Origin of the sequence: Georgfuchsia toluolica (assembly GCF_907163265.1) — a bacterium.
Classification (GTDB): Bacteria; Pseudomonadota; Gammaproteobacteria; order Burkholderiales; family Rhodocyclaceae; genus Georgfuchsia; species Georgfuchsia toluolica.
Genome location: NZ_CAJQUM010000001.1, coordinates 1,897,554 through 2,125,460, shown reverse-complemented (window position 1 = coordinate 2,125,460; position 227,907 = coordinate 1,897,554). Strand labels below are relative to the sequence as shown.

The window sequence follows — 227,907 nt, the reverse complement described above, 5'->3', positions numbered from 1 at the left end:
GAAACGCTCCCAGGCCCTGCCTTGCGGCGCTTCGCTTGCGCTGACAATGGTTGTCACGGCATGCTGGGCATAGTCGTGACGATTGATGTCAGCGGTGTTATCGACGATACCTTCTGCATAGGCGACGAGCTGGGCGCGGCAGGTTTCGCCCCCGGCCAGAAAATTGACGTGTCGTACCTCGGCATTCACAACCTCGATGCGCGTGTTGTCGTGATAGACGATATTGGCGGCGGCGACGGCTGCGTCGAGCACTCTGTACAGTTCGCGTAAGGAGACCACGTAGCCCAGCGCGGGGATGTGTTCCTGTTCGGCGCGGATTACACTGCGGCCGCCATGGCCGCGCTGCGAGATGTGGATGGTACGGATCGGTGTCGCATCCATGCCTTGCCAGGCACCGAGCCATTCGAGGGTTTGCCGGGTGCCGTAGGAGAGCGCCAGAATGCGCTGGTCGTCGAGTCCCGCGCCGCGCCCGCGCGCATCGAAAATTTTGGCGGCGATGCCTTGCTTGTGCAATGCCAGTGCGAGCGACATGCCGACCGGGCCGCCTCCCACGATGGCTACAGGCGTCAACTCTTCGCTCCTCACCCCTCACTCCTTACTCATGAGTGCTTCGATATCCGCAATGGTCTTCGGTGCGGCGGTGGTGATTATTTCGCAGCCCTCCGCCGTGACCAGGGCATCGTCTTCAATACGGATGCCGATATTCCAGAACGCTTCCGGCACATCGGCGGCGGGGCGGATGTAACAACCGGGCTCCATGGTGAGGACCATTCCCGGCACGAGGGTTCGCCACTTCTCGCTTTCCTTGTATTCCCCGACGTCATGTACGTCGAGGCCGAGCCAATGGCTGGTACGGTGCATGTAGAAGCGCTTGTAGCTTTCCTTTTCGAGCGCTTCGCCGAGCGTGCCGGAGAGCAGCTTCAGGTCGAGTAAGCCTTGCGTCAAAACTTTGAGCGCCGCTTCGTGCGGATCGATGAATCTGGCGCCTGGCTTGGTCGCGGCAATCGCGGCGGTTTGTGCCATCAGCACCAGTTCGTAAATATCGCGTTGCGCCGGCGAAAAGCGGCCATTGGCGGGGAAAGTGCGCGTGATGTCGGAAGCATAACCATCAAGTTCGCAGCCGGCATCAATCAGGATCAGGTCGCCGGCGCCTACCCGATGGTTGTTGCCGACGTAGTGCAACACGCAGGCGTTCGCCCCGGCGGCAACGATGGAGCTGTAGGCCGGGTACTGGCTGCCGTGGCGGCGGAACTCATGCAGCAATTCGGCTTCGATCTCGTATTCATATTTGCCCGGCGCGGCGAACTGCATGGCGCGCCGATGCGCCGTGCAGGAGATGGCGGCCGCCTGCTTCATCAAGGCAATCTCGTGCGCATCCTTGATCAGGCGCATTTCGTCGAGTGCTATGTACACATCGTGGATGGCGGCGGGCGGGCGTTTGCCGGTGCGGGTTTGAGCGCGTACCGCATTCAGCGCGGCGGTGATGCGCGCATCCCAGGCCGAATCGTGTCCCAGTGAAAAATGCAGCGCTGGCTGGTCGGCAATCAACTGCGGCAACTGCTCGTCAAGCGTCTTGATCGAGAATGCGGCATCGAAGCCGAAGACATCTTTCGCTGCTTCGGGCCCATGGCGAAAACCGTCCCAGATTTCGCGTTCCATATCCTTGTCGCGGCAGAACAGGATCTGTTGCGGCCCATTTTTACCTCGGCCGGCGATCAACACCAGCACCGCTTCCGGCTCCGGAAAGGCGGTCAGGTAATGGAAATAACTGTCGGCGCGATACGGATAGCTCGCGTCGCTGTTCCGATATTTTTCCATCGCCGTCGGGATGATGGCGATGCCGCTGCCCATTTTTTCGATGAGCTTCGCACGGCGCGATTTGAAGGGGTTGATGTCCACGGGCGCAGATTACCCCAGTCGCACCAGTTCCGCATCCAGCGCAGCGAGGCGCTCCGGGGTGCCGACGTCGATCCAGCGCCCGTTATGGCGGCTGCCGCCGACGCGGTCCGCATTCATGGCCTCGACCAGCAACGGCGCCAGCTTCGCCCGGCTGCCGGGCGCGATGGCGGCGAACAGTTCGGGGCGATAGATGCCGGTGCCGGAGAAGGTGAGCTTCGCAGGTCGTTCCAGCAAACGGGTTACCGTTCGCGGTGAGCCTGTCGAACCGCATTTACCTTGCATCAACTGGCCTTCGACAAGCTCAGGCCGAACGGATTCATTGGAATCGTTATGCTGGAGCGAACTATCCGTTGCGTTATCCACTGACACACGGCCATGATTCAACACGAAGTCGCCCTTGGAATGATGTTCAGGATTCGGCACCAGCACGAGATGAGCGAGATCGCCGCCCATTGTCGCGGCGATGCGCGGCGCCTGCGCCACATCCCAGTCGCAGAAGGTGTCGCCGTTGATGACGAGAAAAGGCGCGGCGCCGAGCAGCGCCATGGCCTGGGCGATACCGCCGGCGGTTTCAAGCGCGCCCGCTGGCTCGGCCGAATAGCGGATATGCAGGCCGAATTGCGAACCGGCGCCCAGCGCGGCCTCGATCTGCGCACCGAGGTGGGCGTGGTTGATGACGACGTCGGCAAAGCCCGCCGCCGCCAGCCGTTCCAGATGCCATACGATCAGCGGCTTGCCGCCGGCTTGCAACAGGGGCTTCGGCGTGTGGTCGGTCAGCGGGCGCATGCGTTCGCCGCGCCCGGCGGCCAGGATCATGGCTTTCATGAAAGCAAAAGGCGGTTAGCCACAGAGGACACAGAGGTCACAGAGAAGAACCAAATGTCTCTCCCTTTTTACTCTTCTACGGGTTAGCTCTCTGAACAAAACTTATTCTTCAATCAATGAAAAACGTGACCAATGGTTTGAATAGCCAACTACTGGGACTAAAAGCAGTACGCCAACTCCGCCACCACTTTGATTTAGGATGAGCTGATTACCGGAGCGATATAAATCCATGGAGTCTGTACCAACCGCAACAGCGTTATCGCCGCTAATAACTGCGTCTCCATGTATGGTAATTGCATTGGTTTTGCACTCAACTCGTGTTTTTGGCACTGTCCATTCGTGTTCGATACCTTCGCCAGTGACTTTTATGGCTAATGTTTGATTGTCAGCAACGTGGATTTGCACGACTTTTGCAGCAGATAGGTCTTTCCAAAACTGGTAACGCATCTGCAATTGCAATTCCTTGTCGCGACCGGTTATCCCAGATAACCGGGATGCCAGCCAAGCACGTTGTCCATCTGCTGTTTCTCCAATGTTCTCGTAAACACCACTCAATTTTGGACAAATGTCTGATCGCGTGCCAGCGACTGCCGCACCCCATTTATCAGGATACTTGTCGACTGATATGCAACCACACATTGCTATTGCGAAGAACCAAATAAAGGCAAATCTTGTCATAGTCGAACGTAGCCTTAGGGGCAGAAATATTTCCATTTTTCATCAAAGATGCGAGGCAGATTATTACCCATGGTTTGCCTTTCTCTGTGACCTCTGTGTCCTCTGTGGCTCAGGGTTTTGCCTTTAGCTGCCCAGCCGGCATGGTATGACCAAACACCGTGACTTTGTCTTCCAGTAGATCAAGCAGTCGCCGCAGTGGTGTGAGTTCGTCGTAGCGGGAGACGGCTCCGCGCAGGTATTTGGCGACCAGCGGCATGTCCTTGAGGTAGCCGTCCTTGCCGTCGCGGTGATACAGGCGCGCGAAAATGCCGAGCACCTTGAGATGGCGCTGCACGCCCATCCATTCGTAGTCGCGATGGAACACGGCAAAGTCGGGATTGACGGGCAGGTCCGCCTGGCGCGCCTTTTCCCAATAGCGGATCAGCCAGTCGAGGGCTTGTTCTTCCTCCCATTCGATATAGGCATCCTTCAACAGCGACACCAGGTCGTAGCTGATCGGGCCGTACACGGCATCCTGGAAGTCGATCACGCCGGGCTTGCCTGCGGCGACCGGCAGCATCAGGTTGCGCGAATGGTAGTCGCGGTGCACATACACCTTCGGTTCCGCGAGATTGACGGTGAGGATTTTCTCGAACACCGCGGCGAGCTGCTGGCGCTGCGCGTTGCCCATTTCCACGCCGAGATGGCGCGCCACATACCAGTCGGGGAACAGATCTAGTTCGCGCTTCAACAGGGCGCGATCATATTCCGGCAGCATGCCGGCCCGGCTGGCGCGCTGGATATCGACCAGCGTGTCCAGCGCGGCGAGATAGTGCGGGTATGCCTGCTGCGGCGTGGCGTGGCGCAGTATATCGAGATAGGTGGTGGCGCCGAGGTCGGAGATCAGCAGAAACCCCTGTTCAAGCTCCCGCGCCAGGATGTCCGGCACCGCCGCGCCCGCGGCGTGGAACAGTTGCTGCACTTGCAGCCAGGGATGCAAGTCCTCATGCGCCGGCGGGGCGTCCATGACAATCGCCGTCGTGGCATCCTGCCAGGTGACGCGAAAGTAGCGGCGGAAGCTCGCATCGCTGGAAGCGGGCGCGAGGGAAAAGGCCTTGCCGGGAAACAAGCGGGCCAGCCAGTGCTCGATGGCGCGTTGGCGTTGCATGGGTCTTGGTGCGCGGCGCGGATGTTAGAATCCGCCGCATCTTAACATTCAGCCCGCCGGATCCGGAAGCACGGGGGGCTTACCCTACGACAAAAGCATGGCCCGTTCCTTGCGCGGACAATTCGGATTCCTGACCTTGCTTGTTGCTGCCGGCGCTCAGGCAGCGCCGACAAAACTACCTCCATTACAGGTCGATCCGGCGCTGCTGGGGCTTCCGCCGGTTGCCCCCTCACAGCCTGCCACCGCGCCCGCGGCAGTCTCTCTGCCACCTGCCGCGGCAGGCACTGAGGGCGAAGCCCCGGTTGCCGCTCCCGCCGCACCTGTTCCCGCCCCATCTACTCCGGCAGCGCCGGCAAAGCCGGTGGGACCGAATTCCGCAGCGCCGGGAAAGCAGCAGATCTATCTGACTGCCGAACGCATCGAAGGCACGACCAGTGTCGAAACTACTGCCGAGGGCAATGTTGACTTGCAGTATGGCGAACGTACGGTGAAAGCCGACCGCATGGTGTATCGCGAGCCGCTCGATGAGGCCGAGGCGACCGGCAATGTCAAACTGACCAGCCCCGGCGAGGCGATTGCCGGACCGCACTTGAAACTCAAGCTGGGCGACAGCGTTGGGACGTTCGATACGCCGGCCTATTCGATACATGCCTTCAACAGCAAGGATACCGCCGCTGCCGCACACGGTACGGCGGCTCGCCTCGATTTCCAGGGCAAGGACAAGTACCGGCTTGCCGATGCCACCTACACCACTTGCCCCGCGAACGGCAGCGATCCGGACTGGTTCGCGCGCGTCAGCAATCTGTCGCTGGATTACACCACTAGTGAGGGTACCGCCAGAAGTGCAACCGTAGTGTTCAAGGGAATACCGATCCTGTATTCGCCCTGGTTGTCGTTTACTTTGGACAACAAGCGCAAGACCGGCCTTCTGGCGCCGACCATCGGCAGTACCAGCAAGGGTGGCCTGGAACTCACCACGCCGTTCTACTGGAACATTGCGCCGGACATGGATGCCACCCTTGCGCCGCGTGTCATGACCAAGCGCGGTACGCAGTGGAACGGCGAATATCGCTATCTGGGGCGGAGTTATTCAGGACAGATTGCCGGCGAATATCTGGGCAACGACGAGATCACGCACACCAACCGCAACGCGCGCACCATTTTGCATAATCAGGACTTTGGTTATGGCTTCACCGGCGAACTCAATCTGAACAAGGTCTCCGACGATACCTACTTCACCGATTTATCGACGCGCCTGTCCAACATTACGCAAACCAATCTCCTGCGCGAAGGGCGCCTCAATTACGGCGGCAGCGAATGGTGGTCGGCCAGCCTGATGGCGCAACGCTTCCAGACCTTGCAGGATCCTTCCCAGCCGCCGCTGGCGATTCCCTACGATCGCCTGCCGCAGTTGCTGCTGACCGCTGATCGTGCCGACATGCCGTTTGGCACCGAGGTGATTTTTTCCGGCGAATATGCGAACTTCAGCAATCCGACAGGAACCAAGATCGAAGGCAAGCGAACCACGTTATATCCCCAGCTTGCCTACCCGATGCAAACCGCCGCGTATTATGTGACACCCAAGATCGGCTTCAACTCGACGCGTTATCAACTGACCAACCAGCAAGCCGCCGGCACAACGCTTCCCGACCAGTTCACGCGCAATGTGCCGATTTTCAGTGTCGATAGCGGGGCGGTATTCGAGCGGCCATTGCAACTCTTCAGCCAGGACCTGACGCAGACCCTGGAACCCCGTGCGTTTTACCTCAGGGTGCCCCACCGTGACCAGTCCATTCTCGACAAGCCCGGCCAGGTTGTCAATTTCGATACCAGCCTTGCCGACTTCAATTTTGCGCAGATATTTACCGAGAATGCCTATTCAGGCGGCGACCGCGTTGCCGATGCCAATCAACTGACTCTGGCAGCGACATCCCGTATCATCAACACCGCCAACGGCGAAGAACTGCTGCGCGGCGCGATCGGCCAGCGCTATTATTTCGCCGACCAGCAGGTAACTCTCAACGGTGTTGTGCCACGGACCGGGCGTACTGCCGATTTTCTCGCCGCGCTGACGGGTAAATTGAATCGCGAATTCAGTATCGACAGCGGCATGCAGTACAACTATCAGGATTCCGCAGTGGAGCGCTTCAACCTCGGCGCGCGCTATCAACCGGAACCGGGCAAGGCGTTGAACGCGAGTTATCGCTTCACGCGCAGCCTGCTGCGACAGATCGATACGTCGGCGCAGTGGCCGCTGTTCGGCGGCTGGCATGCGGTGGCACGTTATAACTATTCCTTCCGCGACAAGCGCGCCATCGAAACCATTGGCGGCCTCGAATACGATGGCGGTTGCTGGGCCACGCGCTTTGTGCTGCAGCGCCTTGCCACGGCGGTGGGGCAGGTCAACAATTCAATCTTCATCCAACTCGAACTGAACAGTTTCTCCAGCATCGGTTCCAATCCGCTCAATTTGCTCAAGCGCAACATCCCCGGCTACGGACAAATCACCAATACACCCGCGGATCCGGTGTTCGCCGAATAGTTTATTCATTAATTGGTTAAGTCATGACAAATCGTGCGAAGCATTTCGAGCGAAGCGAGCCTAACAATCGCCTTCCCCGTGAGGGGGGTGTAGGCGGGGTTTCGCGGAGCACTGCTCCGCGCCGCCGCAGCCGGCTGGTTGTGCAAAACCAGTCGTGGGCGGATGGGAGGGGCGGCCTTTATTTGCTTTTCCGGCCAAAGTCCTTCATCGAAGTTATCTTTTTATCCTTGTTTGGTTCCGGCTTGGCCGGCTTAGGAATCCCATGAAACTGCGCCATTTACTTCCGCTGCTGCTGGCCCTGCAATTGCCGATCGTCGCACAGAGCGCTCCTGCGCCCGTTATCCCGGCTGATCGCGTGATCGCCGTGGTCAACAGCGAAGCGATTACCGAATACGACCTGAAGCTGCGTCTGGCGGCTGCCTTGCAGCAATTGCACGCCCAGAACATTCAGCCTCCTGCCGAGGATGTGATGGTCAAGCAGGCGCTGGAGCGTCTCATCATGGACCGCATCCAGTTGCAGTACGCCAAGGATACCGGTCTCTCGGTTTCCGACGGCGACCTTGACGCCACCATTCGCCGCATCGCCGAGAGCAACAATGCGTCGGTCGCCGACATGAAGGCGTCGATAGAACATGACGGCATGAACTGGGACCACTTCCGCCAGGATATTCGCGAGCAGGTCGTTCTCAGCCGCCTGCGCGATCGCGAAGTCGACAACCGCGTCACCGTTTCCGACGGTGAGATCGACAATTACCTTGCCAATCCGCCGCCGGCCGAGAGCGGCAAGGTCAACATCGCCCACATCCTGATTCGCGCGCCAGAACAGGCAACGCCAGAACAGCTGCAGCGCCTGCGCGAGCGCGCCGAACAGGCGCTGGCGCAGATCAAGGCCGGAGAAGATTTCGGCAAGGTCGCCGCCACCTTTTCCGATGCGCCGGATGCCCTCACTGGCGGTGTCGTTGGACTGCGGGCGGTGGATCGTCTGCCGCCCCTGTTTGGCGACGCTCTGGGCAAACTGCAACCGGGCGGGATAAGCGATATCCTGCGCAGCCCGGCTGGTTTCCACATCATCAAGCTGATCGAACGCCTAGATGCCAAACAAGGCCTGCCTGCGCTCAAGCAAACCCACGCCCGCCACATCCTGATCCGCATCAACGACCTGACGTCCGAGGCCGATGCACGGCGCAAGCTCGACGGCATCAAGGAGCGGCTCAATAATGGCGCCGACTTTGCCGAGCTGGCGCGTCTCTATTCCGACGATCTTTCCGCTTCCAAGGGCGGCGACCTGGGATGGCTGTATCAGGGCGACACCGTGCCCGAGTTCGAGCATGCAATGGATGAGCTCAAGATCGGTGAAATCAGCAAACCGGTGCAATCGTCCTTCGGGCTGCACTTGATCCAGGTACTTGAACGCCGCGTTGATGAGGGTTCCAAGGAGCGTCAGCGCCTGGTTGCCCGCATGGCCCTGCGCGAGCGCAAGGCCGATGAAGCCTATCAGGACTGGCTGCGCCAGCAGCGCGATCAGGCGTATGTCGAATATCGTCTCGACGAGAAATAAAACGACCTATCTCCCAACCCCTTTCCCCAAGGGGTGCAGAAGCGCACTCCTTGGGAAATTCGGTGGCCCACCCCCTACCGCCGCCCCTTGGGCGGGGCGATTAGTCACTTCCCTCCCGTGGTGGGGAGGGAGGATGGGAGGAAGGGCAGTTGCCCCAACCAGCGCTTGCGCTGGTGACATTGCGGCGGGGGGAGCCTGTACTTGCAAACAGTGTGCGCTTAAATGACTTCTGACCTTCCTCTAATTGCCGTTACCAGCGGAGAACCCGCCGGTATCGGCCCGGAGATTTGTCTTGCGCTGGCCAATACCGATCTGCCGGCGCGTATTGTCGTTATCGGCGATCGGGAATTGCTTGCGCAACGTGCGCGGCTGATCGGCAAGTCGGTAACCGGCCTCGATACCGAGCATGTTCCTTTGCGTGTTCCCAGCGTTGCAGGCCGACTCGATGCACGCAACGCGCCCTATGTCATCGACGTCATCAACTGTGCGCTGCAAGGTTGCCTCGATGGCCGTTACGCAGCGATGGTCACTGCCCCGGTGCAGAAGAGCATCATCAACGCAGGCGGGATTCCCTTTACCGGCCATACCGAATATCTTGCCGAAAAAACCGGCACGCCGCGCGTGGTGATGATGCTGGCCGGCGCCGGCTTGCGCGTCGCCGTGGCGACCACGCATCTGGCGCTGAAGGAAGTCCCGGCGGCAATCACGCAGCAGGAACTGGAAACGACGTTGCGCATTATCGATACCGATCTGCGCAACAAGTTCGGTATCGAACGGCCGCGCATTCTCATTGCCGGGCTCAACCCTCATGCGGGCGAAGATGGCCATCTCGGCCGCGAGGAAATCGAGATCATTACGCCGGTGCTGGAACGCCTGCGCAATGAAGGTATGGATCTGGTCGGGCCGTTGCCGGCGGATACCTTGTTTACGCGCAAGGTGCTGGCCGGTTCTGACGCCCAGCTCGCGATGTATCACGACCAGGGGCTGGCGGTTTTGAAGTATGCGGCTTTTGAAGAAGGCGTGAATATCACCCTCGGCCTGCCGATTTTGCGCACTTCGGTCGATCACGGCACGGCCCTCGGTCTGGCCGGCACCGGCCGCGCCGATCCGGGCAGCCTGTTTGCGGCCGTGAGAATGGCTATAGAGATTGCCAGCAGAAAAGCAAATGCCAAAGGCAATTAGCCACAGAGGTCACAGAGGGTACAGAGAAATTCAAAACCAATATCCCCTACCATCGCGGGTTTGGTTCTCTCTGTGACCTCTGTGACTTAAAGGGTTTCATACCATGGCGCATATCCCGCGCAAGCGCTTCGGCCAGAACTTTCTTAATTCACCTGGCATCATCCGCAAGATCGTCGCCGCGATTGCGCCGCAGCGCGGCGACCTGATAGTGGAGATCGGCCCCGGCCAGGCGGCGATTACCGAGCCGCTTCTGGCTGCGCTGGATCGATTGCATGTCGTCGAGATCGATCGTGATCTGATCTCTGAATTGAAACAGCGCTTCCCTGCCGACCAGCTGATCATCCATGAAGGCGATGCACTCGGCTTTGATTTTGCGACCTTGGGCGAGAATCTCCGCGTGGTAGGGAATCTGCCCTACAACATCTCCACGCCGCTGCTGTTCCATCTTGGCGCGTTCGCCAGCCATGTGCATGACATGCACTTCATGTTGCAAAAGGAAGTGGTCGATCGCATGGTGTCCGCCCCGGGGAGCGGCGAATACGGACGGCTGTCGGTGATGCTGCAATACCGCTTCCACATGGAGCGCCTGTTCATCGTGCCGCCGGGCGCCTTCACGCCGGCGCCGAAGGTGAATTCCGCCGTAGTGCGCATGATTCCGAAACCGGCGGATGAACTTCATGCACGCAATATGGAAGTCTTCGCCAGTGTGGTGAGCGCCGCTTTCTCGCAGCGGCGCAAGATGCTGCGCAACACTTTGCGCAAGCTGTTTTCGGAGGCGCAACTCCAGGACCTGGGCATTACGCCCACGGTGCGCCCGGAGAGGCTGGGGGTTGAAGATTATGTCAGGCTTGCCAATCAGCTCAGCGGTCGGGACAGTTAGCGTGAAAAAGCAAAAACAGCGCGCATTGTGACTATCGAGCGTAGCGAGCAAATCAGTAACCTCGCCCCGGGGCAGGGTTGGGGTGGGGTGGGGCGTTCAATTTGCCTTTCGCGCATTTTCATCATCAAGGGGGGCGCTGGCGACCATGCGCGTTAATCTAACTCAGCTTGCCGTGGCAGTGCTTGTATTTTTTGCCGCTGCCGCAAGGGCAGGGGTCGTTGCGGCCGATCTTGGGCGCCGCATGCACCGGTTGTTGCGGCCGCTCCTCGACCGTTCCCAGAGCTTCGTCATAGCCGGCATGGTGGTACTGGACGTTCTCGACTTGTGGCGGTGGTTGTTCGGCTTCCTCGATCTGTTCCTGCGAGCGAATCTCGACTGTCATCAGCAGCTTGATGACGTCGGCGCGCACGGCACTTAACAGCGTTTCGAATAGTTCGAAGGCTTCGCGCTTGTATTCCTGCTTCGGATTCTTTTGCGCGTAGCCGCGCAGGTGAATGCCCTGCCGCAGGTGATCGAGTGCCGACAGATGTTCGCGCCAGTGGCTGTCGAGGCTTTGCAACATTACGTTGCGTTCAAAACCATGCCAGGCGGCAGGATCGACGTCGACTATCTTTTGGGCATAGGCTTCGTCGGCTGCGTCGATCACGCGCTTTAATAGGTCATCGCCGTCGAGTTCGGGCTCGGCCTTGAGCCATTCCGCAATCGGCAGATCGAGACGCAATTCAGCTGCCAATGCGGTTTCAAGTCCGGGGATATCCCATTGCTCCTCGACGCTCTCGGGTTGCACATGGAGGCGGAAGGTGTCATGCACGTAGCCCTGCCGCATCGAGGTGATAGTCTCGCTGATGTCTTCCGTCACCAGCAACTCGTTGCGCTGCTGGTAGATCACCTTGCGCTGGTCGTTGGCGACATCGTCGTATTCGAGCAATTGCTTGCGGATGTCGAAGTTGCGCTGTTCGACCTTGCGTTGCGCTGACTCCAGGGAGCGCGACACCAGCGGATGTTCGATTGCCTCGCCTTCCGGCATCTTGAGGCGAACCATGATGGTGTTGAGCCGGTCGCCGGCGAAGATCTTGAGCAGCGGGTCATCCAGCGCGAGATAGAAGCGCGACGACCCCGGATCGCCCTGGCGCCCGGCCCGGCCGCGCAACTGGTTGTCGATGCGGCGTGATTCATGGCGTTCGGAACCGACGATGTGCAGGCCGCCCGCGGCGACTACCTTGTCGTGCAGCTTCTGCCAATCGGCCTTCATTTCCGCGGTGAGTTTGGCTTTTTCTTCTGCACTCAGCGTTTCATTCAAACGAATCGCATCGAGGCGTTTCTCGATGCTGCCGCCGAGCACGATGTCGGTACCGCGACCGGCCATGTTGGTGGCGATGGTGATCTGGGCCGGAAGGCCGGCATCGATGACGATCTGCGCTTCCCGTTCGTGCTGCTTGGCATTCAATACGTTGTGCGGCAGCTTTTCCTTTTTCAGGAGTTCGGACAGCACCTCGGAGTTTTCAATTGACGTGGTGCCGATCAGTACAGGTTGTCCGCGCCCGTTGCAGGCGCGCACGTCGGCAATGATCGCCGTGTATTTTTCATTCGCGGTACGGTAGATCTGATCGTTCTCGTCACGGCGTACCATCGGCTGGTTGGTCGGAATCACCACCGTTTCCAGGTTATAAATCTGGTGGAATTCGTAGGCTTCCGTGTCCGCGGTGCCGGTCATGCCGGCGAGCTTGCCGTACATGCGGAAATAGTTCTGGAAAGTGATCGATGCCAGCGTCTGGTTCTCGGCCTGGATCGCCACGCCTTCCTTGGCTTCCACCGCCTGATGCAGTCCGTCGGACCAGCGCCGGCCCGACATCAGGCGCCCGGTGAACTCGTCGACGATGATGACTTCGCCGTTCTGCACCACATACTGCTGATCGCGCAGGAACAGGCTGTGCGCGCGCAACGCGGCGTAGAGATGATGCATGAGCATGATGTTCGCCGGCTCATAGAGGCTGCCGCCTTCCGGCAAAAGACCTATCTGCGCGAGGATGCGTTCGGCGCTTTCGTGGCCCTGTTCGGTGAGCAGCACCTGATGCGACTTGAGATCGACGGTGTAGTCGCCGCTGTCGCACTCTTCCGGAGTCTTGGCTGCCTCGCCTTTCGTGAGCAACGGCGGCACTGCGTTCATGCGGACGTAGAGATCGGTATGGTCCTCGGCCTGGCCGGAGATGATGAGCGGCGTGCGCGCCTCGTCGATGAGGATCGAATCGACTTCGTCAACAATGGCGAAATTGAGGCCGCGTTGCACCCTCTCACCAGCCGTGTAGACCATGTTGTCGCGCAGGTAGTCGAAGCCGAATTCGTTGTTGGTGCCATAGGTGATGTCAGCCGCGTAAGCGGCCTGCTTGGCATCGTGCGCCATTTGCGACAGGTTGCAGCCGACGGAAAGGCCGAGGAAGCGGTGCAGACGGCCCATCCATTCCGCATCGCGGCTGGCGAGGTAGTCGTTCACCGTCACCACATGCACGCCCTTGCCCGACAGGGCATTCAGATAGGACGGCAGCGTCGCCACCAGCGTCTTGCCCTCGCCGGTGCGCATTTCGGATATTTTGCCGTTATGCAGCACCATGCCGCCGACCAGTTGTACGTCGAAGTGGCGCATGCCGAGCACTCGCTTGCCGGCTTCGCGCACCACGGCGAAAGCTTCGGGCAGGATGTCGTCGAGCGATTCGCCGTTGGCAACGCGCTGCTTGAACTCCGCTGTCTTGGCCGCCAACTGCTCGTCGGACAAGCCCTGCAAGCCAGCTTCAAGTGAATTGATTTTGTTGACTGTGCCACGGTACTGGCGCAGCAGGCGCTCATTGCGGCTGCCGAAAATCTTTTTGAGAATGCCGGAAATCATGAGGGAGGCGTTAACCGTTTGGCAAAACGGCAATTTTATCATGGGGCCATCCAGGCCCCTGAGCTCTTGAAAGCCTTTAACGCCGGGCAACGCGCGTGATGTCGTCGCGGGCCTGTTCGAGGAAGCGGTTGGGATTTTGCGCCACGCCGCGGAAACGGACCTCGAAGTGCAGGTGCGGTCCGGTCGAACGGCCGGTAGTGCCCGACTCGGCTATCACTTGCCCGCGCTTGACCACGCTGCCGAGCTTCACCAGCATGTGTGAGAGGTGCGCATAACGCGTGGTGAGGTCGTTGCCATGATCGATTTCAATGATGTTGCCGTAATCGGGATGGAACTCGGCCGAAACGACGATGCCGGCCGCCGCGGAAACCACTTTGGCGCCGATATCGGCGGGGAAGTCTACACCTGTATGCATGGCACGCTCGCCGGTAAAGGGGTCGATGCGCCAGCCGAAGCCGGAAGAGTTCCATTGCGCATCCACCGGCAGGGTGGTCGGCAGCATGCGTCTGCGCACGCGCTCATCGAACAGGTGCGAATCGAGAAGCGCCAGGGTGTCGGAGCGAGCTTCCACTTCATGCGACAGAGCGTCGAGCGTCTGTTGCAGCTCGTCCGCGGAAAGCGGAGTTGCCTTGAGCAGCGGACCGCCGCGGCCGGCTTCAACCCGATCAGCCGCCCTGAGTTCCTGGGTCTTGATGCCCGCCAGATTCGCCATGCGCTCGCCGAGCGAATCCAGGCGCACCAGCCGCGCCTGCAACTCGCCGACCTTGATGGCCATCACCTTGAGATTTTCCCGCATGAACTCGCTGCGGCGGCGGGAGTCCTCGTTGGTCGTATCACGCACCAGATCCTGCAGGAAAGGCAGGCGAATTTCAGCGGCATGACGCACTGTGACATACGAAAACAGGGAAGAAAGGCCAAATACGAGCATGATGAAACCGACTGCGACGCCCAGCAGCAGGCGCGGTGTGATGGTGATGGTCTTGGCAGTCGCCAGCCGGTTTGAAACAAGAATAATATGCACGCCTATCCTCCCCGCTACGATCAGTCCATGGCCTCACGCAACATTGCCGATTTTCTCAACGCCGACAGTAACCTTGCGCGACTTTCAGCACACGCAGGAAAATTATTAAATCTGCAGCGAATATTCGAACGCGCCGCACCGGCGGCGCTGGCACAGCATGGCCGAGTGGCCAACATGAAACTCGGAAAGGTGGTCATCCATGCCACCAATAGCGCAGTCGCTGCGAAAATCCGGCAACTGACCCCCAGATTGACGGAATCCTTCCGGCAATCCGGGGTGGACGTTAACGAAATACAGGTAAAAGTGCAACCCGGTATCGCTTCGGATAGCGGGAGAAAACAGGAATCCCCTGCCGATATTGGGATTGCAACGAAGCAGGGACTTACATCGCTGGCACAGAGCCTACCTCAGGAGTCGCCTTTGAGAACTGCCTTGGAGCGATTTGCACTACGGGCGCGGATCAGGACTACAAGACGATAAGCCGCTCCAGAAACATCAGGCTGAGGATGACCAGAACAAAAACCAGCGCCCATTTGGCGACGCGTCCCGAGAGACGAAGATAGCGCCGATCGCCGCTGAAGAGATAGGCAACAATACCAGCCCCGATGATGATCACCGTCAGAAAACCGGCAATCCGCAATAGCAGCATAACCTAACCCCCACCCCGTTCCAGGACTAGCCCTGCATGGTTCGTCGGTCTCGACGGCGCAAAGCAGTGCTTTGTGAAGCCCCGACTCAACTTCCGAGGGAAGGAGTGACTGTTGTTCGCGGACTGCGTCCGCTCCGGTTTATTGCTGCTCCGCCTTGTCCCACGGGGATTTTTTTCGGTCAGGGCGGCCCGGCGGCGTAGCGTCATGCCACTTGCGGGTAGAGACCGGCGACAGCGGCCGGCGTGGTTTCGGCCTGTTCGAAAGTCACATATTTCCACGCCTCGGCATCGGCCAGAACGGCGCGCAGCAACTTGTTGTTCAAGGCATGCCCGGATTTGTGGGCGGAAAATTCCGCCAGCAACGGATGGCCGATCAGATACAGATCGCCGACAGCATCCAGCACCTTGTGCTTGGCGAACTCGTTGGCGTAACGCAGGCCATCGGCGTTCAGCACCCGGTACTCGTCCATCACGATGGCGTTTTCCAGACTGCCGCCCAGAGCCAGCCCCTGGTCGCGCAAGGCTTCTATATCCTGCATGAAACCAAAGGTGCGTGCCCGCGCCACTTCTTGCACATAGCGGTTGTCGGCGAAGTCGATGGTGACTTCGCCGCCGGTCTTGTCCACTGCGGGATGATTGAAAACGATCGAAAAGTTGAGGCGGAAGCCCTCATACGGCGACAGGCGTGCCCACTTGTCGCTCTCGCGCACCTCAACCGTCTTCCTGATGCGGACGAATTTCTTCGCTGCGTTCTGTTCTTCGATTCCGGCCGATTGCAGCAGGAAAACAAACGGCGCTGCCGAACCATCCATGATCGGGATTTCAGGCGCGTCAATATCCACATACAGGTTATCGATGCCGAGTCCGGCCAGTGCCGACATCAGATGCTCAACCGTCGCCACCTTGGCGCCGTCTTTTTCCAGGCAGGATGCCATACGCGTATCGCCGACCGTTAAGGGATTGGCGGCAATATCCACTGCCGGATCGAGATCCACGCGGCGAAACACAATGCCCGTGTTTGGCTGCGCCGGCCGTAGCACCAGCATCACCTTGGCGCCGGAATGCAGGCCGACGCCGGTGGCGCGTACAAGGGACTTGAGCGTGCGCTGTTTCAACATGATTTGCACATTTTACGTCAAGGCGATGAAGCGGAGCGCAAAGAGCGGGGCACCGGCAAATGACATGCTTGAAGGCGCGTCATTTGCTGGCGCCTGGCTTTAGCTCCCGACTTAATGCGCATGGTCGCCAGCACCACCCCTGAGGATGAAAGTGCGCAAAGGCAAATTGAACGCCCCCACCCCCGTTCCACGGCCGACTTTGCACAGCCGGCCAGCTGCGGCGGCGCGAAGCAATGCTTCGCGAAACCCCGCCTATGCCCCCGCCCCATTCAGATCGCTACGCTCGATATCACAAGGCGTTCCGTCGCCGCTTTTTCACGTTAATCAGCTTGCTTGCGCAGGAAAGCGGGGATGTCGTACTTCTCCATTCCACTTGCTGACATTGCCTCGACCGCGGCATTGCGGGCGCGATTGGTATGAAAAACCGGCGGCAACGATATCTCGCCATTGCCGCCCTGCATCGCCTCGACGACATAGTTGTCGGTGCCGGTACGCAGCCCGACACCTTCGACCGGCTTCAGCACGGGCGGGCGCTGCTTTGCCGCCTTGCTGCCAAGGCCGGTGGCGACTACGGTGACACGCAGATGGTCTTCCATGGCGTCGTCGAAGACCGTGCCAAAGATGATGGTTGAATCATCTGCCGCATAGGTGCGGATGGTGTTCATCACTTCCTTGACTTCCCTCATGCCAAGCGAACTGCTGGCGGTGATATTCACCAGCACGCCGCGCGCGCCGGAGAGTTCGATGCCTTCCAGAAGCGGGCTGGCAGCGGCCTGTTCCGCGGCGATGCGGGCGCGGTCGACGCCTGTTGCGCTGGCCGAACCCATCATGGCCTTGCCCATTTCGCCCATTACGGTACGCACGTCCTCGAAATCGACATTGACCAAACCAGGCACATTGATGATTTCCGCGATGCCGCCGACGGCGTTCTTGAGCACGTTGTCGGCCGAATGAAAAGCCTCGGTCATGCTGATGTCCTCGCCGAGAACTTCCATCAACTTCTCGTTCAGGATCACGATCAGCGAATCGACATTTTCGGCCAGCGCTGACAGACCCTCTTCGGCGATGCGCAGCCGGTTGCCTTCGAACTCGAAGGGCTTGGTCACCACGGCCACGGTCAGAATGCCCAACTCGCGCGCGACCTCGGCGACGACCGGCGCCGCGCCGGTGCCGGTACCGCCGCCCATGCCGGCGGTGATGAAAATCATGTGTGCCCCTGCCAGCGCTTCGGCGATACGCTCGCGGCTGGCTTCCGCCAAGTCGCGGGCGCGAGCCGGCTTGCCGCCAGCGCCGAGGCCCGGACCCAGTTGCAGCTTGACGCCGGCGCTGGAATTCTTGAGCGCCTGGCCATCGGTATTGGTGCAGATGAACTCCACGCCCTGCACGCCTTCGCGGATCATATGCTCGACCGCATTGCCGCCGGCGCCGCCGACACCGATCACCTTAATGACAGTCGAATCGGATTCCTGATCGATGATTTCAAACATGTTCGCCTCCTTCAATGGCTTGAAAATAACCCGTGCTGCAAAATTGAATCCGGTAGACACACGGAGATATACGCTCCATCTCCACAAAATGCATTCCGGTTTCGTATCCGTATATCATTAAAAATTCTTCTCGAACCACGAACGCATGCGCGCCAGTATCTGGCGCAGCGAACGCGTATCGCTCACCTTGAGGCCGCGCTTTCTTTGCGCCTGGCCTTCCAGGAGCAGACCCATTACCGTTGAGTAGCGTGGATTGCGCACCATGTCCTTCAACGCGGCGTTGTAATGCGGCGCGCCGATCTTCACCGTGTTGTGAAAAATTTCCTCGCCCAGTTCGGGCATGCCGGGCATCTGCGCTGAACCGCCGGTGATGACGATGCCGGCGCGGATCAGACGCTCATGGCCGCTCTTGATCAGCTCTTCGTGCACCTTCTGGAAAATTTCCTCGATACGCGGCTGGATGAAGCCGGCCAGCGTTTGGCGCGACAGAGTGCTGGCGGGACGATCGCCGATACCCGGCACTTCGATCATCTCGTCGGGGTCGGCCATCTGCTGCAGGGCCACGCCGTAGCCGATCTTGATTTCTTCCGCGTCCTGCGTGGAGGTGCGCAAGGCGATGGCGATATCGGAGGTGATCTGGTCGCCCGCGATGGGGATCACCGCCGTGTGGCGGATCGCGCCCTGGGCGAAGATCGCCACATCGGTGGTGCCGCCGCCGATATCGACCAGGCAGACGCCGACATCGCGCTCGTCGTCGGTGAGGACGGCATGACCCGAGGCCAGCGGTTGCAATACCAGATCGGCCACTTCCAGCCCGCAGCGGTGCACGCACTTGACGATGTTCTGCACGGCGGTCACGGCTCCGGTGACGAGGTGCACGTTCACCTCCAGGCGCCTGGCATCCATGCCGATCGGCTCTTTCACCCCATCCTGCCCATCGACGATGAATTCCTGAATCAAGGTGTGCAGTATCCTGTCATCGGCGGAGATGGGGGTCGCATTCGCCGCTTCAACCGCGCGCTCGATGTCGTATTGTGTGACTTCCTTGTCTTTCACCACGGTCATGCCATTTGAATCTTTGCTCTTGATATGGCTGCCTGCTATGCCGGTGTACACGTGCGCCACCTTGCAGCCGGTCATCAACTCCACTTCCTGGATGGCGCGCGAGATTGAATTCACTGTCGCCTCGATGTTGACCACCATGCCCTTCTTGAGGCCGCTTGACTCCTGGCTGCCGATGCCGAGAACCGAGAGATTGCCCTCGGGATCGAGCTCGGCGATGGTCGCCACGATCTTGGAGGTGCCGATGTCGAGGCCGACGATGAGTTCCCGCGTTTCCTTGCTCATCAGGTATGTGCCTCGCGCACCGTAAACCCGTTCGGGTAGCGCATATCGATCATGCCGGGGCGGAAATGGAGCTTTTGTTCAAGCTCAGGATAGGCGGCGACAAAACGCGCCAAACGCTCGCTGACCGGGTGCGCCGTGTCGTCGCGGCCGAGCAGCAGCAGCAGGCCATTGTCGAGCTTGACCTGCCACGCCTGGCGCTGGGAGAGAACCATCTCGCCTGGTTGGCGGCCGAGCGCAGCCAATGCCAGGATGAACTCCTGCCAGCGCGCCAGCATTTGCGCGGCGCTGCCCTCGGGTCCGGAAAATACCGGCAGGTCGGACTCGCTGGCAGCGACGAATACTTCGCCGAAAGTATTCACCAAACGGTATTCGCCATCGGCCTCGCGCCAGCGCGCTGCCGCAACCTGCTCCTCGATGCTGACTTCGATGCCATCGGGCCAGATGCGCCGCACTTCGGCGTGGCGCACCCAGGGCAATTTTTCGAACGATGCGCGCACGGTGCCGAGATTGACGGTGAAGAAGTTGCCGGCGACCGAACTGCGTGCGGCATACTCGATTTGCATTGACGTTACCTGCCTCACATTGCTGGCGACAACCAGTTGGCGCAGGGGAAACACGGGCAGGCGTTGCACACCGACTAGGGCGGCGTAGGCCAGCGCCGTCAGCGCAAATATCAGCAGCACGTCGGCGAGCAGGTTCATCAGCGGCGGCCGGTCCCAGAAAGTATCGGCCGCTGCCTGCGGTTTCTTCCCGCGCTTGCTCGGCTTTGAATTGGCTTTAGCCAAGACGCGCCTCCGCCAGCACTTTCACCACCAGTTGCTCGAAACCGATGCCGGCCGCGCGGGCCGCCATCGGTACCAGCGAATGATCGGTCATGCCCGGCGCCGTGTTGGCTTCGAGCGCATAGGCCCGGCCTGCCGCATCGAGCATCACGTCGATGCGGCCCCAGCCGCGGGCGCCGATCACCTGGAAGGCGTAGAGCGCCAATTCCTGCATCTCCTGTTCCTTGGCAGCGCTGAGTCCGCTCGGAATCAGGTACTTCGTATCGTCGCGCTCGTATTTGGCCGCGTAGTCGTAGTACTCGGTCGCCGGTTCGATCTTGATCACTGGCAGCGGCCGGTCGTCAAGGATGCCCACCGTGTATTCGCCGCCCGACAGGAAGCGTTCGGCCAGCACGATCGAGTCATGGCGCGCCGCCAGCGCATAGGCTTTTTTCAGTTCGGATTTTTTCTTGACCTTGGTAATGCCGATGCTCGATCCTTCATTGGCGGGCTTCACGAACAGGGGCAGGCCGAGCCGGGCTTCCACCGCCGCCAGATCGCTTCTCGGCATCAGCACTTCGTAGTCCGGAACCGGGATGCCGGCTGCCTGCCAGACCAGTTTGGTGCGCCACTTGTCCATGGCCAGCGCCGACGCCAGCACGCCGCTGCCGGTATAGGGAATGCCCATGAATTCGAGCGCTCCCTGCAAGGTGCCATCTTCGCCGCCCTTGCCATGCAGTGCGATGAAGACGCGCTGATAGGCCTCGTCGCGCAGGGCCGAGAGCGGTTTTTCGCTCGGGTCGAAGGCGTGCGCATCGATGCCAGCGGTGCGCAAGGCCTTCAATACTGCCGTGCCGCTCTTGAGGGACACTTCCCGTTCGGCAGAATCCCCGCCGAACATTACCGCTACACGACCGAAATTCTTTTTAGCATTCATCGCCAACAATCCGCACTTCCCGCACCAGTTCAACCCCGAATTTTTCCCTGACCGTTGCCTGTACACGGCCAATGAGCGTTTCTATCTCAGACGCCGTCGCCCTGCCGTCCGGATTAACGATGAAATTCGCATGCTTTTCGGAAACCCGCGCCCCGCCTAGGGAAAAGCCCTTCAGTCCGGCCGCCTCGATGAGCCGCGCGGCATGGTCGCCGGGCGGATTGCGGAACACCGAGCCCGCATTCGGCAATTGCAGCGGCTGGGTGTCGATGCGCCTCTGCAATAGCGATTTGATGTTCTCGCGAATCACCAACGGCTCGCCCACCGGAAGGCGCAACCAGGCCGCAGCAAAAAATTCGTTGTCGAGGTTGGGCCATTCCACGTGCCGGTAGCCGACAACAAAGTCGGATGCATTGCGTTCAATGCGGCCTCCCTGGCGATTGAGCATCAATACGTGTTCGACGCGATCCCAGGTCTCGCTGCCGTGACAGCCCGCATTCATCGCCAGTGCGCCGCCGACCGTGCCGGGAATGCCGGCGAGGAATTCCACGCCGCCCAACGCATGTGCCGCTGCGAAGTGCGCCAGTTTGGGACTGGCGACGCCGGTTTCAACATAAATGAGTGAGGAGTCGGGTTCAATGCGCAGGGTTTTCAAGGTATTGTGGGTGAACACCACCGTGCCCTTGAAGCCGCCATCGCGCACCAGCAGGTTGCTGCCGAGGCCCACTATCAAAAGCGGTTCCGTTGCAGGCAACTGGCGCAGGAATAGCGCGAGATCGTCGAGATCGGCCGGCACATAGGCATGCGCGGCCATGCCTCCGGCACGCCAAGAGACATGGCGCGCCATGGGTTCGTTGTCGCGCAAGGCGCCGCGTAGATCAGCCATTCGCCACCTTTCCTGGCACCGCACCGATGGAACCTGCGCCCATGGTGATTACAACATCGCCGTCGCGCGCGACATCGAGAATCGTCTGCGGCATGGCGGCGATGTCGGCGACGAAGCGCAATTCGCCCTGTCCGGCGGCGCGAATCGCCGCTGCCAGAGTACGGCCGTCGGCGCCCGGAATCGGCGCTTCGCCGGCGGCATAGATATCGCCCAGCACCAGCGCATCGGCGCACGACAGCACGGCAACAAAATCATCGAAGCAATCCCGGGTGCGCGTAAAGCGATGCGGCTGAAAGGCCAGCACGATGCGCCGCCCCGGAAACGCGCCGTGTGCCGCAGCCAGGGTCGCTGCCATTTCAACCGGATGGTGGCCGTAATCGTCGATCAGGGTAAATGCGCCACCTTGTTTTGCGGCAATCTCGCCATAACGCTGGAAACGGCGACCGACGCCCTTGAACTCCACCAGCGCACGCACGATTGCAGCGTCGGGCACGCCCAGCTCGTTTGCCACCGCGATGGTCGCCAGCGCATTAAGCACGTTATGCACGCCAGGCAGATTGAGCGTCACGGCGAAGCGCGACACCTTGCCGTTGGTGCGCACGCAATCGAAATGCATCTGGCCGCCGTCGGCGCGCACGTTCTCGGCACGGATGTTGGCCTGCGGACCGAGACCGTAGGTCACTACCTGCTTCGCTACACGCGGCAGGATGTCGCGCACATTGGCGTCGTCGATGCAGAGCACGGCGACGCCGTAGAACGGCAGCCGGTGCAGGAAGTCGACGAAAGCCTGCTTCAGCTTCTCGAAATCATGGCCATAGGTCTCCATGTGGTCGGCATCGATATTGGTGACCACCGATACCACCGGCGAAAGAAAGAGAAAGGACGCGTCCGATTCGTCAGCTTCGGCGACAAGGAACTCGCCGCTGCCGAGTTGCGCATTGGCACCAGCCGAATTGAGCCGGCCGCCGATGACGAAAGTCGGATCGAGACCGCCTGCCGCGAGGACGCTGGCCACCAGACTGGTGGTCGTCGTCTTGCCATGCGTGCCGGCAATCGCCACGCCCTGCTTGATGCGCATCAACTCGGCCAGCATCTGCGCGCGCGGCACCACGGGAATGTGCCGTTCGCGCGCGGCGATCACTTCCGGGTTGTCTTCCTTCACCGCGGTCGACACCACCACGGCATCGACCTCTGCCACATTCGCGGCACCGTGGCCGATGGCGATGCGGATGCCCAGACCGGCCAGCCGGCGCGTGGTTGCACTATCGGCCAGGTCGGAGCCGCTGATCTGGTAGCCCTGGTTGGCCAGTACCTCGGCGATGCCGCTCATGCCGGAACCACCGATACCAACAAAATGAATTCGTCTGACTTTATGCTTCATGGCAAAACCTTTCACCACCAAGACACCAAGAGCACCAAGGCCCACCGAGGAAATCCATCAAGAATTTCTTGGTGCTACTTGGTGTCTTGGTGGTAAGGATTTTTTTCATTTGGCCAGCTCCATGCAGACCTTCGCCACGACTTCGGCTGCATCGGGCTTGGCCAGCGCGCGCGCCTTTTCCGCCATCTGCTGTAACTGCCCGCGCGGCAAGGTGCGCAGCAGCGAAAGCTTCTCCGCCGTGAGTTCGGCTTGCGGCAGCAGGATTGCCGCACCGGCATCGGCAAGAAAGCGCGCGTTTGAGGTCTGGTGGTCATCCACCGCATGGGGAAAGGGCACCAGAATGCTGGCCATGCCTGCCGCAGCCAATTCGGCGATGGTCAGCGCCCCGGCGCGGCAGATCACCAGATCCGCCCATTCGTAGGCGCCCGCCATGTCCTCGATGAAGGCGACGGCATGCGCCTCGACTCCGGCGCGCTGATAATTTTCGTTCAATGCCCCGAGGTGCTTCTCGCCGGACTGGTGCACCACGTCGGGCCGTTCCTCGGCCGGGATCAGGGCCAGAGCCGCAGGCACTGCTTCGTTCAGGGCCTGCGCGCCGAGACTGCCGCCGACGACCAACAGGTGCAGGCGCCCGCTGCGGCCGGCAAAGCGTCGCTTGGGTGACGGCAATGCAGCGATCGCCGGACGCACCGGACTGCCACACCACTCGCCCTTGTCGAATACGCCGGGGAAACCTGTCAGCACACGGTTTGCGAAACGTGAAAGGACTTTGTTCGCGAGTCCGGCGATAGAGTTCTGCTCATGCAATACCAGCGGTGTTCTGCAGAGCACGGCCATGATGCCGCCAGGAAAAGTGATGAAGCCGCCAAAACCGATCACGACATCAGGTTTGACGCGCTTGATCACCCTGCGTGCCTGCACCAGGCCGCGCAGCAGATTGAAGGGCAGCGTGAGTTTGCGCAGCACACCCTTGCCGCGCAGCGCGCCGAACAGAACCCAGGCGGTTTCATATCCCTTGCCCGGTATCAGCCGCGCTTCCATGCCATCGGGATTGCCCATCCAGACTACGCGCCAACCCAGGTCGCGCAGATAATCGGCCACCGCCAGGCCGGGCATGATGTGCCCGCCCGTGCCGCCGGCCATGATGAGGATGGTTTTTCTTTTTAGCATGGTGCCACGGTGGCGCCGAGGCGCCGTTCAGTAACCCCCGCCCCGGGGCGGGGGAAGGGGGTGGGGGGCTTTGTGGCCCGGATGAGGGGTATGCGGATAGTCATATCCGCATACCCCTCATCACCGAGCGGTTCTCGTAATCAATGCGCAGCAATATTGCCAGCGCCAGGCAGTTGGCGACCACGCCCGAACCGCCGAAACTCATCAGCGGCAGGGTCAGGCCCTTGGTCGGCAGCAAGCCCATGTTGACGCCCATGTTGATGAAGGATTGCACCCCGAACCAGATGCCGACGCCCTGCGCCACGAGCCCGCCGAAGATGCGATCGAGCAGCAGCGCCTGGCGGCCGATGGCAAAGGCGCGTTGTATCAGCAGCGCGAAAGCGCACACCACGATGGCGACACCGGCGAAGCCCAGCTCCTCGGCGACCACCGCGAGCAGGAAATCGGTATGCGCCTCGGGCAGGTAGAACAGTTTTTCGACACTGGCGCCGAGTCCGACGCCAAACCACTCGCCGCGACCGAAGGCGATCAGCGCATGCGAGAGCTGGTAGCCGCGGCCGTACTCGTCCTGCCAGGGATCCATGAAACCGAAAATGCGTTCGCGCCGGTAGGGTGAGATCCAGATCAGGATCACGAAGGAGACCATCAGAAACACGAAGAGGAAGCTGAACAGGCGCGCGTTGATGCCGCCGAGGAACATGATGCCCATGGCGATGCTGATAATGACGACGAAGGCGCCGAAATCAGGCTCGCGCAACAGCAGTCCGCCGACCAGCACCATTACCATTGCCATCGGCACGAAGCCACGGCGGAAGGAATCCATATCGGCGAGTTTGCGCGTGGTGTAGTCGGCGGCGTAGAGCACCGCGAACAGCTTCATCAACTCGGAGGGTTGCAGGTTGATCGGTCCCAGCGGCAGCCAGCGTTGCGCGCCATTCACCGAGCGCCCGATGTGGGGAATGAGCACGATGCCGATCAGGACGAAGCCGACGACGAACAGCAGCGGCGCGGCCTGCTGCCAGAAACGCACCGGAATCTGGAATGCCACTACGCCGGTGACGAAACCGATGGCGAGGAAAATGCCGTGCCGCAGCAGAAAATAGGAAGACTGGTAGCCGGTGAACTTGCTGCCTTCGGCAGTGGCGATCGAGGCCGAGTAGACCATCACCAGCCCGAACAGCAGCAGGCCAAGCGCCGACCACACCAGCAGCGGATCGAGTTCCGCCACGCGCTGCTGGCGCGGCGCAAAGGCCCTGGACACGGCCGGCGCGCTCATGTGGCAACTCCCAATAATTTTTGCACGGCGGCAATGAATACCTGGGCGCGATGTTCGTAATTGCGGAACATGTCGAAACTGGCGCAGGCCGGCGAAAGCAAAACCGCGTCGCCAGCCTGCGCTTCCTGGGCGGAAATGAGAACGGCATCTTCCATGCTGGAGGCCCAATACAATGGAATGTTTTTGCCCAGGGCAGCGGCAATCAGCAGCGCATCGCGACCGATCAGCACGACCGCCCGCGCATGTTTTTTCGCCGCATCGCGCAGCGGCGAAAAATCCTGCTCTTTTCCTTCCCCCCCCAGAATCAGCACCACCGGCCGGCCCATGCCTTTCAATGCGGCTACCGTGGCGCCGACGTTCGTTCCCTTCGAGTCGTCATACCAGTCGATGCCGTCCGCGCTGGCGATTTTTTCGACCCGGTGTGGCAGGCCGCGAAACGTGCGCAGGCCGTGCAGCAGATCAATTGGCGGTAAGCCGATGCTGGCACACAGGGCCAGCGCCGCCATCGCATTCGCCGCATTGTGCAAACCCGTCAGCGGCAGTTCGGCAAGCGGCAGCAGCAAGCGGTTGCCCTGCGCGATCCACGCTGCGCCGCTCTGCTCGCGCAGGCCGAAATCCGCTTCCTGATCCGGCGCGTCAAGGCCGAAGGTCATTATCCGACGTCCCGCTCGTGCCATCTTCTCCACGCGCGCATCCCGACGATTGAGAACCTGCATGCCGTCGCCGTCGAAAATGCGGGCTTTGGCGGTCGCATAATCATCGAGGCCGTGATAACGATCCAGATGATCGTCGGAAATATTGAGCACTGTCGCCGCGTCGGCCGCCAGGGTCGCCGTGGTTTCGAGCTGAAAACTGGAAAGCTCCAACACCCAGATGCGCGGCGGCTTGCCGGCATCGACCCGGTCCATCAGCGCATCCAGCGCGGCGGGTGAAATATTGCCGGCGGTGACGGCATCCAGCCCCGCCGCATTGCAGAGATGGCCGGTCAGCGCCGTGGTGGTGGTCTTGCCGTTGGTGCCGGTGATCGCCAGTATTTTGCAATCACTGCGCCAGCCGAGATCGCGCAGGCCCTGGGCGAAGAGCTCGATCTCGCCGACCACGGGGATGCCTTGCGCACGGGCCGACACAACGACCGGCAAGCTCGCTGCCAAACCCGGCGACAGGGCGAGCAGGTCGCTGCCTTGCAACAGCAGGTTGTCGAACTCGCCATGACGAAACTCCGCTGCCGGCACCGCGCGGCGCAAGGCGTCGAGGCCCGGCGGTGCGGCGCGCGTATCGGCGACGCGTACAAGTGCCCCCTGGCGCGCGCACCAGCGTGCCATCGCCAGTCCCGATTCGCCGAGGCCGAGAATGAGTACTGATTTTGCGGTTAGCTCATTCATAAGATCTATTAGCCACAGAGATCACAGAGTGCACAGAGGAAGGCGGCGGTTTTCTCTGTGAACTCTGTGTCCTCTGTGGCTGCTTGGTTTTCATCTGATTTTCAACGTCGACAAGCCAAACAAAACGAGCAGAATCGTGATGATCCAGAAGCGCACGACCACCTGCGTTTCCTTCCAGCCGCTTTGCTCGAAGTGGTGATGCAGCGGTGCCATGAGCAAAATGCGGCGTCCCTCGCCGTAGCGTTTCCTGGTGTACTTGAACCAGCCGACCTGGATCATTACCGACAGGGTTTCGGCGACGAAAACGCCGCCCATGATGAAGAGCAGGATTTCCTGCCGCACCACTACAGCCACCGCGCCCAGCGCAGCGCCCAGCGCTAAGGCGCCGACATCGCCCATGAATACCTCGGCCGGATAGGCGTTGAACCAGAGGAAGCCCAGCCCGGCGCCGGCCAGCGCGCCGCAGAACACAATGAGTTCGCCCGCGCCGGGAATATAGGGAATGAACAGGTATTTGGCATACACGGCATTGCCGGTGAGATAGGCAATGAGGCCGAGCGCGGCGCCGACCATCACCGTCGGCATGATCGCCAGTCCGTCGAGACCGTCGGTGAGGTTCACCGCATTGCTGCTGCCGACGATCACCAGATAGGTCAGCAGGATAAAGCCGAACATGCCAAGAGGATAGGATATCGTCTTGAAGAAGGGTACGATCAGGTCGGCCTTGGAGGGCAGCTCCAGCGTGAAGCCGCTGCCGATCCATTGCATCACGAGCTGGATGACTTTCTCGTTGTTGGGGGCGGAAATCGAAAACACGATGTAGATCGCGGCGATCAGTCCGATCAGCGACTGCCAGAAGAACTTGGCCTTGGCCGAGAGACCCTTGGGATTGTGATAGACCACCTTGCGCCAGTCGTCGACCCAGCCCACCGCGCCGTAACCGAGCGTGACGATAAGCACGATCCAGACGAAGCGGTTCGACAGGTCGACCCAGAGCAGGGTCGAGATGCTGAGCGAAATCAGGATCAGCGCGCCACCCATGGTCGGCGTGCCGGCCTTGACCAGGTGCGTCTGTGGCCCGTCGTTGCGCACCGCCTGGCCGATTTTTTTTGCCGTCAGCCAGCGAATGACGGCGGGACCGGCAATGAAGGAAATGGTCAAGGCCGTCATCGTCGCCAGCACGGCGCGCAAAGTGATGTAGTTGAAGACGTTGAAGGCCCGGATATCGGTCGCCAGCCAGCGTGCAAGATTAAGCAGCATGGAAACCTCTGTGAAGGGAAAAGGACTGAGAGGGAAGGGGGAAGGGGGAAGGGGGAAGGGTGTTCGTGCGCGGCGACGCGCTGTGGGCCAAACTGGCTGTCGCGTTCATCGCGACAAAGCAAACGCTATGCGCGGAGGTGCTGGTTTTACCCTTCCCCCTTCCCCCTTCCCCCTTCTCCACCTCTTGGCCATATCTACGCATATCTGTCACTCCTCACCGTCCTTCGCCAGAAGCGCATCTACTATCCGCTCCATGCGCATGAAGCGCGAGCCCTTGATCAACACCGTGGTATTCGCATCGAGTTCCTGGCGCACGGCCTTGACCAAATCTTCAATACGTTCGAAATGTGTTCCATGTTGACCGAAATTATGCGCGGCAGCCACGGCGAGCGAACCGAGGCAATAGAGCCGGTCTATGCCCTGACTCTTGGCATAGCCGCCGAGCTCGTCATGGAACTGGCCGCCCGCGGCGCCGACTTCGCCCATGTCGCCCATCACGAACAGGCGTTTGCCCGGCAGTTGCGCCAGCACGTCGATGGCGGCGCGCATCGAGTCCGGATTGGCGTTATAGGTGTCGTCGATCAGCACGGCGCCGTGTTTCCCGGCCTTGCGCTGCAAGCGTCCCTTGGCGCCGCGATAGCCGGCCAGTCCCTTCACCACCGCAGCGAGCGGCGCTCCGGCGGCAAGGCAGGCTGCGGCGGCGGCCAGCGCGTTCAGCACGTTGTGGCGGCCCGCCAGTTGCAATTCAAAACCGGCATCGCCCAGCGGCGTGTGCAGCGTCATGTGGCTGCGCAATTGCGCGCATTGCACCGTGGCGCCGATATCCGCCGCCCTGTCGAGGCCGAAACTCTGCATGCGCTGGCCAGCCGCCAGCTCGCGCCAGATGGCGGCGTGCGGATCGTCGGCATTGATGATGGCGACGCCGTCGCGGTCGAGTCCCTCGAAGATCTCACCCTTGGCCCGGGCCACGTTGGCGAGGCTGCTCAGGCCTTCGAGATGCGCACGCTGCGCATTGTTGATGAGCGCCACGGTGGGACGCGCGATGCGGGTCAGATAGGAGATTTCGCCGGCGTGGTTCATGCCCATTTCGATTACAGCCGCGCGATGTCGTTCGCGCAATTGCAGCAACGTGAGCGGCAGGCCGATGTCGTTATTGAAATTGCCGCCGGTCGCCAGCACCTGGTCCTCACCGAGGTGGGCCGCCATGATGGCCGCACACATGTCCTTCACCGTGGTCTTGCCGTTGCTGCCGGTGATGGCGATGAGCGGAATCGCGAAGCGGGTGCGCCATGCGGCGGCCAACTGGCCGAGTCCGAGCCGCGTGTCGTCGACCACCAGCAGCGGCAGCTTGTCATCGGCATGGGCCGCGGCCCATTTCTCGTCCACCATTGCCGCCGCCGCGCCTTGCGCAATCGCCGCGGCGACGAAATCGTGGCCGTCGAAGCGCTCGCCGCGCAGGGCGATGAACAGGCCGTCCTTGACGATGGCGCGCGAATCCGAAAAGACGGACGTAAATGTCATGTCGGCGTTTGCTGTCCGGGCGCCGAGCAGGGCTGCCGCTTCGGAGATTCGCATCATGGGCGCTGCTCCAGCGCGCGTTGCGCCGACCCCAGGTCGGAGAAGGGCTGCCTGACGCCGGCAATTTCCTGGTAGGTCTCGTGTCCCTTGCCGGCCAGCAGGATCACATCGCACGCGTCCGCTGCCACAATGGCTTTGCGGATCGCCACGGCGCGATCCAGTTCGACCAGTGGTTTTGTTTGCATGCCGGTGGCGATCTGGGCGGCGATATGTGCGGGGGCTTCGCCGCGCGGGTTGTCGCTGGTCACCACCACTCCGTCCGCCAGTCGCTCCGCCATGGCGCCCATCAGGGGCCGCTTGCCGGGATCGCGCTCGCCGCCGCAACCAAACAGGCAAATCAGTCTGCCATGGCGCGCGCTGGCAATTTCACGCAGCGTGGTCAGCGCCTTGTCGAGCGCATCGGGCGTGTGCGCGTAATCGACCACTACCAGCGGTTGCCCCTTGCCGCCGATTGCCTGCAAGCGTCCCGGCGGCGGCGTAACCGTGGCCAGCGCCGCGCCGGCCTGTGCCGCATCGATGCCCAGCGCCTGCAGGCTGCCGAACACGGCGAGCAGGTTCGACACATTGAAGCGGCCGATCACCGGCGCCGCGACCGGCATGCCGTTGACGCTGAACTCGACGCCGGTCGCGGGCATGTGTATGTCATCGGCAAGCAGAAGTTTATCGGTGACGCGCGCCTGTTGAGGATTCAGCGAGTAGCCAAGGGTGCGCACCCTGCCGCGTAGCGAAGCGGCCAATTGAACGCCGCAGGGATCGTCCAGATTCAGCACCGCGGTTTTCAGGCCGGGCATGGCAAACAGACGGGCCTTGGCAGCGGCGTAGACGTCCATGTCGGCGTGATAGTCGAGATGGTCGCGCGTCAGATTGGTGAACACGGCGGTGTCGAAGATCACACCGTTGACGCGCCCCTGGTCAAGACCGATCGACGAGACTTCCATGGCGCAGGCAGTGGCGCCCTGAGCGAGATAACTCGCCAGGCCGCTGTGCACGGCAATCGCATCCGGTGTGGTGTTCGGACTTTCCTCCAGGCGGCCAGGAAAACCGTTGCCCAGCGTTCCCATTACCGCGCAACGCTGGCCGAGACTGCCGAGTGCCTGCGCAATCCATTGCGATACCGAGGTTTTGCCGTTGGTGCCGGTGACGCCGATGACTTGCAGCTTTTCCGAGGGCCGGCCATACACCAGATGCGCGATTTCGCCGAGCAGCTTGGCCAGGCCTTCCACCGCAAGGCTCGGCACGCCAGGTTCGATGGCTTTGCTCGGCTCTGCGTCATAGAGCACTGCTGCCGCGCCACGATGCACAGCATCATTGATGTAGTCGCGTCCATCGCGGCTGGCGCCGTGGCAGGCGACAAATATATCGCCGTGCTGAATGCGCCGCGAGTCGAGGCAGAGCCGGCTGGTATTCACCCCCTGCCGTTGCAGAGCTTCGATGACCGTCACGGCGTTCACATTTCCTCCTTGACGGGATCGCTGCTTGTCGGCCGCAATTGTTGCGGCCCATCCTGCGCTACGCCGAGTGTGCGCAGCGCACCGGCCATGACGCGCGAGAACACCGGCGCTGCGACATCGCCGCCGTAATAAATACCGGTCGATGGTTCGTCCACCATGACGGCAATCACCAGACGCGGATCCGAGGCGGGGGCGAGACCGACGAAGGAAGCGACATACTTGTTGGCGTAAGCGCCGCCTTCGATCTTGTGCGCGGTGCCGGTCTTGCCGCCGGCCCGGTAGCCGGGAACGAAGGCCTTGGGCGCGGTGCCGCCTTCGCCCACCACCATCTCCAGCATGTTGCGCACTTCATGCGCGGTCTGTGCGGTGAAAATCTGTTTGCCGACCGGAACCGGGCCATCGGCCTTGGTCAGGGACAAGGGAATCAGGTCGCCGTCACGGGCGAAGACCAGGTAGGCATGCGCCAGTTGCATCAGCGTCACCGAGATGCCGTGGCCATAGGCCATCGTCGCCTGTTCGATCGGCTGCCATTTGTTCCAGGGCCGCAGGCGACCGCCGACTTCGCCGGGGAAGCCGAGCTTCAACGGACTGCCGAAACCAAGCCCGTCGAACATGCGCCACATCGATTGCGGCGGCAATGACAAAGCCATTTTTGCGGCGCCGACGTTGGAAGATTTCTGGATCACCTGCGCCACGGTCAGCATGCCGTGCATATGGGCGTCGTGGATGGTCGCGTTGCCCACGGTCATGCGCCCGGGCGCGGTATTGATCAGCGTGTCATAACGGAATTTGCCCTGTTCCAGCGCCAGTGCGGCTGTAAATGGTTTCATCGTCGAGCCCGGCTCGAAGGAATCCGTGAGTGCGCGATTGCGCAGCTGCGCGCCGACCAGTCCCTGGCGATTGTTCGGGTTATAGGTCGGCAGGTTGGCCAGCGCCAGCACTTCTCCGGTTCTGGCGTCGATGACCACGATGCCGCCGGCCTTGGCCTTGAACTCGGCGATGGCCTGACGCAGATTGGTATAGGCGAGGTACTGGATCTTGTCGTCGAGCGCGAGCACGATGTCGCGCCCGTCCTGCGGCGGCTTGATGCTTTCGACATCCTCGACGATTTCGCCGCGCCGGTCCTTGATGACGCGGCGGCTGCCCGCCTTGCCAGACAATGACGCGTTCATCGCCAGTTCGACGCCTTCCTGTCCGCTGTCGTCGACGCCGGTGAAGCCGAGCATGTGCGCGGTGACCTCGCCGCCGGGGTAGTAGCGCCGGTATTCCTGCTGCTGGTGAATGCCAGACAGCTTCATCTGCACAATGCGGTCGGCGACTTCTGGAGGAATCTGCCGCTTGATGAAGACGAAGTCGCGATCCGAGGCGAGCTTGCGCGTCAGTTCCCGAACATCCATTTCGAGCAGGCGGGCAAGGTTGCGCACCTGTGCCGGCTGCAAGCGGGCGTCGTCGGGAATGGCCCAGATCGATTTCACGGGCGTCGACATCGACAGCATTTCGCCATGACGATCCATGATGCGGCCGCGCGTTGCGGAAATTTCCAGCACGCGTTCATAGCGCGCTTCGCCTTTTTCCCGCAGAAAATCGTTGTGGATGCCTTGCAGATAGAGAGAGCGGCCGATCAAAGCCACGAAGCAGGCCAGCAGCACCAACTGCAACAGCCGCGAGCGCCAGATCGGCAGCGGCTGCGAGAGCACGGGGCTGTTGGAGAACTTCATGAATACAATAGCCGCGCAAGCGGCTCACAAAGCTCCCCTCTCCCGCAGGGAGAGGGGTTGGGGGTGAGGGAAACAGCGGCTCGATTTAACATCGACATTATCGAGAGACTCCACTGCCAAGCGACATTATCTGGCTGGCCGGCGGCGTTTTCATTTGCAGCTTTTCGCGCGCGATTTTTTCCACGCGGGCATGATTGGCCCAGGTGCTTTGTTCAAGCTGCAACTGCCCCCACTCGACATCGAGTGCATGCATGCGCGTCTGTTCGCGATCGAGTTCGATGAACAACTTGCGTGCGCGATGGTTCGACGCCACGATGGACAGGGCGCAAATCAGCGCGACCAGAACGAGGATGGTGTTCAGCCGCGAATTCACGCGCACTTCTCCGCAACCCGCATCACCGCGCTGCGCGCGCGCGGGTTGGCCTTGACTTCGACCGCGCCGGGGAACACCGGCTTGCCGACCAGGCGCAGGCGCGGCGGCGGCAGGTCGGCGGCGCGCACCGGCACGCCCTTGGGCGGCTGCACCGGTTGCGATTGTTCGCGCAGATAGCGCTTGACGATGCGGTCTTCAAGGGAATGAAAACTGATCACCACCAGGCGTCCGCCCGGCGCCAGGCGATCGGTGGCCTGGGGCAGGCTCAACGCAAGCTCCTCAAGCTCGCGATTGATGAAAATCCGTAGAGCCTGAAAGCTCCGCGTCGCCGGATGCTGGCCCGGTTCCCGCGTGGGCACGGCCTTTTCCACGAGCGCGGCAAGTTGTCCTGTTGTGGATATACCGCGCTCGCTCCGAGCAGCAACAAGCGCCTTTGCAATCGCATGAGCAAACCGTTCTTCGCCATAGTCCTTGAGTACCTCCCCTATTTCACGTTGTGATGCCCGCGCCAGCCATTCGGCGACGGTTTCCCCCTGCGTGGTATCCATGCGCATGTCGAGCGGCGCATCGAAGCGGAAACTGAATCCCCGTTCCGCCTCGTCGAGCTGCGGACTCGAGACGCCGATATCCATCAGCACGCCATTCACCGCGTTGATCTGCAGCCGGTCGAGCACGTCCGCCAATTCGCCGAACCAGGCATGCCCCAGCGTCAGGCGCGGGTCGGCGATGGCCTGGCCCGCGGCAATGGCGGCCGGATCGCGGTCGAGCGCGATTAATCGTCCCTTCGGGCCGAGCCGATCCAGGATCGCGCGGCTGTGGCCGCCGCGACCGAAGGTCGCATCGACGTAGATTCCATCCGGCTTCACTGCGAGTGCCTCGACGGCTTCGGTCAGCAGCACGCTGACATGGTTCATAGCGTGAGGTTTTCAAGGCCCGGCGGCAGCAACTTGTCGCCGAGCGAGAAGATCGCCTCCTGCTGCGCCTTCCAGCCGGCATCGCTCCAGATTTCGAAATGGCTGCCTTGCCCTACCAGCCATACCTGCTTATCCAGGCCGGCATAGCCACGCAGTTCAGGCGCGACCAGCAAGCGGCCGGCGCCATCGAGTTCGGCATCCACCGCAAAGCCCACCAGCAGACGACGCAGCATCGCCGACTGCATTTCGAGACTGGGCGCGGCAAGAATTTTGTCGCGAATGGGCTCCCATGCGGCTTGCGTATAAAGCAGCAGGCAGCGATGCGGATGGGCAGTCAGGACGAGGTGCCCATCGGACAGGGTGGCCAGCAGATCGCGATGACGCGCAGGTATCCCCATGCGTCCTTTTGCGTCCAGATTCAGTGCCGCCGCTCCTTGAAACACGGAACCCCCTTTTTGGGCAGGAATCACCCCGATTCCCACTTTCTCCCACTTCTTCCCACTTTAGGGGAGAAGTTTCTTGCGGTCAAGGGGGAAACCGTGATTTTTTCTTGGCAGGACAAAGACTTAGGACGGCTTTCCGCAGCGATTTCTGGTTTGTAAATCACAATAAAAACAATGGGGGTAGAAATCAAACCGAAAGTAATACATAAGGAGTGGGCGCGAGGTCGGGAAGGTGGGAAGTCCGCCGATAAGCCGGGTTCTGTCGTGGGCAATCATTCCTCTGGGACCGCCGTTACCGACGGCCTCAAGCAGCCTACCCGGGAGCGACGCGAGCCACGTCATTGCTCCCCTATTTGGCCTTGCCCCGGATGAGGTTTGCCGTGCCGTCCCTGTCGCCAGGTCCGCGGTGGGCTCTTACCCCGCCATTTCACCCTTACCGGCTCTTGCGAGCTTAGGCGGTATCTTTCTGTTGCACTGTCTGTCGCCTTGGGTAGCGTTGCCGCTACTTATAACGCCTGGCCGTTAGCCAGCATCCCGCTCTATGGGGCCCGGACTTTCCTCCAGATGCAGAGCATCCAGCGATTGCCTGGCGAACTTCCCAGCGCGATTGTATACGTATGCGGTTTTTAACCTTGCAGAGACCACGCCACGGTTTCGTTGTGGCGAAATGGCACCAGCATATCGTCGGCCAGGAAGGGCTGTTCCGCGGGTACGGGCCAAGGCTGTTTCACCAGGGCGATGCGATTGGCATTGCGCGGCAGGCCGTAGAAATCGGCACCGAAGAAACTGGCGAAGCCTTCGAGCCGGTCGAGCGCATTGGCGGCATCGAAAGCTTCCGCATATAGTTCGATGCCGGCATGGGCCGTATAGCAGCCGGCGCAGCCGCAGTCGATTTCCTTGCTGCGTCTGCCGTGTGGCGCGGAGTCGGTACCGAGAAAGAATTTCGGGCTGCCCGATGTTGCACAACGCAGCAATGCCTGACGGTGCGCTTCGCGCTTCAATACCGGCAGGCAGTAATGATGCGGGCGCAAGCCGCCCTGGAACAGGGCATTGCGGTTGAGCAGCAGATGATGCGCGGTGATCGTCGCCGCGACGTTGGCGGGAGCGGCGCTGACGTAATCGGCGGCGTCCGTGGTCGTGATGTGCTCGAACACCACGCGCAGGCCGGGAAAGTCCTGTTGCAGCGGCCGCATGACGCGTTCGATGAATACGGCCTCGCGGTCGAACACATCGACTTCGGGATCGGTGACTTCGCCATGCACCAGCAGGGGCATGCCAATCTTTTCCATGCGCGCCAGCGCTGCTGCACATTTGGCAATGCCGGTCACGCCCGCGTCGGAATTGGTAGTGGCGCCGGCGGGATAGAGCTTCACGCCATGGACGATGCCGCTCGTCCTGGCGGTGTCGATCTCGGCCGGCGGCGTGTTGTCGGTGAGATACAGCGTCATCAAAGGTTGAAACGACAGGCCTGCCGGTACGGCATCGAGAATGCGTTGCCGGTAGGCGGCGGCCTGCGCCACCGTCGTCACCGGCGGCTTCAGGTTCGGCATGACAATGGCACGGGCAAAACGGCGCGCCGTGTCGGGCAATACCGATTTCAGCGCCATGCCGTCACGCAGATGCAGATGCCAGTCGTCGGGCCGGGTGATGCTCAGTGTGGTTACAGGCGTTTTCATGAAGGTCGATTATATCGGGGCATTCTTGAGCGTCAGCGCTCTCTCGTAAAGCTCGTTTTTCGAGCGCCCCGTAATTTCGGCGGCAAGCTTCGCCGCCTGTTTGGTCGGCAGTTCGGCGGCAAGGATTTGCAGCACCCGCTCCGCCTCGACATCCAGTCCTTCATGCGGCGGTGGCGCCGACACGATCAATACGAATTCGCCGCGCTTGCGGTTCTCATCCGCTTGTAGCCAGCCAGGCGCTGCGGTCAGCGGCAGGCGCACAATCTGCTCGAACATTTTCGTCAGTTCGCGTGCGATCACGATCTGGCGCTGCGGTTCCAGCAAGGCAACCAGGTCGTCAAGCGTTTCTTCTATGCGATGCGGCGCTTCATAAAAGACCAGCGCCGCGGCTACCGGTTTCAGTCGTTCGATCTCGGCACGACGTGCCATCGGTTTTGTCGGCAGAAAACCGGCGAACAAAAAGCGCTCGTCGCTCAAGCCCGATGCCGAGAGCGCGGCAATCGCGGCATTCGGCCCCGGCACAGGAATGGCCTGGAAACCTGCGGCTTGTGCCATTGCCACGGCGTGAGCGCCGGGGTCGGAGATGCCGGGCGTGCCGGCATCGGTAATCAGGGCAACCGATTTCCCCTCGCGCAGTAGGCCGATCAGTTTCGCGCCGGCCTCGCGTTCGTTGTGCTCATGCAGGGCGAAGGTCGTAGCCTTGATGTCGTAATGATCGAGCAGGCGGCATGCGTGGCGCGTGTCTTCGCAGCCAATCGCATCGATATCGCGCAACACCTCCAGCGCGCGCAGGGTGATGTCGCCCAGGTTGCCCATCGGTGTGGCAACCACATACAATGCCACTGTCTTGTTCTCAACGGTATTCTTCATGTCATTCATGGATCGCATTGTCCGGCCCGCGGCCCTGTTGCGCAAGCGGGCCGCCGCCAGCGGCCAGGCGGCGGAAGATGTCGCGGCCGGCTTTCTCGCACACCGTGGGCTCAAAGTGGTGGAACGCAACTTCCGCGTACGCGGCGGCGAGATCGACCTGATCTGCACCGACGGCCGCACGCTGGTATTCGTCGAAGTGCGTCTGCGCGGCAGCGACAAGTTTGGCGGCGCAGCCGCCAGCATCACGCCGCGCAAGCAACAGCGCATCGTTCTCGCCGCGCGGCACTGGTTGTCGCGGCATGGCAACGCGTTTGTCGACCGGGATTGTCGTTTCGATTGTGTCGTCATGGACGCGCCCGATGAAGCGCGCATCGAGTGGATTGAAAATGCGTTCCTTGCTGATTAGCCTGCTGGCCTTGCTGTGCTTCAACGCACAGGCGCAGGCCATCCGCCTGCTGGTGCAAAGCTCACCGCTGGCGGGGTTCAGCCACTACGACGCCGCGGCGAATTTCGAGGCCATGAAGGTCGGCGACGTGTTGACCCTGGTCAGGGAAGCGGACAATCCCCATGATGTCAATGCGGTGCGCGTCGAATGGCATGGCGTGAAACTCGGTTACCTGCCGCGGCGCGAAAACCGTGCGGTGGCCATGGAGATGGACCGGGGCGGCAAAATCGAAGTCCGTGTCGCGTGTCTGCGACAACATCCGAATCCGCGCGAGCGCTTGCTGATTGATGTATTTGCCGTGCTATGAAGCATTAATGCTCACACAATGATTGTTGCACCACTGATGATGACAAAACGCAAAAGCAAATTGAACGTCCCCCACCCCCATCCCCGCCCCGGGGCGGGGTTATTGATTAGCTCGCTGCGCTCGATTGGAGCAAGTTACCTCGTTTTACGTCCTTTCATGCCGATCATGTCCAGCGTGGCACGGCAGCACGTTAAAATCGGACATCAACTTGAAGGCATCGCTTCACCATGAGCATAGAAAACCGCATCCGTCAGCAGTTCGAAGACAGCGTCAAGGTCAAGCAGGTCGCACTGTCGGCAATGGCGCAGCCCATTGCACGCGCCATTGACGTCATGACCGGCTGCCTCAAGGCCGGCGGCAAGATCATGGCCTGTGGCAACGGCGGCTCGGCTGGGGACTCGCAGCACTTCGCCGCCGAACTGGTCAACCGCTTCGAGCGCGAACGCGCACCGCTGGCCGGGCTTGCCCTCAGCACCGACACCTCGACGCTGACTTCGATTGCCAACGATTACCGCTACGAGGAAGTATTTTCAAAACAGGTGCGCGCCCTTGGCCGCAAGGGCGATGTGCTGCTGGCAATCTCGACCAGCGGCAATTCGCCGAATGTGATCGAGGCGATCAAGACCGCGCATGAAATTGGCATTGCCATTATCGCGCTCACCGGCAAGGCGGGCGGCAAGATGGCCGGTTTCTTGCATGAGGGCGATGTGCATCTCTGTGTGCCGGCCGATCGCACGGCGCGGATTCAGGAAGTGCATTTGCTGGCTATCCACTGCCTGTGCGATGGCATCGATCATTTATTGCTGGGAGAACCCACATGAACATCAAACAGAAACTCGCCACCTGGACATTGCTTGCCGCTCTTGTGCCCACTCTTGCCGGTTGCTTGGGCATCGCGGCCGTGGGCATCGGTGCCGGGGCGCTGATGATCTCCGACCGCCGCCCCTCGGACACCTACGTGACGGACCAGGCCATCGAACTGCGCGCCAACAAAGGCATCGGCGAGAAATATGGCGATCGGGTGCATACCAACGTCACCAGCTACAACCGTACCGTACTGATTACCGGCGAGGTGCCGGATGCCGCGACCAAGGCCGAAATCGAACGGATCGTCGCGGCCCAACCCAATGTCAAGGCGACGCAGAACGAACTGCGCATCTCTGGCCTCGCTTCGCTGGGTGGCAGCAGCAACGACGCCCTGATCACCTCCAAGGTGAAGGCGCGCTTTGTCGATTACGGCAAGTTCTCGGCCAATCTGGTCAAGGTGGTGACCGAGGGCGGCACGGTATATCTGATGGGGCTGGTCACGCGCAATGAGGGCGATGATGCGACGCAGATCGCGCGCGAAACCTCCGGCGTGCTCGGCGTGGTGCGCCTGTTCGAATACATTTCGGATGATGAAGCGAGGCGGCTCGACAATCGGCCGGCGGATACCTCAAAGGCTCCGGTGCGCTAATGTCATACGCCGCGCCCGGCTTTGAGTCCAAGCGCTGCGATCCGGAGCAGTTGGCGGCGCGTGTTGCGTCGTTGCCGCGCCCGCTGGTATTCACCAACGGCTGCTTCGATATCCTGCATCGCGGCCATGTCACCTATCTCGCCCAGGCGCGGGCGCTCGGCGCCAGCCTGCTGGTAGCGGTCAATACCGATGCTTCGGTGCGGCGGCTCGGCAAGGGTGACGAGCGGCCGGTCAACAAGCTCGATGATCGCATGGCGGTACTGGCCGCGCTGGAGTGCGTCAGCCTGGTCACCAGCTTCGATGAAGACACGCCGCTGGCGCGCATTCTCGAATCGCATCCCGACATACTGGTGAAGGGCGGCGACTGGGCCGTGGAAAAAATCGTCGGCTACCGCGAAGTGACCGGCTGGGGCGGCAAGGTGCATTCCATCCCCTTCATCCACGAGCGTTCGACTACCGCGCTGCTGGAAAAAATCCGCCGGCTTTAAAATTCAAGCCACAGAGATCACAGAGGACACAGAGAAAAACAAAACAGATTCCCCGGTTTGTCTTTGCCTTTCCTCTGTGTACTCTGCGACTAAGGCTTTCCCAGGTTTATGCCGCGGTCTTTTTCAGGATCGTTTCGCGCACCAGCGCCAGATGTGTACGCAATGTGAACAGCCTGTCCGAAAACGCCAGCGGCACGGCAATGTGGTTGATGCCATGCTCGATTCCCTCCAGTTTGTCCAGCCACTCCTGGCGCGTATGGCTGCCGGGGTCGGATTCGACATCAGCCTCGAGAAACTTGAGTTCGCCATAGTGACGGAAAATCCGTGACCGCACGCGCCAGCCGTACAGCGCCGGGGCGAAGCGCAGCACGGGAATCAGGATCGCAAACAGGGGAATCAGCATCACCACCAGGCGATCGATCAGCGTTGCTGCCCAGAACGGCAGATAACGCTGCAAAAACGGCTTGCCCGATTTGTAGAAGCGCTCCGCCTCGGGGGACAGCGGGAAGTCGACGCCCTGCGCCTTGGGAAAATCGCCGGGGCGATGGAAGATGCCGGGGCGGCCATGTACCTCGCGCGCTGCCTGCAGCAGCAGATCGATATGGGCGGGATGAGTGCCCGATCGCACCGCGATGGTGGCCATCGGCGCCAACAGATTGATGTCGCGCGGGGGAATGTTCTTGACCAGATCGACCGCCCCTTCCGGCAGCACGACCGTTGACAGGTAGGGGAACATGCGCACATAGGTCTCGGCGTTGGCAAGATTCATGATCCTGACGCCCGGCGTATAGAGCAGCATCCAGACCGCCGCCGATTGCGTCGGTCCCACCACCATCACCGCATCGACTTTGCCGCCGGTCAGCGCAGCTACGGCGTCAAGACCGCCGGCATCGAGCAACTTCGCCGCGCCGGCATCCAAACCGTTGGCATGGAGCACATCGAGCGCCAGCTGCCGGCTGCCGCTGCCTGATCCGCCCACGGCGATGCGGCGGCCCTTCAGATCGGCAATGCGTTCGAGCGGTTTGCCGGGCGAAAGCGCCGCGCGATAAAAAATCCACAGGGGTTCGTAGTAGAACGCGCCGAGCGAAGCAAGCCCATCGCCCTCGACCGGTTCCGTGGTGCCGCCCTGAATGAAGGCGGCATCGACCGCCTGGCTGTCGTCGCGCAGCAGCTCGGCGTTTTCGATGGAACCCGAGCTCGGCCGCTCGATCAGTTGAATGCCGAACTTGTCGAAGAACTGCTTGTATTCGGCGGCATAGCGCTGATAGGCGCCGCCCGGCCAGCCCGTGGCAATGATCAGTTGCTTGGGCGGCGCGGGCCGGATGAACTGCGCCGCACCCCAGAAACCGCCCGCCACCAGCAGCAAAGCCGAGAGGCCGACGATCGCAAGATCGCGGCGCGAGGTGCTACGCAAACGGGCCAGTAGTCGTTCGCGTTTCATGGCAAGGCTTTTAGAACGGAATGTCGTCCTCGAAATCGGCGATGCCGCCCGCGGCCGGTTGCGGGGCGGATTTTGCGGCAGGGGCCGCCGCGCGTTCGCCGCGGTCATAGTCCGGGCTGCCGCCACCTTCACGCTTGCCCAGCATCTTCATGGTGTCGGCCACGATTTCCGTGGTGTAGTTGGTGTGGCCGTCCTTCTCCCATTTGCGCGTCTTGAGCGAGCCCTCGATATACACCTGCGAGCCCTTCTTCAGATACTGGCCGGCGATCTCGGCCAGTTTCTTGAAGAACACGACGCGGTGCCACTCGGTGGCTTCCTTTTTCTCGCCGCTGTTCTTGTCCTTCCAGGTGTCGGTCGTGGCGACGGTGATGTTGGTCACCGCTTCGCCGCTCGGCATGTAGCGCACCTCCGGATCCTTGCCCAGATTGCCCACCAGAATCACTTTATTGACTGAAGCCATCTCGTTCCCCTTGTCTCAATTTCCTTCCATGAATGGCCGGGAAGTATGCCACACAACCCCGGCGGCCCCTACCCCCGGGCGGCGCTTGCCAAAATGCCGGATGTATCGTCTAATCCAGTTTGGATAGACCGATCTGGGATGGATGCTGAAGGGAAAGCGTGGTTACTCCCTAATTACCAATGCAAAAGTCGGGTTTAGCAACAGGCGAAACAGCGTTTTTAGCCTCGCCGTTTTTGGAGGAAATAGATGCCATCTTTGAAAGTTGTGGTTGCTTTCGAAACAGAAAGTTACCGCAAATATGCCCAGCGTATACGGCATAGCACTCCGGCGTATACGGCGTTTTTGATGTCTACATCACGTTAGACCGCATGAAACAAAGTGGCACTGACGTCCGTCGATATTTACTCAAACCATTGGTTCGTCGGAGGACTTCTCCTGCTCAACGCAAGAAAATTGAAGTGGCATTCCGGGAGCTTCAGGAACGAGCAGCGGCAAGCAGTGTGTTGCCTGACCTAGCAACGAAGCAAAAGCTGGCACGCGAAAATCGACAGAAGAATCACTGGGAAGACCCCATCACCGCGAAGTCGTGGATCGATTTCGCATTTGTGATGTATTTGGCTCGTCGAATTTCGCTGCAAGAGTATGTATTCATGGTGGCGCACTACGTAGAAGGGGTTCATGAAGGCCGCATCGCCAGCAAGACATACCCAGAACTTGAACAAATGTCATTCGGAATGCGCAAAATCGAACAGGAGCACGGCTTAGGTCCAAGCCAATACTGGCAGACAAGAGACGCCCCACCTGAGTATCGTCAGCTAAGTTCGGAATGGTCTGCAGCAGCAGACCGGCGGTTCATCGAAACACTGAACGAATTGGAGGGGTATGAGGCCGCGAGTCTCTTCGCGAGCAACAAAGGAGAGTTTGAAAGACTGCGAGAAAGGGGGCGCCGCTCCCTTTTTCATAAGGACGAACTTATCCCTGCTTTAGTTGATACCGTAAAGCGCTACGAATTGGAAGCCAAAGCCGCAGCCCAAGCCAAAGCCTTCACGGCCGCAGTAACCATGCTAGGAGCAGCAATGGAGGGACTTCTCCTATTGAGGTGTCTGCGCTCAAAAACCAAAGCAATTCAAAGCGCGAAAGTCCTTCCTTCAAAGCAGCGTCCCAAAGACCCTAGTACCCTTACCCGTTGGTCCTTTGATAATCTAATTCAAGTTTGCCTTCATGCTGGGTGGCTGCCCTTAATAGAGACAACCACCTTCTCCATTAAGCCTGATGGCTTGGCGCAGCTCTTGAAACAAATGCGCAACCAAGTCCACCCAGGACGAGCGTGCTCTGATCGTCCTTGGATCGAAGCGACTCAGCGCGAGTTTGACGACGCCGAACTGATCTATGCAACTTTGTATGCCGCTGTTTTTCGGGGCTCAATGCTGCGCCGCTATGCAGATATTTCTGGTACTACAAATGCGGTCTAACAATCGCTTCGAGAGGGACGCTCCAACAGCCGGCTTCGCCGCCTGTTTCGCGATAATAGGGGACGTACCACCAATATTCCAATGAAATACCTCGGCATCGATTCCCGCTTCACCACCCCTTAGGGAAGTAAAGGGGGCCAGGCCAAGAATATGCTGATGACTATCCACAAGAACCGTATGCAGGTGCAGAAATGATGCTCGCGTTCCTTGCCGTCCTGATGTTTTCCCTCGTAAACGGCGCTTGGCTGCTGTGCCGCCTGCAAAGCAGGCACCACTCGGCCTGGGCCGGCTTGGGCCAGCCCTCGATTACCCTGAAAAGCGGTGCCGCGCCGCGTCTGGCGCTGGTGAAGTACATATGGTCGCTGCGCTTCCGTGAACTGGACGATCTTCTCCTGTCCATTTCCTGCTGGATGGCCATCGCGGCGGAGTTTTCGCTCGTTGTGCTGTTCCTGTTGCTTGTCCTTGGCGCCGTATGAAAAGGCTTCAGGTTTTCATGACCAGGGCAATCTTGTATCGGGCCATCAAGGCCTGCGCTCCGGCCTCATCCCAGTCGTGCTGGTCGGCCTTCAAATAAGCCACGCCTTCGTCGGCTGAGACCGCCGCTTCCGTGACGCCGCGCAACTTTGCCAGCGCCGCCGCCAGCGCATCCGCCGTTTGCGCGTTTTTCACATCGACATGGAACATGAGCGTCTTCACCGCGGGCGGTTTCTGCATCGAGATGGCCATCGTGAACCAGGCGATACCGAGCCCGGAGCTGAAGGCGAACACGGCGCTGTAATCGGCGTGCTGGGCGAGGAAGCCGCCGATAGCACCGCCGAGGAAGAGGCCGAGGAACTGCCCGGTGTTATAGACGCCGATCGCTGTGCCCTTGCTCCCGGCCGGCGCGATTTTCGACACCAATGATGGCAGCGTGGCTTCCAGCAGGTTGAAGGCGAGGAAGAACAGGAACAGCGCGATCACGATGCCGGCGAAGTGGTTGACCAGCACCGCCATCAGGATGGTCGAGATGAACAGCAAGCCGACCGCGCCGCAGAATACCGGTTTCATGCGCGCGTATTTTTCGGCGACGATGATGGCGGGTACGGCGCCGAAAAAGGAGAGCGCCATGACCGGCAGATAGACCTTCCAGTGAGTTTCTACCGCCATGCCGCCGACATTGAGCAGGAGCAAGGGCACGGCGACGAACAGTCCACGCATCGCCGCGTGCAGGCTGAAGATGCCGAAGTTGAGGCGTTGCAGTTCGCTGTTCTTTAACACCGCCCTGAGCTGCCCCGGCACGGTCTCGGCGTCGCCATGGACGCGGCTGGCGAGCGGGGCGGGCACGATGAAGCGCACTGCGAGCAGGGCCAGCAGCGCCAGCACGCCGGTCAGCGCGAAGATGCCGGGCACGCCGATATAGTGGTTCAGTGTTGGCCCGAGTACCATCGAGACGCCGAAAGTGACGCCGATGCTCATGCCGATCACCGCCATCGACGCGGAGCGGTGTTCCTCGCGCGTCAGGTCGGCGAGCAGGGCGATCACGGCGGCGGAGATCGCGCCAGTGCCCTGCACCAGACGGCCGAGGATGATCATGTGAATGGTCGTCGCGCTGGCGGCGAGGAAGCTGCCCAGAGCGAACAGGGCGAGGCCGAGATAGATCATGCGCTTCCTGCCGAAGCGGTCGGAGAGCAGGCCGAAGGGGATCTGCAGGCAGGCCTGGGCGAGGCCGTCGATACCGAGCGCCACGCCGACGAGAAACTGGTTGTCGCCGCCGGGCAGGTCGCGTGCATAGATGGCCAGTACCGGCAGGATGGAAAACATGCCGAACATGCGCAGGGCGAAGATCAGCGCGAGCGATGTGGTGGCGCGCCACTCCAGGGTGGTCAGGCGAGCGGTCGGTTTTTGCGCGGAATCCATTGACGACGGGACGGAAAAAGCCGGTATATTAGCCGGTTCGCGACGTCAAACGCGTCGCTTTGCACACTTGCTGATCCAACGCATGATTACCTTACGTCGAACATGGAATTGATCCGTATCCGCGGTGCGCGGACACACAACCTGAAGAACATCAACCTTGACTTGCCGAGGAACAGGCTCACGGTGATCACGGGACTGTCGGGTTCGGGCAAGAGTTCGCTCGCCTTCGACACGCTGTATGCCGAAGGCCAGCGCCGCTATGTCGAATCGCTTTCGGCCTATGCGCGGCAATTTTTGCAGTTGATGGAGAAGCCCGATGTCGATCTGATCGAGGGATTGTCGCCGGCGATCTCGATCGAGCAGAAGGCCACCAGCCACAATCCGCGCTCCACGGTCGGCACGGTCACCGAAATCCATGACTACCTGCGCCTGCTCTATGCGCGCGCCGGCACTCCGCACTGTCCCGAGCACGATCTGCCGCTCGAAGCCATGAGCATCACGCAAATGGTCGATCATGTGCTGGCGCTGCCGGAAGACACGCGGCTGATGATCCTCGCCCCCGTGGTGGCGAACAGGAAGGGCGAGCAGCTCGATCTGTTCGCCGAATTGCGCGCGCAGGGCTTCGTGCGCCTGCGCGTCGATGGCAAGGTGGTCGATATCGACGCGTTGCCGAAGCTGGCGAAGACCAAAAATCATAGCGTTGATGTGGTGGTCGACCGGCTCAAGGTGCATGTCGATATGCGCCAGCGATTGGCCGAATCCTTCGAGACGGCGCTGCGCCACGCCGAAGGTCGTACCGTGGCCGTGGAAATGGAGTCGGGGAAAGAACATCTCTTTTCCGCCAAATTTGCCTGCCCGGTGTGTTCGTATTCGCTGCAGGAACTGGAGCCGCGCCTGTTCTCGTTCAACAACCCGATGGGCGCCTGCCCCAAGTGCGACGGCCTCGGTGCGATCCAGTTCTTCGATTCGGCGCGCGTCGTCGCCTATCCGCATCTCTCGCTCGCGGCGGGCGCGGTCAAGGGCTGGGACCGGCGCAACCAGTTCTACTTCCAGATGCTGGAAAGTCTTGCCGAGCACTATGGCTTCGATATCGACATGCCGTTCGAGGCGCTACCCGAAGAGACGCGGAGAATCGTGCTCTACGGCTCGGGCAGGGAGCAGATCCGCTTCAAGTATCTCAACGAAAAGGGCACGCGCTTCGACCGCAGCCATGTTTTCGAGGGCATCATCCCCAGCCTGGAGCGGCGCTATCGCGAAACCGATTCGCAGATGGTGCGCGAGGAACTGGCGAAATATCTCAACGCCAAGCCCTGCCCCGAATGCCACGGCATGCGTTTGCGCCGCGAAGCGCGCCACGTCTTCATCGGTGGCCGCACTATTGCCGACATCAGCCATTTGGCATTGGGTATCTGCCGCGACTTTTTCTCCGAACTCAAATTGACAGGTCACCGCGCCCAGGTTGCCGCCAAGATCGTCAAGGAGATCAATGCGCGGCTCGGCTTCCTCATCAACGTCGGCCTCGACTATCTCTCGCTCGACCGCTCGGCGGAAACGCTCTCCGGCGGCGAGGCGCAGCGTATTCGTTTGGCATCGCAGATCGGCTCCGGCCTGACCGGGGTGATGTACGTGCTCGACGAGCCCAGCATCGGCCTGCACCAGCGCGACAACCGGCGCCTGCTCGATACGCTGATTTATCTGCGCGACCTCGGCAATACCGTGATCGTGGTCGAACACGACATGGAGGCGATCGAGTCCGCCGACCACGTGGTCGACATCGGCCCCGGCGCCGGCGAACATGGCGGACGCATAGTCGCCGAAGGCACGCCGAAGCAGATCGAAGCGCATCCGCATTCACTCACCGGCGCTTATCTCTCGGGCCGCCGGCAGATCGCGATTCCACAGCGGCGCCAGCTGCCGCAGCCGGAGCGCAAGCTGGTGATTCGCGGCGCGCGCGGCAACAATCTGAAGCAGGTCGACCTTGAAATCCCGGTCGGGCTGTTTACCTGCATCACCGGCGTCTCCGGCTCCGGCAAGTCGACCCTCATCAACGATACGCTGTATGCCGCCGCCGCGCGTCATCTCTACGGTTCGACGGCGGAGCCCGCCGCGCATGACGCGATCGAAGGGCTGGAATTTTTCGACAAGGTGATCAGCGTCGACCAGTCGCCGATCGGCCGCACGCCGCGCTCGAATCCGGCGACCTACACCGGTTTGCTGACGCCGATCCGCGAACTGTTCGCCGGCGTGCCCGAGGCGCGCCAGCGCGGCTATGCGCCGGGACGCTTCTCCTTCAACGTCAAGGGCGGCCGTTGCGAAGCCTGCCAGGGCGACGGCATGATCAAGGTGGAGATGCATTTCCTGCCCGACATTTTTGTGCCCTGCGATACCTGTCACGGCAAGCGCTACAACCGCGAGACATTGGAGATCCGCTACAAGGGCAGGAACATCCACGAAATGCTGGCGATGACGGTGGAGCAGGCGCGCGAATTTTTCGACGCCGTGCCGGTGGTGGCGAAGAAGTTGCAGACGCTGATGGATGTCGGTTTGGCCTACATCACGCTGGGCCAGAGCGCGACCACGCTCTCGGGTGGCGAGGCGCAGCGCGTCAAGCTGGCGCTGGAACTCTCCAAGCGCGACACCGGGCGCACCCTGTATATCCTCGACGAACCTACCACCGGCCTGCATTTCCAGGACATCGAGATGCTGCTCTCGGTGCTGCACCGCCTGCGCGACCACGGCAACACCATCGTCGTCATCGAGCATAATCTTGACGTCATCAAGACCGCCGACTGGATCGTCGACATCGGCCCCGAAGGCGGCGATGGCGGCGGGCGTATTATTGCGGCTGGATCGCCCGAGGCCATCGCGGCAACCGATGCTGGTTACACGGGGCGTTACCTGGCGCCCCTGCTGGCGCGGCATGCTGCCATTGCGCCGAAGCGGAAAGGAAAGAACAATGCCCGAATTTGAAAATTACGCGGTCGAAGCCGCCCAACTCGAAACCGAAATCGCCCGCAAGGGCGCCATTCTCGGCATCGACTGGAACGATGAAGCCGAGGTGCGCAAGCTGGCCCGGCATGCGCTGGCCTCGCTCAGCGATACGCTGCAACTCGATCATCCACCCGGCAGCGATAAGGGCATGGCCATGCTCGAACTCATCGGGCTTTCGCAACTGATGCTCAAGGTGATGAAGGACAGTGCCGATGACGGCATCCTGACGCACGGCGGACCGGTGTGGAAATCACTCGCGCGCGCATTATGGGAAGAAGCCCGCATTGCCAAGGAGGCCAAATAAACATGTTCAACACATTTATTCCCTTCCTGGTCCAGTGGCTGATCACCTCGCTGTCGCTATGGGTCAGCAGTTACGTCTTCACCGGCATCCGGTTTGACAGCACGCAGGCGCTGGTCGTTTCCGCCCTGCTGCTCGGCTTTGCCAATGCCATCGTCAAGCCATTACTGATTCTTCTCACCCTGCCGCTGACGCTGGTGACCTTCGGCCTGTTCCTGCTCGTGATCAATGCGCTGATGATCCTGCTTGTGTCGTCGCTGGTGAAGGGTTTCACAGTGTCCGGTTTCTGGACCGCCTTTTTCGCCAGCATTTTCATTTCGGTGCTGAGCTTCCTGATCGGCGCTTTCTTCAGCGGCAACGGCAAGCCGCCGCTGCAACCGCCGCAGGGCGGCGTCTGGCTCTAGTACCGAAATACGTTAATTTAGAAACGTCATCCCACGGGGATTCCCTTTAGTCATTCCCGCGAATACCCATTGGGCACGCAGAGCGGGAATCCAGGGGCTTTGCGGGTAAACCTCTGGGTCCCCGCCTGCGCGGGGACGACGACATTTTAGGCGGTTGTCATTCATTACCGTAAAGCTCAATAAAACCCCGGTAGTTTGAGCTTGCCCCAATCGATTGCTGCTTCCACCGCATCGGCCAGGCGCTCGATATCCTGTTCGCGTCGCGCGGCGAAATCTATGTGCGCCGCCGGTTTTGCGCCGGCCCATTCGAGCAGCGCCGCAAGCGCCTCGGGGTGGTCAAAAAGGCCGTGGCAATAACTGCCGAAGATTTGTCCGTCTGCCGAAATCGCGCCGTCACTGCGCCCGTCGGATAGCCGCACGGCAGGACGTTCCAGCGCCGGGCCCTGCGTCACGCCCATGTGGATTTCATAGCCCGTCATCGCCGGTGCACCATCGAAGGCAAGCCTGCCGCTGACGTTGTGCAGTTGCTTCTCGTCGTCGAGCGTGGTTTCGCAATCGAGCAGGCCCAGCCCGGCGCTGCTGGCCGGCGCGCCTTCGATGCCATTCGGGTCATGCAGCGCGCGGCCGAGCATCTGGTAACCGCCGCACAGGCCGATCAGCTTGCCGCCGTAGCGCAGATGCCGCTCTATGGCATTGTGCCAGCCCTGCGCGCGCAGCCAGTGCAAGTCTGCCTGCACCGCCTTCGAACCAGGCAGCACGATCAGGTCGCAGGATGGAATTGGTTGTCCCGGCCCGATCCAGTGGAAATCGACTTCGGGGTGCAGGCGCAGCGGATCGAGATCGTTGTGGTTGGAACAGCGCGGATAGGCCAGCGCGACAGCCTTGAGGCTGGCGTCCGGTTTTGTCTCGGCATGGGTGGCAATGGCATCTTCGGCATCAAGGAACAGGCCGTGCAGATAGGGCAGCACGCCCAGCACCGGCTTGCCGGTGCGTTCTTCGAGCCAGCGCAAGCCCGGTTCAAGTAGCGCGATATCGCCGCGAAAGCGGTTGATGACGAAGCCCTTGACGCGCGCCTGCTCCGAAGCAGAGAGCAGGTCGAGTGTGCCGACAAAATGCGCAAAGACCCCACCGCGGTCGATGTCGGCGATCAGGATCACGGGCACATCGGCGAGTTCGGCGAAGCCCATGTTGGCGATGTCGCGGTCGCGCAGGTTGATCTCGGCCGGGCTGCCCGCGCCTTCGACGATCACGCAATCATATTGCGTCGTGAGGCGTTGCCACGACTCCATCACCGCCCCCATCGCGACGCGCTTGTAGTCGTGATAGGCGACGGCATCGAGCGTATCGATGGCCCGGCCGTGGATGATGATTTGCGCGCGCTTGTCGGTGGCGGGTTTCAGCAGCACCGGGTTGAAGTCGATGCGCGGCGCCAGTCCCGCGGCCAGCGCCTGCAGCGCCTGGGCGCGGCCGATCTCGCCGCCGTCTTCCGTGACCGCCGAGTTGAGCGCCATGTTCTGCGGCTTGAACGGCGCCACGCACACGCCGCGCCGCTTGAGAATGCGGCACAGCGCCGCGACCAGCGTGCTCTTGCCGGCGTCCGAAGTACATCCCTGAACCATGAGTGAGGTGGTTGCCACGTTAGAATCCGCTGTCTTTCAAGTGCAATTATCCCATGGCCTTTTTCCGATCCTTCCTGATTGCTGCAGCGCTACTGTCCCTCAGCACTGGCGCGCATGCCGATATCGTCGTGAAAGACGATAGCGGCGCCGAGGTGCATCTCAGGCAGCCCGCGCAGCGCGTGATAGCACTTTCCCCGCATATTGCGGAAACGCTGATGGCGGCAGGCGCCGGCGAACGGCTGGTGGGCAGCGTGCAATTCAGCGACTACCCAGCGGCGGTGAAGAAAGTTCCGCGCATCGGCAGCTATGCGCGCCTCGACATGGAGGCCATCGTTGCGCTCAAACCCGATCTGGTGATCGGATGGCAAAGCGGCAACACGCCGGCGCACATCGAAAAAATCCGTCAGCTTGGCATCCCGGTCTACCTCTCGCAACCGAATCGCATTGAGGACGTCGCGCATGACCTCGAAAGTTATGGCCAGCTCATGGGCAATGAAGCAGGCGCGCGAGCGGCGGCGGCATTTCGTGCGCGCCTCGCGGCGCTGCGCGAACGCTACTCGAACCAGCCCAGGCTGCGCATTTTTTACCAGGTATGGAAAGAACCGCTGATGACCGTGGGCAACACGCAGATCATCAGCGATGCGATCCGTCTTTGCGGCGGCGAGAACGTTTTCGGCCAGCTGCGGCAAATGGCGCCTACCGTGACGGTGGAAGCCGTGCTCGCGGCTAATCCGGAAGTCATAGTCGCCAGCGGCATGGACGAGGCGCGGCCGGAATGGCTCGATGACTGGCGGCGCTGGCCGCAGCTCACGGCAGTCGCGCGCGACAACCTCTACTTCATTCCCCCCGACATCATCCAGCGCCACACGCCGCGCCTGCTCGACGGCACGGAAATGCTCTGCCGGCATCTTGAAACCGCGCGCGGCAAGCGACCCTCCGCGAAGGGAGACGGGAAATGAGCCGTCTGCCGCAACGCATCGTTTGCCTCACCACGGAAACGGTCGAGGTGCTCTACGCTTTGGGCGAAGAGCAACGTATTGTCGGGATCAGCGGCTACACCGTGCGGCCGGCGCGGGCACGCAAGGAAAAACCCAAGGTGTTCGCTTTCATCAGCGGCGACATCGAAAAAATCCTCGCCGTAAAACCCGATCTGGTGCTCACCTTCTCGGACCTCCAGGCCGACATCAGCCGCGACCTGATCAAGGCCGGCGTCGCCGTCCATGCCTTCAACCAGCGCAGCGTCGAAGACATCCTGATGATGGTCGAAACCGTCGGCCGGCTGGTCGGCGCCGAGGAACGCGCGCGCGTCCTGGTGAGCGAACTGGAGACGAAAATCGCGCAGACCCGCAGCGCGGCGAACCAACGCATTGTTCGCAGTGGCCGCCGTCCGCGCATCTATTTCGAGGAATGGGACGAACCGATGATCTCCGGCATCCGCTGGGTTTCGGATTTGTTCGAGATCGCCGGCGGCGAGAATGTCTTCGCCGACCTTGCCAGTCTCGCCGCGGCCAAACAGCGCATCGTCGACGATCCGCAGGAAGTCGTGCGCCGCGCGCCGGACATGATCATCGGCTCGTGGTGCGGCAAGCACTTCCGCCCCGAGCGCGTCGCCGCCCGCGCCGGCTGGGCCGCGATTCCCGCGGTGCGCGATGAACAGCTGCACGAGATCAAGTCGGCTGTCATTCTCACGCCGGGGCCGGTCGCCATCGAGGAAGGGCTGACCGAACTGTCCGCCCTGTTCGACGCCTGGGCAAACCGCTACCACCCGGCGCAGTTCTCCGAAGGCAGACATTGAATTGCCGGTGGACGGGTTAAATGCCGGGCGCAGAATGTGTATAACATCTGCAATACAAATCAAATCACCCTCATTTCATGGGCCATGAACATACGCTATCCATTCGCCAAGTTACTATCGTTCCCCCGGCGCATGCCAGGCTGGCAGCTTTGGCTGAGCACGCTGGTTTCCTCTTTGGTTATCAGCGAAGCCATCGTTATGCTGATGGAGGGACTACTGCTTGGTCGTATTACAAATGATTATCTGCTGACCGGGGTGGCAATATCAATCCTGGTAGCCTCCTTGCTGGCGGCGACCATTCTTTATTCCAGGGACCAGATACGCATGCTCGCAGCCGATCTGGCGGCAACTTTGCAAGCCGTCCCGGATCTCCTTTTCGAGCTGGGTGAGGACGGTGAATACATCAACGTCTGGGCTCGCGATCCAGCACTTCTGGCTGCCCACAAGAATATTCTTCTCGGCCATAGCGTCAGCGAGATTCTTCCCCCTGAAGCAGCGAAAACAGTCATGTCGGCAATAGCGGAAGCCCAGAAAGACGGTTATTCAGCGGGCCAGGTCATACAGCTCAAGCTTCCTGAAGGGGATCGTTGGTTCGAACTTTCCACTTCGCCCAAGGCAACTAATGGTTCATCCAGCAAGCGCTTTATTATGTTGTCCCGCGACATCACTGAACGCAGGCACGCAGAAGAATCGGTGCGCGATTCGGCGGAGCAATTACGCACTATCTTCGAAGGGGCAATTGACGGTATTCTGGTTGCGGACATCGAAACCCGCAAGTTTCTGTTTGGAAACCCGGAAATTTGCCGCATGCTTGGATACCGGCCAGAAGAGATCATCCACCTTGGGATCGCGGATATCCATCCCAAGGATGAACAACCGCAGGCAATTGAGCCGTTCGAAAGAATGGTGCGCGGCGAAGTTCAGATCGCCAGGAATATCCCGATACTGCGCCAGGATGGTTCCGTGTTTTACGTCGACATCAAGGCCAGTCCCATTCGCTTTAACGGCAAGGATGCCTTGCTTGGCATATTCCGCGACATCACTGAGCGCAGGAATTCAGAAGCGAAACTGCTCAAGCTCTCCCAGGCCATCGAGCAGAGTCCGGCGGCAACGGTAATAACGGATATCCACGGCCATATCGAGTACGTGAACCCGAAATTCATTGAAGCTACCGGCTATGCGCAAGAAGATCTGATTGGAAAGACGCCCGCCATCATCAAGTCTGGCCTCACTCCGCGCGAAGTCTATGAGGACCTCTGGCGCACCTTGCTATCCGGAAAAGAATGGCGCGGTGAGATGCAGAACCGGAGGAAAAGCGGAGAACTATATTGGGAATATGGAATTATTGCCCCCGTAAAAGACGAACATGACGAAATCATCAATTTTATCGCCGTCAAGGAGGACATCACCGAGCGCAAGCTGGGAGAGGAAGCGCTGCAACAGAAACACGCCAAGCTGATAGAGACGGAGCGGGAACTCCTTAAAGCGCATGACTCACTTGCCGAGGCGGATCGCCTGGAGTGTGTCGGCCGCTTGGCCGCCGGTGTCGCTCATGAAGTCAAGAATCCGTTGGCGGTTATCCGCTTCGGCGTTGACTACCTTGCCAAACAGTTTTCGCAGGAAAGCGGCAGGGCGGTTCTTGATGACGTCAGGGCCGCGATTGATCGCGCCGACCACGTCATCAAGGATCTGCTGGATTTTTCCAGGCAGAAAGAGTTTGCACGGCGTCCGACCAATATCAACCATGTAATCGACAATGCCATTCAATTCGTCAAGCATGAGACGAAGCGTCGCAACATAACGATCAACACCCAAATCGATCCGGTGCCCCCCATCTATGCTGATCCAGACCGCCTGTTGCAGGTTTTGATCAACCTGCTTTCCAACGCGGCGCAGGCCATTGGACAGGACGGCAGCATCGAAGTCGAAACGCGCTCGATACTCTTCAGCGAACACGATCTGCAACGCTCTGAAGGGAACGTCTTTCGCATCGGGGAGCCGATAATTACTGTCGACATCAGGGACACCGGGCCGGGAATTTCGGCCGATCACGAAAGAAAGCTGTTTGAGCCCTTCTTTACCACCAAGCCAGTGGGCGAAGGCACGGGGCTTGGCCTTGCCGTTTCGCGCAACATTGTTATCATGCACAAAGGGTCCCTCAACATTTCCAACCGCTCAGAAGGGGGTGCGTCGGCGCTCTTGATGTTTCGGGTAGCCAGAGAGCACTTTTCCAATGAAAAAGCGAATACTGGTAGTTGACGACGAGCCGGCGATCACCCGCATGCTCGTCCTCATTCTTGAACAGACAGGACGTTACGAGGTCCGTTCCGAAAACTCGGGACGAAATGCCATCGCATTGGCCCGGGAATTCAGGCCAGACCTGATGCTGTTGGACGTGATGATGCCCGGCATGCTTGGCTCCGAAATCGCCGAGCAACTGCAAGCGGATCCAGAGTTGCGCGCAATCAAGTTTGTATTTCTTACGGCCGTTGTGAGCAAGGAAGAGGCGCAAAGGTCAAATGGCCAGATTGGCGGGCATACTTTCATCGCCAAGCCAATCAGCGCGGATGATCTTTGTCGAACCGTCGAGGAACACCTTGGTTAAGGTTTGTTCGATGTCTGCCCTACATATGCTGACGGCGCAGACGTTGAATAAACCTTAACCCGAAAAGACATCCCACCCGGCACATCGAATGTCGGGATGACCTGACCAGAGGCCAATGCCACTATCGCTCCTTCAAGTGTCGCTCTTGTCCGGGATGAAGCGCAGGGCAACGCCATTGTTGCAGTAGCGCAGGCCAGTCGGGGCCGGGCCATCGTCGAAGACGTGGCCTTGGTGGCCGTTGCAACGTGCGCAGTGATATTCGGTGCGCGGCATGACCAGCTTGAAGTCGGTCTTGGTCTCGACGTGGCCGGGCAGCATATCGTAGAAGCTGGGCCAGCCGGTGCCGCTATCGAATTTGAATTTCGACGGAAACAGCGGCAGGCCACAGGCGACGCAGACGAAAAGACCGCTACGGGTTTCGTGATTGAGCGGGCTGGTGAACGGCCGCTCGGTTCCCTCCTCGCGCAGCACGTTGTATTGCTCCGGGCTGAGCAGCCGCTTCCATTCCGCGTTGGTCTTGTGCATTTTCTCGATTCGTTCCGCCGCGCGCGCCAGCAGGCTGAAGTGCGTCAATAGCGGGAGGCCGATTCCGCTCCCCGCCAATTTGACAAATGCGCGTCTGTTCATCATGTCCGCCCTGCCCAAGGATACGTTCGTACCCCTGGATTCGGACAAGATCGCGAAAAGGTTACATCACCACTTGAGCAGCAATTTGCCTAACCACAGGCCGATCAGGCCGCAGGCCAGCATCGGCAGATAGTGCCACTCGACGACATGGACGATGGAGTTGTTGGCCTCGTGCAGCCGTAGCCAGAGTGCGCCAACGCTGAAAGCGGAGAGCGCCGCGATGCTTCCCGCCCACAGGCCATGCGTGCTGGCGACCTTGCGCATGACCAGGAACATCCATGCAGCGGGCAACAGCGCCAGCAAAACGATGCCGATCGTGCATTGGAAGGTGTGCTCCGGCGGCGGTGCGGGCGGACTGTCGGCGCGCCAGGCGAACGCCAATACCAGCACGAACAATGCGAATACCCATAATGGGAGAAATGCCAAGCCGCGCTTTTGGTGCAGGTCGGGGAAAGCCAACAGCGCCGCATCGACTGAAGTGGCGATGAAAATCAGCAGCAGGGCAACGATTTCAGCGCTGAACCAGGGTTGCCGCAGCGCCTGCGCCAGGTCCGGGCGCAGGCCGGACAGCAGCAGCGAAAGCGCCAGGTACACGGCGGCCACGACGATCCATTTCAGGCTTAACAGGTAAGGATGCGGCGCCGGCTTTACCGTCGTCGCATCACCCGCCAGCTCCGCTACCAGTTGATCAAAATCCCGCATTATTTTTCCAGCCTCTGTTTCAATACCTTGTAGGCCCGATGGGCCGCAACTTTTACCGCGGACTCGGTCATGCCCAGTTTCTCCGCCACCTCTTTCGCGGTGCAGCCATCCTGGTGCATCAGTTGCAGGATGGCCGCCTGCTTTTCCGGCAGCCGGCGGATTTCCCCACTGATTGATTCGTAGTTGAGGGCGGACTTGGTTACATCTTCCGGCAGGATGTTTTCCAGTTCGGAGATGTCCACCGCATGCCGCAACTGGTCTGCATAGTGCTTGCGCAGGTAATCCTGCAGGCGGAATTTGGCGATGGCAAAGGCCCAGGGTTTGTAGGGGCGCTTGCCGTCGTGGGTATGCCGCGATTTGTGGATGGAAATCAGTATCTCCTGTAGCAAGTCATCCACTTCGCTGGCGAAGCTGAGGCGCCTGGACAGGAAGGGTCGAAACAGGCGCGCGGTTTCCCGCAGCAGTTCGGCATAGGCGAGCTTGTCGCCCGCCAATGACCGGCGCATCAGGGCATCCAGGTCTGCCTGCTCTTCCATTGCGAAATTCGCCTGTAACTATTTTTCCGGTCTGTCCGAATCAACACTTGCACAAGGCGGGATCGGTGCTACTAAAGGATCCTGTACGACAGGGATTGTAATGATCACGCTGATTTCAACAAGGAGATTTCAATTGCGTCCGATGGATTTCCTGGGCAATGGTCTCGCAGTCATGAACCGATTCTGCCGCTACGTCCGCAATGGCGGCATGCTCATATTTGCTTTGGGCGCCTCATTGAATGCCGCGGCTGCGCCATTAGAGCAAACGGCGGTCTTCGCGGGCGGTTGCTTTTGGGGCGTCGATGCCGTGTTCAAGCACGTCAAGGGGGTAACCGACGTGGTGTCCGGCTATGCCGGCGGCGATGCGGCCACGGCGCATTACGAACAAGTCGGCACTGGCGATACCGGACATGCCGAATCGGTACGCATTCGTTTCAATCCGGCGCAGGTTTCCTATCAGCAATTGCTGCAGGTATTTTTCAGCGTGGCGCACGATCCGACCCAACTCAATCGTCAAGGGCCGGATGTCGGCAGCCAATATCGTTCGGTGATTTTTTACGGCAGCGCGGAGCAGCAGAAAATCGCACGAAGCTACATCGAGCAGCTGACCGCCGCGCGCACTTTTCCGGCGCCCATCGTTACCCAGGTCGTGCCGCTGAAAGCGTTCTATCCCGCCGAGGATTATCACCAGAACTATCTGGCCTTGCATCCCAACCAGCCTTATATCGTCTTCAACGACAAGCCCAAGCTGGAGCGGCTGTACCGGCAATTCCCGGCCTTGTACCAATAAGCCTGCTGATGAGACGAGAGCGATGAAAAGAGCGGAGCAGGCGCAATGGGTGCGGGTCCATCCCGTCATCGTTCGGCTTACCCACTGGATCAACGCGCTGGCCATCCTGATCATGGTGACCAGCGGCTGGCGCATCTATAACGCCTCGCCGCTGTTTCCCTTCAGGTTTCCGTCCGACATCACCCTGGGCGGCTGGCTGGGCGGCGCATTGCTCTGGCATTTTGCCGCCATGTGGCTCCTCGCCGTCAATGGCATGATCTATCTGGCTTACGGAATGCTTTCCGGCCATTTGCGTCGCAAGCTGTGGCCCATTGCGTTGGGCGCGGTCTGCACCGACATTCTGGATGCCGTCAGAGGGCGGCTCGCCCACCATGATCTGACCGTCTATAACGCGGCCCAGCGCGCCGCCTACGCAACAGTGATACTCACCGTCATCGTTCTGATCCTGTCCGGGCTCGCCATCTGGAAGCCGGTGCAGCTGCAAGGGCTCGCAATGCTGTTCGGCGGCTATGACAGCGCGCGGGTGGTGCATTTTCTCGCCATGACGCTGACGGTTCTGATCGTCTTCGTCCATGTCGTGATGGTGGCGCTGGTTCCGCAAACCTTTCCCAGCATGTTCACCGGGCGCATCAGGAGCGGCTCATGAAAAAAATTTTGACCATGGGGCAAAGCTTCGCTCAGCATCGCAGCCGTGCCGTCGAGAGCCTCGAACGCCGCCTTTTCCTGCGCCAGGGACTGTCGCTCGGGGCGCTCGCGCTGCTTTCGGGATGCAGCATCACCGACCAGGAAGGCGTGGAAAAAATGCTCCTGGCCATGTCGCGCTGGAATGACCGGGTCCAGGGCTGGCTGTTCGACCCGACCAAGCTCGCGCCCGAATATCCGGAATCGGCCATCACCCGCCCCTTCCCCTTCAATGCCTTTTATGAAGAGGACGAGGCGCCCGAAATCGATGCCACGGATTATCGGCTCGAACTCGCCGGCCTCATCCGCGACCGCAAACCCTGGACCCTGCCGGAGCTTTACGCCCTGCCACAGGTCTCGCAAGTTACGCGGCATATCTGCGTCGAAGGCTGGAGCGCCATCGGCAAATGGAGCGGGACGCCGTTCCGGACTTTTCTGCAACGGATCGGCGCCGACACGACGGCCAGATATGTCGGCTTCAAGTGCGAAGACGACTACTATTCCAGCATCGACATGGCCACGGCGCTGCATCCGCAAACGCTGCTGGCCTTTCGTTATGCCGACCGGATTTTGCCGGCCAAGCACGGCTTTCCCATGAAACTGCGGGTACCGACCAAGCTGGGCTTCAAGAACCCGAAGCACATCAAGGCGATTTTCGTCACCAACGAGTATCCCGGCGGCTATTGGGAAGACCAGGGCTACAACTGGTTTAGCGGGTCGTAAGCGTTTGTTCGTTGTTCAACCACTGTAAAGGAGCAGAGCATGAAAAAGCTGATTACCCTGATGCTGGCAGCCTGCATGTCCCTCGGCATGGCCACCGCCCATGCCGCCGACGACATGAAGAAGGATGACATGGGCAAGTCCGAGATGAAGGTGGACGACATGGCCAAGGATGGCATGAAGAAGCCGGCCACGAAGCACAAGATGAAAAAGTTGAAGCAGGACGGGATGGGCAAGGGTGAAATGATGAAGGATGAAATGAAGAAGGACGAGATGGGCAAGGACGAGATGAAAAAATAACCTTGCCGGCCGGCGCGAGCTTCGCGCCGGCTCCATTCCCGGGCGTGAACCGTGTTTCGCCACAAGTTCGGCCTTGCCGCGGCTTGTATCGTGGTCTGCGCAGCCCACGGTGCGCCGGCTGCCGACCGGCCGCCCGCCGCCAATACGCATACGCATGACTCCGCGAAGAAAATGAAAATGGATGAGCCCATGACGACGGGGATGATGAAAAAGGGCATGAGGAAGGGCGACGTAAAACGCATGGCCGACAGGAAAGCCAAAGTCATGCAGCCGCTGATGGAGCAGGAAGAGAAAGCCATGCCACGGAACAAGTCGACGCCATGATTGCGCAAGGCATGCCGCGGCGGGTTTGGTTGCGCGCCTGTGCCGCTGCCGGCCTTGCCGGGGTTTTTCCGCGGGTACTTGCCGGCGGCCCCGATGCCGTGGTGGTGCCCGGCATGCACCGCTTGCGCGGCGACGTCACGGTCAACGGCCAACCAGCGCACGCCGGGCAATTCATCAAGGCGGGAGACATGATCGCCACCGGCTCCGATGCCGAGGCCATATATGTCATCGGTGAGTCCGCCTTCCTGCAACGCGAATCGTCGGTGGTGCGCTTTGGCGCAGACGTCGTCGCCGATTTCATGCGCATCGTCAGCGGAAAAATACTTTCGGTATTCGGCCGCGGCGACAAGCGACTGGCCGTGTCGACGGCTGTGCTCGGGATTCGCGGCACGGCCTGCTACATAGAAGAACAGGTCGGCCGCACCTATTTTTGCCTTTGCTACGGCGAAGCCGAAGTCGTTCCCGTGGCGGCTCCGCAGGAACGCGAAACGATCCGCAGCAAGCGCCACGATCATCCGATCTACATATACGCCGATCCTGCCATGCCGAAATCTATGGTGAAGGCGGAAATCCTGAATCACACCGACGCCGAATTGGCAATGTTGGAAAGCCTCGTTGGACGCGTGCCGCCATTCGCGGGTAGGGAGGATTACAAGAGCCTGTAAATGAAGGGCCCCGGGCGGCGGAGTTTGCAGCGTTGCCGGGTAGCTTGTTTCCCCTGAATGGCTTTTTTATGACGTCAGCAGCGCGGCGACAGCCCGCGGGTTCGAGGGAAAGTAGAAATGCACATAGGATGCCGTGAGGCGCTTGACGCGATAAACGGCTTCGCCCGCCCGCCCTTCCGGTGTGACGGCGCGGACCAGCGGCGCGAGCGTCGTTTCGCTCTTGGAAAAATGAAAAGTGTGGCCGCTGAGCCTGCCCTCGGGCAGTGCGGCGAACTGGGTGCCGAGGGCGGACAGGCGCGGCTGCATCGCCGTGGTGCCGGGCAGCAGGCCGGCGAGCGAGTGGCGGGCGCCAGCGCGGTCGACCAGCGTCTCGAACAGCGCCATCATGCCACCGCATTCGGCGAGCACGGCCTTGCCGGCGTCGAAATGCTGATGTAATGCCGCCCAGAGATCGCCGCGCGCCGCCAGGGTTGCGGCATGCAGTTCGGGATAGCCGCCCGGCAGCCAGATGGCATCGCAGGCGGGCAGGGCAGCGCCGGCCAGCGGCGAAAAGAAACGCAATTCCGCGCCGAGTGCGATCAGGGTATCGAGGTTGGCGGGATAGATGAAGCCGAAGGCCGCATCGCGCGCCACCGCAATCACCTTGCCGCGCAATAGCGCGGGTTGCGCCGCTGCGGCCGGCATCGGGAATTCGACCGCGGGCGGCAATGCGGCGCCCGCAACGAGCGAGCTTTGCAGCACATTGGCCAGGCGGTCGAGGCGTGCATCGAGGTCGCTGATTTCGTCGGCCTGCAGCAGGCCGAGATGACGCTCCGGCAGTGCGGCCTCGGCGTCGCGCGGCAGCGCGCCGTACCAGACCATGTCCGGCGGCAGGCTCGTGCGCAAAAGTTCGGCGTGAAAGGCGCTGCCAACCTTGTTGGCGAGCACACCCGAAAAAGGCAGGCCGGTGCGGTAGTGCGCAAGACCGTAAGCCACCGCACCGAAGGTTTGCGCCATCGCCGCGGCGTCGATGAGACCAAGAACGGGGATGTTGAAACGGCAGGCGATGTCGGCCGCGGAAGGCATGCCATCGTAAAGCCCCATCACGCCTTCGACCAGAATCAGGTCGGCATTGCGAGCGGCATCGGCCAGTCTTTGCGCGGCATCCTCTTCGCCGCACATGCCGAAGTCAAGGTTGTACACCGGCGCGCCGCTGGCGACGGCGAGAATCTGCGGGTCGAGAAAATCCGGCCCGCACTTGAACACTCGCACGCGCCTGCCCAGATGCGTGTATAGGCGCGCCAGCGCCGCGGTGACCGTAGTCTTGCCCTGACCCGAGGCCGGCGCGGCGATCAACAGCGCGCTGCAAGTGGCCATTAGAACTCCATGCCCGGCATTGCCTTTATGCCATCCTTGAAAGCATGTTTGACCATGCCGACATCGCTCACGGTATCGGCTGCCTCGATCAGCGTTTCGGGCGCTGCACGACCGGTGACGACCAGATGCTGCTGTGGTGGACGCGCAGCGAACGCTTGCAACGCCTCGTCGAGATCCAGCCAGCAAACTCGGCGAGATAACGTCTGGCAACTTTCCAAGCGGCTTGTGCGGCCTTGGCGTCGAGCTCCCTGTCCTGTGTTTCCCAGGTAAAACCCTCACCCATTACGTGCCAGTCGACGTGATCGGGAAAGCACCGGAAGAAGCCTTCCTCGCCGGTATCGGTGCGGCCCTTGACCAACTGCACTACAGCGACGCGCTGGCCATGGCCAATGGCGCGTGCGACCAGCCCGAACGCCGCAGAAGATTTACCTTTGCCGTTACCGGTGTTGACCAAGAAAACACCGTGCTCCCGTTCGGCGGCGGCGATGGCGGCATCGACCGCCAGTTTCTTGCGCGCCATGCGTACGCTGTGGCGTTCGGCAGAACTTTGATCAGGCATGCTTGCTTTATCGCTTAAACAAAGACAATCCGTTGCCACCACGTACAAAGACGCTGAGCGTCTGTATGGCGGCTACGGCAGAAACCCAGAATGCCAAAGAGGTCAATGAGGCGGGAAAATATTGCGCAAGGCGCATTGAAAAACCGATCCACGTCGGTTCGGCAAAGCGGCCCGAAAACGCGTAGAAGCTGCCGCTGGAAATCAGTTCGCACGACACGGCTCCAATGAAGACGCTCGCTGCCAGCGGCAACAGTGCAATCGAGTTAAGCCCGCAGCGATTGGCGTACATCCGTCCCGCCAGCCAGAGCGATCCATACGCAGGTAACAGCGCAGCGTAGGCCGACGAGACGCAGAAGCTGCTGACGCCACCCCAAACGATGGCGGCATAATCGACGCATGCCGCCAGAGCGAACAAAAGGGCAAATCCGGCAAGCGGTCGAAGATACATGCCGGCAAGAAAGAAAACTGCTCCCGAAGCGCTGGGCAGCATGTTGTGCAAGGTGGGGAAATGATGGCCGCGCGTTGCGACAAGCAACAAGGCGAGCATGCCGCCGATCGCGTACTGCTGACGTGCTGAGACTGACATGGCGATAACTCCTGTTTGGGTTGGTGGTTAAGCGGGAACAAACCAGCGCTGCCCGCCGTCGCGCAGTTCGCGCAGGGGATGGTTGTAGAGGCGGGACAGGTTGTCCGTGGTGATGATGTCGTTGCTGGCGCCGGCCAGCCACTCCCCGTCGCCAAACAGCAGCAGGGCGCGATCGCAATAGCGCGCCGCCAGTCCCGGATCGTGCAGCACCATGACGACGGCAATGTTTTCGGCACGCGCCTTGGTGCGGAACAGTTCCAGCACGGCAACCTGGTGATTCAAATCGAGATGCACCAGTGGTTCGTCGAGCAGGTAGAGCCGCGGCTGCTGTGTGAGCAGGGTGGCGATTGCGGTGCGCTGCCATTCGCCGCCGGACAGGCTGTGTGTGCTGCGCTGTTCGAGCGCGGCAAGTCCTACCGCCTTGATCGCGGCACGCGCGATGTCGAGATCGTGCGCGCTCTCCCAGTCCCAGCGCGCCAAATGCGGATGACGGCCGGTGAGCACGGTGTCGAGTACGCTGGCGGCGAACGGGTCGCTGTGGTGCTGGCCCAGCCAGCCGCGCTGTCGCGCGGTTTCGCGCGGCGATAGCGCAGCGATGTCCCGGCCCGTCAGCAATATCCTTCCCGCATGCGGCGCGCGCAAGCCGGCCAGCGTCGATAGCAGCGTCGATTTGCCCACGCCATTGCGGCCGAGGATCGCCAGCTGTTCCCCCGCGCGCAACTGGAAATCAAGCGAACGGCATATCTCCAGACCGCCGATGGACACGGCGAGCTGTTGCGCTTCGAGCAAAATATCCGGCGTATTCATGCGCGCCGGTTCAACAGAAAAAGGAACACGGGCACGCCGATCAATGCCGTCAGCACGCCCACCGGCAATTGTTCGGGCGCGATGACGACGCGCGCCAAGGTGTCGGCGCAGACCAGCAGGCTGCCGCCCGCCAGTGCCGAAGCCGGCAGCAGCAGGCGCTGGTCGTTGCCCAGCGCGAGCCGTACCAGGTGCGGCACGACAAGGCCGACGAAGCCGATCGATCCGGCGCTCGTCACCGCCGCCGCGGTCGCCAGCGAGGCGAGGAAATAAACAATGAAGCGCAGGCGCCTGACCGGTACGCCGAGCGCCTGCGCCGCTTCGATGCCGCGCGCGAGCAGGTTGAGTTCGCGCGCAAATGGCAGTGCGGCGGCCAGCGCCAGCACCAGGATCAGCAGCGTCGGCAGCGGATCGATGGCCTGCGAGAGATCGCCCATCAACCAGAACAGCATGCCGTGCAGTTGGGCATCGGGCGCGATGGAAAGCATCAGCGAGATCAGTGCGCCGCAGCCGGCGGCGATGATGACGCCGGTGAGCAGCAGCCGCGTCTGGGTCCAGCTGCCGTCGCCATGGGCGAGGCCAAATACCAGCAGCATTGCGGCGAACGCGCCGGCCAGCGCAAAGCCGTTGATGCCGAAGGCGGACAATCCCAAAAGCATGGCGAGCAGCGCACCGACGCCGGCGCCGCCGGAAATGCCGAGCACATAGGGATCGGCGAGCGGGTTACGCAGCAGCACCTGCATCAAGGCGCCCGCCAGGGCGAGCAGGCCGCCGCAGGCAAAACCGGCCAGTGCGCGCGGCAGGCGCAGCCTGCGAATGACTTCACCGGCGATGCCATCATCCAGGCCAAATGTGGCGCGCAGGGTCTCGAGGGGAGTGAACGCGAGATTGCCCACCGCCAGCGCCAGCAGCAGGCTCGCCAGCGCCGCAACGGCGAGGCAGGCGAGCACGGCGAAGGCGCGACGGCGAGTCGGCATGTCGGGCTACATCGACGCGTAACGCAGGGTCATGAACAGCGAACGGCCCGGCGTGTTGTAGTCCTTGACCAGTTCGTAACGCTTGTCCGCCAGATTATCCACCCGTGCCTGAACCGTCAGCGTTGGCGAAATAATATAGCTGGCGTAAGCGTTGACAAGGCCATAGCCGCCCATGCGGAAGCTGTCTGTGTTGGGCGACTGCGTGTAGCGCTCGTCCTGCGAACGCAGCTCGCCGCCGACGCGCCAGGCGCCGAACTGGCGCTCGGCGGAAGCGGTGGCGATGTTGCGCGCGCGCCGCACCAGCTGGTCGCCGGTGTCGAGATCCTTCGGCTCCTGATGGGTGAATGCCGCGGCCCAGCGCCAGTTGCCGTCGAGGTGGTTCCATGAAGCGGTCCAGCCCTTGATGAGCGCCTCCACGTTTTGCGGGGTGAAAAACGCATCCAGTTCGATGGCATTTTCGATGCGGTTGCGGAATGCCACCAAATGCACTTCATTGCCGCCTTGCCTGTATCGGGCGCCGACTTCCGCGGAGCGGGATTTTTCCGGCATCAGGGCGGGATTGCTGCCCCAGGGGAAATACAGATCATCGAATGTCGGCGCACGGAATGCCTTGGCAAGCGCGCCGGTCAGACTCCAGCCCGGCGCCACGCCATAGGCATAGAGGACATTGCCGGTGCTTTGCCCGTTGTAATCCGTCCAGCGGTCGTTGCGCAACGCCGCCTGAACTTCGTGCGCGCCATAGCTGCCCTGCCATTGAGCAAATGCCGAATTGATGTTGCGCTCGTTCTTGAGGTAGCTGGTACCGGTGCCGGTGACCTTCTGCTGTTCCCGTTCCAGGCCCAGCGTCAGTTTGCCGCTGGGCAGCGTCAGGTGGTTGATCCAGCCGAACTGAAGATCATCCGTATTCGGGGAATAGGCAAATCCGGCATTCTTGAACTGGTAATCGTAGCGGGTTTCGCCGAGCTTGAACTCCGCCCGCCACATGTCCGCGAACTTCTTGTCATAGGTGACACCGAGCAACTGGACCTGACTATCTACAGAAGGTGGACTCGGCGCCCATTGCGAATCGTATTTGGTGCTGGCATCCGTCGCCAAGGCATTGAAGCGAATGGCCTGGCCATTGCTCAGGTCGTGCTGGAAATTGGCCATTATGCTTTCACGACGGTAGCCGTCCTTGTCCGGGTCAAAATCCGGCGACGAAGGCTTTGCTGCGGAAAAGCCTTCGGTTCCATCCGCACCCAGCGCTATGTAGAATGAGTTATCGCCAAACTTGCCGCCGTAACCGGCATCCGTGCGATAGGTACCATAGCGCCCCGCAGTGACGGAGGCAGCCAGGGCAGGCGCCTGATTGGGGTTGCGGGTAAATAATTGCACGGCGCCGCCGATGGCGCCCGAACCATAACTACCGCTCGCGCCGCCACGAATGACTTCAAGTCGCTCCATCATGGAAAGCGGAAGGCCCTCGATCGGCGCTCTGCCGTCAGTGGGGTTGACCAGACGAAAGCCGTCGATCAACACCACGCTCTGGGCTGATTTGGTACCGCGAATAAATATTCCGGTGGTGGTAGTGGCGCCGCCATTGTCGGTAATTTCAATCCCGGCCTGGTTGGCCAGTATTTCCGCGACCGACTGCGCCGCAGATTGTTCAATGCTGGTTCTGTCAATCACCGTTGCATCCTGGGCGGGATTGGGCTTGGCGCTGGCGTCCCGTGTCGCGGTAACAATCACTTCGGGTCCAATGGTTTCATCGGCAGCCTGGGCGTTGAAAACAGAAAGCACTGCGGCCGTCGCAGTTGCCAGGCGAGCGGCATGTTTAAGATGGCGTTGCATGTGAGTGAATAACTCCCTTTTGCCGGCAAGCGTCCCCGCTACCGGTAGTTCATGGACAGGCAAACACAAAAGGGAACAGCGTCGATGGATAACACCGGCCGCTGCTTCCCCGCAGCGTTTGCGTACGTTGTCCGTGGCCGGTCTCCGGGCTCGGAAGTCTTGCGTCATCGCCTTCCCGGGGGAATCCCAGTGGCCTGTGATGACACCGCACTTCCTTACCGTTGCGGGGGCAGCGCCGGAATTGAACAAGGAGGTCCCTTGTTCGCACCGGCTTCCCGTTTCACTCGATAACCTGATGGCAGTCGAGCACCGCGGACGTGCGCCTTGCGTTACTGCTATTGCTGCAACGCGCGCCGAATTATACCTCGGGGGCCAGTTGCCTGTTTCGGCATCGCTTTTGAAGTTACTGCTTACTGCTTGACCGGAATAGTGATTTCAAACAAACTCACGGTGATGAATGACGAATTCGACTCCCTCGAACAGAAGATTGAGCAGGTGCTCGCGATGTGTGGGCAGTTGCGCAGCGAGAATCATGTATTGCGCGACCGAATGGTCGGATTGGAGCAGCAAAACCAGTCGCTCGTGTCGCGTGTCGAAGCGGCCCGCACAAGGCTCGAAGCCCTGATGGAAAAGCTACCCGAATGAGTGCTACCAATACTCTGGACATCAAACTGCAGGGCAAGGACTATCGCGTTGCTTGCGCACCCGAGGAGCGTGAAGCCCTGCTCGCAGCGGCGAGTTTCCTCGACGCCAAGATGAACGAGATTGCCGAAATTACCAGAAGCAGCGGCGAACGTCTGGCAGTCATGGCGGCGCTCAACATCAGTCACGAACTGCTCGCGCTGCGTCAATCGCCCGACAAGGCGGCGGCAGTTGACGCCGAGGTCGCGAGGCGTAGAATCAAAGCCATCGAAGCGCGACTGGATACCGTCCTCGCCGAACAGAAACAGGACGCCCTGTTCTAGCAACGCTTCCCAAGGTTTCCCCTGCGGTGTTCGCCAAGGCCGTAATTTCCTTGAGCCAATATCCGAGTAACTTGGTCGCCGCCCATGGAGGCCGCTGTTGTGAGCGCTCATTTATTGAGCGCACCTGATGCGGCCGGAACGCGACCTCTCTGAACCCAGTGTTCAGGAGAGCGGCCCAACGGCACAGGCGGGGGAATTTAATGCAGGCGCTGAAGAGTCTTCTTCAGCGCTTTTTTCTTGGAGCCTTCGGCTAACTTCGCATGCGCTACTGGCTGATGAGTACATAACTCTGTCGCCAAATCGCTTGAAACCCGCATAAACAGGCCGTATGCTGGCATTTATCCCGCCCAGCAAATCGTTCAATTCACGGTTTGGGTGGGAATTTGGGTGGGAAACCCTTATTTCTACCTACCCGTTCTTAATTGCCATCTTGAGTACTATACACAGCGTATTGGCGGTTAGTCTCCGCACGTACTGACTCCTAGACCATAACACGAAGGTGTCGCGTGAAAAATCATAAGGAAATTGATCTTCAAGGGCTGACCAGCGCCCAGCTTGAGTGGATTGGGGCGATGGTGGGTCAATTCAAGCGCCCGCATGACTTTAGCCGCGCAGAAGGCTCAGACCTTGTTACGCCATTAGTGCTGGAAAACCTTGGCGACGTGCTGCGAATTCATCACTCGATGAGTCGAAAGAATTTAGGGAAATCTCCTTTTGAATATGCATTTGAAAAGGCCCTTCAGCTTTCCAACATCCCGGCCCAGCTTGCCGACAGCGCGACAAATCCGGGGCATGATCTTCTTGTACGCGGCGTGCGTGTAAGTCTCAAAACTGAAGCTGCGAAAAATATCAAAGAAAACACAATTCATGTTTCTAAGTGGCTTGAAATGGGTAAGGGTGCATGGGACCCCAAAAATATTCAATTACCCAGATTTCTTGAACATCTTGGCGGGTATGACCGCATCCTGACTTTGCGGTGCTTACTTCAGACTGGTACCCACTATTGGTACGAACTTGTAGAAATTCCAAAGTCCCTAATGTTGGAGGCCGCGACAGGTACTATGGAGCCCGCAAAGAAGACTAGACAGGAAACAGTTCCTTGGTACTGCCGTGTGTTTGACGACACTGGCAGAGAAAAATATTGCCTGTACTTCGATGCAGGTTCCGAAAGAAAGCTGCAAGTTAAAGGATTACGAAAGAATTTGTGCAAGGTTCATGCGACTTGGAAATTCGAGTCCAAGACACTAGCGAGTGGCGATAAAGAAACAGCCACAGAAGAAGAATGACCTAGCGCCCCCTAATTAGCCGATGGCGGGCTAGTTCAGCGTACTCTTCGTTAAGCTCAATGCCAGTACATGCACGGCCAAGTTCGTTGCATACGACCCCGGATGTTCCTGACCCCAAAAATGGGTCAAGAACTCTGTCGCCTGACTCCGAACCCGCCTGCACACAAAGGCGAACAAGTTGCCTCGGGTACACAGCGAAATGTGCGCCCGCATAAGGTTCGGTATTTATATTCCAAACTGTCCGGCGGTTTTTTGATTTTTGTTTTGCATCAAAAGCCGGTTCTTTTATGGCTTCGTGGTTGTAAAAATATTTCTCGCTTTTTGAGAAAAGAAAAACAAATTCGTGTGATCGCGTTGGACGATCTTTGACGCTCTCAGGCTGACAATTCGGTTTGTTCCAAATGATGTCAGTACGCAGATACCATCCATCATCCTGTAAAGCGAAGGCTAGTCTCCAAGGTATTCCAATTAAGTCCTTTGGCTTTAGTCCTTCTGGGGTAGGTGCTCTGTAGTCCATGGCGCGTCCCTTATTCTTCGCGTCGGGACCTCGCCATGTTCTACCGCCGCTTGTATAGCTGTCACCAATATTTAGCCAAAAAGTTCCATCATCGGTAAGCGTCCGGCGGACCTCTCGGAATACTGCTACAAGGTCCTTAATGTAGGTGGTAATGTCGGGCTCTGCCCCGATTTGACCACCGACCCCATAGTCGCGAAGTCCCCAATAGGGAGGCGATGTTACGCAGGTCCTAAATAGACCATCCGGGAACCCGCGCAAAACTTGGCGAACGTCACCTACGATAACTTCGCATTGATTGCGGTTCCCGGCTCTATCACCTTCTGATTCGACAGGGACCCTAGAAAAAAGATCAAGAACGTGGCCGCTCATATTGTCGGGTAAATGGGTTAGTTATGGGGAAACTACTGTTTTGATCAGCCTATAACTTACCAGCTTTAACTTGGCACTTCTAGAATAATTCGCCGCTTCGCTATCAACGCGCAATTTAGGAGCTTCCAGACTGTTTTGGTGGCCCATTTGAACCGGTGCCTATAGCTTGAAGATAAGCTCCGACAGTTCTTCAGGATGTAGCAGCAAGACTCCAGTTGATTGGGCTAGTTCATTTGCGGATTTTGTGTAGCCTGAGTCCGTTACCACTGCCGCATCATCTGCGCTGTAGTGTGCTTTAGCGGCAAATGCTTCTTGCACTGCTGCGTTTCCCACTGGCTTCGAGTATTGCTTACATTGTAGAACTACGGTCAAGCCATTTTTCATGGCTATGATATCTGCGCCCTGATCGCCAGATGCCTTGGTTGTTGATACCTTCCAACCTGCTTTTTCTAACAGGCTTGCGCAATGGTCTTCATACTCAATAGGCTTCCCGACCTCAGGGGCTGAGCGTGTTGAGCTTTTTCTAACTGCTACCAAGCTATCTATACAACTGTCTATAAACTCGCTAAATTCCTTATCTTCGATGACAGTTGAGATACTGCCTAGTGCAGGTCTCAGTACTTTTGAAATAAAGAAGTATTTTTCAGCATCCCACTTTGATCTATCTGTCAATCCATAGCCTTTATTAATGACTAAGCGACGACGTTTACTAAGCAAGTCGGAATTGTGCTGTTTGATTAGCTCTCTGGATATTCTTTGGGCTTCATCCCTTTTTGGAGCAAGGGCAGCTTTTTTGGCATTTTTTAAGTCAGTGCCTAACGAGCCAAAAAACCAAATAAACCCGAACCACAATAACCCAAAAATAATAGCAGCGCCTATTAAATTGCCAATAAACCCGCGCCCTTCGGTGGAACACAGAAGCCCATAAAAAATTAATAAACCAAATGCAACACCGATTAGATGCATCTGAGCCTTCGCTTTCCGCATAGAACTATCTAAGGAGACTTATGCTAAGTATTCCTTAGTATCCACGTCAAGTAAAAACTAAGATTCTTTTAGCCTCGAATTGCTGGGGTTAGGGATGTCGGATAACGGATTGCCAATAGTGGCAAGGCGTTTGCGGGAAGCCAGAGTACGTAAAGGGCTTTCCCAAAAGGCTTTGGGCATTGCAGCGGGCATCCATGTAGATTCGGCAAGTCCGCGTATCAATCAATATGAACAGGGCAAGCATGCCCCCGACTTTCTGACGATAAAGAATTTGGCATCTGTTCTGGGAGTGCCAGTTCCATATTTTTATTCGGAGGATGAGCTGTTAGCAGAACTGCTAATACTGTTGAATTCGCTATTGCGCCCGCAACAGGAAGAAGTTAAAAAATATCTGGTGCGGAAAATGACACGAAAATAAGAATCCTATGGGGTAGAAATCAAAAGGTGGTATCTACAGAAAACTTGCTGCACCATTGTTTTTGATTTGCAGAGAATGCCCACAAGCGATTATTTTAATTAGCATAAGGATCAAAAAATATCGCAAATACGCATAAAAGTACGATTTAACGGACTTTCATAGTTTAATGAACAGATGCCCATTTGCTAGGTAGGTAAAGATCGCTCGATTGCCGCCCTCAGTCCACCCCAAATAGATGTCCTACGTTGCCAGAATATTGGTACCGGGAAAGTGCGATAGGCGAGGGAATATGTAGCGCGGGCGGCTATGTCGGGAATCTCTTCCAAAACGGCATCCAAGCCCTGTAACCGGCACGCGTCAAAGAGCATGCGCAAGCGATCAACGGAGATTCGCGCCTGCGCCATCCCGAATTGCTTCACCTCGAAATTGTGAAATGGGTTTTCCATCCTCCCGACAACGTTAGCCAGGGTGTAGCGATTAAGCCTTCGATACCGATATTCAAAGCGTACCCATGGGGCGCGCTTGCGATTTGTTGGCGGAGAACCCAGCCGATCATCGATTTCCTTTAGCTTGTCATAGACACATAGCTGATTTGTTCCCGTAAAGGGGAAATAGTAGGACTCAGCTTTACCTTCCACACCCCGAATAATTGACGATTTACGGCTCTTGGTGTCGGTAATTAACAAATCCTGAAGGGGAACCCTTCGGATATCGAATGCAACGTCCAGACGGGTTAATTTGGCGTTCCAGATGTCTTCCAGATATGTGCGTCCCAAAATAACTTGAAGGTATTCGCCAAGCAGCGCCCGCCCAGACTGACCAAAATTGTTTGGTGAATACTCCAGCTTGAATTCGTTGTTACGGCGATTGGTAGGCTCAAGCAACAAGGTTGCTACCGCTCCGTCTGGTGTGGTGAATCGGAATTGCCTGATATAGCTTCTATTCCGCAACGATGCGAGGGAAACAAAATCTCCCCATTGTTCAGATGAGTCGTCAACAGCTAATCGCACTTCCTGCCTTCTTTGGCCGTCCAGTGGGATGGTAATTGCTAATTTGTCTATAAATAAGGCTGGAACTCTAGGCATAAACAAGGATAGTTGAATGGTGTAACCATATCCTATGCCATGAATATGTATTCTTACGCGCTTATTAGAGGCGCCCGCACCCTCGATTTTGAAATCGATTTCAAAAAACTGGACTGCTAGGAAAAACGGAGGCCGCATTATGCGATGCCATCCAATAGCAGAGGCGGTTAAGCGGCTTCCCTGCTCTTTTGAATGCATGATGTAACCCATTCGTCGATTTCGGCTTCTATCCAGCCTACCGAATTGGCACCCAAATTGATCTGCTGCGGAAATTCGCCATCGCTAATACGCTGATAGATTGTGCTTCGCGATAGTCCTGTACGTGAAATGACTTGCGGCAGCCGCAATATTGCAGCGTGGCGATTCTCAGACATGGCCATAGATTTACCCCCAAAGATTGCGCCGGAACATTCCGGATGTCACAAGCTTGACAGAGGCGTTTGGTTGCATTCAAGTTGCATTTTCAGCGGGCCATAAAGACGCTCTGTTACGGCCTTTGGGCCGCAAATGCAACCGATTGCAACCGATATGCAACCTGCTATCTGCGAATTCTCGCAGCTACGCTCAACAAGTATGGCTTAAGTACTCTCTCTATGTATTGCCGTGAAAGATCAAACTCACGCGCTAGCTGACCGCGAATCTTGCGGGGATTAATTTCCTTCTGCGCCTGCAATTGCTTAAAGCGCTCAATGATTCGATTGTTGCGTGAAGCTGTACTTTCACCCGGCTTACGCGGTTTCCCGGCACTGGGCGGGCTCATGTCCATTCCGCTGCTTTTCTTGCGCATTTGCCGCAGGCTGGCGGCTATCTTCTTGCTTCGTTCGATTGCTACGTTTTCCTTGGTCAATGGGTGTTTCACCGATGAAGCTCCAATATCTAAGCTGCGGCGCGCTGAAATTGAATCACGTTTTTCTCTTCGGCCAAGGTCACGATCCTGTCCGCCCATTTCTCTAGCGCAGCTTTACGCTGCTCAAGGTATTCCGCATGGTTGTAATGAGCCAAGACGCCCGGTAAGACGTGATTTGCGATTTTGTGTCCAATAAACAACTCGACGCCCAAATCAGGAAGGCGGGTAATCAGTGTGCGCCGCAAATCATGTACGTGGCACTTCGTGATGTTGGGCAACGCATTGCGCTTAAATAATGTTGAGAGTGCGTTACCAATGCTTCGGCCATAGATGGGCTGATCTTCTATCATCGGAGACTCGAATACATAAGCTGATTTTCCCGTTAGCGATTTCAAAGCCTTTAGGATGCTGACGGCCTGCGGCGCCAAGTGCACTAGATGAGCGCGGTTTTTCTTGGTACGTTCAGCGGGGATTTTCCATAACCCGGCTTCCAGATCAAGCTCCGTCCATGCAGCATTGGTAACTTCGCACTCCCTCTGACCAGTAAGGATCACCAACTTCAATGCGGCAATTGAAATCGGATCGGCTTTGCAACGCTCTGGATCGTTAAGCGTGCGCCAAAGTTCGACAACCTCATCAAGGCGGAGCACTACTTCGCGTTTAACGGGTTTGGCGTCGAAATCCCTGCGGGTAAGTTTTTCAATACAAGACGTTTCAATCCATTCCCTTGACTCGGCAAAGCGCCAAACTCGCTTAGCTTGAATCAGGACTTCCCCAGCTAGCTGCTTTGCAGGGATATGCTGTCCCTCCTTATTTGTTCTTCGCCCCTCCGCGATAGACTCAATTGCTGAAATTACATCCTGACGTTTCACCGTGAAAATCTTCTTGTCACCCAAAAGGTCTGAAAGCAAATCCAAACGATAGCCGATTGCCTTTGCGCTCTTCTTACCGGCTATGTGTTTTGTCATGAATTGATCAATCGCATTAGCGACGGTAGGCAATGCGGCTTCAGCGGCTTTAGCCGCTACTTCTGCTGCAAATTGCTCTGCTTCCTCGAAAAGTTGCGCCTCCCATTCACGGTGGGCGTTGTGACCAGCGCGACGGGCATCCTTCCAACTTCCAGCAATTGCTCGCGCTTGAGCAACCGATAACCTGCCATGACGTAACCAATCAGAAATACTTTTACCCGGCGCACCATTAGAATCATAGGTTCCTATAGTTGGCTTAGCACGCTCGCCTTTAAACTCGTAATCGATAATCCAAGTCTTCGTACCATGCGGACGCACGCGCAAATACAAACCATCGCCATCAGCCAGCAATCGGTCTTTGCCCTCAAAGGGTTTCGCGTTTTCGTAACTCAGTTGCGATCTCTTGCCCATGTGCGCTCCTTTGAGTTTGGGTGGGGAATTGGGTGGGGGTTCACGTTGGATTCTAAAGGAAGCACCCGGACATGGGAAGACTGTTTTATCAATAAAATCAATGCACTGAAAGACTTTATCAGACGGGACAGGAAGGGGGTGGACATACCATGCGCTACTGGCTGATGAAAACGGAGCCGTCCGTGGTCGGCATCGATCATGTGCTGGCGATGAAGAACCAGACCGTCGACTGGTGGGGTGTGCGCAACTACCAGGCGCGCAACTTCATGCGCGACCAGATGCAGGTCGGCGACAAAGTATTCTTTTATCATTCCTCGTGTCCCGAACCCGGGATCATCGGTCTCGCCGAGGTGGTGAAGAAGGCATATCCCGACCGCACCCAGTTTGATCCGAGTAGTCCCTATTCCGATCCCAAGGCGACAGCGGAAAATCCGCGCTGGGTGAATGTCGATGTGCGCGTCGTGAAGAAGACACGCCTGATCGGACTGGATGAGTTGCGTGCGCACCCTGAGTTGGCGAACATGCGCGTGCTGCAGCGGGGCAACCGTTTGTCGATTACACCGGTCGATCCGGCGGAATGGAAATTCATCACGGAGAAACTGTTGTAATGACAATGTGGTTGTTTGCGTATTTCGTGCTTGGCATGTTTTCGGGCTTCTGCGCGGGCCTGTTCGGCGTCGGCGGCGGCGTGGTGTTGGTGCCGATATTGACCTCGCTGTTCGTGGCGCAGCAATTCCCGCACGAACACGTATTGCATCTGGCGCTGGGCAGTTCGATGGCGACCATTGTGTTTACCTCGATATCGAGCCTGCGCGCGCATCATTTGCGCGGCGCGGTGCGGTGGCCGATTGTGCTCAAGATAGCGCCAGGCATCGTGATCGGCACGCTGCTGGGTTCCCAGTTGGCAAGCCAGGTACCGACCCGGCCGCTGGGGATTTTCTTTGCCGCGTTTATTACTTGTGTTGCCATCCAGATGTTCCTGAATGTCAAACCGCAGCCGCACCGCCAGTTGCCAAGTGCTATGGGCATAGCCGGGGTGGGGATTGTCATCGGCGCAGTTTCCGCCCTGGTGGCGATCGGCGGCGGCTCGTTGTCGGTACCCTTCATGACCTGGTGCAACGTCAAGGTGCAACATGCGATCGGCACTTCCGCCGCCATCGGATTGCCTATCGCGCTATCGGGCGCGGTCGGCTACGCAATCTCGGGGTGGAGCCAAACAGGCATGCCGCCGGGCAGTTTGGGCTACCTCTACTTGCCGGCGGTAGCGGGTACGGCATTGGCGAGTGTGATGACGGCGCCGCTCGGCGCCGGGGTCACGCACAGCCTGCAGCCTGCCACGGTGCAGAAAATTTTCGCCGCGATATTGCTGTTGCTGGTGGCAAAAATGCTGCACACATTGTTTTTTTAGGTCGCTCGCCGCATCCGCAATGAGAGGCCGAAGGCGATCAGGCCGGCGGTCATGAAACTGACCATGCTCAGTGCGAGTGTCAGCGTCGAGCCCCACATCAGCGGCGCGACGGCGCCGGCAACCACCGCGTTGATAGCGGACTGGACCAGCCCCTGGCAACTCGATGCCATGCCATGCCGTGCCGGAAACAGATCCATCGCCAGCAACTGCAGGCAGGGCATGGTCAATGCCATTCCAGCGACATAGATGAAGAGGGGGATCAGCGCCCACGGCAATTGGGGCGGTAGCCACAGGTTAAGCAGGACGTTGCCGATCGATGACGCTATCATCACAAGGTAGCCAAGCGCGATGGTTCGCCGTGGCGAGAGCCGCCCCGCCAGCCGGCCGTTGGCCAGGCTGCCCAGCACCATTCCGCACACCATGGGGGCAAACATCCAGCCGAAATCCTGGGGTGAAAGCTTCAGGTGCTGGATCAGGAACACCGGCGACGACAGTACATAGATGAAAAAGGCGGCGAAATTGGCGGCGAGGGCCAGCGAGAGCAAAATGAATTCGATCGATCCGAAAATGCCGCGATAGCCCTGCCACAGCGAACCCGGTGCGAAAGGCTGGCGCTTGCTGCGGGGCAGCGTCTCGGGCAAATATAGCCATGACAACAGCAATAATGCCGCGGCGATCAAGGCCAGGAAAAAGAATACGCCATGCCAGTTGAACCAGAGCTGCAACTGGCCGCCGATCACCGGCGCAATGGCCGGCGCAATGGCGAAAATCACGGCGACATTGGCCATCAAGCGCTGCGCGCGCGCTCCGTCGTAGAGGTCGCGCACCACGGCGCGGCCAACCACGAAGCCGATACCGCCCACCATACCCTGCATCGCTCGCCCGAGCCAGAGCATTTTGATGCTCATGGCGAAGGCGCAGAACAGCGAGGCGAAGACGTAGCAACCGAGTCCGGCGAGAATCACCGTACGGCGGCCGATGGCATCGGAGATCGCGCCATGCCAGAGGATCATAAAGGCGAACATCGCCATGAACGCGGTAAGCGTTTGCTGTACCTGGATCGGGGTGGCATTTAGGCTGACGCCGATGGCCGGGAAGGCGGGCAGGTAAGTGTCGATCGAGAACGGGCCGAGCATGGCCAGACCCGCAAGCAAAAAAGGCAAACTTTTAGCTACCGAGGCCGCGCCGGTACTGGATGGCTTCTGCAATGTGTGCTCCGCTGATATTTTGACTGTCGCCGAGGTCGGCAATGGTACGCGCGACCTTGAGCACACGATGATAGGCGCGCGCCGAGAGGTTGAGCCGGGAAATGGCCTGCTTCAGCAGGACTGCGCCGCTACTGTCGGGTTCGCAAAGGGTGTCGATTTCCTTGCTGTCGAGCAGGGCATTGATTTTCCCCTGGCGCGCCAACTGGCGCTGGCGTGTCTTGATCACGCGATCCTTGACTGCGTTGGAAGGTTCGCCCTGCGGTTTGCCTTGCAGTTCCACATCGGAAAGAGGTGGAACTTCGATCATCAAGTCGATGCGGTCGAGAAACGGCCCCGACAGCTTGGCGCGATAACGCGCCACCTGATCCGGAGTACAATGGCATTTTCCGTTTGAATGGCCGAGATAGCCGCAGGGGCAGGGGTTCATTGCCGCAACCAATTGGAAGCTGGCGGGAAATTCGACGCGCTGTGCTGCGCGCGAGACGCGGATCACGCCATTTTCAAGCGGCTCGCGCAGTGCCTCTAGCACGCGCCGTTCGAACTCGGGCAACTCGTCGAGGAACAGCACACCGTGATGGGCCAGCGAAATCTCGCCCGGTCGCGGCGTACTGCCGCCACCCACCAATGCGGGCACCGAGGCCGAGTGGTGAGGCGCTGCAAACGGGCGCATGCCGTAACGTGCGTGAGCGAAGCTGCCAGCGAGCGAAAGCACGGCTGCGCTTTGCAACGACTCATCCGCAGTCAGCGGCGGCAGGATGCCCGGCAGGCGTTTGGCCAGCATCGATTTGCCGGTGCCGGGCGGGCCGGAGAAAAGAATCGAATGACCGCCGGCTGCGGCGACCTCGAGCGCGCGGCGCGCCAGCCCCTGACCCTTGATGTCGGCGAGATCGGGATAGTTGTCGACAACTGCCGCTTGATGCGGCGCACTGGCGGCAAGGGTTTGCGTGCCAGCGAGATGGGCGCAGACATCAAGCAGAGCATTCGCGGGCAGCACCTGCGCAGTGGCGGCGAGCGCGGCTTCGGCAGCGCTGGCGGCGGGAAGAATAAAAGCGCGATTCGACTTGCCGGCGCGCATGCACATTGCGAGCGCGCCGCGAACCGGACGCAACTCGCCCGACAAGGACAACTCGCCGGCGAATTCATATTGGTCGAGGCCGTTTGCCTTGAGCTGCCCTGATGCAATCAGAATACCCAGCGCAATGGGCAGATCGAAGCGCCCCGATTCCTTGGGCAGATCGGCGGGCGCGAGATTGACGGTAATGCGTCGCGCCGGAAAATCGAACTGGCAGTTCTGGATGGCAGCACGCACGCGGTCGCGTGCTTCCTTGACTTCGGTGTCGGGCAGTCCGACCAGAGTGAAGGCCGGCAGACCGGCGGCCAGATGCACTTCTACCGTAACTTCCGGCGCATCCATGCCGGACAGCGCGCGGCTTTTGAGAACGGCGAGCGCCACGGGCAGGAAGCTTATTTACGCGCTTCGAGTTCGCTAATTTTCGCTTCGAGCGCCGCCAGCTTTTCCTGCGCCTTGGCCAGCAGTTCGCGCTGAATGTCGAATTCCTCGCGCGTTACCAAGTCCATGCGCGAGAACGCGCCAGACAACAGGGCCTTGGCGTTTTTCTCGAATTCCGCCACCGGCGTGCTTACGGCCAGTTGGGAAATGCGGCTGGAAATTTCGTCGAGAAACTTGTTGTTTGTCATGACTTTGTCCTTGTTTCAGATGACTGACACTCTAGCATGAGGATGGCTTGATATCGACCGCACGCGATTGGTGCGTCATTGGTCATGGGAGAGTTAAAACGGTGCGCAGTCTCGCGTGCCCAAAAGAGACAATCTTACAACTTAATGATTTATATAAATATTGTTAGCTGGCACGCTCCGTGCAGTAACTGATTGTCACTTTTCAAGCACGTTATTTTCAATCACAGGAGAACCAAGATGATGAAGCAAACCCTGATTGCAGCCGCCGTAGCCAGTGTCTTCCTGACAGCAGGTTCCGCCATGGCCGCCGATGCGTCCGCGAGTCCCTGGACCGTGACGACCAACATCTATGGCGTCAGCGACTATTATTTCCGTGGCATGACTCAAACTTGGCACAAGCCGGCCATTCAGGGCGGCGCGGACTTTGTCCATTCCAGCGGTTGGTATGCCGGCCTGTGGGGTTCGAACGTTAGCAACAACACCTACCCGGGCGGTTCTGGCCTGGAATTCGACTATTACGGCGGCTACAACGGCAAGATCAACGACGACTGGGGCTGGACCGCAGGCGGTCACGGCTATTACTACCCTGGCGCCGACCTGAACAAGACCGCTTTTGACATTAGCGGCGATTCCTTCAATTCATTCGAGGCAAACGTCGGCCTTTCCTACAAATTCATGAGCGTCAAGTACTCGTATTTCTTGACCGACTGGTTCGGCTTGAACAAGAACTTCATGGTTGGCGGCGTTCCCGCGTTCACCGATGATTCCAAGGGATCGAGCTATCTTGAATTCAATCTGGCCTACGAGTTCATGCCAACCTACACGGTCAACTTCCACGCCGCCCATACCGACGTCAAGACCAAGACGACGGCTGCATTCGGAACAGCGGGACTCGATCCCAGCTACGACGATTACCTGGTCGGCGTGACAAAGACCTTCGACGGCGGCTGGGTCGGGTCGCTTGCTTATGCCAAATCCAATTACAAGGACAAGACGTACTGGGACCCCACTTTCTCGTTCGCCAATTCCGACACGATCGATATGGGCGAGGGCCGCGTAATCCTCTCCGTCGGCCGCGTGTTTTAGGCAATCCTGAAGAAAGGAAAACGTCATGAAACTGGTTACCGCCATCATCAAGCCGTTCAAGCTTGACGAGGTACGTGAAGCGCTCGCCGCCGTCGGCGTGCAGGGCATCACCGTCACCGAGGTCAAGGGATTTGGCCGGCAAAAGGGGCACACGGAGTTGTATCGTGGCGCCGAATACGTAGTCGATTTTCTGCCCAAGGTCAGAATCGATGCCGCCATCAAGGACGATCTTCTCGATCAGGTGATCGAGGCCATCGAGAAATCCGCCAGCACCGGCAAGATCGGCGACGGCAAGATTTTCGTCTCCGACCTCGAACAAGTCATCCGCATCCGCACCGGCGAAACCGGTGAGGATGCGCTTTAAGGGGAAACGGACATGAAGAAACTTTTCGCAATCGTGTTGACGCTGCTCGCCGTCGGTGTCGGCGGAGCGGCGTGGGCCGAAGACATGCCATCTGCAACTGCCGCGGCGGCCACTCTTGCCGCGGCCCCGGCCGCAGCTCCCGCAGCGTCAACGCCTGCCGCTGCACCCGCGCCGACACCCAACAAGGGCGACACGGCATGGATGTTGATGTCGACGGCTCTGGTGCTGTTGATGTCGGTGCCCGCACTGGCCCTGTTCTATGGCGGCCTGGTGCGCAGCAAGAATATGCTCTCGGTATTGATGCAGGTGTTCGTGGCGTTTTCGCTGATTACGGTGCTGTGGTGCGTGTATGGCTACAGTCTCGCATTCACCGGCGGCAACGCGTTCATTGGCGGCTTCGATCGGCTGTTTCTCAAAGGTGTGTTCGATTCGGCAACCGGCGCATTTTCACTGGGCGCCACATTCAGCAAGGGCACACCGATGTACGAGATTGTTTTTGTCGCCTTCCAGGCCACGTTTGCCGCGATCACGGTCTGCCTGGTGTTCGGTTCACTGGTGGAGCGCGTCAAGTTCTCCGCAGTCCTGATCTTCTCGACGATCTGGTTCACCATCAGCTATCTGCCGATGGCGCACATGGTCTGGTTCTGGGCTGGCCCCGACGCCTACACCTCAGCGGACGTCGTCGATGCCACCAATGCCACCGCCGGCCTGCTCTGGCAATGGGGGGCGCTGGACTTCGCGGGCGGCACGGTGGTGCATATCAATGCCGGTTTTGCCGGGCTGGTCGGCGCCTTCCTGCTCGGCAAACGCATCGGTCTGGGCAAGGAAGCCCTCTCGCCACATAGCCTGACCATGACCATGATCGGCGCCTCCCTGCTGTGGTTCGGCTGGTTCGGCTTCAACGCCGGATCGGCATTGGAAGCGAACGGCTCAGCCGCGCTGGCCTTCATGAACACCTATCTTGCCACCGCATGCGCGGTGCTGACCTGGATATTCACCGAATGGCTGATCAAGGGCAAACCCTCGATGCTGGGCGCAGCCTCCGGCGCTGTTGCAGGTCTGGTGGCAATTACACCGGCAGCGGGCAACGTCGGCATCCCCGGCGCGTTCGTAATTGGCCTCCTCGTTGGCCCGCTTTGTTTCTGGGGTGTGACCGGACTGAAAAAGCTGATCGGCGCGGACGATGCGCTCGACGTATTCGGCGTGCATGCGCTGGGTGGTGTCTTCGGTGCGTTGATGACGGGGATTTTCAATTCACCCGATCTCGGCGGTGTCGGTTTCTATAACAACTGGTTCGAGATGAAGCCTGGCTACGGCGCCATCATGGATCAGCTTATCACCCAGGCCAAGGCAGTGGGCGTGGCGGCGGTATGGTCGTCGGTTGCTGCGTTCATCTCCTTCAAGATCGCTGACCTGATCGTCGGTCTGCGGGTGCCTGAAGACGAGGAACGCGAGGGATTGGACATTACCTCGCACGGCGAGACTGCCTATCACGCCTGACAAGGATTCCGATGCTCGGGATGGGAAACGGGGCACCCGCGGGTGCCCCGTTTCATTTCTGCTCAAATCATCACCGGGCCGTCCCAAGATTGACTTGGCCCTCTTTGGGGCAGCTTAGGCCGAGACCAGAGCCGGGGGCTAAATCAGCTTCGCGCCCGCTCGATTTGCACTCCGACGCGGTGCACGCCCTTCATGACGCCGATCTTGGCGATGGAAATTTTCACCCACGGCGCCTTGAATTCGTCAAGCATCAGCGCGATGACAAATTCCCCCAGGGTTTCGAGCAGGTTGAAGTGGTGCGCCTCCAGTTCGCGTCGGATGCGGCCAATTACATCCGCATAGTCAATGGTCTTGGCGATGTCGTCGTCGCGCGCCGCTTCGTCGGGCACGCCGAAGGTGAGATTGATTTCGATGGTCTGCGGCGCGGCCCGCTCGCGCGGATAGATGCCCACGTTCGCCTCGACGCGCAGTTCCTCGATGAAAATGAAGTCCATAACGGTCTGTGAATTACAATCCTGCGCATTCTATGGGGTTCAACATGAACGCGCTTGTTTTCGTGCTGCTCGGCTATTTGCTTGGCTCGCTTCCTTTTGCCGTGATCGTTTCAAAAGCGTTTGGTCTTGCCGATCCGCGCAGTTTCGGCTCCGGCAACCCGGGCGCGACCAATGTGCTGCGTTCCGGCAACAAGCTGGCGGCGTTGCTGACGCTGGTTGGCGATGCGGCGAAGGGCTGGCTTGCCATATGGCTGGCCGGCAAGTGGGGGGGCGACAGTTTGGGCGTAGCGGCGGCAGGGATCGCCGCTTTTTTCGGCCACGCATTTCCCGTGTTCCTCAAGTTCAAGGGCGGCAAGGGTGTGGCGACGGCGCTCGGCGTGCTCGCCGGCTTCAATGGCTGGCTGGCGTTGATTTGCGCCAGCGTCTGGCTATTGGTGGCACTCGTGACGCGCTACTCCTCGCTGGCGGCCTTGCTCGCCGCGGTATCGGCGCCCGTCGCGACCGCGTGGCTCGGCAGCGGCAAGGAAGCGCTGATGGCCGTGACGGCGATGTCGGTGATTCTGATCCTGCGCCATCGCGACAATATCAAGCGTCTGCTGGCCGGTACCGAGGGCCGGATCGGCGGCAAAAAACAATCGGATTAAACCGCTTGCAATGCCCAGCGCGGTCTGACGCAAAACGCGTGAGTCGTCTGGCCTGCACTTTCAGCTAACAAACGCTGCGCGCCGCAGTAGGCGATCATGGCGCCGTTGTCGGTGCATAGGTCGAGCGGCGGGTAATGGACGCGAATCCCCCGCCTTGCGGCTGCCGCATTCAGTCTTTCCCGCAGCCTGAGGTTGGCGCCTACTCCGCCGGCAACGACGAGCTGGTCAAAGCCACAGCGTTCGACTGCCGCCAGCGCCTTGGCCACCAATACTTCAGTGACGGCTTCCTGAAATTCGGCGGCGAGATCATGGCGTTCCGTCTCATTCAACTCGTGATCGCGTACCACCGTGAGTACTGCGGTTTTCAGGCCGGAAAAGCTGAAATCGAGATCGCCCGAGCGCAGCATCGGCCGCGGCAATTTGTAGCAACCGGCGATGCCCTTTGCCGCCAGTCTGGCGATGGCGGGTCCGCCGGGGTAGCCCAGGCCAAGCAACTTGGCGGTCTTGTCGAAGGCTTCGCCGGCCGCATCGTCAAGGGTTTCGCCAAGCAACTCGTATTTGCCGACGCCACTGACACGCATCAATTGCGTGTGCCCGCCCGATACCAGCAGAGCCACGAAAGGAAAAGTCGGTGCATCTGCCGCCAGCAAGGGCGAAAGCAAATGACCTTCGAGATGATGCACCGGCATCGTCGGCACATTCAGGGCCAAACCCAGCGATTCGGCAAAACTGGCGCCGACCAGCAGGGCGCCAGCCAAGCCGGGCCCGGCAGTATAGGCGATGGCGTCGATCTGTTTTTTATCGACACCCGTTATTGACAATACCTGGTCGAGCAGCGGGATCAGGCGCCGGATGTGGTCGCGTGACGCCAGTTCCGGCACCACGCCGCCGTAGGCCTCGTGCATGTCGATCTGGGAATAAATGGCGTGGCCGAGCAGGCCGCGCAAGCTGTCGTAGAGGGCGACGCCGGTTTCGTCGCAGGAGGATTCGATGCCTAGAACCAACATGACTGAGGCCAAGAACTGACAGGACGCGATTTTACCTTTGACATCAAGGTGAAAACCGCTACAATGCGCGCCTTTCCGCTTATTTGGATTAGTGCAATGCCGGGTATACGCCTCAAGGAAAACGAGCCGTTTGAAGTTGCGATCCGCCGCTTCAAGCGCGCCATTGAAAAAACCGGTCTGTTGACCGAGTTGCGTTCGCGCGAGTTTTACGAGAAGCCCACCAGCGAGCGCAAGCGCAAGGCCGCTGCTGCCGTGAAGCGCCATCACAAGCGCATTCGCAGCCAGATGCTGCCACCGAAGCTGTACTAGGGAGCTTCGTTTCGCATTCAGCCGAAACCGCCGATATCGCAAGGTGTTGGCGGTTTCGGCGTTTTTGAATCAGGAGGATCGCATGTCGCTCAAGCTGCGCATCAACGAAGACATGAAGACCGCCATGCGGGCCAAGGACAGCGCCCGTCTTGGCGCCATTCGCCTGCTCATGGCGGCGATGAAGCAAAGGGAAGTCGACGAGCGCATCGATCTCGATGATGCCGGCGTGATCGCCGTGATCGAAAAAATGCTCAAACAGCGCAAGGACTCCATCACCCAGTACGAAGCTGCCAAGCGCCAGGATCTCGCTGACGCGGAGAAGTTCGAAGTCGATGTACTCATGGCCTATATGCCGCAGGCGCTCTCCACTGCGGAGGTGGAAGCGATCATCGACAAGGCGCTGGCCGACTCTGGCGCCAAGGCGCCGTCCGAAATGGGCAAGGTCATCGCGCTGATCAAACCGCAGGTTGCTGGCCGCGCCGACATGGGCGAAATTTCGAAACTCGTCAAGGCCAGGCTTGGTAACTGAGTCAGCCCCAACTGAGCGGGGCATAATGCCCGCGTGATCCCCGAAAGTTTCATTCAAGAGTTGCTCACTCGTGTCGACATCGTCGACGTGATCGAGCGCTATGTGCCGCTGAAAAAAGCCGGCGCGAACTACAGCGCCTGCTGTCCTTTCCATTCCGAAAAAACACCCTCGTTCACAGTGAGCCCGTCGAAGCAGTTCTATCACTGCTTCGGTTGTGGTGCGCATGGCAGCGCGATCGGCTTCGTCATGCAGTATTCCGGGCTCGGCTTCATCGACGCCGTCGAGGATCTTGCTTCGCATATCGGCATGCAGATGCCGCGCGATGCGTCCGAACGTCATGCCATGGAAGCCGCACGCAGGGCGCCGCTCACCGAGCTCATGGCTCGTGCTGCAAAGTTCTATCGCGACCAGCTCAAGCAGGCGCCGAAAGCCGTCGACTACCTCAAGGGACGCGGCCTCTCCGGCGAGATCGCGGCGCGCTTCAGTCTCGGTTATGCGCCCGACGACTGGCAGGGGCTGCAACAAATATTCCCTGATTACGACGATCAGGCGCTGGCCGAATGCGGTCTCGTCATCGTCAATGAACAGGGCCGCCGCTACGACCGCTTCCGCGACCGCATCATGTTTCCGATCCTCGACCAGCGCGGCAACGTTATCGGCTTCGGTGGGCGCGTTATCGGCGATGGCGAACCCAAATACCTCAACTCGCCCGAGACACCGATTTTCGAGAAGGGCCGCGAGCTCTATGGCCTCAGCCAGGCGCGCAAGGCCATTCACGAAGCCGACACCGTGATCGTCGTCGAAGGTTATATGGATGTAGTCGGCCTCGCCCAACTCGGTGTCGAGAATGTCGTCGCTTCGCTCGGCACCGCGACGACCGGCATGCATGTGCAGAAACTGCTCAAACAGGCCAATCGCGTGGTGTTCTGTTTCGACCGCGACAGCGCCGGTGATCGCGCCGCGCGCCGCGCCATGGAGAACAGCCTCGAATATCTCATTGACGGCAAAAGCGTCGAGATATTGCAGATGCCCGGCAACCAGGATCCGGACGAATTCATCCGCGAACATGGCAAAGAGGGATTCCAGAAACTGGTTGGCAGCGCGACACCCCTCTCCGAATTTCTGCTGCGTGAAGCGCGCAGGGACATCAGCCTTGCCACGGCGGAAGGTCGTGCCGCGCTGATTCAGCAGGTTGGCCCCTTGATGCAGAAAATTGCCGCCCCTACATTGCGCCTGCAATTGACCAGGGATATTGCGAAGCTGACCCAACTCTCGCCGGCCGATGTGGAGAAACGCTGCGACTTGAAACCACTGGCACGCGGCAGAGCGGCATATGTTGCCCGCGCATCCACACGGCCGCTCGAACATATCCTGCTGCAAGTGGTGATTCAACGGCCGGAATGGGTGGTGCGCATTCCGCTTGAATTGCTATCCATTGAGCAGGAAGAAACTGCGGCACTGAATGCGATCGCCGACTTGATCGAACATGGCCTGCCCACCGGTGGGGCAGGGCAAATGCTCGAATCATTTCGCGGCCGGCCCTGCGAGACAATCATCGCGCAAGTGTTGGCGGAACTGGCGCTCGAAGAACCCGATCTGACCACCATGGAAGTCGTATTGGGCGATGCCGTCGAAAGGTTGCGCGTGCGCGGCGTGCGTAGCGAAATCGAAAGCCGCAAGAAACAGCTCACGCCCGAGGAGTGGCGCGAACTGCTTTTAAAAAAACAGGGCGGGAACCGGCCCGCCGAGTAGATTTCGGGATGACGCTGTTTTTTGTCTGGCATAAGCCACAGTGGACGGCTATTCTGAGTATGTCGCTGGGGGAGCGGCGCACTGGCTCGCTAGTGTATAATTACCGGTTTTCCCAAGCATTTGCGGACAGTGTATTTGTCCGTTGAGACGTTTGTAACCGAGGATCGCCATGCCCGAGGAAATTGCAAAACAGTCTAAAACCAGGAGCGTCGCCGCCAGGAACGCCAAGGCGGGTGCAAAACTGATCGCAAAAGCAAAACCCAAGACGGCAGTCGCCAGGAAACCGGCTGCCTCCAAACGTGTCCCTGTCCCCGTGAAAAAAACGAAACCAGCACCCAAGGCCGCCCCCAAATCAGTCAAACCTGCCGCCAAGGCCGCAGTTACGAAGACAAAGGTGGCACACCAGCCCGTAGCCAAAGCCGCCCGGAAGCCTGAGGACAAATCCGACAAGGTAGTGAAGACTGCGCAGTCGCTTCCCAAGTCCGCCCCTGAACCAGTTGCCCCTGCCAAGGCGCCAACTGTCGCTGAAGTTGCCAAGGCGGTAGTTCAGGCCAAGGCCAAGAAGGCCAAGGAAAAGTCCGGCCAGATTGCGCCCGCGGCACCTCAGCCGCTTGATGTCGAAGCCCGCCGTTCCCGCCTCAAGAACCTCATTGCGCTGGGCAAGGAGCGCGGCTACCTCACCTACGCCGAGATCAATGACCACTTGCCCGACGACATGGTCGACGCCGAGCAGATCGAGTCGATCATTACCACTTTCAACGACATGGCGATCCGGGTTTTCGACGAGGCCCCGGCCGGTGAAGACCTGCTGCTCACTGAAGCTGCTGCCGCACCGGTGGATGCCGAGGAAGTCGAAGAGCAGGCCGAGCAGGCGCTGTCTACCGTCGATTCCGAATTTGGCCGCACTACAGACCCAGTACGCATGTATATGCGCGAGATGGGTACGGTCGACCTGCTCACGCGCGAGGGCGAAATCGAGATCGCCAAGCGCATTGAAGATGGCCTGAAGCACATGGTCATCGCCATCTCGGCTTGCCCGACGACCATCGGTGAAATCCTTGAGCTTGCCGGCAAGGTGGCGCGTGACGAAATACGCGTTGATGAACTGGTTGATGGCCTGGTCGACCCAAACGCGACCGAAGAAGAAATTGCCGCGACGGAGGCGGCCGAAGACATCGAAGTCGAAGAAGACGGCGATGAAGAGGATGAGGGAGCCGCCGCTGCCGCTGCCGCCGCTACGCTGCTTAAACTGAAGGAAGAAGCGCTGCAGCGCTTCAACGTGATTCATGAACTTGCCGGCAAGCTATATACCGCACTGACCAGGAAGGGCTCGCAGGATAAGAGTTATTTGCGCATCCAGAAGCAAATCTCCGACGAATTGATGAACATCCGCTTCACCGCCAAGACCATCGAGCGCCTGTGCGACTCGGTGCGTGGCATGGTCGAAGCCGCACGCAGCCACGAACGCAAGATTCTGCATCTCTGCGTGGACAAGGCGCACATGCCGCGTCAGCACTTCATTAAAGTGTTCCCCGGTAACGAGACCAACCTCGAATGGCTCAAGCACGAAGTGCAGTCAGGCAAGCCCTACAGCGCACAACTGATGCGCGTCGCACCGAACATCCTGGAGCAGCAGCAGAAACTGATTGATTTGCAAACCCGCATCGGCCTGCCGCTCAAGGAGCTTAAGGACATCAACAAACAGATGTCTACCGGAGAAGCCAAGGCGCGCCGCGCCAAGCGCGAAATGACCGAGGCCAACCTGCGCCTGGTGATCTCCATCGCCAAGAAATACACCAACCGCGGCCTGCAATTCCTTGACCTGATCCAGGAAGGCAACATCGGCCTCATGAAGGCGGTGGACAAGTTCGAATACCGCCGCGGCTACAAATTCTCCACCTATGCGACATGGTGGATTCGCCAGGCTATCACCCGCTCGATCGCCGACCAGGCGCGCACCATCCGCATCCCGGTGCACATGATCGAGACCATCAACAAGATGAACCGCATCAGCCGCCAGATCCTGCAGGAAACCGGTCTTGAGCCCGATCCCGCAACGCTGGCGATCAAGATGGAAATGCCGGAGGACAAGATCCGCAAGATCCTCAAGATCAGCAAGGAACCGATCTCGATGGAAACACCGATCGGCGACGACGACGATTCCCATCTCGGCGACTTTATCGAAGACGCCGGCACGCTGGCGCCGGCCGATGCTGCATTGTTCGCCAGCTTGCGCGAGATTACGAAAGAAGTGCTCGACAGCCTGACGCCGCGCGAAGCCAAGGTGCTGCGCATGCGCTTCGGCATCGAGATGAACACCGACCATACGCTTGAAGAAGTCGGCAAGCAGTTCGATGTCACACGGGAGCGCATCCGCCAGATCGAAGCCAAGGCCTTGCGCAAGCTGCGTCACCCGACGCGTTCGGAAAAACTGCGCAGCTTTCTCGATTCGGAAACCTGAGCAAGAGCAAAAACATCGCGTGATTCCCCGACGCGGTGAGTCATCCGCACGGTATTCGCCGTGCGGCACGGGGGGCCTGTAGCTCAGTTGGTTAGAGCAGAGGACTCATAATCCTTTGGTCGTGGGTTCGAGTCCCACCGGGCCCACCAACAAATCAATGGCTTACGAGAAATCGTAGGCCATTTTTCTTTAGCATGAAAAAGCAGCGACGGTGCGCCTTGTGATATCGAGCGTGGCGAGCCGACTGGTAGCCCGCCCCGGGGTGGGGATGGGGAGCGTTCAATTTGTTTTGCGCATTTTCATCCTCAGGGTGACGCTGGCGGCTATGCACATTAGGCAGGGGAAAAGCATGAACGTTACAGCGGGGATTTAGCCTCAAGCCGCAATATTGGTGTCGCGCCATTACAACAATATCAATATGGTTTTGCTATTTAACTTGTTTACCAAATCAAAACACAGTAGCCTTCGCTACATCCGATTAAGCGGGACGGAGGAGGAGGAAAAAGAAAAAGAACCCCGGCACTATGTGCCGGGGTTTCAAAACCGGCCCGTTGCGGGTCGGAGGAGGAGACAGCAGTTTCTTTACCTCACAGCGTTCTTGATGCTGAACAGACAAAAATGGCGACTAAATTACTATACTAATAAAGTATAGATTATATAATCGGAAAAATCCAAGCCAAATTTTTTGTGCGGTGCGCAAAAAAACAAAAATATATATTCTGTTATTTTTTATATAGTTACCTTTAAGTAGTTCATCGCGCCATTGCGTTTTGCTGCAATGTTGACGTAAATTAATATTTAATATTTATATCTTGGCCTATCCCCGATTGGAATCTCGGAATGGAAAACATACCGCAGTCCAATCAAAAACGACTTATGAACCGCTACTCAGTAGCTTAGCCTTGACTGTTAGCGGGGATCAAAATTCGTACTCAACCTGCATACGTATCGTATGGTCTGGGGCGGCATCCGAACTTCCCATCAGCCAAGCCGCGTTGTATCTGATGGCTTGGTGATCCCCAAGCGGTATCTTGCCGAAAATTGCCGGGCCGGCCGTATGGATGCGTTCGTCACTCGGTGACCAGTCATCCCACTTGCCCATCTCACCAAATCCCTGAAGCCCGAATTCAAACTGCGGTAACCAGCGGTACTTTGCCTGCCATTGATATTGAAACTGAGTGTCGCTCTGGAAATCAGAACGATAGTTCCTTTCGAATAGCAGATTTCCATTGAGCTGTATTTTTCCGAACTCGGTCTGGAAGAGCGGCCCCCACTTTACTTCCCATCCTTCCGCGTGATCTTTCGGGCGCTCAATCTCCAGAATGAGTCCAATATCTACCGGGTATTTCCCCGTCTCGGTAAGCTGGAATTTGTTTTCCCATTCGATAGCATCGAATTTGGTGCTCTCGTTATTCTCGCGTTTGTATTTGACATATAGTTCGGTGAACCACCATTCTTTTGCACCATAGCCAAAGCCGAGACTGTGGGCGGACTCTAGTGGGGTATCATTTTTGTGAGACACCCCCAGCTTGAAGTCAATTTCCTTCTCGCCATATTCCACGGTTGGCGTATAGACGTAGTCAGCGGGTCCAGCGTTGGCGAAACATGGGTACAACAAAACTCCCGCAACAATAACCGGTACACATAATTTCATGAGAATTTCTTTCTACTGGGGGTTGGATCGGATGGAGGCTGGACGCGGGCAAACCGCATCCCGGTATATATCAGCGTGGCTGTGGCAAAATAAAAAATTACTTGAATCCCTGACGGCATAGCCTCGTAACCGATCAGCGTATGCAGTACACGGCCAAATAGGGATGCGTTATCGAGTACTCTGGAGGTATCCCAGAGCGGGCTGGCCAAACTGGGCAAGACATCAGCTTGAACCAGAAACCGAACTGCCTGACTGGTCATGGCTGCGGCCATGAGAAGAATCAGTCCACTGGTCATGGAAAAAAACAGTTTGGCAGGGATTCGCAAAAAACCCGCATAAAACGCATAGCCAGTGGCTGCGCCAACCAACAACCCGATAGCGCCTCCACTGAGAACAGTGAAAACGGGTTCGTCGCTTCCAGCGACAAGCCCATAGAGGAAAAGCGCCGTTTCCGAGCCTTCCCGCAGGGTCGCCAGAGCAACAACCAAGGCCAGTGCAGACATTTCCCGATTACCCGAGATAACATCTTGGCTGAGTTGTTTGGCATTCATTGCCAATTGTTTTCCGTGACGGGCCATCCAGATGTTGTGCCAGGCCAGCATGAGTGCCGCAAGCCCCAGAATCCCGGCATTGAATAATTCCTGCCCGGCCCCTTGAGCCAATTCAGCTATCTGTCCCGTCAAGGATGCGACAATCAGCGAACCAAGAATGCCGGCACCGATACCGGTGAGAAGCCAGATCCGGCGAGATGGAATCGCGCGAGTTGCAATGGCGATGATGCTGATGATCATCGCGGCCTCAAGCGTTTCGCGGAAAACAATGATGGCTGCACCGAACATAAGAGCCTTTTATTCCGCAACAATAGCGCCGCGCGCCGTTTTTTCATTGAATTCGCCGAAGAATGGATAGCGGCCAGGTCTCAACGGGCCAACATAAATTGTTGCCCCAGTCCCAGGGGCGATGACCTTTTCACGATTGAGTTCATGGCTCTCGAACTCCTCCGGCGTGGCGTCCCGATTTTGGACCAACAATTTGATCTTTTTCCCTGCCGGAACATGCACTTCCGAAGGCCCAAAGCGATGGTTGCGGATGACCAAGGTAATTTCCGAATCGGCCGCCCAAGCCACTAGCGGAATCAGGCAAAGCAGGGATAAATAGATTTTCATGGCAGCTCCTTTACGTAAATGATAAGTATTATCGTTTGTATAGTCAACCACCCCATTCGAAACCTGATTGCAATAACAACCATCCACCCGAATCGACTGCGGCAGTTGCAACAACAGGGCTGGGCGACGAACAGACATGAATGCAGAGATTTGAGATCAAATCAACTGTTGAAAAATGCGTATCGAAAGCGATCAAACGCGGTTATCGCCTTGTCTAAAAAGTTGTAGGGTTCGCTATTCCAAGGCGTCTCAAGACAAGAGTTAAAACAAGGAGAACGGCATGTCGATAAATCACCCTAATGATTGCCTACCTTCTGAAATCACGCCGCGCGAGTTGTTTGAACAGCGCCGCAAGTTCCTCAAATATTCGATCAGTTCCGGCCTGGGGCTGGCGCTGCCTTGGGCGGGAATGGCGAACGCAGCGAGTGAAGCGGTGGCAGAGCCGCGCATAAAGATTCCAGGGGTGAGACCGAGCACTTATTCCACGACCGAAAAGCCCAACAAGTACGAACACATCACCACCTACAACAATTTCTACGAATTCGGTACCGAGAAGACCGATCCCGCCGAACGCGCCTCCAGAATGAGGATCAGGCCCTGGACCGTGACGATCGAGGGTTTGGTCAAGAAGCCGAAGCTCATCGGTATTGACGACATCATGAAACTGGCTCCGCTCGAAGAGCGCATCTATCGTCTACGCTGCGTCGAGGGCTGGAGCATGGTGATCCCTTGGGTCGGCTACCCGCTCTCGGCCCTGCTCAAGCAGGTAGAGCCTCTTGGTAGCGCGAAATATGTACAGTTTGAGAGTTCATACCAGCCCGACACGATGGAAGGTGGCGGCATTTTCGGCCGTCCTGTCCTCAACTGGCCCTATGTCGAGGGCCTGCGCCTGGACGAGGCAATGCATCCGCTGACCATCGTCGGCGTCGGTCTGTATGGCGAACTGTTGCAGAAGCAGAATGGCGCGCCGGTGCGAGTGGTGGTTCCCTGGAAGTATGGCTTCAAAAGCGCCAAGTCGATTGTGAAAATCCGTTTTGTCGAACAGGAACCGCCGACTTCCTGGAACAGGGCGAACAGCAGGGAATACGGTTTTTATTCCAATGTAAATCCGGAAGTCGACCACCCGCGCTGGAGCCAGGCCACGGAACGCCGCCTGGGCGAATTGCTGAAACGCAAGACGCTGATGTTCAACGGCTATGGCGAACAGGTCGCGTCGATGTACAAGGGCATGGATCTGCGCAAGTATTATTGATGAAGCTCTCCTCGAAGCAAATCGCCGCGCTCAAGGTGATCGTGTTCATCCTTTGCCTTGTACCGCTGGCCTATCTTGGCTGGGGGCTGTGGCAGGATATGCTGGGCGCCAACCCGATCGAAAACCTGATCCGCTCGCTGGGCCGCTGGACGCTGAAGTTCCTGCTCATCACGCTGAGCATTACGCCGTTGCGGCGGCTTACCGGCATGAATGCGCTGTTGCGCTTTCGCCGTATGCTTGGACTGTTCTGCTTCTTTTATGCTGTGCTGCATTGGAGCGTATATCTCGGACTCGACCAGTCGTTCAACTGGGTTGCGATTGCCAAGGACATCGTCAAGCGACCTTTCATTACCATGGGCATGCTCACCTTCACAATGCTGCTGCCACTCGCCATCACCTCGACCAACGGCATGATGCGCCGCATGGGGGCACGCAATTGGCAGGCGCTACACCGCGCGGTTTATGTGATAGGGATTTGCGCCGTGCTGCACTTTTGGTGGATGGTGAAGCTCGACACGACGTGGCCGAAAATCTACGCCCTGATATTGACGTTATTGCTGGGAATGCGCCTGGCCTGGCGCCTGAGACTCGCGAAAGGCTGATTCCAGTTTGCCGCCCAATCCCTGCGGGCTTACTTGGTGAGCCCGCAGGGATTATGTAACGGTGAAATTTCTACTTGAATGCGATGATGACCTGGTCCACCGACAGGCTTTCGCCCAGTGTCGCCATGAGTTTGTCCACCACGCAGTCGCGCTCGGCCTTGAGCACGTTTTCCATTTTCATGGCCTCGATCTTGGCCAGTATCTCGCCGGCCTTCACTTCCTGGCCAACTTTCACGGCGATTTCAGTGAGCAGGCCGGGCATTGGCGAGAGCAGGAATTTCGAGGTATCCGCCGCCGCCTTGTGCGGCATCAGCTTTTGCATTTTGGCGGCATGGGCATTGAGCACCAGCGCATCGACCTGGGTTCCCCAGTGGAACAGACGGTACTTGAGCCCGATGCGCTCAACCTGCATGCAGAACGGCTGGTTGTTCACCGTGCCTTTGTAGAGCAGATCGCTGAACTGCCAGTTGGAAACGACCTCCTGTGTTGCCCCCGAGTTCCTGACTTGCCAGCGACCCGGTTCGCCCGTTACGGAAACCGGATGGTGTTCCTCGCCAATGATGACGACGAAATGCTCGCCGGACTGGTATTCGTGGCCGGGCAACTGGCCATCGATGAGGCCGTTGCGCTCGTGGTACTGGCGATGCATCGCGGCCGCAACGGCAACCAGCAATGAGGGATCGTCATGCACCGCGTCGGCGGCATTGAAGCCCTTGGGATATTCCTCGCCGATCAGGCCGGTGTTAAAATTGCCGCTGATAAAACGCGGGTTTTTCATCAGCGCGGCCTGAAAGGCGATATTCGATGAAACGCCGCGGATCGCGAACTCGTTAAGCGCTTCGCGCATGCGCGCTATGGCCTCATTGCGATCCTTGCCGTGCACGATGAGCTTGGCGATCATCGAATCGTAGAACATTGAAATTTCACCGCCCTCATACACACCCGTATCCACGCGCACGCCACCGCCGTGAGGCATGGGCAACGCAGCTTCCATATTGGTGGCGGGGGGCTGGTATTTCACCAGACGGCCGGTGGAGGGCAGGAAGTTGCGAAACGGATCCTCGGCATTGATGCGGCATTCCATCGCCCAGCCCTCGCGCTTGACCTCGCTCTGAGTGAAGGGCAGCTTTTCGTCTGCGGCGACGCGGATCATCAGCTCGACCAGATCGAGTCCGGTGATGCATTCCGTCACCGGATGCTCGACCTGCAGCCGCGTATTCATTTCGAGAAAGTAGAAGCTCTTGTCCTTGCCGCCGACGACGAATTCCACGGTGCCGGCCGATTGATATTTCACTGCCTTGGCCAGCGCAACGGCCTGTTCGCCCATGGCTTTGCGTGTCTTTTCATCGAGAAAGGGCGAGGGCGCCTCCTCGATCACCTTCTGGTGGCGGCGCTGCAGCGAACACTCGCGCTCCCACAGATAGATGACGTTGCCATGCGCGTCGCCGATCAACTGGATCTCGATGTGGCGCGGTTCTTCGATATATTTCTCGATGAAGATACGGTCGTCGCCGAAGGCGTTCTTCGCCTCGGTCTTGCAGGCCAGGAAACCTTCATACGCTTCCTTGTCGTTGTAAGCCACGCGCAGGCCCTTGCCGCCGCCGCCAGCCGAAGCCTTTACCATTACCGGATAGCCGATGCCCCTGGCGATTTGCTCCGCCTGCTCGGGCGTTTCGATGGCGTCGTTGTAGCCGGGGATGACGTTGACCCTGGCTTCGAGCGCCAGTTTCTTGGAGGCGATCTTGTCGCCCATCGCCGCGACCGAATAATGCTTGGGGCCGATGAAAACGATGCCTTCCTCTTCGAGCCGTTTTGAAAAAGCCTGGTTCTCGGAGAGGAAGCCATACCCCGGATGTACGGCCTCGGCCCCGGTCTGTTTGCAGGCGGCGATGATCTTGTCGGCGACAAGGTAGCTGTCTTTTGAAGGTGCCGGGCCGATACAAACGGCTTCGTCGGCGAGTTCGACATGCATGGCTTCGCTGTCGGCCTCGGAATACACGGCCACCGTCTTGATGTCCATCTTGCGGGCGGTCTTGATGACGCGGCAGGCGATCTCTCCCCGGTTCGCAATCAATATTTTTTTAAACATTTAAAACTCCTTTAGCCACAGAGGACACAGAGACCACAGAGCCCGAGGGTTTGGTTTCCTCTGTGATCTCTGTGGCTAGATGTTTTTCACAACGGAATGTTGCCGTGTTTGCGCCACGGATTCTCCAGCTTCTTGTTCTTCAGCATCGCCAGCGAGCGGCAGATGCGCTTGCGCGTCTCGTGCGGCTGGATTACGTCGTCGATGAAGCCGCGCGCGCCGGCAATGAAGGGATTGGCGAACTTGGCCTTGTATTCGGCTTCGCGGGCAGCGAGCTTCTCGGGGTCGCTCTTGTCCTCGCGGAAGATGATTTCCACCGCCCCCTTGGCGCCCATCACTGCAATTTCCGCACTGGGCCACGCCATATTGACGTCGCCGCGCAGGTGCTTCGACGACATCACGTCGTAGGCACCGCCGTAGGCCTTGCGCGTGATGAGCGTGACCTTGGGCACCGTGCACTCGGCATAGGCATAGAGCAGCTTGGCGCCATGCTTGATGATGCCGCCATATTCCTGCGCAGTGCCGGGCATGAAGCCGGGCACGTCGACGAAAGTGATGATCGGAATGTTGAAGGCATCGCAGAAACGCACGAAACGCGCGCCCTTGATCGACGACTTGATGTCGAGGCAGCCGGCCAGCACCATGGGCTGGTTGGCGACGATGCCGACCGTGGCCCCCTCCATGCGGGCGAAGCCGACCACGATGTTCTTGGCGTTGTCGGGCTGGATTTCGAAGAAGTCGCCGTCGTCGACGGTCTTCAATATCAGTTCCTTGATGTCATAGGGCTTGTTCGGATTGTCCGGCACCAGGGTGTCGAGTGAATAGTCGAGACGATCGGCCGGATCGTTGGTCGGCCGTACCGGCGTCTGCTCGCGATTGTTGAGCGGCAGGTAATTGAAGAAGCGGCGCAGCATCATCAGCGCCTCGACATCGTTCTCGAAGGCCAGATCGGCCACGCCGGATTTTGTGGTGTGGGAAACGGCGCCGCCGAGTTCTTCCGCCGTCACCTCCTCGTGGGTCACGGTCTTTACCACATCGGGGCCGGTGACGAACATGTAGGAACTGTCCTTGACCATGAAGATGAAGTCGGTCATGGCCGGGCTATATACCGCACCGCCGGCGCAGGGACCCATGATCATGGAGATTTGCGGAACCACGCCGGAAGCCATGACATTGCGCTGGAACACGTCGGCGTAGCCACCCAGCGCCGCCACGCCCTCCTGGATGCGCGCACCGCCGGAATCGTTGAGGCCGATCACGGGAGCGCCGACCTGCATCGCCTTGTCCATCACCTTGCAGATTTTTTCTGCGTGGGTTTCCGACAGCGCGCCGCCGAAGACCGTGAAATCCTGCGAGAACACGAACACCATGCGGCCATTGATGGTGCCGTAGCCGATCACGACGCCGTCGCCGGGAATCTGCTGTTCGGCCATGCCGAAGTCCACGCAGCGGTGTTCCTTGAACATGTCCCACTCTTCGAAGCTGCCTTCGTCGAGCAGGATTTCGATGCGTTCGCGCGCCGTCAGCTTGCCTTTGCTGTGTTGCGCGTCGATGCGCTTTTGGCCACCGCCGAGGCGGGCCTTGTCGCGCTTTTCATCAAGCTGGTGAATGATGTCGTGCATATGCGTTCTCCAAAAATCCTAATAATTCAACAGTTGCCGGGCCGCAGCCGAGGGTGTGATGGTTCCCGCCTGTACCGCCTGCGCCAATGCCGGCAATGCATGCTTGACGCCGGGGTTGTCGTTGAAGCGTTGATGCAGGCCGCTTTCGATCAGGTGCCACATCCAGGCCAGCGCCTGCTGCCGGCGCCGTGCGGCGATGGCGCCGTGCGATTCCATCGACTGGCGATAGCCGTCGATGGTTTGCCAGAACAGGTCGATGCCGTCGCCGCGCGTGGCGCTGATCTTCAGCACCGGCACTTTCCAGTGCTGCGTCGCCGGGTGTAGCAACGCCAGCGCCGACTGCATCTGCGCCACCGCCATTTCGGTGGCGCGAAGATCGATGTCGGCCTTGTTGAAAACCACCACATCGGCGAGTTCGACAATGCCCTTCTTGATCGCCTGCAGGTCGTCGCCGGCGTTGGGCAATTGCAGCAGCACAAACACGTCGGTCATGCCGGCGACCTCAGTCTCGGATTGGCCGACGCCGACGGTTTCGACGATCACGATGTCGAAACCGGCTGCTTCGCAGGCCAGCATCGCTTCGCGCGTCTTGTCGGCCACGCCGCCCAGTGAGCCCGCTGAAGGCGAGGGGCGGATGAAGGCTTCATCGCGCATCGAGAGCTGTTCCATGCGCGTCTTGTCGCCGAGAATCGAGCCACCGGATATCGACGACGAGGGATCGATGGCAAGCACTGCAACACGGTGACCGCGGCCGATCAGCAACATGCCCAGCGCTTCGATGAAAGTCGACTTGCCGACGCCGGGGACACCCGAGATGCCGATGCGGATCGACTTTCCGCTGTGCGGCAACAGCGCTTCCAGCACCTGCCGGCCGCGCTCGCGATGATCGGCGCGCGTACTCTCCAGCAGCGTGATGGTCTTCGCCAGCGCACGCCGCTCGTGCGCCAGCACGCCCTTCACCAGGGCGGCGTCCTGCTCGCCAAGGGCAGTCGTTGTCATCAGCCCTTGCGCGCGAGGCGAATCTGTTTCAGCACTTCTGCCGCCGAAACCGGAATCGGCGTGCCGGGACCGAACACGCCCCTGGCGCCGGCGGCGAACAATGCGTCGTAGTCCTGCGCCGGGATCACGCCGCCGACGAAGACGATGATGTCCGTGGCGCCCTGGTCGTTCAGCGCCTTGATCAGCGCCGGCACCAGCGTCTTGTGGCCGGCCGCCAGCGTCGATACGCCGATGGCATGAACATCGTTTTCCACGGCCTGGCGCGCGGCTTCTTCGGGGGTCTGGAACAGCGGGCCGACGTCCACGTCGAAGCCGAGATCGGCGAAGGCGGTAGCGACGACTTTCGCGCCGCGGTCATGGCCGTCCTGGCCCAGCTTGGCCACCATGATGCGCGGGCGGCGGCCTTCTTCGGCAACGAAAGCTTCGATGTCGGTTTTCAATGTTTGCATGGTGCCGTCCTCGCCGAATGCCGCGCTATACACGCCGGAGACGGTCTGGTTGACGGCGCGATGGCGGCCCCAGACTTTTTCCAGCGCATCGGAAATTTCGCCCACCGTCGCACGCAGGCGCGAGGCCTTGATGGCGAGATCGAGCAGGTTGCCGGTCTTGTTCCTGGCGGCATCGGTGAGCGCATCGAGCGCCTGTTGTACCGCGACGCCATCGCGCGTGGCGCGAATCTTCGCCAGACGTGCCACCTGGCCTTCGCGCACGGCATGGTTATCCACGTCGAGCGTATCGATCGCCGCTTCTTTTGCCAGCTTGTATTTATTGACGCCGACGATCACATCCTGGCCGGAGTCGATGCGCGCCTGTTTTTCAGCGGCGCATTTCTCGATCTGCAGCTTGGCCCATCCCGATTCGACGGCATGTGTCATGCCGCCCATCTTCTCGACTTCCTCGATGATGGCCCAGGCCGCATCGGCGATGTCCTGCGTCAGCTTTTCCATCATGTAGGAACCGGCCCAGGGGTCGATCACATTGGTGATATGGGTTTCTTCCTGGATGATGAGCTGGGTGTTGCGCGCGATGCGGGCCGAGAATTCGGTCGGTAGCGCGATGGCCTCATCGAGGGCATTGGTGTGCAGCGATTGCGTGCCGCCGAACACCGCCGCCATGGCTTCGATGGTAGTGCGCACCACGTTGTTGTAGGGATCCTGCTCGGTCAGCGACCAACCCGAGGTCTGGCAGTGGGTGCGCAGCATCAGCGACTTCGGGTTCTTGGGGGCGAACTCTTTCATGATGCGCCACCAGAGCAGGCGCGCGGCGCGCATTTTGGCGATTTCAAGATAGAAGTTCATGCCGATCGCCCAGAAGAACGACAGGCGGCCCGCAAAATCATCGACGCCCATGCCGGCAGCCAGGGCCGTCTTCACATATTCGCGGCCATCGGCCAGCGTGAAGGCAAGTTCCAGCGCCTGGGTCGCGCCTGCTTCCTGCATGTGATAGCCGGAGATCGAGATCGAATTGAACTTCGGCATGTTCCGCGCCGTGTAGCCGATGACGTCGGCGATGATGCGCATCGACGGCTCGGGCGGGTAGATGTAGGTGTTGCGAACCATGAACTCCTTGAGGATGTCGTTTTGGATCGTGCCCGCGAGCTTGTCTTGCGCTACGCCCTGCTCTTCGGCGGCAACGACATAGCCGGCGAGGATCGGCAGTACTGCGCCGTTCATGGTCATCGATACCGACACCTTGTCGAGCGGAATGCCGTCGAACAAAATCTTCATGTCCTCGACCGAGTCGATGGCCACGCCGGCCTTGCCGACATCGCCGACCACGCGCGGATGATCGGAGTCGTAACCGCGGTGCGTGGCGAGGTCGAAGGCGACCGACACGCCCTGGCCGCCGGCGGCCAGCGCCTTGCGGTAGAAGGCGTTGGATTCCTCGGCGGTGGAAAAACCGGCGTACTGGCGGATGGTCCACGGCCGCACGGCGTACATGGTGGCTTGCGGGCCGCGCAGGAAGGGTTCGAAACCGGGCAGGGTGTCGGCGTAAGGCAGGTTCTCGGTGTCGGCCCTGGTGTAGAGCGGCTTGACGGCGATGCCTTCCGGCGTCACCCAGTCGAGCCTGCTCACCGCGCCGCCCGGCGCCGACTTGGCCGCGGCAGTGGCCCATGCGCCGAGAGATGCTGCCTTGACCTCTGGATATTTGCTCATTTGTTTGCGGCTCCAATGCGCTGCCCGGCAGTGAGCAGCAAAGCGTCGATCTATTTGTTGGTCGGAAAGAATATAACCCTTGACACCGGGCACCCCTGTATAATACGTTATCCATAATTATGAATGCAACTACTACGCGCGCCGCCGCTTCCGGCGCCACGACGATCACCCGCACCGCCCTCTACGAAGAGGTCGCCGAGCGCCTGCGCGCCAGTATCTTTGCGCACGAACTCGCGCCGGGCAGCTGGATCGACGAACAGGCGCTGGCCGACCAGTTCGGCATCTCGCGCACGCCGATGCGCGAAGCGCTCAAGGTGCTGGCATCGGAAGGCCTGGTGCTGCTCAAGCCGCGGCGCGGTTGCTACGTCGCCGAACTGTCGGATGCCGACCTCGATGAGGTTTTTCCGATCATGGCGCTACTCGAAGGGCGCGCCGCCTATGAGGCGGCACTCAAGGCAGGCGCGCGCGATATCGCGGAACTCGAACATATCCACGCCGACCTCGAACACCATGCCGCGACAGGCGACACCAACCGCTTCTTCGCGGCCAACGACGCTTTCCACACCGCCTTGCAGGACATCGCCGGCAATCGCTGGCTCAAACAATTGATCGAGGATACACGCAAGGTCATCAAGCTGACGCGGCGCCAGTCGCTCGAAGTCGGCGGCCGCATCCATGAATCGATGCTGGAGCACCGGCAGGTGATGGCCGCAATCAAGCGCCACGAGCCCAACGAAGCGGGGCGTGCCATGCACGACCACCTGCTCTCGGGCCGCGCGGCACTGGCACAGTTGCAAAGACCAAGATGAGCAAGAGCATTTTGTTGCAGCGCGATCCGGAAGCGCCGATAGCGACGCTAATACTTTCCAATCCAGCGAAACTCAACGCCCTTAATGCGGCGATGTGGCGCGAACTTAAATCGGCCATGACGTCGCTGCATGACGATGAAAGCTTGCGCTGCATAGTCATCCGTGGCGCGGGTGAATGCTTTGCCGCAGGTGGCGACGTAAAAGAGTTCCTCAAGTTGCGTGCAGATTTCGGGCAGGCCCGGCAGTATCACGATGTTTGGGTGGCCGAGGCGCTGAAGTCAATCGTGGCTTGCCGGCATCCCACCGTTGCCATGATCGCGGGACCCTGCATCGGTGGCGGGCTAGAGATCGCCAGTTGCTGCGATCTGCGCATTGCCGCTTCAAGCGCACGCTTCGGTGCGCCCATCATGAAACTGGGCTTTACCATGGCGGCGACCGAACTGATCGGGCTGGTAGCGCTTGCGGGCCCCGCCGTTGCACTTGAAATCCTGCTCGAAGGGCGCCTGCTGTCGGCACATGAAGCTTATGAGAAGCGGCTGCTCACCAGGGTTGTTGATGATGATGAACTCGAGCGCGAATGCCATGCCGCCGCGATGCGCATTGCGTCCGGCGCTCCCCTGGTTGCTCGTGCGCACAAGCAACTGGTGCGGCGCCTGATGGCAGAAGTGCGCGCCTTGAGCGCTGCCGAGTTCCACGACAACTTCGCTTTTCTGGACAGCGAAGACTACCGGGAGGGGCTGAACGCCTTCCTGGAAAAAAGGGCGCCGCAGTTCAAGGGGCGATAAGCGCGGATGCCGGGTGTCAACTTGAGCCTGCTCGATGCGGCGTTTCTCAAATAGCATGGGATACCCGGAATCGATGGAGCCTCTCTCAACCTGGCGAGTTCGACGGCGGCAAAACCTGCCGGGATAAGGCTCCCGAGAGCTCCGGCGGTGCCTCGGTGATATACTTTTGCAGTGCTCGCATTCACGGGATTCAGGCAGAAACCAACGCAGAGCACACCACATTTGCAAGAGGATAATTCCGCTATGTACCGTCCAGAAATCAAAGTCATCGATTGCACCGTCCGCGACGGCGGGCTCATGAACAAATGGCAGTTTGATGATGCATTCGTCAAGCAAGTCTATGAATCGGTAGCCGCCGCCGGCGTCGACTACATGGAAATCGGCTACCTCAGCTCCGAGTCGGCCTTTCCCCGTTCCGAATACGGTGCCTGGAAGTTCTGTGCCGAACCCGACCTGAAGCGCATCATCGGAAAGGAACCGAAGAAGATCAAGTTTGCCGCGATGGCCGACATCGGCCGCATCGATTTCAATGACATCCCGCCGGCCGACCAGAGCTCGCTCGACATGGTCCGCGTCGCATGTTATGCGCATCAGGTCGACGCGGCTGTCGAACTCGCTCACCACGTCATGGACAAGGGCTATGAGGCGACGATCAATCTGATGGCGGTGTCGACAGTCACCGGCCGCGAACTGAACGAGGCGCTCGACGATCTCGGCAAGAGCCGCGTGCCGGTCATCTATGTGGTCGACAGTTTTGGCAACTACTATCAGGAAGACATCGAGCACCTTGTTCATCTTTACCAGGAACATCTGCCCGGCAAGACGATCGGCTTGCACATGCACAATAACCAGCAACTGGCGTTCGCCAACACGATCGCCGGAATCATCGCCAACGCGAACTACCTCGACGCGACCCTGTACGGCTTTGGCCGCGGCGCCGGCAACTGCCCGCTCGAATTGCTGCTGTCGTTCCTCAAGAACCCGAAGTTCCGCGTCCGGCCGCTGGTCGAGGCGATCGACAAGGTCGTCCTGCCGTGGTATCGCAAGATCGAGTGGGGCTATTCGGTCCCTTACATGATCTCGGGGACGCTCAACCAGCACCCGCGCGAGGCGATGGCGAAGATGGACGCAGATCACCGCGACAGCGTCCTCGAATTCTACGACCGCGTCGCGTCGCAACCCGTATAGCCGGGAGCAATCGGGGATATCCCTTGTTTGGCCAGTGTCGGCGCATGGCGATGACACTGGCCTTTTGTTATAGTGGTCGTCGCCATGGAAGCACTCTGACACAGCGGCGCGGCATTACCCGCGTCCTGTTTATATGTCGTTGAAGTGGATTTCGGCGTTATTCTGAAAACCCGGGGCGCGCTGATGCTCAAATATGGCGGCGACGGCCATGAAGCCGCCGGAACCTGCCAGGTGAGCAGCGACAAGGCGGATGCTACCCTTGCGCAACTGATCAAGACCATCAATCAGGACGGTTGATCAGCCACTTCTGTGGCCGGGAGATTTAGTCGTTCAATGCTTCATCATGTTGATGATGCCGTCGCGGCCGCCGCTGGTGGCACGCGCCACCAGTGTTTCCATGTCCTTGTCGCGGTAGGTCAGCGCGCGCAGCAGCATCGGCAAATTGACGCCGGCGAGGCCTTCGATGCGTCCCGGCTCCAGCAGCTTCATCGTGATGTTGGCCGGCGTTGCGCCGTAGACATCGGTCATGATCAGAACTCCCTTGCCGGAATCGACCCACTTCATCATGTCGCGCGCCAGCGGCAGCAGGTTGAGCGGATCGTCCTGCAAGGCAACGCCCAGTTGCGCCACTTGTGGCGGCCGCTTGTTGAGCACATGACAGACGCACTGGATCAGCGATTCGCCGTAAGTCGTGTGCGTGATGAGAAACAGGCCGATCATGAATAACCCCCAGTGCGCAAAATAATCATTAACGCGAGTCCAACAACAAAAATATCAGTGCTGGTTGCCGGCGTGAAAGGCAGCTACGCCGCAGCGGGCGCGGCGCGCTCCAGCTCGATGGCGGCGGCCAGCAGCGCCAGGCGCGCCACCACGCCATAAGCGTAAAAGCGGTTGGGCGGCGCATCGGGTGCCTGGCCCCTGTCGGGTAGCAGGCAGCCGATTTCGAAGGCGAGCGGCTTGAAGTGCATGCCCGGCGCGTTGAGGTTCTCGTCGCGGCCGCGCGCCGCGTTGACGCGATAAAAACCGCCAACGACGTAGCGGTCGATCATGTAGATCACCGGCTCGGCGACGCCCTCATCGACGGTTTCGAAGGTGGGCACGCCTTCCTGGATGATGACTTCGGTGACCGGCAGGCCTTCCTTCACCACCGCCATCTTGTTGCGCTGGCGGCGGTTCAGTCCCCTGACTTCGCTGGCGTCGTGCACAGTCATGATGCCCATGCCATAAGTGCCGGCGTCGGCCTTGACGATGACAAAAGGCTGGTCATTGACGCCGTATTCGAGATACTTGGCGCGGATGCGCGTCAGCAGCGCGTCCACGTTCGCGGCAAGGCACTCCTCGCCGGTACGCTCCTGAAAATTGATTTCGCCGCAGACGCCGAACATCGGGTCGATCAGCCAGGGATCGATGCCGAGATAGGCGCCAAAGTCATTCGCCACTTCGCTGTAAGCCTGGAAATGGCTCGACTTGCGCCGTACATGCCAACCGGCATGCAGGGGCGGGAGCAGGAACTGTTCGTTAAGGTTCTTCAATATCTCCGGCACGCCGGCGGAAAGATCGTTATTGAGCAGGATCGCGCAGGGATCAAAGCCGTCGAGGCCGAGGCGGCGTCCTTCGCTGCCGATGCGCTTCAACGGCTCCAGCGTCAGCGTCTGGCCGTCGTCGAGATTCAGCGTCGTGGGGCTGGCGATGTCCGGCAGCAGCGAACCGATGCGCACATTGAGCCCGGTATGGCGCAGGATCGCAGCCAGCCGCGCCACGTTCTGCAGATAAAACTGGTTGCGCGTATGGTTCTCCGGGATCAGCAGCAGGTCCCGGGCATCCGGGCAGATTTTATCGATCGCCACCATCGTCGCCTGTACGCAGAGCGGCAGGAACTCCGGATTGAGATTGTTGAAACCGCCGGGGAACAGGTTGGTATCAACGGGCGCCAGCTTGAAGCCGGAGTTGCGCAAATCGACCGAGGCATAGAACGGTGGTGTGTGTTCCTGCCATTGGCGACGCAGCCATTGCTCGATGCTGGCGCCGCCATCGATGAAGCGTTTCTCCAGATCGAGCAAGGGGCCGGTCAGTGCGGTGGTGAGATGGGGAACCATGAAGTGATGTCCGAGTGGAAATCAGAGGCGATGTTACACCAGCCCGTCGACGGCAAATGGCGCAAAGCTCTCGGGCAACGGCGTCTGCTCGAGGCTGCGCTGCGAAAACAGATGGCGGCCATCGCAAATAAAGCCAAGCTCGGCCCAGTCGACATCGTTGAGCAGCGTGGTGAGTTGTCGCATCGCGGCCGCATCCAGCGTCTTGCGGTGCGGGAACAGGGCGAGTATTGCGCCGTCGTAGTTCCTGCAGTCGTTGAGAAAAAAAGGCCGCGGGTTGCGTGTCTTGTTATTGACATAGATGCGCGGCGCATCGGAGACATGGTGGCGGCGGCCCCACTTCCACCAGTTGTGTTCATCGAACCTGGTCACGCGCCGTGCCAGCAGCCGCTCCTTGTGTGCTTCGAGCTCGGGCAGCGGCTGATCGAAAATCATGCGCCGCAGCTCGCCGGTAGCGGCTGTTTTCGAGCAGACAAAATCGGCATTGCCCAATTCGGCATTCGTGAAAATATCGTCGGCGCCCGACACCGCGCCGACTCGAACGCTGAACACGCTGGCCAGCGGCACGCTGTAGATGCCACGGGCAAACAGCAACTGCCCGCCGCAAAGCGTCATGCGCCGGCCGTCGCGGGTGCGGTGCGAGAGATCGCCTTTCTCGAAGCGCCAGATCGCGCAATTCGGCGTGGCGCCGGCGAAGATGCGCGCATCGCCGAGATCCTCGATATCGGTAATGGTGCCCTGCTCGAACAGCCAGGTATTGAGCCGGGCCGCGCCGGTGGATTTGAGGAAGTCGCGCGGCGTGATGAAAATCAGCTCGCCGCCGGGTTTGAGATGGCGCACGCACTTCTCGATGAAATACAGGTAGAGGTTGGCGTGGCCGTTGAGCAGTTGCGAGGCCAGACGCTGGCGCGTGTCGTGCAGGATGTCGCGCGCCTTCACATACGGCGGGTTGCCGACGATGGTGTCGAATTTTTCCGCTTCGGAGTAGGCAAAAAAGTTATCGGCCAGCGCCTCGGGTGGGCAGATGGCGGCATCGATTTCAATGGCCACGCAACCGGGCAGGCGCGACGAAAAAGCGCCGTCGCCGCAGGCGGGGTCCAGCACCCGGCCCCGATTGCGGCGCAGGGCGAGCATGCGCTCCACCACTTCGGGCGGCGTGAATACCTGGCCACGGCGAGCGACATCAAGGGCTGGGGACATGGTCGATAAAAGGTAGAATTGCGGGTTTTTTCAAGTCCGGCGCTATATGCACGGCCGGCGCAATCCAAGAGGCAAAGTCAATGTTGGTCGCGTCAAATATTACCATGCAGTTCGGGGCCAAGCCCCTGTTCGAGAACGTCTCCGTCAAGTTCGGCGAGGGCAACCGCTACGGCCTGATCGGGGCCAACGGCTCGGGCAAGACCACGTTCATGAAAATCCTCGCCGGTCTGCTGGAATCGTCCGCGGGCAACGTGTCGCTCGACAGCGGTGAACGCATGGCCTTTCTGCGCCAGGACCAGTTCGCCTACGAGGACGTGCGCGTGCTTGACGTGGTGATGATGGGCCACGCCGAAATGTGGGCCTGCATGCAGGAAAAGGATGCCATCTACGCCAACCCCGAGGCGAGCGAAGAAGACTACATGCACGCCGCCGAACTCGAGAGCAAGTTCGCCGAATACGACGGCTACACCGCCGAGGCGCGCGCGGGCGAACTGCTGCTCGGCGTCGACATCCCGACCGCGCAGCACAATGGGCCGATGAAGGAAGTCGCGCCGGGCTGGAAGCTGCGCGTGCTGCTGTGCCAGGCGCTGTTCGCCAATCCCGATATCTTGCTGCTCGACGAACCGACCAACAACCTCGACATCAACACCATCCGCTGGCTCGAAAACATACTCAACGAGCGCAACAGCACGATGGTCATCATCAGCCACGACCGCCACTTCCTGAACCAGGTGTGCACCCACATGGCCGATCTGGATTACGGCCGCATCCAGGTCTATCCCGGCAATTACGACGATTACATGGAGGCATCGACCCAGGCCCGTGCGCAACTGGCCAAGGACAACGCCCGGGCCAAGGAAAAAGTCGCCGAGTTGCAGGAGTTCGTGCGCCGCTTCTCGGCCAACAAGTCGAAGGCGCGCCAGGCCACCAGCCGCGCCCGGCAGATCGAGAAGATCAAGGTCGAGGACATGAAGCCCTCGTCGCGCCAGTACCCGTGGATCCGCTTCGAATATGACGAAAAGGACAAGCTGCACCGCCACGCCGTCGAGGTCGAGAAGCTGACCTTCGGCTACGACGCGAAGCAACCGATCATCAAAAACTTCGGCATCACCATCGATGCCGGCGACAAGGTCGCCATCATCGGCGAGAACGGCGTCGGCAAGACCACGCTGCTGCGACTCATCGCCGGTGCCGCGCTGGGCGGACTGACGCCGCAGCATGGCACGGTGAAGTGGGCCGAGAAAGCCAAGCCCGGCTATTTCGCGCAGGACCATGCCAATGATTTCGTCGGCGGCGAAGCGCTCACCGACTGGATCAAGCAATGGGTGCGCGAAGGCGGCTATGAAGGCGGCGACGTCGAAACGCTGATTCGCGGCACGCTCGGCCGCCTGCTGTTTTCCGGCGACGAGGTGAAAAAATCGGTCAAGGTCATCTCGGGCGGCGAGCAGGGCCGCATGCTGTTCGGCAAGCTGATGCTCCTGCGCCGCAACGTGCTGCTGATGGACGAACCGACCAACCACCTCGACATGGAATCCATCGAGTCATTGAACACCGGCCTGGAAAAATTTCCCGGCACGCTGCTCTTTGTCTCGCACGACCGCGAATTCGTCTCCTCGCTGGCGACGCGGATCATTGAAATCAGGCAAGACCGAACCATCGTCGATTATCGCGGCACCTATGAGGAATACCTGGCGAGCCAGGGCATCGAGTAATGCAGCGGCTGGCTAGTGTCCTGTATCAGAAATACATTGAATAAATTGCGGCGTCATCCCACAGGGACTTCCTTCGGTCGTTCCCGCGAAGGCGGGAATCCAGGGTCTTGAAAAGTCGCTGGATTCCGGCTCGCCCCCCGGGTCAAGCCCGGGGCTTCGGCTCATGACGCGGCGTCCGGAATGACGAATCAAAATATAAGCAACGGATTTATGGAACACCACACTAGCTGCCCATCTAAAGCACGGTTTTATTGACGCTCCCTGTCGCACTCAGGAGATTTTCATCAAGCTTATCTATCCGAATGTACGTGCCATTGCATCATTGATGCTGGTAGCAATGACCGTATTAGCCGCATTGGCAGGAACGGCAAGTGGTCCACTCATATGGTGGGCGGGCATTGCAGCGTGGCTGGCAGGACTGTTGTTATGGCCGCAATTAGCCGCATCCCAACAGCGCCAGGCGCTATTCATTTCCGGCATAGGGATTCTTGCCTACGGTTTAAGCCTGGCCAGAGGGGGGCATCCGGACTGGCTGTTGCTCCTGAGCCAGAATACAGCGCTATTGGGCATGCTCGCTGCAGTGAGCTTCTTGCAAATGCTCAGCACTTCCGAGGGGGAGGATGATACTTTGCCACGGGGGCAGTCCGCCCTCTGGCGTACAGCTTTGGGCGCGCACCTCCTCGGAGCGGTGATCAATCTCTCCGCAGTTTTCATCATAGCCGAACGAATTGGCCCAAATGGCAAACCGCTTCCTCAACAAGCCTTGATCCTTGAAAGAGCCTTTCTTGCCGCTGCGCTCTGGTCACCTTTCTTTGCCGCCACGGCAACTGCACTTACTTATGCACCCGGTGCCAATCCTCTTGGATTAGCTGCAAAGGGTGCGGCACTGGCCTCAGTCCTGATATGCATTGCGGTTCTCGATATCAAAAAATCAATGGGTAACAATGGGGCCGACTTTGTCGGGTATCCCATGCATCTCGACGCGCTCCGTACCCCTGCCATGCTGGCCATACTGGTTGCTTTGGGGCACTGGCTATTCCCTCACTGGTCTGCTCTTTCCGTCATCAGCCTGGCTTCGCTCGGCTATGTCACCGTAATAAGCGTTGTCGGGCATGGGCCGCAAGTTGCGTGGCAATCGATTTATCAACACGCCCAGCAGCGCCTACCAAGGATGTCAGGCGAACTCGTCCTCTTCCTTTCGGCAGGCGTATTTGCAAGCGGATTGCGTTCGTTGATGGAAACGGGCGCTGTCTGGCTGCCATTCTCGGAATTTGGGGCCATCGAGGCGGCAATCGTATTGCTCGTCATGATATTGCTCTCGGTCATCGGCATCCATACGGTGATAACTATCGCCATGGCAGCCGCCTGGTTGGCACCTTTGCATCCTGCACCGGATTTGCTCGCGTTGGTATTTGTTCAGGCGTGGGCAATAGGCCTCACGGTGGGCCCAATGTCAGGTATTAATCTAGCGATTCAGGGGCGCTATGGAATCCCGGCAACGATTCTTGCCAGAGGCAATATCGGCTATTGTTTCAAAGCCTATGTGATTGCGGTTCTATGGCTGGTCGCTGTCGATAAGATAGTTAGATGAACAGTCCTGTGCTTCGCGCAGTTGCGGTCAGTCTTGCTGCACTTAACCTAACGGTTGTATCGTCGTTGTATTTGAGATAACCCGATGGTGAGGGGCAGTTTTCTGGTGTATTGCCACCAGCATGATGTCAGTTCTTCAGCCGAAGCGGCCGATGATGACGATGCGATACAATGACCGCAACCGGCCATAACCGGTCGGTCACTGACGTGCCCGGAAACCAGTCGTTCACGGGTAATCGCTTGATCAGCAACAGGCCAGAGGTGCCGCGGCGGTCCTTGATCCTCGAGCCGGCATCGAATGCATCGTGGATCCATTGGACCGTCGAGCGACCAGGTCTCTCGGTAACGCAATGCCATTGAAAGTATTCACCAGGGGTATCAACACTCCGAAGAGTTCAACGATTGCGTTCTGGCTGTCATGCGGTTGGTCGTGGATTGTTCCGCTACGAGGGTCCAGACGCTTTGCGTGGCCTCGGGGTCAACGCCGAAGACCTTCCCGCACGGGTGGGTGGTTCGAGCCTTGCTGCGGGACTGAAAAGTGGCGCTGCGCCGGCAGCAGCGCCTGACCTTATGCCTTGACCGGCTGGCAGGCGCAGTCGCCGCTGAATAGATGCTGCGCCGAGTTGAAGTCCTTCTTGCCAATGTCGATACCGCAATGGCGCAGGATGCAATGCGCAGCGGTAACGTGGAAATAGAAGTTCGGCAGGCTAAGGCTAAGCAGCATCGCCTGCCCGGTGAAACGCCGCTCGACGCCGCTCGGATACTTGACGACGATCTCCTTGTCCTCGGTGCCGTCGAGCTGCGCCGGCGTGAAGCCGTTGAGATAACGAATGGTCAGGTCGAGACGCTGCTTGAGATCGTCCATGCTCGGCTCTGAGGTCGGCAGCACGAGCGGGTCGACTCCGGCAAGACGCGCGCAGGTGTTGATGGCATGGCGATTGGCAAGGCTCACCTGCGTCGCTAGGGGCCGCATGTCGGGATACAGCTGTGTACGCAGATAGATTGCCGGATCGATATTCTTAGCGGCGGCGTGGGCGGCGGTCTTGTCGAGATTGGCTGACAGGCTGGTGAGGAATTGCACGAAGGTCGGCGCCGAGGCCGCATACATTGAGATTGCCATGTCGATATCCTTTCGATTTCAGGCGGTTACAGTGAATGAATCAGATATCTTCCCATGAAACAAAGTAAAGCGATAGGAAGATCGATGGTGAGTTGCCGCAGCAGATACGGATATGCACCGACCCCCCCCCCGCCATGCGCACCAAGCGTTTGATCCGTTTAAGCGTGTACTGGTAGTGATCGGCCTGCGTGGCATCGAGGGCGACCAGAATCCGCCGGTACATCGAATTGGCATCAGTTTCTCCGGCATGGGGCGGCTAGATGGCCACCGAAGTTCAATCCCCCCTTGGCTGTTGGCACCAGCAGCGTGAGGATGCCTCCCAGTACCGCCAAGCTGGCCAGAATGTAGAAAATAGTTTCGAGTGGAAAATCCGCCCCTGCCAGATAGCCGCCCAGCATCGGGCCGCCAACACCACCGATGCGGCCAAAGCCGGCACACCAGGCGACACCGGCGCCACGGACGTTGATGCGGTAGTAATTTGCCACCAGTCCATAGATCAGGGTCTGGGTACCGCTGGTACCAAGGCCGACAATGGCAACCATGGCAAGCAGGATGCCCAGTGAAAAGCCGAAGGTGAGTGCTGCGATGGATAGCGCACCGATGCCGAAACACGCCGCCACCACCATTTTCGGACCGAAGCGGTCAGCAACGTTCGACCCCATCAGGGCGCCGATCACAGCACCCCCGTTGAGCACCAGCAGGAAAGACAACGAGCCTTTGGCGTTGAAGCCAGCCCGCAGCATCAACTCGGGCAGCCAGGTGTTGAGCGAATAGACTAGCATCAGGCCCGTTGCGCTCATCAGGCCAAGCAGGATGGTCGGGATCGGATAGGACTTGAATAACCCTGCGAACCCCGCTTTGTCTTCGGATAGTTCCGAGTCCGAGCCGCTTGCTGCGGGTGGCATGGGAATATCGAAACCGGTCTGTTTGGCTACTGCCCGAGCCTCATGCATGCGTCCGCGTGATGCTAGCCAGGCCACCGACTCGGGCATCTTGAAGTAAGCTAGGGGCAGCAGCGTGACGATTGGCAGCGCACCGATCAGGAACATGCCGTGCCAGCCGATGTACTCGAGCAGCAGAATGGCGAGCAATGCCGCCAGCAGGCTGCCAACCGGGATGCCGGAGTAGACGATGGCATTGAGCAGGTTCTTCTTCCCCTTGGGCGCGTATTCCGAAACCAGCGCCCCGGTCATGGCCAACAGTGCGCCGACCCCGAGGCCAGTGATGAAGCGCATGACGCCGAATGCGGCCACCGAACTCATCATGGCGGTGATGGCCATGGCGATGGAGAACCAGACATAGGCGGCAAGCATCACCTTGCGGCGGCCGAGGATGTCGCCAACGCTGCCGGCCAGCAGCGCGCCGACCAGCACACCGAACAAGGCATAGCTGCCTAGGGCGCCGGCTGTTGCTGGTGACACGGGGCCAAGCTGCGAAGCATCACGCAGGAAGGTCGACACGCAGGTGCCGTAGACCACGAGGTCGTAGCCATCGAAGATGAGGCCGGTCATGGCCAATGCCACGACCCAAAGCACTGTCCGTTGCTGCTTCGTTTCAAGGACGGCTTCTGATTTATCTATCATTGCTAACACCGTATTCATCATTGTCTCCACATAGTGTAGCGTTTATTGGGTAAGCGCCCCCCGCGGGGTCAGACCCCGCAGTTCCACGATCTCTATTGGGATTTTGTTTTTGTCAGGCTGCGGCGTCGGGCTGCAAACCGGGTGCCGCCTTGGCGAAAGCCGCCAGTTCGGCGCATGCCTTGTCGACGGCGACGATGTTCGGGAAAGGCGTCAGTCCAAGCGTTCAAAAAGGGGAAAAATATCCTGACCCCTGACCATAGTAGTCTGAGGTTAGGCGGCTCTGAATGTCCGCTAAAGAGAAATTCCTAGTTCCGCTTTGGGGCGAGTGCTGCTGGATCGTATTTTCATTTATCATGAGGCTCATATCGGCCAGTACCGGACGCCCGGTGTTGCCTGCTAATTTGTATAACGATGTGAAACAGCGTCGGCGCTGTGCGTTATTGAATGTGCCGAGTTTTCAGAGGGACGATGCCGTATTTCACTATGGTGAATAATGAGAAAACAGCAAGTTAAGATATGCGGCACCAGCGTATACGGCATGCTGCTCCAGCGTATACGGCCTTTTTGATGTCTACTACATCACGTTACGCATCTTAGGACGCCTGTGCCAGCCGAGTCTCGTAACCCATATGTTGAATCCGATGGCACTCCGAAACTGAGACGTTCTGTCGTCGCGTTCATAGATATCTTGGGCTATATGGATCTCGTGAAATCGACGACTTCAAACGATAGGCAAGCCTTACTTGCCAGACTTCATAAGGCCCTAAATTTGTCACGACAGCAAGTCGATCCGAATCACTCGGACGACACTCTACAAAAACTACGAGACAAGGACTTCTCTGCATTCCGAGCTTTCACAGACAACATCGTCATCGGCCAGCCGATCCGTTATGATGGTGAAATTGAACTTGGTAGCGTGTTCGACTCGGTGTCCTACTTCCAGATGCTTATGACGATGGAAGGCTTCTTCGTGCGCGGCGCAATTGCGATTGGCGATCTATACATGGACGACATCGCAGTTTTCGGTGCAGGATTGATCGAAGCCTACGAAGCCGAAACAACGTTGGCCCGTGATCCAAGAATAGTCCTTTCGCCATCTGCTCAAGTCGCTGTGAATCGGCATCTTGAATACTACGGCCGTGGCGCTCATGCACCGCAAAACCGAGACCTTCTTCGAGACAGCGACGGTCAGTATTTCGTGAACTACCTGGACACTCTTATCCCCGAGGACGGGTACTTCTACGAACAGGAACTTGCTGCGCATAAGGCAAGGATTGAGGAGAAGCTCGTGCTGCTGAGGTCTCGCCCATCTGTTTGGACGAAGTATCTCTGGGCAGCGAACTACCACAACTATTGGTGCGACCAGAACTCGTGCGTTGATAGCTCGATGAAAATTGACACTGAGAACTTTCAGCTTATGCCCGCTAGGTTGGTGCCAGATGCATAACCTTTCAGTCGAGCGGACCTGCGCGAAAAGCCGCGCAGGCCGCTCACTTCCACGTTGAAAGTCTGCTTCCCTTGTAACGACAGGCCGCTTGGGGGCGTAAGCAGTTGGTCACTCGCCCTGAGTTGATGATCTGCTTCAACTGATACTGGCCGCCTCCACGACAGCAAATGCTGATCGCATTTTGCCGCGCCGATTTCGAAACCTACCGTCCACCCAAGCGCAAGCGCTTTCGCTTGGGCGGCCTCGAATAGGCCCCTATATCTCGATCACCAGATCGGAACGCGCCTGCGTGCTACAGGCCAGCACATAGCCGGCGGCGATGTCGGCTTCGCTCAGCGTCGCTGTGCTGCGCGAACTGACTTCGCCGCTGACGACGCGGCACTTGCACGAACCGCAGACGCCAGCGCGGCACGCGCCGATTACCGGCAGCGCGGCGCTTTCAAGCACTTGGAGCAGGCTCTGGCTGCTGTCGATGCGCGCGGACTTGCCGAACTGCGGCGCCTGCAGCTCATAGGAGATAGCGTCGTCGGCGCTGGCGGCATTGGCGGTCGCCGGCACGAAGCTTTCCTTGTGGAAATATTTCATGTCGAAGTCGCGCGCGCTGGCGAAGGATTCGATGGCCTGCATGTAGCCGGCCGGGCCGCAGGTGAAAATGGTGCGGCCTTGCAAATCGGGGATCAGGCGCTCGAACAGTGCCGCATCGAGCGGCCCCTGGATGTCGCCCTCGACCGGATCCTGATCGACGATGCGGATCAGTTTGAAATTGTCGTGCGCGTCGTGCAGGCGCGCGAGTTCGGCGGCCATGATGACGTCGGCCGGGCTTCTGGCGCTGTAGACGAACTGGATGTCCGCCTGCGGCGTGGTGTCGAGCAGCCAGCGTGCAATCGAAATGCATGGCGTGATGCCGCTGCCGGCGCTGAGCAGTACCAGTTTGCCGGTCGACGGGCGGTCGATCAGGTTGAATTCTCCCGCCGGCGGCATGGCGCGCAGCATGTGCCCCGGCTTGAGATGGTCGAGCAGATGATTGGAAACCCTGCCGCCGGGCACGCGCTTGATGGTGATGGCGACATGCTCGGGGCGCGACGGCGTGGAGGACAGCGAATAGGCGCGGTGCAGTTGTTCGTCGGCGACATCGACCTGGAAGATGACGAACTGGCCGGGCTTGTAGTCGACCGGTTTGGCGTCATGGGTGCGGAAGGCGAAGGTGGCCGCATCGGCAGTTTCCTCGATGCGGTCGATGCAGATTAGCGGCATGAGAGCCGGAGTCTGCGCAAAAGTGCTGGTCTGGTTCATGGCGAATCCCGGTGTTGGTTGAATAAGCCGCGCACGAGGCGCGGCACAAGTAGAACGACACAGTGAAATCGAAACATACAAACAACAAGTAGCCGTCATCCCACGGGGATTCCCGTTGGTCATTCCGGACGCCGCGTCGTGAGCCGAAGCCCCGGGCTTGACCCGGGGGGTGAGCCGGAATCCAGCGACTTTTTAAGACACTGGATTCCCGCCTTCGCGGGAATGACGTTGCAATTTATTCAATGTATTTCTGATACAGGACACCAGGGGCGACTCAGGCGGCTTTCAGCAACTCCTTGGGATTGAGCATGGCCTTGAGATCATTCTCGACGGTGGTGATCGGCATCAGCCCGAATTCCTGGTTCAACACCGCGAGCAGGTTCGGCGTGAGGAAGCCCGGCACGCTCGGGCCGACGCGGATGTTCTTCACGCCGAGCGAGAGTAGCGTCAGCAGAACGACGATGGCTTTTTGCTCGAACCAGCTCAGCACCAGATTGAGCGGCAGTTCGTTCACGCCGCAGTCGAACTCCTTGGCCAGCGCCAGCGCGAGCTGGATGGCCGAGTAGCTGTCGTTGCACTGGCCGATGTCGAGCAGGCGCGGAATGCCATTGATGTCGCCGAACTGCTTTTTGTTGAAGCGGAACTTGCCGCAGGCCAGCGTCAGGATCACCGTGTCCTTGGGCGCGGCCTGGGTGAAGGCTTCGTAGTAGCTGCGCTCGGACTTGTCGCCGTCACAACCGCCGACGAGGAAGAAATGCCGGATGTTGCCCTTCTTCACCTGATCGATGACGGCGGGGGCGGCGGCCATCAGCGCGTTGCGGCCGAAACCAACGGTGATCTTGTGCGGGATTTCGTCATACTGGAATCCGGGCTGGCTCTGCGCGCAGGCGATCACCTGGCTGAAGTCGTCGCCTTCGATATGCGCGACGCCGGGCCAGCCGACGATGCTGCGCGTGAAGATGCGATCAGCATAGCTGCCGACATTCGGATCGATCAGGCAGTTGGAGGTCATCACGATGGCGCCGGGGAAGGCGGCGAATTCCTTCTGCTGGTTCTGCCAGGCGCTGCCGTAGTTGCCGGCGAGGTGTTTGAACTTCTTCAGTTCCGGGTAGGCGTGTGCCGGCAGCATTTCGCCGTTGGTATAAACGTTGATGCCGGTGCCTTCGGTCTGTTCGAGGATCAGCTTCAAGTCGCACAGGTCATGGCCCGAAACCAGGATCGCCTTGCCGGCGATTGGCTTGACGTTGACCTGGGTCGGTTCCGGGTGGCCGAATTTTTCGGTTTCGCCGCGGTCGAGCATTTCCATGACGCGGTAGTTGAGCTTGCCGATGGCCATTGAGGTGCCGAGCAGTTGCTGCATGTCGTCCGGATCGGCGCCGAGCCAGGCCATGATGTGATGGAACTCGCCCGCTACCTCGGCACTGGTCTGGCCCAGCACGCGTGCATGTTCCATGTAGGCCGCGGCGCCCTTGAGACCGTACAGGCAAAGCAGGCGCAGGCCGAGAATGTCATCGCTGACTTTGCCCTTGCCGCGATTGACCGCGGCGATCGGCGCTTGCGTTCTCAAGCTGGGAGTATCGATGGCGAGGCGGAAGGCGGCGGCGCCCTCGGGGACAACCGGCTGGCGACCTGCGGCGGCACAGGCCTGCTCGTATTGCTCGCGCAGTTGCTGGCGATAGGCCTGCGCCTTGCGCGCATAGCCGCTGATGCGATCGGCTTCGAAGTTGACGTTGGTCAGCGTGGCGAAGAAGGCCTGTGGCACGAACGCGTCGACAACCGGATCGATGATGCCGAACTCGCGCGCTTTCTCTGCGTAGAACGAGGTTCCCTGCAGCGCATAGACGAGCAGGTCCTGCAAGTCGGATACGGTTTCGGTCTTGCCGCACATGCCTTGGGCGTAAGAGCAGCCCTTGCCGGTCGGACTGGAGATGGTTTGTTCGCATTGCACACAGAACATGACGCTGATCCTTAATGAAGTTGATGAATGACGTCACGAACTGTAGGGAAAGCAAACTCCGCTGTAATTGATTCCTCTCAAGAAAATCAGGAAATCACCGAACAAGTCCGTTCGCGCCGAGCCCTTCGACTCCGCTCAGGACAGGCCTGTCGAAGCGCAAGCCGCTCCAGTACCGGGTTTCGACAAGTTCGATCCGAACGGCAAGGTACTTGATCGGCATTTCTCAACAGCGGTCACCTCGATAATTTCCCCAGCGTCGCCAGAAATTTCGCGGTTCGATGGATATGCAAAAAAGGTTGCTGGGTGAAATCGTCTTAGCCGGCGAGCAAGGTCTTTACGGCAATGCCGATGCCGGTGGCAAGACAGAAAGCGGCAAACACCCGCCGCAGATGCTCTTCCTTGATGCGCGGGGAAAAATGGCGGCCGCAAAGCATGCCGACGATCGTGCCCGTGACAAAGGGCAGTGCGATATGCCATTCGATTTCACCGTGACTTGCCCACTGGGCGATCCCGCCGAGGGAAAGCAGGGTCAGTATCATCAGGGTGGTGGCGGTGATGGAATCCATGGCGAGGGGCGTGTGACGGCGCAGGGCCGGCACCAGAACAAAGCCGCCGCCGACACCCAGCAAGCCCGAAAGAAATCCGGCCAGCAGCCCGGAACCGGCCAGGGCGCGGGCGCAGGAGCGGTTCCAGATGAAACGGCCGGTGCTGCCATCTACGCTACAAGGCAGAACGTCATCCTGGGCCGCCACAGATGTGTGCCACAGGCGCCAGGCCAGATAGAGCAGCAGTATGGCGAAAGCCGCGGCCAGCGGGGTATTGGGCAGGATGCGGGAGAGATGGATGCCCAATGGCGATGCCAGCAACCCGGCCCCGGCAATGAGGAAGGCCGCCCGATAGCGCACCGTCCCCAGGCGCAATCCCATCAGCATGCCAAGGCCCGCGCCGAGAATGACCGAGAGCAGGGAAATCGGCGCCGCTTGCGCGACCGACAAATGCATCACCAGCATCAGCAAGGGTGCCGCCAGCAAGCCGCCGCCAGCGCCAGTGAGGCCAAGCAGCAGTCCGGTAACGAGGCCAAGGAGTGCGGGTGTCAGAAATTCCATGGACGGCAGGCCATATTTGTCGGCTTCGTAAGCAATGGTTGCCATTGTAGGCGGTTCCCCTGGCGCCTCGATGGCAAGGAGGGTGTCCGAATAATCGTCTAACGGGAGTGCGTCGCCGCGTATCTCCGGCCAGCGTTCAGGTAAAGCGCTTTGTTAGTGTCCTGTATCAGAAATACATTGAATAAATTGCGGCGTCATCCCACAGGGACTTCCTTCGGTCGTTCCCGCGAATAGCCAAGGGCCACACCGGGCGGGAATCCAGGGTCTTGGAAAGTCGCTGGATTCCGGCTCGCCCCCCGGGTCAAGCCCGGGGCTTCGGCTCACGACGCGGCGTCCGGAATGACGAATCAAAATATAAGCAACGGATTTATGGAACACCACACTAGCCGGGGACGATTATGGAATCGCCGAACAAGTCCGTTCGCGCTGAGCCCTTCGTTTTTGCTCAGGACAGGCCTGTCGAAGCGCAAGCCGCTCCAGCACTGGGCTTCGACAACTCAGCCCGAACGGCAAGGTACTTAATCGGGATTTCCTTATATTTTGTACTTATTGAAAAGCTCTTTACGCACCGCGCAACAACACAATGAGCCGCTGCCAAATGTATGCTGATTGGGGCAGTATTCATTATTCGTGAATTTTATGAAATGGGCTTTTCCATCGATGCAATGTTCCACTGCGCAAGCCACGAGCCGGCGTTCAGGATGGAGCTGCTTCGTCTTCGACTTCTTCGTACCCGGTGATCATTGCCTTGTAATGCGCCCAGGGCGTGTCGCTGAGGCTGGACAGGAAGGGATGGAGGAAGAAAAATCCCGTCAGGAATATGAAGAAGATGACGTGCACCATATCCACGATGCGCACGCCGCCAAACATCTCCACCATGGATGAAAAGCGCGCGATATCCCAGAGCAGCAGGCCGGTGAAAAACTGCACGGGCACGATGACTGCCATGACCATTAAATAGGTCATGCCTTGCAGGGGATTGAATTTGTGATCGATGCTCACCTGATGCGGATCGTGGTCGCCCCGGAAGATGCCGTATCCATAGTATCGCAACTGCCTGAGATACTTGGCCGGGCTAAGTTCCGGGGCATAGACCTTGATCGTGCCCGTGAAAAGATAAAAGCCCAACCACAGGAAATAATCGGCGATCAGTACAAAGCCGACCCAATTATGGGCGACCACGGCGGTCTTGAACGATACCAGCTGGACTTGGTCGAGATACCTGATCTGCAAGCCGGTAAGCATCAACAAAACAAAACCCGCGGCATTGGTCCAGTGCCAGATTCTGATCGGGAGCGGATTGACGTAGAGCTTTTTCATGGCTGACTCCTGTTGCATCCATCGATCGAATTCGCCGCCGTAATTGGACGATCAAGGGCGGCGGCCCGGATATGCTTTTATTCCGCGATAATAAACCGGTCCGGCTTTGTGCCGCAAATCGGACAAGGATTTTCCGGCCTGCCCATTTCTATATATCCACAGACGGGACACAGATAGAAATCCGCATTTAAATCCTTGCCTTGTTTTACGGCTTCCAGAGCCAATTTGTAAAGTTCGGCGTGAACTTCTTCGGCGGCAACGGCGTATGCAAACATTCGTTTGGCTTTGTGCCCTTCCGCCTCCGCCTGTTTCACCATCGGCGGATACATGTTTCTGAATTCGTAGGTTTCGCCACCGATGGCAGCCTCAAGGTTATCGGCGGTGGAACCGACACCATCAAGCGCTTTCAGGTGCCCCTCCGCATGAATGCGCTCCGCCTCCGCCGTTAATCGAAACAGTTTTCCAATGGTGGCAAATCCGTCCTGCTCCGCCTTTTTGGCAAATGCCCGGTACTTCTGGTTCGCCTGGCTTTCGCCGGCAAAAGCTTCTTTCAGGTTATCGATGGTCGTTGGCATCATTGGTTTCCTTAGGTTGGTGGTAAAGGCAAGCGGTAATCATGGGGTACGAATATAAGCGTTTCTGCATGACGGAATATTGCCGTTAGTCAAGTAATTCCATTTCTAAATCATCCGTGACTTTGTCGACTTCGCCTTGCCGTGCTATTTGCGCTGTCTGCGGCTCGTCTTCGCGTCACAAACGATTTGGAAATGGAATAAATGGCAACTCGCACCGTCCGCAGTTGGCTGCGGATGCAACTATTCGACGCAACAGATGGGGCCAATCTGGCAGCAAGGCCGCAACAGGCCTAAAATTCAGTTTCCTTGGTTAATGTTGCAGGAATCATCGAGGAGCCTGATTTGCATACAGCGTTCATCACTCATGCCGATTGTGCACGTCACAAGATGGGTGCCGGCCACCCTGAGTGTCCGGAGCGGCTGGGGGCGATAAGCGATCACTTGCTGAGCAAGGGCCTGCTCAACTATATGACGCCTTACGATGCGCCGCTGGCTACGGAAGAACAGCTCGCCCGCGCCCATTCGTCGCTCTACGTGCGCGAGATCATCGAGGCGGCGCCGACTGAGGGCTATTGCCAGATCGATCATGACACCAGCATGAATCCCTTTACGGTTCAGGCCGCGCTGCGTGCCGCGGGCGCGGCGGTGCTGGCGACGGACCTGGTGCTTGCGGGAAAAGTGGCGACCGCGTTTTGTTGCGTGCGCCCGCCGGGACACCATGCCGAGCGCGCGGCAGCCATGGGCTTCTGTTTTTTCAACAACGTCGTTGTCGGCATACGCCACGCACTGGATGTGCATGGCCTGCAACGCGTGGCGCTGATCGATTTCGACGTGCATCATGGCAACGGCAGTGAGGATATCCTGAGCGGCGATGATCGGGTCATCATGTGTTCCATTTTCGAGCGGGGCCTCTATCCGTTCTCGGGCGAAAATCCCACCAGCGCGAACATGATCAATGTGCCGCTGCCGGCACGGTCGGGCGGCGACAAGTTTCGCGATGCGGTCACCGGGCATTGGCTGCCCGCGCTGGAGGCATTCCAGCCCCAGCTCATCTATATCTCGGCGGGATTCGATGCCCATCGTGATGACGACATGGGCAACCTCGGACTGGTGGAGGCGGACTACGCCTGGGTCACCCGGCAAATCATGATGATTGCACAACGGCATTGCCAGGGCCGGGTTATCTCGTGCCTTGAGGGAGGCTATGAGTTTGGTGCGCTGGCGCGCAGTGCCGCAGCCCATGTCAAAGTCCTCATCGGTGTGGACTGAAAAAATGAGCCAGCATTACCTTACTCCGCTCTTTGCCCCGCAGTCCATCATTGTCTTCGCCGGACCAGCCGAAACCCCGGATCTGCAAGACAGAAACGCCCGCTTGCTGAGTCAGGCCCTGCGCGCGCAGCCCTATGACGGCCGCTTGCAGTTTCTCGATGTCAATACTGTCGGCATACCTGCGGGTCCGGCTGCAACAGGTGTCGACCTCGCCATCATCGTCCTTCCGCCGGAGCAGGTGGCCGGCGCACTGGCCAAGGCCGGCGCCATGGGTTGCCGCTCGGCGCTGGTCATTGCCAGCGGTATCGGCCAAAATGAAGCCGCGGAACTCAATGCCATCGCGCAGCGTGAAGGCATGCGTCTGCTGGGCCCCAACTGTCAGGGTTTCCAGCGTCCGCATTTGAATCTTAATGCCAGCATGTCCGGCCCTCTGGCCAAGGCCGGCTCGCTGGCGCTGATATCGCAGTCGGGGGCGCTGACATCGGCGATGCTTGACTGGGCCAGCAACAATGCCGTGGGTTTTTCCACCGTCGTATCGCTCGGCCCGAGTTCGTCGGTGAATGCTTCCGCGGTGCTCGATTACCTGGCGCACGACGGACAGACGCAAAGCATCATTGTGTATCTGGAAGGCATCAGGAACGCCCGGCGTTTCATGAGCGCGCTGCGTTCGGCCGCCAAGTTCAAGCCGGTGGTCGTCCTCAAGGGCGGGCACCGGCAGACCGGCAAAGAGGCGGCACAGACCCACAGCGGCGCCATTGTCGGCAGCGATGATGTATTCGATGCCGCGCTGCGCCGTGCCGGCGCAGTCCGCGTCGACACTTTCGTCGAGGTGTTTACCGCAGCCAGAAGTCTCGCCTCGAACTACCGCACGGCGGGTCAGCGTCTGGCCATCGTCACCAACGGCGGTGGGCCGGGCGTCCTGGCAGCCGACTGGATCAACCAGATTTCGTTGCAACTGGGACGCCTTTCGCCCGTCGTGGCCGCAGCGTTGAAGCCGCTGCTACCCGCACCGGCTTCGTTGTCGGACCTGATCGACCTGTCCGAAGACGCCGGCCCCGAGCACTACAAGGCGGCAATCACGGCAGCAGGCAGCGATCCCGGCATCGACGGCATACTGGTCATCCATGCGCCCAAGGCCGACATCGATGCTGTTGCCGTGGCAGGCGTGCTGGTGGAGATCAATGCCTCGCTCAGCAAGCCGCTGCTGTCATGCTGGATGGGTGAAAGCTCGGTGCTGGCGGCGCGCCGCCAGCTTGGCGCGGCAGCCATTCCCACCTTCCGCACGCCGGAAGCGGCGGTTGGCGCTTTCGGCAACATCGCCTCGTTCTACCAGAATCAGAAGCTGCTGCAGCAAACCCCGCCGCCTCTGTCCGCGCTGGCGAAGCCGGACCTTGAAAGCGCACTGTTGCTGATCGAAAGCGTCCTCGCCGAGCAGCGCACGACGCTGACCGAGATGGAATCGAAGAGCCTGCTCTCGGCGTTCCACATTCCGGTCACCAGTACCCTCCTCGCGCGCAACGCCAACGAGGCGATGATGATCGCCGAACAGGAGGGTTTCCCGGTCGCGCTCAAGATCAATTCGCCTGACATCAGTCACAAATCGGATGTCCATGGCGTAGTGCTCAACGTGATGAATGGCGCTGCAGTGCGCGACACCTTCGAGGAAATGCTGGCGCGCGTCGAACGGCTGCAGCCCCAGGCGCGCATCCACGGCGTGACGGTGCAGAAGATGGTGCCGGCCCGGCACGGGCGCGAGATCAACATCGGCCTGATTACCGATGACACGTTCGGCCCGGTGATCACATTTGGCGCCGGCGGCGCCATGATTGAAATCTTCAATGACCATGTCGTGGAATTGCCGCCGCTCAACCAGTTTCTGGCGCGGCGATTGATCGAGCGCTCGCGCATCGACGAGACCCTGGGGGAGTGGCAGGGGGCCGGTGCAGCGAACAAGACCGCACTGGAGCGGATACTGCTCCGCGTCTCGGAAATGGTCTGCGAACTGCCCCAGCTTCGTGAAATGGACATCAATCCCATCATCGTTGACGACTCCGGTGCGGTAGCGGTGGATGCGCGCATTGTCATCGACGCATTGCCGCAGTCCTATGTGCCCCGCGCCAATAACTACGATCATCTGGCGATCCTGCCCTACCCCGCCCGCTATGAAAAAACCTGGCCGATGCCCGACGGCGGCGAATACACCGTGCGGCCGATCCATCCCGACGATGCGCAGCCGATACAGGATTTCGTGCATAAACTCTCGAACGAGAGCCGCTATATGCGCTTTGTTTCATCGCTCACGGAACTGCCGCCGCCGTTGCTGGCATCGTTGACGCTGATTGACTACGACCTTGAAATGGCGCTGGTGGCGGTATTGCGCGAGCACAGGATGTCGGCCGCAGGCGATCTGGTCGAGACCCGGAAAATTATCGGCGTGTCGCGCTACATCATGAATCCCGACCAGACCAGTTGCGAGTTTTCGCTGGCGGTGGCGGACGATTTCAACGGCATGGGACTGGGCTCATGCCTGATGGAGAGCATCATGGAAGTGGCGCGTGAAAAGGGACTCAAGGAGATCTGCGGCCTGGTGCTGGCCAAGAATTCGCGCATGCTCAGGCTGATGAAGACGCTGGGGTTTGCGATCACGCCATTTCCCGATGACCCGGACTTCAAGCTGGCGACCCACGCCCTGTGATCGGGCCATTAGCGGCTGGTATGATGCGCGCCCCGCAATATTCGATCTGCGCCGATGATCCTTTTACGCAACCTTTCCTTTGGCCGCGGCAGCCGCCTGCTGGCTGAGGGCGCCAGCCTGCAACTGCATCCGGGCTGGAAGGTCGGCCTTACCGGCGCCAACGGTTCGGGCAAGTCGTCGTTCTTTGCGCTGTTGCGCGGCGAGTTGCATGCCGAAGCGGGCGATCTTGAAATCCCCGCCGTGTGGACCATCGCCCATGTGGCACAGGAAACGCCGGCACTGCCGGATGCGGCGCTCGACTTCGTGCTCGATGGCGATATCGAATTGCGCCAGATTGAGCGCGATCTCGTTGCGGCCGAGGCGAGCCACGATGGCGAGCGCATCGGCGCGCTGCATATGCGCTACGGCGAGATCGACGGCTATGCCGCGAAAGCCAGAGCCTCGGCGCTGATGCATGGCCTGGGTTTTTCCGATGCCGATTTCGCGCGCGCCGTGGCCGAGTTTTCCGGCGGCTGGCGCGTGCGCCTCAACCTGGCGCGGGCGCTGATGTGCCGCTCCGACCTCTTGCTGCTCGATGAGCCGACCAATCACCTCGACCTCGACGCTGTGCTCTGGCTCGAAGGCTGGTTGAAGCGCTATCAGGGCACGCTGATGCTGATTTCGCACGACCGCGACTTTCTCGACGCCGTCGCCGACCATGTGCTCAACCTGGAACAGAACAAGCTCACGCTCTACAGCGGCAACTACAGCACCTTCGAACGCACGCGCGCCGAGCGGCTGGCCCTGCAGCAGAACATGTACGAGAAGCAGCAGCGCGAGATCGCGCACCTGCACAGCTATATCGAGCGCTTCCGTGCCAAGGCCACCAAGGCACGCCAGGCGCAGAGCCGCATCAAGGCGCTGGCGCGCATGGAGGAAGTCGCCGCCGCGCACGTCGATACGCCGTTCACCTTCCGCTTCCGCGATCCCAGGTCCAATCCCGATCCGCTGCTCACCGTGCATCAGGCCGCGGCCGGCTATGGCGACAAGCCGATCATCAGCAACATCCAGCTCACCATCCGCCCCGGCGAGCGCATTGCGCTGCTCGGCGCCAACGGCGCCGGCAAGTCGACGCTGATCAAGCTGCTGGCGGGCGAACTGGCGCCGCTCTCGGGCGAACGCCTCGAAGGCAAGGGCCTCGCCATCGGCTATTTTGCCCAGCACCAACTGGAACAATTGCGGCCCGACGAGTCGCCCCTGCAGCACATGATCCGTCTGGAAAAAAGCCTGGCTGGCCGGGCGCGCGAACAGGATCTGCGCGATTTCCTCGGCGGTTTCGATTTTCGCGGCGCCGTGGCGGAGTCGCCGTGCGGGCGCTTCTCGGGCGGCGAGAAATCGCGCCTCGCGCTGGCGATCCTGATCTGGCAGCGGCCCAACCTGCTGTTGCTCGACGAGCCGACCAACCACCTCGACCTCGAAATGCGCGAGGCGCTGACCATCGCCCTGCAGGAGACCGATGCCGGCGTAATTCTCGTTTCGCATGATCGCCACCTGCTGCGCACTACCGCCGATACCCTGTATCTGGTCGGCAACGGCAAGGCACGGATTTTCGACGGCGACCTCGACGATTACGCGAAACTGCTGGCAACGCAAAAAAGCGATCTGAGAAACGGGCAGAAGACAGCGGTGCCAGAAAAACCCGCGCGTCGCGAGGCACCTCCGGCCGCCAGTGACAAGACCCTGGCCGAACAGCGCAACCTGCGCAAGGAAGCCGGGAAGCTCGAACGGCAGATCGCCGGCTGGCAGAACGAGAAAGCGCTGCTCGATGCGCGCATCGCCGATCCGGCGCTGTATGCGAATCCGGATCGCACTTTGCTCGAACAACTGCTCAAGCGCCAGGCCGAGCTTGCGCAGTCGGTTGAAACCGCCGAGACACGCTGGCTGCGAACGCAGGAAGCGCTGGAAATTCTATCCTCCTAGCCGGCTTGCCCATAAAAGAAAAGCCGGCATCATGCCGGCTATCCACGCTTTGGTGTCGCAATCAGATGCGGCAGGCGGAGTTACTGTCGTAGTATCTGCTACGACAAGCGTCATCCCACGGGGATTCCCTTTGGTCATTCCCGCGCAGGCGGGAATCCAGAGGTGTTAACGCGCAAAACCCATGGATCCCCGCCTGCGCGGGAATGACGTGGCTTAAGTAAGTGCCATTCGTGTCTGCTACGTTTTATGGCATTTACCGCAGTTGGCCTCGTTATTCGCCTTGAATGCCTTCTTGCCATTGTGGCAAGCGCCGCAGAACTTGCCCGCGTTGATGCTATCCATCGTGATCTTGTCGGCACCTTTTTTCATCGCGAACAGCTTGGGCTTGATGTGGCAACCGATACATTTCAAACCCTTGTTCGCATGAACCTTGCCGTCAAAGGTCACCTTGCCCATCGGGTTGGCAAACTCCACTGTCTTGCCGGGTGGAACTGCCAAGGCGCTCCCGATCGAAAGCATCAGTGCAGCAAATACCACCAACATTTTCACGAACTTCATTGCCCATCCTTTTAAATGATTGGAGGGCAAAGAATACTGCATTCATACCACCATTGTCAGATCAGTTGGCCGGTTGATTGTCATATCTCAAATTGTTTTATCCGAATCTGGCCGTTAACATCTGCCGTCTACTCGGCAGTTTCCTCAATCAGCCCGGCCAATTGCGTCTTGCGGCGGGGATCGATCCGAACCGCCTCGCCAAAGGCTGCGCGCGAAAGTTCGCGCTGTCCGCTGTGAAGGCAGGCCAGGCCCAGTCCCATCCATGCCTTGGCGTTGTTGGCATCGAGACCGATGGTGCGCTGGTAGGCTTGTATGGCTTCCGCGTAGTTGTGGTTGACCAGCAGCAGGCCGGCCAGCTTCATGTGCGCATCTATCGAACGGGGATCGGCGGCCAGCGCCTGCTCGAAACTCTTCTTCGCATCATCGATCCGGCCTGCTGCCCACTGCTGGTTCCCTTGGGCAATGAATGTGGCATCGGCTGAATCTGCCGCTCGGGCGCCCGGCGCAAGCAAAATCTCCACGAATGCAACTGAGGCAATTGCAATCCTGAAATTCATGAGGTTCTCTTGAAAGATAAAGGCCCCCGGTAATCGCGGGGGCCTTGCTGGCGAATTACTTCATCGAGCCCTTGCCGTAGCGCTCCTCAAAGCCCTTGCGCACCTTCTCCACTGCATCCTTGCTGATGCCGCTGAAGTACCAGTCATGATCGCCGATGGGCTTGAAGTACTTGTTCAGGATCTCGTCGGCGAATTGCTCATTGCCGTCCTTCTTCCGCACGACTTCGCGCATTTCCGGGATCCACTTGAAGTAGGTGTGCTGCGCCACTTCGTAAATGCCATGCCACCAGGTGTAGTCCGGTCCGTGCATGGCAGCGCCATGACGGGCGCGGCGGCCTTCGTGATGCCATATTTCATACCAGGTCCATTCGATCTTTTCGTCGAAGGGGGCGGCGGTGATGTAGCCCTTGTCCTGCAATTCCTTCATCGCGCCGGCGATGGGCTTGGCGAATTTGTCGTTATAGAGGTTCACCACGCCGTCAAATTGGTTGTAGTGACCATTGATGACGTTGGAGCTGTGGCAGGAGGCACACACATTCGCCATCTGCTTGCGCCGGTCTTCCCAGGTCAGTATCTCGGTCACCTTGGCTCCCTTGACCTCATCGCCGATCTTCGGCAAGGCCTTGCCTTCCGGTTGATCGAATTCGTCGCCGTTGGCCAGTCGCACCATGTTGAGCCTGGTGGAAATAGGTGGCCGCAGCGTCCACGAAATTCGTTCGCCGACGTCATGGGTGGCGCCCTGGGTACGCGTCGCGCCCATGTGGCAGGTGGCACAGGTGGGCGCGGCGGAATAATCCACCCCGGCGACCCAATTCCTCGAATCCAGGTTCATTTCGTTTACCTTCGCGCGGTAGACGATGCCATGCTTGGACTCGTTGTAGATTTCCATCTGCGGATGATCCGGACCCAGATGGCACTTGCCGCAGGTGTCCGGCGTGCGCGCCTGGGCGGAGGAGAAGCTATGCCGCGCATGGCAGGCCGAGCAGGAACCGCGGCTGCCGTCCGGGTTCAGCCGGCCGATGCCGGTGTTGGGCCAGGTTTCGGGCGTGGCCTCGCCGGCCGCATTCAGTTGTATCTCGCCGCCGTGGCATTGCCCGCAACCGGCGTTTACCGCGGCCGGGCCGCCGATGACTTCGCCCATGATGTTGTCCAGTGAGGCGAGAATTTCGCCGCCCTTGGCATGGTGGGAGCGCTGCTGCTGGGCCACTTCCTTCTCATGGCACCGGGCACAGGACTTGGGCGACACAACGGCGCTGATGAAGAACGGCTTGCCGGCCTTGTCCTCCATATGTTTGACGACGCCCTTGTCGCCTTCCTTGCCCTTGTGGCAATCGTAGCAATCCACTTTGGCTTTATTGGTGGCGTGGCGGCTCTTCTTCCATTCCGCGATCAGGCCGGGACTCTGCTCGGCGTGGCAACTGATACAGAGCTGCCCGATCTGGGCATCCTGTTTGGATTTGGCCGGAACGGCGGTGGCGGCGTTTGCGGTGCTCAATGCGAACACGGACAGGATCATCGCCAATCCCTTGATGGCAGATTTCATATAGCCCCCCAAAGTATTACAAGTCACAATATCGTCAAGTATTAATATACTTATAATTTTAGGGGCCTCTCGCATTCCTTGACGACAATCAATAAAAGCTGGACTTGAATATGCAACCGAGGTTAAAACTGACACACAAGTGATATGCGTCAACTTCGCCATGCCGGTACGGGTGGGGAGCGCTTCGCGTAAAATCGCGGCTTTCCGCTTCCGGCAGGAGTTTGTCCGTGCAACTCGTTTGTCTCGACCTCGAAGGCGTACTAGTCCCCGAAATCTGGATCGAATTCGCCGACCGCACGGGCATTCCCGAGCTGCGCCGCACCACGCGCGACGAGCCGGATTACGACAAGCTGATGACCGGCCGGCTCGGCCTGCTGCGCCAGCACAAGCTTGGCCTGCCCGACATCCAGAAGGTGATTTCCGAGATGGGGCCGATGGCCGGGGCCAAGGATTTTCTCGACGACTTGCGCACGCGGTTTCAGGTCATCATCCTCTCCGACACCTTTTACGAATTTGCCATGCCGCTGATGGCGCAACTGGGCATGCCGACGCTGTTTTGCCACAAGCTTGAAACCGATGCAAGCGGCTTCGTGGTGAATTACCATCTGCGCATGCCGAACCAGAAAAAGGAATCGGTGAGGCGCTTCAAGGAACTCAATTTCAAGGTGATCGCGGCGGGCGATTCCTATAACGACACCGCAATGCTGGGCGAAGCCCATGCCGGCGTCTTGTTCCACCCGCCCGAAAACGTGATCCGCGAATTTCCGCAGTTCCCGGTGACGATGAATTACGCGGAATTAAGAAATGAAATTCTCAAGGCAAGTCAAAACATCTAGCCACAGAGGACAGAGTTCAGAGGAAAGACATGGTTTTGCATTTCTCTGTGACCTCTATCCCACGGGGATTTCCTCCGGTCATGGCTAAACGGGTTTTCAATGCATAAAGACCGTTTCTATACGCTGACCGCTTCCTGCCCCGACCGGGTGGGCATCGTCGCGCGTGTGTCGGGCTTCATCGCCGAGCATGGCGGCTGGATGCTGGAGTCGAGCTATCACGCCGACGACATGGATGGCCGCTACTTCATGCGCATCGAGATCAAGGCTGATTCCTTGCCCTTCAACCTGACTGAATTACAGCAGCGCTTCCGGCCCATCGCGACCGAGTTTGCGATGGACTGGCAAATGTCGGATTCAGCGGCCCAAAAGCGCGTGGTGTTGCTGGTCAGCAAACAGGAACACTGCCTCTATGACCTGCTCGCGCGCTGGCAATCGAAGGAGCTCGACATCGAGATTCCCTGCGTGATCTCGAACCACGATGATCTGCGCGGCTTCGTCGAATGGCACGGCATCCCGTTTCATCATGTGCCGGTGACGACGGACAACAAGGCGGCTGCCTACGCCGAGATCGCGCGCCTGTTCCATGAAGCGCGTGGCGATACCATGGTGCTGGCGCGCTACATGCAAATTCTTTCGCCCGAACTGTGCCGCGCCCATCCCGGCCGCATTCTCAACATCCATCATTCCTTCCTGCCCAGCTTCGTCGGCGCCAAACCCTACCATCAGGCTTACCAGCGCGGCGTCAAGCTGATCGGCGCGACCTGCCATTACGTCAGCGAGGAACTCGATCAGGGGCCGATCATCGAACAGGACGTGATCCGCATCGACCATTCCGATTCGGTCGAGGACATGGTGCGCTACGGCAAGGACATCGAGAAGACCGTATTGGCGCGCGGCCTGCGCTACCATCTCGAAGACCGGGTGCTGGTGCATGGCAACAAGACGGTGGTGTTTCGATGAGCAAGAAACTGTTCATCCGCACCTTTGGCTGCCAGATGAACGAATACGACTCCGACAAGATGGCCGACGTGCTCGCTGCCGGGGAGGATGTGGTCAGGACCGGCACGCCGGATGACGCCGACATCATTTTGTACAACACCTGCTCGGTACGCGAAAATGCGCAGGAAAAAGTGTTCCACGACCTCGGCCGCGTGCGTCACCTCAAGCAGAAGAATCCGAATCTGATCATTGGCGTCGGTGGCTGTGTGGCGAGTCAGGAAGGTGAAGCCATCGTCAAGCGTGCGCCCTATGTCGATGTGGTGTTCGGCCCGCAGACCCTGCACCGTCTGCCGCAACTGATTGCCGCGCGGCGCGGCTCTGGCCGTTCGCAGGTGGATATTTCCTTTCCCGAGATCGAGAAGTTCGACGCGCTGCCACCGGCAATAGTGGACGGGGCATCCGCCTTTGTATCGATCATGGAAGGCTGCTCGAAGTACTGCACTTTCTGCATCGTGCCCTACACGCGCGGCGATGAAGTGTCGCGTCCGCTCGACGATGTGCTCGCCGAGATTGCGGCGCTCGCCGCGCAGGGGGTTCGCGAAGTCACGCTGCTCGGGCAGAACGTCAATGCTTACCAGGGGGCCATGGCGGATTCGGAAGACATGGCCGATCTGGCGTTCCTGATCGAAGCCATTGCCGAAATGCCCGGCATCGAGCGCATTCGCTATACCACTTCGCATCCGCGCGAGATGACGCAACGCTTGATCGATGCCTACGCCCGCGTACCCAAACTGGTGTCGCATCTGCATCTGCCGGTGCAGTCCGGCTCCGATCGCATCCTCGCCGCCATGAAGCGCGGCTACACGGCGCTCGAATACAAGTCCATCGTGCGCAAGTTGCGCGCGATCCGGCCCGATCTTTCGCTGTCCTCCGATTTCATCGTCGGCTTTCCCAACGAAACGGAGGATGACTTCGAGAAGACCATGAAGTTGATCGAGGATGTGGTGTTCGACGCGAGTTTCTCATTCATTTACAGCCCGCGCCCCGGCACGCCCGCAGCCGAGATGAGCGACGACACGCCGGCGGAGCTCAAGGCGCAGCGCCTGTCACGCTTGCAGAGGCGCATCGACGAAATGGCCTCCATCGTTTCGCAGAACATGGTGGGCACCACACAACGCGTGCTGGTCGAGGGCCATGCACGCAAGGATCCTGCCGAGCTGGCGGGGCGCACCGGCAACAACCGCATTGTCAACTTCGCCGGCCAGCCCGGATTGATCGGTAGTTATGTCAATATGACCATTACCGCCGCCTTGGCGCACAGCCTGCGTGGTGAAATCGCCAGCGTCGAATGAAAAAAGCCATTTCCATCAACCTCGTCCCGCCGGACAATACCCGGCTGGCCAATCTGTGCGGCCCGCTGGACGAGAACCTGCGCCAGATCGAGGCTGCCTTCGATGTCACAATCTCCCGCCGCGGCCACACCTGCAGGATTGCGGGGGCCACGGCCCAGGCGCGTTTGGCGGCAGCGGCGCTGGAGCATTTTCACGCACTGTCTGGCCAGCCGCTGTCGATCGACGACATTCAGCTCGGCCTGGTGGAATTGACGCGCAACAAGGACACGCTTCCTCCCGCACATTTGTCAGCGCACGGCCTGCTCACGCGCAAGGCCGACCTGCATGGCCGCACCGTGCATCAAGCCCAGTACCTGAGCCAGATCCAGGACCACGACATTACCTTCGGCATCGGTCCGGCCGGCACCGGCAAGACCTACCTCGCCGTGGCGTGCGCGGTGGATGCCTTCGAGCGCGATCATGTCGAACGCATCGTGCTGACGCGGCCGGCGGTCGAAGCAGGGGAGCGCCTCGGCTTCTTGCCGGGCGACCTGGCGCAGAAGGTAGACCCCTACTTGCGGCCTTTATATGACGCCCTTTATGACCTGATGGGCTTCGACAAGGTGGCGCGCGCCTTCGAAAAGGGCCACATCGAGATCGCCCCGCTGGCCTATATGCGCGGACGCACCCTGAATCATTCCTTTATCATTCTCGACGAGGCGCAGAACACCACGCCGGAGCAGATGAAGATGTTCCTCACGCGCATCGGCATCGGCGCCAAGGCGGTGGTGACGGGCGACGTGACCCAGATCGACCTGGCCAAGGGACAACGTTGCGGCCTGATCGAGGCACGCAAGATACTCGCCGAGGTACGCGGCATTGCCTTCACCGATTTCGACGCGAGCGATGTGGTGCGGCATCCGCTCGTCGCGCGCATCGTCTCAGCGTATGAAAAGCATGGCAATGCAAAACCTTAAGCCACAGAGGTCACAGAGTGCACAGAGGAAAGGCCAAAAGCCCCAAATATCCAGACTTTGTTTGCCCTCTTTTTCTCTGTGATCTCTGTGTCCTCTGTGGCTAAGAGCTTTTCCTTGACTGTGCAATTTGGCTGTCACACTGCCTTGCTACCATCGCGTCCGCAGATACGACGCTGGGCAAAGGCTGCGGCCGATACCTCGGCCCAAGTTACTGTCCGCTTTGTCGATACGAATGAAGGCCGAAAATTAAACTGCGAATTTCGCGGCAGGGACTATGCGACCAATGTGTTGTCCTTTCCCTATGAAACGGATCCCGTTGTCGGCGACCTGGTGCTATGCGTGCCGGTGGTGCTGCGCGAAGCGCGCGAGCAACACAAGCCCGCCGCGGCGCACTTCGCGCACATGATCGTGCATGGTATGCTGCACTTGCAAGGTTACGACCACGAAGCCGGCAAGCGGGAGGCGCAGCGCATGGAAGAAAAAGAGCGCGAAATCCTGGTCCGCTTTGGAATTGCAGACCCTTACTGAATATGGATCCTTCGCCGAGTAAATCTCCCAAATTCCACCACAAGTTGCTGGAACGCCTGACCGCGCTCCTGATGCATGAACCCGAGGATCGCGAGGAACTGCTCGCCGTACTGCGCGGCGCCTTCGAGCACAAACTGCTCGACGCCGATGCGCTGTCGATCATTGAAGGCGCCATGCAGGTTTCCGACATGCAGGTGCGCGACATTATGGTGCCGCGATCGCAAATGGAGGTGGTCAGCATTGACCTTGCCGTTGAGAAGATCACCGAATTCGCAATTGAAACCTCGCACTCGCGCTTCCCGGTGATTGGTGAACACAAGGACGATGTAATCGGCATTCTGCTCGCCAAGGATTTGCTGCGCTTCTATGCCGGCAAGGAATTCGATCTGCGCGACAGCCTGCGTCCGGTAGTGTTCGTGCCGGAAAGCAAACGTCTCAACGTGCTGTTGCGCGAGTTCCGCGCCAGCCGCAACCACATGGCCATCGTCGTCGACGAATACGGCGGCGTTGCCGGCCTGGTTACGATCGAGGACGTGCTGGAACAGATCGTCGGTGACATCGAGGACGAGTATGATTTCGACGAAGCCGTCGACAACATCGTGCGCGACAACACCGGGCGCTTTCGCGTCAAGGCTACGACCGAGATCGGCGATTTCAATGAGGCCTTCGCCACGAGCTTCCCCAATGATGACTTCGATACCGTGGGCGGCATGGTGATTCATCATCTGGGCCGGCTGCCCAAGCGCAATGAGGTACTGACCATCGGCGATCTGCGCATCCAGGTGTTACGCGCCGACAGCCGCCGCGTGCATGCCCTGCTGGTGGATCGCCAGCGCGCCCTGCCGCTCGAAGCAGAACAATGAAGAAGTCATTGCTTGCCGCACTGCTGTTGGGTGCGGCGACGGTGGCCGGTTTCGCACCCTTCGGGATTTTCCCGTTGCCCTTCGTCACGCTGGCGCTGCTGTTCCTGCTCTGGCGCGGTGCGCAAACGCCACGCTATGCGGCGCTGATCGGCTTCGCCTGGGGATTGGGATTCTTTCTGACCGGCGTTTCCTGGGTTTATGTCAGCCTGCATGATGTTGGCGGCATGGCTTTGCCGCTGGCCGCCACAGCGGCGCTGCTGTTCTGCGTCTGGTTGGCGCTGTTCCCGGCACTGGCGGGTTACGCTTTCAAGCGCCTTGCAGTGGGCTCTGCATGGCGTGACACATTGCTGGTGGCAAGTTCATGGATGCTGGGCGAATGGCTGCGCGGCTGGCTGCTGACCGGCTTCCCCTGGTTGTCGCTGGGCTATTCGCAGGTTGGCCCGAGCCCGCTCGCCGGCTTCGCACCATTGTTCGGCAGCTATGGTGTCGGCTTCGTGCTGGCGCTGATGGCGGCGCTGCTCGCTTTTGGCTGGTGGCGCCTGCGATCCCTCGTCCTGCTGCTGGTGCTGCTTGCCGCCGGCGTCGCGCTCAAGCATGTGTCATGGACCACGGCAACGGGCGAGCCGGTGAGCGTAAGCCTGCTTCAGGGCAACATTCCACAGAGCCTCAAATGGGATCCCGCACGCCTCAATCTCTCTTTCGACACCTATCGCCGTCTTGCGCGCGAACATTTGGCGCAACTTGTTGTGCTGCCGGAAACGGCGATCCCCCTGCTGTTCGACCAGATCCCGCACGGCTACCTGCGCGAACTGGCGGGAGATCGCGAATTATTGCTCGGCGCGGCGGTGCGCACCGGCAATGACGGTTATGCCAATGCCGCGCTGGTACTCGATCGCCATGGTTCGCACGGCAGCTATGCCAAGTCGCATTTGGTTCCATTTGGCGAATATGTGCCGCCGGGTTTTGCGTGGTTCTTCGACTGGGTGCGAATTCCGATGAGCGACTTCGGCGCCGGGGCGAAGCAGCAGAAACCGATCGAGATTGCGAATCTCAAAGTGGCCATGAACATCTGTTATGAAGATTTGTTTGGCGAGGAAATCATTCGCCAGTTGCCGGAAGCGACGCTGCTGGTCAATCTTTCGAATACGGCATGGTTCGGCCATTCGCTGGCGCAACCGCAGCATTTGCAAATCGCACGCATGCGCGCCATCGAAACCGGGCGGCCGATGCTGCGTGCCACCAATACCGGCATGACGGCGGCGATCGAACCTGATGGCAGCGTCAGTGCGGTGTTGCCGGCGTTTGCCGAGGGCGTGTTGACGGTCACTGTGCAGGGCTACAGCGGTGCAACGCCCTATGTTCGCATCGGCAACGGCGGCGCATTACTGCTGGCGGTGTTGGCCCTGGTACCGGCGTTGCTGCACAAAAATACCAAAACCAAAAAGCAGTAGCCACAGAGGGCACAGAGAGCACAGAGAAAGGCAAAACCATCCTGGCGCGCCCTTGAAGGGCTAATTGTTCAAAGAGGTTTTCTCTGTGAACTCTGTGGCCAAAAGCCTCTGACTTTTTCCAAGGCTAAAACTCCATCGGATCAACATCGACATGCCAGCGCAAATCGCGTGGGGTCTTGAGCACGCGGATGGTTCTCGTCCAGGCCGCGAGAAAATTTTGCAGCAGCGGACGATTGGGTGACTCCACCAGTAACTGCGCGCGCTCGCGGTTTGCCAGCCGTGACAGCCGCATTGGCACCGGGTCATAGATGTTGATGGCCGGGGCTGTATTTGCCTTCTCATTTGCCACGCTGCGTGCCTGTTCGAGAAAGGCAATTGACTGCGCCATGGCGGGTGCATCGGCGCGCAGCATGGCCTGGTGCGTGAAGGGAGGGAAGCCGGCCTGCTCCCGTTCCTTGAGTTGTGCCGCCGCGAAACGCGCGTAATCGTGATCGGCGAGCGCGCGGTAAAGCGGATGATCCGGATACTCGGTCTGGATCAGCACTTGGCCATGGAGTTCAGCGCGGCCGCTACGGCCGCCGACTTGCATGAGTTGCGAGAAAAGACGTTCCGGGGCGCGAAAGTCCGCCGCAAACAAGGCTGTATCGGCACCCACCACACCGACCAGCGTGAGCTTCGGAAAGTCGTGCCCCTTGGCCAGCATCTGGGTGCCGACAATGATTTCGGCATCTCCGGCATGGATGGTGTCGAGCAGGGCGCGCCATTTTTTCGGGCTGTCGGCTGAATCGCGATCGACGCGCAGAATGCGCGCCGTGGGGAAATGCTCACCCAGTGACTGTTCGAGACGCTGCGTGCCGCGTCCAAAAGGATGAATATCGAGGTTGCCGCAATCGGGACAGTGATGCGGTATGCCGGCTTCAATGCCGCAGTGATGGCAGCGCAGGCGTTTGTCGACGAGATGCAGTACGAGGTTGGCGGCGCAACGGCGGCAATGCGAAATCCAGCCGCAGGCGGGGCAGGCCAGCACCGGCGCATAGCCGCGCCGATTGAGGAATATCAGGCTTTGCTCGTGGCGTTCCAGCCGTGTGCGAATTGCGTTGAGCAGCGCCTGGCTCATGCCGCCTTGCAATTTCTCGCGCCGCGTGTCGATGGTGCTGACTGTCGGCAATGATTCGGCAACCGCCCGCTGCGACAGTTCGAGTAATCGATAGCGTCCGCTGCGCGCGTGGTGGAAAGTTTCCAGCGCAGGTGTCGCGGAACCCAGGACGATGGGCACGTTCATTTGCTTGGCGCGGAATATGGCGACATCGCGCGCCGAATAGCGCAGGCCTTCCTGCTGCTTGAAGGAGCCGTCGTGCTCTTCGTCGATCACGATCAGTCCCAGCCGCGGCAGCGGCATGAAGACGGCGAGACGGGTGCCGAGCACGATGTCGGCGCGGCCTTCAAGCGCATCGAGGAAAGCGCGCGAACGTGCGGCATTGGCAACACCGCTGTGCGCGGAAACGATGCGCGCAGAGGGGAAACGCGCCGCAACGCGTTGCTCCAGTTGTGGCGTGAGTGCGATTTCCGGCACCAGCATCAGCGCCTGCTTGCCGGCCTGCAACAGGGCATCGATGGCATGCAGATAGACTTCGGTCTTGCCGCTGCCGGTGATGCCATGCAAGAGAAAGGTTTCAAAGCCGCGCGCGGCGATAATGGCATCGACTGCCGCTTGTTGCTCAGGCAACAGGCGCGGCTTTGGTGAAGCCGTCTCGATGGTTGTTCGTTTGTCTTTTACTGCCCTTGGCAACTTGCCCCGGCGCAGCAACGGCGGCAGGGCGAAATGCACCACCTCGCCCAAAGGATGCTGGTAATAGCGTGCGCAGAATTCGCAAAGTGCCAGCCAGTCTTTTGGCAACAAGGGAAAATTATCAAGAACCTGGCTAACCTGTTTGAGTTTTTCAGAGGGCTGATCGCTGCTCCGGGTGATCCCGAGGATCAGTCCGATTTTCTGTCCACTGCCAAAGGGCACGCTGACGCAGCGACCGATTTCGGGGGCGGCGCCAATATCCAGGAGGTAATCGAAGAGACGCGGCAAGGGCACGTCCAGTGCCACCTGAACAATGCTCATGCCATTTCATCAAGTTGTCGCGGCAATCTCGACTCCACTTTTCATTGCGACTCTAACACCCTGCCTGGATTGGGTTTTACTGCGCTGTGGATAAGTTTGTGAATATCAGTTCTCGACTTCCGGCCAAAATCTGTCTTCTGATTTGCGCCGTGACCGTAAAACCTGCAATATTCTATAATTATTATATGCTAATCAATATGTTGCATTTTTTTTTCGCTGTCGGCCATGGTTGCATCGTATTGGGCCTGAAGAGTGCCTCAATTCTGTGTATAAATCGAACATTCAAGGGTTTAGGCATCTCATGGCAAGTGTAAGTGCTACTTGCCCATGTCCTATGGCTTCAACTGCTGGCGGCTGTATTCGTGCACGGTATCGACCAGAACCGACACGTTATCAGGCGGGGTGTATTGATTGATGCCATGCCCCAAATTGAACACATGCCCCGGCCCGATGCCGTAAGCATCAACGACTTTGCGCGCTTCCGCGGCAACAGCTTCCGGCGTGGCAAACAAGACCATCGGATCCATGTTGCCCTGCAGGGCAACTTTGCCTCCTATGCGTTTGCGGGCGCCACCGATATCGGTGGTCCAGTCGAGGCCGACCGCATCGCAGCCGATATCGGCAATGGCTTCCAGCCACTGTCCGCCGCCCTTGGTGAAAACAATGGAGGGTATGCGCTCACCCCCGTGGCTTCGATGCAGGCCGGAGATGACCTGTTGCAGGTAAGCCAGGGAAAATTCGCGATAGGCGCGATCGGATAATGCGCCCCCCCAGGTGTCGAACACCATGACGGCCTGTGCGCCGGATTCGATTTGTGCGTTGAGGTACTGCGTTACGGCGCGAGCATTGACGTCCAGAATGCGGTGCAGCAAATCCGGGCGGTCGTAAAGCATGGTCTTGAGGGTGCGGAAATCGCTCGATCCGCCACCTTCGACCATGTAGCAGGCAAGCGTGAAGGGGCTGCCGGAAAAGCCGATCAGCGGCACGGAATTGTTCAGTGCGCGACGAATCTCGACAACGGCATCCATGACATAGCGCAAGTGATCCCAAGGATCAGGCGCGGTCAGATCGCGGATTTCCCATTCACTGCGCAAGGGCCGCTCGAAACGCGGTCCTTCACCTTCCTGAAAACCGAGGCCCAGGCCCATGGCGTCGGGAACAGTCAAAATATCTGAAAACAGGATCGCAGCGTCGAGTTTGTAGCGTGCAAGCGGTTGCAGGGTAACTTCGCAGGCAAGCGACGGGTTCTTGCACAGATTGAGAAAGCTGCCGGCGCGTTTGCGCGTTTCGCAATATTCGGGCAGATAGCGTCCTGCCTGCCGCATCAGCCAGACCGGAGTGTAAGGAACCGGCTCACGCAGCAATGCACGCAGAAAAAAGTTGTTTTTTGGACTGATGGCCATGGTGCTGAACCGGATAAAGGCAAAACGGAGATTTTACTACCTTAGCCCCAAATCCTTGAGCTTGCGGTAGAGATGGGTGCGTTCGAGGCCGGTCTTTTCCGCCAGCCGCGTCATGTTGCCGCCATCCTTGGCAAGATGGAACTCGAAATACATGCGTTCGAAAACCTCACGCGCTTCGCGTAGCGGCCGGCTCATGACGTCGAGCGCCAAGCCCAGCGAAACGCCAGGGTTCTGGTTGCCGGGGGACACCAGTTGCTGTACCTCGTCACCGTTGATCTCCTCTTCCAGCGCCGCGATGGCGAGCGACTTGATTGCTGCCTTGAGTTCGGCATAACCGCCGGGCCAGTCATGCTGGCGCAGGATGTTTTGCGCCGCGGTGGACAAGCGGCGCAGGGGCGTTTCTCCCGTTTCGACCAGTCGTGTCAATAATTGGGCGGCAATATCGGGAATTTCATCACGCAATTCGGAGAGCGTGGGTACGCCGATACGGGCGCTGAAGGTGCGGCCCAGAATTCCCTCATCCCATCCCTGCGCGGCGAGCGCAGGCGGATCAAGATCGGTGCCGGCGACGAGGCGCAGGTTGAACCTTTCCAGGCGTTCCGCGACGAAGAGCAGGTTCTTATGCTGCAGGCGAACAAGACGCCCCAGTTCTTCGGCATAGATTACGCCGCCACTCGCCGACTTGAGATCTTCCAGCGAGAGTGGATGGGTATCCGAAGACAAATCCAGCCAGGGCCTGCCCGAAGCCTGCAAGGTCCTTGCCGCCAGTTCGATGATGCCGCCTGGCGATGAACGTAACAGGACGCTGCGATTGACGGCGCTCAGTTGCTCCAGCCGCTTCTTCAACTCCTTGAGCACCGAAGAACGCGGAAATGCGGCCAGCGACAATTCATTGTAGGTCGGGCGCTTGCCGTGATCGAGCGCCCGCTTTACGGCGGCAAGCAGTTTCTGCATGCCGATCGGCTTCTCCAAAAAGTCCAGCGCGCCGATCTTGGTGGCTTCCACGGCGGTCTCGATGGTGGCGTGTCCCGACATCATGATGATCGGCATGTTGAGCTTGCCGTTCGCGGCCCATTCCTTGAGCAGCGTTATGCCATCCGTATCCGGCATCCAGATGTCGAGCAGTACCAGATCGGGTCGCGCCATTTCGCGCGCGGTGCGAGCTACGGCCGCGCTTTCGGCCTGCGTCACATCATGCCCTTCGTCACGCAATATTTCCGAAAGCAGTTCGCGTATGCCAACCTCGTCATCCACTACCAGTATTTGTGCCATAAACCCAATCCTTTAACGTAAAAAGCAGCGACGGAGCACCTTGTGATATCGAGCGCAGCGAGCTGATCAGTAGCCCCACCCCGGGGGTTGAGGCGGGAATTCGCAAAGCACCGCTTTGCGCCGCCGAGACGGGCGAGCTGTGCAAAGCGAGCCATGGAGCAGGCATGGGGGTGGGGGGCGTTCAATTTATCTTTGCGCATTTTCATCCTCATAGGTGGCGCTGGCGACCATGCGCGTTATGTTGCTGCCACCGCTGATTCCGCCAGCGGCAATTTGATGACGATTTCCGCTCCTCCCGAAGCGCGATTGGCGAGACGAATTTCGCCCTTGTGCTCGTCGATGATTTTCTTGACGATTGCAAGCCCCAGTCCGGTACCGCGCGGTTTGGTCGTAACGTAGGGCTCAAATGCTCGCGCCAATGTCTGAGGCGCAAAACCGCCTCCGTTGTCGGATACCTTGAGCATTGCATATTGTCCCGCTCGCCCGGTTTGTATGTCGATGCATGGAGCATCCAAATTGCCCAGGGCATCCTGTGCATTGCGCAGCAGGTTGTGCAGCACCTGGCGCATCTGGTTGCCGTCGGCGGTAATCATCGGCAAGTGCGGGTCTGGATGGAATACCGGTTGCGCATGGCTGCCTTCGTACAAACGGAGTACTTCATCAACCAAGGCATTCAGATCGAGAACGGACAACTCCGGCGACGGCATCCTCGCGTAGTCACGAAAGTCGTTGACCATGTTCTTCATCGCCTGCACCTGGCTGACGATGGTTTGCGTCGAACGCTCCAGCATTTCACGATTCTCGGCATTGAGAAAGCCGGCAAGCTTGAACTGCAGACGCTCTGCTGAAAGCTGGATGGGCGTCAGCGGATTCTTGATTTCATGCGCCAGCCGCCGCGCCACCTCGCCCCATGCGGCGGAACGCTGTGCCACAATCAGGTCTGATATGTCGTCGAACACCACTACATAGCCGGCAGCAAAGGGCAGCACCGAGCCGCGCACCAGCAGCCTCTTTGGCGCCCCGGTCGCGCTGCCGATTTCCAGTTCGAGTTGCCATTCCGGCCCGCGTTCTTCAAAGCCGCCGGCGATGGCTTCGGCCAGCACTGTATGCCTATGCCATTCCAGCAAGGGCAATTGACGTACATCTTCGAGCGTATCGTCGAGGATGGCGGTCGCGCCGCGGTTGGCTGAGCGCAGCCTGAAATCGGTATCGAAGGCGAGGACGCCGGTGGAGAGGTTGGCCAGCACGCTTTCGAGATAACCGCGTGCGGCTTCGAGTTCTTCACGATGACGTTCGGCATCGCGTTTCGCTTCCGCCAATTGTCGCGTCATGCGATTGAAGGATTGTGTCAGCACGCCCATTTCATCCGGTGTTTCCAGTTCGGCGCGTGGCGTAAAGTCTCCCGCCGCGACGGCCTGCGTACCTTCCGCCAGAATCAGCAACGGCTGCGCCATCCGCTTGGCGAGAAAGAATGCGGCGGCGGCGGCAGCGAGCAGTGCCAGCAACAGGGCGAGGGTCAGCGTCATGGTATAGATGCGTTTCAGTCCCCGCTTGCCAAGTTGCAGTTCCTGATAGCTGCGGTAGGCCGCTTCGACGTTTTCGGCGCTATGCGAAATGGCGGCCGGCACCGGCTGCGTCAGTTGTAATATCCTCTCATTGCCGAGCATGCCGCGGCTGACCGGCGCCAGAACGTGGAGCGTCAATCCCGTTTCCGCATCGCCATCGACCCAGGATAATCCCTGCCTCCGTTGCGCCTGACGCAGTTGTACGGGGGTGGGAAGCGGTGGCAACAGACGTGAGAGATCGGAGGAACTGCTTGCGATCACTTGCCCGCCGGATGTCAGCACGGTCGCGGTCTGAACGCCGGACTGTTCGCGCAGCCGGTCCAGTCGTGCGGGTTGGATCTCATTGGTGTCGGAGAGATAGAGCGCCATATTGCGCGCCTTGGCCGCATGGTCGGCCTGAAGCGAATCGAGTACGTTGCGTCCCAGCGTCAAGCCGCCCTCGAGTGCGCTGTCGACGCGGACATTGAACCAGGATTCAATGCTGTTGACGGCGAATTGCATCGACACGCCATAGACCAGGAGACCGGGCAGCACCGCCATCGACGCCAGGATCAACAGCAGCCGGGTTTTCAGGCGTGAGCCGAAAACGCCGCGTCGGTATTCCCTTCGCAATATACGCAACTGCATGCCGACCATTACCAGCAATGCCACTGCGATTATCGCGTTGGCGCCCATCAGGAGCGGATATTGCCGGGCGAACAAATCGGTGTTGGCGCTGGCGAATGTCAGCAGCGAAAGCAGGATGGCGCCTGCTGCTGCTGCTGCGATGAGCAGGATTTTCATTTCGCGTCCTGCTCCGTCAGTGGGAATTGCCAGCGCAATACCTTGGTATCGATTTGCCAGTCGTGGCTGATGAGGGCGTCAAGCTGGAAGGGCTTGGGCAGCTGCCCGCGATCAAATGACAAACGCAATATCGCCTGATAGGTCTCGTCAGACCTGAATTTACCCTTGCCTGCGATCGGCAACGCTGCAATGCGGCCCATGGCGCGCAGGGCATCGGCGAGCGTATCGAAGCTGCGGCCAAGGCCACCGCCGGTGCCGAGCCGATAGTTGCGCGTCAGTGCGTTGTAAGTCAGGCGATAGGTCAGTGCATAGCCGAGCATATGCTCATCGACCCAGTATTTTCGCGGCCGGGTGACGTCGAGTTCGAGATTGAAATAGAGCGGCACGCCACGCGACACCACTTCTTCCGCGCGCGGTCCAAGATCGATGGCGAAGTCGGCCGACAGCGCGTAACCGTCTTCGGTAGGAAATATGCTGGCCCTGACCGGCTCGATGGATGCGGCCTGGACCCAGGAGGCCCACAGCAGCATGATCGCGAGCATGAACAAGTTACGCATTTTTCTCGATAAGCGTGTAGTAGAAGCCGTCGTGTTCCGCGCTGGGTATCAATTGCAATTCGGTTTGCTGGTTTCTCGTCGGCAGCCGTCGTGCGTCCGCGTGCCGGGAAACGAATGCCTGTATCTGTTGCCGGTTTTCTTCTTCGAACACGGAGCAGGTGCAGTACAGCATTTTGCCACCGGGCGCGAGCAGCTGCCACAGCGCGTCGAGGATATACGATTGAGTGCGTGCGAAATTCGCGACATCGGATCTGCGCCGCAGCCACTTGGCGTCTGGGTGGCGCCGCACGACGCCCGAGGCTGAACAGGGCACATCGGCAAGGATGCGATCGAAGGGCCGTTTGTCCCACCAGGTAGCGATGGCCATGCAATCCGCCGCCGATAGTTTTGCAGTCAGGCCAAGGCGGCCCAGGTTCTCGGCCACGCGCTGCAGGCGCTTCGCATCGGCATCGAGCGCCGTCAGGTCGACATCGGCCAATTCGAGGATATGGGCGGTTTTCCCGCCCGGCGCAGCGCAGGCATCGAGCACGCGCATGCACGGCTGTGCGTCGAGCAGGCCGGCGGCGCGTTGCGCGCCCCAGTCCTGCACCGATACCTCGCCCGTGGCAAAGCCCGGCAGTTGCACTACGGGCACCGGCTTGTCGAGCAGGATGGCGCTGTCATCGAGGGCACGCGCGCCGATGCCGTGTTGGACGAGGCGTTCAATATAAATGTTTGCGTTATCGATGCGGCGGCGGTTGAGGCGCAGCGTCATCGGCGGCCGGCCGTTGCCTGCCGTAAGGATGTCCCGCCATTGCTGCGGGTAGGCTAATTGGACTTTTTCTATCCACCATTGCGGGTGCTGCCAGCGTGCGGAGTTATGCATCAGTGCCGTGTCGACCAGGGTGGCATACTGGCGCTGGAAGTTGCGCAGCACCGCATTCACCAGCGACTTGAAGCGGCCGTTGGCCATCAATGCGGCAGCAGATACCGCCTGGTCCACGGTGGTATGGGCATCGTCGGGCCGTGCTTCAAGCCGATATACGGAGGTCAGCAGCAGGCTGCGGATGGTCAGTTCGGCGAGCGGCTTCGCCAGCAGCGGCGCCAGCAGCGCATCGCCGCGCCCGTACTGGCGCAGTGCGCCGTAGGCGAGATCCTGGACAGCAGGACGCAAGGCTTGTGGTACGGAGACCAGTTCGCGGTCAAGGTTGCGGCCGCCGATGACAGCCGCGACCACGTTCGCGGCGCAGGCAAACGCTTTGGAAAGAGGTGGATTGGCGGGAATGGGAGCGGCGGCCGGCATGGCCTGAGGATAACAGGCCACGCGCGTAAACCGACTCAGGCTAACGCACGCAGACGGGCAATGCGTTCCTCGGTGGACGGGTGAGTGCGGAACAGGCCCGCCAGACCTTCGCCGGAAAGCGGATTCATGATCATCATCTGCGCCGTTTCAGGATGCGCTTCCGCGCTGGCCATCGGAATGCCACGCGCGTAGGCGTCGATCTTGGCCAGTGCGTCGGCCAGCGCATTCGGATCGCCGCTGATTTCGGCGCCGCCGCGGTCGGCCTCGAATTCGCGGGCGCGCGAGATCGCCATCTGGATCAGCATTGCCGCCAGCGGTGCCAGGATCGCGACGAGGATGCCGGCCAGCGGATTGGCCGGGCGGCCGTTCTCGTCGCGACTGCCGAAGAACATGGCGAAGTTGGCCAGCGCCGAAATCGCTCCGGCCATGGTGGCGGCGATGGTGGAAATCAGGATGTCGCGATGCTTCACGTGGGTCAGTTCGTGCGCCATGACGCCGCGCAATTCGCGTTCGGACAGCATGCGCACGATGCCGGTGGTGGCGGCGACGGCGGCGTGCTCCGGATTGCGGCCGGTGGCGAAGGCATTCGGCTGCGCTTCGTCGATCAGATAAACGCGCGGCATCGGCAGCCCGGCCTTTTGCGCCAGGCCCTTTACCATGCCGTACAGATACGGGCTGGAGCTTTCATCGACCTCCTGCGCGTTGTACATGCGCAGCACCATCTTGTCCGAGAACCAATAGGAGAACAGGTTCATGCCGCCGCCGAAGACGAGGGCCAGCAGCATGCCTCTTTCGCCGCCGATCATGCCGCCGACGATGCCGAACAGGGCGACGATGGCCGCCATGAGCAGGGAAGTCTTGAACCAGTTGAACATGGGGTCTTTTCCTTCTGTGATATCGACAGCCGTTAGATGGGGGCCGCAGTAAAAAAATCAATCTGTTGCCACAGCAAAGTCATCGCCCACGGATAGCGGGAGGCCGCCGATGAACTCCGCCGCAGAGAGCCGCTTGCCGCCAGATTTTTGCAGTTGAGTGATACGAATCGCGCCGTCACCTGCGGCGACCACGATGCCATGGCTGTCGGCGGCGAGTATGGTGCCCGGGATTCCGCTGGCGTTTTCCGGCGCTGCCTGCCAGAGTTTGATGGGCGTGCCCCGCAACGAGGCCACCATGCCGGGAAAGGGATTGAAGGCGCGGATTCTGCGGCTCAATATCACTGCATCGTCGCCCCAGTTCACCATCGATTCCGCCTTGCCGATCTTGTGCGCGTAGCTAACGCCCGCTTCGGGCTGGATTTGCGGCAGCAATCGACCCAGTTGCGGCAGGGCTTCGACGATCATGGCGGCGCCCAGCGCCGCAAGCTTGTCGTGCAGGGTGGCAGCGGTGTCGTCGCCGGCGATCGGCAGGGCTTTTTTCAGCAGCATCGGGCCGGTATCGAGTCCGGCTTCCATGCGCATGATGGTGATGCCGGTCTCGGCATCGCCTGCCTCGATGGCGCGCTGGATCGGCGCCGCCCCGCGCCAGCGCGGCAAGAGCGAAGCGTGGATGTTGAGGCAGCCTTGGCGCGGAATGTCGAGCACCGCCTGCGGCAGGATCAAGCCATAGGCCGCCACCACCATGACATCGGCGTTAGCATTGCGGAGCGGCTCGTGCGTGGCGGGATCTTTCAGCCGCTCGGGCTGGTAAACCGCGATGCCGTGCTGAAGGGCGAGTTGCTTGACCGGACTGGCTTGCAGCTTCATGCCGCGTCCGGCCGGACGATCGGGTTGCGTCAGCACCAGGGGCACGTCATGGCCGGCGGCAAGCATCGCAGCCAGCGCCTGTGCGGCGAATTCCGGCGTGCCGGCAAAAATGATCCTCATCCGCTTAGACCGCTGCCAAGTGCGCCCCGTGACCGTCGAGCGAAGCGAGCCAATCAGTCGCCTCCTCCGTGAGGGGGAGGCCGGGAGGGGAGGGTCTATTTGCTGTTTTTCCAGCCAAGCATCAAAGCTCTCCATCGAAAGCACTCCTCTTAGTGGTTCCGCCGCGGCCGGCTAAATCGTAATCCGGGCGTGTTTCGCCAGTTTCTTTTTGATGCGCGTTTGCTTGAGCTGCGAGAGATATTCGACGAACACCTTGCCGTCCAGATGATCTATCTCATGTTGGATACAGACCGCGAGCAGCCCCTCGGCGTCGAGTTCAAACGTCGCCCCATCCAGTCCGAGCGCGCGCACCTTGACCCGTTCTGAACGCTTCACGGTTTCGTAGATGCCGGGTACCGACAGGCAACCCTCCTCGCCCTCGCATTCGCCCGACCGATCCAGGATTTCGGGGTTTATCAGCGTCAACAGGCTGGACTTGTCCTCCGAGGCATCGATCACGATCAGGCGGATGTGCCGATCCACCTGTGTCGCAGCGAGACCGACGCCTGGCGCGGCATACATGGTTTCGGCCATGTCCGCCGCCAGTTTGCGGATCGCGTCATCGACGCACGCGACCGGAACTGCCTTCTTGTGCAGACGTGGATCGGGATAGAGCAGAATTGGCAGCAGGGACATGGAAAAGATTGATGCGAGAGGGATTTGCGGGCAGAATCGGCAAAACTATCGAAGGAGATATGCGATGGCTCGTATTATATCTACGCTGTTTGTCCTGATTTCAAGTGCAGTGCTGTTCACGCAGGCCGCTCCGGCCGCCGATGCCCCGCTTGAATTAATACCCGATGCGCCGAGCCGGCACGTCGTCGTGCGAGGGGATACGCTGTGGGATTTGTCGAAGTTGTACCTCAAGGATCCTTTTCGCTGGCCAGAGCTATGGGGCTTCAACAAGGAACAGATAAAGAATCCGCACTGGATTTATCCCGGCCAGGTGCTGGTGCTTGATACCATTAACGGACGGCCGCGTCTGAGCATCGAAGGTGGCGGCAGTGGCGGCGTTCCGACCGTCAAGCTCGAACCGCAGGTGCGGATTACCGATCAAACTCAGGAAATCCCGGCCATCCCCCAGCAGGTCATCGAACCCTTCCTGTCGCAGCCTCTGGTGGTGGAGGAGGATGCATTGGAAACGGCTCCCCGCATTGTCGCTACGGAAAACGACAATGTAATTTGTGCACAAGGGGATCTGGTCTATGTCGATAGGGAAATGTCCGGGCCGCCGCGGCTCTGGCAGGTCTACCGGCCGGGCAAGGCGATGAAGGATCCAGCAACCGGCGAAGTAATCGGATACGAAGCGGTTCTGCTCGGGACTGCCAAGGTGGTGAAGCAAGGGATCGTCGCGAGTGCCAATAAAAAAGGGGTTCCCGGGACCGTGCGCATTCTTACCGCACGCCAGGACATCGGCAAGGACGACCGTCTCATCGTTGCACCGCGCCTACAGATCGTCAACTATACTTTGCACAAACCGAATGGGAATGTGAATTCCCGCGTAGTGTCGATCTATGGCGACAACGAGGCGGGCGGCAATTATTCGATTATCGCCATCACCGGGGGCAAGAAAAGCGGTATTGAGGTCGGGCATGTCCTTGCGCTTTCACGCACCGGGCAGGAGATTACGGATCGATACCGTGGCGCCAAGTACGATTTCGCCCTGCCCAATGAACGCTATGGTCTGCTCTATGTATTCCGTACTTTCGAGAAGGTATCTTATGGACTGGTGATGCAGGCATCGCAGTCCGTGATGGTTGGAGATACGGTCGAGACTCCTTAAGCCGGCCAGCATTCAATGGCAACGGATGCAAGGTTAAATGCCGCTGAACTTGCCGGCTGGTTGCGCCTGACGGCAGTTCCCGGCATCGGCGGCGAATCGCAACGCAAACTGCTGAAAGCCTTCGGCCTTCCGCCGGCGATTTTTTCCGCCAGCGTTTCCGAACTGGCGACCGTCGTCGGATACGAACTCGCGCAACAACTGCTGCATCACGATGCCAGCGCCGATATCGAGGCGGGTCTGGCCTGGGCCAATCAAAGCGGCAACCGGATCGTTACGCTCGCCGATGCGGCCTATCCCAGGGCCTTGCTCGATCAACCCGATCCCCCCGTGCTGCTTTATGCCAAGGGACGCATCGAGTTGCTCAATTGTTCCGCGCTGGCCATCGTCGGCAGCCGCAATGCCACACGCCAGGGCGAAGCGAATGCCGAGGCTTTTGCCGAAGCGCTTGCCGCCGCCGGCATCACCATCGTCAGCGGGCTGGCATTGGGCATCGACGCTGCCGCACATCGCGGCGCATTGAAGTCGGTTGCATCGACCATTGCCGTGATCGGCACCGGGCCCGACCGCATCTACCCCGCACGCAATCAGGATCTCGCCCGCCTGCTGGCCGAACGCGGCCTCATCATCAGCGAGTTCCCGGTGGGTACGCCGCCGCTGGCCAATAACTTCCCGCGCCGCAATCGCATCATCGCGGGACTCGGTCTGGGTTGTCTCGTGGTCGAGGCGGCGCAGCGCAGCGGTTCGTTGATCACCGCGAGACTCGCGGCCGACGCGGGACGCGAGGTGTTCGCCATTCCGGGATCGATCCATTCGCCGCTGTCGCGCGGTTGCCATGCGTTGATCCGCCAGGGCGCCAAGCTGGTCGAATCGGCCCAGGACATCCTCGAAGAGTTGCGCTGGGAAACGGAACTTTCTTCTTCCAATTCCATCGATTCCACCGACAACCCGGGGGAACCCGTCCTGTTGGGGCTGCTCGGTCATGATCCGTGCACGGTGGATGTATTGATCGAAAGAAGCGGCTTGACGGCGGACAACATTCTTGCGATGCTGATGGCGCTGGAACTCGATGGTCGCGTGGCGCAATTGCCGGGCGGTCTTTATCAGCGACTTACTTGATTGACGCGCATGATCACCAGCGCCACCCCGGAGGATGAAAATGCGCAAAGACAAATTGAACGCCCCCCACCCTCATACCTGCTCCAGGGCTCGCTTTGCACAGCTCGCCCGTCTCGGCGGCGCAAAGCGGTGCTTTGCGAATTCCCGCCTCAACCCCCGGGGCGGGGCTACCAGTCGGCCCGCTGCGCTCGATATCACAAGGTGCTCCGTTGCCGCTTTCTCACGCTAAATTAAGGGCACAAACGTGATCGATATCCTGGTCTACCTGTTTGAGAATTACCTGCCCGACGCCTATCCCGAACCCGCCGTTTTGGCGCGCAAGCTCTCCGCCGCCGGTTTCGAGGAAGAGGAAATCACCGAAGCGCTCAGTTGGCTCGACGGCCTGGAACACAGCGAAGCCGTCGTCGTCACACTGCGCGAACAGGGCACCGCAATCCGCGTCTATGACGAAGCGGAACAAGCCCGCCTTTCACTTGAATGCCGCGGCTTTCTCGTTTTTCTGGAGCAGGCCGGCACGCTCGATCCCGCGCTGCGCGAAACCGTCGTCGAGCGCGCGCTGGCGCTCCCGGATTCCGAAGTCGCGCTTTCCAAATTAAAGGTCATCGTGCTCGCCGTCCTCTGGCGCCGCCAGCACGAATTCGATGCGCTGATCCTGGAAGAATTGCTGTCCGACGAGGACGACAGGGAATACACTTGTCATTAGGGCGGGTTCCAGTTTCGCCGCAGTACCGACCATTCCATGCAACCGGGCCGAGCGCTGCTTCCAGCCCCATGAAATCCTCATTGCCCGAACCTTCCGCCGACGCGCAGGCCGCGAGCAACGCCCTTGCGCAGCATATCGCCGCTGAAATCCGCGCCAGCGACGGCTGGATTTCCTTCGCCCGCTACATGAGCCTTGCCCTGTATACCCCCGGCCTCGGCTATTACGCCGGCGGCAGCCGCAAATTCGGCGTGGAAGGCGACTTTCTCACGGCGCCGGAGTTGACCCCGCTGTTCGGACAGGCGCTGGCGCGGCAGGTTGCCCAGGTGATGCAGGCCTCAGCGCCTTTGCTGATCGAGGCCGGCGCCGGCAGCGGCAAGCTTGCCGCCGATCTGTTGCTGGCACTGGATGCCTTGGGCTGTGCGCCACAGCGCTATCAGATCCTCGAACTCTCCGGCGAGTTGCAGGCGCGCCAGCGTGAGACGATCCGGCAAAACGCGCCCGGCTTTTTCGCTCGGGTCGAATGGCTCGACGCACTGCCGGAAACATTCTCCGGCTGCCTGATCGGCAACGAGGTGCTCGATGCCATGCCGGCGCACGAAGTTGCGTGGTATGCAGATGGCATCAATGAAGTCGGCATCGCGCTCGATGCCGCAGGCAAATTCATTCGCGCCGAACGCGCTGCGGATGCGCATCTCGCCGGGCTGGCGCTGGCGCTCGACGTGACGGCGCCTTATCGCAGCGAGATCGGCCTGGCGGGCCGCTCCTGGGTATCGGAAATGGCGCGCCGCCTGCACCGCGGGGCGCTGCTGCTGATCGATTACGGCTTGCCGCGCCACGAGTATTACCACTCGCAACGCAATGGCGGCACGGTGCGCTGCCATTATCGGCAGCGCACCCATGACGATCCGTTGTGGTGGCCGGGATTGTCGGACATCACGGCCCATGTCGATTTCACCGCCGTGGCGGAAGCGGGCTTCGATGCCGGCGCCGACGTAGCCGGCTATGCCGCGCAATCCACCTTCCTGATGAATTGCGGCATTGCCGAACTGCTGGCGCAACGCCAGCGCGAGGGCGATGCCGCCTCCGCCGCACGCGCTTCGGGGGCGCTCAAGCTGCTGATGTCGCCCAACGAGATGGGCGAGTTGTTCAAGGTGATCGCGCTGAGCAAAGGGATCGAGGAGCCGCTGATCGGCTTTGCGCGCGGGGATAGAACTCACGCTTTGTAAAATAATGCAGTTAGTATAATTATCAACAACTGGACAGAGTTGTCCGATTGATAACTGTCAGGAGCATGGGGCAAATGAAGCGAATTGCCATTTTAATTTTTGCCATGAGTATCGTCTTTAGTGTCATGGCATCGCCAATTGACGAACTTCATGTTCCTGATACGCAATTTATTGCAGAAAAAACCGGACAAGCAGAAACAGAACTTAAACAAAAATTATCCCAAACACTCCGGAAGTACGCGCAAGTTGAAAGTGCTTATCTCGTTCTTGTCGCATATCCAAATGCGGATACTCCAAGTGTGGCGTTGTGCATCAGGGCCAAGACTGGAAACGAACGAACAATAGCTAAGGCTATGGGTGGAGATTTCTCTTCAATGTTCAATGCTGCCCAGGCTCTCGACATCATGTTTGTGAGCTCCGAGCAAGAGGAAAAAATAAAGCGTGTCGCCAAACCGCTCTATGTACGCTCCTGACATGGCGGTTGACGCCGCCCCCTTCGGTCGCTTGGGCCTCGCGCATAAAGCCGCGCGAGGCCGGTCACCTCCACGTTGAACCAAACCGAAATTACTTCTTTGCCGGCGCTGGTGTAAACGCATCGGCGAAGAATGCCTCGGACGGCAAACCGTGCGCGGCGAAATCGCGCCGCGCCGCTTCCAGCATCGCTACGGCGCCGCAGCCATAAACTTCGAAAGCGGATAGGTCGGCGAAGTCTTGCAGCACCGCCTGATGGACCAGTCCGGTGCGTCCCGCCCAGTGGCAGGCCGGCGTCGGCTCCGACAGCACCGGCACATGGGTGAAATGCGGGATGGTTTTCGCCCACTGCTCGGGCAGATGCGGCAGATACAGTTCGGCCCGGTCGCGCGCGCCGCGATACAAATGCACTTCGCGTCGAATGTCCCGGTATGCCATGTCGTCGAGGATGGACTTGACCGGGGCGAAGCCGGTGCTGCCGGCCAGCATGATGATGGGCTTGGTCGACTCGGGATTGAGGTGGAAGCTGCCGATCGGGCCCTCGAAGCGCAGGATGTCGTGCAGCTTGAGTACTTCGGTGAACATGCGCGTCGACAACGAACCCTGCGCCAGGCGGATATGCAACTGCACTAGGCCTCGTTCATGCGGTGCGTTGGCGAGCGAGAAGTCGCGTCGTTCGCCATCATCGAACAATAGTGTGATGTACTGTCCGGCGCGAAAATCGAAACTTTCTGTGGCCGGCAACTCAAGCGTAACGATGAGCACATTGGGCGCGATCTGCTCCAGCGCAGCGATGCGCGCCGACAGGGTTCTGGCCACGATGCTGCCGCTGGGGTGAAGGGTGATGTTGAAGGCCATGAGATAATTACATTTCCATGCGACGACTGTTAATCATAGGCTGCGGCGATGTAATGCGGCACGCCCTGCCGCGGCTGACCCGGCATTGGCGCGTCTATGCGCTGGTGCGGCAGCGCGACCCGATGCTGGCTGCGCTCGGGATCACCCAACTGCTTGGTGATCTGGATCATGCGCCTACCTTGCGGCGGCTGCGTGGCATTGCCCAGGCAGTGATTCACAGTGCGCCACCACCGGACAGTGGCGATATCGATGCGCGCACCCGGCGCCTGATTGCTGCACTGCAAGCCGGGGGCAGTCTACTACAGCGACTGGTGTACATCAGCACCACGGGCGTCTATGGCGACTGTGGCGGCGCCCGCATCGACGAGACGCGAACGCTGGCGCCGCTCACCGCGCGTGCCCGGCGGCGCGTGGATGCCGAGACCCGATTGCGGCGTTTCGGGATCGGCAGCGACTGCCGGGTGTCGATTCTGCGCGCCCCCGGCATCTACGCCGCCGAGCGCCTGCCGCTCGAGCGGCTGCGCCAGGGATTGCCCCTGTTCGCGGAACGCGACGATGTATTTACCAATCATGTTCATGGCGACGACCTTGCCGCCGCCTGCAGCGCCGCGCTGCGTCACGGCCGACCCAACCGCGTGTACAACATCTGCGACGATTCCACGATTCGTATGGGCGACTGGTACGACCAGCTTGCCGACGCTTTTGCGCTGCCGCGTGCACCGCGCCTGCCGCGTGCAGAAGCGGAGCAAGTGCTGCCGCCGCTGCAGCTATCCTTCATGCGCGAATCGCGGCGCATCGGCAACGAGCGCATGAAGCGGGAACTGAAACTGCGGCTGCGTTATCCCACCATCGATGACGGCATTCGTGCCGCAGCGAGGCCATCTTGAGTCAACAGTATTTTTCGCCGTGCCCACGCGGACTGGAGCCGCTGCTGGCAGAAGATGTCGTTGCCGCCGGCGGCGGCAACGTCAGGACAACGCCGGGTGGCGTGCTCTACTTGGGCGGGATCGAGACCCGCTATCGCGTCAATCTCGAATCACGCATCGCTACGCGCGTGCTGTGGCAGGTCGCGCACGGGCCCTATGCGCGCGAAGACGACATCTACCGCCTTGCGCGCGAGGTGAACTGGCCGCGCTTGTTTACGGCCGAGCGCACCCTTCGCGTTTATGTCACCTCGATCAGGTCGGCGCTGAAAAGCCTGGAATTCATCACCCTGCGCACCAAGGATGCGGTGTGCGACCGCTTCCGCGACGACACCGGGCGACGGCCGAGCATCAACACGCGCAACCCGGACGTTCGCATTCATCTCTTCGTCACCGCCACCGAGGCGACCTTGTATCTCGACACCTCGGGCGAGGCGCTCTACCAGCGCGGCCACAAGATCGCGCGCATCGAGGCGCCGCTCAAGGAAAATCTCGCCGCCGGCATCCTGCGCCTGGCCGGCTGGAAGCCCGGCACGCCGCTGCTCGACCCGATGTGCGGCAGCGGCACCTTCCTGCTTGAAGCGGCGCAGATGAGTCTTGGCGATGCGCCGGGCCTGTCGCGCGAAGCGGGTGAGTTCGGTTTCGAGCGCCTGCTCGATTTCGATGCCGCGCTGTGGCGGCGGCTGACCGTCGAAGCCGCGCAGAAACGGCAGTCGCCCGCCAAACTGCCGATCTGGGGCAGTGATATCACGCAAGACGCCGTGGCCCGCTCGCGCCAGAACCTCGCCCATGCCGGCATCGACGACCTGGTCGAGGTGACGCAATGCGATCTGCTCGAACGCAACGCGCCTGCGGCCGGTGGCATGCTGATTGCCAACCCACCCTATGGCGAACGCTTAAGCGATCAGGAACAGATGGCGGCCTTCTATCCGCGCCTCGGCGATGCGCTGAAACGAAACTTTGCCGGCTGGGACTGCTGGTTCCTCTCCGCCGACACGCGGCTGCCGAAACTCATCGGCCTCGCACCGAAGCGCAAGACCCCGCTCTTCAACGGCGCGCTCGAATGCCGGCTCTACTATTTCCCCATCGTCGCGGGCAGCAACCGGCCGAAAGCGCCGGCGTAATTTTCATGAATAAATCACCGGTGACTGCTTTTGAGCGGGTTGTCGCATGAGTGAAATCGGCCACGAGCGGTCAGCCGTAGTCACGTTTAGTTTTGGCTCCGCCGGACCATAAAACTTCACTTGAGACTCTTTCTCACGCGTCGTTTAAGGTAGAGCGCATAATAGATTATCGCTTGCTCAGGGAGTACACCTATGCAAACCACCACTCATGAGATAGCCGACCGCATCTACCGTCTCTCAACGTGCGTTCCGGAGGTGGCCCCGGGCGGTTTCACATTCAATCAGTTCCTCGTGGACGCTGACGATCCCCTTCTCTTCCATACGGGTCCGCGACGGATGTTTCCGCTGGTTTCGCAGGCGATTGCCCGCATTGTTCCCCTTGAGCGGCTGCGCTGGATCGCCTTCGGACACGTGGAATCCGATGAGTGCGGAGCGATGAACGAATTCCTGGCCGTTGCGCCCCGCGCCCAGGTGGCACATGGTGCGACAGGTTGCATGGTTTCACTCGACGACCTATGCGATCGTCCCCCACGCAAGCTGGCTGACGGTGAGACCATCGATCTCGGCGGAAAGCTTGTTCGGCACATTGACACGCCACACGTTCCACACAACTGGGAAGCGCGAGTTCTTTTCGAGGAAACCACCAAGACACTCTTTTGCGGCGACCTCTTCACGCATACAGGCGACGGACCGCCAATAACTGATGCTGACATCGTTGAGCCCGCACTTGCGGCAGAAGAGCTTTTTCATGCCACGGCGCTCTCACCCCTCACCGCGAAGACGATCCGCCGTCTCGCAACACTCGAACCGCAGATGCTTGCGCTCATGCACGGCTCATCAACGCGGAACCGTTGCAGCGAATCCCTGCTGCGACTCGCCGATGCTTACGACGTGCTGACCCGGCAAAGCTGAGCGAAGAAAATTATGGGCAAGGAATCAATTTCAAGAAGCGGATGCTCGCCCTTGGGATACTGAATAGTTCAATCCACGCGGAGCGAGTAACCGGTATGGCCGATTTCAAGTCCGGTAATCGGCATTGATTTTCACGTAATCGTAAGAGAGGTCGCAGGTCCACACCGTGGCCCCGGCATTGCCGCGGGCGAGATCGACGCGCACCGTGATCTCGGCCTGCCGCATCACACGCACGCCATCCTCTTCCCGATAGCTTGCGGCGCGGCCGCCGTTCTCCGATACCAGGATGTCATCGAGCCAGATGCGTGTCCGTGCCACGTCGAGATCGTCGATGCCGGCATAGCCGACGGCAGCCTGGATGCGGCCGAGGTTGGGGTCGGAGGCGAAGAAGGCGGTCTTCACCAGCGGCGAATGGCCGATGGCATAGGCCACCTTGCGGCACTCTTCTTTATCCTTGCCGCCTTCGACGGCGACGGTGATGAACTTGGTGGCGCCTTCGCCGTCGCGCACGATGGCCTGCGCCAGTTCGATGGCGACGGCGATGATGGCTTCGCGCAGTACCGGCCATTCCGGCGCGGACTCGGCGTCGATGTACAGGCCGCTCTTGCCGCTGGCGATGAGTATGAAAGAGTCATTGGTCGAGGTATCGCCGTCGACGGTGATGCAATTGAATGACGCGTCGGCGGCGTCCTTCACCAGTTGCCGCAGCAGCGACGCGGCGATACCGGCATCGGTGGCGACGAAGCCGAGCATGGTCGCCATGTTGGGGCGGATCATGCCCGCGCCCTTGGACATGCCGGTGACGGTAACGGTTTTGCCGCCGATATCGATGCGGCGCGAGGCGGCCTTGGCCACCGTGTCGGTGGTCATGATGGCGTGCGCCGCGTTGTGCCAGCCATCGGCGCGCAAATCGGCCTGGCAGGCGTCGAGTCCGGCGATGACGCGTTCGGCCGGCAGCAGTTCGAGAATCACGCCGGTGGAGAAAGGCAGCACCTGGCGCGCTGCGACGCCCAATGTCTCCGCTACGGCCGCACAGGTCGCCAGCGCGGCATCCATACCGGGCTGGCCGGTGCCGGCATTGGCGATGCCGGTGTTGATCACCAGCGCGCGCATGTCGCTGGCTTGCGCGAGACGTTCACGGCAGAGCGTCACCGGCGCGGCGCAGAAACGATTTTGGGTGAACACGCCGGCGACGTTGGCACCGGCGTCGAGCGCAATCAGTGTGAGATCCTTGCGATCCTTCTTGCGGATGCCGGCCTCGGTGACGCCGAGGCGCACGCCGGCGACGGGATGGAGTTGATCGGGGGAGGGGGTGGTGTAATTAACAGGCATAGGGACTCCAAAATAAGCAAACATCTTTTACCACCAAGACACCAAGAGCACAAAGGTGCACCAGGAAAATAAAATTCAAAATGCTTTTCCTTGGTGATGCCTGGTGTCCTTGGTGCCTTGGTGGTGAAGATTTAGGATTTTTCGAAAACGATCCGCCACAGTTCGCTTACCGCGGCAATCTGTTCCTGCACCGATTCCGGTGCGACGGTGCGCCCGCCGTCATCGAGGCGTAGCGCATGCTGGATGCGGCGATAGTGGCGGTAGGCATCGCGCACTTTCTCGGCCAGCTCGGCGGGAATCAGTTCCAGCCCGGCGGCAATCCGGAGCAGTGCGATGTTGCCGAGGTTGCCGGTGAGTTCGCGGTGACGATGCGAATAACCGAGCACCAGGTATTGCACGGCGAACTCGACATCGATCAGCCCGCCGCTGTCATGCTTGAGGTTGAATTTTTCCTGTGCTTCATCCGCTTTGGTGCCATGCGCATCTTTCATTTTCTGCCGCATGGCGATGATTTCCTCGCGCAGCTTGAGCAGATCGCGCGGCTGGCACAGTACTTCGATGCGGATTTGCTCGAAGGCGCGGCCGGCCTCCGCATCGCCCGCGGAAAAGCGCGCGCGCGTCAGGGCCTGGTGTTCCCAGACCCAGGCCGATTCGAGCTGGTATTGGCGGAACGCGGCAATGGAACTTACCACCAGCCCGGCCTCGCCGTTGGGGCGCAGGCGCAGGTCGGTCTCGAACAACTGCCCGGCGCTGGTCTGCACCGAGAGCCAGGTATTGAGCCGGATCGACAGCCGCGAATAGATTTCGCCGGCCTTCTCGTGCGCGTCGTCATAGAGGAAAACCAGGTCGAGGTCGGAGCCGTAGCCGAGTTCCTTGCCGCCGAGCTTGCCGTAGCTGATGACGGCGAACTTCGGCTCCTCGCGGTGGCGCGTCAGCATCGATGCCCAGGCGCAGCGCAACGCCGCGTCGATCATGATGTCGGCAAGCTCCGACAGATGGTCGGCCAGTTTCTCGACCGTCAGCAGGCCCGAGACGTCCTGCGCCAGGAGGCGGAATACCTGGGCGTGAAAGGTCTCGCGCAGGATGTCCATCTGCTGCTCGGTATCGGCCGCGGCGACTTCCAGTTGTGCGGCAAGCTGGATGCGGAATGCGGCCCAGTCGGGTACGGTTTCGAACAGGCGCGGATCGAGCAGTTCGTCGAGCAGGATCGGGTGACTTTGCAGAAAGCGCGCCGCGTGGCCGGAACTGCCGACCAGTTGCGCCACCTTTTGCAGCGTTTGCGGATATTCCTGCAACAGCGACAGATAGGCGGCGCGGCGCGATATGGCTTCGAACAGATCGAGAATGCGTGTCAGCGTGCGGCCCGGATTCTGCGTCTCGAGCGAAACCTCGACCACGCGCGGCATCAGCGCGTCGATGCGTTCGCGTACCGAGGCCGGCATCTGCTGGTAGCGCGTGCTACCGCGCATGGCGGCAAGGCGCTGTGCCACGGTATCGGCATCCCTGAAGCCGAGGCGCGCCAGTTCGTTTCCCGTGCGTTCCCGGTCTTCCGCTTCATGCCACAGCGTGGCGAGGGTATGCCCGTTGCGATTCGGGTCGGAGAGCAGGGCTTCGAAATGACGCGTGACATTGCCGCGATGCAGGTCGAGTTGCGCCATCAGCGCCGGCCAGTCGGCAAAGCCCATGGCCTCGGCGAGCAGTTGCCGATCCTGCTCATTGCTCGGCAACGCGTGGGTCTGCGCATCGTCGAGATACTGCAGGCGATGTTCGAGGCGGCGCAGAAAATCATAGGCGGCGGCCAGTTCCGCTTTTACTGCCGCTTCGATCAGCTTGCGCTGCGCCAGGCAGGCGAGCACGGCCAGCGTCGGCTTGACCTGCAAACCGGCATCGCGGCCGCCGCGGATGAGCTGAAACATCTGCGCGATGAACTCGATCTCGCGGATGCCGCCGGGGCCGAGCTTGATGTGGTTGGCCATGTCCTTCTTCGCCACCTCGCGGCGGATCTGCGCATGCAGTTCGCGTAGCGCATTGATGGTGCCGAAATCGAGGTATTTGCGGAAGACGAAGGGGCGACGGATGGATTGGAGATATTCGCACTGACTTCCGGTCAGCGGCCTGGCCTTGATCCAGGCATAACGTTCCCACTCGCGGCCCTGAGTGATGAAATAGTTTTCCAGCATCTCGAAGCTGCATACCAGCGGGCCGGAATCGCCGTCGGGCCGCAGCCGCATGTCGACGCGGAATACCTGACCGTCCTCGGTGATGTCGGCGATGGCGTTGATGAGTTGCCGCCCGAGCCGGGTGAAGAAGTCGAAATTGGAGATCGCGGCGGAACTTCCCCCCGCGGTTTCGCCATCGTCGGGATAGACAAAGATCAGGTCGATGTCGGACGACACGTTCAGTTCGCCGCCGCCGAGCTTGCCCATGCCGATCACAATCAGTTCCTGAGCAACGCCTTTGTCATCATGTGGCACGCCGTAGCGGATAACAAGCGGCATCTGCAGCACCGCCAGCGCGGTCCGTACCGACAACTCGGCAATCAGGCTCATGCCGCGCGTGACTTCGGCAAGATCCGCCAGCCCGGCCAGGTCGCGTAGCGCGATCCAGCTTGCTGCCCACTGTTTGAACTGGCGCAGCACGGATTTGAGATTATCCGCGCCCGGCTGCCGGGCGGCGAGCCATTGCCGCAACGCCTCCTCATCCGGCGCCGTGCGCCAGATGGCTTCGAGTTCAGGCAACAGCGCGGGTCGGGCCTGAAACAGGCGCTGCAAATGGCGCGAATAGCGCGTGAGGGAAATTGGTTCGACGAGCGCGGCCATATTAAGCGGTAGAGTAGAATTTATAGCTGCACACATTCTAGCCGCTGGTGGGAGCATCCCATTCTTCATCATGGTCTTTACCCCGCGCCTGACGCGCATGGTCGCCAGCGCCATCCCTGAAGATTGAAAATGCGCAAAAGCAAATTGAACGCTTCCCACCCCCATCCTGCTCCAGGGCTCGCCCTGCATGGCTCGCCCGTCTCGGCGGCGCAAAGCGGTGCTTTGCGAAACCCCGCCTCAACCCCCAAAGGCGGGGCTATTAGTCGGTTCGCTACGCTCGATATCACAAGATGCTCAGCTATCTCGTCAGAACCCGCGCAGTGATCCGTTTTTTGCGTATTCTCGTCTGGCCGCTGGGCGCCCTGCTGCTCGTCTTCAGCGTTCTCTTGCTGCTGTTGCGTTTTGTGCTGTTGCCCCAGGTCGACAACTATCGCGCGGAGATCGGACACGAGCTGTCGCAGGCCATTCACCTGCCGGTCACCATTGGTCATATTGAAGGCCGCATGCAGGGCATTCGGCCACGGCTGCAACTGCACGACCTGGCGATCAAGGACGAGGCCGGCCGGCCGGCGCTGAGCTTCGACAATGTCGTCGGCGTCGTTAGCTGGATTTCACTGCTCAAGCTGTCGCCACACTTTTACCGGCTCGAAGTGAATGCGCCGGTACTCGCGGTACGGCGCGATGCCGGGGGACATCTGTTTATTGCCGGCCTGCCGGTGAAGCTGGACAGGTCGGGGCCGGACATTTCCGCCTGGGTGCTCGATCAGCATTCGGTGGTGATCCGTGACGCCAGCGTGACCTGGAGCGACGAAATGCGCCAGGCGCCGCCGCTTACGCTCGATCAGCTCAATCTGCGCGTCGAAAAGATGGTGTTGGGGCGGCATCGCTTCGGTATGACGGCGTCACCACCGGCAGGCCTGGCCTCCAGGCTCGATGTGCGCGGGATATTCAGGGGCGACAGCCTTGCCGATATTAAGCATTGGGAAGGCGAGATTTACAGCCAGGTCGATTACGCCGATCTCGCCGGCTGGCACGCCTGGGTCGACTATCCGGTGGAGCTGACGCGCGGTCGCGGCACCATGCGTGTATGGCTTGATTTTGCCAATTTGCGGCCGACCGCCGTGACTGCGGACCTGTCGCTGGCTGACGTGCAGATCCGTCTTGCGCCGGAATTGGCGCTGTTGTCGCTGCATCATCTCAACGGGCGCATAGCGGCCCGCAAACAGGGCCAGGCTGTCGGGTTTTCCACGCGCCAGCTGGAATTGGCAACGAATGACGGGATTGTCGTGGCCCCCACGGACCTTCAAGTCGAACGCGACGAGTTGGGAGGCAATTTCACGGTCAACAAAATTGACTTTCAGGCGCTCTCGTCACTGGCGGCGCATCTGCCCCTGCCGGAAGATTTTCGGCGCCAGCTCGCCGGCTATGCGCCGCGCGGATCGCTCGATCAATTCCGCCTGCGCTGGCGGGGCCAGCAGTGGCCCCCGGCGCGCTACAGCATCAATGGCGCATTTAACAAGCTGGCCATTGCCTCGGTCGGCAATCAGCCTGGCGTCAGCGGCATCAGCGGCACCATCGATGGCAATGAGACTGCCGGTATGCTGTTGCTGACCGGGCATCAGGCGTCGCTATCGCTGCCCGCCGTTTTTCATCAACCCCTGCCGCTCGATATGCTGGATGCGCAGGTGCGCTGGAATCGGAACGACAAGCATATCGAATTGAAATTGGGCCAGGTGCGGTTCCGCAACGCGGATACCGAGGGCGTGGCCAGCGGCACTTACGAGATACACGACAAAGGCATGGGCCGCATCGATCTCGACGCGCGGATCACCCGCGCCGATGGCGCTGCGATATGGCGCTATATGCCGTTGCAGGCCGGACCCGATGTCGGCCCTTATCTGCAGGCCGGACTTACTCAGGGCAAGGTGACTGAAGCCACGTTGAAGCTCAAGGGCAATCTGGACAAGTTCCCCTTCGCCGATCACAGCGGCATTTTCCGCGTTCATGGGGTTTTCCATGATGCCGTGCTGCGCTACGCGGAAGGCTGGCCGCGGATCGACGGCATTGCCGGCACCCTCGACTTCGACGGTCCGGCCATGACCATTGCCGCCAATGACGCCCGCATTCTTGGCGTGCATGCCGCTCCCGTCAAGGCGACGATTCCCGATCTGTCGAGCACGGACGAGCAACTCCTCGTCGAAGGCAGGGCCGCCGGCGCGACGGCAAGCTTCCTCAAATTCATCGAGGCAAGTCCGGTTGGCGCGCGGATCGATCATTTCACTGAAGACATGACGGCGGTCGGCGGCGGCGGGCTCGACTTGAAGCTGGTGCTGCCTTTGCGCAATATGCAGAAGTCGAAGGTGAATGGCAGCTACCGCTTCGATGCCAACCGCTTGCAACTCGATCCTGACCTATCGCCGCTCGAAGACGTGCGCGGCCAGATCGAGTTCAGCGCCGAAAGGCTGGGCGCGAAAGGGGTGACGGCGACCATGTACGGACTGCCGCTCAAGCTGAACCTGAAGACGCAAGACGACGGCAGCGTGCTGGCCGAGGTCGGCGGCGAAGCAAGCGCGGCGCAATTGCGCAAGCAGTTTTCCCACGCGGCGCTGAAAAGCCTGGCCGGCAGCACGCGCTGGAGCGGCACCGTCAAGGCACGCAAGAAATCGGCGGAAGTGCGCATTGCCAGTGATTTGATCGGCATGAGTTCGAGCCTGCCGGAACCCTTCAACAAATCGGCGACGGAAGCGATGCCGCTGCTGTTCGAGCGCAAGCTGGCCGATCCGCGCCTGCTTGGCAAACGGCCGCGTGACGGCACCATTCGCAACAGCGTCGAACTGTCGCTGGGCAGCGGTTTGCGCGCCCAGCTTATTTATCGTCAGGAGGCGCAAAGCGTCTTTGAGCGTGGTTTGGTCAGTATCGGCGATGTGGCGGCGCGGATGCCGGAACGCGGCCTGGCGGTGGCGATCTTTCAGCCACGCATCAATGCCGATCTGTGGCGTCTCTTGTTTAGCGATGGCGGCGACAAACCCGTGCCGGCCAAAGCGGCGCGCGCCACACCGGCCAATGACGATGAACTCAAGCCGAATCGCATCGACCTGCGCAGCACCGAATTGCAGGCGCTGGGACGGGTTTTTCACGACGTCAGGATCAGCGCGACCCGGCCGGGCAACTCGTGGGCGGCGGATATCAACAGCCGTGAGCTGGCCGCGAAACTGGAATGGGTAGATGGCGACAATGCCAGGCTTTCCGGCCGCATTACGCGCTTTGCCTGGCCGGAGGCGGCGACGGCGAATGCGGTGGCGGATGATGCGCTCAAGGCACTGCCCAATCTCGATCTGACGCTCGACCATCTGGCACTGAATGGCCACGATTATGGCGAGCTGCACCTTGCCGCCGAAAACAAGGGCGGCGATTGGAATGCCAACTTCACGTTGCGCAATGACGACGGTGCGCTGGAGGGACAGGGGCGCTGGCGTTTAACCGCCGCGCCGGCGGCCGTCGCCTCGGAGACCCAGGCCGATTTCAAGCTGCATGCGCGCAGCATCGAACGTCTCATGAACCGCATCGGCTACCCCAACATGGTGAAGCGCGGCAATGCCGATCTCAATGGCCATCTGACCTGGAGGGGCGCCCCGCACGATATCGATTTTGCCTCGCTGAACGGACAGCTCAGTCTCGACGCCCATGACGGCCAGTTCAATAAACTCGAACCGGGCGTCGGCCGCCTGCTCGGTATTTTGAGCCTGCAGTCGATCCCGCGCCGCATCACGCTGGATTTTCACGACGTTTTCAGCGAGGGCTTCGCTTTCGATACGGTAAAAGGCCAGGTGAAGGTGAGCAACGGTGTGCTCAGTACGCAGGACATGGAAATTCGCGGTCCCGCCGCCAAGGTGCAAATGGCGGGCAGCGCCGATCTCATCAAAGAGACGCAGGACCTCAAGGTGCGGGTGCAGCCTACCGTCAGTGAATCGGCGGCGGTCGGCGTGCTGTTGGTGCACCCCGCCGCTGGCGCGACGGCGTGGGTGTTCAACAAGCTGTTCGGCAATCCGTTCGACAAGGCTTTTGCTTACGACTTCACGGTGACGGGCAGCTGGTCCGAGCCCAATGTCGACAAGATCGGCGCGCAGCCGGGCGCGGCGGTGAACAAGGACACGGGCAAATGAAAATCGCCGCCGTGCAGATGATTTCAGGACCGGACGTGGCGCCGAATCTGGAAACCGCAGGGGCGCTCATCGCCCAGGCGGCAGAGCAGGGCGCCCAACTGGTGGCGCTCCCCGAATATTTCCCGATCATCGGCGCGGGCGATGTCGACCGGCTGGCGGCGCGCGAACAGTTTGGCAGCGGCCCGATCCAGAATTTTCTGCGTGATTGCGCGCGCAAGCATGGTCTCTGGCTGATCGGCGGTTCGCTGCCCCTGGCCGCGGACGACGAAAACAAGCTGCGCAACAGTTGCCTCGTATTCAATCCGCAGGGCATCGTTGTGGCGCGTTACGACAAGATCCATCTGTTCGGCTTCCAGAAGGGCGAAGAGCAATACGATGAGGCGGCGACGATTGAGGCTGGCAGCACCCCCATCGCCTTCGATACGCCATTTGGCCGGGTCGGTCTCGGCATCTGCTACGACCTGCGTTTCCCCGAGCTGTTTCGCCGCCTCGGCCAGATCGACTTGCTGGTATTGCCTTCCGCCTTCACCGATACCACCGGCCAGGCGCACTGGGAGTTGCTCTTGCGCGCGCGGGCCATCGAGAACCAGTGCTATGTGCTCGCGCCGGCGCAGGGGGGACGCCACCCGAACGGGCGCCTTACACATGGCAACAGCATGATTGTCGATCCGTGGGGCGAGGTGCTGACGCGGATGGACAAGGGTGCTGGTGTCGTCATCGCGGAACTCGATCCGGCGCGGCTGGTCGAAGTACGTACCATGCTGCCTGCTTTGCAGCACCGATTTTTCAAATGATTTTTCACCACAGAGGACACAGAGTACACAGAGGAAGTCAAAATCCTTGATACTTGGCCAAAGCGCCCCCATCTATGCGCTGTTTCTGCCTTCCTCTGCGTCCTCCTTGTCCTCTGTGGTAAATGTTTTTTGGTGAACTTATGAACGATCTTTATTCCACCGCCGAACAGTACCTGCTGGCGCCCTACGAACTGACGCCAGGCAAACTTGAGTTGGTATTCGGCGAATTGTTCGGCCACCGGCTCGATTATGCCGACCTCTATTTTCAATATGCGCGCACCGAAGCCTGGAGCCTCGAAGAGGGCATCGTCAAGTCGGGCAGCTTCAACATCGAGCAGGGGGTCGGCGTGCGCGCGATTGCGGGCGAGAAAACCGCCTTTGCCTATTCGGATGACATCAGCCTGCCGGCATTGACCTCCGCCGCGCAAGCCACGCGCGCCATTTCCGCCGCCGGTGGCGAACAGCGCCTGTCGCTGCTGCGCGGCGCCGGCATACCGGCGCTTTATGCGACAGCCGATCCGATTGCTTCGCTTGAGGACATCGAAAAGGTCAAACTGCTGGAGCGTCTGGAGCAATTCGTGCGCGCCGCCGACAGTCGCGTCAGGGAAGTCATGGCGCATGTCGCGGGCAGTTGGGAAGCCGTTCTGGCAGCCCGTTCCGATGGCCGCCTTGCTGCCGATGTGCGCCCCCTGGTGCGCGTTTCGGTCACGGTCATCATGGAGCAGGACGGTCGCCGCGAGCAGGGTTCTTCGGGTGGCGGCGGGCGTTTCGATTATCGTTATTTCAGCGACGACGTGTTGCGCGATTATGCGCAGAAGGCCGTGCACCAAGCCAGTGTCAACCTGGCTGCCCGCCCTGCACCAGCCGGCAACATGACCGTGGTGCTCGGCTCCGGCTGGCCCGGCATCCTGTTGCACGAAGCAATCGGCCACGGCCTGGAAGGCGACTTCAACCGCAAGGGTAGTTCGGCGTTTGCCGGGCGCATTGGCGAACGCGTCGCAGCGCCCGGCGTCACGGTGGTGGACGATGGCACGCTGAACCAGCGGCGCGGCTCGCTCACCATCGATGACGAAGGCAACCCGACCCGATGCACGGTGCTGATCGAGGATGGCGTCCTGCAGTGCTACATGCAGGACTCGCTCAACGCGCGCCTGATGGGCGTGGCGCCCACCGGCAACGGACGGCGTGAATCGTTTGCCCACCTGCCGCTGCCGCGCATGACGAATACATATATGCTGAATGGCGACAAGTCGTCCGAGGAAATCATCGCCTCGGTCAGGCACGGCCTGTATGCCGCCAACTTCGGCGGCGGCCAGGTCGACATCACCAGCGGCAAGTTTGTTTTCTCCACCGCCGAGGCCTACATGATCGAAAACGGGAAAATCACTTATCCGGTCAAGGGCGCAACGCTGATCGGCAACGGTCCCGATGTGTTGACGCGGGTCTCGATGATCGGCAACGACATGGCGCTCGATCCCGGCGTCGGCACCTGCGGCAAGGAGGGCCAGAGCGTACCGGTCGGCGTCGGCCAGCCGACATTGCGCATCGACGGACTCACGGTGGGTGGCACTGCCTAGTAGCCGGGCAAAGCGATATTAATGGATAACATCACAATATTTCTCACCACCAAGGCGCCAAGTACACCAAGCGTCTCAGGAAAAAGCAATATCGAATTTGAAGTTCTAGGCGCACATTTGTGACCATTGACGTGGGGCAGAATCAGTGTGTCGAACTGGCCATCGGCGATCGAACCCGCACCATAAGCGTAGGTGTACTTCTGCGTAACCATGTCTTGGCAGAGCGGGCGAACCGACTTCGGGCACCAGCAACGCCGGGTATCGGAGACCCGTCCAAAGCGCGCTTCGCCTTGAAACATTAGCCGGAGCGGACCTTCGCCTTGCCACTGCCGGTTGATTTCCCCGAGGATGCCGGGGAGTTTTTTCTCCAATCCTCCTGGGCTGTGACATCAGCCTTGGGGTGTCGCTTGTCGGGCGCAAGCTTGCGCCAGCCATGACGATGCAGGAGATTGTAGGCGGAGGCCAAGGCCACGGTCCGTCCCAGGCGAGCGTCCAATGCCTGTTTGATTTCGCTCACCACCAGAATGTCGCCAACTCTCGCTTTCTCGAAGAACGGTAGCAAAAAGGCGGCCTCCTCCTCGCGCGTCATGTTCTCCCGCCGCCGTCCGCCCCGTCGGCTTGCACCATAACCCGGTACCCCTTCCCCGCGTACAAAGCGCGTTCGCAACTGGCAGGCCCATCCGGCCGACACTCCGATGGCACGGGCTGTCTGCTCCAATGACAAGCCGTACTCAAGCGGTAGAACCACCGCCTGCGCCTGTCTCAACTCTTCTACCGTCCTGGCCTTGGCCAGGCACGCCTTGGCTTCTTCCAGCCATTCCCCTCCACTCGCTCTCCTTGCCATTGCCGTATCCCCATGATCGAGACACCACTATTATTTCATTAATGAAGTGGAAATAGAATTACTTTTACGTTTCTTGTATTTAGCCCAACCATCGCGGTTGGCTTTTTTGCACTTTGGGACCACTTCAGGTGATCGCAATTGCAAAAGTCCGGTGGTCGATATTGGGAAAAATTCTGTGGTTATTTTCTAATGATGAGTAGTAATTTTTTCTGTAGCCAAGCTCCAGCTACAAATCGTTACATCAATGCAGTCAGCCCCAGGAGCGTCACCGCGTTATTGAACACATGGCTATCCACACTACACGCAAAGGAGACATGAAATGAAACATGCAGTTATTGTGAGTACTACTCTTGCTGTGCTATTGCTTGGCGCCGGGCAAGTGGCGTCCGCCGCGGACGGCAAGGCGATTTATGACAAGTCGTGCGGCCTTTGTCATAATACGGGTATGGCGAAGGCAGCGAAGCTTGGCGTCAAGGATGCGCTCAAAGGCGACTCTGACTCCTTGACGGCGTCGGTCATCAAGGGCAAAGGCATCATGAAGCCGCGGGCGGGCACGAAACTGTCCGACGAGGAAATCAAGGCCGCCGTCGAATACATGTTGGCTCAAGGGAAATAATCCGTAGATCGACAGTTAGAATCTTTCACAACCCACCAGTATTCAAGCGACTCTCCACCCGGAGGGTCGCTTCTCATTTCTGGGTCTCTTGGCTGAATTGTTTGCTGCCGATGGATTACTTGCAGCAGAAAGAGTGAAGAGCGCATAAGCAACAACGCGGCTTACATCAACATCCAGACCGTTGGCATGCATGAACCATGAACCGTACCGCCATCGCAATCGTTGTTTCTGTCGCGGTCATTAGCACTACATTGGCGGGCACCTATTGGGTTTTTGTCACATTAGCAACGCATTTTCCGGCAAGACGAATGCTGGGAATGAGAGTGCTGCATGATAGTGAGCAGCGGCTTGGCATGTGTCGCTATTGTCTATTTGGCCAATAAGTGGGTACGGTAACTAAGTCGATACATCCAGCTTTAGGTAGACTCTTCATCGTTGAATATCCATCCCTCTTGTTCTAATTACGTTAAAGCGAAATCCATGACCACACTATTTGATCCCCTTCGAGTTGGCGACCTGCTGTTACCCAATCGCGTCATCATGGCCCCTCTCACGCGTTGTCGCGCCAATGCCGGGCGTGTACCCAATATCCTCAATGCCGAATATTATGCACAGCGCGCCAGCGCTGGACTAATCTTAAGTGAGGCCACATCTGTCGATCCGATGGGCGTGGGCTATCCCGATACGCCGGGAATCTGGTCTGTCGAACAAATCAACGGCTGGAAACTCGTTACTCAGGCCGTCCATGCTTGCGGCGGCAGGATTTTTATGCAGCTGTGGCACGTAGGCCGCATTTCTGACCCAGACTTCCTGGGTGGTCATTTGCCTGTTGCCCCAAGTGCCATTGCCCCTCTTGGCCACGTCAGTCTGTTACGCCCGCTGCGGGAATATGTCGTGCCGCGTGCGCTTGAAACCCATGAGATTCCGGCAATTGTCGAGGCCTATCGCAAGGGCGCCGAGAACGCGAAGCAGGCTGGCTTCGATGGTGTCGAACTACACGGCGCCAACGGCTACCTGCTGGATCAGTTCCTGCAGGACAGCACCAACAAACGAGACGATCACTATGGCGGTTCGATCGAGAACCGTGCACGCTTGATGCTGGAGGCCACGGATGCCGTTATTTCCGTATGGGGTGCAAACCGGGTCGGCATGCATCTGGCGCCAAGGGGAGATGCTCATTCCATGGGGGACTCCGATCCCCTCGCCACCTTTGGCTATGTGGCCGAGGAACTGGGAAAGCGTGGCATCGCATTTATCTTTACCCGCGAGTCTCTTGGCGAAAACCGGATCGGCCCTCAATTGAAAAAACGTTTTGGAGGCGTGCTGATCACGAACGAGGGCTTCAACCGAGAATCTGCGCAGCAAGTCCTTGATTCCGGCGAGGCAGATGCGGTTTCGTTCGGCAAGCTTTTCATTTCCAATCCTGACCTGCCAAGACGGTTGCAACTCAATGTGCCCTTGAATCCTTTCGATGTGAAGACCTTCTACGGCTACGGACTTGCAGATGCGGAAGTGGGGTACATTGACTATCCGAGCCTTGTGGCAGAAGCCGGATAATCTTTGTGTTACGTTTCTTGTACCTGGCCCAGCCTCGCAGTTGGGCTTTCCCCATTTTTGGGGCCGCAGGGCAGATCGGCATACCAATCGTGATCGGTATTGAGAGAGGTCGGGGAATCCGAATGCCCCCCGGCGGCGGAATTCCCCCGCTGGCACTCAGTACACGCCCTTGGCGTTGAGGAATGCGCCATACTTGCAACCTCCGTCCTGAATGTGGCGTACCAGCCAAGTTGCGAAGAAGTGCACGAAGCCCTGACCATTACTATATGACCTCTCACCCTACCCGTCACCGCCTCAAATTTGCCGATATTGCCCTTTGCCAACGTTTTTATGATCCAATCAGTGCGGAATACTTCGTGAAGCAGAGCGACGGCATGGCCGCCATGATTACTGGCGGCACCGTACCGGATGAATTTGAGGCCGACGACATCATAGGCATCGACAAGTAGCCTTATGCTTATCTTGATACACTTTTTTATAGGATCTAAACATGTTATTCAAAACCGGCATTCTGATTGCCAGCGCAGCATCTCTGATCACTCTGTACGGATGCAATTCCTCCGATCATCCAAAAACCGCAGCTCCCTCCAGGCCTGCCGTTGCCGCCACTGTGAATGGCACCGCCATCAGCGAAAGCCGCGTAGATTCATTGGTCAAGCAGAATGCTGCGCAAGGACAACCAGAAAATCCCGAATTGCGCAAAGAAATTATTGAACGTCTGTCGGTGCAATTACTCATTTCTCAGGAAGCCATCAAGAAAGGTTTGGATAAAACACCTGAAGTATTGGAGCAGATCGATTTTTCCAAGCAATCCATCTTGGCCAATGCTTTCGTTGAGGACTACTTTAAAAACAATCACGTCAGCGACGATATGCTGAAAGCCGAGTATGAAAAAATAAAAGGCCAGATGGCCGGCAACGAATACAAGGCACGTCACATTCTTGTGGAGAATGAAGCGGAAGCCAAGGGCATCATCGCCAGACTGAACAAGAACCCCAAGATATTCGAAACCCTGGCCAAGGAAAAGTCCAAGGACCCCGGTTCCAAAGTCAATGGTGGCGATCTGGGCTGGTTCGATCCGCGCGGCATGGTGCCCGAGTTCGGCGCAGCAGTCACAAAGCTGGCAAAAGGGAAATTTACTGAAGAACCAGTCAAGTCACAATTCGGTTATCACGTCATCCTGCTGGAAGACTCCCGTCCCAAAACGTTTCCGCCCTTTGATCAAATAAAGTCGAAGCTGCAAGAGCAAGTACAGCAGCAGAACTTGAAAAAGCTTTTTGACGACATGAAGGCGAAAGCGAAGATTGAAATCACCCAGGCGGCTATTCCCGCAATTTCACCCGCAAAGGAAAACAGGCCGGCTGAACCGGGCAAATGACACTGGATTGCCTTGTCACTGATATTGCGGCGGCATATACGGATTACCCAAGTATTAATAAATAAAACTACCGCATAATCGTAGTCGCAAACAGAGGCAGGAAATTATTTTGCAAACGCTTTCCGGCATCACCAGTGTTGCCCACGTTATCCAACTTGCAGTGGCGCCAGTGTTTCTGCTCACCGGCGTCGCTGCAATTCTGTCTGTCCTGATCAATCGTCTGGGACGGGTAGTGGACCGCTTTCGTGCGCTGGAGATCAAACTGTCGGATGCACATGAAAGCGCTCTGGATACGGCTCAGACCGAGATGGCTAGGCTTGCGAGCCGTGCGCGCTTGATTCATTGGGCAATCGGGTTTTGCACCGGCTGCGCATTGCTGGTCTGCATCGTCATTGCCACGCTGTTCGTTGGCTCGATCACTGGAGTGGAAGGGGGCAATATCATTGCGGCGCTGTTTATCACCGCCATGTTATTGCTGGTGGTTGGATTGCTCTGCTTCCTGCGCGAGATCGCGCTTGCCACCGGCAACATCCATGTAGTGCCGCGCTGATATTGCTGAACAAAGCTCCAAGGAACATTGGCAACCGCCACCCCGCCCGCGGCTGCCGTTACAAACCAATGCAAGAAATATCTGTAGCTGCTATATTAGAAAAACGTTTGCTGTCCAATAGCGGCAGGGATTTCATTGCTTGTGAAGGGAAACGTGATGACTGAAGATTGCGAAATTATCTTGCCAAAGCCTTCGCGGTCTTCAGGCATAAGTTCCGGCAAGGAACTTGATCCTTTATTGCAAAGCGGCCACTGGCCGCCACTACAGTATGCCGAATGGTCCAGCCGCTTTGAACTCGGCATCCCGCTGATCGATAAACAGCACAGGCAGTTTTTCGATTTGGTTGCCAGTTTCAACGGCGATGACAGCGAGGTGCGGGTGCTGAAGGCGCTGGCAATTCTCAGCGATTACATTCGCATTCACCTGCGGGATGAAGAAGCCCTGATGGCTGCCGCGCATTACCCTGGTCTGGAGGCGCATTGCCGCTTGCACGCTGATTTGCGTCACATGCTTGCCGCCTTGCTTGGGCGTGCACGCAAAATGTCGCTCGACGAAATCGCCGCAGAAGTGAAATATCTCATCAATGGCTGGCTATCTGAACATATCATTACGGCGGACCTGGGGTTCGCTCCATATGTAGCGCGAGATAAACATCTTGCCCAGTGATTGTCCCGATTATTTCAGTTCCGTGTCGATTTCCCGCAACGCGGCCAACGCGCCCATTTTCAGGGAAACGCCTTTGGCGTTGCCCAACTCCGATTCGGCCGGGTTGATGCGGATCAGCGGCATGCCCAGTCCCTGGCTGAAATGCCGAACCGTCGCGATATTCGTCCCTGCGCCGAGCTCGATCACCAGTACCCGTTTGGCCTTTTGCAGCCATTGATTCAGCTTCGCCTGCTGCGCCCTGGCAACTTGCGATTGCCAGTTCCAGTCGCCAAACATCAATATATTCGGCCGCACCAGTGCCCCGCAGTCAGGGCAGACCGGCAATGGCGAAACAAGGCGGCACTGCTCATCCACGTCAGGCTGGATATCGTCGGCGGACCATATCGCGGGCGAACAAGACGCCATGCATTGGACACGATGAATCGAGCCGTGGCATTCCACTATATTGACCAGGCCTGCTTTCTGGAACAGCCCATCGACGTTGGACGTAAACACGAACGCGCCTTGCGACATTCGCCCCCCCCATTTGCGCAAAATGCGATAGCCATCATGGGGTTCGGTCCGGCGATACAGATTCAAGCGATGGCCATAAAACCCCCAGGCCAGCTTCGGGTCAGTCTCAAACGTATCAGGAGAGGCGATTTCCTCAAAATGGATACCTGACTTTGCCAGTGCCGGATATGCGCGTCAAAACCCGGTTGTCCCGCGAAAGTCCGGGAGCCCTGCATCCACACCCATGCCGGCACCAGCCGTGATCAACAGGCCATCTGCCTGATCAATCAGTTTGGCACAGCGCAAGAATTCAGAAGCATTCAATTCGTCAGCCTGCAAAAAAGCGATACGCCCAATAACATTTCCTACTGTTTTTCCCAGATCGTCACTTCGGACAGGCTGTGCTGATATTTGCGCCGCGTTTCGCGAATCACGAAAGGCACTTCGCGCGGACCTTCGATGAGATGAAAATGCGCACCAAGTATTTGCTTCAAACCATCGAGCGTGGTGAAACTCTCGCCGTCGCGCTTGAAGCCACCGACCCAGTCCGCACGCGGCGTGTACTCTTCAAGCCAGGTGTAAGGTGAAGCCAGAAGCAGCAGGCCACCGCGGTTGATGCGCTCATGCATCGATTGCAGAAACTTCGCCGGGCTGTAGAGGCGGTCAATCAGATTGGCGGCCAGCACCAGGTCGTAGCCGGTAAAGATGTCTTTCAGGTTGCAGGCGTCGCCCTGATAGAACTCGACCTTGTGACGCACAGCGTCGAGGCCGAGTTCGGCCAGCGTGCGCTCCTTGTAAAGCAGCAGTTCGCCTTCATCGACAAGTGTGTAGCGCAACACGCCCTGTTCAGCGAGCTTCACTCCTGTGCCAATAAAGCGCGCCGAAAAATCGATGCCGGTGACGCGCTCGAAGTGGCGCGCGAGTTCGAAGGTGGCGCGGCCGGTGGCACAGCCGAGGTCCAGTGCCTTCAGCGCCGGGCGATTGCCCATTGTCTTGATGGCAATTTGCGCCAGCGCGCGCGGAAAATTCGCTACGCCGAAATACTCCTCGCCGTAGTGGAACTCGCTGTACTCGCTCAGCATGCGGTCGCTCTCGTAACCCAAAGCCGGAGCGGCTGGCGCATGTTCGGCCACGACATAGCGAAAACCCGCGTGCTGAAAGAAATGACGGCGGAAAGCATAACGCGAAGCGCGCACGGCCTCATTGCCGCAGGAAATCCACGAGCCACCCTTGATCAGGTTGTGGCGACCGTCAAAGGTCGGTGTGGTGAAATCGTCGTAGATCGGATGCACCGCGAAGTGGTCGAAGGGATAGGTTGGTGTCTCGGTCCATTGCCAGACGTTGCCGACGACGTCATACAAATCGCCGTGACGAAATTGCGTGACCGGGCAGGACGATGCCCAGTGGTCAAGATGCAGATTGGCGGCGGTTGGCGCCTCGTTGGCCGGGTCGTGTAAACCGGAAATATCGTAGAGGCGATACCACTCGTCTTCGCTGGGCAGTCTGACGCGCCGTCCAGTCGCGCGTGCTTTCCAGTTACAGAAAGCCTTGGCCTCGTGATAGTTGGTTTCCACCGGCCAGTCCCACGGCATCGGCACTTCTTCACACATCAGGCGCAAGTGCCAGTCTGCATCGCGCCTGATCCAGAAGGTGGGATGTTGTGCTCGCGCGAACTGCCGCCAGTGCAGGCCCTCCTCTTCCCACAGGCTGTCGTCGGCATAGCTCCCCGCTTCGACAAAGGCGAGGAATTCCTGGTTCGAAACGAGATGGCGGCTGGCCTGGAAAGCAGGGAGTTCCGCCTTGTGGTTACCGTACTCGTTGTCCCAGCCATAGACCGAATCGTCGAACGGTTTGCCGACGCTGACGGAGCCGGCTGTGATCGTCACCAGGTCATTTTGCGACGCCACGCCGGATTGACGGCAAGGCATCCAGGCTGGATGTGGCTTGACGAACCTGAGGTCGTGCTGGCGGATCAGCACCGATGAGGTTTCGAGATGAATGCGTTCGTGCTCGATGCCCATCAGCACAACCCAGAACGGATGCGGCCAGCCCACGGGCAATGTCAATGGCGTTGTCGCGATGACGCGATCCACGACTTCGCGCATTTCGCGGCGATAGGTCCGCACTTCGGCCGGCGTCGGCCAGTCGTAGTGGGCATCGTTGAGGTCGTCCCAGCTCATCTCGTCGACCCCGACGGCGAACATGGATTCGAAGCGGGGATTGATGCGCTGTTCGATCAGGCCGGCCAGAATGAACTTGTTGATAAAGAAGGTCGCCGTATGGCCGAGATAAAAAATCAGCGGGTGGCGCAGCGCGATCGGTTTCTTGTAATAGGCCTCGTCGCCAGTGAGCACCTCGAACAGCGATTCGTAGCGGTCGCAGGTGGCGTGGAAATAGTGCCGGATCTCGGCGCGTTTGGCCTCGGCGTTGTCGCCGGCCAGCAGCGGAGTGCGCGAGAACAGAGTATTTTTCACGCTCATTCTCCTACCGAAAGCGGATGAAAGCTGCGCTGCACGATGGCGCGGATGATGTGCAGGCGACGGTGAAAGAAATGGTCGGCGCCGGGCACCACGATGACCGGCAGTTCGAGCGGCTCGGCCCATTGCAGTACGTTCTCCAGGGGCACGGTTTCGTCCTTCGCGCCATGAATGACGATGGTATCTTGAGGCACCGCGCTTGTTTCATAGCTGCGTGCGCCTTCGATGTAACCGGCGGCGGTGCCGACCAGCACCAGTCGCCTTGCCGGACCGCCCTCGTCGGCAAGACGTTTGGCCAGGCGCGTGACGACGAAGGCGCCGAAGGAGAAGCCGGCGAGATAAAGCGGAATCCGGCCAAAATGCGAACGGGCGAACGCGTAAACCGCGTGCAAGTCATCGGTTTCGGCGATGCCGTTGTCGTGTTTGCCCTTGGATGCGCCGACGCCGCGAAAATTCGGCCGCAGCGTGACACAGCCCATTTCGCGGAACGCGCGCGCCAATGTCGTCACCACCTTGTTGTCGGCGCTGCCGCCGAACAAGGGATGCGGATGGCCGACGATCACCATGCCTTGCGGTGTTTCGTGTGGCTCGACGAAAACTTCGATGTCTCCTGACGGCCCTTCGATCAATATGCGCTCATGTGCCATTTGTAAAATTAAAAAAGCAATTCGCCAAGATTTTCAGGTTTATATTTTCAGCCGTTCGACGATGCGGCCATGCAGCAGATGCTCGTTGATGATCTCGTCGATGTCTTCCTTGCCGGCATAGGTGTACCAGATACCCTCAGGATAGACCACCAGCACCGGCCCCAGTTTGCAACGGTCGAGGCAGCCGGCGGAATTGATGCGCATGCGCCCTGCGGATTTCGGTACCAGTTCCTTCAGGCGTTCCTTGGCATACGCGCGCATCTCGTCCGCGCCATGATTCTGGCAGCAGATTGCGCCGTTAGCGCGCTGGTTGATGCAGAAAAAGGCGTGACGTTTGTAGTAACTCATTCGAATTTCCTGGAAGGCGTGAGGAGTAAGGAGTCTGGAGAGAGGAGTAAATCCCGGCGCATCATGCGCCAACACGCTGGTTTGCCTCCTCACTCCTCACTGGGTATTTCTGTGCATTCTTCGCCATCTTGTTGTGTGCCGCGGCGATGAGATCGATGTCGAGCACATCGGCCAGTTCGACCAGATAGATCAGCGTATCGGCCACTTCATCGCGCACGGCGGCGAGTTGTTCGGCCGTTAGCGTTTGACTTTGTTCCGGCGTCATCCACTGGAACTGCTCGACCAGTTCGGCCGCTTCGACGATCATCGCCATGGCGAGATTTTTCGGCGTGTGATACTGGCGCCAGTCGCGCGCGGCAATGAATTGGCGCAGTGCATTGCGCAGTTCTATCAACTTGTCTTCTTTTTCCATGGGTCACGGTCCGGTAATAGCAGCCATGCTAACGCAAGGAATGGCCACAACATCGACAACAGCCGGGTCAGGCCGTTGAAATTGAGAAAGTGCCCCTGCCGCCAGATCTCTGCCGCTTCGGCGAGGTAAGGATTCTGCGGCGCCAGGTTCACCAGCACCGTTGCCAGCAACAGGGCGACCGCGGCAAAAGAGCGGCGCAATCCCTGACCGAGGTACAAGACAGGCAACAGCACTGCGCAGCCGATGGCGACACCGCTGGCATTGCCGCTCGTGATCCAGTGCAATGCCTCGGCCGGGTCGACCAGGATCGCCGCCGCCAGCGCGCGTATCACCACACCAAGCAGCAACATGGCGAAAACGGCACGCGCCTTCAACCCCAGTGCCGCCAGCACCAGCCCGACTGCCAAGGCATTGATGGCGGCAATTGCCGCCTCAATGTGAGCGAAGCGCGAGACATCGAAGGGCAGCGCCGGTTCGATGCCGAGCGCGCGGCGCAAATCGCCGTTGCCAAACAGCAGCGACTCGGGATTGACCTGCGTCAGCAGCCAGAAACCCATCAGCACCAGTCCGCTGTCGCCGATAAAACCGGACACGATATGACGTTCGCGCAATGCGGCGAGATGGCCGCCGGAAAGCAGGGCGCCGCCCCAGCGCGCGCCCATGATGGCGCCAAACAAGGTACCCAGGGTGTTGCTGCCAAAATCAATATTGGAAGATACGCGAGTCGGCAGATAGTTTTGTGTTGTCTCCACAGTTCCGCTCAGCAGGGCACCGAGTACTGTGATGGCAGGAATTGCCAACACTCGGCCCAGGCGCCTTTGCAGCACCGTGGCCCAGAGGAAACCAAAAGGCAGATAGCCGAACACATTAAGAACGATGTCGAACCAGGTCGAGTAGCGCAGCCAACCCGTCGTAAGCCAGGCCAGCGGCGGCGCGCCGAGATCGCGCCAGCCGCTGAACGGATGCAGGCTGGCATAGATGACCAGCAGCGTGAAGGCAATGGCGAGATGGCGCGCTAATGCGTTGTGTCTATCGGCCATCGCTTGGGTTTAGTGTGGAAGAATGTATTACGAAGTGAATTGTTTCAATCGAGCGTAGCGAGCCAAATGGTAGCCCCGCCCCCGGAAGGCGGCGGGGGCGGGGTTTCGCGAAGCACTGCTTCGCGCCGCCGCAGCCGGCCGGCTGTGCAAAGCCGACCGTGGAACGGAGGTGGGAGTTCGATTTGCATTTGCGTTTTTTTATCGTCAGTGGCGCAACAATTACAACATGAGCGCTATGTGTGGTGATGAACGTGCTCAGGGTGCGGCTGTATGGCGGCATGATGACCGTGCCGCAACTGGTCGTGAATACGCGGATCGTGATGCACGAACTGCGGCAGCAGCGAACCGGCGATCATGCCGAAAAAACTCGCCATCACGCCGGCAAGCTGGGCCGGGATGAAGGGATTTTCAGGGCCGGCGATCAACACCGAGAGCCATACGCCGATGCCGAAAAAAATCGCCAGCAGGGCGCCCTGATTGGTGGCGTGACGCCAGTAAATGCCGAAAACCAGCGGAATGAACGCCGAGACCAAGGTGATCTGGTAGGCATTCTCGACCATCTTGAAAATGCTGGCCTTGGAATTGATGGCATAGAGCGTAACGATGATGGTGAAGGAGAGCGTGACGAGGCGCATCATGCGCAGCAGATTGCGGTCGGACATGCGGTGGCCCACCATCGGCTTGAGAATATTTTCCGAGAAGGTGACCGAGGGCGCGAGCAGGGTGGCAGACGCGCAGCTCTTGATGGCGGATAACAAGGCGCCGAAGAACATGATTTGCGCAAATAGCGGCGCATGTTTCAGAACCAGATTGGGCAGGATCAGTTGCGAGTCGGTGTCGATCAGGCTGGCCACCATCTGCGGATCGATCATGGTGGCCGAAAAGGCGAGAAACATCGGCACGAAGGCGAAGATGAAATACAGCGAGCCGCCGAGCACCGAACCCCACACTGCGATCCTCTCGGTCTTCGAAGACTGCACGCGCTGGAACACGTCCTGCTGCGGAATCGAGCCGAACATCATGGTGATCCAGGCAGCGAAAAACCCCACGATTTCGGCGGCATTCGCCGACGGCCAGAACGAGAACTTGCCCGCCGCGCGCGCATGCTCGACCACCACGGCGACACCGCCGACCTGCTGGCTAAGCTCGCCGCCGATCCAGAGCATGCCGATGACGATGATGATCATTTGCAGAAAATCGGTGATCGCCACCGCCCACATGCCGCCGAACAGGGTATAGACCAGAATCGTCGACGAGCCGATCCACATGCCGGCGCGGCGAGCTTGCTGATCTCGCCGCCCGAGACGACGTTGAACACCAGGCCGAGCGCGGTGATCTGGGCGCCGACCCAGCCCAGATAGGAGATCACGATGGCCAGCGTGGTCAGCACTTCGACGCTGCGGCCAAAGCGTTTCTTGTAGAAGTCGCCGATGGTGAGCAGGTTCATGCGATACAACGGCGCGGCAAAAAACAGCCCGACCAGAATCAGGCACAGCGAGGAACCGAAGGGATCGGCCACCACGCCGTGCAGGCCCTCGTTGAGGAAAGTGGCAGGAATGCCGAGCACGGTTTCCGAACCGAACCAGGTGGCGAACACGGTGGCCGTCACCATGTAAAACGGCAGATGGCGGCCGGCGACGGCGAAGTCCTTGGTGTTATGCACCCGCGTCGCGGCGTAGAGGCCGATGGCGACTGAAATCAGCCAGTAAATGATGACGAACCAGAGAAGCATGACGAGCCCTATGTCGTTGAGGAGCGGCCGTTGGCGGCACAGTGCGGCAAATTATAGAGCCACTTTACGCTCAACCGCCCGGAACAACGCGCCTGCGCAACGAAGACGAGGCCTGCAAGTCGCGATGATCGCCGTCGATACCAATGTGCTCGCGCGCCTGCTGCTGCGCGATGACGAGGCACAGTATCGCAAGGCAGTCCGGCTGTTCGGCGACGGACGCGACTACGCAGCGCCGCCGACCGTGATTCTGGAACTGGTATGGGTAATCGATAGCTATGGCTATGCGCGGGAAGACATCGCCATCGCCCTCAAGTCCCTGCTGGGGTTGCCCAACTTCAAGCCCAAAGGTCGTGCCGCAGTCGCCATGGCCCTTGTGTGGTATGAAAATGGAATGGGTTTTGGCGATGCGCTGCATCTCGCCCTGAGCAGCGGCGACGAAACGTTCGTGACCTTCGATGAGCGCCCGACCAAGTGCGCTGTGCGCTCAGGGCTGGCGCCCCCGGTTGAATTGTCGTGATCGAGAGGATGGGGCTCCTGAATTTATTTCGAGTCTGGAACCTTTAATTCGCAATGCCATACATATATGCTTTTGAAATTTAACTCGAACACGGTCCCTTATAATTTCGAAAAAGAGACCGAAATAGGGACCTTCTATCGGGGGCGGGGCAATATCGTATGGCTTCACAATGCGACATTCACCTGGCTCCCGTATGGTGTTTATGAAGGTGGAATCTGGATGCCAAAATCAGGCGGTGCTCCGCGCCTATACAAGATTGTTGGAGCGAAAGAGATAGAAACGAAGAGCCTTGAGAGTATTGATACACCATTGAGGCAGGGGCAAGCCGCGACTTGCCTGGAATGGCGGCGGAGTACACCGAAAACGCAGGAATGATCGTCAAACCGCTCGAGTCTGCCGCCATTGGGAGCTCGATTGGCGTCGCTATCGTGGGCGCAAAGTGCAAGTCGATATACGAGAAAATGCTGGCAAACCGCGATTCATGGCAGAGTGCAGCAGTCCCGATTTTGATGATAGAGCGATAAAATGACTTCACGTCGTCGATGCGCCCCACCCCGGTGATGGCAGGCGTCACGCGCATTCGCCGTCAGAATGCGTGCAGCAGATTAAAGGGGTCGTGGCCGTACTGATTAAGGGCTGTGGTCGACTATTCTTGCCGATCTTATCCCGCAGCAATTTCGCGCAGCACTCCTACCAGTACCTCGCACTGCGCGTCCGTACCGACTGTGATGCGTAAAAACTGCTCGATACGCGGCAGCTTGAAGTGACGCACGATGATGCTGCGCTCGCGCAGCCGGGCGGCGAGCGCAGCCGCGTCGTGTTGTGGATGGCGCGCGAAAATAAAGTTGGCGCCTGAAGGCAGGACTTCAAAGCCAAGACCGTGTAGTCCAGAGACCATTGTTTCGCGCGAGGTAATGACGGCGGCGCGGGTCTTTTCGAAATAGTCGCGATCTTCAAAAGCGGCAATGGCACCGGCCTGGGCCAGACGATCCAGCGGGTAGGAGTTGAAGCTGTTCTTGACCCGTTCCAGCGCTTCAATCAAGCCGGCATGACCGGTGGCGAAGCCGACGCGCAGGCCGGCCAGCGCGCGCGATTTGGACAGCGTCTGTACCACGAGCAGGTTGGGATATTTTGCGATCAGCGGGATCGCCCCGATTTTTTCATAGGGGCCGCCGAAATCGATATAGGCTTCATCGACCACTACGACCGAGTCGGGGTGGTTTTTGAGCAGACGCTCGATGGCATCGAGACCGAGCAGGCAGCCGGTCGGCGCATTTGGGTTGGGGAAAATGATGCCACCGTTGGATTGGCGATAATCGGCGACCTCGATCTCGAAGGCATCGTTGAGTGCGACCGTTGAGTAATCAATGTCAAACAACGCGCAATACACTGGATAGAAGCTGTAGGTGATGTCGGGAAACAGGATCGGCTTGTCATGCTTGAGCAAGGCCAGGAAGGTCAGCGCCAGCACCTCGTCCGAGCCGTTGCCGACGAAAACCTGCTGTGGCGCGATACCGAAGTTGTCGGCAATCGCCGCCTTCAAGCGATCCGCATTGGGGTCGGGATAGAGCCGCAGGCCGTCGCCGGTCGCTGCGCGGATCGCCTCGATCACGCGCAGCGAGGGGCCATAGGGGTTTTCGTTGGTATTGAGCTTGACCAGATTGTCGAGCTTGGGCTGCTCACCCGGCACATAGGGGGTGAGGCTGCGGACGGTATTGCTCCAGAAACGGCTCATGAATGGTTGGATGGCGCAACGCGTAGAGGCGCTTGAATACAGGCGTGGATAAATTGAAATGGTATCATGCCACTGTTCCCAACTTGCTCGCCAATACACCATGCGCAAGGCCGAAGTTTCCCGCAATACCCTCGAAACCAAAATTACCGTTCGCCTCGACCTCGACGGCACGGGTGCTGCCAAACTCGGCACCGGGCTAGGTTTTCTCGACCACATGCTCGACCAGGTCGCGCGTCACGGCATGATCGATCTCGACATCGAGGCCAAGGGCGATCTGCATATCGACGGTCACCATACAGTGGAAGACATCGGCATTACACTGGGTCAGGCCCTGGCGAAGGCTATTGGCGACAAGAAGGGATTGCGCCGCTATGGTCACGCCTACGTGCCGCTTGACGAGGCGCTGACGCGCGTCGTGGTCGATCTGTCGGGTCGTCCCGGGCTGACCTTCGAAGTGCCCTTTACGCGCGCCATGATCGGCGAGTTCGACGTCGACCTGATCCGCGAGTTTTTCCAGGGGCTGGCCAACCACGCCCTGATCACCGTGCATATCGACAATCTGCGCGGCGACAACGCGCACCATCAGGCCGAGACGGCATTCAAGGCCTTCGGCCGGGCCTTGCGCATGGCAGTCGAAGCCGATCCGCGGGGTAGCGACATTCCTTCGACCAAGGGCAGCCTATAACTCGCCTTTGGCGGTCAAACAGTACAAATCGAAGTGACCTGTTCAATCGAGCGCAGCGAGCTGTTAGTCATCTCCCCCGCGAGGGGGGAGGGCGGGAGGGGGCGGACCTTTATGTCCTTGCGCCCTTTCGTTCTCTGGAGTGACGCCAAGTCCATGCGCGTTAGTCGAAGCTGTTACGAATGACCACTACCGTTGCAGTTGTCGATTACGGCATGGGCAATCTGCGCTCGGTCGCCAAGGCGATCGAGCATGTCATGCCCACGGCCACATTGCTGGTGACTTCAGATCCGGTCGATGTGGCAAAGGCTGATCGCGTCGTGGTGCCGGGACAGGGCGCGATGCCCGATTGCATGCGCGAGCTAGAAGCACGCGGTTTGCGCGCGGCGGTGATTCGTGCGGCGACGGAGAAACCCTGGCTCGGTATCTGCATCGGCCTGCAAATGCTGTTCGATTACAGCGAGGAGGGCGATGTCGCCGGCCTCGGTATCTGTGCCGGCCGCGTGGTGCGTTTCCCGCACGAGCAGATGGCGTTACCCGATGGCACGCGGCTCAAGGTGCCGCACATGGGCTGGAACGAGGTGCAGCAACAGCGGCTGCACCCGCTCTGGAACGGCATTGCCGATGGCGCGCGCTTTTATTTCGTGCATAGTTACTACGTCGTGCCGGATGATTTCGGCATCACTATCGGCCAGACCCGTTATGGCATCCCCTTTACCAGCGCCGTGGCGCGCGATAATATCTTCGCCGTTCAGTTCCATCCGGAGAAGAGCGCGCAGGCAGGATTGCGGTTGCTGACCAATTTCATGAACTGGAAACCATAAGGTTTCTGACGCTTGCCGATCATCTCTTCTTCCTTATCTCATCCCCATAGTCATGCTGCTGATTCCCGCGATTGATCTGAAGGACGGTCACTGTGTGCGCCTCAAGCAGGGCGTCATGGAAGATTCCACGGTGTTCTCGGAAGAGCCGGCGGCCATGGCCCGGCACTGGATCGACCAGGGCGCGCGCCGCCTGCATCTGGTCGACCTCAACGGCGCCTTCGCCGGCAAGCCGAAAAACGAACCGGCAATCAAGGCCATCCTCGACGAGGTTGGCGAGGAGATTCCGGTGCAGCTCGGCGGCGGCATACGCGATCTCGATACCATTGAACGCTGCCTCGACGACGGCATCAGCTACATCATCATCGGCACGGCGGCGGTGAAGAATCCCGGCTTCCTGCACGATGCCTGCACCGCGTTCCCCGGCCACATCATCGTCGGGCTCGATGCCAGGGATGGCAAGGTGGCGGTCGATGGCTGGTCGAAGATGACCGGCCACGATGTCATCGACCTGGCCAGGAAATTCGAGGACTACGGCGTCGAAGCCGTGATCTATACCGACATCGGTCGCGATGGCATGCTTTCCGGCATCAACATCGAGGCCACGGTCAAGCTGGCGCGGGCGTTGCGCATTCCGGTCATTGCCAGCGGCGGACTCGCCGCGCTGAAGGAGGTCAAGGCGCTCTGCGCCGTGGCCGACGAAGGCATCGTTGGCGCGATTGCCGGCCGCGCCATCTATGAAGGCAAACTCGATTTCCGCAAGGCGCAAGCCGAGGCGGACAAACATTCAAAAGCGACATAGCCACAGAGGACACAGAGGCCACAGAGGAAAACCAAATCAGGACCCATAGCGCTTGCGTGTGGTTTCGCTTTTGACTTTCTCTGTGTCCTCTGTGGCTAAAAAGGTTTTTCATGCTTGCAAAGCGCATTATTCCTTGTTTGGACGTCAACGCCGGCCGCGTGGTCAAGGGCGTCAATTTTATCGAGTTGCGCGATGCCGGCGATCCGGTCGAGGTGGCCCGCCGCTATGACGAGCAGGGCGCCGACGAGATCACTTTTCTCGACATCACGGCGAGTTCCGACCAGCGCAACATCATTCTCAATGTAGTGAAGCAGGTCGCCGCGCAGGTGTTCATACCGCTCACGGTGGGCGGCGGCGTGCGCAGCGTCGACGACGTGCGGCGCCTGCTTCATGCCGGCGCCGACAAGGTGAGCATGAATACCGCCGCGGTGCAGAACCCGCAACTTGTTGCTGATGCCTCGGGCAAGGTCGGCGCGCAATGCATTGTCGTCGCCATTGACGCCAAACAGGTTGCGCCTGGGAAGTGGCATGTGTTTACGCACGGCGGGCGCAATGACACCGGCCTCGACGCCATCGACTGGGCGCGCAAGGTCGAATCGCTTGGCGCCGGCGAGATATTGCTTACCAGCATGGATCGCGATGGCACGAAGAACGGTTTTGACCTTGAACTGACGCGGGCGGTGGCCGAAGCGGTGGACATTCCCGTCATTGCCAGCGGCGGCGTCGGCAATTTGCAGCATCTGGCCGACGGCGTGAAACAGGGCCGCGCCGACGCCGTACTCGCCGCCAGCATCTTCCACTATGGGGAATATACTGTCCGCCAAGCGAAGGAATTCATGCGCGCACAGGGTATCGAGGTAAGACTTTGATGAGTTCTAAGTGGCTGAATGAAGTGGTTTGGGACGAACTGGGTCTGGTGCCAGCCATTGCGCAGGACGCAAACAGCGGCGAAGTGCTGATGTTCGCCTGGATGAACCGCGAGGCGCTGGAGAAAACGCTGGCCACGGGCGAAGCCGTGTATTGGTCGCGCAGCCGGCGCAAACTGTGGCACAAGGGAGAAGAGTCCGGCCACACGCAGAAAGTGCTGGAAATCCGTGCCGACTGTGACCGTGACGTGATCCTGCTCAAGGTGGAACAGACCGGCGGCATCGCCTGCCACACAGGTCGACGCAGTTGTTTTTTCCATCGCCTGGAAAACGGCGGCTGGCAGGAAACTGAGCCGGTGCTCAAAGACCCGAAGGAAATATATAAATGACCAGCATGGAGATATTGCAGCGCTTACAGCGGGTGTTGGCCGAACGGCGCAATGCAGCGCCGGACTCGTCCTACGTTGCCGGGCTCTACGCCAAGGGCACTGACGGCATCTGCAAGAAAGTCGCCGAGGAAGCGGCTGAGGCCATTATGGCGGCTAAGGACGGCGACCAGACGCACCTGGTCAAGGAAGTCACCGACCTGTGGTTTCACAGCATGGTGCTGCTGGCGCATTTCGGCGTCGGGGTCGAGGATGTCGCCGCCGAGTTCCTGCGTCGCGAAGGCGTGTCGGGCATCGAGGAAAAAAAGCAGAGAGGAAACCCATCATGAGCGGCTGCATTTTCTGCAAGATCGCCGCGGGAGAAATCCCCAGCAAAAAGATCTACGAAGACGAGGATATTTTCGCCTTCCATGACATCAACCCGGCCCGGCCGGTGCATTTTCTGATGATTCCGAAACGTCACGTCGGCTCGCTCTACGATGCCGATGCCTCGTATCAGGCCGTGCTGGGCAAGATGCTGCTCAAGGCGGCGGACCTGGCGCGCAAGCAAGGATTGAACGAAGGCTTTCGCACCATTGTCAACACCGGAAGGATAGGCGGGCAGGAGGTGTATCATCTTCATATTCATATCATGGGCGGGCCGGAACCGGTCGGGCCGATGGTGCTTAGGGTTTAGTAAAGGAGAACGACATGGGTGGATTCAGTCCATTTCATTGGTTGATTGTGTTGCTGATAGTCGTGCTTATTTTCGGTACCAAGAAACTGCGCAATATAGGTCAGGATCTGGGTGGCGCAATCAAGGGATTCAAGCAGGGCATGAGCGAGGGCGCCACGGACGACAAGCCTGTGGAAAAGGCAGCGGAATTGCCGTCCCAGGCAGGCCAGACGATTGAAGGCGAAGTCAAGAACAAGACCAAGAGCTGAGCCGGTTACGCGGATCGCATGAGCGAGCGGGTAGTCCCCGCTCGTTTTTTTGGTACCAGGTGACGCAATGTTCGACATTGGTTTTTCCGAGATGGTGGTGATCGCGGTGGTCGCGCTGATCGTGCTCGGACCCGAACGCCTGCCGGGCGTGGCGCGCACCGTGGGCGCCCTGCTGGGCCGGATGCAACGCTACTTCAACGATGTCAAGTCGGAAGTCAATCGCGAACTGCAACTCGAAGACCTCAGGAAAATGCAGCAAGATCTCGCCGACAAGGCAAGAGCCATGGAGCAGTCGGTTCGGGGCGAACTGTCCGATGTCGGGCAGACCATCGAAGTGGCCCAGGAAGCCCTGTCTGCGCCAAAGGAACCATCGCTGGAGAGCATAGATCCAGCGCTTCCGGGCAAGGCGGCCGCGAATGTTGAATCCGACCATGACGCATAAAAAATAAACCAGATGCTGGAAAACGCCGAAGGTTTCATCTCCCATCTGGTCGAACTGCGTGGTCGCCTGATGCGTGCGTTGCTGGCGGTGCTGGCGCTATTCCTCTGCCTGCTGCCCTGGGCCAGCAACATCTACGACCTGCTGGCACGGCCAATGCTGAAGGCATTGCCGCCGGGGACCAGGATGATTGCCACCGGGGTGATTACACCGTTCATGGTGCCGATCAAGGTGACCCTGCTGGTGGCCCTGGTCGCCGCCCTGCCGGTAGTGCTTTACCAGGCTTGGGCTTTCGTTGCCCCCGGCCTGTACCGGCACGAAAAGCGTTTTGCCCTGCCGCTGGTCATCGGTTCGACGCTGTTGTTCATACTCGGCATGGCATTCTGCTATTTCTTCGTCTTTGGCACCGTGTTCAGCTTTATCGCCAAATTCGCGCCGAACAGCATCATGCCGGCGCCTGACATCGAGCAGTATTTTTCGTTCGTGATGACCATGTTCCTTGCCTTTGGCACCACCTTCGAAGTGCCAGTGGTGGTGCTGCTGCTGGTGCGCTTCGGCGTGGTCAGTCTCGACAAGCTGAAGGAAATGCGGCCCTATGCGATTGTCGGCGCCTTCATTATCGCGGCGGTGGTGACGCCGCCGGACGTCACTTCGCAGGTGTTGCTGGCGGTGCCAATGTGTCTGCTCTACGAGTTTGGCCTGTTGCTGGCGCGCTTCGCCGTAAAGCCTGCGGAACCCAAGCCCGAGCAAGATGCTTGAGGTTCAAGATTCAAGATTCAAAGTTAAAGGTTAAAGGTTAAAGGTTAAAGGTTAAAGGTTAAAGGTTAAAGGTTAAAGGTTAAAACTTTGCAAAGTTGAACGCTTTTACTGCCGTTGCGTCTGCGGTCGCTTGCCGATGGTGACATCGACTTCGATGTTGCGGTTGTTACGGCGCAGTTTGAGCTTCGCCTGACTGCCCGGGTTTAGTGGCGCGATCAGTTCGATCATGTTTTGCGAGTCGGTAATCGGCTTGCCGTTTACCGCCAGCAGCACATCGCCGGTGCGAATTCCCGCCTTGTTGGCCGGACTGCCGCGCATGACACCAGCAATCAAGGCGCCGTCAGTATTCGGCATGCCAAATGATTCGGCGATTTCCGGCGTGATTTCCTGCATTTCAACGCCGATCCAGCCGCGCGTGACGGAACCGTTCCTGATGATCTGGTCGAGCACGTTGCGCGCCAGCGAGACCGGGATCGCAAAACCGATACCCATCGAGCCGCCGCTTTGCGAATAAATCGCCGAGTTGATGCCGACCAGATTGCCATTGCTGTCGACCAGCGCGCCGCCGGAGTTGCCGGGGTTAATGGCGGCGTCGGTCTGGATGAAGTTCTCGAAGGTATTGATGCCCAGATGCGTGCGGCCAAGCGCCGAGACGATGCCGGAGGTGACGGTCTGGCCGACGCCGAAGGGATTGCCGATGGCGAGCACTACGTCGCCGACGCGCAGGGAATCCGGCGCAGCGAAGGTGATGGCGGGCAGTTTGCCTTCGGTCGCGATTTTGAGCACGGCGAGGTCTGAGTCGGGATCGGCGCCGATCACCCGGGCCTTGAATTTCTGGCCATTATTGAGCGCGACTTCGATTTTGTCGGCGGCTTCGACGACATGATAGTTGGTCAGGATGTAGCCGTCGGCGGAAACGATGACGCCGCTGCCCAGCCCCGAGCGCGGCTCCGTTTGCTCATCCAGTTGGTCGCCGAAAAAATGACGGAAAAAAGGATCGTTGAGCAGCGGGTTGCGGGACGCCTTGACTTCCTGCGAGGTATACACATAGATGACGGTGGGCACCGCCTTGCGTGCCGCATCGGCATACGAAGCAACGGCGCGCATGCCGCCGCCGGTCGATACCGCCTGCAGGATCGATACGTCGTGCGATTCACCGCGTGGGGCCAACCATTCCGGTTTCAGGGTCTGAATGGTGAACAGTACGGCGACCCCGACGGTAACGGCTTGTGCGAAGATGTACCAGAGTCGTTTCATATGAGTGATTGAAATTTGGGAGAGGCCATGCACCGCGACGCATTGCGCGATTACCTGGACGAACTGTTGCAAGTTGCGCAGTTCCATGATTATTGCCCAAATGGCCTGCAGGTGGAAGGGCGCGCGGAAATTCGTAAAATTATCTGTGGCGTCACTGCTTCCCAGGCCTTGCTTGATGCCGCGGTGAACGCGGACGCGGATGCGGTCTTGGTCCACCACGGCTATTTCTGGAAGGATGATGACAATCGGGTGACCGGTATCCGCAAGTCGCGCCTGGCTACGCTGCTCAAACGCGATATCAACTTGTTCGCTTATCACCTGCCGCTCGATGCGCATGCTGAACTTGGCAACAACGCGCAATTGGCCGCGCTAGCCGGCTGGACGGCGGAAGGGCGCTTTGGCGATCAGGACATTGGCTTTATCGGCCGCCCGGACACGCTATGCACAGCTGGCGACGTGCTTGCGCAAATCGAAGCGACACTCTGCCGTACGGCACTGCTGGTCGGCGACGCGCAGCGGAAAGTGAAGCGCATCGCATGGTGCAGCGGTGGCGCGCAGGGACATTTCGAGGAAGCGATCGCCGCAGGCGCCGACCTGTATGTGAGCGGCGAGATTTCCGAGCAGACCACGCATCTGGCGCGCGAATCCGGGGTGCCCTACATTGCGGCGGGGCACCATGCGACGGAGCGCCATGGCATACAAGCCCTGGGCGCGCATCTGACAAAGCGTTTCGGTCTTGCCTGTGATTTTGTCGATATCGATAACCCGGTCTAACGCGCAGGGTCGCCAGCATCACCCTTGATGATGAAAATGCGCGAAAGGCAAATTAAACGTCCCCCGCCCCAACCCCGCCCCGGGGCGGGGCTACTGGTTTGCTCGCTACGCTCGATAGTCACAATGCGCGCTGTTTTTGCTTTTTTACGCTAATCCATGGCCATGCGCTGCCGCCTGTCCATTGTTGCCGCCTTCCTCGCCACGCTGCTCGCGGTGTCGAGCGTTGTCGCCGCGCCGGTCTATCTCAACACCCCGGACGGTGAACAGCGCTTGATCGGTGCGAAACTGCGGCAGCATTTTTTTGCCGTGCAACCCTATGTGGAAACCCAGCAGAACCTGGCCTTTTGCGGGCCGGCCAGCATCGTCGCGGTGATGAACAGTTTCGATACACCGCGCCCGTTCGAGCCCCGGCTTTATCCCTACCGCTTCTACACTCAGGACAATATCTTCAACGCCGATACCCAGCGTGTGAAGAGTTTCATCATGGTCTCGGTGCGCGGCATGACGCTGGCCGAGATGGCGGCCTTCTTCAATGCGCTGGGCGTCAGGGCCACGGCCTACTACGCCAACAGGCTCGACATCGATCAACTGCGCACCCTGCTCAAGGACACGCTCGCCAGGCCGAACGCACGCATCGTCGCCAACTTCAATCGCAAGTTGCTGACGCAGGAAGGCGGCGGACACCAGTCGCCATTAGCCGCCTACGACGAAGTCAGTGATTCGGTGCTGATGCTGGATGTCGCCAAGTTCAAATACCCGCCCGCATGGATCAACATCGGCGAGTTGCTCGAAGCGATGCAGAGTGTTGATCCCGATTCCGGCAAGAGCCGAGGCCTGGTGATCGTCGAAAAATAGCCTTCCATTACTCGTCTGCCTGCGCCTGACGTATTGCCAAGAGCAATATGATCTCTTCCGCCACGCTTACCGGGAATCCGGTGCGAGTTCCTGCGCGGTTGTCCGCCAGCAGGCTGAGCAGGTAGTCTTCGCACTTCGGCGTCGGCCAGAGGTTTTCCAGTTGTCGGGCAATGTGCGGATAGTCTTCCAGCGATGATTTGGGAGCAGTGTCGTTCTCATTGTCATTCCAGCTGCCGGGTGGACGTTGAAGATGGTGTGTATTTCTTCGATGGTGCTATTAAACACCGTTTGCTTGTTGCTCCGCCGATGGACATCGAGCAGCTTCAGTCGGTGCAAAAGCGTCTGGCGCGGTTTGGCGCGAATGCGCTCGATCAACGCCTTTATGGCGCCTTCGGCAAGGTCCATCGAGATCATGACGTCAGCCAGCTCAAGCGCTTCGTCCCTGAGCGGCGGCGGTTCGATGCTGGCGTCTAGTTGTTTCCTGGTAGGACGCTTTCGCATGAACCACCTGCGCAAGTGGATGCCCAACGCGGCGGGCGACCAACCCGCCGTCGATCAACACGGCCGTGCGAAGCGCTGTGGTTAATATCGGGTTATCGGGTTCGGGAACCGGTACAGGCTGTGGCGGCAAGGCTGGGTGCGGGGCAACCGGCAGCACCGCTATTGCCGGCCACGGTTGTGAAACTGTGGCAGTACTACCACGCCCGTTTGCCGATGCAATGGCGCCGGCGGTGGGCATCGCTTCAATGATGCGGGTGATGTCTGCAATCAACTGCGCAACGTGATCCAGGCGAGCCAGTGTCTCCTCAAGCGGGCTGGCGTGATGGACTGGAGGCGCGGGCGGCGTTTTGTCGACCGGCAGATTTGGACCGGGCATGGCTGCGATGATCGCGTGCAGTTCGCGCGTCGCCTCGGTCATGCGTTCGACATGGGTGATCAGCTCGTACTTGAGACCATGAACCGGCGTGGCAAAGGCAGCCAAAGCCATCAGCGGCATGCCGATAGCCGGGTATCCATGCGATATCGAATCCCGAAGGGAAGGGCGCCGACTCATGGCGGGATTCCATGTGTGGAAAATTTATAGGATAAACGGAATCTTGGCATTTAACCTTTTTTGATCCTGTCAGCGAAGGACTTCCTCAGCTTCGCAATCTTGGGCGCCACCACCATGGCACAGTAGGGTTGATGTGAGTTATTGAGGAAATAGTCCTGGTGATAAGTCTCGGCAGGCCAAAATCGCGTCGCGGGCAATACCTGGGTGACGATAGGGTCAGGCCAGATACCCTGTGCGGCGAGTTCCTCGATCAACCCGCGGGCCACATTTGCCTGTTGCGCCGAATGCGTAAAAATTACCGAACGATATTGTTCGCCAACATCGTTGCCTTGCCGGTCCGGTGTCGTTGGGTCATGGGCGGTAAAGAAGGCCAGCAACAGGGTTCGGTAATCGATTTGCCCCGGATCGAATTCGAAGCGCACGACTTCGGCATGACCCGTAGCGCCGCCGCAGATGGCTGCGTAGTCAGGATGGTCAAGATGGCCGCCGGCATAACCGGAGACTGCGGACTTGATCCCTTCGAGCTGCTTCAAGGCGGCTTCAATGCACCAGAAGCAACCACCGCCCAATGTGGCAACTTCGATGGTTCCTGGAGTTTCATTCTTGCTCATGGAGTCTATTTTCAATGCTATGTTGCCAGTATTATGCAACCTTGGCGTCCAATCGCGCCACGCCGCAGAGATGAGTTCCATGATCCAGGCTCAAACCCATTTGCTGTTCGATAAACACATTGCGACGCTGCGCAAGGCGATGGCGGCTGGCGAGAGCCGTACCCAGTGGAATCCCTATCCGGAAAACCCGGAGCAGGCGGTGAACGCGCGCTCGAAGAGGGCCGCGAGGCATTTGATGCGTTTCGGATGCATCGTTCTATCTCGATCAGCCAGGCATGATCGGATGGGTTTGGGCCGAGCGATCTCCCAGGTCGGCTGAGATATTCGGCCGCAATGTCCATCGTCGTTATTATGAGAACGGTATTATTACGCCGCTGCGGCAGGCGCCGCCTGTGGTAGAATAATGCGGTTTTTCGCCACTTGAATGGCAAAACGATGGCGTTACGATTGGTTTCGCTCAACCGGCAAACGCCAGTCCTTTCAATCGCAGGCAATATCAGGCAGACAAGGAAATCGCATGAAGATCCACGAGTATCAGGGCAAGGAAATCCTGAGGAAATTCGGTGTCGCGACTCCGCGCGGCATTCCGTGTTTCTCGGTAGATGAAGCGGTCAAGGCCGCGGAAAAACTGGGCGGCAAGGTGTGGGTGGTGAAGGCCCAGATCCATGCTGGTGGTCGTGGCAAGGGTGGCGGGGTGAAGCTTGCCAAATCCCTGCATGAAGTGCAGGAATATGCCGGCGCGATTCTGGGCATGCAGTTGAAGACGCACCAGACCGGTCCCGAAGGCCAACCGGTGCACCGGCTGCTGATCGAAGACGGCGCCGACATCAAGAAGGAATACTACTGCGCCGCGCTGACCGACCGCGCCACGCAGAAGGTCGCCATGATGGCCTCCTCCGAAGGCGGCATGGACATCGAGGAAGTCGCGCACAAGACGCCCGAGAAAATCATCAAGGTCTTCATCGATCCGCTGGTCGGCATCACCGACGCGCAGGCGCAGGAATTGGCGGCTGGCATAGGCGTGCCGGCGGCTTCGCAGGCCCAGGCCATCGACACCTTCAAGAAGCTCTACACCTGCTACATGGAGACCGATGCCACGCTGGCGGAAATCAATCCGCTGATCCTCGAAGGCAATGGCAACATCAAGGCGCTCGACGCCAAGTTCAATTTCGATTCCAACGCGCTGTACCGCCATCCCGATATCGTCGCCTATCGCGACCTGGATGAAGAGAATGCCGACGAAATCGAGGCCTCCAAATACGATCTAGCCTACATCTCCCTCGACGGCAATATCGGCTGTCTGGTGAACGGCGCCGGCCTGGCGATGGCGACCATGGATACGATCAAGCTGTTCGGCGCCGAGCCGGCCAACTTCCTCGACGTGGGCGGCGGCGCGACGACCGAGAAGGTCACCGAAGCCTTCAAGATCATGCTCAAGAATCCCAAGGTCAAGGGCATCCTGGTCAATATCTTCGGCGGCATCATGCGCTGCGATACCATCGCCGAGGGCATAGTCGCGGCGGCCAGGGAAACCAAACTGTCTGTGCCGCTGGTGGTGCGCATGAAGGGCACCAACGAAGACATCGGCAAGAAGATCCTCAAGGATTCCGGCTTGCCCATCATTCCCGCCGACACCATGGCCGAGGCCGCGACCAAGATCGTCGCCGCGGTCAAGTAAGGAGCAGCATCAATGTCCATTCTCATCAACAAAGATACCAAAGTCATCACCCAGGGCATCACCGGCAAGACCGGCATGTTCCATACCTCGAAGTGCCGCGAATACGCCAACGGCGTTAATTGCTTCGTCGCCGGGGTGAATCCGAAGAAGGCAGGCGAGGATTTCGAGGGCGTGCCGATCTACGCCAGCGTCAAGGAAGCCAAGCAGGCCACCGGCGCCACCGTCTCCGTGATTTACGTGCCGCCGGCTGGCGCCGCCGATGCGATCTGGGAAGCCTGCGAAGCCGACCTCGATCTCGCCATCTGCATCACCGAGGGTATTCCCGTGCGCGACATGCTGGTGGTGCGCAACAAGATGAAGCAGAAGGAAGCCAAGGGCGGCAAGAAGACGCTGCTGCTCGGCCCCAACTGCCCCGGCCTCATCACGCCCGACGAAATCAAGATCGGCATCATGCCCGGCCACATCCACAAGAAGGGCCGCATTGGTGTCGTGTCGCGTTCCGGCACGCTGACCTACGAAGCCGTGGCGCAGGTTACCGAACTGGGCCTCGGCCAGTCGTCCGCAGTCGGCATCGGCGGCGACCCGATCAACGGCCTCAAGCACATCGACATCATGAAGCTGTTCAACGACGATCCGGATACGGACGCGGTCATCATGATCGGCGAAATCGGCGGTCCCGACGAAGCCGAGGCCGCGCAGTGGTGCAAGGCCAACATGAAGAAGCCCATCGTCGGCTTCATCGCCGGCGTCACCGCGCCTCCCGGCAAGCGCATGGGTCATGCCGGCGCGCTGATCTCCGGCGGTGCCGACACGGCTGATGCTAAACTGGCCATCATGGAAGCGTGCGGCTTCAAGGTGACGCGCGATCCGTCGGAAATGGGCAAGATACTCAAGACGCTGCTGTAAAAAATACAGCATCCCATAAGCCGGACGGCCTCTTGGCCGTGCGGCTTTTTTACTGAGGGGCTAACATGGATTTCAGTTCGGCCCATTTCTGGGTAGCGGTGGCACAGATCGTCATGATCGACGTCGTGCTGTCCGGCGACAATGCGGTGGTGATCGCGCTGGCCTGCCGCAAGCTGCCCACGGAACAGCGGCACAAGGGGATTCTTTGGGGAGTCGCCGGTGCTGTTACGTTACGAATCATATTGACCGCTTTCGCGGCGTTGCTGCTTAGTCTGCCATATATCAAGTTCGGTGGCGGCCTGCTGCTACTCTGGATCGGCGTCAAGCTGTTGCTACCCGAAGACGGCCATGGCGAGGGGGGTATCGATGCCGCCGACAATCTGTGGGGGGCGGTAAAAACCATCATAGTCGCCGATTTCGTAATGAGCATCGACAATGTGATTGCAGTCGCGGGGGCAGCCCACGGCAGTCTTGGCCTGCTGATTTTCGGTCTTGCGGTAAGCATTCCGCTCATCATCTGGTCGAGTCAGTTCGTGCTCAAGCTGATGGATCGCTTTCCCGTCATCGTTACCGGTGGTGCCGCCCTGCTGGGCTGGGTGGCGGGTAGCATGATCGCCACCGATGTTGTGCTCAAACAATGGCTGGAAGCTCACTTGCCCTATGCCGACAAGTTGTTCGCTACTGCTGGCGCTGTTCTGGTGGTCGCTATGGGCTATGCGATTGCCCGTCGCATGAGTAAACGCAAAGCGATGACAGAATTACCTATCGACACAAAGGAAAAGTCATGAATATTCGCATATTGTTGCCGGTGGACGATTCCGAGGCATCGAGCCAGGCGGTCGACGCTTTCCTGCAACGGCTGGACTGGTACAGCGAGAAACCCGAGGTTCATCTGCTCAACGTCCAGCCGCCACTGCGCGGCGACATCGCCAGCTTCCTCAAGGCCGGCCTGATCGAGCAATATCATCGCGATGAAGGCATGAAGGCGATCGAGCCGGTGCGGCAGCGCCTGGAAGTCGCTGGACTGACGCCCAAGGTGAGTGTGGTGGTGGGCAATGCCGCCGAAACCATCGTGCGCTATGCGGCGGAGCAGGGCTGCCAGCAGATTGTCATGGGTTCCCGGGGTCTGGGAACGACCGGCAGCTGGTTTCTTGGCTCCACCGTCACCCGGGTGCTGCATCAATCGACAGTGCCGGTACTCGTTCTGCGTTAAGGCCGGCGGGGCGGCAGGTCTGCACGCGTTCATGCAAAAAAGATTTGACGGAGCTTAGGTTCGACTGTAAGAATTGGCACTATAGTGCTGTTTCTATGCGGGGTTGGGTAGTCTGGCGGGGCATTGGGGGAGAATAAAAACGATGAAAATGGCCAAATCCGGATTCTGGAAGAGCGACTGGTTTGTGGGGCTGGTCGTCAGCTTTGTCATTCTGGTGCTCGGCAATGGGGATTTACTGCAAAGCCTTGAGCGCAAGGCCTATGACATCGGGGTTAGCATGACCGCGCGCGCGCCATCCGCCAAGGTGGCTGTGATCGCCATCGACAAGCAGAGCATCGACAACATCGGCCGCTGGCCCTGGTCGCGCGACGTGATGGCCGATATGGTGGACAAGCTTGCCGTGGCCAAGGCCAAGGTGATTGCCCCGGTGATTTTCTATGCCGAGCCCCAATTGGACCCGGGATTCGGCTATATCACGAAACTCATGGAAGCCTGTGGTGTGCAGCCGCTGGCGCCCGTGGCCCCCAGTGAGGCGCCAGTAGCGGCTGATGCCGCTGCGCCGGCCGTGACGACCCCACCCGCCCCTGCCCCGGTGGCGTCGAGTTGCCCGCAAATCGCTGCGTTGCTGCAGGAGGCCGAGCAGACGCTGAATACCGACCGCCGCCTCGCGCAAGCCTTCAAAAAGGCAGGCAATGTTGCATTGCCAATACTGTTCCGCATCGGTGAGCCGCTCGGCCGTCCCGACCAGCCGCTGCCTGACTACATTGCCAGGAATGGCATCAAACTCGCCGGCGGCGACAACGCGCCGCTTCCGACCATCGATCTTGATGCTAATGTCATCGAAGCGCTGGGCAAAAGCGCGGTCGCGATCGGGCACCTGAACGTGACCCCGGATGTCGACGGCGGCATACGCACCGAGGCGTTGGTGCTGGGGCATTTCGATCAGGCCTTCCCGGCCTTGTCGCTGCTGGTGGCGGCAAAGAGCCTGAACCTTGGATCCGCCGACATTCAGGTACGTCCGGGCGAGGCAGTGCAACTGGGCAAGCTCAAAATCAGAACCGATCCCGATACCCGCATGTATACCTTTTTCTACAAGGATCGGGATGGCCAGCCGGCATTCCCTGTCGATTCCTTCTTCGACGTGAAAACGGGCAAGATTCCCTATGACAAATACCGCGACAAGATCGTCTTGATCGGCCCGACGGCGGCGGGCGTGGGCAGCATGTTCGTGACGCCGATTTCCTCGACCATGCCGGCGGTGCTGATGCAGGCGCACGCGGTATCGAGCATCCTGTCCGAGCACTTTTTCGTGGCGCCAGCGTGGGGCTTCTGGGCCGAGAAAGGGGTGTTCCTGCTGATTGCCGCCTATCTCATCGCCCTGCTGCCACGCCTCAAGGCCGGCATGGCGGCAATGATTACGGGCGGCTTGTTGGTACTGCTGATCGGCACACATTTCGTGCTGATTACAACGCAATTGCTGTGGCTGCAATTGATGGTGCCGGCGACGTTGCTGCTGGTTGGTCATGCGCTGCTGACGACCAAGCGCTACCTCGTTACTGAGCGCGGCAAGGAAAAATCCGATCTCGAATCGGCCGAATCGAACCGCATGCTCGGCCTTGCCTTCCAGGGCCAGGGCCAGCTCGACATGGCCTTCGACAAGTTTCGCAAGTGCCCGCTCGACGATCAGTTGATGGAGAACATGTACAACCTCGGCCTCGATTTCGAGCGCAAGCGCCAGTTCAACAAGGCCGAGTCGGTGTTCCGCTACATGGCGGATTACAACCCCAAGTTCAAGGATCTGGAATCGCGCCTTAATCGCGCCAAGCAGCTTTCCGAGACGGTCATGCTCGGCGGTGGGGGTGGGGTGCGCAGCAATGCCAGCCTGCTCGATGCCAGCGGCAATGTCGAAAAGCCCATGCTCGGCCGCTACCAGATCGAGAAGGAACTTGGCAAAGGGGCGATGGGCGTGGTCTATCTTGGCCGCGATCCGAAGATCAACCGCGTGGTGGCGATCAAGACCATGGCCCTGGCGCAGGAGTTCGAGGAAGACGAACTGGCCGAGGTCAAGGAACGCTTTTTCCGCGAAGCCGAAACCGCCGGCCGGCTCAATCATTCGAACATCGTCACCATGTATGACGCCGGCGAGGAACACGATCTGGCCTACATCGCGATGGAATTCCTCAAGGGCAAGGATCTGGTGCCCTACACCAAGCCGGACAAGCTGATGCCGGTCGACAAGGTGATGAGCATCGCCGCGCGGGTGGCCGACGCGCTGTCATATGCGCACGAGAACAACGTGGTACACCGCGACATCAAGCCGGCCAACATCATGTACGAACCGGAGGCCGATCAGGTCAAGGTGACCGACTTCGGTATCGCGCGCATCACCGATTCCTCGAAGACCAAGACCGGCATGGTGCTGGGTACCCCGAGCTATATGTCGCCGGAGCAACTGGCGGGCAAGAAGATCGATGGCCGCTCCGACCTGTTTTCGCTGGGCGTGATGCTGTATCAAATGTCATGCGGCAAGCTGCCTTTTGAAGGCGATTCGATGGCGCAATTGATGTACAAGATCGCCAACGAAGCGCACCCCGATATCCGCATTCTGCGCCTCGATCTGCCGGATTGTCTCAAAGCCGTCATCGACCGGGCCCTGGTCAAGGATCCCGACCAGCGCTATCAGACCGGTGCGGAAATGGCGCGCGACTTGAGAACCTGCGGCACAATGGCGGCTGGCGGTGCGACAGATGGTGGCGTAGATGTCAAATTTTAAGGGCGAGTAAATGGACTTGACACAAGTGCTGGAGGTGGTAACGCGATCCGATCCGGGGATGGTGCGCGGGCACAATGAGGACTCGGTCTTCGCGAATCCGGCCCTGGGCGTGGTGGTGCTGGCCGATGGCATGGGTGGCTACAATGCCGGCGAAGTCGCCAGCGGCATGACGACGACGCTGCTGGCGAGCGAACTGGCGCGTGCTTTTGCCGAGAAGGCGCCCTATGAAAAGGCGGCTTCCGGCAACTGGGCCTCCGCGGCACTCCAAACCGAGATAGCCAAGACCAATGGTGCCGTCTACCAGGCGGCACAAAGCCAGCAGCAATATGCAGGCATGGGAACAACACTGGTCGCCGCGGTATTTCATGATGATCGTGTTACTGTTGCGCATATCGGAGATTCCCGCCTGTATCGTTTGCGCGCGGGAACGTTTTTGCAAGTGACAAAGGATCACTCGCTGTTGCAAGAGCAGATCGACAGCGGCCTGATCACGCCCGAACAGGCGCGCACATCGCAGAACAAGAATCTCGTCACGCGCGCCCTGGGCATCGACCCATCGGTGGAGGCGGAGATTCATGAATACGATGTCGAGGCCGGAGATATTTATCTACTCTGTTCGGACGGTCTCAACGACATGGTGCCGGATGACGAGATCGGGATGACACTGCAGATGCTCGCGGCCAACCTCGAACTCTGCGCCACGCAACTGGTAGAGATGGCAAATGACAACGGCGGGCGCGACAATGTGTCGGTGATCCTGGTCAAGGTGCGGCAGCCTTATCCGGCGCCGCGAAGCTGGTTTTCCAGGCTGCTGGCCTGGTTCAAGCAATGAAGCATTGAGGGGAATTGAAGATGGCAAAGCTCATACTCAGCATGGACGGTCTCACGCTCAATGAGATTCCACTCTCCAAGGAGCGGACAATCATCGGTCGCAAACCGCATAACGACATACAGATCGACAATCTGGCCATCTCCGGCGAACATGCGGTGGTGGTGAAAGTCCTCAATGATTGCTTCCTTGAAGACCTCAACAGCACCAACGGCACCTTCGTCAATGGCCAGTCGGTGAAGAAGCACTTGCTGCAAAACAACGACGTCATCGAGTTGGGCAAATACCGGCTCAAGTATGTTGCCGAAGTTGCCCAGGCACCGACGGCGGCAGCGGACTTTGAAAAGACGATGGTGCTGCGCCCCGATGTCATGCGCAAAACCGCAGAGCAGATGGCCAGCAAGGGCTTCGGCGACACACAGACCGGCATCAAGGCCGCACCAGCGCCACAGCAGCAACAGCCCAATCCTCCCCCAGCCCAGCCCGCCGCCGCTCCGGCAGCGCCTGCGCCCAAGCCTCTTACGCTGCTGGGTGCAATCCAGATACTCACTGGCGCCAACAGCGGCAGGGAGATGGAACTGACCAAGACGCTGACGACGCTGGGCAAACCGGGCGTGCAGGTAGCGGTGATCGCACGCCGCCCCCATGGCTACTTCATCACCCATGTTGAAGGGACCCAATTCCCTGTAGTGAATGGCAATACTTTGAGTACCCAAGCCCATCCCCTCGCCGATCACGACATCATCGAACTGGCCGGCGTGAAAATGGAGTTCTTCCTCAAGGGGTGATTTGCCGCCCATTCATCCAGCCCGGCCGATAACCCAGAGAGATCGCTTGAAGCAGCATCTGACCCGTTATCTGCTTGGTTTCGCCTTGTTGCTGGTGCTGCTCGGGCATTCGGCCGGTTTTTATCATATCCCGCTGATCACCCGCCTCGACAACATCATTTATGATGCGAAAGTGGTGCTGTCGATGCCGCAGAAGCTGGACGACAGGGTCGTCATTCTCGATATCGACGAAAAGTCGCTGGCGGAACTCGGGCGCTGGCCCTGGAGCAGGGACAAACTGGCGACGCTGGTCAGTAATCTGTTCGACAAATACCACGCCGCGGTGCTCGGCTTCGACGTTGTTTTCGCCGAGCGTGACGACAGTTCCGGCCTGATGCATCTGGAAGCGCTTGCCGGCAGGCAACTGAAGGACAACCTGGTCTTCCAGTCCGCATTGCAGGAGCTTCGCCCCCAGCTCGACTATGACGCACGGTTTGCCGAGGCGCTGAAGGGGCGTCCCGTGGTGCTCGGCTATTTCATGAGCAGCGAGAACAGGAATGCATTGGGCGCCTTGCCCGCGCCGGTGCTTCCGGCGGGCACCTTCAGCGGCCGTCGCATCGATTTCCGTTCCTTTACCGGCTACGGCGGCAATCTCGAACTGCTGCAAAAGTCCGCGGCCAGCGCGGGATTCTTCAACATGGTGCCGGATTACGATGGCGCGACGCGGCGGGTACCAATGCTGGTCGAGTACCAGGGCGCCTACTACGAATCGCTGGCGTTGGCGATGGTGCGGCAATACTTGGGCAATCCGAAAGTGGTGCCCGGATTCCCGCCCGCCAGCAAGAATTATCAGGCGATGGAATGGATCGACCTGCCGACGCCGCAGGGCACCTTGCGCATTCCCGTCGACGAAAATGTGTCCAGCCTGGTGCCGTTCCGCGGCTACCAGGGCAGTTTTCATTACATCCCGGCGGCGGACGTGATTGCCGGCCGTGCCAGGGTTGAGGATTTGCAGCACAAGTTCGTCATCCTGGGCACCACTGCCGCCGGCCTCAAGGACCACCGCGTGACGCCAGTGGGGAATGTCTATCCCGGCGTCGAAGTGCATGCCAATCTGATCGCGGGCATGCTCGACGGTGCCATTAAATATCGGCCGTCCTATGTGCTTGGCGCCGATGTGGTCATGCTGCTGCTGGCGGGTGGGGTGATGGTATTCCTGCTGCCCTTGCTGTCGGCAGCGCGCGCGGCGATCGCCTCGCTCGCCGTGCTGCTGTTCCTGCTTGCGGTCAACTTCGCTTTCTGGCAGGCCGGCAATCTGGTGCTGCCACTCGCCAACAGCCTGATCCTCGTGTTTCTGCTTTATGCCGTCAACATGTCATGGGGTTACTTTGTCGAGTCGCGCAGCAAACGGCAATTCACCGAATTGTTCGGGCAGTATGTGCCGCCCGAATTGGTCGATGAAATGGCCAGGAATCCCGAGGGTTACAGCATGGACGGGCGCAAGGCCGAGTTGACCGTGCTGTTTTCCGACATCCGCAGCTTCACCACCATTTCCGAAGGCCTGGAGCCGGACCAGCTCGCTACGCTGATGAATTTATATCTGGGTGCGATGACCGAAGTGGTACGCGACAACCGCGGCACGCTCGACAAATACATCGGCGACGCGATCATGGCCTTCTGGGGCGCGCCGATGGATGATTTCGACCATGCCAAACGCGCGGTGCTGACCGCCATCAAAATGCAGCAGGCTTTGGTTGCCCTCAATAAAACGCTGGTGCAACGCGGCTGGCCCGAACTCAGGATCGGTGTCGGCGTCAATACCGGCATCATGACCGTGGGCGACATGGGCTCGCCGGTGCGCAAGGCCTACACGGTGATGGGTGACGCCGTCAATCTCGGTTCGCGCCTGGAAGGCATTACCAAGCAATACGGCGTCGGCATTATCGTCGGCGAAACGACGCGCGATAAGCTCAAGAAGGATTTTGTTTTCCGCGAACTCGACCGGGTCAAGGTCAAGGGCAAGGACGAGCCGGTCGGCATTTACGAACCGCTCGGGCTGGAGGGCGAACCCAGTCGCGCCGAGATGGAAGAGCTCAAGCTGTGGGGACAGTTTCTGCGCAGTTTCCGGGCGCAGGACTGGGATGCGGCGGAGGTTACGCTGCTGAATCTCTCACGCGCCAACCCGCGCTACCTGTACGAGAAAGTCTATGCGGGGCGGATCGCGCTCTACCGCAAGGAGTCGCCTGGCGCGGGTTGGGATGGCTCGTGGAAGTTTGATACCAAATGAAAATCAGGATCCTTGGTTGCAGTGGCGGCATCGGCGGCAGGCATCTGCGCACCACCTCGATGATTGTCGATCATGACATTCTGGTCGACGCCGGGACGGGCGCGGCTGATTTGCAGATCGCCGATCTGGTCCAGATCGATCATGTCTTCATCACCCACCCCCACCTTGATCATGTCGCCTGCCTGCCATTTATCGTCGATACGGTCGGCGACAGGCGCAGTCGTCCGCTTATCGTGCATGCCACGGCGGAAGTGATCGAGATATTGCATTCTCATATTTTCAACTGGGCGATCTGGCCCGATTTCAGCGCAATCCCGACGCCAGAGAAGCCCTATCTGCGCTTCGAGACCCTCAATTTGGGGGAACCCGTCAAGCTGGACAATCGAATCATCACCGCCCTGCCCGCCAACCATACGGTACCCGCCGTCGGCTACAGTCTGAGTTCCGGCGGTGGTACCCTGGTATTTTCCGGCGACACAACGATTTGTCCCGAACTGTGGGCCGAGGTGAACTGCATCCGTGATCTGCGCTATTTGATCGTCGAGTGCGCCTTTCCCGATCGTGAAAGGCGCCTGGCGGAAATGTCGAAGCATTTGTGCCCCTCGCTGCTGGCCGAAGAACTAACCAATTCCCAGCTTGACGCCGAGATATTCATTACCCACCTCAAGCCGGGCCAGATCGAACTGACCATGCTTGAGGTTGAAGACAGCATCGGCGAAATGAGACCGCGCATGTTGCAGAACAATCAGGTGTTCGATCTATGAATGCCCACCAATCATTGTTTGACGCACGGCGCGAATATGTAGCGTATTGTCAAACAGGTGGGCGCAGCTGCGCGGCGGCGTTCCTGCTTTCCCGGTGCGGACTGCATGCGAATGCTCTTTCAGGTGGTTGGCGCGGACGGCCATCGACATTGCCGGAGACGATAAATCAATGAGTGCAGTGCCCTCTTCAGGACAGGATACGAGCAGTCTGGCAGATGTCGGCAGCCGTCTGGCATTCTTCAAGAACCTACAGACGGTTACCAACAAGATCCATGCGACATCGAACATCGACGAGATCATGCTCGAACTGTCGCAAGACGTCTGTAATCTGTTCAACGCCGATCGTCTTACCATCTATTCGCTCGGCGAGGACAATGCGTCGATCGTGTCCAAGCTAAAGACCGGACTGAACTCATTCAAGGACCTGCGCTTGCCGATTACCGATCAGAGCATTGCCGGTTATGTTGCGTTGTCGCGCAAGATCGTCAACATCCGCGACGTCTATGACGAAACCGAGCTGAAGGGCATCCATCCCGGTCTGCGTTTCCTGCAGGAGGTGCAAGCGCACCGGCTACCGTACCAAGCAGATGCTGGTGGCGCCCATCGTCGAGCAGTCCAGCGGCGAACTGCTGGGCGTCGTGCAAATTATCAATAACAAGGCCGGCTATCCATTTGCCCAGGTATCGGAAGAAGGCGTCAAGGGTCTGTGCGAGACGCTGGCGATCGCCTTTGCCCAGCGCAGCAAGCCGGCTACGCTGGTGCGCTCGAAGTATGATTTTCTGGTGGCCGAAGCTATCGTTACGGCCGATGAACTGGATCTGGCCAAGCGTACCGCGCGCAAGGATGGCCGTGGCCTGGAGGAAGTCCTGATCAAGGAGTACCAGGTCACACTCCCCGCACTGGGCGCCGCGCTCTCCAAGTTCTTTAATGTGCCCTATGAACCCTTCAAGTCGGATCGTATCAAACCGGCCGATCTGCTCAAGAATCTGAAACGCGACTATATCGAGCAGAATCATTGGCTGCCCATCGACGATACGACGGAAGGTGTGGTGGTGCTTTGCCTCGATCCGGAACAGATCAGGAACTCGCGCATCGTCAGCAATATTTTCCCCAGGAGCAAGATTGCCTACCGCGTCTCGACGATCAAAGAGTTCATCGAAACGGTGGATCACTTCTTCGGTGCGTCCGGTCCGGAACTCGATGCTACTTCAGTCGGCGACTTGCTCTCCAGCATGGACGAGGGAGAGATCGACAGCGGCGATTCATCGTCCGACGATGTGTCCGCCGCTGCGGACAATGAACTGGTAAAGCTCGTCAACAAGATCATCATTGATGCCTACCAGCAGGGGGCGTCGGACATTCACATCGAACCGGGGCCGGGCAAGGAAAAAACCCTGATCCGTTTTCGCAAGGACGGTTCGCTGGTGAAATACATCGATGTTCCCGCCATGTATCGCAACGCGTTGGCAGCGCGGATCAAGATCATGTGCGACCTGGATATTTCCGAGAAGCGCCGGCCGCAGGATGGCAAGATCAAGTTCAAGAAATTCGGCCCGCTCGACATCGAATTGCGCGTAGCGACGATTCCTTCCGCTGGCGGCGTCGAGGATGTGGTGATGCGAATCCTCGCTGCCGGTGAACCGATTCCGCTCGACAAGCTGGGCGTCCTGCCGGGCAATCTGGAACAGCTCAAGAAGACCATCAGCAAGCCCTACGGCCTGTTCTTCGTCTGCGGCCCAACCGGCTCCGGCAAGACGACCACCCTGCACTCGATACTGAAGTTTCTCAATACGCCGGATACCAAGATCTGGACCGCAGAAGACCCGGTGGAAATCACACAGAAGGGTCTGCGCCAGTGCCAGATCAACAAGAAGGCCGGGATGGATTTTGCCGTAATCATGAAATCCTTCCTACGCGCAGATCCGGACATCATCATGGTTGGCGAAATGCGCGACAAGGAGACCACCTCGATCGGCATCGAAGCCTCGCTCACCGGCCACCTGGTGTTCGCCACCCTGCACACCAACAGCGCACCGGAATCGGTGATCCGCCTGCTCGACATGGGCATGGACCCGTTCAACTTCGCCGACGCACTGCTCGGCATTCTGGCCCAGCGCCTGGCCAAACGTCTGTGCGGCAAGTGCAAAGAGGCTTACAATCCGGATGCCGAGGAAATGAAACTGTTCCTCACCGAGTATTGCACCGAGTTGATCAATACCGAGTCCTTTAAGCGCCAAGGCAAGGCCGCCTATGAGAATGTTTACAGAAGGTTGCTGAAGGATTACGGCAAGGACGGCAAATTCGTCATGTACCGGCCCAAGGGTTGTCCCGAATGCGGCGGCAGCGGCTACAAGGGCCGGCTCGGCCTGCATGAACTGATGGTCGGCACTGATGCGGTCAAGAAATTGATCCAGGAGCACGCCCGCGTTGCCGAACTGTTTGCCCAAGCACTGGAAGACGGCATGCTGACGTTGAAGATGGACGGCATGGAAAAAGTGCTGCAAGGGATCACCGACCTCAAACAAGTGCGCGCGGTTTGTATCAAGTGAACACTATGAATGCCAATATCACGGACGACCTGTTCCTCCGCCTCGAACAGCTCCACGACATTGGCACCGCGTTGTCCAAAGAGCGCGATATCAACCGCCTGCTCGAAACCATCCTTGTCGCGGCAAAAACCATCACTCATGCCGACGGCGGCACGCTGTACCGGCTTACCGACGATCGTCAGCACCTGCGCTTTGAAATCATGCGCACGGATTCGCTGCATATTCAGCTTGGCGGCACTACCGGCAACAAGATAGCGTTTTCCGATCTGCCGTTGAGGAATGAACACGGCGAAGACAACAATGCGATGGTGGCAGCCTATGCGGTAATCAACGACAAGACGGTGAACATCGCCGACGCCTACACCGAAGCAGGCTTCGACTTTTCCGGCACGCGCCATTTCGACGAAACAACCGGTTATCGCTCAACTTCGTTCCTCACCGTGCCGATGAAAAATCACGAGAACGAGGTGATCGGCGTATTGCAGTTGATCAACGCCATTGATCAAAAAAGCAAGCGGGTCGTTCCGTTCTCCTATGCCGATCAACGGCTGGTGGAATCGCTCGCCTCGCAGGCGGCCATCGCCCTGACCAACCGGCTGCTGATCACGCAGCTCGAACAACTATTCGAGGCCTTCATCGGCCTCATCAACCTCGCCATCGACGAAAAGTCGCCCTACACCGGCGGCCACTGTGAGCGCGTACCGGTGCTGACCATGATGCTGGCCGAAGCGGCCAGCGCCACCGAGACCGGACCGCTGGCAAGCTTCCGCATGTCCGACAAGGATCGCTACGAGATCAAGATCGCCGGTCTGCTGCACGACTGCGGCAAGGTCACGACCCCGGTGCATGTGGTCGACAAGGCGACCAAGCTGCAAACCATTTTCGATCGCATACATCTCATCGATACCCGCTTCGAGGTGCTCAAACGCGATGCCGAAATCGACGCGCTGAAACGCAAGCGGGCAATCAAACCGTCGCACGATGCCGGGGCCGAACGGCGCATCGACGCTGAATTAGCCCAAACCCTGGCCCGGGTTGATGAGGAACGCGATTTTCTGCGCAAGACCAACATTGGCGGCGAGGCGATGCGGCCCGAAGACCAGCAGCGGGTGACAGAGATCGGCACGAAATATCGCTGGCGTAATCCGGAAGGCGCCACGACGGACTTTCTCAGTCCCGAAGAAATCGAAAACCTGTCGATCCGTGCCGGTACGCTCACCGCCGCCGAGCGCGACATCATCAACTATCACATCGTCGCCACCATCAAGATGCTGAAGCAGTTACCCTGGCCGCGGCATCTGCAAAACGTGCCCGAATACGCCGGCGGCCATCACGAGCGCATGGATGGCAAGGGTTATCCGAACGGGCTGAGGCGCGAGCAGATGCCGGTGCAGGCGCGGGTGATGGGGATCGCTGACATTTTCGAGGCGCTCACGGCGCGTGACCGGCCTTACAAAGTGGGTATGAAATTGTCACAGGCTGTGGGCATCCTCGCCAATTTTGCCAAGAACGGCCACATCGACCCCGACCTGTTCGAGGTCTTCATCCGCAACCGCATCTACCAGAAATATGCCGAGGCGTTTCTGGATCCCAAACAGATCGACACGGTCGACGAGCGGGCAATTCTCGGGAATGTTGCTTGAGAATTTATTCTTGGATCATATGAATGCTTGAATGCAAGCACGGTCGCTTGTCGATTAATCCATATTGGATTGCAGTACCGGCACGCGTTACCTACTGTTGCCGATGCGGAAGACGATACGTGGGACAGGCAGGGACGCTTCACGCCAGGATATCCGGCTCCAGCATGCCCTCGATCAGGGTGATCTGGTCCTTGAGGTAAAGCTTGCGCTTCTTCAGCCGGCGCAGCATCAGTTCGTCAGTGGGTGGCGATTCCAGCAAATGCGCGATGGCGGCATCGAGGTCGCGATGCTCGACTTTCAGCTCCTGTAGCCGGATGCGAAGGGTATTGGCGTCGTCCGTCTGGGTCATGGCGTAATTTTATTCGATCGCCGCTTGGGCGGGGCGGCCTCGGTGAGCTATGGAATGGCACAACTGTCGGAACAGGGAGTATTCTGTTTTTCCGTGTTATCAATCAAAGTTGAACGACTAGGATGAACAAGGCGTTTGTCAAGGAAAACGATGGTGAGGGCGAGGATGATGCCGGCAACGAGCCTGCCTTGCCGCCAGACACCAAAAATTATATGACCCCGCGGGGCCATCGCCGCATGCGCGAGGAGTTCGAACACCTGGTCAAGGTGGAACGGCCGAATATCGTGCAGGTGGTTTCCTGGGCGGCGGGCAATGGCGACCGTTCGGAAAATGGCGATTACATCTACGGTAAAAAGCGGTTACGTGAGATCGACAAACGCATTCGTTTCCTGAGCAAACGGCTGGATAGCGCGGTGGTGGTTGATCCAGCCCACCAAAGTGGCCAAGAGCAGGTTTTTTTCGGAGCGACCGTGACCATCTGCGACAGCGATGGCGCTGAAGCAAGCTACCAGATCGTCGGCATCGATGAGGCTGACGCGAGTGCAGGACGCATTAGCTGGATTTCGCCGCTGGCGCGGGCGCTGATGAAGGCGCGCGAAGGCGACCTGGTGCGCTTTGCCAGCCCTGCCGGGCAGCGTGAGATCGAGATACTCGAGATTCGTTACGAATAGCGGCTGTGATAGACTGCACCGCATAATTTTGCCGCAATGACCGGCGGGAATCTCCGCGGGATGACGTAGTGCAGGGCGCCCGGCGCCCTGTTTGTTTTGGAGCTATGAAATGGTGGTCGTTACGCTTCCCGACGGATCAAAACGGGATTATCCGCAAGCAGTCACGGTGGCCGAGGTTGCGGCCTCGATCGGCGCCGGCTTGGCCAAGGCCGCGCTGGCTGGGCGTGTGGATGGGCGGCTGGTCGATACTTCATTCCGCATCGAAGACGATGCGAACATCGCCATCATCACCGACAAGGATGTTGATGGCATCGACATCATCCGCCATTCGACCGCCCACCTGCTGGCTTATGCGGTAAAGGAATTATTTCCGGAAGCCCAGGTCACCATCGGCCCGGTGATCGAGAACGGCTTCTACTACGACTTCGCCTACAAGCGCCCCTTCACGCCGGAGGATCTGGCAGCGATCGAGAAGCGCATGGTGGAACTGGCGAAGAAAGACTTTCCCGTTGTGCGTGAAGCCTGGCAGCGGGACAAGGCAGTTGAATTCTTCAAGTCCATCGGCGAGCTTTACAAGGCCGAGATCATCGCTTCGATTCCACAGGATCAGGAAATCGGACTCTATCGCGAAGGCGGTTTCGTCGACCTCTGCCGCGGCCCGCATGTGCCCTCGACCGGCAAGCTCAAGGTGTTCAAGCTGATGAAGGTGGCCGGCGCCTATTGGCGCGGCGATCAGAACAACGAGCAATTGCAGCGCATCTACGGCACGGCCTGGGCGAAAAAGGAAGAGCTCGACGCCTACCTGCACATGCTCGAAGAAGCCGAGAAGCGCGATCACCGCAAGCTCGGCCGCCAGCTCGACCTGTTCCACCTGCAGGAAGAAGCGCCGGGCATGGTGTTCTGGCACCAGCACGGCTGGATCGTCTGGCAGTGCATCGAGCAGTACATGCGCGACCTGCTGGGGCAGCACGGTTACCGGGAAGTCAAGACGCCGATGGTGATGGACCGCAGCCTGTGGGAGAAGTCCGGCCATTGGGAGAATTATCAGGAACTCATGTTCACTACGGCTTCGGAAAACCGCGACTACGCGGTGAAGCCGATGAACTGTCCCGGTCACATTCAGATTTTCAACCAGGGCATCAAGAGCTATCGCGACCTGCCGCTGCGCCTGGCGGAGTTTGGTTCCTGTCATCGCAATGAGCCCTCGGGTGCGTTGCACGGCATCATGCGTGTGCGCGGTTTCGTGCAGGACGATGCGCACATCTTTTGTGCCGAGGATCAGGTGCAGAGCGAGGCACTGGCTTTTATTGACCTGTTGCGCAAGGTCTATGCGGATTTTGGCTTCACCGACATTCTGGTCAAGCTGTCGACGCGGCCGGACAAGCGCATCGGTTCCGATGAGATCTGGGACAAGGCCGAAGCGGCGCTGGCGGAATCGCTCAAGGCCAAGGGCCTGGCCTATGAGCTGCAACCCGGCGAAGGCGCCTTCTATGGCCCGAAGATCGAGTTTTCGCTCAAGGATTGCCTCGGCCGGGTCTGGCAATGCGGTACCTTGCAACTGGATTTCGCGCTGCCAGGCCGGCTGGAGGCGGAATTTGTCGGTGAGGACAATGCTCGCCATGTGCCGGTGATGCTGCACCGGGCCGTGCTCGGCTCGCTGGAACGCTTCATCGGCATCCTCATTGAGCACCATGCCGGGGCCTTCCCGCTCTGGCTCTCGCCGGTGCAGGTCGTAGTGATGAATATTTCGGAAGCTCAGAAAGATTACGTCCAGAGTGTGGCGGAAAAGCTGCGCCAGGCCGGTTTGCGCGTCGACGTTGATTTGCGTAACGAGAAAATAAACTATAAAATCCGCGAACATAGTTTATTGAAGCGGCCTTATCTCGTCGTCGTCGGCGACAAGGAAAAGGCTGCAGGGTTGGTCGCGGTACGTGCCCGGGGGAATCATGATCTCGGGCAAATCACTCCCGAATCGCTGATCGAGCGTCTGCTGCAGGAAGTAGGCAGCCGGGCAGCGTGATATGCGCGACCGCATTTTTTATTTTATGGAGTAAAGCACCATCGCCCAGGAAAAGTCGCAACGCCTCAATGAGGAAATCACCGCTCCCGAAATCCGTCTGACCGGGGAGGGTGGAGAGCAACTAGGAATCATGAGCGTGCGGCAGGCGCTGGCATTGGCCGAAGAGGCCGGAGTCGATCTGGTGGAAATCGCACCGACGGCGCAACCGCCAGTGTGCCGCCTGATGGACTTCGGCAAGTTCAAGTATCAGGAAGCCAAGCGGGCGCATGAAGCAAAACTGAAGCAGAAGCAGATACAGGTCAAGGAAGTGAAGTTTCGCCCGGGAACGGACGACAACGATTATGCAATCAAGCTGCGCAACCTGGTCAAGTTTTTGCAGGAGGGCGACAAGGCGAAGATCACCTTGCGCTACCGCGGACGCGAGATGGCGCATCAGGAATTCGGGATTCGTATGCTGGAGCGGATCAAGGCGGACCTGGAGGAGCATGCCGTTGTCGAACAATGGCCGAAGATGGAAGGCCGGCAGTTGGTGATGGTGATGGCGCCACACAAGAAGGCGGCAAGTAAGGGATAAGCAGGATTTCTCCTGCCCTTCGCAAGAAGGACGGGGAATACAAGCGGTAGCGGGTTATCAAGCGTCTTCATAGTCGAAGGCCACCTGGCACCGTGTTAGAAAGGAGTATCTTCGATGCCGAAGATGAAGAGCAAGAGCGGTGCCGCGAAGCGGCTTAAAATCCGCGCAGGCGGGAGTATCAAACGCTCCCAGGCGTTCAAGCGCCACATCCTGACCAAGAAAACCACCAAGAACAAACGCCATTTGCGCGGTACGACAGCGGTTCATGAGACCAATGTCAAGCAAGTGCGCGCGATGTTGCCCTACGCTTAAGGAGAACACACCATGTCCAGAGTCAAGCGCGGTGTAACGGCGCACGCACGCCACAAAAAGGTTCTCACCCAGGCCAAGGGTTATCGCGGTCGCCGCAGCACGGTCTATCGCATCGCCAAGGAAGCGGTGATGAAGGCCGGGCAGTATGCCTACCGCGACCGTCGTCAAAGAAAGCGCCAGTTCCGCGCCTTGTGGATCGCCCGTATCAATGCGGGGGCCCGCGAACTCGGCCTCAAGTACAGCACGCTGATGAATGGTCTCAAGAAGGCCGAGATCGAAGTCGACCGCAAGGTGCTGGCCGATCTCGCCATCTTCGACAAGCCGGCATTCGCTGCGCTGGCGGAGCAGGCCAGGGCCAAGCTGTCGGCATAATCCGGCGCACTGGAAAAGGAGGCCCAGGGTAACCACGGACCTCCTTTTTTATCGCCGCAAAGTCAATGTCAGAACTCGAAAAAATCGTTGTTGCCGCGTTGGCCGATTTCAACAAGGCCGCGGAGCCTGCTCATCTCGAAGAAGCCAAGGCGCGTTATCTTGGCAAGGGCGGTTCCTTGACGGAACAGCTCAAGGGGCTCGGCAAACTGCCGGCCGAAGAGAAGAAGAGCGCCGGCGCGGCGATCAATGCCGCCAAGGAAAAAATCGAAAGCGCGCTGGTCGCGCGGCGCGAAGCCTTGCGCGATGTGGCGCTGCAAGCCCAGCTCGCCGCCGAAGCACTCGACATCACGCTGCCGGGGCGCGGCATGGATGGCGGCGGCCTGCACCCCGTGACGCGCACGCTGGAACGCATCGGCCAGTTGTTCCACTCCATCGGCTTTGAAGTCGCCGACGGCCCGGAAATAGAAACCGACTGGCATAACTTCACGGCCTTGAACCAGCCCGAGAACCATCCGGCGCGTTCCATGCACGACACGTTTTATCTGCAGGATGCAAAGGGCAAGGTCATGCCCGACATTCTGCTGCGCACGCATACCAGTCCGATCCAGGCGCGCTACATGAAGGCCCATGTCGATCGTTACGGGCACCTCAAGGGTATGCCCGAGATCCGCATCATTGCGCCGGGCCGCGTCTATCGCGTCGATTCGGATGCCACGCATTCGCCGATGTTTCATCAGGTCGAAGGCCTGTGGGTGGGCGAGAACATCAGCTTCGCCGACCTCAAGGGCGTGGTGATCGATTTCCTGCGCCGCTTTTTCGAATCGGACGATTTGAAGGTACGCTTCCGCCCCTCCTTTTTTCCCTTTACCGAGCCCTCGGCCGAAATCGATGTCGCTTTCATGAGCGGTCCGAATGAAGGCAGCTGGCTGGAAATCGCTGGTTGCGGCATGGTGCATCCGAATGTGTTGCGCCATGGCGGCATTGATGCCGAGCGCTACCAGGGCTTCGCTTTCGGCTTCGGCCCGGATCGCCTGACCATGCTGCGCTATGGCATCAACGACCTGCGCCTGTTCTTTGACGGCGATCTGCGTTTTCTCTCCCAATTCAACTAGCCATGCAATTTTCCGAATCCTGGCTGCGCAGTTTTGTTAACCCATCGCTCGACAGCGAGGCGCTGTCGCATCTGCTCACCATGGCCGGTCTTGAAGTCGAGGAGATGCATCCGGTTGCGCCAGCGTTCGAGAAAGTGGTGGTGGCGCATGTGCTCTCCGCCGAAAAACATCCCGATGCCGACAAGCTCAAGCTGTGCAAGGTCGATGTCGGGCAGGGCGATCCGCTGCAAATTGTTTGCGGCGCGCCGAATGTCGCTGCCGGATTACGCGTGCCTTGCGCGCTGATCGGCGCCAAACTTCCCGGCATCGAAATCAGGCAGGCCAAGGTGCGCGGCATCGAGAGTTTCGGCATGCTCTGCTCGGCGAAGGAACTCGGCATCGCCGCCGATGCAAGTGGCCTGCTGATCCTGTCCGCCGATGCCCCCACGGGCAAGAGCGTGCGCGAGGTTCTCGATCTCGACGACAGACTGTTCACCATCAAGCTCACCCCCAACCGCGCCGATTGCCTGTCGCTCTCCGGTGTGGCGCGCGAAGTCGCGGCATTGACCGGGGCTTCGCTGCAATTGCCGGCCATCGAGCCGGTAGTGGCAAGTGCCACGGAAACGCGCAAGGTCGTGCTTGATGCGCCGGCTGCCTGCCCGCGCTACTGTGGCCGTGTCATTCGCGGCATCGATGCCGTGGCGGCAACGCCGGTCTGGATGCGCCAAAGGCTGGAACGCAGCGGCCTGCGTTCCATTTCGGCGGTTGTGGACATCACCAACTATGTGATGCTCGAACTCGGCCAGCCCCTGCATGCCTTCGACGATGCCAGGCTGAACGGCGCCATTCATGTGCGTTATCCCGCGCCTGATGAGGCATTGTTGCTGCTCAATGAGCAAACCATCAAGCCCTCTGCGGATACGCTGCTGATTGCCGACGAAGCGCGTGTCCTGGCACTGGCCGGCATCATGGGCGGCGAAGACTCCGGCGTCACTGCCGCGACGCGCGATGTGTTTCTTGAAAGCGCTTTCTTCGCACCCGCGGCGATTGCCGGCAAGGCGCGCGTCTATGGGTTTTCATCGGATGCCTCGCATCGTTTCGAGCGCGGCGTCGATTTCACCCTGCAACGCGACGCCATCGAACGCGCCACGCAACTGATCCTCGACATCTGCGGCGGCAACGCCGGCCCGGTGGTAGAGGCCTTTACGCCCGAACACCTGCCGCAACGCCCGGAAGTGATTTTGCGCCCGCAAAAACTTGCCAGCCTTATCGGTGTCGACTTTACTGCCGCGCAGATCGAGGGTTTCCTGTCCAAGCTGGGGTTCATCTTCCGCAAAGAAGGCAATGCCTTTGTCGTGAATCCGCCGGCACGCCGTTTCGACATCGAGATCGAACAGGATCTGATCGAGGAAGTCGCGCGGCTTTTCGGTTACGACAACATTCCGGCGCGGCCGCCGCAGGCTTCGGCGATCATGCTGGATGCGACAGAGCGGCAACGCGATGCGATGGCGGTGCGTCACGCCGTCGTGGCATGCGGTTATCGCGAGGTGGTCAATTTCAGTTTTGTCGATGCTGCCTGGGAAGCTGACTTCTGTGCCAATACCTCGCCCGTGACACTGGCCAATCCGATCGCGAGCCAGATGAGCGTCATGCGTTCGAGCCTGATTGGCGGCCTGGTCGCCAATCTGTCAACCAACCGCAAGCGGCAGATCGAGCGCGTCCGCGTGTTCGAAATCGGCCGTTGTTTTTCGCATGACGACCAGGGCGAACCGGTGCCGGGATTTGCCCAGCCAACGCGATTGGCCGGGCTTTGCGCCGGTACCGCGTTGCCGGAGCAGTGGGGCGCGGCTTCGCGTCCAATCGATTTCTTCGACGCCAAGGCCGATGTCGAGTCGCTGTTCGAGTCCGGCGCCCTGCGCTGGGAACGCGCCAGCCATCCGGCACTGCATCCTGGCCGCGCCGCCAATGCCATGCTGGGCGGACGGTGTATCGGTGTGGTCGGTGAACTGCATCCGCGCTGGGTGCAGAAATACGAGCTGGTGACCGCGCCGGTGGCGTTCGAGATCGAACTTGATGCACTGCTGCAAGCGGAAGTGCCCGCCTACCGCCCGGTCTCCAACTTCCCTGCCGTGGTGCGCGATGTGGCGCTTACAGTCGATCATGGCCTGGCCTGGCAGAGCCTGCAGGAGACCTTGCGCAAGGCCGCACCGGCCTTGGTCAGCCGCATCGAATTGTTCGACGTGTATGCCGGGAAGGGAATCACCGAAGGCAGGAAAAGCCTTGCCTTCCGTATAGTTATGCAAGATACTCAACGCACGCTTGAAGATGCCGAGGTGGACGCGGTGGTTGCATCCATCGTTGCCATTGCCGAGCGCGAATTTGCTGCCGAATTGCGCCGCTGAATTGCGCCGTCGAATTTTTATCCGGGGAGAGTCGACATGACATTGACTAAGGCTGAACTGGCCGATCTTCTGTTCGAAAGAGTTGGCTTCAACAAGCGCGAAGCGAAAGACATGGTCGAGAGCTTTTTCGAGGAAGTTCGCACCGCGCTGGAGTCGGGTGACAGCGTCAAACTTTCCGGATTCGGCAATTTCCAGTTGCGTGACAAGCCGCAGCGTCCCGGCCGCAATCCTAAAACCGGCGAGGAAATTCCCATTACCGCCCGCCGCGTGGTTACTTTCCACGCCAGTCAGAAGCTGAAAATTGTTGTGGAAACCGCGCAAGCCGCACAGGCCAAATAAGTCGGGTTGCTGTAATGAGCGCGGTACGTGAAGAACTGCCCGTCATTCCCGCCAAGCGCTATTTCACCATTGGTGAAGTGAGCGAGCTATGCGGCGTCAAGCCGCATGTGCTGCGCTACTGGGAACAGGAGTTCACTCAGCTCAAACCGGTCAAACGACGCGGCAATCGCCGCTATTACCAGCACCACGAAGTTCTGCTCGTGCGGCGCATTCGCGAACTGCTGTATCAGGAAGGCTTCACCATCAGCGGCGCGCGCAATCGTCTCGATGAGAGCAGTGCGCGCGGCGAAACACGGGAACCGGTTGCCGCGCCGTCTTCGCTGCGCGAAGAAATTGCGGAAATCATCGAATTACTGCGCGTCTGAACCGGAAAACCGGACAACTCACTGTATAATCCGCGCCCAGTCGGGGCGTAGCGCAGCCTGGTAGCGCACTTGCATGGGGTGCAAGGGGTCGCGAGTTCGAATCCCGCCGCCCCGACCAGTAGAATCAAGCAGTTAGAAGAAGCCGCCTTGTGCGGTTTTTTTGTTTGCTGAGTCCCTGTTTGTTGACATGCTCTAAATGAATTTGACCATATTCATTGCCAGTGCCCATAGTCCGGTTGGAAGTACCAGGAATGCTTTAAATCGAGACCAGCTTCGAACACGGAATATGCTCAATCTTTCGACTTGTTACACAACCCAGAGCGATAACGTTGGGACACTCCTGATCGCTTATATTGCGTTGCAATACGGGAATGGCTTTAGCCACTAGGTGTTCAACACCAGTTTATCGAATCCCCAATAAAGTCTAGAATCCAATGCACGATGAGGCGTCAACAACGATATAATAAAAAATGAGTTAAAAAAACGCTCAGCGGAACATTAAGGACAACATTTAGTCTAAATAAAAACTAAATAAGAGGAGATAGTAATGTCCAACTTGATCAACATTGAAAATGTGACAAGTTGTCTCTCTGCCTATCCGCTATTCGAACGTGTCGAAGACATTGATGAGACCTGCGATCGTGTAGGAAAAGTTTTTCGCCCGCATAATTTGGATTTTTTTGGAGCGGGTAAAAAACTTAATGCACATATGGATCACTTGCCAATGGGTTCGATCACGGTTAACCGTTTGCGGTATCAGGCAGAGGTATCTATTTCCTCGGAGCCCTTTGAGAAGTTTTTATTGCTCATACTTCCCCTAAGCGATTCAGCTGAAGTTAGATGCGGTAAACAAAAAATTTTTTCGACGCATAATGTCGCCGCGCTTGTGGACTCCACCACGACACTTGCGATGCGTTGGCGGAAAGATTGCGATCAGCTAATTCTGCGCATTGACCGCGAGGCATTTGAGCGAACGTGTAGCGCACAACTAGGCCGTCCTCTCGATCACCCCGTTGAGTTCTCGCTGGGATTGGATTTGCGTTCGGAAGGGGGGCTTATTTGCGAAAATCTCATTTCCCTCATTGCCGCGAATCCATCCTTCGTAGAATCCATACTCAAATACCCGATGATCGCTGCACAGGTTGAGCAATCGCTTATGAGCGCCCTTTTCATAAGTCAACCTAATCAATACCGCGATGAGATATTGTCTCCTTCCACGATACTGACGCCACATTATGTAAAACGTGCCGAAGAGTATTTGCTTGCCCATGCCAGCGAGCCGTTCACCATGAGGGATATGGCAACCCATCTGGGAATCAGTATCCGTAGTTTGTATCTGGGGTTTCAGCGATATCGCCGCATGAGTCCGAAGACCTTTCTCCGCAACGTCAGGCTTGATGGCGTTCACACGGACATTATTGCGGCAAGGCAAGAAAAAAGAAATGAAACCATTACGCAAATCGCAATGTCGTGGGGATTTACTCATCTGGGCCATTTCACCAAGGCATATTCCGCGAAGTTCAATGAACTTCCCTCGGCTACGCTTCGTAAACACTGATTTCAGTCCTGTTTTGTGTCACCTGAATGGTATTTGCACATTCAGGCTAAAACCGCACTCCGGGGATGGCGTAGTCGTTTCAACTACGATAGAGTGCGCATCAAGGAACTTGATCCGTCATCTCCATTAAATGAATTGGCGCAGATTGGAAAACCAACGCGTTGCTTGTGGGTTCCGGTTGCCATGAACAATATTATTCAATTGAGGAAGGAGACTAGAGCATGCAAGAACATGACGTTATCGTAGTAGGGTCGGGTCCGGCGGGGTCGAGTTGTGCCAAAGCGCTACGGGCGGAAGGCATTGATGTCCTGGTGCTGGAAAAAGAAGCGCTGCCGCGCTACAAGTGCTGTTCGGGGGTACTGTTCGGACAAACGCAGGAACTCATTAAAAGCTATTTCAACGCCGAGGCACCCACATCGATCCAATGCTCGCCGGCGATCATTGAGGCTTCCGATGTTCGGGAATGGAACTCCAAGGATGGCTATCGCCAGTATCTGTGGGAGATAAGCAAGGATGGCAAACAATTTTCGCAGAGTTATATAAACATTTGGCGCAACCTTTTCGATAAATGGCTGCTTGACCTTTCCGCAGCCGAGTACCGCGACCAATCGAATGTAAAAGGCTTCAAGGCGGACGCTAATCAAGTCAGCGTGCAAGTGGAGCAAACTGCGGGAGATGGTCGGAAGACCGCCCAGGAATACCGCTGCAAATACCTTGTGGGTGCCGATGGTGGCAATTCCATTGTTCGACGTCTGCTAAACCCGGGATCCGCTTCGAGTGATGCCATGGCGGTCGGTATTTTGCAGAGTTACTTCAAGCTTGAGTCACTTGGGACGTTGAAGAAAGCTGCCTGGAATGTATTCTTTCTTCCAGAAGTTGGTGAAATGCTGAACTGCGTGCATCAGAAGGACGAGTATCTGTTGCTCTGCGTCGGCGGGTTCAGGGGGCGGAAGCTCCGCGAGTCGATGGAAAAGCTTCGGGTCTTTCTTTCAGAGCAGTTCGACGTCCGCTTGGGAGATTGGTGGCGGGATGAGGCGTGCCAAATGCAGCTGGCACCGCCTATTCTTGGCCGGGATAGAGTCCTGCTCACGGGCGAAGCGGCAAACTTCGTCTACCTGAACGGAGAAGGTATCTCCGCAGCAATGGACAGCGGGTATCGATGCGGGAAGGCCGTTGCCCGCGCGCTCCAGGAAAAAAAGAACGTCATGCCAATATATGAGGAAAGCATCAAGGATATTGCCAAGCACATTGAGAAATGCCTGGCGCAAGCGCGTTTTATTACGGCGCAAGCGGTCTGAAGCCAAGGAGATATCAACATGGCTATGACTATTACGGAAGAATGTATCAACTGCGCCGCGTGTCAACCTGAGTGTCCCAACGATGCCATTTCGGAAGGCAAAAAGGTTCATGAAATCGATGCCAACAAGTGCACCGAGTGCAAGGGAACTTACGATGAACCCCAGTGCGTTGCGGTGTGCGCGGTTGATTGTGTTGTCACGAGCGCTGCTGTTGCCTGCTGACTCAGGGCCGATCGCCAATTCATAGGTTTAGATAGAGGCCCCGGCCAAGCCGGGGCCTCACCAAAGCGGCTTAGCCCAGCCACGCCGGCTGTCGCTTGTCGAGGAAGGCGGTAATGCCTTCCTTGGCCTCGACGGTGGCACGCTGGCGGGCGAAGCCTTGTGCGGTTTCCTCGCTAAGGGTGGCGTCAATGGGGCGACCGGTGACAGTGCGTACCAGATTCTTGGCTGCCTGCTGCGCCTTGGGGCCTGCGAGAATGAGCGATTCGGCCAATTCTGCGACCTTGGCATCCAGTTCGGGGGCCGGTACCACTTCATTGACCAGCCCGATGGCAAGGGCACGCTGGGCCGAGATGCGTTCGCCACTCTGAAAATAGCGCAGCGCCTGGCGCGGACCGATGGCGCGTAGCACATAGGGGCTAATGGCCGAGGGAATTATGCCGAACTTGACCTCGGATGTGGCGAAAACCGCGGTATCGGAGGCTATCGCCATGTCGCAGGCAGCTGTCAGGCCGGTGCCGCCACCCAGGGCAACACCCTGGATGCGGGCGATGGTGGGCTTGCTCATCTCGGCCAGCGTGCGCAACATGCTGGCGAACCTGCGGGCGTCCGCAAGGCTTTCTTCGGCGCTGAACTGTGAAGCGCGTTTTAGCCAATTGACATCGGCGCCGGCTGAGAAATGCTTGCCGCGACCGGCGAGAACGACGATGCGCACTGAGTTGTCGATATCGAGTTCCTTGCATGCGGCGCTGAGATCAGTCACGAGTTGTTCATTGCAGGCGTTGAATACCTCAGGCCGGTTCATCCAGAGGGTGGCTACGCGGCCATTTTTTTCGATTTCAAGTGTCTGGTACATGAAAGACTCCTTAGCGGACGGCCCTGCGGCGCAACCAAGGGGAGAGACGATAGCGTTCCTCACCATAATGGGCGTGGAGGTTTTCCAGGATACGAACGACACGGGCGAAGCCGAGTTTCTCAGCCCAGGCCAGTGGGCCCAGGGGATAGTTGGTTCCGCTTGTCATCGCAGCATTCACATCCGCCGCAGAGGCGATGCCCTGACTGACCGCATCGGCACCCTCATTGGCGAGCATGCAGACAGTGCGTAGCGCGATGATGCCGGCAACGTCGTCGAGTTGAGAAACAGCGATGCCGGTTGCTTGCAGAGTGCCGACAGCTGCAGCGAAGGCGGCGTCGGAGCACTGGTCGGCGCGGGTTACCGCCAAACGGGTGGTGGTGGCGTAATCGAAAGCCAGGTCGAAAAGCACAAGATCTGGAATGTTTTCAGCGGCGGTGCGAATCGTTGCCGGGCGCCCATCGGAGAGCGCCAGGGTGGCTCCGCCGACTTGCAGGCAGCCGTTTCCTTGCTGATACTCAATGACGACTCCTGCTGTTTCCAGGCGCTGGGCTAGGGCAGCGGCGGGTCCGAGGTCACCGGCAATCACCACTTTGGCGGGGGCAGGCATTGCAGCCAGCATATCCGGCGCTGGTTTGACGGTATTGTCGCCATAGGCGAAGAAGCCTTGTCCAGTCTTGCGGCCGAGCCGGCCGGCGAGAACAAGTTCCTGCTGGATGAGTGAGGGTACGAAGCGCTTATCACCGAAATAGGCGTCGTATACGGAACGGGTGACGGCGAAGTTGATGTCATGGCCAATCATGTCCATGAGTTCGAAGGGGCCCATGGGGAAGCGACAGCTATCGCGCAACAGAGCATCGAGGGTGGCAGGGGTGGCGGCCTGTTCGCCGAGCACCCGTAGGGCTTCGGCGTAGTAGGGGCGGGCGACGCGATTGACAATGAAGCCCGGCGTCGATTTGGCATGGACCGGTACCTTGCCCCAGGCCCGGGCCGTGGCGTAGAGACAGTCGGCGATGGCCGGGTCGGTGGCCAGACCACTGACAATTTCGACTAGCGCCATGCGCGGGGCAGGGTTGAAGAAGTGCAGGCCGGCCAGGCGTTGCGACTGCGCCAGGTTGGCGGCCATGGCCGTGATGGATAGAGAGGAGGTGTTGGTAGCGAGGATCGCCTCCGCCGACAGCAGTTTTTCCAGTTGGGCGAAGAGTTCCTGTTTCGCCGTCAGGTTCTCGATGATGGCTTCGATGGCCAAGCCTGCGTCGGCAGCATCCTCGAGCCGGGTGACCGGAATGACGCGCGCCAGGATGGTCTGGTAGTCGGCCTCTGACAGTTTGCCCTTGTTCACCAGGAAACGCAGATCCTTGTCGATGCCGACCTTGCCCTTATCGACGGCTTCCGCGTTCTGGTCGAAGAGGTAGACGCTGTGTCCGGCCCGGGCGGCAACATGGGCGATGCCGCTGCCCATGGCGCCGGCCCCGACGACGAGAACCCGCACGGAGGTCGCCAGTGCCGTCATGACATCAGTCCTTGATCCAGTTGATGAAGCCGCTCTTGGGCGTACCGCACTCGGGGCAGATGAAGTTTTCCGGCACGTCCTTCCACCGGGTATTCGGAGCGATGCCTTCGTCCGGCAGTCCGAATTCTTCTTCGTAGGGGTAGTAGCAGGCTCCGCATTGATAAGCGCTCATTTCGTTATCTCTTTCGGTTGTGGGTAACGCGAACCCATTGCGCAAATCGGTATTTCATGATTAAAAAACGATGTCGGTGGCACAGTGAGGGAAACGGGTATTTGTTGTTTACTGGTAACCATGGTCAATCCAGGATGCGGACTTCATTGCGATAGCCAATAAAGGCATCCTACCCTGTGAAGGGTGTGAGAGCGGCTGGTACAGGATTTACTGGCGGGTAAATTCGATCGCTCCTTCCGGCAATAAATACAGGACGTAGGCACGGCCGCCGGACACGGTCGGCTTGTGCGCGCTGTCCGGACCATAGACCAACCAGCCAGCGCCGTGGCCGTCGAATCTGGCATTGCCTTCGAGCGGCATGATCATGTCGATTTCGCCCAATGGGTGACGGTGATGTGGGCCAATGACTTCGGCCATGTCAACGACATCGATGCTGAAGTCATGCAGTTCCGGGCAGGGTTTTACGACACGGCCGAACTTGATGCCGCCATATTCCTGCTGGCACATCCAGCCAGCTGCCACACCTTCGGCGCAGGCTGCCTGGATGGCCTTGAACAGCTGACCGTCGGTCGGGAATTCCCGGTTCAACAGATCGCCCAGCGCGGCATCGATCGGCAGGCCGGCAATTCTGCGGGTGACTTGGGCGATCATCTCGGTGACGTCCTGTTTTGTCATGTTCGTCTCTGTCGTTTGTGGGTGGGATGCGTTTGTTTTTTGTTTCGGATCGGATCAGGCGTTGAGCAGGACGGCATCGACACCATTGGCCTTGAAGGCATCGATGAGGGTTTTGGGCCCCTGTAGCACCATGCGGCGATGGTAGAAGGCCAGGCCACGCAAGCCACCCAGTTCCTCGCCGCCACCCGCGCGCCCGCCGCCGCCGTGCAGGCAAGTAGGCACCACGTTGCCGTGGCCGGTGTGACCGCTACCGACGGCGTTATCGACAACCAGTATGCGGCCATGCAAGTCGGCAATGCCGAGGGTGACGGTGCCAGTGAAGTCGATATCGTCCGAGAAGACTGAAGCTACAAGGGAGCCTTTGCCGCGGCGGATGATGGCGATGGCTTCAGCAGTATCGGTGTAAGGCACGATAGTGGCGACCGGGCCAAAAACTTCGATGTCATGAACATGTTCGGCAGCCAGACCGCGGTCGCAGTAGAGCAGGGTTGGCTGCAGGAAGGCGGTGGAACCTTCCGCGTCGACCGACATGAAATTGCTGTCGCCGCCGAAGAGTACCGTGCATTCGCTTTTCAACCTGGCCAAGCCCGCAAGGGCATCGTCGCGCTGGGTGGTGCTGACCAGGGGGCCGACGCGGACCGCCGGATTGCGCGGATTGCCCACTGTGTAGTCGGCCAGCCCGGCTGCTATGGCTTCACCCAGTCTGGTCGCAATGGCCTTGGGAACCATAATGCGTCGGATGGCAGTGCACTTCTGGCCAGTCTTGATGGTCATTTCGCGGACGACTTCCTTGACCAGCAAGTTGAAGACAGGTGTATCTTGGGTGCCATCAGGGCCGAGAATGGCGGAGTTTACGCTGTCGGCCTCGATATTGACCCGCACCGAATTGGCAATCACGACAGGATGTGCCCGCACGTGGGCGGCGACGCCGGCCGAACCGGTAAAGGAAACAACGTCGCATTCTTGTACGTGATCGAGAACGTCGCGCGCGGAGCCGCAGATAATGGAGAGTGCGCCGGGCGGCAGGATGCCGGCCTCAACGACGTCGGCAACCATGCGTTGGGCCAGCCAAGCGGTTGGCGTTGCCGGTTTGACGAATACAGGCATGCCGGCAAGCAGTGCCGGTGCGGCCTTTTCCCACAAACCCCAAGCTGGGAAGTTGAAGGCGTTGATGAAAATGGCGGCGCCGGAGAGCGGCACCATGTAATGCTGCCCCTGGAAAACGTCGGTCTTGGCCAAGGGGATAGTGGCACCGTCGATGAGGTAGCGGGCGTTGCCCAAGGTTTTGCCTGCGCGGGCGAAGGTCTTGATGGTGTATATCGCGCCGTCGACGTCAAAGGAGGCATCGCCTTCAGTAGCACCGGAATTTTTTTGCGAGATATCAAAGTACTCGCCGCGCTTGGTGGCAAACAATTCGGCGATCCTGCCAAGCAGTTCGGCGCGTTCAGCATAGCTTAACGTGCGTAGCGCGGTACCACCGACAGTACGGGCGTAGTTCAAGCCGCTGGCGATATCGATGCCATTCGAAGAGGCAGTTGCCAATATCTCGTTGGTAACGGGATCGGTCAACGCAATGTCGGGGGCGGAACCATTCTGCCAACGGCTACAAATGTAATTTGCAAGCTTCAAAGGGAACTCCTTGGTATTGAGAAGTGCTGCTCTCTTGTACATATTGCACGCGCGGATAAGTAATATATTACTAATGTAATTTACCATGTCAAGCACTATAATGCTTTTTTGCATAGCGAGCAAATAAATATTAATTTATATAACACATTGATAAATATTATTATATTAAATAATAAATGTATACTATTTTTGTATAACAAGAAATAAAGTGCTTGACACAAAAAATACTGCGGTACTATACTGCACACACTTATTGCGATTTATTTGGATTTGAGCCGATCATGACGCAGCAAGCGATAACTCAGGAAGTGAAGGAAAGCCAGCCAGGTCATAACGAATTGACCGACGATGCGGACTTTCTTTTGTCTATCGGGCGCCGAGTGCGAGAAATGCGCGGGCGCAACGGTATGACACGTAAGTTGGTGGCACGGGATGCGAAAGTCTCCGAGCGACACTTGGCGCATCTGGAAATGGGTGAGGGGAATGTTTCCATCGTGCTGCTGCGTCGCATAGCCAAGACACTCAACGTGTCCTTGGTCGAGTTGCTGTCTTCCGAATCAGAAGACAACATTGAACAGCGCCTCATCCGCCGTTTTCTGGAGCGTTTACCGCAGCATCGTCTGGAAGAAGTGGTCTTCCGTCTGATGCGCGAATTTGGTTATGAGGAGGCCAAGCGCCGCAACCGCATAGCGCTTATCGGTCTGCGCGGCGCCGGCAAGACCACCCTTGGCAGGCGTCTGGCCAAGGAAATGGGCGTGCCCTTTGTCGAATTGGCAGCGGAAGTTGAACGAGATACCGGCATGCCGGCGAGCGAACTTTTCTCCCTCTATGGCCAGTCGGGATATCGCCGCCTGGAAAAACGCACTTTTGAACGTGTCCTCAAACAATTCGAGCAGGCAGTGTTCGCCATAGGCGGTGGCATTGTTTCCCAGGCCGAGACGTACGACCAGTTGTTGTCAAACTGTTTCACCGTGTGGTTGAAGGCACGCCCCGAGGATCATATGGCTCGCGTCATTGCCCAAGGCGACCTGCGTCCGATGGCCGGCAACGAGGATGCCATGGAAGATTTGCACCACATTCTGGAGGCCCGAGAGGATCTCTACAGTAAAGCCGACACGTCGTTAGAGACCTCAGATGCGACAGAAGAGGAATCCTTTACCCGGCTCAGGCAGTTGCTGAGCGTTTGGCATAACCAAAGAGGAGTCAACAAATGAACGCTGCGATTCAAGCCGAGTTTCAGATATTGGAACGGATCGATTACCAGGTGGATCCGACCACCTACAAGCACTGGAAGGTGAGCTACAAAGGCCCTGTAGCCACGCTGACCCTTGACATAAACGAAGACGGCGGTATCCGTCCAGGCTACAAACTCAAGCTCAATTCCTATGACCTGGGGGTGGACATCGAATTACACGATGCTCTGCAACGCATTCGCTTCGAGCATCCTGAAATTCGCACAGTAGTGTTGACCAGTGGCAAGCCGAAGATTTTCTGCTCTGGTGCCAACATTTATATGCTGGGGGTCTCGTCTCATGCCTGGAAGGTGAATTTCTGCAAATTCACCAACGAAACCCGCAACGGCATCGAGGACTCCAGCAAGTATTCTGGCCTCAAATTCCTCGCGGCCTGCAATGGCGCAACTGCTGGCGGCGGCTATGAACTGGCCTTGGCCTGTGACGAGATTTTCCTCATCGATGACCGCAATTCTTCCGTCAGTTTGCCTGAAGTGCCGCTTCTGGGCGTTCTACCGGGTACCGGTGGCCTTACCCGCGTTACAGACAAGCGCAAGGTCCGCCGGGACCGCGCTGACATTTTCTGCACCATCCAGGAAGGCGTTCGTGGCCAGCGTGCCGTTGATTGGCGACTGGTGGACGAGGTCGTCAAGCAGCAGCAGTTCAGCGAGCGCATTGCCCAACGCGCACAGGAGTTGGCGGAACAGAGCGACCGGCCGACCGACAGCAAGGGAGTCACTCTGACCCCGCTCAAGCGCACTATCGATAGCGCCGGTTACCACTATGAATTCGTCGATGTAAGGATTGACCGCAATTCCCGAGTCGCTACCCTGACAGTCAGAGCGCCGAAGGCCGTTATCGCCAAAAATGAAACTGAAATCCTGGCGGCGGGTATCAATTGGTGGCCGCTGCAGATGACCCGTGAACTGGATGATGCAATCCTCAATCTGCGCACCAATGAACAGCAAATTGGCCTGTGGTTGTTGAAAACCGAGGGCGACGCACAGGTCGTACTTGACACCGACGCCACTATCGTTGCCCACCGGTCCAACTGGTTCGTCCGGGAAGTTATCGGCTTCATGCGCCGTACTCTCGCTCGCCTCGACGTGACCTCCCGCAGCTTGTACGCCGTCATTGATCCGGGTTCCTGCTTCGTCGGCTCTCTGCTTGAACTCGCTCTGGCTGCTGACCGCTCGTACATGCTCGACGCCACCGATGGCTCTGGCGTCAATACGCTCGCCGTGTCGGCCATGAACTTCGGCCCCTTGCCGATGGCAAACAGCCTGTCCCGCATCGATGCCCGCTTTTATCAGGAAGAGGCGCTGATCGAGGCGGTCAAGTCAAGCCTCGGCAAGGCCTTGAACCCGCGGGATGCCGTCGCCCTCGGCCTGATTACAGCTGCTCCGGACGAACTCGACTGGGCCGACGAGATCCGCATGGCCATCGAGGAGCGCGCCGCACTGTCACCGGACGCACTGACCGGACTGGAGGCCAACCTGCGCTTTGGCCCCGTCGAGACCATGAATACCCGCGTCTTCGGCCGTCTGTCGGCCTGGCAGAACTGGATTTTCATCCGCCCCAACGCCGTCGGCACCAACGGTGCGCTGAAGTTGTTCGGCAGCGGCAAGAAGCCCCAGTTCGACTGGCAGCGCGTGTAGACAACAGTTTCAAGGAGGCTTGACCGCTATGCACCTGGCACCGGCACCGATTTTGGAGGCAAGACAATGACAATCGATTACAACGAGCGGATTCCCAACAACGTGGAACTCTCCAGCAACAAGACTTTGCAGCGCGCCCTGGAGCACTGGCAGCCTTCCTATCTGAACTGGTGGAGCGAGATGGGACCGGACAACTCCACCAACTATGACGTTTACCTGCGCACCGCCGTCAGTGTGGAAGCCAACGGCTGGGCTAACTTCGACTATGTCAAGATGCCCGAGTACCGCTGGGGCATCTTCCTCACCCCAAGCGAGGAAAACAAGAAGATCACCTTCGGCGATCACAAGGGCGACGACGTGTGGCAGGAAGTGCCGGGCGAATACCGCTCCACCCTGCGCCGCATCATCGTCACCCAGGGCGACACCGAGCCGGCTTCGGTCGAGCAGCAGCGTCACCTCGGCCTGACTGCGCCTTCCCTCTACGACCTGCGCAATCTGTTCCAGGTGAATGTCGAAGAAGGCCGTCATCTGTGGGCCATGGTCTATCTGCTGCACGCCCACTTCGGCCGCGACGGCCGCGAGGAAGGCGAGGCGCTGCTCGAACGCCGTTCTGGCGACGCGGACAATCCACGCATCCTGACCGCTTTCAACGAGAAGACGCCGGACTGGCTCTCCTTTTTCATGTTCACCTTCGCCACCGACCGCGACGGCAAATTTCAACTTGCCTCTCTGGCCGAGTCCGCTTTCGATCCGCTGGCCCGCACCTGCAAATTCATGCTCACCGAAGAAGCGCATCATCTCTTCGTCGGTGAACAGGGCGTCAGCCGCATCATTCAGCGCACCTGTGAAGTAATGAACCAACTAAAGACCGATGATCCGACCAAGCTGCGCGCCGCCGGCGTCATAGATCTGCCGACCCTGCAGAAGTACCTGAACTTCCATTTCAGCGTCACTTCCGACCTCTATGGCGCCGAGATATCTTCCAACGCCGCCACCTATTACACCACAGGCCTCAAGGGCCGCTTCGAGGAAGCAAAAATCGCCGACGACCACAAGCTGGACCACAGCGAATACGAAGTCATGGATGTCGCCGGCAACAAGGTTCTCTCTCGCCACGTGCCCGCCCTCAGCGCCCTCAACGAGCGGCTGCGCGACGACTGGGTGACCGATATTCAAGCCGGAGTCAACCGCTGGAACCGCGTACCGGAGAAGCTTGGCATCGACTTCAGGTTCGTGCTGCCGCACAAGGGTTTTAACCGCAAGATCGGCATGTTCGCCGACGTGCATACTGCCCCGGATGGCCGTTTGCTTTACGAAGCCGAGTGGACCCACCAGCACAAAAACTGGTTGCCCACCGAGGAAGACCGCCTCTATGTACATTCCCTGATGGGCAGTTGTCTGGAAGCCGGTAAGTATGCTAACTGGATTTCACCCCCAGCGCGCGGCATCAACAACAAGCCGATAGACTTCGAGTACGTTCGCTTCAACTGATCAATACTATTGGCCGACAAGAGGCAAAACCGAGAAAAAATGAACGCACCGGCAGCCCAGAACGAACTGGCCCGACAGCACCTCATCGATCCGGAAATCTGCATCCGCTGCAACACCTGCGAGGAGATGTGCCCGGTTCATGCGATTACTCACGATTCGCGCAACTATGTAGTCAACTTCGACGTGTGCAAGGGATGTAACGCCTGCATGGGGCCGTGTCCGACCGGCGCCA

Annotated in this window: 217 protein-coding genes, 2 tRNA genes, 2 other RNA genes, 3 pseudogenes and 1 riboswitch (2 of these 225 running past the window's edge); of the genes and pseudogenes, 119 read left to right on the top strand and 105 right to left on the bottom strand. The window is 59.2% G+C overall.

Going from position 1 to position 227,907, the window contains the following annotated elements; all coding sequences use genetic code 11:
- The 5 genes from K5E80_RS10015 to K5E80_RS09995 form a co-directional block, all read right to left on the bottom strand.
- Positions 1-585, bottom strand: the 5' portion of a protein-coding gene (locus K5E80_RS10015) for an FAD-dependent monooxygenase (RefSeq protein ID WP_220636012.1). Its footprint begins 552 nt before the window's first position; only the first 585 of its 1,137 coding nucleotides appear in the window; it begins with the start codon at positions 583-585; its stop codon lies off the left edge, out of view.
- Between the two features lie 3 nt (positions 586-588).
- Positions 589-1,893: an aminopeptidase P N-terminal domain-containing protein gene (locus K5E80_RS10010; RefSeq protein ID WP_220637296.1), complete on the bottom strand. Its 1,305-nt coding sequence runs from the start codon at positions 1,891-1,893 to the stop codon at positions 589-591.
- A gap of 15 nt (positions 1,894-1,908) precedes the next feature.
- A complete protein-coding gene (locus K5E80_RS10005; protein ID WP_220636011.1) occupies positions 1,909-2,724 on the bottom strand; it encodes a nucleotidyltransferase family protein in 816 nt (271 codons plus the stop codon).
- Positions 2,725-2,826: 102 nt separating this feature from the next.
- Entirely contained in the window at positions 2,827-3,402 is a 576-nt protein-coding gene (locus K5E80_RS10000) for a hypothetical protein (protein ID WP_220636010.1), read from the bottom strand.
- Positions 3,403-3,511: 109 nt separating this feature from the next.
- Positions 3,512-4,549 (bottom strand): aminoglycoside phosphotransferase family protein, encoded by a 1,038-nt coding sequence (locus K5E80_RS09995; protein ID WP_220636009.1) that lies wholly within the window; start codon positions 4,547-4,549, stop codon positions 3,512-3,514.
- A gap of 97 nt (positions 4,550-4,646) precedes the next feature.
- On the opposite strand from K5E80_RS09995, the gene K5E80_RS09990 reads away from it, so the two are divergent.
- From K5E80_RS09990 to rsmA, 4 genes are all read left to right on the top strand, one after another.
- Positions 4,647-7,091 carry an LPS-assembly protein LptD gene (locus K5E80_RS09990; RefSeq protein ID WP_220636008.1) on the top strand — a complete coding sequence of 815 codons (2,445 nt, stop codon included), beginning with the start codon at positions 4,647-4,649 and terminating at the stop codon, positions 7,089-7,091.
- Positions 7,092-7,353: 262 nt separating this feature from the next.
- Complete coding sequence (locus tag K5E80_RS09985; RefSeq protein ID WP_220636007.1) at positions 7,354-8,649, top strand: peptidylprolyl isomerase; 1,296 nt, start codon at positions 7,354-7,356, stop codon at positions 8,647-8,649.
- Positions 8,650-8,871: 222 nt separating this feature from the next.
- Entirely contained in the window at positions 8,872-9,831 is a 960-nt protein-coding gene (pdxA, locus tag K5E80_RS09980; protein ID WP_220636006.1) for a 4-hydroxythreonine-4-phosphate dehydrogenase PdxA, read from the top strand.
- 103 nt (positions 9,832-9,934) lie between these two features.
- On the top strand, positions 9,935-10,711 hold the full coding sequence (gene rsmA / locus K5E80_RS09975) for a 16S rRNA (adenine(1518)-N(6)/adenine(1519)-N(6))-dimethyltransferase RsmA (RefSeq protein WP_220636005.1): 777 nt from the start codon (positions 9,935-9,937) through the stop codon (positions 10,709-10,711).
- A gap of 157 nt (positions 10,712-10,868) precedes the next feature.
- Here rsmA and secA read toward each other — a convergent pair whose 3' ends face one another.
- Both secA and K5E80_RS09965 read right to left on the bottom strand, forming a co-directional pair.
- On the bottom strand, positions 10,869-13,592 hold the full coding sequence (gene secA / locus K5E80_RS09970; protein ID WP_220636004.1) for a preprotein translocase subunit SecA: 2,724 nt from the start codon (positions 13,590-13,592) through the stop codon (positions 10,869-10,871).
- A 76-nt stretch (positions 13,593-13,668) separates the two neighbouring features.
- The gene (locus K5E80_RS09965; RefSeq protein ID WP_220636003.1) at positions 13,669-14,613 is read right to left on the bottom strand and encodes a M23 family metallopeptidase; all 945 of its coding nucleotides are present in this window, start codon (positions 14,611-14,613) and stop codon (positions 13,669-13,671) included.
- Positions 14,614-14,640: 27 nt separating this feature from the next.
- Here K5E80_RS09965 and K5E80_RS09960 point away from each other — a divergent pair, with 27 nt between their 5' ends.
- The gene (locus K5E80_RS09960) at positions 14,641-15,093 is read left to right on the top strand and encodes a DciA family protein (RefSeq protein ID WP_220636002.1); all 453 of its coding nucleotides are present in this window, start codon (positions 14,641-14,643) and stop codon (positions 15,091-15,093) included.
- Here K5E80_RS09960 and K5E80_RS09955 read toward each other — a convergent pair.
- The 21 genes from K5E80_RS09955 to rsmI all read right to left on the bottom strand — a co-directional run bounded on the left by K5E80_RS09955 (position 15,080) and on the right by rsmI (position 37,287).
- Positions 15,080-15,262: a hypothetical protein gene (locus K5E80_RS09955; protein WP_220636001.1), complete on the bottom strand. Its 183-nt coding sequence runs from the start codon at positions 15,260-15,262 to the stop codon at positions 15,080-15,082. The two genes, K5E80_RS09960 and K5E80_RS09955, sit on opposite strands and share 14 nt — an antisense overlap.
- A 203-nt stretch (positions 15,263-15,465) precedes the next feature.
- A complete protein-coding gene (gene lpxC / locus K5E80_RS09950; protein WP_220636000.1) occupies positions 15,466-16,380 on the bottom strand; it encodes a UDP-3-O-acyl-N-acetylglucosamine deacetylase in 915 nt (304 codons plus the stop codon).
- 320 nt (positions 16,381-16,700) lie between these two features.
- Complete coding sequence (gene ftsZ, locus K5E80_RS09945; RefSeq protein ID WP_220635999.1) at positions 16,701-17,867, bottom strand: cell division protein FtsZ; 1,167 nt, start codon at positions 17,865-17,867, stop codon at positions 16,701-16,703.
- Positions 17,868-17,984: 117 nt separating this feature from the next.
- Entirely contained in the window at positions 17,985-19,214 is a 1,230-nt protein-coding gene (gene ftsA, locus K5E80_RS09940) for a cell division protein FtsA (protein ID WP_220635998.1), read from the bottom strand.
- Positions 19,214-19,999 (bottom strand): cell division protein FtsQ/DivIB, encoded by a 786-nt coding sequence (locus K5E80_RS09935; protein ID WP_220635997.1) that lies wholly within the window; start codon positions 19,997-19,999, stop codon positions 19,214-19,216. The genes ftsA and K5E80_RS09935 overlap by 1 nt, the downstream gene beginning before the upstream one ends.
- Positions 19,992-20,912: a D-alanine--D-alanine ligase gene (locus K5E80_RS09930; protein WP_220635996.1), complete on the bottom strand. Its 921-nt coding sequence runs from the start codon at positions 20,910-20,912 to the stop codon at positions 19,992-19,994. Before K5E80_RS09930 ends, K5E80_RS09935 begins: the two co-directional genes overlap by 8 nt.
- The gene (murB, locus tag K5E80_RS09925) at positions 20,902-21,795 is read right to left on the bottom strand and encodes a UDP-N-acetylmuramate dehydrogenase (protein ID WP_220635995.1); all 894 of its coding nucleotides are present in this window, start codon (positions 21,793-21,795) and stop codon (positions 20,902-20,904) included. The genes K5E80_RS09930 and murB overlap by 11 nt, the downstream gene beginning before the upstream one ends.
- Positions 21,788-23,176, bottom strand: coding sequence for a UDP-N-acetylmuramate--L-alanine ligase (gene murC / locus K5E80_RS09920; protein ID WP_220635994.1), 1,389 nt, complete (start codon positions 23,174-23,176; stop codon positions 21,788-21,790). The genes murB and murC overlap by 8 nt, the downstream gene beginning before the upstream one ends.
- 105 nt (positions 23,177-23,281) lie before the next feature.
- A complete protein-coding gene (murG, locus tag K5E80_RS09915; protein ID WP_220635993.1) occupies positions 23,282-24,346 on the bottom strand; it encodes an undecaprenyldiphospho-muramoylpentapeptide beta-N-acetylglucosaminyltransferase in 1,065 nt (354 codons plus the stop codon).
- Between the two features lie 100 nt (positions 24,347-24,446).
- Positions 24,447-25,622 (bottom strand): putative lipid II flippase FtsW, encoded by a 1,176-nt coding sequence (ftsW, locus tag K5E80_RS09910; protein WP_220635992.1) that lies wholly within the window; start codon positions 25,620-25,622, stop codon positions 24,447-24,449.
- Positions 25,619-27,004, bottom strand: a complete 1,386-nt coding sequence (gene murD / locus K5E80_RS09905) for a UDP-N-acetylmuramoyl-L-alanine--D-glutamate ligase (protein ID WP_220635991.1) — start codon at positions 27,002-27,004, stop codon at positions 25,619-25,621. The genes ftsW and murD overlap by 4 nt, the downstream gene beginning before the upstream one ends.
- Before the next feature lie 90 nt (positions 27,005-27,094).
- Positions 27,095-28,264, bottom strand: coding sequence for a phospho-N-acetylmuramoyl-pentapeptide-transferase (gene mraY / locus K5E80_RS09900; RefSeq protein WP_220635990.1), 1,170 nt, complete (start codon positions 28,262-28,264; stop codon positions 27,095-27,097).
- A 207-nt stretch (positions 28,265-28,471) separates the two neighbouring features.
- Positions 28,472-29,842 carry a UDP-N-acetylmuramoyl-tripeptide--D-alanyl-D-alanine ligase gene (locus K5E80_RS09895; protein ID WP_220635989.1) on the bottom strand — a complete coding sequence of 457 codons (1,371 nt, stop codon included), beginning with the start codon at positions 29,840-29,842 and terminating at the stop codon, positions 28,472-28,474.
- Positions 29,839-31,293 (bottom strand): UDP-N-acetylmuramoyl-L-alanyl-D-glutamate--2,6-diaminopimelate ligase, encoded by a 1,455-nt coding sequence (locus K5E80_RS09890; RefSeq protein ID WP_246590938.1) that lies wholly within the window; start codon positions 31,291-31,293, stop codon positions 29,839-29,841. Before K5E80_RS09890 ends, K5E80_RS09895 begins: the two co-directional genes overlap by 4 nt.
- A complete protein-coding gene (locus K5E80_RS09885) occupies positions 31,290-33,011 on the bottom strand; it encodes a peptidoglycan D,D-transpeptidase FtsI family protein (protein WP_220635988.1) in 1,722 nt (573 codons plus the stop codon). Before K5E80_RS09885 ends, K5E80_RS09890 begins: the two co-directional genes overlap by 4 nt.
- A gap of 97 nt (positions 33,012-33,108) precedes the next feature.
- On the bottom strand, positions 33,109-33,384 hold the full coding sequence (gene ftsL, locus K5E80_RS09880; RefSeq protein ID WP_220635987.1) for a cell division protein FtsL: 276 nt from the start codon (positions 33,382-33,384) through the stop codon (positions 33,109-33,111).
- Entirely contained in the window at positions 33,381-34,298 is a 918-nt protein-coding gene (gene rsmH / locus K5E80_RS09875; RefSeq protein ID WP_220635986.1) for a 16S rRNA (cytosine(1402)-N(4))-methyltransferase RsmH, read from the bottom strand. The genes ftsL and rsmH overlap by 4 nt, the downstream gene beginning before the upstream one ends.
- A complete protein-coding gene (gene mraZ, locus K5E80_RS09870) occupies positions 34,295-34,741 on the bottom strand; it encodes a division/cell wall cluster transcriptional repressor MraZ (RefSeq protein ID WP_220635985.1) in 447 nt (148 codons plus the stop codon). The genes rsmH and mraZ overlap by 4 nt, the downstream gene beginning before the upstream one ends.
- A 232-nt stretch (positions 34,742-34,973) precedes the next feature.
- Positions 34,974-35,339: RNase P RNA component class A (rnpB, locus tag K5E80_RS09865), an RNA gene on the bottom strand.
- A 28-nt stretch (positions 35,340-35,367) separates the two neighbouring features.
- Positions 35,368-36,417: a dihydroorotase gene (gene pyrC / locus K5E80_RS09860; protein ID WP_220635984.1), complete on the bottom strand. Its 1,050-nt coding sequence runs from the start codon at positions 36,415-36,417 to the stop codon at positions 35,368-35,370.
- Between the two features lie 9 nt (positions 36,418-36,426).
- Positions 36,427-37,287, bottom strand: a complete 861-nt coding sequence (gene rsmI / locus K5E80_RS09855) for a 16S rRNA (cytidine(1402)-2'-O)-methyltransferase (RefSeq protein ID WP_220635983.1) — start codon at positions 37,285-37,287, stop codon at positions 36,427-36,429.
- On the opposite strand from rsmI, the gene K5E80_RS09850 reads away from it, so the two are divergent.
- From K5E80_RS09850 to rfaE2, 5 genes are all read left to right on the top strand, one after another.
- Entirely contained in the window at positions 37,286-37,693 is a 408-nt protein-coding gene (locus K5E80_RS09850; protein ID WP_343213241.1) for a YraN family protein, read from the top strand. The two genes, rsmI and K5E80_RS09850, sit on opposite strands and share 2 nt — an antisense overlap.
- Complete coding sequence (locus K5E80_RS09845; RefSeq protein WP_220635982.1) at positions 37,674-38,039, top strand: HIRAN domain-containing protein; 366 nt, start codon at positions 37,674-37,676, stop codon at positions 38,037-38,039. Before K5E80_RS09850 ends, K5E80_RS09845 begins: the two co-directional genes overlap by 20 nt.
- A 227-nt stretch (positions 38,040-38,266) precedes the next feature.
- Positions 38,267-38,860 carry a phosphoheptose isomerase gene (locus K5E80_RS09840; RefSeq protein WP_220635981.1) on the top strand — a complete coding sequence of 198 codons (594 nt, stop codon included), beginning with the start codon at positions 38,267-38,269 and terminating at the stop codon, positions 38,858-38,860.
- Entirely contained in the window at positions 38,857-39,495 is a 639-nt protein-coding gene (locus K5E80_RS09835) for a BON domain-containing protein (protein WP_220635980.1), read from the top strand. The genes K5E80_RS09840 and K5E80_RS09835 overlap by 4 nt, the downstream gene beginning before the upstream one ends.
- The gene (gene rfaE2 / locus K5E80_RS09830; RefSeq protein ID WP_220635979.1) at positions 39,495-39,983 is read left to right on the top strand and encodes a D-glycero-beta-D-manno-heptose 1-phosphate adenylyltransferase; all 489 of its coding nucleotides are present in this window, start codon (positions 39,495-39,497) and stop codon (positions 39,981-39,983) included. The genes K5E80_RS09835 and rfaE2 overlap by 1 nt, the downstream gene beginning before the upstream one ends.
- A gap of 106 nt (positions 39,984-40,089) precedes the next feature.
- Here rfaE2 and K5E80_RS09825 read toward each other — a convergent pair whose 3' ends face one another.
- Together K5E80_RS09825 and ssb are read right to left on the bottom strand one after the other, a co-directional pair.
- A complete protein-coding gene (locus K5E80_RS09825) occupies positions 40,090-41,424 on the bottom strand; it encodes a TAXI family TRAP transporter solute-binding subunit (RefSeq protein WP_220635978.1) in 1,335 nt (444 codons plus the stop codon).
- Positions 41,425-41,434: 10 nt separating this feature from the next.
- Positions 41,435-41,884, bottom strand: coding sequence for a single-stranded DNA-binding protein (gene ssb / locus K5E80_RS09820; protein ID WP_220635977.1), 450 nt, complete (start codon positions 41,882-41,884; stop codon positions 41,435-41,437).
- A 368-nt stretch (positions 41,885-42,252) separates the two neighbouring features.
- On the opposite strand from ssb, the gene K5E80_RS09815 reads away from it, so the two are divergent.
- Both K5E80_RS09815 and K5E80_RS09810 read left to right on the top strand, forming a co-directional pair.
- Positions 42,253-43,356, top strand: coding sequence for a hypothetical protein (locus tag K5E80_RS09815; RefSeq protein ID WP_220635976.1), 1,104 nt, complete (start codon positions 42,253-42,255; stop codon positions 43,354-43,356).
- A gap of 191 nt (positions 43,357-43,547) precedes the next feature.
- Positions 43,548-43,832, top strand: a complete 285-nt coding sequence (locus tag K5E80_RS09810) for a hypothetical protein (protein ID WP_220635975.1) — start codon at positions 43,548-43,550, stop codon at positions 43,830-43,832.
- Between the two features lie 7 nt (positions 43,833-43,839).
- Here K5E80_RS09810 and K5E80_RS09805 read toward each other — a convergent pair whose 3' ends face one another.
- Positions 43,840-45,252 carry an MFS transporter gene (locus K5E80_RS09805; RefSeq protein ID WP_220635974.1) on the bottom strand — a complete coding sequence of 471 codons (1,413 nt, stop codon included), beginning with the start codon at positions 45,250-45,252 and terminating at the stop codon, positions 43,840-43,842.
- Positions 45,253-45,354: 102 nt separating this feature from the next.
- Here K5E80_RS09805 and uvrA point away from each other — a divergent pair, with 102 nt between their 5' ends.
- From uvrA to K5E80_RS09790, 3 genes are read left to right on the top strand one after another with little or no spacing between them, the layout of a single operon-like run.
- On the top strand, positions 45,355-48,222 hold the full coding sequence (uvrA, locus tag K5E80_RS09800; RefSeq protein WP_220635973.1) for an excinuclease ABC subunit UvrA: 2,868 nt from the start codon (positions 45,355-45,357) through the stop codon (positions 48,220-48,222).
- Positions 48,209-48,547 (top strand): hypothetical protein, encoded by a 339-nt coding sequence (locus K5E80_RS09795; RefSeq protein ID WP_220635972.1) that lies wholly within the window; start codon positions 48,209-48,211, stop codon positions 48,545-48,547. Before uvrA ends, K5E80_RS09795 begins: the two co-directional genes overlap by 14 nt.
- A 2-nt stretch (positions 48,548-48,549) precedes the next feature.
- Positions 48,550-48,948: a phage holin family protein gene (locus K5E80_RS09790; RefSeq protein WP_220635971.1), complete on the top strand. Its 399-nt coding sequence runs from the start codon at positions 48,550-48,552 to the stop codon at positions 48,946-48,948.
- 176 nt (positions 48,949-49,124) lie between these two features.
- Here the strand turns inward: K5E80_RS09790 and K5E80_RS09785 are convergent, their stop codons facing one another.
- Positions 49,125-50,567: a cobyric acid synthase gene (locus tag K5E80_RS09785; protein ID WP_220637293.1), complete on the bottom strand. Its 1,443-nt coding sequence runs from the start codon at positions 50,565-50,567 to the stop codon at positions 49,125-49,127.
- 53 nt (positions 50,568-50,620) lie between these two features.
- On the opposite strand from K5E80_RS09785, the gene K5E80_RS09780 reads away from it, so the two are divergent.
- Genes K5E80_RS09780 through K5E80_RS09765 form a run of 4 tightly spaced genes read left to right on the top strand, consistent with a single transcriptional unit; the run spans position 50,621 to position 54,967 of the window.
- Complete coding sequence (locus K5E80_RS09780; RefSeq protein ID WP_220635970.1) at positions 50,621-51,526, top strand: cobalamin-binding protein; 906 nt, start codon at positions 50,621-50,623, stop codon at positions 51,524-51,526.
- On the top strand, positions 51,523-52,362 hold the full coding sequence (locus K5E80_RS09775; RefSeq protein WP_220635969.1) for a cobalamin-binding protein: 840 nt from the start codon (positions 51,523-51,525) through the stop codon (positions 52,360-52,362). The genes K5E80_RS09780 and K5E80_RS09775 overlap by 4 nt, the downstream gene beginning before the upstream one ends.
- A gap of 36 nt (positions 52,363-52,398) precedes the next feature.
- Positions 52,399-54,621 carry a PAS domain S-box protein gene (locus tag K5E80_RS09770; protein ID WP_220635968.1) on the top strand — a complete coding sequence of 741 codons (2,223 nt, stop codon included), beginning with the start codon at positions 52,399-52,401 and terminating at the stop codon, positions 54,619-54,621.
- Positions 54,596-54,967: a response regulator gene (locus K5E80_RS09765; RefSeq protein ID WP_220635967.1), complete on the top strand. Its 372-nt coding sequence runs from the start codon at positions 54,596-54,598 to the stop codon at positions 54,965-54,967. Before K5E80_RS09770 ends, K5E80_RS09765 begins: the two co-directional genes overlap by 26 nt.
- Positions 54,968-55,099: 132 nt before the next feature.
- On the opposite strand, the gene msrB is transcribed toward K5E80_RS09765, so the two are convergent.
- The 3 genes from msrB to K5E80_RS09750 form a co-directional block, all read right to left on the bottom strand.
- The gene (msrB, locus tag K5E80_RS09760) at positions 55,100-55,594 is read right to left on the bottom strand and encodes a peptide-methionine (R)-S-oxide reductase MsrB (protein WP_220637292.1); all 495 of its coding nucleotides are present in this window, start codon (positions 55,592-55,594) and stop codon (positions 55,100-55,102) included.
- A 66-nt stretch (positions 55,595-55,660) separates the two neighbouring features.
- Positions 55,661-56,296, bottom strand: a complete 636-nt coding sequence (locus tag K5E80_RS09755; RefSeq protein ID WP_220635966.1) for a DUF1109 domain-containing protein — start codon at positions 56,294-56,296, stop codon at positions 55,661-55,663.
- Positions 56,296-56,832, bottom strand: coding sequence for a sigma-70 family RNA polymerase sigma factor (locus K5E80_RS09750; RefSeq protein WP_220635965.1), 537 nt, complete (start codon positions 56,830-56,832; stop codon positions 56,296-56,298). Before K5E80_RS09750 ends, K5E80_RS09755 begins: the two co-directional genes overlap by 1 nt.
- A 208-nt stretch (positions 56,833-57,040) precedes the next feature.
- Here K5E80_RS09750 and msrA (K5E80_RS09745) point away from each other — a divergent pair, with 208 nt between their 5' ends.
- From msrA (K5E80_RS09745) to K5E80_RS09720, 6 genes are read left to right on the top strand one after another with little or no spacing between them, the layout of a single operon-like run.
- Positions 57,041-57,622: a peptide-methionine (S)-S-oxide reductase MsrA gene (gene msrA / locus K5E80_RS09745; protein ID WP_246591090.1), complete on the top strand. Its 582-nt coding sequence runs from the start codon at positions 57,041-57,043 to the stop codon at positions 57,620-57,622.
- A 22-nt stretch (positions 57,623-57,644) separates the two neighbouring features.
- Complete coding sequence (locus K5E80_RS09740) at positions 57,645-58,268, top strand: cytochrome b/b6 domain-containing protein (RefSeq protein ID WP_220635964.1); 624 nt, start codon at positions 57,645-57,647, stop codon at positions 58,266-58,268.
- Positions 58,265-59,026, top strand: coding sequence for a molybdopterin-dependent oxidoreductase (locus K5E80_RS09735; RefSeq protein ID WP_220635963.1), 762 nt, complete (start codon positions 58,265-58,267; stop codon positions 59,024-59,026). Before K5E80_RS09740 ends, K5E80_RS09735 begins: the two co-directional genes overlap by 4 nt.
- A gap of 39 nt (positions 59,027-59,065) precedes the next feature.
- Entirely contained in the window at positions 59,066-59,323 is a 258-nt protein-coding gene (locus K5E80_RS09730; protein WP_220635962.1) for a hypothetical protein, read from the top strand.
- Between the two features lie 51 nt (positions 59,324-59,374).
- Complete coding sequence (locus K5E80_RS09725) at positions 59,375-59,647, top strand: hypothetical protein (protein ID WP_220635961.1); 273 nt, start codon at positions 59,375-59,377, stop codon at positions 59,645-59,647.
- The gene (locus K5E80_RS09720) at positions 59,644-60,312 is read left to right on the top strand and encodes a FecR family protein (protein ID WP_220635960.1); all 669 of its coding nucleotides are present in this window, start codon (positions 59,644-59,646) and stop codon (positions 60,310-60,312) included. The genes K5E80_RS09725 and K5E80_RS09720 overlap by 4 nt, the downstream gene beginning before the upstream one ends.
- Positions 60,313-60,378: 66 nt before the next feature.
- Here the strand turns inward: K5E80_RS09720 and K5E80_RS09715 are convergent, their stop codons facing one another.
- The 6 genes and pseudogenes from K5E80_RS09715 to K5E80_RS09690 form a co-directional block, all read right to left on the bottom strand.
- Entirely contained in the window at positions 60,379-61,668 is a 1,290-nt protein-coding gene (locus K5E80_RS09715; RefSeq protein WP_220635959.1) for a cobyrinic acid a,c-diamide synthase CobB, read from the bottom strand.
- Positions 61,668-62,227, bottom strand: a pseudogene (locus K5E80_RS09710) (cob(I)yrinic acid a,c-diamide adenosyltransferase). Before K5E80_RS09710 ends, K5E80_RS09715 begins: the two are co-directional and overlap by 1 nt.
- A gap of 7 nt (positions 62,228-62,234) precedes the next feature.
- Complete coding sequence (locus K5E80_RS09705; protein WP_220635958.1) at positions 62,235-62,813, bottom strand: hypothetical protein; 579 nt, start codon at positions 62,811-62,813, stop codon at positions 62,235-62,237.
- Positions 62,814-62,840: 27 nt separating this feature from the next.
- Complete coding sequence (locus K5E80_RS09700) at positions 62,841-63,620, bottom strand: ABC transporter ATP-binding protein (protein ID WP_220635957.1); 780 nt, start codon at positions 63,618-63,620, stop codon at positions 62,841-62,843.
- On the bottom strand, positions 63,617-64,594 hold the full coding sequence (locus tag K5E80_RS09695; protein ID WP_220635956.1) for a FecCD family ABC transporter permease: 978 nt from the start codon (positions 64,592-64,594) through the stop codon (positions 63,617-63,619). The genes K5E80_RS09700 and K5E80_RS09695 overlap by 4 nt, the downstream gene beginning before the upstream one ends.
- A 6-nt stretch (positions 64,595-64,600) precedes the next feature.
- Positions 64,601-66,424, bottom strand: a complete 1,824-nt coding sequence (locus tag K5E80_RS09690) for a TonB-dependent receptor domain-containing protein (RefSeq protein WP_220635955.1) — start codon at positions 66,422-66,424, stop codon at positions 64,601-64,603.
- Between the two features lie 118 nt (positions 66,425-66,542).
- A riboswitch (cobalamin riboswitch) is annotated at positions 66,543-66,753 on the bottom strand.
- Positions 66,754-66,877: 124 nt separating this feature from the next.
- On the opposite strand from K5E80_RS09690, the gene K5E80_RS09685 reads away from it, so the two are divergent.
- The 4 genes from K5E80_RS09685 (at position 66,878) to K5E80_RS09675 (ending at position 68,675) form a co-directional block, all read left to right on the top strand.
- Positions 66,878-67,069, top strand: coding sequence for a hypothetical protein (locus K5E80_RS09685; protein ID WP_220635954.1), 192 nt, complete (start codon positions 66,878-66,880; stop codon positions 67,067-67,069).
- Positions 67,066-67,389: a cell division protein ZapA gene (locus K5E80_RS09680; RefSeq protein WP_220635953.1), complete on the top strand. Its 324-nt coding sequence runs from the start codon at positions 67,066-67,068 to the stop codon at positions 67,387-67,389. Before K5E80_RS09685 ends, K5E80_RS09680 begins: the two co-directional genes overlap by 4 nt.
- 15 nt (positions 67,390-67,404) lie before the next feature.
- Positions 67,405-67,587, top strand: a non-coding RNA gene (ssrS, locus tag K5E80_RS17195) — 6S RNA.
- Between the two features lie 308 nt (positions 67,588-67,895).
- Positions 67,896-68,675 carry a hypothetical protein gene (locus K5E80_RS09675; RefSeq protein WP_220635952.1) on the top strand — a complete coding sequence of 260 codons (780 nt, stop codon included), beginning with the start codon at positions 67,896-67,898 and terminating at the stop codon, positions 68,673-68,675.
- Between the two features lies 1 nt (position 68,676).
- Here the strand turns inward: K5E80_RS09675 and K5E80_RS17045 are convergent, their stop codons facing one another.
- Both K5E80_RS17045 and K5E80_RS09665 read right to left on the bottom strand, forming a co-directional pair.
- Positions 68,677-69,561: a DNA-methyltransferase gene (locus tag K5E80_RS17045; protein WP_220635951.1), complete on the bottom strand. Its 885-nt coding sequence runs from the start codon at positions 69,559-69,561 to the stop codon at positions 68,677-68,679.
- A 159-nt stretch (positions 69,562-69,720) separates the two neighbouring features.
- The gene (locus tag K5E80_RS09665; protein WP_220635950.1) at positions 69,721-70,527 is read right to left on the bottom strand and encodes a restriction endonuclease; all 807 of its coding nucleotides are present in this window, start codon (positions 70,525-70,527) and stop codon (positions 69,721-69,723) included.
- A 115-nt stretch (positions 70,528-70,642) separates the two neighbouring features.
- Here K5E80_RS09665 and K5E80_RS09660 point away from each other — a divergent pair, with 115 nt between their 5' ends.
- Positions 70,643-70,966 carry a helix-turn-helix domain-containing protein gene (locus tag K5E80_RS09660; RefSeq protein ID WP_220635949.1) on the top strand — a complete coding sequence of 108 codons (324 nt, stop codon included), beginning with the start codon at positions 70,643-70,645 and terminating at the stop codon, positions 70,964-70,966.
- A 185-nt stretch (positions 70,967-71,151) separates the two neighbouring features.
- On the opposite strand, the gene K5E80_RS09655 is transcribed toward K5E80_RS09660, so the two are convergent.
- From K5E80_RS09655 to K5E80_RS09640, 4 genes are all read right to left on the bottom strand, one after another.
- Positions 71,152-72,261, bottom strand: a complete 1,110-nt coding sequence (locus K5E80_RS09655; RefSeq protein ID WP_220637382.1) for a replication initiation factor domain-containing protein — start codon at positions 72,259-72,261, stop codon at positions 71,152-71,154.
- Complete coding sequence (locus K5E80_RS09650) at positions 72,219-72,425, bottom strand: AlpA family transcriptional regulator (RefSeq protein WP_220635948.1); 207 nt, start codon at positions 72,423-72,425, stop codon at positions 72,219-72,221. Before K5E80_RS09650 ends, K5E80_RS09655 begins: the two co-directional genes overlap by 43 nt.
- A 164-nt stretch (positions 72,426-72,589) precedes the next feature.
- On the bottom strand, positions 72,590-72,910 hold the full coding sequence (locus tag K5E80_RS09645; RefSeq protein WP_220635947.1) for a hypothetical protein: 321 nt from the start codon (positions 72,908-72,910) through the stop codon (positions 72,590-72,592).
- 17 nt (positions 72,911-72,927) lie between these two features.
- A complete protein-coding gene (locus tag K5E80_RS09640; RefSeq protein ID WP_220635946.1) occupies positions 72,928-74,277 on the bottom strand; it encodes a tyrosine-type recombinase/integrase in 1,350 nt (449 codons plus the stop codon).
- 149 nt (positions 74,278-74,426) lie between these two features.
- Between K5E80_RS09640 and K5E80_RS09635 the strand changes: the two genes are divergently transcribed.
- Entirely contained in the window at positions 74,427-74,885 is a 459-nt protein-coding gene (locus K5E80_RS09635) for an EVE domain-containing protein (protein ID WP_220635945.1), read from the top strand.
- The gene (locus tag K5E80_RS09630; RefSeq protein WP_220635944.1) at positions 74,885-75,685 is read left to right on the top strand and encodes a sulfite exporter TauE/SafE family protein; all 801 of its coding nucleotides are present in this window, start codon (positions 74,885-74,887) and stop codon (positions 75,683-75,685) included. The genes K5E80_RS09635 and K5E80_RS09630 overlap by 1 nt, the downstream gene beginning before the upstream one ends.
- Here the strand turns inward: K5E80_RS09630 and K5E80_RS09625 are convergent.
- From K5E80_RS09625 to K5E80_RS09615, 3 genes are read right to left on the bottom strand one after another with little or no spacing between them, the layout of a single operon-like run.
- A complete protein-coding gene (locus K5E80_RS09625; RefSeq protein WP_246590936.1) occupies positions 75,682-76,893 on the bottom strand; it encodes a multidrug effflux MFS transporter in 1,212 nt (403 codons plus the stop codon). The genes K5E80_RS09630 and K5E80_RS09625 overlap by 4 nt on opposite strands.
- Positions 76,853-78,346 carry a YifB family Mg chelatase-like AAA ATPase gene (locus tag K5E80_RS09620; RefSeq protein WP_220635943.1) on the bottom strand — a complete coding sequence of 498 codons (1,494 nt, stop codon included), beginning with the start codon at positions 78,344-78,346 and terminating at the stop codon, positions 76,853-76,855. Before K5E80_RS09620 ends, K5E80_RS09625 begins: the two co-directional genes overlap by 41 nt.
- 11 nt (positions 78,347-78,357) lie before the next feature.
- Positions 78,358-78,591, bottom strand: a complete 234-nt coding sequence (locus K5E80_RS09615; RefSeq protein ID WP_220635942.1) for an accessory factor UbiK family protein — start codon at positions 78,589-78,591, stop codon at positions 78,358-78,360.
- Between the two features lie 237 nt (positions 78,592-78,828).
- On the opposite strand from K5E80_RS09615, the gene K5E80_RS09610 reads away from it, so the two are divergent.
- The 3 genes from K5E80_RS09610 to K5E80_RS09600 are packed head-to-tail and all read left to right on the top strand — an operon-like array spanning position 78,829 to position 81,541.
- Positions 78,829-79,677 (top strand): TorF family putative porin, encoded by an 849-nt coding sequence (locus K5E80_RS09610; RefSeq protein WP_220635941.1) that lies wholly within the window; start codon positions 78,829-78,831, stop codon positions 79,675-79,677.
- A 25-nt stretch (positions 79,678-79,702) separates the two neighbouring features.
- On the top strand, positions 79,703-80,041 hold the full coding sequence (gene glnK, locus K5E80_RS09605) for a P-II family nitrogen regulator (RefSeq protein WP_220635940.1): 339 nt from the start codon (positions 79,703-79,705) through the stop codon (positions 80,039-80,041).
- Between the two features lie 12 nt (positions 80,042-80,053).
- Positions 80,054-81,541 (top strand): ammonium transporter, encoded by a 1,488-nt coding sequence (locus tag K5E80_RS09600; RefSeq protein WP_220635939.1) that lies wholly within the window; start codon positions 80,054-80,056, stop codon positions 81,539-81,541.
- 143 nt (positions 81,542-81,684) lie between these two features.
- On the opposite strand, the gene K5E80_RS09595 is transcribed toward K5E80_RS09600, so the two are convergent.
- Positions 81,685-82,035, bottom strand: coding sequence for a dihydroneopterin aldolase (locus tag K5E80_RS09595; RefSeq protein ID WP_220635938.1), 351 nt, complete (start codon positions 82,033-82,035; stop codon positions 81,685-81,687).
- 44 nt (positions 82,036-82,079) lie between these two features.
- On the opposite strand from K5E80_RS09595, the gene plsY reads away from it, so the two are divergent.
- Entirely contained in the window at positions 82,080-82,679 is a 600-nt protein-coding gene (gene plsY, locus K5E80_RS09590) for a glycerol-3-phosphate 1-O-acyltransferase PlsY (RefSeq protein ID WP_220635937.1), read from the top strand.
- Here the strand turns inward: plsY and tsaD are convergent.
- Positions 82,676-83,686 carry a tRNA (adenosine(37)-N6)-threonylcarbamoyltransferase complex transferase subunit TsaD gene (gene tsaD, locus K5E80_RS09585; RefSeq protein WP_220635936.1) on the bottom strand — a complete coding sequence of 337 codons (1,011 nt, stop codon included), beginning with the start codon at positions 83,684-83,686 and terminating at the stop codon, positions 82,676-82,678. The two genes, plsY and tsaD, sit on opposite strands and share 4 nt — an antisense overlap.
- Positions 83,687-83,782: 96 nt before the next feature.
- Here tsaD and rpsU point away from each other — a divergent pair, with 96 nt between their 5' ends.
- From rpsU to K5E80_RS09560, 5 genes are all read left to right on the top strand, one after another.
- Positions 83,783-83,995, top strand: coding sequence for a 30S ribosomal protein S21 (gene rpsU, locus K5E80_RS09580; RefSeq protein WP_220635935.1), 213 nt, complete (start codon positions 83,783-83,785; stop codon positions 83,993-83,995).
- An 82-nt stretch (positions 83,996-84,077) separates the two neighbouring features.
- Positions 84,078-84,524, top strand: a complete 447-nt coding sequence (locus K5E80_RS09575; RefSeq protein WP_220635934.1) for a GatB/YqeY domain-containing protein — start codon at positions 84,078-84,080, stop codon at positions 84,522-84,524.
- A 33-nt stretch (positions 84,525-84,557) separates the two neighbouring features.
- The gene (gene dnaG / locus K5E80_RS09570) at positions 84,558-86,276 is read left to right on the top strand and encodes a DNA primase (protein ID WP_220635933.1); all 1,719 of its coding nucleotides are present in this window, start codon (positions 84,558-84,560) and stop codon (positions 86,274-86,276) included.
- A 169-nt stretch (positions 86,277-86,445) separates the two neighbouring features.
- Positions 86,446-88,737, top strand: a complete 2,292-nt coding sequence (gene rpoD, locus K5E80_RS09565; protein WP_246590935.1) for an RNA polymerase sigma factor RpoD — start codon at positions 86,446-86,448, stop codon at positions 88,735-88,737.
- Between the two features lie 72 nt (positions 88,738-88,809).
- Positions 88,810-88,886, top strand: a tRNA-Ile gene (locus K5E80_RS09560).
- Positions 88,887-89,656: 770 nt separating this feature from the next.
- Here the strand turns inward: K5E80_RS09560 and K5E80_RS09555 are convergent.
- Genes K5E80_RS09555 through K5E80_RS09545 form a run of 3 tightly spaced genes read right to left on the bottom strand, consistent with a single transcriptional unit; the run spans position 89,657 to position 91,557 of the window.
- Positions 89,657-90,391, bottom strand: coding sequence for a transporter (locus K5E80_RS09555; RefSeq protein ID WP_220635932.1), 735 nt, complete (start codon positions 90,389-90,391; stop codon positions 89,657-89,659).
- Positions 90,388-91,230 (bottom strand): FTR1 family iron permease, encoded by an 843-nt coding sequence (locus K5E80_RS09550; protein ID WP_220635931.1) that lies wholly within the window; start codon positions 91,228-91,230, stop codon positions 90,388-90,390. Before K5E80_RS09550 ends, K5E80_RS09555 begins: the two co-directional genes overlap by 4 nt.
- 9 nt (positions 91,231-91,239) lie before the next feature.
- Positions 91,240-91,557 (bottom strand): cupredoxin domain-containing protein, encoded by a 318-nt coding sequence (locus tag K5E80_RS09545; protein WP_220635930.1) that lies wholly within the window; start codon positions 91,555-91,557, stop codon positions 91,240-91,242.
- Between the two features lie 280 nt (positions 91,558-91,837).
- Here K5E80_RS09545 and msrP point away from each other — a divergent pair, with 280 nt between their 5' ends.
- Both msrP and K5E80_RS09535 read left to right on the top strand, forming a co-directional pair.
- Positions 91,838-92,809, top strand: a complete 972-nt coding sequence (msrP, locus tag K5E80_RS09540; protein ID WP_220635929.1) for a protein-methionine-sulfoxide reductase catalytic subunit MsrP — start codon at positions 91,838-91,840, stop codon at positions 92,807-92,809.
- Complete coding sequence (locus tag K5E80_RS09535; RefSeq protein WP_220635928.1) at positions 92,809-93,411, top strand: protein-methionine-sulfoxide reductase heme-binding subunit MsrQ; 603 nt, start codon at positions 92,809-92,811, stop codon at positions 93,409-93,411. Before msrP ends, K5E80_RS09535 begins: the two co-directional genes overlap by 1 nt.
- Positions 93,412-93,481: 70 nt before the next feature.
- Here K5E80_RS09535 and K5E80_RS09530 read toward each other — a convergent pair whose 3' ends face one another.
- From K5E80_RS09530 to scpA, 4 genes are all read right to left on the bottom strand, one after another.
- The gene (locus K5E80_RS09530) at positions 93,482-95,500 is read right to left on the bottom strand and encodes an acetyl-CoA carboxylase biotin carboxylase subunit (protein WP_220635927.1); all 2,019 of its coding nucleotides are present in this window, start codon (positions 95,498-95,500) and stop codon (positions 93,482-93,484) included.
- 86 nt (positions 95,501-95,586) lie between these two features.
- Positions 95,587-97,119 (bottom strand): acyl-CoA carboxylase subunit beta, encoded by a 1,533-nt coding sequence (locus K5E80_RS09525; protein ID WP_220635926.1) that lies wholly within the window; start codon positions 97,117-97,119, stop codon positions 95,587-95,589.
- Between the two features lie 18 nt (positions 97,120-97,137).
- Positions 97,138-98,118, bottom strand: coding sequence for a methylmalonyl Co-A mutase-associated GTPase MeaB (gene meaB, locus K5E80_RS09520; protein ID WP_220635925.1), 981 nt, complete (start codon positions 98,116-98,118; stop codon positions 97,138-97,140).
- Positions 98,118-100,274, bottom strand: a complete 2,157-nt coding sequence (gene scpA, locus K5E80_RS09515; protein WP_220635924.1) for a methylmalonyl-CoA mutase — start codon at positions 100,272-100,274, stop codon at positions 98,118-98,120. Before scpA ends, meaB begins: the two co-directional genes overlap by 1 nt.
- Before the next feature lie 119 nt (positions 100,275-100,393).
- Here scpA and K5E80_RS09510 point away from each other — a divergent pair, with 119 nt between their 5' ends.
- From K5E80_RS09510 to K5E80_RS09495, 4 genes are all read left to right on the top strand, one after another.
- Positions 100,394-101,083, top strand: coding sequence for a GntR family transcriptional regulator (locus tag K5E80_RS09510; RefSeq protein ID WP_220635923.1), 690 nt, complete (start codon positions 100,394-100,396; stop codon positions 101,081-101,083).
- Positions 101,080-101,868, top strand: a complete 789-nt coding sequence (locus tag K5E80_RS09505) for an enoyl-CoA hydratase/isomerase family protein (RefSeq protein ID WP_220635922.1) — start codon at positions 101,080-101,082, stop codon at positions 101,866-101,868. The genes K5E80_RS09510 and K5E80_RS09505 overlap by 4 nt, the downstream gene beginning before the upstream one ends.
- A gap of 243 nt (positions 101,869-102,111) precedes the next feature.
- The gene (locus K5E80_RS09500; RefSeq protein WP_220635921.1) at positions 102,112-103,056 is read left to right on the top strand and encodes an aldolase catalytic domain-containing protein; all 945 of its coding nucleotides are present in this window, start codon (positions 102,112-102,114) and stop codon (positions 103,054-103,056) included.
- 144 nt (positions 103,057-103,200) lie between these two features.
- Positions 103,201-103,353, top strand: a complete 153-nt coding sequence (locus tag K5E80_RS09495) for a hypothetical protein (RefSeq protein WP_220635920.1) — start codon at positions 103,201-103,203, stop codon at positions 103,351-103,353.
- Positions 103,354-103,386: 33 nt separating this feature from the next.
- Here the strand turns inward: K5E80_RS09495 and K5E80_RS09490 are convergent, their stop codons facing one another.
- The 3 genes from K5E80_RS09490 to K5E80_RS09480 all read right to left on the bottom strand — a co-directional run bounded on the left by K5E80_RS09490 (position 103,387) and on the right by K5E80_RS09480 (position 106,349).
- Positions 103,387-103,776 (bottom strand): PTS sugar transporter subunit IIA, encoded by a 390-nt coding sequence (locus K5E80_RS09490; RefSeq protein ID WP_220635919.1) that lies wholly within the window; start codon positions 103,774-103,776, stop codon positions 103,387-103,389.
- Between the two features lie 83 nt (positions 103,777-103,859).
- The gene (gene gshA, locus K5E80_RS09485) at positions 103,860-105,152 is read right to left on the bottom strand and encodes a glutamate--cysteine ligase (RefSeq protein WP_220635918.1); all 1,293 of its coding nucleotides are present in this window, start codon (positions 105,150-105,152) and stop codon (positions 103,860-103,862) included.
- A gap of 33 nt (positions 105,153-105,185) precedes the next feature.
- The gene (locus K5E80_RS09480) at positions 105,186-106,349 is read right to left on the bottom strand and encodes an HsdM family class I SAM-dependent methyltransferase (protein WP_220635917.1); all 1,164 of its coding nucleotides are present in this window, start codon (positions 106,347-106,349) and stop codon (positions 105,186-105,188) included.
- Between the two features lie 80 nt (positions 106,350-106,429).
- On the opposite strand from K5E80_RS09480, the gene K5E80_RS09475 reads away from it, so the two are divergent.
- Positions 106,430-108,061 (top strand): ABC-F family ATPase, encoded by a 1,632-nt coding sequence (locus K5E80_RS09475; protein ID WP_220635916.1) that lies wholly within the window; start codon positions 106,430-106,432, stop codon positions 108,059-108,061.
- A gap of 325 nt (positions 108,062-108,386) precedes the next feature.
- The gene (locus K5E80_RS09470) at positions 108,387-109,652 is read left to right on the top strand and encodes a hypothetical protein (RefSeq protein WP_220635915.1); all 1,266 of its coding nucleotides are present in this window, start codon (positions 108,387-108,389) and stop codon (positions 109,650-109,652) included.
- 567 nt (positions 109,653-110,219) lie between these two features.
- Here K5E80_RS09470 and K5E80_RS09465 read toward each other — a convergent pair.
- Genes K5E80_RS09465 through K5E80_RS09455 form a run of 3 tightly spaced genes read right to left on the bottom strand, consistent with a single transcriptional unit; the run spans position 110,220 to position 112,354 of the window.
- Positions 110,220-110,771 carry a DUF1993 domain-containing protein gene (locus K5E80_RS09465; RefSeq protein WP_220635914.1) on the bottom strand — a complete coding sequence of 184 codons (552 nt, stop codon included), beginning with the start codon at positions 110,769-110,771 and terminating at the stop codon, positions 110,220-110,222.
- A 40-nt stretch (positions 110,772-110,811) separates the two neighbouring features.
- Entirely contained in the window at positions 110,812-110,994 is a 183-nt protein-coding gene (locus K5E80_RS09460; RefSeq protein WP_220635913.1) for a hypothetical protein, read from the bottom strand.
- A gap of 10 nt (positions 110,995-111,004) precedes the next feature.
- A complete protein-coding gene (locus K5E80_RS09455; RefSeq protein WP_220635912.1) occupies positions 111,005-112,354 on the bottom strand; it encodes an MFS transporter in 1,350 nt (449 codons plus the stop codon).
- Between the two features lie 697 nt (positions 112,355-113,051).
- Between K5E80_RS09455 and K5E80_RS09450 the strand changes: the two genes are divergently transcribed.
- Positions 113,052-113,801 carry a hypothetical protein gene (locus K5E80_RS09450; RefSeq protein ID WP_220635911.1) on the top strand — a complete coding sequence of 250 codons (750 nt, stop codon included), beginning with the start codon at positions 113,052-113,054 and terminating at the stop codon, positions 113,799-113,801.
- A 255-nt stretch (positions 113,802-114,056) separates the two neighbouring features.
- Here K5E80_RS09450 and K5E80_RS09445 read toward each other — a convergent pair whose 3' ends face one another.
- Together K5E80_RS09445 and hcp are read right to left on the bottom strand one after the other, a co-directional pair.
- Entirely contained in the window at positions 114,057-115,094 is a 1,038-nt protein-coding gene (locus tag K5E80_RS09445; protein WP_220635910.1) for an FAD-binding oxidoreductase, read from the bottom strand.
- Positions 115,095-115,368: 274 nt separating this feature from the next.
- Positions 115,369-117,051 (bottom strand): hydroxylamine reductase, encoded by a 1,683-nt coding sequence (gene hcp / locus K5E80_RS09440; RefSeq protein WP_220635909.1) that lies wholly within the window; start codon positions 117,049-117,051, stop codon positions 115,369-115,371.
- A 67-nt stretch (positions 117,052-117,118) separates the two neighbouring features.
- On the opposite strand from hcp, the gene K5E80_RS09435 reads away from it, so the two are divergent.
- A complete protein-coding gene (locus K5E80_RS09435; RefSeq protein WP_220635908.1) occupies positions 117,119-117,358 on the top strand; it encodes a hypothetical protein in 240 nt (79 codons plus the stop codon).
- A gap of 7 nt (positions 117,359-117,365) precedes the next feature.
- Here K5E80_RS09435 and K5E80_RS09430 read toward each other — a convergent pair whose 3' ends face one another.
- From K5E80_RS09430 to K5E80_RS09420, 3 genes are all read right to left on the bottom strand, one after another.
- Positions 117,366-118,202: a sulfite exporter TauE/SafE family protein gene (locus K5E80_RS09430; RefSeq protein ID WP_246590934.1), complete on the bottom strand. Its 837-nt coding sequence runs from the start codon at positions 118,200-118,202 to the stop codon at positions 117,366-117,368.
- A gap of 651 nt (positions 118,203-118,853) precedes the next feature.
- Positions 118,854-119,477, bottom strand: coding sequence for a cytochrome b/b6 domain-containing protein (locus tag K5E80_RS09425; protein WP_220635907.1), 624 nt, complete (start codon positions 119,475-119,477; stop codon positions 118,854-118,856).
- A gap of 77 nt (positions 119,478-119,554) precedes the next feature.
- A complete protein-coding gene (locus K5E80_RS09420; RefSeq protein WP_220635906.1) occupies positions 119,555-120,055 on the bottom strand; it encodes a rubrerythrin family protein in 501 nt (166 codons plus the stop codon).
- A 339-nt stretch (positions 120,056-120,394) separates the two neighbouring features.
- Here K5E80_RS09420 and K5E80_RS09415 point away from each other — a divergent pair, with 339 nt between their 5' ends.
- Genes K5E80_RS09415 through K5E80_RS09405 form a run of 3 tightly spaced genes read left to right on the top strand, consistent with a single transcriptional unit; the run spans position 120,395 to position 125,975 of the window.
- A complete protein-coding gene (locus K5E80_RS09415) occupies positions 120,395-121,321 on the top strand; it encodes a histone deacetylase family protein (RefSeq protein ID WP_246590933.1) in 927 nt (308 codons plus the stop codon).
- Between the two features lie 4 nt (positions 121,322-121,325).
- Entirely contained in the window at positions 121,326-124,016 is a 2,691-nt protein-coding gene (locus K5E80_RS09410; RefSeq protein WP_220635905.1) for a bifunctional acetate--CoA ligase family protein/GNAT family N-acetyltransferase, read from the top strand.
- Between the two features lie 54 nt (positions 124,017-124,070).
- Positions 124,071-125,975, top strand: a complete 1,905-nt coding sequence (locus K5E80_RS09405) for an ATP-binding cassette domain-containing protein (RefSeq protein ID WP_220635904.1) — start codon at positions 124,071-124,073, stop codon at positions 125,973-125,975.
- Positions 125,976-126,212: 237 nt separating this feature from the next.
- Here the strand turns inward: K5E80_RS09405 and K5E80_RS09400 are convergent, their stop codons facing one another.
- From K5E80_RS09400 to K5E80_RS09390, 3 genes are all read right to left on the bottom strand, one after another.
- Complete coding sequence (locus K5E80_RS09400; protein WP_220635903.1) at positions 126,213-126,533, bottom strand: c(7)-type cytochrome triheme domain-containing protein; 321 nt, start codon at positions 126,531-126,533, stop codon at positions 126,213-126,215.
- Positions 126,534-126,661: 128 nt separating this feature from the next.
- Positions 126,662-127,090 carry a tetratricopeptide repeat protein gene (locus tag K5E80_RS09395; protein ID WP_220635902.1) on the bottom strand — a complete coding sequence of 143 codons (429 nt, stop codon included), beginning with the start codon at positions 127,088-127,090 and terminating at the stop codon, positions 126,662-126,664.
- Between the two features lie 55 nt (positions 127,091-127,145).
- The gene (locus K5E80_RS09390) at positions 127,146-128,633 is read right to left on the bottom strand and encodes a multiheme c-type cytochrome (RefSeq protein ID WP_220635901.1); all 1,488 of its coding nucleotides are present in this window, start codon (positions 128,631-128,633) and stop codon (positions 127,146-127,148) included.
- A gap of 227 nt (positions 128,634-128,860) precedes the next feature.
- Between K5E80_RS09390 and thrH the strand changes: the two genes are divergently transcribed.
- The 7 genes from thrH to lnt all read left to right on the top strand — a co-directional run bounded on the left by thrH (position 128,861) and on the right by lnt (position 135,558).
- Positions 128,861-129,469: a bifunctional phosphoserine phosphatase/homoserine phosphotransferase ThrH gene (gene thrH / locus K5E80_RS09385; RefSeq protein ID WP_220635900.1), complete on the top strand. Its 609-nt coding sequence runs from the start codon at positions 128,861-128,863 to the stop codon at positions 129,467-129,469.
- Positions 129,470-129,568: 99 nt separating this feature from the next.
- Positions 129,569-130,429, top strand: coding sequence for a formyltetrahydrofolate deformylase (gene purU / locus K5E80_RS09380; RefSeq protein ID WP_220635899.1), 861 nt, complete (start codon positions 129,569-129,571; stop codon positions 130,427-130,429).
- The gene (gene miaB / locus K5E80_RS09375) at positions 130,426-131,760 is read left to right on the top strand and encodes a tRNA (N6-isopentenyl adenosine(37)-C2)-methylthiotransferase MiaB (RefSeq protein ID WP_220635898.1); all 1,335 of its coding nucleotides are present in this window, start codon (positions 130,426-130,428) and stop codon (positions 131,758-131,760) included. Before purU ends, miaB begins: the two co-directional genes overlap by 4 nt.
- A complete protein-coding gene (locus K5E80_RS09370; protein WP_220635897.1) occupies positions 131,757-132,716 on the top strand; it encodes a PhoH family protein in 960 nt (319 codons plus the stop codon). The genes miaB and K5E80_RS09370 overlap by 4 nt, the downstream gene beginning before the upstream one ends.
- Before the next feature lie 120 nt (positions 132,717-132,836).
- Entirely contained in the window at positions 132,837-133,244 is a 408-nt protein-coding gene (gene ybeY / locus K5E80_RS09365; RefSeq protein ID WP_425514555.1) for an rRNA maturation RNase YbeY, read from the top strand.
- 71 nt (positions 133,245-133,315) lie between these two features.
- Positions 133,316-134,107 carry a CorC family transporter gene (locus tag K5E80_RS09360; RefSeq protein ID WP_220637286.1) on the top strand — a complete coding sequence of 264 codons (792 nt, stop codon included), beginning with the start codon at positions 133,316-133,318 and terminating at the stop codon, positions 134,105-134,107.
- Positions 134,104-135,558 (top strand): apolipoprotein N-acyltransferase, encoded by a 1,455-nt coding sequence (lnt, locus tag K5E80_RS09355; protein WP_220635895.1) that lies wholly within the window; start codon positions 134,104-134,106, stop codon positions 135,556-135,558. Before K5E80_RS09360 ends, lnt begins: the two co-directional genes overlap by 4 nt.
- Positions 135,559-135,682: 124 nt before the next feature.
- Here lnt and K5E80_RS09350 read toward each other — a convergent pair whose 3' ends face one another.
- The 9 genes from K5E80_RS09350 to def all read right to left on the bottom strand — a co-directional run bounded on the left by K5E80_RS09350 (position 135,683) and on the right by def (position 147,067).
- Positions 135,683-137,668, bottom strand: a complete 1,986-nt coding sequence (locus K5E80_RS09350) for a primosomal protein N' (protein ID WP_220635894.1) — start codon at positions 137,666-137,668, stop codon at positions 135,683-135,685.
- 332 nt (positions 137,669-138,000) lie between these two features.
- Positions 138,001-139,071 (bottom strand): uroporphyrinogen decarboxylase, encoded by a 1,071-nt coding sequence (hemE, locus tag K5E80_RS09345; RefSeq protein ID WP_220635893.1) that lies wholly within the window; start codon positions 139,069-139,071, stop codon positions 138,001-138,003.
- Between the two features lie 36 nt (positions 139,072-139,107).
- A complete protein-coding gene (locus tag K5E80_RS09340; protein ID WP_220635892.1) occupies positions 139,108-140,343 on the bottom strand; it encodes a sigma-54-dependent transcriptional regulator in 1,236 nt (411 codons plus the stop codon).
- Positions 140,344-140,579: 236 nt separating this feature from the next.
- Positions 140,580-142,691 carry a sensor histidine kinase gene (locus K5E80_RS09335; RefSeq protein ID WP_220635891.1) on the bottom strand — a complete coding sequence of 704 codons (2,112 nt, stop codon included), beginning with the start codon at positions 142,689-142,691 and terminating at the stop codon, positions 140,580-140,582.
- Complete coding sequence (locus K5E80_RS09330) at positions 142,688-143,248, bottom strand: DUF4390 domain-containing protein (protein WP_246590931.1); 561 nt, start codon at positions 143,246-143,248, stop codon at positions 142,688-142,690. The genes K5E80_RS09335 and K5E80_RS09330 overlap by 4 nt, the downstream gene beginning before the upstream one ends.
- Positions 143,241-144,551: a 16S rRNA (cytosine(967)-C(5))-methyltransferase RsmB gene (gene rsmB, locus K5E80_RS09325; RefSeq protein ID WP_246590930.1), complete on the bottom strand. Its 1,311-nt coding sequence runs from the start codon at positions 144,549-144,551 to the stop codon at positions 143,241-143,243. The genes K5E80_RS09330 and rsmB overlap by 8 nt, the downstream gene beginning before the upstream one ends.
- Before the next feature lie 14 nt (positions 144,552-144,565).
- Entirely contained in the window at positions 144,566-145,405 is an 840-nt protein-coding gene (htpX, locus tag K5E80_RS09320; protein WP_220635890.1) for a zinc metalloprotease HtpX, read from the bottom strand.
- A 57-nt stretch (positions 145,406-145,462) separates the two neighbouring features.
- Positions 145,463-146,392 (bottom strand): methionyl-tRNA formyltransferase, encoded by a 930-nt coding sequence (gene fmt, locus K5E80_RS09315; RefSeq protein WP_220635889.1) that lies wholly within the window; start codon positions 146,390-146,392, stop codon positions 145,463-145,465.
- Between the two features lie 171 nt (positions 146,393-146,563).
- On the bottom strand, positions 146,564-147,067 hold the full coding sequence (gene def, locus K5E80_RS09310) for a peptide deformylase (RefSeq protein WP_220635888.1): 504 nt from the start codon (positions 147,065-147,067) through the stop codon (positions 146,564-146,566).
- A 64-nt stretch (positions 147,068-147,131) separates the two neighbouring features.
- Here def and K5E80_RS09305 point away from each other — a divergent pair, with 64 nt between their 5' ends.
- The 5 genes from K5E80_RS09305 (at position 147,132) to K5E80_RS09285 (ending at position 151,732) form a co-directional block, all read left to right on the top strand.
- A complete protein-coding gene (locus K5E80_RS09305) occupies positions 147,132-148,214 on the top strand; it encodes a LysM peptidoglycan-binding domain-containing protein (protein ID WP_220635887.1) in 1,083 nt (360 codons plus the stop codon).
- A gap of 15 nt (positions 148,215-148,229) precedes the next feature.
- Positions 148,230-149,330, top strand: coding sequence for a DNA-processing protein DprA (gene dprA, locus K5E80_RS09300; RefSeq protein ID WP_220635886.1), 1,101 nt, complete (start codon positions 148,230-148,232; stop codon positions 149,328-149,330).
- Between the two features lie 244 nt (positions 149,331-149,574).
- Entirely contained in the window at positions 149,575-150,033 is a 459-nt protein-coding gene (locus tag K5E80_RS09295) for a Smg family protein (protein ID WP_220635885.1), read from the top strand.
- A gap of 68 nt (positions 150,034-150,101) precedes the next feature.
- Positions 150,102-151,259, top strand: a complete 1,158-nt coding sequence (locus tag K5E80_RS09290; RefSeq protein WP_220635884.1) for a class I SAM-dependent methyltransferase — start codon at positions 150,102-150,104, stop codon at positions 151,257-151,259.
- 74 nt (positions 151,260-151,333) lie between these two features.
- Positions 151,334-151,732 carry an enhanced serine sensitivity protein SseB C-terminal domain-containing protein gene (locus K5E80_RS09285; protein WP_220635883.1) on the top strand — a complete coding sequence of 133 codons (399 nt, stop codon included), beginning with the start codon at positions 151,334-151,336 and terminating at the stop codon, positions 151,730-151,732.
- Between the two features lie 91 nt (positions 151,733-151,823).
- On the opposite strand, the gene K5E80_RS09280 is transcribed toward K5E80_RS09285, so the two are convergent.
- Positions 151,824-152,588: an FAD-binding oxidoreductase gene (locus K5E80_RS09280; RefSeq protein WP_220635882.1), complete on the bottom strand. Its 765-nt coding sequence runs from the start codon at positions 152,586-152,588 to the stop codon at positions 151,824-151,826.
- Positions 152,589-152,605: 17 nt separating this feature from the next.
- Between K5E80_RS09280 and K5E80_RS09275 the strand changes: the two genes are divergently transcribed.
- The 3 genes from K5E80_RS09275 (at position 152,606) to K5E80_RS09265 (ending at position 155,547) form a co-directional block, all read left to right on the top strand.
- Positions 152,606-153,475: an SDR family oxidoreductase gene (locus K5E80_RS09275; protein WP_220635881.1), complete on the top strand. Its 870-nt coding sequence runs from the start codon at positions 152,606-152,608 to the stop codon at positions 153,473-153,475.
- Positions 153,472-154,635: a THUMP domain-containing class I SAM-dependent RNA methyltransferase gene (locus tag K5E80_RS09270; RefSeq protein WP_343213239.1), complete on the top strand. Its 1,164-nt coding sequence runs from the start codon at positions 153,472-153,474 to the stop codon at positions 154,633-154,635. The genes K5E80_RS09275 and K5E80_RS09270 overlap by 4 nt, the downstream gene beginning before the upstream one ends.
- A gap of 192 nt (positions 154,636-154,827) precedes the next feature.
- Positions 154,828-155,547 carry an oxygen-binding di-iron domain-containing protein gene (locus tag K5E80_RS09265; RefSeq protein WP_220635880.1) on the top strand — a complete coding sequence of 240 codons (720 nt, stop codon included), beginning with the start codon at positions 154,828-154,830 and terminating at the stop codon, positions 155,545-155,547.
- Between the two features lie 105 nt (positions 155,548-155,652).
- Here K5E80_RS09265 and argJ read toward each other — a convergent pair whose 3' ends face one another.
- Positions 155,653-156,879, bottom strand: coding sequence for a bifunctional glutamate N-acetyltransferase/amino-acid acetyltransferase ArgJ (gene argJ, locus K5E80_RS09260; RefSeq protein ID WP_220635879.1), 1,227 nt, complete (start codon positions 156,877-156,879; stop codon positions 155,653-155,655).
- A 131-nt stretch (positions 156,880-157,010) separates the two neighbouring features.
- Positions 157,011-159,698 carry a bifunctional [glutamate--ammonia ligase]-adenylyl-L-tyrosine phosphorylase/[glutamate--ammonia-ligase] adenylyltransferase gene (glnE, locus tag K5E80_RS09255; RefSeq protein ID WP_220635878.1) on the bottom strand — a complete coding sequence of 896 codons (2,688 nt, stop codon included), beginning with the start codon at positions 159,696-159,698 and terminating at the stop codon, positions 157,011-157,013.
- 290 nt (positions 159,699-159,988) lie between these two features.
- On the opposite strand from glnE, the gene K5E80_RS09250 reads away from it, so the two are divergent.
- From K5E80_RS09250 to tldD, 3 genes are all read left to right on the top strand, one after another.
- Entirely contained in the window at positions 159,989-163,861 is a 3,873-nt protein-coding gene (locus tag K5E80_RS09250; protein WP_220635877.1) for a YhdP family protein, read from the top strand.
- Entirely contained in the window at positions 163,858-164,655 is a 798-nt protein-coding gene (locus K5E80_RS09245; protein ID WP_220635876.1) for a carbon-nitrogen hydrolase family protein, read from the top strand. Before K5E80_RS09250 ends, K5E80_RS09245 begins: the two co-directional genes overlap by 4 nt.
- Before the next feature lie 140 nt (positions 164,656-164,795).
- Complete coding sequence (gene tldD, locus K5E80_RS09240; RefSeq protein ID WP_220635875.1) at positions 164,796-166,232, top strand: metalloprotease TldD; 1,437 nt, start codon at positions 164,796-164,798, stop codon at positions 166,230-166,232.
- Positions 166,233-166,530: 298 nt separating this feature from the next.
- Here tldD and K5E80_RS09235 read toward each other — a convergent pair whose 3' ends face one another.
- Positions 166,531-167,076 carry a winged helix-turn-helix domain-containing protein gene (locus K5E80_RS09235; protein ID WP_220635874.1) on the bottom strand — a complete coding sequence of 182 codons (546 nt, stop codon included), beginning with the start codon at positions 167,074-167,076 and terminating at the stop codon, positions 166,531-166,533.
- A gap of 319 nt (positions 167,077-167,395) precedes the next feature.
- Between K5E80_RS09235 and K5E80_RS09230 the strand changes: the two genes are divergently transcribed.
- The 5 genes from K5E80_RS09230 to K5E80_RS09210 all read left to right on the top strand — a co-directional run bounded on the left by K5E80_RS09230 (position 167,396) and on the right by K5E80_RS09210 (position 171,843).
- Positions 167,396-167,692, top strand: coding sequence for a c-type cytochrome (locus tag K5E80_RS09230; protein ID WP_220635873.1), 297 nt, complete (start codon positions 167,396-167,398; stop codon positions 167,690-167,692).
- A gap of 480 nt (positions 167,693-168,172) precedes the next feature.
- Positions 168,173-169,249, top strand: a complete 1,077-nt coding sequence (locus K5E80_RS09225) for an alkene reductase (protein ID WP_220635872.1) — start codon at positions 168,173-168,175, stop codon at positions 169,247-169,249.
- A gap of 490 nt (positions 169,250-169,739) precedes the next feature.
- Positions 169,740-170,627, top strand: coding sequence for a peptidylprolyl isomerase (locus tag K5E80_RS09220; RefSeq protein WP_220635871.1), 888 nt, complete (start codon positions 169,740-169,742; stop codon positions 170,625-170,627).
- Positions 170,628-170,736: 109 nt separating this feature from the next.
- Positions 170,737-171,177 (top strand): DUF2721 domain-containing protein, encoded by a 441-nt coding sequence (locus tag K5E80_RS09215; RefSeq protein WP_220635870.1) that lies wholly within the window; start codon positions 170,737-170,739, stop codon positions 171,175-171,177.
- 156 nt (positions 171,178-171,333) lie between these two features.
- Positions 171,334-171,843 (top strand): bacteriohemerythrin, encoded by a 510-nt coding sequence (locus K5E80_RS09210; RefSeq protein ID WP_220635869.1) that lies wholly within the window; start codon positions 171,334-171,336, stop codon positions 171,841-171,843.
- A 9-nt stretch (positions 171,844-171,852) separates the two neighbouring features.
- On the opposite strand, the gene K5E80_RS09205 is transcribed toward K5E80_RS09210, so the two are convergent.
- From K5E80_RS09205 to K5E80_RS09175, 7 genes and pseudogenes are all read right to left on the bottom strand, one after another.
- A complete protein-coding gene (locus K5E80_RS09205) occupies positions 171,853-172,485 on the bottom strand; it encodes an SIR2 family NAD-dependent protein deacylase (RefSeq protein WP_281420341.1) in 633 nt (210 codons plus the stop codon).
- Between the two features lie 215 nt (positions 172,486-172,700).
- Positions 172,701-174,815 (bottom strand): 5-histidylcysteine sulfoxide synthase, encoded by a 2,115-nt coding sequence (ovoA, locus tag K5E80_RS09200; protein WP_220635868.1) that lies wholly within the window; start codon positions 174,813-174,815, stop codon positions 172,701-172,703.
- A complete protein-coding gene (locus K5E80_RS09195; RefSeq protein WP_220635867.1) occupies positions 174,812-175,459 on the bottom strand; it encodes an alpha/beta hydrolase in 648 nt (215 codons plus the stop codon). Before K5E80_RS09195 ends, ovoA begins: the two co-directional genes overlap by 4 nt.
- A gap of 39 nt (positions 175,460-175,498) precedes the next feature.
- The gene (locus K5E80_RS09190) at positions 175,499-175,807 is read right to left on the bottom strand and encodes a (2Fe-2S) ferredoxin domain-containing protein (protein ID WP_220635866.1); all 309 of its coding nucleotides are present in this window, start codon (positions 175,805-175,807) and stop codon (positions 175,499-175,501) included.
- Between the two features lie 61 nt (positions 175,808-175,868).
- Positions 175,869-176,219 (bottom strand): nucleotide pyrophosphohydrolase, encoded by a 351-nt coding sequence (locus tag K5E80_RS09185; protein ID WP_220635865.1) that lies wholly within the window; start codon positions 176,217-176,219, stop codon positions 175,869-175,871.
- Positions 176,198-177,259 (bottom strand): VanZ family protein, encoded by a 1,062-nt coding sequence (locus tag K5E80_RS09180; RefSeq protein ID WP_220635864.1) that lies wholly within the window; start codon positions 177,257-177,259, stop codon positions 176,198-176,200. Before K5E80_RS09180 ends, K5E80_RS09185 begins: the two co-directional genes overlap by 22 nt.
- Before the next feature lie 233 nt (positions 177,260-177,492).
- Positions 177,493-178,991 (bottom strand): annotated as a pseudogene (locus K5E80_RS09175) (high affinity choline transporter 1).
- Between the two features lie 124 nt (positions 178,992-179,115).
- On the opposite strand from K5E80_RS09175, the gene K5E80_RS09170 reads away from it, so the two are divergent.
- A complete protein-coding gene (locus tag K5E80_RS09170) occupies positions 179,116-179,508 on the top strand; it encodes a type II toxin-antitoxin system VapC family toxin (protein ID WP_220635863.1) in 393 nt (130 codons plus the stop codon).
- Between the two features lie 178 nt (positions 179,509-179,686).
- Here K5E80_RS09170 and K5E80_RS09165 read toward each other — a convergent pair whose 3' ends face one another.
- Together K5E80_RS09165 and hisC are read right to left on the bottom strand one after the other, a co-directional pair.
- The gene (locus K5E80_RS09165; protein ID WP_220635862.1) at positions 179,687-180,082 is read right to left on the bottom strand and encodes a hypothetical protein; all 396 of its coding nucleotides are present in this window, start codon (positions 180,080-180,082) and stop codon (positions 179,687-179,689) included.
- 87 nt (positions 180,083-180,169) lie between these two features.
- Complete coding sequence (gene hisC / locus K5E80_RS09160; protein WP_220635861.1) at positions 180,170-181,243, bottom strand: histidinol-phosphate transaminase; 1,074 nt, start codon at positions 181,241-181,243, stop codon at positions 180,170-180,172.
- 100 nt (positions 181,244-181,343) lie between these two features.
- Here hisC and hisB point away from each other — a divergent pair, with 100 nt between their 5' ends.
- The 10 genes from hisB (at position 181,344) to tatC (ending at position 186,922) form a co-directional block, all read left to right on the top strand.
- Positions 181,344-181,928, top strand: coding sequence for an imidazoleglycerol-phosphate dehydratase HisB (gene hisB / locus K5E80_RS09155; RefSeq protein ID WP_220635860.1), 585 nt, complete (start codon positions 181,344-181,346; stop codon positions 181,926-181,928).
- Positions 181,929-182,107: 179 nt separating this feature from the next.
- Positions 182,108-182,749: an imidazole glycerol phosphate synthase subunit HisH gene (gene hisH, locus K5E80_RS09150; protein ID WP_220635859.1), complete on the top strand. Its 642-nt coding sequence runs from the start codon at positions 182,108-182,110 to the stop codon at positions 182,747-182,749.
- Between the two features lie 52 nt (positions 182,750-182,801).
- Positions 182,802-183,548, top strand: coding sequence for a 1-(5-phosphoribosyl)-5-[(5-phosphoribosylamino)methylideneamino]imidazole-4-carboxamide isomerase (gene hisA, locus K5E80_RS09145; protein WP_220635858.1), 747 nt, complete (start codon positions 182,802-182,804; stop codon positions 183,546-183,548).
- A 110-nt stretch (positions 183,549-183,658) separates the two neighbouring features.
- Entirely contained in the window at positions 183,659-184,417 is a 759-nt protein-coding gene (gene hisF / locus K5E80_RS09140) for an imidazole glycerol phosphate synthase subunit HisF (RefSeq protein ID WP_220635857.1), read from the top strand.
- On the top strand, positions 184,417-184,803 hold the full coding sequence (hisI, locus tag K5E80_RS09135) for a phosphoribosyl-AMP cyclohydrolase (protein WP_220635856.1): 387 nt from the start codon (positions 184,417-184,419) through the stop codon (positions 184,801-184,803). The genes hisF and hisI overlap by 1 nt, the downstream gene beginning before the upstream one ends.
- Positions 184,800-185,129 (top strand): phosphoribosyl-ATP diphosphatase, encoded by a 330-nt coding sequence (locus K5E80_RS09130; RefSeq protein ID WP_220635855.1) that lies wholly within the window; start codon positions 184,800-184,802, stop codon positions 185,127-185,129. The genes hisI and K5E80_RS09130 overlap by 4 nt, the downstream gene beginning before the upstream one ends.
- Complete coding sequence (locus K5E80_RS09125) at positions 185,126-185,476, top strand: histidine triad nucleotide-binding protein (protein WP_220635854.1); 351 nt, start codon at positions 185,126-185,128, stop codon at positions 185,474-185,476. The genes K5E80_RS09130 and K5E80_RS09125 overlap by 4 nt, the downstream gene beginning before the upstream one ends.
- A 14-nt stretch (positions 185,477-185,490) precedes the next feature.
- Positions 185,491-185,724: a Sec-independent protein translocase subunit TatA gene (tatA, locus tag K5E80_RS09120; RefSeq protein ID WP_220635853.1), complete on the top strand. Its 234-nt coding sequence runs from the start codon at positions 185,491-185,493 to the stop codon at positions 185,722-185,724.
- 67 nt (positions 185,725-185,791) lie between these two features.
- The gene (tatB, locus tag K5E80_RS09115; RefSeq protein WP_220635852.1) at positions 185,792-186,166 is read left to right on the top strand and encodes a Sec-independent protein translocase protein TatB; all 375 of its coding nucleotides are present in this window, start codon (positions 185,792-185,794) and stop codon (positions 186,164-186,166) included.
- A 12-nt stretch (positions 186,167-186,178) separates the two neighbouring features.
- Positions 186,179-186,922 carry a twin-arginine translocase subunit TatC gene (gene tatC, locus K5E80_RS09110; protein ID WP_220635851.1) on the top strand — a complete coding sequence of 248 codons (744 nt, stop codon included), beginning with the start codon at positions 186,179-186,181 and terminating at the stop codon, positions 186,920-186,922.
- 105 nt (positions 186,923-187,027) lie between these two features.
- Here the strand turns inward: tatC and K5E80_RS09105 are convergent, their stop codons facing one another.
- Positions 187,028-188,179 carry a Do family serine endopeptidase gene (locus K5E80_RS09105; protein WP_220635850.1) on the bottom strand — a complete coding sequence of 384 codons (1,152 nt, stop codon included), beginning with the start codon at positions 188,177-188,179 and terminating at the stop codon, positions 187,028-187,030.
- Between the two features lie 27 nt (positions 188,180-188,206).
- On the opposite strand from K5E80_RS09105, the gene K5E80_RS09100 reads away from it, so the two are divergent.
- Complete coding sequence (locus tag K5E80_RS09100) at positions 188,207-188,953, top strand: Nif3-like dinuclear metal center hexameric protein (protein WP_220635849.1); 747 nt, start codon at positions 188,207-188,209, stop codon at positions 188,951-188,953.
- Between the two features lie 156 nt (positions 188,954-189,109).
- Entirely contained in the window at positions 189,110-189,808 is a 699-nt protein-coding gene (locus tag K5E80_RS09095; RefSeq protein ID WP_220635848.1) for a phytochelatin synthase family protein, read from the top strand.
- Between the two features lie 66 nt (positions 189,809-189,874).
- On the opposite strand, the gene K5E80_RS09090 is transcribed toward K5E80_RS09095, so the two are convergent.
- The 3 genes from K5E80_RS09090 to msrA (K5E80_RS09080) form a co-directional block, all read right to left on the bottom strand.
- Positions 189,875-190,222, bottom strand: a complete 348-nt coding sequence (locus K5E80_RS09090; RefSeq protein WP_220635847.1) for a hypothetical protein — start codon at positions 190,220-190,222, stop codon at positions 189,875-189,877.
- A 13-nt stretch (positions 190,223-190,235) separates the two neighbouring features.
- Positions 190,236-190,805 carry a hypothetical protein gene (locus K5E80_RS09085; protein WP_220635846.1) on the bottom strand — a complete coding sequence of 190 codons (570 nt, stop codon included), beginning with the start codon at positions 190,803-190,805 and terminating at the stop codon, positions 190,236-190,238.
- A gap of 107 nt (positions 190,806-190,912) precedes the next feature.
- Entirely contained in the window at positions 190,913-191,473 is a 561-nt protein-coding gene (gene msrA, locus K5E80_RS09080) for a peptide-methionine (S)-S-oxide reductase MsrA (protein ID WP_220635845.1), read from the bottom strand.
- A gap of 79 nt (positions 191,474-191,552) precedes the next feature.
- Here msrA (K5E80_RS09080) and K5E80_RS09075 point away from each other — a divergent pair, with 79 nt between their 5' ends.
- From K5E80_RS09075 to K5E80_RS09020, 12 genes and pseudogenes are all read left to right on the top strand, one after another.
- Complete coding sequence (locus tag K5E80_RS09075; protein ID WP_220635844.1) at positions 191,553-191,792, top strand: hypothetical protein; 240 nt, start codon at positions 191,553-191,555, stop codon at positions 191,790-191,792.
- Between the two features lie 198 nt (positions 191,793-191,990).
- On the top strand, positions 191,991-193,151 hold the full coding sequence (gene sucC, locus K5E80_RS09070) for an ADP-forming succinate--CoA ligase subunit beta (RefSeq protein ID WP_220635843.1): 1,161 nt from the start codon (positions 191,991-191,993) through the stop codon (positions 193,149-193,151).
- Positions 193,152-193,163: 12 nt separating this feature from the next.
- Positions 193,164-194,057 carry a succinate--CoA ligase subunit alpha gene (gene sucD, locus K5E80_RS09065; RefSeq protein ID WP_220635842.1) on the top strand — a complete coding sequence of 298 codons (894 nt, stop codon included), beginning with the start codon at positions 193,164-193,166 and terminating at the stop codon, positions 194,055-194,057.
- A 65-nt stretch (positions 194,058-194,122) separates the two neighbouring features.
- A complete protein-coding gene (locus K5E80_RS09060; RefSeq protein ID WP_220635841.1) occupies positions 194,123-194,845 on the top strand; it encodes a TerC family protein in 723 nt (240 codons plus the stop codon).
- A complete protein-coding gene (locus K5E80_RS09055) occupies positions 194,842-195,270 on the top strand; it encodes a universal stress protein (RefSeq protein ID WP_220635840.1) in 429 nt (142 codons plus the stop codon). The genes K5E80_RS09060 and K5E80_RS09055 overlap by 4 nt, the downstream gene beginning before the upstream one ends.
- Positions 195,271-195,412: 142 nt before the next feature.
- Positions 195,413-198,043, top strand: a complete 2,631-nt coding sequence (locus tag K5E80_RS09050) for a CHASE2 domain-containing serine/threonine-protein kinase (RefSeq protein WP_220635839.1) — start codon at positions 195,413-195,415, stop codon at positions 198,041-198,043.
- 10 nt (positions 198,044-198,053) lie between these two features.
- Positions 198,054-198,875, top strand: coding sequence for a Stp1/IreP family PP2C-type Ser/Thr phosphatase (locus K5E80_RS09045; RefSeq protein WP_220635838.1), 822 nt, complete (start codon positions 198,054-198,056; stop codon positions 198,873-198,875).
- Between the two features lie 20 nt (positions 198,876-198,895).
- Positions 198,896-199,660: an FHA domain-containing protein gene (locus K5E80_RS09040; RefSeq protein ID WP_220635837.1), complete on the top strand. Its 765-nt coding sequence runs from the start codon at positions 198,896-198,898 to the stop codon at positions 199,658-199,660.
- A gap of 46 nt (positions 199,661-199,706) precedes the next feature.
- The gene (locus tag K5E80_RS09035) at positions 199,707-201,926 is read left to right on the top strand and encodes a CHASE2 domain-containing protein (protein WP_220635836.1); all 2,220 of its coding nucleotides are present in this window, start codon (positions 199,707-199,709) and stop codon (positions 201,924-201,926) included.
- The gene (locus K5E80_RS09030) at positions 201,923-202,690 is read left to right on the top strand and encodes a 3',5'-cyclic-nucleotide phosphodiesterase (RefSeq protein WP_220635835.1); all 768 of its coding nucleotides are present in this window, start codon (positions 201,923-201,925) and stop codon (positions 202,688-202,690) included. The genes K5E80_RS09035 and K5E80_RS09030 overlap by 4 nt, the downstream gene beginning before the upstream one ends.
- Before the next feature lie 169 nt (positions 202,691-202,859).
- Positions 202,860-205,239 (top strand): annotated as a pseudogene (locus tag K5E80_RS09025) (ATPase, T2SS/T4P/T4SS family).
- Positions 205,240-205,244: 5 nt separating this feature from the next.
- Complete coding sequence (locus K5E80_RS09020) at positions 205,245-206,882, top strand: HD family phosphohydrolase (RefSeq protein WP_220637281.1); 1,638 nt, start codon at positions 205,245-205,247, stop codon at positions 206,880-206,882.
- Between the two features lie 139 nt (positions 206,883-207,021).
- Here the strand turns inward: K5E80_RS09020 and K5E80_RS09015 are convergent, their stop codons facing one another.
- Positions 207,022-207,231 carry a YdcH family protein gene (locus tag K5E80_RS09015; protein WP_220635834.1) on the bottom strand — a complete coding sequence of 70 codons (210 nt, stop codon included), beginning with the start codon at positions 207,229-207,231 and terminating at the stop codon, positions 207,022-207,024.
- 122 nt (positions 207,232-207,353) lie between these two features.
- Here K5E80_RS09015 and greB point away from each other — a divergent pair, with 122 nt between their 5' ends.
- The 13 genes from greB (at position 207,354) to K5E80_RS08950 (ending at position 218,455) form a co-directional block, all read left to right on the top strand.
- On the top strand, positions 207,354-207,902 hold the full coding sequence (gene greB, locus K5E80_RS09010) for a transcription elongation factor GreB (RefSeq protein WP_220635833.1): 549 nt from the start codon (positions 207,354-207,356) through the stop codon (positions 207,900-207,902).
- A gap of 109 nt (positions 207,903-208,011) precedes the next feature.
- Positions 208,012-209,922 (top strand): threonine--tRNA ligase, encoded by a 1,911-nt coding sequence (thrS, locus tag K5E80_RS09005; protein ID WP_220635832.1) that lies wholly within the window; start codon positions 208,012-208,014, stop codon positions 209,920-209,922.
- 40 nt (positions 209,923-209,962) lie between these two features.
- Positions 209,963-210,496, top strand: coding sequence for a translation initiation factor IF-3 (infC, locus tag K5E80_RS09000; RefSeq protein ID WP_220637280.1), 534 nt, complete (start codon positions 209,963-209,965; stop codon positions 210,494-210,496).
- A gap of 114 nt (positions 210,497-210,610) precedes the next feature.
- Positions 210,611-210,808: a 50S ribosomal protein L35 gene (gene rpmI / locus K5E80_RS08995; RefSeq protein ID WP_220635831.1), complete on the top strand. Its 198-nt coding sequence runs from the start codon at positions 210,611-210,613 to the stop codon at positions 210,806-210,808.
- Between the two features lie 12 nt (positions 210,809-210,820).
- Positions 210,821-211,180 (top strand): 50S ribosomal protein L20, encoded by a 360-nt coding sequence (gene rplT, locus K5E80_RS08990; protein ID WP_220635830.1) that lies wholly within the window; start codon positions 210,821-210,823, stop codon positions 211,178-211,180.
- Positions 211,181-211,245: 65 nt separating this feature from the next.
- Positions 211,246-212,292, top strand: coding sequence for a phenylalanine--tRNA ligase subunit alpha (gene pheS, locus K5E80_RS08985; RefSeq protein ID WP_220635829.1), 1,047 nt, complete (start codon positions 211,246-211,248; stop codon positions 212,290-212,292).
- Positions 212,293-212,294: 2 nt separating this feature from the next.
- The gene (pheT, locus tag K5E80_RS08980) at positions 212,295-214,673 is read left to right on the top strand and encodes a phenylalanine--tRNA ligase subunit beta (RefSeq protein ID WP_220635828.1); all 2,379 of its coding nucleotides are present in this window, start codon (positions 212,295-212,297) and stop codon (positions 214,671-214,673) included.
- Between the two features lie 36 nt (positions 214,674-214,709).
- Positions 214,710-215,012, top strand: a complete 303-nt coding sequence (locus K5E80_RS08975) for an integration host factor subunit alpha (protein WP_220635827.1) — start codon at positions 214,710-214,712, stop codon at positions 215,010-215,012.
- 14 nt (positions 215,013-215,026) lie between these two features.
- Positions 215,027-215,377, top strand: coding sequence for a MerR family transcriptional regulator (locus K5E80_RS08970; RefSeq protein ID WP_220635826.1), 351 nt, complete (start codon positions 215,027-215,029; stop codon positions 215,375-215,377).
- 41 nt (positions 215,378-215,418) lie between these two features.
- Positions 215,419-215,495 (top strand) — tRNA-Pro (locus K5E80_RS08965).
- Between the two features lie 429 nt (positions 215,496-215,924).
- A complete protein-coding gene (locus K5E80_RS08960) occupies positions 215,925-216,935 on the top strand; it encodes an AraC family transcriptional regulator (protein ID WP_220635825.1) in 1,011 nt (336 codons plus the stop codon).
- Positions 216,936-217,156: 221 nt separating this feature from the next.
- A complete protein-coding gene (locus K5E80_RS08955) occupies positions 217,157-218,233 on the top strand; it encodes an NAD(P)/FAD-dependent oxidoreductase (protein WP_220635824.1) in 1,077 nt (358 codons plus the stop codon).
- A gap of 18 nt (positions 218,234-218,251) precedes the next feature.
- Positions 218,252-218,455, top strand: coding sequence for a YfhL family 4Fe-4S dicluster ferredoxin (locus K5E80_RS08950; protein WP_220635823.1), 204 nt, complete (start codon positions 218,252-218,254; stop codon positions 218,453-218,455).
- 70 nt (positions 218,456-218,525) lie between these two features.
- On the opposite strand, the gene K5E80_RS08945 is transcribed toward K5E80_RS08950, so the two are convergent.
- The 5 genes from K5E80_RS08945 to K5E80_RS08925 all read right to left on the bottom strand — a co-directional run bounded on the left by K5E80_RS08945 (position 218,526) and on the right by K5E80_RS08925 (position 223,294).
- Entirely contained in the window at positions 218,526-219,308 is a 783-nt protein-coding gene (locus tag K5E80_RS08945) for an enoyl-CoA hydratase/isomerase family protein (RefSeq protein ID WP_220635822.1), read from the bottom strand.
- 10 nt (positions 219,309-219,318) lie between these two features.
- Positions 219,319-220,818 carry a 3-hydroxyacyl-CoA dehydrogenase PaaH gene (paaH, locus tag K5E80_RS08940; RefSeq protein WP_220635821.1) on the bottom strand — a complete coding sequence of 500 codons (1,500 nt, stop codon included), beginning with the start codon at positions 220,816-220,818 and terminating at the stop codon, positions 219,319-219,321.
- A 4-nt stretch (positions 220,819-220,822) separates the two neighbouring features.
- Positions 220,823-220,990, bottom strand: a complete 168-nt coding sequence (locus K5E80_RS08935; protein WP_220635820.1) for a rubredoxin — start codon at positions 220,988-220,990, stop codon at positions 220,823-220,825.
- A 207-nt stretch (positions 220,991-221,197) separates the two neighbouring features.
- Positions 221,198-221,665, bottom strand: coding sequence for a 4-hydroxylaminobenzoate lyase (locus K5E80_RS08930; protein ID WP_220635819.1), 468 nt, complete (start codon positions 221,663-221,665; stop codon positions 221,198-221,200).
- A 54-nt stretch (positions 221,666-221,719) separates the two neighbouring features.
- Positions 221,720-223,294 (bottom strand): 3,4-dehydroadipyl-CoA semialdehyde dehydrogenase, encoded by a 1,575-nt coding sequence (locus tag K5E80_RS08925; protein WP_220635818.1) that lies wholly within the window; start codon positions 223,292-223,294, stop codon positions 221,720-221,722.
- Between the two features lie 281 nt (positions 223,295-223,575).
- Here K5E80_RS08925 and K5E80_RS08920 point away from each other — a divergent pair, with 281 nt between their 5' ends.
- From K5E80_RS08920 to boxA, 4 genes are all read left to right on the top strand, one after another.
- On the top strand, positions 223,576-224,508 hold the full coding sequence (locus K5E80_RS08920; protein WP_220635817.1) for a helix-turn-helix transcriptional regulator: 933 nt from the start codon (positions 223,576-223,578) through the stop codon (positions 224,506-224,508).
- Complete coding sequence (gene boxC, locus K5E80_RS08915; protein WP_220635816.1) at positions 224,505-226,184, top strand: 2,3-epoxybenzoyl-CoA dihydrolase; 1,680 nt, start codon at positions 224,505-224,507, stop codon at positions 226,182-226,184. The genes K5E80_RS08920 and boxC overlap by 4 nt, the downstream gene beginning before the upstream one ends.
- 66 nt (positions 226,185-226,250) lie before the next feature.
- The gene (boxB, locus tag K5E80_RS08910; protein ID WP_220635815.1) at positions 226,251-227,675 is read left to right on the top strand and encodes a benzoyl-CoA 2,3-epoxidase subunit BoxB; all 1,425 of its coding nucleotides are present in this window, start codon (positions 226,251-226,253) and stop codon (positions 227,673-227,675) included.
- A gap of 39 nt (positions 227,676-227,714) precedes the next feature.
- Positions 227,715-227,907, top strand: partial view of a benzoyl-CoA 2,3-epoxidase subunit BoxA gene (gene boxA, locus K5E80_RS08905; RefSeq protein WP_220635814.1) — the start only. It continues 1,055 nt past the right edge of the window; only the first 193 of its 1,248 coding nucleotides appear in the window; it begins with the start codon at positions 227,715-227,717; its stop codon lies beyond the right edge, outside the window.

Excerpts from the sequence above, each read along its gene's own strand:
- K5E80_RS08970 (WP_220635826.1), top strand. The coding sequence starts at position 215,027 with ATGAGCGCGGTACGTGAAGAACTGCCCGTCATTCCCGCCAAGCGCTAT.
- K5E80_RS09180 (WP_220635864.1), bottom strand. The coding sequence starts at position 177,259 with ATGGCCGATAGACACAACGCATTAGCGCGCCATCTCGCCATTGCCTTC.
- K5E80_RS09130 (WP_220635855.1), top strand. The coding sequence starts at position 184,800 with ATGACCAGCATGGAGATATTGCAGCGCTTACAGCGGGTGTTGGCCGAA.
- K5E80_RS09845 (WP_220635982.1), top strand. The coding sequence starts at position 37,674 with ATGCGTTCCTTGCTGATTAGCCTGCTGGCCTTGCTGTGCTTCAACGCA.
- K5E80_RS09615 (WP_220635942.1), bottom strand. The coding sequence starts at position 78,591 with ATGACAAACAACAAGTTTCTCGACGAAATTTCCAGCCGCATTTCCCAA.
- K5E80_RS09680 (WP_220635953.1), top strand. The coding sequence starts at position 67,066 with ATGAGTGCTACCAATACTCTGGACATCAAACTGCAGGGCAAGGACTAT.
- K5E80_RS09715 (WP_220635959.1), bottom strand. The coding sequence starts at position 61,668 with ATGGCCACTTGCAGCGCGCTGTTGATCGCCGCGCCGGCCTCGGGTCAG.
- K5E80_RS09575 (WP_220635934.1), top strand. The coding sequence starts at position 84,078 with ATGTCGCTCAAGCTGCGCATCAACGAAGACATGAAGACCGCCATGCGG.
- htpX (WP_220635890.1), bottom strand. The coding sequence starts at position 145,405 with ATGTTCAACTGGTTCAAGACTTCCCTGCTCATGGCGGCCATCGTCGCC.
- K5E80_RS09780 (WP_220635970.1), top strand. The coding sequence starts at position 50,621 with ATGGCCTTTTTCCGATCCTTCCTGATTGCTGCAGCGCTACTGTCCCTC.
- K5E80_RS09410 (WP_220635905.1), top strand. The coding sequence starts at position 121,326 with ATGAGCCAGCATTACCTTACTCCGCTCTTTGCCCCGCAGTCCATCATT.
- K5E80_RS09490 (WP_220635919.1), bottom strand. The coding sequence starts at position 103,776 with ATGATCGGCCTGTTTCTCATCACGCACACGACTTACGGCGAATCGCTG.
- K5E80_RS09750 (WP_220635965.1), bottom strand. The coding sequence starts at position 56,832 with ATGGAAGAGCAGGCAGACCTGGATGCCCTGATGCGCCGGTCATTGGCG.
- K5E80_RS09400 (WP_220635903.1), bottom strand. The coding sequence starts at position 126,533 with ATGAAGTTCGTGAAAATGTTGGTGGTATTTGCTGCACTGATGCTTTCG.
- hisI (WP_220635856.1), top strand. The coding sequence starts at position 184,417 with ATGAGTTCTAAGTGGCTGAATGAAGTGGTTTGGGACGAACTGGGTCTG.
- K5E80_RS09275 (WP_220635881.1), top strand. The coding sequence starts at position 152,606 with ATGCGACGACTGTTAATCATAGGCTGCGGCGATGTAATGCGGCACGCC.
- K5E80_RS09505 (WP_220635922.1), top strand. The coding sequence starts at position 101,080 with ATGAGCAAGAGCATTTTGTTGCAGCGCGATCCGGAAGCGCCGATAGCG.
- meaB (WP_220635925.1), bottom strand. The coding sequence starts at position 98,118 with ATGACAACGACTGCCCTTGGCGAGCAGGACGCCGCCCTGGTGAAGGGC.
- K5E80_RS09370 (WP_220635897.1), top strand. The coding sequence starts at position 131,757 with ATGAAAAAAGCCATTTCCATCAACCTCGTCCCGCCGGACAATACCCGG.
- K5E80_RS08930 (WP_220635819.1), bottom strand. The coding sequence starts at position 221,665 with ATGACAAAACAGGACGTCACCGAGATGATCGCCCAAGTCACCCGCAGA.
- K5E80_RS09480 (WP_220635917.1), bottom strand. The coding sequence starts at position 106,349 with ATGTCCCCAGCCCTTGATGTCGCTCGCCGTGGCCAGGTATTCACGCCG.
- K5E80_RS09815 (WP_220635976.1), top strand. The coding sequence starts at position 42,253 with ATGAAACAAAGTGGCACTGACGTCCGTCGATATTTACTCAAACCATTG.
- plsY (WP_220635937.1), top strand. The coding sequence starts at position 82,080 with ATGAACGCGCTTGTTTTCGTGCTGCTCGGCTATTTGCTTGGCTCGCTT.
- msrB (WP_220637292.1), bottom strand. The coding sequence starts at position 55,594 with ATGAACAGACGCGCATTTGTCAAATTGGCGGGGAGCGGAATCGGCCTC.
- ftsA (WP_220635998.1), bottom strand. The coding sequence starts at position 19,214 with ATGAGCAAGGAAACGCGGGAACTCATCGTCGGCCTCGACATCGGCACC.
- K5E80_RS09500 (WP_220635921.1), top strand. The coding sequence starts at position 102,112 with ATGTACCGTCCAGAAATCAAAGTCATCGATTGCACCGTCCGCGACGGC.
- K5E80_RS09290 (WP_220635884.1), top strand. The coding sequence starts at position 150,102 with ATGAAATCCTCATTGCCCGAACCTTCCGCCGACGCGCAGGCCGCGAGC.
- K5E80_RS09030 (WP_220635835.1), top strand. The coding sequence starts at position 201,923 with ATGAAAATCAGGATCCTTGGTTGCAGTGGCGGCATCGGCGGCAGGCAT.
- K5E80_RS09840 (WP_220635981.1), top strand. The coding sequence starts at position 38,267 with ATGAGCATAGAAAACCGCATCCGTCAGCAGTTCGAAGACAGCGTCAAG.
- boxB (WP_220635815.1), top strand. The coding sequence starts at position 226,251 with ATGACAATCGATTACAACGAGCGGATTCCCAACAACGTGGAACTCTCC.
- rpmI (WP_220635831.1), top strand. The coding sequence starts at position 210,611 with ATGCCGAAGATGAAGAGCAAGAGCGGTGCCGCGAAGCGGCTTAAAATC.
- K5E80_RS09085 (WP_220635846.1), bottom strand. The coding sequence starts at position 190,805 with ATGCCGCTGATGGCTTTGGCTGCCTTTGCCACGCCGGTTCATGGTCTC.
- K5E80_RS09695 (WP_220635956.1), bottom strand. The coding sequence starts at position 64,594 with ATGCCGACTCGCCGTCGCGCCTTCGCCGTGCTCGCCTGCCTCGCCGTT.
- greB (WP_220635833.1), top strand. The coding sequence starts at position 207,354 with ATGAACAAGGCGTTTGTCAAGGAAAACGATGGTGAGGGCGAGGATGAT.
- K5E80_RS09210 (WP_220635869.1), top strand. The coding sequence starts at position 171,334 with ATGACTGAAGATTGCGAAATTATCTTGCCAAAGCCTTCGCGGTCTTCA.
- K5E80_RS08935 (WP_220635820.1), bottom strand. The coding sequence starts at position 220,990 with ATGAGCGCTTATCAATGCGGAGCCTGCTACTACCCCTACGAAGAAGAA.
- K5E80_RS09450 (WP_220635911.1), top strand. The coding sequence starts at position 113,052 with ATGGATCTCGTGAAATCGACGACTTCAAACGATAGGCAAGCCTTACTT.
- ftsZ (WP_220635999.1), bottom strand. The coding sequence starts at position 17,867 with ATGTTTGAAATCATCGATCAGGAATCCGATTCGACTGTCATTAAGGTG.
- K5E80_RS09430 (WP_246590934.1), bottom strand. The coding sequence starts at position 118,202 with ATGGCAACCATTGCTTACGAAGCCGACAAATATGGCCTGCCGTCCATG.
- K5E80_RS09735 (WP_220635963.1), top strand. The coding sequence starts at position 58,265 with ATGAAAAAAATTTTGACCATGGGGCAAAGCTTCGCTCAGCATCGCAGC.
- secA (WP_220636004.1), bottom strand. The coding sequence starts at position 13,592 with ATGATTTCCGGCATTCTCAAAAAGATTTTCGGCAGCCGCAATGAGCGC.
- K5E80_RS09995 (WP_220636009.1), bottom strand. The coding sequence starts at position 4,549 with ATGCAACGCCAACGCGCCATCGAGCACTGGCTGGCCCGCTTGTTTCCC.
- K5E80_RS09530 (WP_220635927.1), bottom strand. The coding sequence starts at position 95,500 with ATGTTTAAAAAAATATTGATTGCGAACCGGGGAGAGATCGCCTGCCGC.
- K5E80_RS09335 (WP_220635891.1), bottom strand. The coding sequence starts at position 142,691 with ATGAAAATCCTGCTCATCGCAGCAGCAGCAGCAGGCGCCATCCTGCTT.
- K5E80_RS09700 (WP_220635957.1), bottom strand. The coding sequence starts at position 63,620 with ATGAATACGCCGGATATTTTGCTCGAAGCGCAACAGCTCGCCGTGTCC.
- rsmA (WP_220636005.1), top strand. The coding sequence starts at position 9,935 with ATGGCGCATATCCCGCGCAAGCGCTTCGGCCAGAACTTTCTTAATTCA.
- K5E80_RS08975 (WP_220635827.1), top strand. The coding sequence starts at position 214,710 with ATGACATTGACTAAGGCTGAACTGGCCGATCTTCTGTTCGAAAGAGTT.
- K5E80_RS09720 (WP_220635960.1), top strand. The coding sequence starts at position 59,644 with ATGATTGCGCAAGGCATGCCGCGGCGGGTTTGGTTGCGCGCCTGTGCC.
- K5E80_RS09885 (WP_220635988.1), bottom strand. The coding sequence starts at position 33,011 with ATGAAGTTCTCCAACAGCCCCGTGCTCTCGCAGCCGCTGCCGATCTGG.
- K5E80_RS09610 (WP_220635941.1), top strand. The coding sequence starts at position 78,829 with ATGATGAAGCAAACCCTGATTGCAGCCGCCGTAGCCAGTGTCTTCCTG.
- K5E80_RS09550 (WP_220635931.1), bottom strand. The coding sequence starts at position 91,230 with ATGTTCGGTGCAGCCATCATTGTTTTCCGCGAAACGCTTGAGGCCGCG.
- K5E80_RS09790 (WP_220635971.1), top strand. The coding sequence starts at position 48,550 with ATGTTCAACACATTTATTCCCTTCCTGGTCCAGTGGCTGATCACCTCG.
- K5E80_RS09220 (WP_220635871.1), top strand. The coding sequence starts at position 169,740 with ATGTTATTCAAAACCGGCATTCTGATTGCCAGCGCAGCATCTCTGATC.
- K5E80_RS09510 (WP_220635923.1), top strand. The coding sequence starts at position 100,394 with ATGAATGCAACTACTACGCGCGCCGCCGCTTCCGGCGCCACGACGATC.
- K5E80_RS09330 (WP_246590931.1), bottom strand. The coding sequence starts at position 143,248 with ATGCGTAACTTGTTCATGCTCGCGATCATGCTGCTGTGGGCCTCCTGG.
- K5E80_RS09265 (WP_220635880.1), top strand. The coding sequence starts at position 154,828 with ATGCAAACCACCACTCATGAGATAGCCGACCGCATCTACCGTCTCTCA.
- K5E80_RS09665 (WP_220635950.1), bottom strand. The coding sequence starts at position 70,527 with ATGCATCTAATCGGTGTTGCATTTGGTTTATTAATTTTTTATGGGCTT.
- K5E80_RS09190 (WP_220635866.1), bottom strand. The coding sequence starts at position 175,807 with ATGAGTTACTACAAACGTCACGCCTTTTTCTGCATCAACCAGCGCGCT.
- K5E80_RS09040 (WP_220635837.1), top strand. The coding sequence starts at position 198,896 with ATGGCAAAGCTCATACTCAGCATGGACGGTCTCACGCTCAATGAGATT.
- tatC (WP_220635851.1), top strand. The coding sequence starts at position 186,179 with ATGCTGGAAAACGCCGAAGGTTTCATCTCCCATCTGGTCGAACTGCGT.
- K5E80_RS09850 (WP_343213241.1), top strand. The coding sequence starts at position 37,286 with ATGTCATTCATGGATCGCATTGTCCGGCCCGCGGCCCTGTTGCGCAAG.
- K5E80_RS09895 (WP_220635989.1), bottom strand. The coding sequence starts at position 29,842 with ATGATGCGAATCTCCGAAGCGGCAGCCCTGCTCGGCGCCCGGACAGCA.
- K5E80_RS09555 (WP_220635932.1), bottom strand. The coding sequence starts at position 90,391 with ATGAAATTATGTGTACCGGTTATTGTTGCGGGAGTTTTGTTGTACCCA.
- paaH (WP_220635821.1), bottom strand. The coding sequence starts at position 220,818 with ATGACGGCACTGGCGACCTCCGTGCGGGTTCTCGTCGTCGGGGCCGGC.
- K5E80_RS09810 (WP_220635975.1), top strand. The coding sequence starts at position 43,548 with ATGATGCTCGCGTTCCTTGCCGTCCTGATGTTTTCCCTCGTAAACGGC.
- K5E80_RS09455 (WP_220635912.1), bottom strand. The coding sequence starts at position 112,354 with ATGATAGATAAATCAGAAGCCGTCCTTGAAACGAAGCAGCAACGGACA.
- purU (WP_220635899.1), top strand. The coding sequence starts at position 129,569 with ATGCATAAAGACCGTTTCTATACGCTGACCGCTTCCTGCCCCGACCGG.
- murG (WP_220635993.1), bottom strand. The coding sequence starts at position 24,346 with ATGCTAAAAAGAAAAACCATCCTCATCATGGCCGGCGGCACGGGCGGG.
- dprA (WP_220635886.1), top strand. The coding sequence starts at position 148,230 with ATGGCAACGGATGCAAGGTTAAATGCCGCTGAACTTGCCGGCTGGTTG.
- K5E80_RS08945 (WP_220635822.1), bottom strand. The coding sequence starts at position 219,308 with ATGTACCAGACACTTGAAATCGAAAAAAATGGCCGCGTAGCCACCCTC.
- sucC (WP_220635843.1), top strand. The coding sequence starts at position 191,991 with ATGAAGATCCACGAGTATCAGGGCAAGGAAATCCTGAGGAAATTCGGT.
- miaB (WP_220635898.1), top strand. The coding sequence starts at position 130,426 with ATGAGCAAGAAACTGTTCATCCGCACCTTTGGCTGCCAGATGAACGAA.
- K5E80_RS09445 (WP_220635910.1), bottom strand. The coding sequence starts at position 115,094 with ATGAACCAGACCAGCACTTTTGCGCAGACTCCGGCTCTCATGCCGCTA.
- K5E80_RS09655 (WP_220637382.1), bottom strand. The coding sequence starts at position 72,261 with ATGGGTTACATCATGCATTCAAAAGAGCAGGGAAGCCGCTTAACCGCC.
- K5E80_RS09730 (WP_220635962.1), top strand. The coding sequence starts at position 59,066 with ATGAAAAAGCTGATTACCCTGATGCTGGCAGCCTGCATGTCCCTCGGC.
- K5E80_RS09050 (WP_220635839.1), top strand. The coding sequence starts at position 195,413 with ATGAAAATGGCCAAATCCGGATTCTGGAAGAGCGACTGGTTTGTGGGG.
- K5E80_RS09990 (WP_220636008.1), top strand. The coding sequence starts at position 4,647 with ATGGCCCGTTCCTTGCGCGGACAATTCGGATTCCTGACCTTGCTTGTT.
- K5E80_RS09280 (WP_220635882.1), bottom strand. The coding sequence starts at position 152,588 with ATGGCCTTCAACATCACCCTTCACCCCAGCGGCAGCATCGTGGCCAGA.
- lnt (WP_220635895.1), top strand. The coding sequence starts at position 134,104 with ATGAAGAAGTCATTGCTTGCCGCACTGCTGTTGGGTGCGGCGACGGTG.
- K5E80_RS09635 (WP_220635945.1), top strand. The coding sequence starts at position 74,427 with ATGCGCTACTGGCTGATGAAAACGGAGCCGTCCGTGGTCGGCATCGAT.
- K5E80_RS17045 (WP_220635951.1), bottom strand. The coding sequence starts at position 69,561 with ATGAGCGGCCACGTTCTTGATCTTTTTTCTAGGGTCCCTGTCGAATCA.
- K5E80_RS09470 (WP_220635915.1), top strand. The coding sequence starts at position 108,387 with ATGCTGGTAGCAATGACCGTATTAGCCGCATTGGCAGGAACGGCAAGT.
- K5E80_RS09250 (WP_220635877.1), top strand. The coding sequence starts at position 159,989 with ATGCTCAGCTATCTCGTCAGAACCCGCGCAGTGATCCGTTTTTTGCGT.
- K5E80_RS09705 (WP_220635958.1), bottom strand. The coding sequence starts at position 62,813 with ATGTCAGTCTCAGCACGTCAGCAGTACGCGATCGGCGGCATGCTCGCC.
- K5E80_RS09305 (WP_220635887.1), top strand. The coding sequence starts at position 147,132 with ATGGCTCGTATTATATCTACGCTGTTTGTCCTGATTTCAAGTGCAGTG.
- K5E80_RS09105 (WP_220635850.1), bottom strand. The coding sequence starts at position 188,179 with ATGAAACGACTCTGGTACATCTTCGCACAAGCCGTTACCGTCGGGGTC.
- tsaD (WP_220635936.1), bottom strand. The coding sequence starts at position 83,686 with ATGTTGGTTCTAGGCATCGAATCCTCCTGCGACGAAACCGGCGTCGCC.
- ovoA (WP_220635868.1), bottom strand. The coding sequence starts at position 174,815 with ATGAGCGTGAAAAATACTCTGTTCTCGCGCACTCCGCTGCTGGCCGGC.
- def (WP_220635888.1), bottom strand. The coding sequence starts at position 147,067 with ATGTCCCTGCTGCCAATTCTGCTCTATCCCGATCCACGTCTGCACAAG.
- lpxC (WP_220636000.1), bottom strand. The coding sequence starts at position 16,380 with ATGTTGAAACAGCGCACGCTCAAGTCCCTTGTACGCGCCACCGGCGTC.
- K5E80_RS09100 (WP_220635849.1), top strand. The coding sequence starts at position 188,207 with ATGCACCGCGACGCATTGCGCGATTACCTGGACGAACTGTTGCAAGTT.
- thrS (WP_220635832.1), top strand. The coding sequence starts at position 208,012 with ATGGTGGTCGTTACGCTTCCCGACGGATCAAAACGGGATTATCCGCAA.
- mraY (WP_220635990.1), bottom strand. The coding sequence starts at position 28,264 with ATGCTGCTTAATCTTGCACGCTGGCTGGCGACCGATATCCGGGCCTTC.
- K5E80_RS09360 (WP_220637286.1), top strand. The coding sequence starts at position 133,316 with ATGCATGAACCCGAGGATCGCGAGGAACTGCTCGCCGTACTGCGCGGC.
- K5E80_RS09960 (WP_220636002.1), top strand. The coding sequence starts at position 14,641 with ATGGCCTCACGCAACATTGCCGATTTTCTCAACGCCGACAGTAACCTT.
- scpA (WP_220635924.1), bottom strand. The coding sequence starts at position 100,274 with ATGAGCAAATATCCAGAGGTCAAGGCAGCATCTCTCGGCGCATGGGCC.
- K5E80_RS09055 (WP_220635840.1), top strand. The coding sequence starts at position 194,842 with ATGAATATTCGCATATTGTTGCCGGTGGACGATTCCGAGGCATCGAGC.
- K5E80_RS09170 (WP_220635863.1), top strand. The coding sequence starts at position 179,116 with ATGATCGCCGTCGATACCAATGTGCTCGCGCGCCTGCTGCTGCGCGAT.
- K5E80_RS09595 (WP_220635938.1), bottom strand. The coding sequence starts at position 82,035 with ATGGACTTCATTTTCATCGAGGAACTGCGCGTCGAGGCGAACGTGGGC.
- ssb (WP_220635977.1), bottom strand. The coding sequence starts at position 41,884 with ATGGCTTCAGTCAATAAAGTGATTCTGGTGGGCAATCTGGGCAAGGAT.
- K5E80_RS09475 (WP_220635916.1), top strand. The coding sequence starts at position 106,430 with ATGTTGGTCGCGTCAAATATTACCATGCAGTTCGGGGCCAAGCCCCTG.
- sucD (WP_220635842.1), top strand. The coding sequence starts at position 193,164 with ATGTCCATTCTCATCAACAAAGATACCAAAGTCATCACCCAGGGCATC.
- K5E80_RS09545 (WP_220635930.1), bottom strand. The coding sequence starts at position 91,557 with ATGAAAATCTATTTATCCCTGCTTTGCCTGATTCCGCTAGTGGCTTGG.
- K5E80_RS09090 (WP_220635847.1), bottom strand. The coding sequence starts at position 190,222 with ATGATCTCGATGGACCTTGCCGAAGGCGCCATAAAGGCGTTGATCGAG.
- K5E80_RS09460 (WP_220635913.1), bottom strand. The coding sequence starts at position 110,994 with ATGTACCGGCGGATTCTGGTCGCCCTCGATGCCACGCAGGCCGATCAC.
- K5E80_RS09985 (WP_220636007.1), top strand. The coding sequence starts at position 7,354 with ATGAAACTGCGCCATTTACTTCCGCTGCTGCTGGCCCTGCAATTGCCG.
- K5E80_RS09235 (WP_220635874.1), bottom strand. The coding sequence starts at position 167,076 with ATGGCAAGGAGAGCGAGTGGAGGGGAATGGCTGGAAGAAGCCAAGGCG.
- rpoD (WP_246590935.1), top strand. The coding sequence starts at position 86,446 with ATGCCCGAGGAAATTGCAAAACAGTCTAAAACCAGGAGCGTCGCCGCC.
- K5E80_RS09390 (WP_220635901.1), bottom strand. The coding sequence starts at position 128,633 with ATGAAATCTGCCATCAAGGGATTGGCGATGATCCTGTCCGTGTTCGCA.
- pheS (WP_220635829.1), top strand. The coding sequence starts at position 211,246 with ATGTCAGAACTCGAAAAAATCGTTGTTGCCGCGTTGGCCGATTTCAAC.
- msrA (WP_220635845.1), bottom strand. The coding sequence starts at position 191,473 with ATGAGCAAGAATGAAACTCCAGGAACCATCGAAGTTGCCACATTGGGC.
- K5E80_RS09245 (WP_220635876.1), top strand. The coding sequence starts at position 163,858 with ATGAAAATCGCCGCCGTGCAGATGATTTCAGGACCGGACGTGGCGCCG.
- K5E80_RS09535 (WP_220635928.1), top strand. The coding sequence starts at position 92,809 with ATGAAGCTCTCCTCGAAGCAAATCGCCGCGCTCAAGGTGATCGTGTTC.
- hisH (WP_220635859.1), top strand. The coding sequence starts at position 182,108 with ATGACCACTACCGTTGCAGTTGTCGATTACGGCATGGGCAATCTGCGC.
- rplT (WP_220635830.1), top strand. The coding sequence starts at position 210,821 with ATGTCCAGAGTCAAGCGCGGTGTAACGGCGCACGCACGCCACAAAAAG.
- K5E80_RS09600 (WP_220635939.1), top strand. The coding sequence starts at position 80,054 with ATGAAGAAACTTTTCGCAATCGTGTTGACGCTGCTCGCCGTCGGTGTC.
- K5E80_RS09075 (WP_220635844.1), top strand. The coding sequence starts at position 191,553 with ATGATCCAGGCTCAAACCCATTTGCTGTTCGATAAACACATTGCGACG.
- glnE (WP_220635878.1), bottom strand. The coding sequence starts at position 159,698 with ATGGCCGCGCTCGTCGAACCAATTTCCCTCACGCGCTATTCGCGCCAT.
- K5E80_RS09045 (WP_220635838.1), top strand. The coding sequence starts at position 198,054 with ATGGACTTGACACAAGTGCTGGAGGTGGTAACGCGATCCGATCCGGGG.
- K5E80_RS09785 (WP_220637293.1), bottom strand. The coding sequence starts at position 50,567 with ATGGTTCAGGGATGTACTTCGGACGCCGGCAAGAGCACGCTGGTCGCG.
- pdxA (WP_220636006.1), top strand. The coding sequence starts at position 8,872 with ATGACTTCTGACCTTCCTCTAATTGCCGTTACCAGCGGAGAACCCGCC.
- K5E80_RS09425 (WP_220635907.1), bottom strand. The coding sequence starts at position 119,477 with ATGAAAAAGCTCTACGTCAATCCGCTCCCGATCAGAATCTGGCACTGG.
- K5E80_RS10005 (WP_220636011.1), bottom strand. The coding sequence starts at position 2,724 with ATGAAAGCCATGATCCTGGCCGCCGGGCGCGGCGAACGCATGCGCCCG.
- K5E80_RS08960 (WP_220635825.1), top strand. The coding sequence starts at position 215,925 with ATGTCCAACTTGATCAACATTGAAAATGTGACAAGTTGTCTCTCTGCC.
- hemE (WP_220635893.1), bottom strand. The coding sequence starts at position 139,071 with ATGGCCATCAGTCCAAAAAACAACTTTTTTCTGCGTGCATTGCTGCGT.
- murC (WP_220635994.1), bottom strand. The coding sequence starts at position 23,176 with ATGAAGCATAAAGTCAGACGAATTCATTTTGTTGGTATCGGTGGTTCC.
- rsmI (WP_220635983.1), bottom strand. The coding sequence starts at position 37,287 with ATGAAGAATACCGTTGAGAACAAGACAGTGGCATTGTATGTGGTTGCC.
- K5E80_RS09225 (WP_220635872.1), top strand. The coding sequence starts at position 168,173 with ATGACCACACTATTTGATCCCCTTCGAGTTGGCGACCTGCTGTTACCC.
- rfaE2 (WP_220635979.1), top strand. The coding sequence starts at position 39,495 with ATGTCATACGCCGCGCCCGGCTTTGAGTCCAAGCGCTGCGATCCGGAG.
- K5E80_RS09690 (WP_220635955.1), bottom strand. The coding sequence starts at position 66,424 with ATGCAACGCCATCTTAAACATGCCGCTCGCCTGGCAACTGCGACGGCC.
- K5E80_RS09825 (WP_220635978.1), bottom strand. The coding sequence starts at position 41,424 with ATGAAACGCGAACGACTACTGGCCCGTTTGCGTAGCACCTCGCGCCGC.
- hisF (WP_220635857.1), top strand. The coding sequence starts at position 183,659 with ATGCTTGCAAAGCGCATTATTCCTTGTTTGGACGTCAACGCCGGCCGC.
- hisC (WP_220635861.1), bottom strand. The coding sequence starts at position 181,243 with ATGAGCCGTTTCTGGAGCAATACCGTCCGCAGCCTCACCCCCTATGTG.
- rpsU (WP_220635935.1), top strand. The coding sequence starts at position 83,783 with ATGCCGGGTATACGCCTCAAGGAAAACGAGCCGTTTGAAGTTGCGATC.
- K5E80_RS09740 (WP_220635964.1), top strand. The coding sequence starts at position 57,645 with ATGAAAAGAGCGGAGCAGGCGCAATGGGTGCGGGTCCATCCCGTCATC.
- K5E80_RS09640 (WP_220635946.1), bottom strand. The coding sequence starts at position 74,277 with ATGGGCAAGAGATCGCAACTGAGTTACGAAAACGCGAAACCCTTTGAG.
- K5E80_RS09930 (WP_220635996.1), bottom strand. The coding sequence starts at position 20,912 with ATGAATGCTAAAAAGAATTTCGGTCGTGTAGCGGTAATGTTCGGCGGG.
- K5E80_RS09795 (WP_220635972.1), top strand. The coding sequence starts at position 48,209 with ATGCCCGAATTTGAAAATTACGCGGTCGAAGCCGCCCAACTCGAAACC.
- K5E80_RS09835 (WP_220635980.1), top strand. The coding sequence starts at position 38,857 with ATGAACATCAAACAGAAACTCGCCACCTGGACATTGCTTGCCGCTCTT.
- K5E80_RS09765 (WP_220635967.1), top strand. The coding sequence starts at position 54,596 with ATGAAAAAGCGAATACTGGTAGTTGACGACGAGCCGGCGATCACCCGC.
- tatB (WP_220635852.1), top strand. The coding sequence starts at position 185,792 with ATGTTCGACATTGGTTTTTCCGAGATGGTGGTGATCGCGGTGGTCGCG.
- K5E80_RS09125 (WP_220635854.1), top strand. The coding sequence starts at position 185,126 with ATGAGCGGCTGCATTTTCTGCAAGATCGCCGCGGGAGAAATCCCCAGC.
- K5E80_RS09805 (WP_220635974.1), bottom strand. The coding sequence starts at position 45,252 with ATGGATTCCGCGCAAAAACCGACCGCTCGCCTGACCACCCTGGAGTGG.
- rsmH (WP_220635986.1), bottom strand. The coding sequence starts at position 34,298 with ATGAACCATGTCAGCGTGCTGCTGACCGAAGCCGTCGAGGCACTCGCA.
- ftsW (WP_220635992.1), bottom strand. The coding sequence starts at position 25,622 with ATGAGCGCGCCGGCCGTGTCCAGGGCCTTTGCGCCGCGCCAGCAGCGC.
- msrA (WP_246591090.1), top strand. The coding sequence starts at position 57,041 with ATGCTCATATTTGCTTTGGGCGCCTCATTGAATGCCGCGGCTGCGCCA.
- K5E80_RS09015 (WP_220635834.1), bottom strand. The coding sequence starts at position 207,231 with ATGACCCAGACGGACGACGCCAATACCCTTCGCATCCGGCTACAGGAG.
- K5E80_RS09420 (WP_220635906.1), bottom strand. The coding sequence starts at position 120,055 with ATGATGCCAACGACCATCGATAACCTGAAAGAAGCTTTTGCCGGCGAA.
- hcp (WP_220635909.1), bottom strand. The coding sequence starts at position 117,051 with ATGTTCTGTGTGCAATGCGAACAAACCATCTCCAGTCCGACCGGCAAG.
- K5E80_RS09340 (WP_220635892.1), bottom strand. The coding sequence starts at position 140,343 with ATGGCACAAATACTGGTAGTGGATGACGAGGTTGGCATACGCGAACTG.
- boxC (WP_220635816.1), top strand. The coding sequence starts at position 224,505 with ATGAACGCTGCGATTCAAGCCGAGTTTCAGATATTGGAACGGATCGAT.
- argJ (WP_220635879.1), bottom strand. The coding sequence starts at position 156,879 with ATGCCTGTTAATTACACCACCCCCTCCCCCGATCAACTCCATCCCGTC.
- pyrC (WP_220635984.1), bottom strand. The coding sequence starts at position 36,417 with ATGAAAACGCCTGTAACCACACTGAGCATCACCCGGCCCGACGACTGG.
- K5E80_RS09955 (WP_220636001.1), bottom strand. The coding sequence starts at position 15,262 with ATGCTGCTATTGCGGATTGCCGGTTTTCTGACGGTGATCATCATCGGG.
- K5E80_RS08950 (WP_220635823.1), top strand. The coding sequence starts at position 218,252 with ATGGCTATGACTATTACGGAAGAATGTATCAACTGCGCCGCGTGTCAA.
- K5E80_RS09650 (WP_220635948.1), bottom strand. The coding sequence starts at position 72,425 with ATGTCTGAGAATCGCCACGCTGCAATATTGCGGCTGCCGCAAGTCATT.
- K5E80_RS09465 (WP_220635914.1), bottom strand. The coding sequence starts at position 110,771 with ATGGCAATCTCAATGTATGCGGCCTCGGCGCCGACCTTCGTGCAATTC.
- K5E80_RS09405 (WP_220635904.1), top strand. The coding sequence starts at position 124,071 with ATGATCCTTTTACGCAACCTTTCCTTTGGCCGCGGCAGCCGCCTGCTG.
- K5E80_RS09020 (WP_220637281.1), top strand. The coding sequence starts at position 205,245 with ATGAATGCCAATATCACGGACGACCTGTTCCTCCGCCTCGAACAGCTC.
- pheT (WP_220635828.1), top strand. The coding sequence starts at position 212,295 with ATGCAATTTTCCGAATCCTGGCTGCGCAGTTTTGTTAACCCATCGCTC.
- K5E80_RS09060 (WP_220635841.1), top strand. The coding sequence starts at position 194,123 with ATGGATTTCAGTTCGGCCCATTTCTGGGTAGCGGTGGCACAGATCGTC.
- K5E80_RS09775 (WP_220635969.1), top strand. The coding sequence starts at position 51,523 with ATGAGCCGTCTGCCGCAACGCATCGTTTGCCTCACCACGGAAACGGTC.
- K5E80_RS09230 (WP_220635873.1), top strand. The coding sequence starts at position 167,396 with ATGAAACATGCAGTTATTGTGAGTACTACTCTTGCTGTGCTATTGCTT.
- K5E80_RS09185 (WP_220635865.1), bottom strand. The coding sequence starts at position 176,219 with ATGGAAAAAGAAGACAAGTTGATAGAACTGCGCAATGCACTGCGCCAA.
- K5E80_RS09195 (WP_220635867.1), bottom strand. The coding sequence starts at position 175,459 with ATGGCACATGAGCGCATATTGATCGAAGGGCCGTCAGGAGACATCGAA.
- K5E80_RS10000 (WP_220636010.1), bottom strand. The coding sequence starts at position 3,402 with ATGACAAGATTTGCCTTTATTTGGTTCTTCGCAATAGCAATGTGTGGT.
- uvrA (WP_220635973.1), top strand. The coding sequence starts at position 45,355 with ATGGAATTGATCCGTATCCGCGGTGCGCGGACACACAACCTGAAGAAC.
- murB (WP_220635995.1), bottom strand. The coding sequence starts at position 21,795 with ATGGCTGATCTACGCGGCGCCTTGCGCGACAACGAACCCATGGCGCGC.
- K5E80_RS09755 (WP_220635966.1), bottom strand. The coding sequence starts at position 56,296 with ATGCGGGATTTTGATCAACTGGTAGCGGAGCTGGCGGGTGATGCGACG.
- K5E80_RS09525 (WP_220635926.1), bottom strand. The coding sequence starts at position 97,119 with ATGCACGACATCATTCACCAGCTTGATGAAAAGCGCGACAAGGCCCGC.
- murD (WP_220635991.1), bottom strand. The coding sequence starts at position 27,004 with ATGAATGAGCTAACCGCAAAATCAGTACTCATTCTCGGCCTCGGCGAA.
- hisA (WP_220635858.1), top strand. The coding sequence starts at position 182,802 with ATGCTGCTGATTCCCGCGATTGATCTGAAGGACGGTCACTGTGTGCGC.
- tldD (WP_220635875.1), top strand. The coding sequence starts at position 164,796 with ATGAACGATCTTTATTCCACCGCCGAACAGTACCTGCTGGCGCCCTAC.
- msrP (WP_220635929.1), top strand. The coding sequence starts at position 91,838 with ATGTCGATAAATCACCCTAATGATTGCCTACCTTCTGAAATCACGCCG.
- K5E80_RS09630 (WP_220635944.1), top strand. The coding sequence starts at position 74,885 with ATGACAATGTGGTTGTTTGCGTATTTCGTGCTTGGCATGTTTTCGGGC.
- K5E80_RS09285 (WP_220635883.1), top strand. The coding sequence starts at position 151,334 with ATGAAGCGAATTGCCATTTTAATTTTTGCCATGAGTATCGTCTTTAGT.
- K5E80_RS09395 (WP_220635902.1), bottom strand. The coding sequence starts at position 127,090 with ATGAATTTCAGGATTGCAATTGCCTCAGTTGCATTCGTGGAGATTTTG.
- K5E80_RS08920 (WP_220635817.1), top strand. The coding sequence starts at position 223,576 with ATGACGCAGCAAGCGATAACTCAGGAAGTGAAGGAAAGCCAGCCAGGT.
- K5E80_RS09350 (WP_220635894.1), bottom strand. The coding sequence starts at position 137,668 with ATGAGCATTGTTCAGGTGGCACTGGACGTGCCCTTGCCGCGTCTCTTC.
- K5E80_RS09685 (WP_220635954.1), top strand. The coding sequence starts at position 66,878 with ATGAATGACGAATTCGACTCCCTCGAACAGAAGATTGAGCAGGTGCTC.
- K5E80_RS08955 (WP_220635824.1), top strand. The coding sequence starts at position 217,157 with ATGCAAGAACATGACGTTATCGTAGTAGGGTCGGGTCCGGCGGGGTCG.
- fmt (WP_220635889.1), bottom strand. The coding sequence starts at position 146,392 with ATGAGGATCATTTTTGCCGGCACGCCGGAATTCGCCGCACAGGCGCTG.
- K5E80_RS09095 (WP_220635848.1), top strand. The coding sequence starts at position 189,110 with ATGGCCATGCGCTGCCGCCTGTCCATTGTTGCCGCCTTCCTCGCCACG.
- glnK (WP_220635940.1), top strand. The coding sequence starts at position 79,703 with ATGAAACTGGTTACCGCCATCATCAAGCCGTTCAAGCTTGACGAGGTA.
- hisB (WP_220635860.1), top strand. The coding sequence starts at position 181,344 with ATGCGCAAGGCCGAAGTTTCCCGCAATACCCTCGAAACCAAAATTACC.
- K5E80_RS09660 (WP_220635949.1), top strand. The coding sequence starts at position 70,643 with ATGTCGGATAACGGATTGCCAATAGTGGCAAGGCGTTTGCGGGAAGCC.
- tatA (WP_220635853.1), top strand. The coding sequence starts at position 185,491 with ATGGGTGGATTCAGTCCATTTCATTGGTTGATTGTGTTGCTGATAGTC.
- gshA (WP_220635918.1), bottom strand. The coding sequence starts at position 105,152 with ATGGTTCCCCATCTCACCACCGCACTGACCGGCCCCTTGCTCGATCTG.